Annotated in this window: 230 protein-coding genes, 2 tRNA genes and 3 pseudogenes (1 of these 235 running past the window's edge); 123 read left to right on the top strand and 112 right to left on the bottom strand. The window is 67.8% G+C overall.

Translation table 11 applies throughout. From position 1 onward, the window contains the following. Positions 1-1364: the 5' portion of a malonyl-CoA decarboxylase gene (locus tag D9R14_RS08475; protein WP_121622886.1), read on the bottom strand. It extends 7 nt beyond the left edge of the window; 1364 of the gene's 1371 nt are visible here — the first part of the coding sequence; it begins with the start codon at positions 1362-1364; the stop codon falls past the left edge of the window. Positions 1365-1700: 336 nt separating this feature from the next. Here D9R14_RS08475 and D9R14_RS08470 point away from each other — a divergent pair, with 336 nt between their 5' ends. The 3 genes from D9R14_RS08470 to D9R14_RS08460 all read left to right on the top strand — a co-directional run bounded on the left by D9R14_RS08470 (position 1701) and on the right by D9R14_RS08460 (position 4552). Next, the gene (locus D9R14_RS08470; RefSeq protein ID WP_121622885.1) at positions 1701-2351 is read left to right on the top strand and encodes a GntR family transcriptional regulator; all 651 of its coding nucleotides are present in this window, start codon (positions 1701-1703) and stop codon (positions 2349-2351) included. Positions 2352-2414: 63 nt separating this feature from the next. Continuing rightward, on the top strand, positions 2415-2783 hold the full coding sequence (locus D9R14_RS08465; protein WP_121622884.1) for a helix-turn-helix domain-containing protein: 369 nt from the start codon (positions 2415-2417) through the stop codon (positions 2781-2783). A gap of 143 nt (positions 2784-2926) precedes the next feature. Then, a complete protein-coding gene (locus D9R14_RS08460) occupies positions 2927-4552 on the top strand; it encodes a GMC family oxidoreductase (RefSeq protein WP_121622883.1) in 1626 nt (541 codons plus the stop codon). A gap of 64 nt (positions 4553-4616) precedes the next feature. Here the strand turns inward: D9R14_RS08460 and D9R14_RS08455 are convergent, their stop codons facing one another. The 13 genes from D9R14_RS08455 to D9R14_RS08395 form a co-directional block, all read right to left on the bottom strand. Continuing rightward, the gene (locus D9R14_RS08455; RefSeq protein WP_121622882.1) at positions 4617-5318 is read right to left on the bottom strand and encodes a response regulator; all 702 of its coding nucleotides are present in this window, start codon (positions 5316-5318) and stop codon (positions 4617-4619) included. After that, positions 5315-8038 (bottom strand): ATP-binding protein, encoded by a 2724-nt coding sequence (locus D9R14_RS08450; protein ID WP_121622881.1) that lies wholly within the window; start codon positions 8036-8038, stop codon positions 5315-5317. The genes D9R14_RS08455 and D9R14_RS08450 overlap by 4 nt, the downstream gene beginning before the upstream one ends. Positions 8039-8056: 18 nt before the next feature. Next, entirely contained in the window at positions 8057-8647 is a 591-nt protein-coding gene (kdpC, locus tag D9R14_RS08445) for a potassium-transporting ATPase subunit KdpC (RefSeq protein WP_121622880.1), read from the bottom strand. 14 nt (positions 8648-8661) lie between these two features. Continuing rightward, the gene (gene kdpB, locus D9R14_RS08440) at positions 8662-10704 is read right to left on the bottom strand and encodes a potassium-transporting ATPase subunit KdpB (protein WP_121622879.1); all 2043 of its coding nucleotides are present in this window, start codon (positions 10702-10704) and stop codon (positions 8662-8664) included. Between the two features lie 8 nt (positions 10705-10712). After that, entirely contained in the window at positions 10713-12404 is a 1692-nt protein-coding gene (gene kdpA / locus D9R14_RS08435; RefSeq protein ID WP_121622878.1) for a potassium-transporting ATPase subunit KdpA, read from the bottom strand. A gap of 10 nt (positions 12405-12414) precedes the next feature. Next, positions 12415-12504, bottom strand: a complete 90-nt coding sequence (gene kdpF, locus D9R14_RS08430) for a K(+)-transporting ATPase subunit F (protein ID WP_121622877.1) — start codon at positions 12502-12504, stop codon at positions 12415-12417. Between the two features lie 505 nt (positions 12505-13009). Further along, a complete protein-coding gene (locus tag D9R14_RS08425) occupies positions 13010-13717 on the bottom strand; it encodes an ABC transporter ATP-binding protein (RefSeq protein WP_121622876.1) in 708 nt (235 codons plus the stop codon). Continuing rightward, positions 13714-15468 (bottom strand): branched-chain amino acid ABC transporter ATP-binding protein/permease, encoded by a 1755-nt coding sequence (locus D9R14_RS08420; protein ID WP_121622875.1) that lies wholly within the window; start codon positions 15466-15468, stop codon positions 13714-13716. The genes D9R14_RS08425 and D9R14_RS08420 overlap by 4 nt, the downstream gene beginning before the upstream one ends. Before the next feature lie 10 nt (positions 15469-15478). After that, positions 15479-16375, bottom strand: coding sequence for a branched-chain amino acid ABC transporter permease (locus D9R14_RS08415; RefSeq protein WP_121622874.1), 897 nt, complete (start codon positions 16373-16375; stop codon positions 15479-15481). Positions 16376-16502: 127 nt separating this feature from the next. After that, complete coding sequence (locus D9R14_RS08410) at positions 16503-16868, bottom strand: Zn-ribbon domain-containing OB-fold protein (RefSeq protein ID WP_121622873.1); 366 nt, start codon at positions 16866-16868, stop codon at positions 16503-16505. Between the two features lie 28 nt (positions 16869-16896). After that, positions 16897-17691, bottom strand: coding sequence for an enoyl-CoA hydratase/isomerase family protein (locus D9R14_RS08405; RefSeq protein ID WP_121622872.1), 795 nt, complete (start codon positions 17689-17691; stop codon positions 16897-16899). Positions 17692-17723: 32 nt separating this feature from the next. Next, entirely contained in the window at positions 17724-18887 is a 1164-nt protein-coding gene (locus tag D9R14_RS08400; protein ID WP_121622871.1) for a thiolase C-terminal domain-containing protein, read from the bottom strand. Then, positions 18884-20419, bottom strand: a complete 1536-nt coding sequence (locus D9R14_RS08395; RefSeq protein WP_121622870.1) for an AMP-binding protein — start codon at positions 20417-20419, stop codon at positions 18884-18886. The genes D9R14_RS08400 and D9R14_RS08395 overlap by 4 nt, the downstream gene beginning before the upstream one ends. Before the next feature lie 166 nt (positions 20420-20585). Here D9R14_RS08395 and D9R14_RS08390 point away from each other — a divergent pair, with 166 nt between their 5' ends. Beyond that, a complete protein-coding gene (locus D9R14_RS08390; RefSeq protein WP_121622869.1) occupies positions 20586-21314 on the top strand; it encodes a TetR/AcrR family transcriptional regulator in 729 nt (242 codons plus the stop codon). Between the two features lie 158 nt (positions 21315-21472). Here the strand turns inward: D9R14_RS08390 and D9R14_RS08385 are convergent, their stop codons facing one another. Continuing rightward, positions 21473-22630: an ABC transporter substrate-binding protein gene (locus tag D9R14_RS08385; protein ID WP_170168553.1), complete on the bottom strand. Its 1158-nt coding sequence runs from the start codon at positions 22628-22630 to the stop codon at positions 21473-21475. A 522-nt stretch (positions 22631-23152) separates the two neighbouring features. On the opposite strand from D9R14_RS08385, the gene D9R14_RS08380 reads away from it, so the two are divergent. The 6 genes from D9R14_RS08380 (at position 23153) to D9R14_RS08355 (ending at position 28384) form a co-directional block, all read left to right on the top strand. Further along, positions 23153-24199: an extracellular solute-binding protein gene (locus D9R14_RS08380; protein WP_170168552.1), complete on the top strand. Its 1047-nt coding sequence runs from the start codon at positions 23153-23155 to the stop codon at positions 24197-24199. Next, a complete protein-coding gene (locus tag D9R14_RS08375) occupies positions 24196-25101 on the top strand; it encodes an ABC transporter permease (protein WP_170168551.1) in 906 nt (301 codons plus the stop codon). Before D9R14_RS08380 ends, D9R14_RS08375 begins: the two co-directional genes overlap by 4 nt. Further along, on the top strand, positions 25098-25898 hold the full coding sequence (locus D9R14_RS08370; protein ID WP_121622865.1) for an ABC transporter permease: 801 nt from the start codon (positions 25098-25100) through the stop codon (positions 25896-25898). Before D9R14_RS08375 ends, D9R14_RS08370 begins: the two co-directional genes overlap by 4 nt. After that, complete coding sequence (locus D9R14_RS08365) at positions 25895-26986, top strand: ABC transporter ATP-binding protein (protein WP_121622864.1); 1092 nt, start codon at positions 25895-25897, stop codon at positions 26984-26986. Before D9R14_RS08370 ends, D9R14_RS08365 begins: the two co-directional genes overlap by 4 nt. Positions 26987-27074: 88 nt before the next feature. Next, positions 27075-27959 (top strand): fumarylacetoacetate hydrolase family protein, encoded by an 885-nt coding sequence (locus tag D9R14_RS08360; RefSeq protein WP_121622863.1) that lies wholly within the window; start codon positions 27075-27077, stop codon positions 27957-27959. Positions 27960-27976: 17 nt separating this feature from the next. Next, on the top strand, positions 27977-28384 hold the full coding sequence (locus D9R14_RS08355; RefSeq protein ID WP_121622862.1) for a RidA family protein: 408 nt from the start codon (positions 27977-27979) through the stop codon (positions 28382-28384). Between the two features lie 105 nt (positions 28385-28489). Here D9R14_RS08355 and D9R14_RS08350 read toward each other — a convergent pair whose 3' ends face one another. Continuing rightward, positions 28490-29212, bottom strand: coding sequence for a GntR family transcriptional regulator (locus D9R14_RS08350; protein WP_121622861.1), 723 nt, complete (start codon positions 29210-29212; stop codon positions 28490-28492). Positions 29213-29538: 326 nt separating this feature from the next. On the opposite strand from D9R14_RS08350, the gene D9R14_RS08345 reads away from it, so the two are divergent. The 6 genes from D9R14_RS08345 to D9R14_RS08320 all read left to right on the top strand — a co-directional run bounded on the left by D9R14_RS08345 (position 29539) and on the right by D9R14_RS08320 (position 34534). After that, the gene (locus tag D9R14_RS08345; RefSeq protein ID WP_170168550.1) at positions 29539-30234 is read left to right on the top strand and encodes a TetR/AcrR family transcriptional regulator; all 696 of its coding nucleotides are present in this window, start codon (positions 29539-29541) and stop codon (positions 30232-30234) included. A 333-nt stretch (positions 30235-30567) separates the two neighbouring features. Further along, positions 30568-30768, top strand: a complete 201-nt coding sequence (locus D9R14_RS08340) for a hypothetical protein (RefSeq protein WP_121622859.1) — start codon at positions 30568-30570, stop codon at positions 30766-30768. Next, a complete protein-coding gene (locus D9R14_RS08335; protein ID WP_121622858.1) occupies positions 30765-31937 on the top strand; it encodes an amidase in 1173 nt (390 codons plus the stop codon). The genes D9R14_RS08340 and D9R14_RS08335 overlap by 4 nt, the downstream gene beginning before the upstream one ends. A 157-nt stretch (positions 31938-32094) precedes the next feature. Then, positions 32095-33006: an ABC transporter substrate-binding protein gene (locus D9R14_RS08330; RefSeq protein ID WP_170168549.1), complete on the top strand. Its 912-nt coding sequence runs from the start codon at positions 32095-32097 to the stop codon at positions 33004-33006. 2 nt (positions 33007-33008) lie between these two features. Further along, positions 33009-33767: an ABC transporter permease gene (locus D9R14_RS08325; RefSeq protein WP_121622856.1), complete on the top strand. Its 759-nt coding sequence runs from the start codon at positions 33009-33011 to the stop codon at positions 33765-33767. Then, positions 33764-34534: an ABC transporter ATP-binding protein gene (locus D9R14_RS08320; protein WP_121622855.1), complete on the top strand. Its 771-nt coding sequence runs from the start codon at positions 33764-33766 to the stop codon at positions 34532-34534. Before D9R14_RS08325 ends, D9R14_RS08320 begins: the two co-directional genes overlap by 4 nt. 473 nt (positions 34535-35007) lie before the next feature. Here D9R14_RS08320 and D9R14_RS08315 read toward each other — a convergent pair whose 3' ends face one another. After that, a complete protein-coding gene (locus tag D9R14_RS08315) occupies positions 35008-35232 on the bottom strand; it encodes a helix-turn-helix domain-containing protein (RefSeq protein ID WP_121622854.1) in 225 nt (74 codons plus the stop codon). Between the two features lie 187 nt (positions 35233-35419). On the opposite strand from D9R14_RS08315, the gene D9R14_RS08310 reads away from it, so the two are divergent. The 4 genes and pseudogenes from D9R14_RS08310 (at position 35420) to D9R14_RS23085 (ending at position 38618) form a co-directional block, all read left to right on the top strand. Beyond that, positions 35420-37063 carry a hypothetical protein gene (locus tag D9R14_RS08310; RefSeq protein ID WP_147452989.1) on the top strand — a complete coding sequence of 548 codons (1644 nt, stop codon included), beginning with the start codon at positions 35420-35422 and terminating at the stop codon, positions 37061-37063. Positions 37064-37107: 44 nt separating this feature from the next. After that, positions 37108-37497, top strand: coding sequence for a hypothetical protein (locus D9R14_RS08305; protein ID WP_121622852.1), 390 nt, complete (start codon positions 37108-37110; stop codon positions 37495-37497). 337 nt (positions 37498-37834) lie between these two features. After that, a pseudogene (locus D9R14_RS08300) lies at positions 37835-38275 on the top strand (transposase); the annotation flags it as partial. Between the two features lie 199 nt (positions 38276-38474). Then, complete coding sequence (locus D9R14_RS23085; RefSeq protein ID WP_170168548.1) at positions 38475-38618, top strand: hypothetical protein; 144 nt, start codon at positions 38475-38477, stop codon at positions 38616-38618. Here the strand turns inward: D9R14_RS23085 and D9R14_RS08295 are convergent, their stop codons facing one another. Continuing rightward, complete coding sequence (locus D9R14_RS08295; RefSeq protein WP_121622851.1) at positions 38619-39683, bottom strand: GIY-YIG nuclease family protein; 1065 nt, start codon at positions 39681-39683, stop codon at positions 38619-38621. It abuts the gene before it with no gap. Between D9R14_RS08295 and D9R14_RS08290 the strand changes: the two genes are divergently transcribed. From D9R14_RS08290 to D9R14_RS08260, 7 genes are all read left to right on the top strand, one after another. Continuing rightward, positions 39682-39888 carry a type II toxin-antitoxin system Phd/YefM family antitoxin gene (locus D9R14_RS08290; RefSeq protein ID WP_121622850.1) on the top strand — a complete coding sequence of 69 codons (207 nt, stop codon included), beginning with the start codon at positions 39682-39684 and terminating at the stop codon, positions 39886-39888. The genes D9R14_RS08295 and D9R14_RS08290 overlap by 2 nt on opposite strands. 45 nt (positions 39889-39933) lie before the next feature. Next, entirely contained in the window at positions 39934-41937 is a 2004-nt protein-coding gene (locus tag D9R14_RS08285; RefSeq protein WP_121622849.1) for a type I restriction-modification system subunit M, read from the top strand. Next, a complete protein-coding gene (locus D9R14_RS08280) occupies positions 41934-43208 on the top strand; it encodes a restriction endonuclease subunit S (protein ID WP_121622848.1) in 1275 nt (424 codons plus the stop codon). The genes D9R14_RS08285 and D9R14_RS08280 overlap by 4 nt, the downstream gene beginning before the upstream one ends. Beyond that, entirely contained in the window at positions 43205-44554 is a 1350-nt protein-coding gene (locus tag D9R14_RS08275; protein WP_121622847.1) for an AAA family ATPase, read from the top strand. The genes D9R14_RS08280 and D9R14_RS08275 overlap by 4 nt, the downstream gene beginning before the upstream one ends. Then, positions 44551-45180, top strand: coding sequence for a retron system putative HNH endonuclease (locus D9R14_RS08270; RefSeq protein ID WP_245420646.1), 630 nt, complete (start codon positions 44551-44553; stop codon positions 45178-45180). The genes D9R14_RS08275 and D9R14_RS08270 overlap by 4 nt, the downstream gene beginning before the upstream one ends. Then, positions 45177-48281, top strand: a complete 3105-nt coding sequence (locus D9R14_RS08265) for a type I restriction endonuclease subunit R (RefSeq protein ID WP_245420645.1) — start codon at positions 45177-45179, stop codon at positions 48279-48281. Before D9R14_RS08270 ends, D9R14_RS08265 begins: the two co-directional genes overlap by 4 nt. A gap of 479 nt (positions 48282-48760) precedes the next feature. Continuing rightward, positions 48761-49660: an HNH endonuclease gene (locus D9R14_RS08260; protein ID WP_121622846.1), complete on the top strand. Its 900-nt coding sequence runs from the start codon at positions 48761-48763 to the stop codon at positions 49658-49660. Positions 49661-49698: 38 nt separating this feature from the next. Here D9R14_RS08260 and D9R14_RS08255 read toward each other — a convergent pair whose 3' ends face one another. The 6 genes from D9R14_RS08255 to D9R14_RS08235 all read right to left on the bottom strand — a co-directional run bounded on the left by D9R14_RS08255 (position 49699) and on the right by D9R14_RS08235 (position 54793). Beyond that, the gene (locus D9R14_RS08255; RefSeq protein WP_121622845.1) at positions 49699-50250 is read right to left on the bottom strand and encodes a recombinase family protein; all 552 of its coding nucleotides are present in this window, start codon (positions 50248-50250) and stop codon (positions 49699-49701) included. Positions 50251-50628: 378 nt separating this feature from the next. Further along, the gene (locus D9R14_RS22880; RefSeq protein WP_147452988.1) at positions 50629-51495 is read right to left on the bottom strand and encodes a DUF6615 family protein; all 867 of its coding nucleotides are present in this window, start codon (positions 51493-51495) and stop codon (positions 50629-50631) included. A gap of 46 nt (positions 51496-51541) precedes the next feature. Next, positions 51542-52273, bottom strand: a complete 732-nt coding sequence (locus tag D9R14_RS08250; RefSeq protein ID WP_121622844.1) for a hypothetical protein — start codon at positions 52271-52273, stop codon at positions 51542-51544. 449 nt (positions 52274-52722) lie between these two features. Then, on the bottom strand, positions 52723-53574 hold the full coding sequence (locus D9R14_RS08245) for a hypothetical protein (RefSeq protein WP_121622843.1): 852 nt from the start codon (positions 53572-53574) through the stop codon (positions 52723-52725). Then, positions 53571-54518 carry an MvdC/MvdD family ATP grasp protein gene (locus D9R14_RS08240; protein ID WP_121622842.1) on the bottom strand — a complete coding sequence of 316 codons (948 nt, stop codon included), beginning with the start codon at positions 54516-54518 and terminating at the stop codon, positions 53571-53573. The genes D9R14_RS08245 and D9R14_RS08240 overlap by 4 nt, the downstream gene beginning before the upstream one ends. A 14-nt stretch (positions 54519-54532) precedes the next feature. Beyond that, positions 54533-54793, bottom strand: coding sequence for a hypothetical protein (locus D9R14_RS08235; RefSeq protein ID WP_210210823.1), 261 nt, complete (start codon positions 54791-54793; stop codon positions 54533-54535). Positions 54794-55443: 650 nt separating this feature from the next. On the opposite strand from D9R14_RS08235, the gene D9R14_RS08230 reads away from it, so the two are divergent. Next, positions 55444-56130 carry a hypothetical protein gene (locus D9R14_RS08230; protein WP_121622840.1) on the top strand — a complete coding sequence of 229 codons (687 nt, stop codon included), beginning with the start codon at positions 55444-55446 and terminating at the stop codon, positions 56128-56130. 222 nt (positions 56131-56352) lie between these two features. Here D9R14_RS08230 and D9R14_RS08225 read toward each other — a convergent pair whose 3' ends face one another. Together D9R14_RS08225 and D9R14_RS08220 are read right to left on the bottom strand one after the other, a co-directional pair. After that, complete coding sequence (locus tag D9R14_RS08225) at positions 56353-56997, bottom strand: hypothetical protein (protein ID WP_147452987.1); 645 nt, start codon at positions 56995-56997, stop codon at positions 56353-56355. 910 nt (positions 56998-57907) lie between these two features. After that, the gene (locus D9R14_RS08220; protein WP_210313767.1) at positions 57908-58417 is read right to left on the bottom strand and encodes a tyrosine-type recombinase/integrase; all 510 of its coding nucleotides are present in this window, start codon (positions 58415-58417) and stop codon (positions 57908-57910) included. A gap of 502 nt (positions 58418-58919) precedes the next feature. On the opposite strand from D9R14_RS08220, the gene D9R14_RS08215 reads away from it, so the two are divergent. After that, complete coding sequence (locus D9R14_RS08215) at positions 58920-59387, top strand: nuclear transport factor 2 family protein (protein WP_170168547.1); 468 nt, start codon at positions 58920-58922, stop codon at positions 59385-59387. A 62-nt stretch (positions 59388-59449) separates the two neighbouring features. On the opposite strand, the gene D9R14_RS08210 is transcribed toward D9R14_RS08215, so the two are convergent. After that, a complete protein-coding gene (locus D9R14_RS08210; RefSeq protein WP_184759458.1) occupies positions 59450-61192 on the bottom strand; it encodes a hypothetical protein in 1743 nt (580 codons plus the stop codon). Between the two features lie 247 nt (positions 61193-61439). Between D9R14_RS08210 and D9R14_RS08205 the strand changes: the two genes are divergently transcribed. The 5 genes from D9R14_RS08205 to D9R14_RS08185 all read left to right on the top strand — a co-directional run bounded on the left by D9R14_RS08205 (position 61440) and on the right by D9R14_RS08185 (position 64887). Continuing rightward, complete coding sequence (locus tag D9R14_RS08205) at positions 61440-61727, top strand: hypothetical protein (RefSeq protein ID WP_121622836.1); 288 nt, start codon at positions 61440-61442, stop codon at positions 61725-61727. Between the two features lie 106 nt (positions 61728-61833). Further along, positions 61834-63009, top strand: a complete 1176-nt coding sequence (locus D9R14_RS08200; RefSeq protein WP_121622835.1) for a beta-keto acid cleavage family enzyme — start codon at positions 61834-61836, stop codon at positions 63007-63009. Between the two features lie 63 nt (positions 63010-63072). Continuing rightward, the gene (locus D9R14_RS08195) at positions 63073-63462 is read left to right on the top strand and encodes a VOC family protein (protein WP_121622834.1); all 390 of its coding nucleotides are present in this window, start codon (positions 63073-63075) and stop codon (positions 63460-63462) included. 103 nt (positions 63463-63565) lie between these two features. Continuing rightward, on the top strand, positions 63566-64303 hold the full coding sequence (locus D9R14_RS08190) for a carboxymuconolactone decarboxylase family protein (protein ID WP_170168546.1): 738 nt from the start codon (positions 63566-63568) through the stop codon (positions 64301-64303). 26 nt (positions 64304-64329) lie between these two features. Next, positions 64330-64887: a hypothetical protein gene (locus D9R14_RS08185; RefSeq protein ID WP_147452986.1), complete on the top strand. Its 558-nt coding sequence runs from the start codon at positions 64330-64332 to the stop codon at positions 64885-64887. A gap of 334 nt (positions 64888-65221) precedes the next feature. Here the strand turns inward: D9R14_RS08185 and D9R14_RS23540 are convergent, their stop codons facing one another. The 5 genes from D9R14_RS23540 to D9R14_RS08165 form a co-directional block, all read right to left on the bottom strand. Beyond that, on the bottom strand, positions 65222-65626 hold the full coding sequence (locus D9R14_RS23540; protein WP_342634777.1) for a tyrosine-type recombinase/integrase: 405 nt from the start codon (positions 65624-65626) through the stop codon (positions 65222-65224). Beyond that, a complete protein-coding gene (locus tag D9R14_RS08180; RefSeq protein WP_342634776.1) occupies positions 65623-66429 on the bottom strand; it encodes a tyrosine-type recombinase/integrase in 807 nt (268 codons plus the stop codon). Before D9R14_RS08180 ends, D9R14_RS23540 begins: the two co-directional genes overlap by 4 nt. A gap of 161 nt (positions 66430-66590) precedes the next feature. Next, positions 66591-66666, bottom strand: a tRNA-Thr gene (locus D9R14_RS08175). A 500-nt stretch (positions 66667-67166) separates the two neighbouring features. After that, a complete protein-coding gene (locus D9R14_RS08170) occupies positions 67167-67574 on the bottom strand; it encodes a DUF4332 domain-containing protein (protein WP_121622831.1) in 408 nt (135 codons plus the stop codon). A 67-nt stretch (positions 67575-67641) separates the two neighbouring features. Then, positions 67642-68022 carry a DUF2267 domain-containing protein gene (locus D9R14_RS08165; protein ID WP_121622830.1) on the bottom strand — a complete coding sequence of 127 codons (381 nt, stop codon included), beginning with the start codon at positions 68020-68022 and terminating at the stop codon, positions 67642-67644. A gap of 194 nt (positions 68023-68216) precedes the next feature. Here D9R14_RS08165 and D9R14_RS08160 point away from each other — a divergent pair, with 194 nt between their 5' ends. From D9R14_RS08160 to D9R14_RS08145, 4 genes are all read left to right on the top strand, one after another. Next, positions 68217-69821, top strand: coding sequence for a helicase HerA-like domain-containing protein (locus D9R14_RS08160; RefSeq protein WP_121622829.1), 1605 nt, complete (start codon positions 68217-68219; stop codon positions 69819-69821). Positions 69822-70095: 274 nt separating this feature from the next. Beyond that, entirely contained in the window at positions 70096-70530 is a 435-nt protein-coding gene (locus D9R14_RS08155; protein WP_121622828.1) for an ANTAR domain-containing protein, read from the top strand. A 315-nt stretch (positions 70531-70845) separates the two neighbouring features. Then, the gene (locus D9R14_RS08150; protein ID WP_121622946.1) at positions 70846-72246 is read left to right on the top strand and encodes a M20/M25/M40 family metallo-hydrolase; all 1401 of its coding nucleotides are present in this window, start codon (positions 70846-70848) and stop codon (positions 72244-72246) included. 94 nt (positions 72247-72340) lie between these two features. Then, the gene (locus D9R14_RS08145) at positions 72341-73318 is read left to right on the top strand and encodes a zinc transporter ZntB (RefSeq protein WP_121622945.1); all 978 of its coding nucleotides are present in this window, start codon (positions 72341-72343) and stop codon (positions 73316-73318) included. 18 nt (positions 73319-73336) lie between these two features. Here the strand turns inward: D9R14_RS08145 and D9R14_RS08140 are convergent, their stop codons facing one another. Both D9R14_RS08140 and D9R14_RS08135 read right to left on the bottom strand, forming a co-directional pair. Then, positions 73337-74968, bottom strand: a complete 1632-nt coding sequence (locus D9R14_RS08140) for a glycosyltransferase family 39 protein (protein WP_121622827.1) — start codon at positions 74966-74968, stop codon at positions 73337-73339. Between the two features lie 261 nt (positions 74969-75229). Then, entirely contained in the window at positions 75230-75826 is a 597-nt protein-coding gene (locus D9R14_RS08135) for a superoxide dismutase (protein WP_121622826.1), read from the bottom strand. Between the two features lie 213 nt (positions 75827-76039). Between D9R14_RS08135 and D9R14_RS08130 the strand changes: the two genes are divergently transcribed. Further along, on the top strand, positions 76040-76885 hold the full coding sequence (locus D9R14_RS08130) for a hypothetical protein (RefSeq protein ID WP_121622825.1): 846 nt from the start codon (positions 76040-76042) through the stop codon (positions 76883-76885). A gap of 146 nt (positions 76886-77031) precedes the next feature. Here the strand turns inward: D9R14_RS08130 and D9R14_RS08125 are convergent, their stop codons facing one another. The 6 genes from D9R14_RS08125 to ccmI form a co-directional block, all read right to left on the bottom strand. Then, positions 77032-78534: a carboxypeptidase M32 gene (locus tag D9R14_RS08125; protein WP_121622944.1), complete on the bottom strand. Its 1503-nt coding sequence runs from the start codon at positions 78532-78534 to the stop codon at positions 77032-77034. A 42-nt stretch (positions 78535-78576) separates the two neighbouring features. Next, the gene (locus D9R14_RS08120) at positions 78577-79068 is read right to left on the bottom strand and encodes a cytochrome c-type biogenesis protein (RefSeq protein ID WP_121622824.1); all 492 of its coding nucleotides are present in this window, start codon (positions 79066-79068) and stop codon (positions 78577-78579) included. Continuing rightward, positions 79065-79292: a DUF2283 domain-containing protein gene (locus tag D9R14_RS08115; protein WP_245420643.1), complete on the bottom strand. Its 228-nt coding sequence runs from the start codon at positions 79290-79292 to the stop codon at positions 79065-79067. The genes D9R14_RS08120 and D9R14_RS08115 overlap by 4 nt, the downstream gene beginning before the upstream one ends. A gap of 257 nt (positions 79293-79549) precedes the next feature. Then, on the bottom strand, positions 79550-81547 hold the full coding sequence (locus D9R14_RS08110; RefSeq protein WP_121622822.1) for a heme lyase CcmF/NrfE family subunit: 1998 nt from the start codon (positions 81545-81547) through the stop codon (positions 79550-79552). Positions 81548-81551: 4 nt separating this feature from the next. Beyond that, entirely contained in the window at positions 81552-82025 is a 474-nt protein-coding gene (ccmE, locus tag D9R14_RS08105; RefSeq protein ID WP_121622821.1) for a cytochrome c maturation protein CcmE, read from the bottom strand. 2 nt (positions 82026-82027) lie between these two features. Further along, entirely contained in the window at positions 82028-83188 is a 1161-nt protein-coding gene (ccmI, locus tag D9R14_RS08100; protein ID WP_121622820.1) for a c-type cytochrome biogenesis protein CcmI, read from the bottom strand. Positions 83189-83593: 405 nt separating this feature from the next. Here ccmI and D9R14_RS08095 point away from each other — a divergent pair, with 405 nt between their 5' ends. Then, entirely contained in the window at positions 83594-85978 is a 2385-nt protein-coding gene (locus D9R14_RS08095) for a transglycosylase domain-containing protein (RefSeq protein ID WP_121622943.1), read from the top strand. Positions 85979-86009: 31 nt separating this feature from the next. Here the strand turns inward: D9R14_RS08095 and eutB are convergent, their stop codons facing one another. The 7 genes from eutB to D9R14_RS08060 all read right to left on the bottom strand — a co-directional run bounded on the left by eutB (position 86010) and on the right by D9R14_RS08060 (position 99612). After that, entirely contained in the window at positions 86010-88196 is a 2187-nt protein-coding gene (gene eutB, locus D9R14_RS08090; RefSeq protein ID WP_121622819.1) for an ethanolamine ammonia-lyase subunit EutB, read from the bottom strand. Positions 88197-88214: 18 nt separating this feature from the next. Continuing rightward, on the bottom strand, positions 88215-89651 hold the full coding sequence (locus tag D9R14_RS08085) for an ethanolamine ammonia-lyase reactivating factor EutA (RefSeq protein ID WP_121622818.1): 1437 nt from the start codon (positions 89649-89651) through the stop codon (positions 88215-88217). A 418-nt stretch (positions 89652-90069) separates the two neighbouring features. Then, positions 90070-92385 (bottom strand): sensor histidine kinase, encoded by a 2316-nt coding sequence (locus D9R14_RS08080; RefSeq protein WP_121622817.1) that lies wholly within the window; start codon positions 92383-92385, stop codon positions 90070-90072. 210 nt (positions 92386-92595) lie between these two features. Next, positions 92596-95565, bottom strand: coding sequence for a bifunctional [glutamine synthetase] adenylyltransferase/[glutamine synthetase]-adenylyl-L-tyrosine phosphorylase (locus D9R14_RS08075; RefSeq protein ID WP_121622816.1), 2970 nt, complete (start codon positions 95563-95565; stop codon positions 92596-92598). Between the two features lie 144 nt (positions 95566-95709). Next, complete coding sequence (locus D9R14_RS08070; protein ID WP_121622815.1) at positions 95710-97104, bottom strand: sensor histidine kinase; 1395 nt, start codon at positions 97102-97104, stop codon at positions 95710-95712. 31 nt (positions 97105-97135) lie between these two features. Next, positions 97136-97852, bottom strand: coding sequence for a response regulator transcription factor (locus D9R14_RS08065; RefSeq protein WP_121622814.1), 717 nt, complete (start codon positions 97850-97852; stop codon positions 97136-97138). Positions 97853-98049: 197 nt separating this feature from the next. Next, a complete protein-coding gene (locus tag D9R14_RS08060) occupies positions 98050-99612 on the bottom strand; it encodes a Do family serine endopeptidase (RefSeq protein ID WP_121622813.1) in 1563 nt (520 codons plus the stop codon). A gap of 234 nt (positions 99613-99846) precedes the next feature. Here D9R14_RS08060 and ruvB point away from each other — a divergent pair, with 234 nt between their 5' ends. After that, complete coding sequence (gene ruvB, locus D9R14_RS08055; protein WP_121622812.1) at positions 99847-100881, top strand: Holliday junction branch migration DNA helicase RuvB; 1035 nt, start codon at positions 99847-99849, stop codon at positions 100879-100881. 127 nt (positions 100882-101008) lie between these two features. Here the strand turns inward: ruvB and D9R14_RS08050 are convergent, their stop codons facing one another. The 4 genes from D9R14_RS08050 to D9R14_RS08035 form a co-directional block, all read right to left on the bottom strand. After that, positions 101009-101329: a type II toxin-antitoxin system ParD family antitoxin gene (locus D9R14_RS08050; protein ID WP_170168545.1), complete on the bottom strand. Its 321-nt coding sequence runs from the start codon at positions 101327-101329 to the stop codon at positions 101009-101011. A gap of 176 nt (positions 101330-101505) precedes the next feature. Further along, positions 101506-102657, bottom strand: a complete 1152-nt coding sequence (alr, locus tag D9R14_RS08045; protein WP_147452985.1) for an alanine racemase — start codon at positions 102655-102657, stop codon at positions 101506-101508. Further along, positions 102654-104138: a replicative DNA helicase gene (locus D9R14_RS08040; RefSeq protein WP_121622810.1), complete on the bottom strand. Its 1485-nt coding sequence runs from the start codon at positions 104136-104138 to the stop codon at positions 102654-102656. Before D9R14_RS08040 ends, alr begins: the two co-directional genes overlap by 4 nt. Positions 104139-104949: 811 nt before the next feature. Beyond that, entirely contained in the window at positions 104950-105903 is a 954-nt protein-coding gene (locus tag D9R14_RS08035; RefSeq protein ID WP_121622941.1) for an acetyl-CoA carboxylase carboxyltransferase subunit alpha, read from the bottom strand. A 198-nt stretch (positions 105904-106101) separates the two neighbouring features. Between D9R14_RS08035 and D9R14_RS08030 the strand changes: the two genes are divergently transcribed. The 3 genes from D9R14_RS08030 to D9R14_RS08020 all read left to right on the top strand — a co-directional run bounded on the left by D9R14_RS08030 (position 106102) and on the right by D9R14_RS08020 (position 107284). Next, positions 106102-106353 (top strand): hypothetical protein, encoded by a 252-nt coding sequence (locus D9R14_RS08030; protein WP_121622809.1) that lies wholly within the window; start codon positions 106102-106104, stop codon positions 106351-106353. A 321-nt stretch (positions 106354-106674) separates the two neighbouring features. Beyond that, positions 106675-106965 (top strand): YggT family protein, encoded by a 291-nt coding sequence (locus D9R14_RS08025; protein WP_121622808.1) that lies wholly within the window; start codon positions 106675-106677, stop codon positions 106963-106965. Between the two features lie 10 nt (positions 106966-106975). Beyond that, entirely contained in the window at positions 106976-107284 is a 309-nt protein-coding gene (locus tag D9R14_RS08020) for a DUF167 family protein (protein WP_121622807.1), read from the top strand. 99 nt (positions 107285-107383) lie between these two features. Here the strand turns inward: D9R14_RS08020 and D9R14_RS08015 are convergent, their stop codons facing one another. From D9R14_RS08015 to D9R14_RS07990, 6 genes are all read right to left on the bottom strand, one after another. Further along, the gene (locus D9R14_RS08015) at positions 107384-107731 is read right to left on the bottom strand and encodes a cupin domain-containing protein (protein WP_210210822.1); all 348 of its coding nucleotides are present in this window, start codon (positions 107729-107731) and stop codon (positions 107384-107386) included. A 12-nt stretch (positions 107732-107743) separates the two neighbouring features. After that, a complete protein-coding gene (gene kduD, locus D9R14_RS08010; RefSeq protein WP_281041996.1) occupies positions 107744-108508 on the bottom strand; it encodes a 2-dehydro-3-deoxy-D-gluconate 5-dehydrogenase KduD in 765 nt (254 codons plus the stop codon). Next, entirely contained in the window at positions 108505-109344 is an 840-nt protein-coding gene (kduI, locus tag D9R14_RS08005; RefSeq protein WP_121622806.1) for a 5-dehydro-4-deoxy-D-glucuronate isomerase, read from the bottom strand. Before kduI ends, kduD begins: the two co-directional genes overlap by 4 nt. Positions 109345-109379: 35 nt before the next feature. Beyond that, entirely contained in the window at positions 109380-110660 is a 1281-nt protein-coding gene (locus D9R14_RS08000) for a TRAP transporter large permease (RefSeq protein ID WP_121622805.1), read from the bottom strand. A gap of 14 nt (positions 110661-110674) precedes the next feature. Further along, the gene (locus D9R14_RS07995) at positions 110675-111256 is read right to left on the bottom strand and encodes a TRAP transporter small permease (RefSeq protein ID WP_245420640.1); all 582 of its coding nucleotides are present in this window, start codon (positions 111254-111256) and stop codon (positions 110675-110677) included. A gap of 100 nt (positions 111257-111356) precedes the next feature. Continuing rightward, positions 111357-112334, bottom strand: a complete 978-nt coding sequence (locus D9R14_RS07990) for a TRAP transporter substrate-binding protein (RefSeq protein ID WP_121622803.1) — start codon at positions 112332-112334, stop codon at positions 111357-111359. A 190-nt stretch (positions 112335-112524) separates the two neighbouring features. On the opposite strand from D9R14_RS07990, the gene D9R14_RS07985 reads away from it, so the two are divergent. Next, a complete protein-coding gene (locus D9R14_RS07985; protein ID WP_121622802.1) occupies positions 112525-113202 on the top strand; it encodes a GntR family transcriptional regulator in 678 nt (225 codons plus the stop codon). A gap of 296 nt (positions 113203-113498) precedes the next feature. Here D9R14_RS07985 and D9R14_RS07975 read toward each other — a convergent pair whose 3' ends face one another. Then, positions 113499-115022, bottom strand: a complete 1524-nt coding sequence (locus tag D9R14_RS07975; RefSeq protein ID WP_121622800.1) for a UxaA family hydrolase — start codon at positions 115020-115022, stop codon at positions 113499-113501. Between the two features lie 163 nt (positions 115023-115185). Between D9R14_RS07975 and D9R14_RS07970 the strand changes: the two genes are divergently transcribed. From D9R14_RS07970 to D9R14_RS07955, 4 genes are all read left to right on the top strand, one after another. Continuing rightward, the gene (locus D9R14_RS07970) at positions 115186-116031 is read left to right on the top strand and encodes a GntR family transcriptional regulator (RefSeq protein WP_245420639.1); all 846 of its coding nucleotides are present in this window, start codon (positions 115186-115188) and stop codon (positions 116029-116031) included. Next, entirely contained in the window at positions 116028-117440 is a 1413-nt protein-coding gene (gene uxaC, locus D9R14_RS07965) for a glucuronate isomerase (RefSeq protein ID WP_394010525.1), read from the top strand. The genes D9R14_RS07970 and uxaC overlap by 4 nt, the downstream gene beginning before the upstream one ends. Further along, positions 117437-118930: a mannitol dehydrogenase family protein gene (locus D9R14_RS07960; RefSeq protein WP_121622797.1), complete on the top strand. Its 1494-nt coding sequence runs from the start codon at positions 117437-117439 to the stop codon at positions 118928-118930. Before uxaC ends, D9R14_RS07960 begins: the two co-directional genes overlap by 4 nt. Positions 118931-119012: 82 nt before the next feature. Continuing rightward, a complete protein-coding gene (locus tag D9R14_RS07955) occupies positions 119013-119798 on the top strand; it encodes an SDR family NAD(P)-dependent oxidoreductase (protein WP_121622796.1) in 786 nt (261 codons plus the stop codon). A 19-nt stretch (positions 119799-119817) separates the two neighbouring features. On the opposite strand, the gene D9R14_RS07950 is transcribed toward D9R14_RS07955, so the two are convergent. The 3 genes from D9R14_RS07950 to D9R14_RS07940 form a co-directional block, all read right to left on the bottom strand. Further along, positions 119818-120201: a hypothetical protein gene (locus D9R14_RS07950; protein WP_147452984.1), complete on the bottom strand. Its 384-nt coding sequence runs from the start codon at positions 120199-120201 to the stop codon at positions 119818-119820. Positions 120202-120304: 103 nt separating this feature from the next. Further along, the gene (locus D9R14_RS07945; RefSeq protein WP_170168543.1) at positions 120305-121192 is read right to left on the bottom strand and encodes an alkaline phosphatase family protein; all 888 of its coding nucleotides are present in this window, start codon (positions 121190-121192) and stop codon (positions 120305-120307) included. Positions 121193-121340: 148 nt separating this feature from the next. After that, a complete protein-coding gene (locus D9R14_RS07940; RefSeq protein WP_121622793.1) occupies positions 121341-122126 on the bottom strand; it encodes an SDR family oxidoreductase in 786 nt (261 codons plus the stop codon). 369 nt (positions 122127-122495) lie between these two features. Here D9R14_RS07940 and D9R14_RS07935 point away from each other — a divergent pair, with 369 nt between their 5' ends. Further along, positions 122496-123584, top strand: coding sequence for a murein L,D-transpeptidase family protein (locus D9R14_RS07935; protein ID WP_184759456.1), 1089 nt, complete (start codon positions 122496-122498; stop codon positions 123582-123584). Positions 123585-123594: 10 nt separating this feature from the next. Here the strand turns inward: D9R14_RS07935 and D9R14_RS07930 are convergent, their stop codons facing one another. Continuing rightward, a complete protein-coding gene (locus D9R14_RS07930; protein ID WP_121622792.1) occupies positions 123595-124098 on the bottom strand; it encodes a DUF6790 family protein in 504 nt (167 codons plus the stop codon). Between the two features lie 191 nt (positions 124099-124289). Between D9R14_RS07930 and D9R14_RS07925 the strand changes: the two genes are divergently transcribed. Then, on the top strand, positions 124290-124931 hold the full coding sequence (locus tag D9R14_RS07925) for a Pr6Pr family membrane protein (protein WP_121622791.1): 642 nt from the start codon (positions 124290-124292) through the stop codon (positions 124929-124931). Between the two features lie 554 nt (positions 124932-125485). On the opposite strand, the gene secA is transcribed toward D9R14_RS07925, so the two are convergent. Together secA and D9R14_RS22875 are read right to left on the bottom strand one after the other, a co-directional pair. Beyond that, the gene (secA, locus tag D9R14_RS07920) at positions 125486-128266 is read right to left on the bottom strand and encodes a preprotein translocase subunit SecA (protein ID WP_121622790.1); all 2781 of its coding nucleotides are present in this window, start codon (positions 128264-128266) and stop codon (positions 125486-125488) included. A gap of 191 nt (positions 128267-128457) precedes the next feature. Beyond that, positions 128458-129012 carry a hypothetical protein gene (locus D9R14_RS22875; protein ID WP_147452983.1) on the bottom strand — a complete coding sequence of 185 codons (555 nt, stop codon included), beginning with the start codon at positions 129010-129012 and terminating at the stop codon, positions 128458-128460. A 136-nt stretch (positions 129013-129148) separates the two neighbouring features. Between D9R14_RS22875 and D9R14_RS07915 the strand changes: the two genes are divergently transcribed. The 3 genes from D9R14_RS07915 (at position 129149) to D9R14_RS07905 (ending at position 137339) form a co-directional block, all read left to right on the top strand. Further along, positions 129149-130441, top strand: coding sequence for an efflux RND transporter periplasmic adaptor subunit (locus D9R14_RS07915; RefSeq protein WP_121622789.1), 1293 nt, complete (start codon positions 129149-129151; stop codon positions 130439-130441). A 28-nt stretch (positions 130442-130469) separates the two neighbouring features. Continuing rightward, positions 130470-133709, top strand: a complete 3240-nt coding sequence (locus tag D9R14_RS07910) for an efflux RND transporter permease subunit (RefSeq protein WP_121622788.1) — start codon at positions 130470-130472, stop codon at positions 133707-133709. A gap of 249 nt (positions 133710-133958) precedes the next feature. Beyond that, positions 133959-137339 (top strand): transglutaminase family protein, encoded by a 3381-nt coding sequence (locus D9R14_RS07905; RefSeq protein ID WP_121622787.1) that lies wholly within the window; start codon positions 133959-133961, stop codon positions 137337-137339. 91 nt (positions 137340-137430) lie between these two features. On the opposite strand, the gene D9R14_RS07900 is transcribed toward D9R14_RS07905, so the two are convergent. The 4 genes from D9R14_RS07900 to tkt form a co-directional block, all read right to left on the bottom strand. Beyond that, positions 137431-138453, bottom strand: coding sequence for a class I fructose-bisphosphate aldolase (locus D9R14_RS07900; protein WP_210313766.1), 1023 nt, complete (start codon positions 138451-138453; stop codon positions 137431-137433). Between the two features lie 93 nt (positions 138454-138546). Beyond that, positions 138547-139737 (bottom strand): phosphoglycerate kinase, encoded by a 1191-nt coding sequence (locus tag D9R14_RS07895; RefSeq protein WP_121622786.1) that lies wholly within the window; start codon positions 139735-139737, stop codon positions 138547-138549. A gap of 23 nt (positions 139738-139760) precedes the next feature. Beyond that, entirely contained in the window at positions 139761-140768 is a 1008-nt protein-coding gene (gene gap, locus D9R14_RS07890; RefSeq protein WP_121622937.1) for a type I glyceraldehyde-3-phosphate dehydrogenase, read from the bottom strand. A gap of 106 nt (positions 140769-140874) precedes the next feature. Continuing rightward, positions 140875-142863 carry a transketolase gene (gene tkt / locus D9R14_RS07885; protein WP_121622785.1) on the bottom strand — a complete coding sequence of 663 codons (1989 nt, stop codon included), beginning with the start codon at positions 142861-142863 and terminating at the stop codon, positions 140875-140877. A gap of 524 nt (positions 142864-143387) precedes the next feature. Between tkt and D9R14_RS07880 the strand changes: the two genes are divergently transcribed. Both D9R14_RS07880 and D9R14_RS07875 read left to right on the top strand, forming a co-directional pair. Continuing rightward, positions 143388-143693 (top strand): DUF4164 domain-containing protein, encoded by a 306-nt coding sequence (locus D9R14_RS07880; RefSeq protein WP_121622784.1) that lies wholly within the window; start codon positions 143388-143390, stop codon positions 143691-143693. A 4-nt stretch (positions 143694-143697) separates the two neighbouring features. Next, on the top strand, positions 143698-144081 hold the full coding sequence (locus tag D9R14_RS07875) for a cell division protein ZapA (protein WP_121622783.1): 384 nt from the start codon (positions 143698-143700) through the stop codon (positions 144079-144081). Between the two features lie 48 nt (positions 144082-144129). Here D9R14_RS07875 and pdxH read toward each other — a convergent pair whose 3' ends face one another. Then, positions 144130-144771, bottom strand: coding sequence for a pyridoxamine 5'-phosphate oxidase (pdxH, locus tag D9R14_RS07870; protein ID WP_245420637.1), 642 nt, complete (start codon positions 144769-144771; stop codon positions 144130-144132). On the opposite strand from pdxH, the gene D9R14_RS07865 reads away from it, so the two are divergent. The 5 genes from D9R14_RS07865 to pap all read left to right on the top strand — a co-directional run bounded on the left by D9R14_RS07865 (position 144752) and on the right by pap (position 150250). Continuing rightward, complete coding sequence (locus D9R14_RS07865) at positions 144752-145306, top strand: RT0821/Lpp0805 family surface protein (RefSeq protein WP_121622781.1); 555 nt, start codon at positions 144752-144754, stop codon at positions 145304-145306. The genes pdxH and D9R14_RS07865 overlap by 20 nt on opposite strands. Before the next feature lie 84 nt (positions 145307-145390). Beyond that, positions 145391-146368, top strand: coding sequence for a DnaJ C-terminal domain-containing protein (locus tag D9R14_RS07860; protein ID WP_121622780.1), 978 nt, complete (start codon positions 145391-145393; stop codon positions 146366-146368). A 104-nt stretch (positions 146369-146472) separates the two neighbouring features. Then, the gene (locus D9R14_RS07855) at positions 146473-147966 is read left to right on the top strand and encodes a peptidoglycan-binding protein (RefSeq protein WP_121622779.1); all 1494 of its coding nucleotides are present in this window, start codon (positions 146473-146475) and stop codon (positions 147964-147966) included. A 302-nt stretch (positions 147967-148268) separates the two neighbouring features. Then, a complete protein-coding gene (locus tag D9R14_RS07850) occupies positions 148269-148721 on the top strand; it encodes a MaoC family dehydratase (protein ID WP_121622778.1) in 453 nt (150 codons plus the stop codon). A 29-nt stretch (positions 148722-148750) separates the two neighbouring features. Beyond that, entirely contained in the window at positions 148751-150250 is a 1500-nt protein-coding gene (gene pap, locus D9R14_RS07845) for a polyphosphate:AMP phosphotransferase (RefSeq protein WP_121622777.1), read from the top strand. Between the two features lie 28 nt (positions 150251-150278). Here the strand turns inward: pap and D9R14_RS07840 are convergent, their stop codons facing one another. Next, entirely contained in the window at positions 150279-151049 is a 771-nt protein-coding gene (locus tag D9R14_RS07840) for an SDR family oxidoreductase (RefSeq protein WP_121622776.1), read from the bottom strand. Positions 151050-151221: 172 nt separating this feature from the next. On the opposite strand from D9R14_RS07840, the gene D9R14_RS07835 reads away from it, so the two are divergent. Next, positions 151222-152139, top strand: coding sequence for an AraC family transcriptional regulator (locus D9R14_RS07835; protein WP_121622775.1), 918 nt, complete (start codon positions 151222-151224; stop codon positions 152137-152139). Positions 152140-152144: 5 nt separating this feature from the next. Here the strand turns inward: D9R14_RS07835 and D9R14_RS07830 are convergent, their stop codons facing one another. After that, positions 152145-152531 (bottom strand): winged helix-turn-helix transcriptional regulator, encoded by a 387-nt coding sequence (locus D9R14_RS07830; RefSeq protein WP_121622774.1) that lies wholly within the window; start codon positions 152529-152531, stop codon positions 152145-152147. Between the two features lie 140 nt (positions 152532-152671). Here D9R14_RS07830 and D9R14_RS07825 point away from each other — a divergent pair, with 140 nt between their 5' ends. Together D9R14_RS07825 and D9R14_RS07820 are read left to right on the top strand one after the other, a co-directional pair. Then, a complete protein-coding gene (locus D9R14_RS07825) occupies positions 152672-153685 on the top strand; it encodes a zinc-binding alcohol dehydrogenase family protein (protein ID WP_121622773.1) in 1014 nt (337 codons plus the stop codon). A 166-nt stretch (positions 153686-153851) separates the two neighbouring features. Then, positions 153852-155906, top strand: a complete 2055-nt coding sequence (locus tag D9R14_RS07820; RefSeq protein WP_121622772.1) for a putative bifunctional diguanylate cyclase/phosphodiesterase — start codon at positions 153852-153854, stop codon at positions 155904-155906. A 157-nt stretch (positions 155907-156063) separates the two neighbouring features. Here the strand turns inward: D9R14_RS07820 and D9R14_RS07815 are convergent, their stop codons facing one another. From D9R14_RS07815 to D9R14_RS07785, 8 genes are all read right to left on the bottom strand, one after another. After that, positions 156064-157107 (bottom strand): tyrosine-type recombinase/integrase, encoded by a 1044-nt coding sequence (locus tag D9R14_RS07815; protein WP_245420635.1) that lies wholly within the window; start codon positions 157105-157107, stop codon positions 156064-156066. Beyond that, positions 157104-157418, bottom strand: a complete 315-nt coding sequence (locus tag D9R14_RS23395; RefSeq protein WP_245420633.1) for a hypothetical protein — start codon at positions 157416-157418, stop codon at positions 157104-157106. Before D9R14_RS23395 ends, D9R14_RS07815 begins: the two co-directional genes overlap by 4 nt. A 533-nt stretch (positions 157419-157951) precedes the next feature. Beyond that, on the bottom strand, positions 157952-159070 hold the full coding sequence (locus tag D9R14_RS07810) for a MazG-like family protein (RefSeq protein ID WP_121622770.1): 1119 nt from the start codon (positions 159068-159070) through the stop codon (positions 157952-157954). After that, the gene (locus tag D9R14_RS07805) at positions 159060-159281 is read right to left on the bottom strand and encodes a hypothetical protein (protein WP_121622769.1); all 222 of its coding nucleotides are present in this window, start codon (positions 159279-159281) and stop codon (positions 159060-159062) included. Before D9R14_RS07805 ends, D9R14_RS07810 begins: the two co-directional genes overlap by 11 nt. Beyond that, on the bottom strand, positions 159268-159669 hold the full coding sequence (locus D9R14_RS07800) for a hypothetical protein (RefSeq protein ID WP_121622768.1): 402 nt from the start codon (positions 159667-159669) through the stop codon (positions 159268-159270). The genes D9R14_RS07805 and D9R14_RS07800 overlap by 14 nt, the downstream gene beginning before the upstream one ends. After that, complete coding sequence (locus D9R14_RS07795) at positions 159662-160102, bottom strand: hypothetical protein (RefSeq protein WP_121622767.1); 441 nt, start codon at positions 160100-160102, stop codon at positions 159662-159664. The genes D9R14_RS07800 and D9R14_RS07795 overlap by 8 nt, the downstream gene beginning before the upstream one ends. After that, positions 160092-160427 carry a hypothetical protein gene (locus D9R14_RS07790; protein ID WP_121622766.1) on the bottom strand — a complete coding sequence of 112 codons (336 nt, stop codon included), beginning with the start codon at positions 160425-160427 and terminating at the stop codon, positions 160092-160094. The genes D9R14_RS07795 and D9R14_RS07790 overlap by 11 nt, the downstream gene beginning before the upstream one ends. Continuing rightward, on the bottom strand, positions 160424-161068 hold the full coding sequence (locus D9R14_RS07785; RefSeq protein ID WP_121622765.1) for a hypothetical protein: 645 nt from the start codon (positions 161066-161068) through the stop codon (positions 160424-160426). The genes D9R14_RS07790 and D9R14_RS07785 overlap by 4 nt, the downstream gene beginning before the upstream one ends. Before the next feature lie 95 nt (positions 161069-161163). Between D9R14_RS07785 and D9R14_RS22870 the strand changes: the two genes are divergently transcribed. Beyond that, a complete protein-coding gene (locus tag D9R14_RS22870; RefSeq protein WP_147452981.1) occupies positions 161164-161376 on the top strand; it encodes a hypothetical protein in 213 nt (70 codons plus the stop codon). Positions 161377-161397: 21 nt separating this feature from the next. Here D9R14_RS22870 and D9R14_RS07780 read toward each other — a convergent pair whose 3' ends face one another. The 24 genes and pseudogenes from D9R14_RS07780 to D9R14_RS23585 form a co-directional block, all read right to left on the bottom strand. Then, positions 161398-161643 (bottom strand): hypothetical protein, encoded by a 246-nt coding sequence (locus D9R14_RS07780; RefSeq protein ID WP_121622764.1) that lies wholly within the window; start codon positions 161641-161643, stop codon positions 161398-161400. A gap of 79 nt (positions 161644-161722) precedes the next feature. Continuing rightward, positions 161723-162130: a hypothetical protein gene (locus D9R14_RS07775; RefSeq protein WP_121622763.1), complete on the bottom strand. Its 408-nt coding sequence runs from the start codon at positions 162128-162130 to the stop codon at positions 161723-161725. Beyond that, complete coding sequence (locus tag D9R14_RS07770) at positions 162123-162524, bottom strand: hypothetical protein (protein WP_121622762.1); 402 nt, start codon at positions 162522-162524, stop codon at positions 162123-162125. The genes D9R14_RS07775 and D9R14_RS07770 overlap by 8 nt, the downstream gene beginning before the upstream one ends. A 106-nt stretch (positions 162525-162630) precedes the next feature. Next, on the bottom strand, positions 162631-163113 hold the full coding sequence (locus tag D9R14_RS07765) for a hypothetical protein (protein ID WP_121622761.1): 483 nt from the start codon (positions 163111-163113) through the stop codon (positions 162631-162633). Further along, positions 163113-163439, bottom strand: coding sequence for a hypothetical protein (locus tag D9R14_RS07760; RefSeq protein ID WP_121622760.1), 327 nt, complete (start codon positions 163437-163439; stop codon positions 163113-163115). The genes D9R14_RS07765 and D9R14_RS07760 overlap by 1 nt, the downstream gene beginning before the upstream one ends. Further along, the gene (locus D9R14_RS07755; RefSeq protein ID WP_121622759.1) at positions 163436-163639 is read right to left on the bottom strand and encodes a hypothetical protein; all 204 of its coding nucleotides are present in this window, start codon (positions 163637-163639) and stop codon (positions 163436-163438) included. The genes D9R14_RS07760 and D9R14_RS07755 overlap by 4 nt, the downstream gene beginning before the upstream one ends. Next, on the bottom strand, positions 163636-164235 hold the full coding sequence (locus D9R14_RS07750) for a 3'-5' exonuclease (protein ID WP_121622758.1): 600 nt from the start codon (positions 164233-164235) through the stop codon (positions 163636-163638). Before D9R14_RS07750 ends, D9R14_RS07755 begins: the two co-directional genes overlap by 4 nt. Further along, on the bottom strand, positions 164232-164447 hold the full coding sequence (locus D9R14_RS07745; protein WP_121622757.1) for a hypothetical protein: 216 nt from the start codon (positions 164445-164447) through the stop codon (positions 164232-164234). Before D9R14_RS07745 ends, D9R14_RS07750 begins: the two co-directional genes overlap by 4 nt. Then, positions 164444-165607: a hypothetical protein gene (locus D9R14_RS07740; RefSeq protein WP_121622756.1), complete on the bottom strand. Its 1164-nt coding sequence runs from the start codon at positions 165605-165607 to the stop codon at positions 164444-164446. The genes D9R14_RS07745 and D9R14_RS07740 overlap by 4 nt, the downstream gene beginning before the upstream one ends. Further along, positions 165604-166530 (bottom strand): PD-(D/E)XK nuclease-like domain-containing protein, encoded by a 927-nt coding sequence (locus tag D9R14_RS07735; protein ID WP_121622755.1) that lies wholly within the window; start codon positions 166528-166530, stop codon positions 165604-165606. Before D9R14_RS07735 ends, D9R14_RS07740 begins: the two co-directional genes overlap by 4 nt. A gap of 1 nt (position 166531) precedes the next feature. Beyond that, the gene (locus tag D9R14_RS07730) at positions 166532-166729 is read right to left on the bottom strand and encodes a hypothetical protein (RefSeq protein ID WP_121622754.1); all 198 of its coding nucleotides are present in this window, start codon (positions 166727-166729) and stop codon (positions 166532-166534) included. An 8-nt stretch (positions 166730-166737) separates the two neighbouring features. Beyond that, positions 166738-167748 (bottom strand): hypothetical protein, encoded by a 1011-nt coding sequence (locus D9R14_RS07725; RefSeq protein ID WP_147452980.1) that lies wholly within the window; start codon positions 167746-167748, stop codon positions 166738-166740. Between the two features lie 114 nt (positions 167749-167862). Continuing rightward, positions 167863-168123, bottom strand: coding sequence for a hypothetical protein (locus tag D9R14_RS07720; RefSeq protein WP_121622752.1), 261 nt, complete (start codon positions 168121-168123; stop codon positions 167863-167865). A 2-nt stretch (positions 168124-168125) separates the two neighbouring features. Further along, the gene (locus D9R14_RS07715; protein WP_121622751.1) at positions 168126-168356 is read right to left on the bottom strand and encodes a hypothetical protein; all 231 of its coding nucleotides are present in this window, start codon (positions 168354-168356) and stop codon (positions 168126-168128) included. Between the two features lie 2 nt (positions 168357-168358). Next, positions 168359-168664, bottom strand: coding sequence for a hypothetical protein (locus D9R14_RS07710; RefSeq protein WP_121622750.1), 306 nt, complete (start codon positions 168662-168664; stop codon positions 168359-168361). Next, the gene (locus tag D9R14_RS07705) at positions 168657-168920 is read right to left on the bottom strand and encodes a hypothetical protein (protein ID WP_121622749.1); all 264 of its coding nucleotides are present in this window, start codon (positions 168918-168920) and stop codon (positions 168657-168659) included. The genes D9R14_RS07710 and D9R14_RS07705 overlap by 8 nt, the downstream gene beginning before the upstream one ends. Next, positions 168920-169174, bottom strand: a complete 255-nt coding sequence (locus D9R14_RS07700; protein ID WP_121622748.1) for a hypothetical protein — start codon at positions 169172-169174, stop codon at positions 168920-168922. Before D9R14_RS07700 ends, D9R14_RS07705 begins: the two co-directional genes overlap by 1 nt. Then, complete coding sequence (locus tag D9R14_RS07695) at positions 169171-169521, bottom strand: hypothetical protein (protein ID WP_121622747.1); 351 nt, start codon at positions 169519-169521, stop codon at positions 169171-169173. The genes D9R14_RS07700 and D9R14_RS07695 overlap by 4 nt, the downstream gene beginning before the upstream one ends. Next, positions 169518-169784 carry a hypothetical protein gene (locus D9R14_RS07690; protein ID WP_121622746.1) on the bottom strand — a complete coding sequence of 89 codons (267 nt, stop codon included), beginning with the start codon at positions 169782-169784 and terminating at the stop codon, positions 169518-169520. Before D9R14_RS07690 ends, D9R14_RS07695 begins: the two co-directional genes overlap by 4 nt. Positions 169785-169830: 46 nt before the next feature. Continuing rightward, entirely contained in the window at positions 169831-169974 is a 144-nt protein-coding gene (locus tag D9R14_RS23080; protein ID WP_170168542.1) for a hypothetical protein, read from the bottom strand. Between the two features lie 810 nt (positions 169975-170784). Beyond that, the gene (locus D9R14_RS07685; RefSeq protein ID WP_121622745.1) at positions 170785-171048 is read right to left on the bottom strand and encodes a DUF1902 domain-containing protein; all 264 of its coding nucleotides are present in this window, start codon (positions 171046-171048) and stop codon (positions 170785-170787) included. Positions 171049-171188: 140 nt separating this feature from the next. After that, positions 171189-171443 carry a hypothetical protein gene (locus D9R14_RS07680; RefSeq protein WP_121622744.1) on the bottom strand — a complete coding sequence of 85 codons (255 nt, stop codon included), beginning with the start codon at positions 171441-171443 and terminating at the stop codon, positions 171189-171191. A gap of 331 nt (positions 171444-171774) precedes the next feature. Further along, positions 171775-172272, bottom strand: coding sequence for a S24 family peptidase (locus D9R14_RS07675; RefSeq protein ID WP_245420631.1), 498 nt, complete (start codon positions 172270-172272; stop codon positions 171775-171777). An 87-nt stretch (positions 172273-172359) separates the two neighbouring features. Then, a pseudogene (locus D9R14_RS23585) lies at positions 172360-172497 on the bottom strand (helix-turn-helix transcriptional regulator); the annotation flags it as partial. 81 nt (positions 172498-172578) lie between these two features. Here D9R14_RS23585 and D9R14_RS07670 point away from each other — a divergent pair. The 39 genes from D9R14_RS07670 (at position 172579) to D9R14_RS07495 (ending at position 198579) form a co-directional block, all read left to right on the top strand. Next, positions 172579-172803: a transcriptional regulator gene (locus D9R14_RS07670; RefSeq protein WP_121622742.1), complete on the top strand. Its 225-nt coding sequence runs from the start codon at positions 172579-172581 to the stop codon at positions 172801-172803. Continuing rightward, a complete protein-coding gene (locus D9R14_RS07665) occupies positions 172800-173567 on the top strand; it encodes a hypothetical protein (RefSeq protein ID WP_121622741.1) in 768 nt (255 codons plus the stop codon). The genes D9R14_RS07670 and D9R14_RS07665 overlap by 4 nt, the downstream gene beginning before the upstream one ends. Beyond that, on the top strand, positions 173557-174012 hold the full coding sequence (locus D9R14_RS07660) for a hypothetical protein (RefSeq protein WP_121622740.1): 456 nt from the start codon (positions 173557-173559) through the stop codon (positions 174010-174012). Before D9R14_RS07665 ends, D9R14_RS07660 begins: the two co-directional genes overlap by 11 nt. Then, the gene (locus D9R14_RS07655; RefSeq protein ID WP_121622739.1) at positions 174009-174293 is read left to right on the top strand and encodes a hypothetical protein; all 285 of its coding nucleotides are present in this window, start codon (positions 174009-174011) and stop codon (positions 174291-174293) included. Before D9R14_RS07660 ends, D9R14_RS07655 begins: the two co-directional genes overlap by 4 nt. 550 nt (positions 174294-174843) lie before the next feature. Next, positions 174844-175257, top strand: a complete 414-nt coding sequence (locus tag D9R14_RS07650) for a hypothetical protein (RefSeq protein ID WP_121622738.1) — start codon at positions 174844-174846, stop codon at positions 175255-175257. Continuing rightward, positions 175257-175430, top strand: a complete 174-nt coding sequence (locus tag D9R14_RS23075; RefSeq protein ID WP_170168541.1) for a hypothetical protein — start codon at positions 175257-175259, stop codon at positions 175428-175430. Before D9R14_RS07650 ends, D9R14_RS23075 begins: the two co-directional genes overlap by 1 nt. Further along, on the top strand, positions 175427-175765 hold the full coding sequence (locus tag D9R14_RS07645) for a LexA family protein (protein ID WP_121622737.1): 339 nt from the start codon (positions 175427-175429) through the stop codon (positions 175763-175765). Before D9R14_RS23075 ends, D9R14_RS07645 begins: the two co-directional genes overlap by 4 nt. Position 175766: 1 nt before the next feature. Further along, positions 175767-176303, top strand: a complete 537-nt coding sequence (locus D9R14_RS07640; protein WP_170168540.1) for a GcrA family cell cycle regulator — start codon at positions 175767-175769, stop codon at positions 176301-176303. Continuing rightward, complete coding sequence (locus D9R14_RS07635; RefSeq protein WP_121622736.1) at positions 176300-176866, top strand: MT-A70 family methyltransferase; 567 nt, start codon at positions 176300-176302, stop codon at positions 176864-176866. Before D9R14_RS07640 ends, D9R14_RS07635 begins: the two co-directional genes overlap by 4 nt. A 9-nt stretch (positions 176867-176875) precedes the next feature. After that, the gene (locus D9R14_RS07630; protein ID WP_121622735.1) at positions 176876-177508 is read left to right on the top strand and encodes a hypothetical protein; all 633 of its coding nucleotides are present in this window, start codon (positions 176876-176878) and stop codon (positions 177506-177508) included. A 2-nt stretch (positions 177509-177510) separates the two neighbouring features. Continuing rightward, complete coding sequence (locus D9R14_RS23070) at positions 177511-178134, top strand: hypothetical protein (protein WP_170168539.1); 624 nt, start codon at positions 177511-177513, stop codon at positions 178132-178134. Positions 178135-178139: 5 nt separating this feature from the next. Continuing rightward, complete coding sequence (locus tag D9R14_RS23065) at positions 178140-178493, top strand: helix-turn-helix domain-containing protein (RefSeq protein WP_170168538.1); 354 nt, start codon at positions 178140-178142, stop codon at positions 178491-178493. Continuing rightward, positions 178490-179599: a DUF7146 domain-containing protein gene (locus tag D9R14_RS07620; protein ID WP_170168537.1), complete on the top strand. Its 1110-nt coding sequence runs from the start codon at positions 178490-178492 to the stop codon at positions 179597-179599. The genes D9R14_RS23065 and D9R14_RS07620 overlap by 4 nt, the downstream gene beginning before the upstream one ends. Next, positions 179596-180933 carry a DUF4942 domain-containing protein gene (locus tag D9R14_RS07615; protein ID WP_121622733.1) on the top strand — a complete coding sequence of 446 codons (1338 nt, stop codon included), beginning with the start codon at positions 179596-179598 and terminating at the stop codon, positions 180931-180933. The genes D9R14_RS07620 and D9R14_RS07615 overlap by 4 nt, the downstream gene beginning before the upstream one ends. Next, positions 180930-181397, top strand: a complete 468-nt coding sequence (locus tag D9R14_RS23635) for a DNA cytosine methyltransferase (protein WP_394010522.1) — start codon at positions 180930-180932, stop codon at positions 181395-181397. The genes D9R14_RS07615 and D9R14_RS23635 overlap by 4 nt, the downstream gene beginning before the upstream one ends. Continuing rightward, complete coding sequence (locus D9R14_RS07610; protein WP_394010521.1) at positions 181301-182869, top strand: DNA cytosine methyltransferase; 1569 nt, start codon at positions 181301-181303, stop codon at positions 182867-182869. Before D9R14_RS23635 ends, D9R14_RS07610 begins: the two co-directional genes overlap by 97 nt. Then, a complete protein-coding gene (locus D9R14_RS07605; RefSeq protein ID WP_121622732.1) occupies positions 182866-183192 on the top strand; it encodes a TSCPD domain-containing protein in 327 nt (108 codons plus the stop codon). Before D9R14_RS07610 ends, D9R14_RS07605 begins: the two co-directional genes overlap by 4 nt. After that, positions 183189-184544: a replicative DNA helicase gene (locus D9R14_RS07600; RefSeq protein WP_170168536.1), complete on the top strand. Its 1356-nt coding sequence runs from the start codon at positions 183189-183191 to the stop codon at positions 184542-184544. The genes D9R14_RS07605 and D9R14_RS07600 overlap by 4 nt, the downstream gene beginning before the upstream one ends. After that, positions 184544-185341, top strand: coding sequence for a hypothetical protein (locus D9R14_RS07595; RefSeq protein ID WP_121622730.1), 798 nt, complete (start codon positions 184544-184546; stop codon positions 185339-185341). Before D9R14_RS07600 ends, D9R14_RS07595 begins: the two co-directional genes overlap by 1 nt. A 579-nt stretch (positions 185342-185920) precedes the next feature. After that, the gene (locus tag D9R14_RS23580; RefSeq protein ID WP_121622729.1) at positions 185921-186097 is read left to right on the top strand and encodes a DUF2188 domain-containing protein; all 177 of its coding nucleotides are present in this window, start codon (positions 185921-185923) and stop codon (positions 186095-186097) included. Next, a complete protein-coding gene (locus D9R14_RS07585; protein WP_121622728.1) occupies positions 186048-186299 on the top strand; it encodes a hypothetical protein in 252 nt (83 codons plus the stop codon). Before D9R14_RS23580 ends, D9R14_RS07585 begins: the two co-directional genes overlap by 50 nt. After that, positions 186296-186739: a terminase small subunit gene (locus D9R14_RS07580; RefSeq protein ID WP_121622727.1), complete on the top strand. Its 444-nt coding sequence runs from the start codon at positions 186296-186298 to the stop codon at positions 186737-186739. Before D9R14_RS07585 ends, D9R14_RS07580 begins: the two co-directional genes overlap by 4 nt. Further along, positions 186654-188006, top strand: a complete 1353-nt coding sequence (locus D9R14_RS07575) for a DNA-packaging protein (RefSeq protein ID WP_121622726.1) — start codon at positions 186654-186656, stop codon at positions 188004-188006. The genes D9R14_RS07580 and D9R14_RS07575 overlap by 86 nt, the downstream gene beginning before the upstream one ends. Next, positions 188006-189478 carry a DUF4055 domain-containing protein gene (locus D9R14_RS07570; RefSeq protein WP_121622725.1) on the top strand — a complete coding sequence of 491 codons (1473 nt, stop codon included), beginning with the start codon at positions 188006-188008 and terminating at the stop codon, positions 189476-189478. The genes D9R14_RS07575 and D9R14_RS07570 overlap by 1 nt, the downstream gene beginning before the upstream one ends. Next, on the top strand, positions 189475-190137 hold the full coding sequence (locus D9R14_RS07565) for a hypothetical protein (RefSeq protein WP_121622724.1): 663 nt from the start codon (positions 189475-189477) through the stop codon (positions 190135-190137). The genes D9R14_RS07570 and D9R14_RS07565 overlap by 4 nt, the downstream gene beginning before the upstream one ends. After that, positions 190113-190742 carry an FkbM family methyltransferase gene (locus D9R14_RS07560; protein ID WP_170168535.1) on the top strand — a complete coding sequence of 210 codons (630 nt, stop codon included), beginning with the start codon at positions 190113-190115 and terminating at the stop codon, positions 190740-190742. Before D9R14_RS07565 ends, D9R14_RS07560 begins: the two co-directional genes overlap by 25 nt. Then, entirely contained in the window at positions 190736-191278 is a 543-nt protein-coding gene (locus tag D9R14_RS07555) for a hypothetical protein (RefSeq protein ID WP_121622722.1), read from the top strand. Before D9R14_RS07560 ends, D9R14_RS07555 begins: the two co-directional genes overlap by 7 nt. 82 nt (positions 191279-191360) lie before the next feature. Then, on the top strand, positions 191361-192155 hold the full coding sequence (locus tag D9R14_RS07550) for a DUF6651 domain-containing protein (RefSeq protein ID WP_121622721.1): 795 nt from the start codon (positions 191361-191363) through the stop codon (positions 192153-192155). Positions 192156-192248: 93 nt separating this feature from the next. Then, positions 192249-193421, top strand: a complete 1173-nt coding sequence (locus D9R14_RS07545; RefSeq protein ID WP_121622720.1) for a major capsid protein — start codon at positions 192249-192251, stop codon at positions 193419-193421. A gap of 55 nt (positions 193422-193476) precedes the next feature. Next, positions 193477-193938 carry a hypothetical protein gene (locus D9R14_RS07540; RefSeq protein WP_121622719.1) on the top strand — a complete coding sequence of 154 codons (462 nt, stop codon included), beginning with the start codon at positions 193477-193479 and terminating at the stop codon, positions 193936-193938. Further along, positions 193935-194246: a hypothetical protein gene (locus D9R14_RS07535; protein ID WP_121622718.1), complete on the top strand. Its 312-nt coding sequence runs from the start codon at positions 193935-193937 to the stop codon at positions 194244-194246. The genes D9R14_RS07540 and D9R14_RS07535 overlap by 4 nt, the downstream gene beginning before the upstream one ends. Beyond that, on the top strand, positions 194246-194761 hold the full coding sequence (locus D9R14_RS07530; RefSeq protein WP_121622717.1) for a DnaT-like ssDNA-binding protein: 516 nt from the start codon (positions 194246-194248) through the stop codon (positions 194759-194761). The genes D9R14_RS07535 and D9R14_RS07530 overlap by 1 nt, the downstream gene beginning before the upstream one ends. A gap of 4 nt (positions 194762-194765) precedes the next feature. Next, entirely contained in the window at positions 194766-195140 is a 375-nt protein-coding gene (locus tag D9R14_RS07525) for a hypothetical protein (RefSeq protein WP_121622716.1), read from the top strand. A 5-nt stretch (positions 195141-195145) separates the two neighbouring features. After that, on the top strand, positions 195146-195577 hold the full coding sequence (locus tag D9R14_RS07520; protein ID WP_147452978.1) for an Ntn hydrolase family protein: 432 nt from the start codon (positions 195146-195148) through the stop codon (positions 195575-195577). Then, on the top strand, positions 195574-196611 hold the full coding sequence (locus D9R14_RS07515; RefSeq protein ID WP_121622714.1) for a phage minor head protein: 1038 nt from the start codon (positions 195574-195576) through the stop codon (positions 196609-196611). Before D9R14_RS07520 ends, D9R14_RS07515 begins: the two co-directional genes overlap by 4 nt. Continuing rightward, entirely contained in the window at positions 196598-197074 is a 477-nt protein-coding gene (locus D9R14_RS07510) for a hypothetical protein (RefSeq protein ID WP_121622713.1), read from the top strand. The genes D9R14_RS07515 and D9R14_RS07510 overlap by 14 nt, the downstream gene beginning before the upstream one ends. Before the next feature lie 174 nt (positions 197075-197248). Beyond that, positions 197249-197671 (top strand): DUF4128 domain-containing protein, encoded by a 423-nt coding sequence (locus tag D9R14_RS07505; protein ID WP_121622712.1) that lies wholly within the window; start codon positions 197249-197251, stop codon positions 197669-197671. Positions 197672-197687: 16 nt separating this feature from the next. Continuing rightward, positions 197688-198191, top strand: coding sequence for a hypothetical protein (locus D9R14_RS07500; protein WP_121622711.1), 504 nt, complete (start codon positions 197688-197690; stop codon positions 198189-198191). 16 nt (positions 198192-198207) lie between these two features. Then, the gene (locus D9R14_RS07495; RefSeq protein WP_121622710.1) at positions 198208-198579 is read left to right on the top strand and encodes a hypothetical protein; all 372 of its coding nucleotides are present in this window, start codon (positions 198208-198210) and stop codon (positions 198577-198579) included. Here the strand turns inward: D9R14_RS07495 and D9R14_RS22865 are convergent. Next, positions 198570-198764 carry a hypothetical protein gene (locus D9R14_RS22865; protein WP_147452977.1) on the bottom strand — a complete coding sequence of 65 codons (195 nt, stop codon included), beginning with the start codon at positions 198762-198764 and terminating at the stop codon, positions 198570-198572. The genes D9R14_RS07495 and D9R14_RS22865 overlap by 10 nt on opposite strands. Here D9R14_RS22865 and D9R14_RS23630 point away from each other — a divergent pair. From D9R14_RS23630 to D9R14_RS07475, 5 genes are read left to right on the top strand one after another with little or no spacing between them, the layout of a single operon-like run. Beyond that, positions 198696-198980: a phage tail assembly chaperone gene (locus D9R14_RS23630; protein WP_425510206.1), complete on the top strand. Its 285-nt coding sequence runs from the start codon at positions 198696-198698 to the stop codon at positions 198978-198980. The genes D9R14_RS22865 and D9R14_RS23630 overlap by 69 nt on opposite strands. Next, entirely contained in the window at positions 198943-201462 is a 2520-nt protein-coding gene (locus tag D9R14_RS07490; RefSeq protein WP_121622709.1) for a phage tail length tape measure family protein, read from the top strand. Before D9R14_RS23630 ends, D9R14_RS07490 begins: the two co-directional genes overlap by 38 nt. Positions 201463-201465: 3 nt before the next feature. Next, positions 201466-201846 carry a hypothetical protein gene (locus D9R14_RS07485; RefSeq protein WP_121622708.1) on the top strand — a complete coding sequence of 127 codons (381 nt, stop codon included), beginning with the start codon at positions 201466-201468 and terminating at the stop codon, positions 201844-201846. A 4-nt stretch (positions 201847-201850) separates the two neighbouring features. Further along, entirely contained in the window at positions 201851-202384 is a 534-nt protein-coding gene (locus D9R14_RS07480) for a DUF1833 family protein (RefSeq protein ID WP_121622707.1), read from the top strand. A 45-nt stretch (positions 202385-202429) separates the two neighbouring features. Next, entirely contained in the window at positions 202430-202807 is a 378-nt protein-coding gene (locus tag D9R14_RS07475; protein ID WP_121622706.1) for a DUF2513 domain-containing protein, read from the top strand. Positions 202808-202814: 7 nt separating this feature from the next. Here the strand turns inward: D9R14_RS07475 and D9R14_RS22860 are convergent, their stop codons facing one another. Then, positions 202815-203669: a DUF6694 family lipoprotein gene (locus D9R14_RS22860; RefSeq protein ID WP_147452976.1), complete on the bottom strand. Its 855-nt coding sequence runs from the start codon at positions 203667-203669 to the stop codon at positions 202815-202817. Between the two features lie 356 nt (positions 203670-204025). Here D9R14_RS22860 and D9R14_RS22855 point away from each other — a divergent pair, with 356 nt between their 5' ends. Both D9R14_RS22855 and D9R14_RS07465 read left to right on the top strand, forming a co-directional pair. Then, complete coding sequence (locus tag D9R14_RS22855) at positions 204026-204211, top strand: hypothetical protein (RefSeq protein WP_147452975.1); 186 nt, start codon at positions 204026-204028, stop codon at positions 204209-204211. Continuing rightward, a complete protein-coding gene (locus D9R14_RS07465) occupies positions 204211-204927 on the top strand; it encodes a Rha family transcriptional regulator (protein ID WP_121622704.1) in 717 nt (238 codons plus the stop codon). Before D9R14_RS22855 ends, D9R14_RS07465 begins: the two co-directional genes overlap by 1 nt. Positions 204928-204982: 55 nt before the next feature. Here D9R14_RS07465 and D9R14_RS07460 read toward each other — a convergent pair whose 3' ends face one another. After that, positions 204983-205267 carry a BrnA antitoxin family protein gene (locus D9R14_RS07460; protein WP_121622703.1) on the bottom strand — a complete coding sequence of 95 codons (285 nt, stop codon included), beginning with the start codon at positions 205265-205267 and terminating at the stop codon, positions 204983-204985. Further along, a complete protein-coding gene (locus D9R14_RS07455) occupies positions 205227-205613 on the bottom strand; it encodes a BrnT family toxin (RefSeq protein WP_245420629.1) in 387 nt (128 codons plus the stop codon). The genes D9R14_RS07460 and D9R14_RS07455 overlap by 41 nt, the downstream gene beginning before the upstream one ends. An 11-nt stretch (positions 205614-205624) precedes the next feature. Between D9R14_RS07455 and D9R14_RS22850 the strand changes: the two genes are divergently transcribed. From D9R14_RS22850 to D9R14_RS07405, 10 genes are all read left to right on the top strand, one after another. After that, entirely contained in the window at positions 205625-205915 is a 291-nt protein-coding gene (locus tag D9R14_RS22850) for a hypothetical protein (RefSeq protein ID WP_147452974.1), read from the top strand. 6 nt (positions 205916-205921) lie between these two features. Continuing rightward, positions 205922-206329 (top strand): hypothetical protein, encoded by a 408-nt coding sequence (locus tag D9R14_RS07445; RefSeq protein ID WP_121622700.1) that lies wholly within the window; start codon positions 205922-205924, stop codon positions 206327-206329. Continuing rightward, positions 206329-209952 (top strand): host specificity factor TipJ family phage tail protein, encoded by a 3624-nt coding sequence (locus D9R14_RS07440; protein ID WP_121622699.1) that lies wholly within the window; start codon positions 206329-206331, stop codon positions 209950-209952. The genes D9R14_RS07445 and D9R14_RS07440 overlap by 1 nt, the downstream gene beginning before the upstream one ends. After that, positions 209949-210395 carry a hypothetical protein gene (locus tag D9R14_RS07435; protein WP_121622698.1) on the top strand — a complete coding sequence of 149 codons (447 nt, stop codon included), beginning with the start codon at positions 209949-209951 and terminating at the stop codon, positions 210393-210395. Before D9R14_RS07440 ends, D9R14_RS07435 begins: the two co-directional genes overlap by 4 nt. After that, positions 210392-211579 (top strand): DUF2793 domain-containing protein, encoded by a 1188-nt coding sequence (locus D9R14_RS07430; protein ID WP_121622697.1) that lies wholly within the window; start codon positions 210392-210394, stop codon positions 211577-211579. Before D9R14_RS07435 ends, D9R14_RS07430 begins: the two co-directional genes overlap by 4 nt. Before the next feature lie 13 nt (positions 211580-211592). Then, on the top strand, positions 211593-212825 hold the full coding sequence (locus tag D9R14_RS07425) for a GDSL-type esterase/lipase family protein (RefSeq protein WP_121622696.1): 1233 nt from the start codon (positions 211593-211595) through the stop codon (positions 212823-212825). A gap of 34 nt (positions 212826-212859) precedes the next feature. Further along, entirely contained in the window at positions 212860-213726 is an 867-nt protein-coding gene (locus D9R14_RS07420) for a glycoside hydrolase family 108 protein (RefSeq protein ID WP_121622695.1), read from the top strand. Next, positions 213723-214118 carry a hypothetical protein gene (locus D9R14_RS07415; protein ID WP_121622694.1) on the top strand — a complete coding sequence of 132 codons (396 nt, stop codon included), beginning with the start codon at positions 213723-213725 and terminating at the stop codon, positions 214116-214118. The genes D9R14_RS07420 and D9R14_RS07415 overlap by 4 nt, the downstream gene beginning before the upstream one ends. A gap of 114 nt (positions 214119-214232) precedes the next feature. Continuing rightward, complete coding sequence (locus D9R14_RS07410; RefSeq protein ID WP_147452973.1) at positions 214233-214589, top strand: hypothetical protein; 357 nt, start codon at positions 214233-214235, stop codon at positions 214587-214589. Continuing rightward, positions 214586-214834, top strand: a complete 249-nt coding sequence (locus D9R14_RS07405; protein WP_121622692.1) for a hypothetical protein — start codon at positions 214586-214588, stop codon at positions 214832-214834. Before D9R14_RS07410 ends, D9R14_RS07405 begins: the two co-directional genes overlap by 4 nt. Positions 214835-214836: 2 nt before the next feature. Here the strand turns inward: D9R14_RS07405 and D9R14_RS07400 are convergent, their stop codons facing one another. Further along, positions 214837-215556, bottom strand: coding sequence for a hypothetical protein (locus D9R14_RS07400; protein ID WP_121622691.1), 720 nt, complete (start codon positions 215554-215556; stop codon positions 214837-214839). On the opposite strand from D9R14_RS07400, the gene D9R14_RS07395 reads away from it, so the two are divergent. Then, positions 215555-215794: a hypothetical protein gene (locus tag D9R14_RS07395; RefSeq protein WP_121622690.1), complete on the top strand. Its 240-nt coding sequence runs from the start codon at positions 215555-215557 to the stop codon at positions 215792-215794. The two genes, D9R14_RS07400 and D9R14_RS07395, sit on opposite strands and share 2 nt — an antisense overlap. A gap of 112 nt (positions 215795-215906) precedes the next feature. Here the strand turns inward: D9R14_RS07395 and D9R14_RS07390 are convergent, their stop codons facing one another. From D9R14_RS07390 to D9R14_RS07375, 4 genes are all read right to left on the bottom strand, one after another. Continuing rightward, positions 215907-216155: a hypothetical protein gene (locus tag D9R14_RS07390; protein ID WP_121622689.1), complete on the bottom strand. Its 249-nt coding sequence runs from the start codon at positions 216153-216155 to the stop codon at positions 215907-215909. Positions 216156-216268: 113 nt separating this feature from the next. Continuing rightward, the gene (locus D9R14_RS07385; protein WP_121622688.1) at positions 216269-216988 is read right to left on the bottom strand and encodes an SOS response-associated peptidase; all 720 of its coding nucleotides are present in this window, start codon (positions 216986-216988) and stop codon (positions 216269-216271) included. Positions 216989-216991: 3 nt separating this feature from the next. Next, a complete protein-coding gene (locus tag D9R14_RS07380; protein ID WP_121622687.1) occupies positions 216992-217234 on the bottom strand; it encodes a hypothetical protein in 243 nt (80 codons plus the stop codon). A gap of 127 nt (positions 217235-217361) precedes the next feature. Next, positions 217362-217436 (bottom strand) — tRNA-Gln (locus D9R14_RS07375). A gap of 184 nt (positions 217437-217620) precedes the next feature. Here D9R14_RS07375 and D9R14_RS07370 point away from each other — a divergent pair. Beyond that, a pseudogene (locus tag D9R14_RS07370) lies at positions 217621-217868 on the top strand (hypothetical protein); the annotation flags it as partial.

Below are 217868 nucleotides of genomic sequence, written 5' to 3'. Positions count from 1 at the left end.
AGGGGAACGAGGGCGCGCGGCGCGGTGTCCGCGCGCAGCAGTTTGCGCACCGCCGGGCTCGCCACTACTTCGCCCTTGCCGGCGAAGGCCTCGTGGTTCTTCTCGATGTCGGACAGCACGTAGCGGTAGTTCACCATCAGGCCGGCGGCCTGGGCGATGCCCTTGGGCGAGAGGTCGCCCATGGGGTTGATGCGCTCCAGCCGCGCGCCATTGCCGAGGTGGAAGCGCGCCACCGGGTCCACCGGCTTGCCCCTGTTGGTCTTGGCCACCAGGAAATAGCAGGCCGCGGCCGCGCCGAGCGCCGGGGTGATGTCGGCGCGCACCGCCTCGTTCTGAGCCCAGTCGGGATCGTCGAGCGCCTTCAGCGCCTCCTTGTCGGCGGGGGAGAGCGCGCGGGAGTCGTCCTGCTTGCGCTCGGCCTCCAGCCAGGCGCCAAAGCCGGGCACCGGCGAGAGCGTGACGAAGGTGGTGAGCGAGGGAATCTCGCGCGAGATTTCCTCCACCACCTGCTTGATGAGGAAGTTGCCGAACGACACGCCGCCGAGCCCGCGCTGGCAGTTGGAGATGGAGTAGAACACCGCGGTGGTGGCCTTCTCCGGCTCCAGGTGCTCGCGCTTCTGGTCGAGGATGGGCGCGATGGCGGCCGGCGGCTCCTTCATGAGGGCCACCTCGACGAAGATCAGCGGCTCGTCCACCAGGGCGGGATGGAAGAAGGCGTAGCAGCGCCGGTCCGGGCTGTCGACGCGGGCGCGCAGGTCGGCCCAGTCGCGGATTTCGTGCACCGCCTCGTAGCGGATGATCTTCTCCAGCACGCTCGCGGGCGTGGACCAGTCGATGCGGCGCAGCACGAGGAACCCCCGGTTGAACCACGAGGAGAACAGGTGGCCGAAGTCCCGGTCGACGCTCGCGAGGTCGCGCCGGTGGGCCATGGCGTCCATCAGGTTCTCGCGCATGCGCACCAGAGCGAGCGTGGCGCGGGGGGCGAGGTTGAAGCGCCGGAACAGCTCCTGCCGGCGCGGCTCGGAGGCGGCGTGGAGTTCGGCGACGGCGGCGTCGGAGCCGGTGCGGCGGAAGCTGTCGATGGCCTTCTCGATGCGGTCGCGATCCGGCCCGAACTGCTCGGCCAGGCCCTCGAAGAAGGCGATGCGCTCGCCGGTCTTCATGCGGCCGTAGCGGTCGAGGATGTCGGTGGCGAGCGCGACGCCGGAGGCCTCGCCCTTGCCCGAGAGCAGGTCCTCGCAGCGCTCGACCAGGGTCGCCGCCTTGGTGGCGCCGCTCACGCGGCTGTTGCGGTCCAGCAGCGCGCGGCCGCGGTCGGCGATGGAGGTGAGCAGGTCACCGAAAAAGGAGGTGTTCGCGTTCATGGCCGTGCTCTCATGGCCGCGCTCCCGCCGGGGCATTCCGAACGCCCGCGCGAGACGCATGGGACAGGGGATGGGCGGCGATGGCAAGGGACCCGATGGGTGACCCAGTGGGGCGGCGGCGGCGCTCGTGCGGTCCGCCGGCCGCGCCGGAGGCTGCCGCCGGCCACATCTGCCTCGTCCTCATGATGGTGAACGGTGAGCGCATGACGGACCTGTGATCGCGTGTCCCATCCATCAAGCCGCGGTCTGCATGCGCTGTCAATCTTCATGTATACAGATTTTTTGCTCTTGCATTTTTTATGGGCATCTCTTTCCCTTCGTTCCAGGGAGGCGACGGTGCGCGGAGAGCAGACACCACGGCTTCGGGAGGCGCTGGAGGACGATATCGTCGCCGGCCGCCTGCGGCCCGGACAGCGGCTGGACGAGGTAAGCCTCGCCGAGCGCTTCGGCGTCTCGCGCACGCCGATCCGGGAAGCGCTGATCCAGCTTTCGGCCTCCGGCCTAGTGGACATCCGGCCGCGCCGCGGCGCCCATGTGACGCTGCTCGGCCCGCGCGAGCTGGTGGAATCCTTCGAGCTGATGGCGGAGATCGAGGCCTCCTGTGCCCGCCTTGCCGCCGCCCGCATGAGCGCGGCCGACCGCGCCGCCATCGCCGCGGCCCATGCCGAATGCCGCGAGGCGGTGGCCGCCGGCGACGATGCCGCCTACTACCCGGCCAACGCCGTCTTCCACGCCGCCATCTACGCCGCCACCGGCAACCGCGTTCTCGGCGCGGAGGCGCTGCGCCTGCAGCGCGCGCTCCAGCCCTATCGCCGGCTCCAGCTGAAGGTGCCGCGCCGCATGGATGCCTCCTTCGCCGAGCATGAGGCGATCCTGGAGGCCCTCTTCGCCGGCGACGGCGCGACCGCCGCCGAGCGCCTGCGCGCCCATGTGCTGGTCCAGGGCGAGCGCTTCATGTCGCTGCTCGCAGCGCTGGAGGAGGCGTGAGAGGCGAGGCCCTGCGGCTGACTGGATTACAAATTTCCCAATCTGGGAACTGAGGACGCTGCCATGGACATCCGGCCCATCCGCTCCGAAGCCGACCATGCCGAAGCGCTGGTGGAGATCGAGCGCCTTCTCGATGCGGCGCCGGGATCGCCGGAGGCGGACCGGCTCGACATTCTCGCGACCCTGGTGGAGCGCTGCGAGGAGGAACGCTGGCCGGTTGCCGCGGGCGATCCCGTCGAGATCATCCGCTTCGTGATGGAGCAGAGGGGCGAGGGCCAGTCGGACCTCGCGCGGATTTTCGGCTCGGCTTCGCGCGCTTCGGAAATCCTGAACCGCAGGCGCGCGCTCACGCTGGAGATGGTGTGGAAGCTGAACCGGGCCTGGCACATCCCCGCCGAGCTTCTCATCCGGCCCTACGACCTCGCGGCCTGATCCGCCGCCTTTGCGCCCAATGGCGCATCGACAAGCAGCCCGCCTCGGCCCTATCTCGCCTGCATGCCGGCGCCGCCGCTTCCCCTTGCCGCCCGCGGCGGGGCGCGCCACAGTCCGGCCAAGCAAGAGCGGGGAGGGGACCCATGGCCGAGGCGGATGTCACGCAGCCTTATGACTATGTGATCGTCGGTGCGGGCTCCGCCGGCTGCGTGCTCGCCAACCGCCTGTCCAAGGATCCGAACGTGCGCGTCTGCATCATCGAGGCGGGCGGGCGGGACAATTGGGTGTGGTTCCACATCCCGGTGGGCTACCTGTTCGCCATCGGCAATCCGCGCGCCGACTGGTGCTTTAAGACCGAGCCGGAGCCGGGCCTCAACGGCCGGCAGCTCTCCTATCCGCGCGGCAAGGTGATCGGCGGGTCCTCGGCCATCAACGCCATGATCTACATGCGCGGCCAGGCGGGCGACTACGACCACTGGCGCCAGCTGGGCCTGGAAGGCTGGGGCTGGGACGACGTGTTGCCGCTGTTCAAGGCCCACGAGGACCACTTCCTCGGGCCGAACCCGTTCCACGCCAAAGGCGGGGAATGGCACGTGGAATTCCCGCGCGTCACCTGGCCGCTGCTGGACGCGGTGCGCCAGGCGGCCGCCGAGGACGGCATTCCGCCCATTGCCGACTTCAACACCGGCGACAATACCGGCTCGTGCTATTTCCACGTGAACCAGAAGACCGGCCTGCGCTGGAGCACCGCGCGCGGCTTCCTCAAGCCCGTTCTCTCGCGCCCCAATCTCGATCTCGTCACCGCCGGCCATGTGGAGAAGGTGATCCTGGAGGACGGCCGCGCCGCCGGCGTGCTGGTGCGCACCAAGGACGGCGCGCGGCGCATCGAGGCCCGGCGCGAGGTGATCCTGGCCGCCGGCGCCGTCGGCTCGCCGCAGCTTCTCATGCTCTCGGGGCTCGGCCCGGCGGCGCACCTCGCCGAGATGGGGATCGCGGCGGCGCGCGACATGCCCGGCGTCGGCGCCAATCTCCAGGACCACCTGCAATTGCGCACGGTGTTCAAGGTGACGGGCGTCGGCACGCTGAACGAGCGCTACCACTCGGTGTTCGGCAAGATGGGCATGGGGCTCGACTTCGCCCTGCGCCGGCGCGGGCCGCTCACCATGGCGCCCTCCCAGCTCGGCCTGTTCACCAAGTCGTTCCCCGACAAGGAGCGCGCCGACCTCGAATTCCACGTTCAGCCGCTCTCGCTCGACAAGTTCGGCGATCCGCTGCACCGCTATCCCGCCTTCACCATGAGCGTGTGCAACCTGCGCCCGGCCTCGCGCGGCACGCTGCGCCTGAAGAGCCCGGACTTTGCCGCCGCTCCGGCCATCGCCCCGGCCTATCTCTCGGCCGAGGAGGACCAGCGGGTGGCGGCCCAGTCGCTGCGCATCGCGCGGCGCATCGTCGGCCGCCCGGCGCTGGCGCCGTTCCGGCCGCAGGAGACGGTGCCGGGGCTTCAGATCGCGGATGCCGACGAGGCGGCCCTGCGCCGCGCGGCGGGCGACGTGGGCACCACCATCTTCCACCCGGTCGGCACCGCCAAGATGGGCCTTGAGAGCGACCCCATGGCGGTGGTGGACGCGCGCCTCAGGGTGATCGGCGTGCCGGGCCTTCGCGTGGTGGACGCCTCGGTGATGCCCACCATCACCTCCGGCAACACCAATTCGCCCACCGTGATGATCGCCGAGAAGGGCGCGCGGATGATCCTGGAGGATGCCCGCTGAGGCCGGATCGCGTGTGCGCGGCGCCGCCGCTGGCGCCGCCGCTCCGCGTCCGGCCTTCGCCGCGTCACCCCTCCCGCAGCCGGTATCCCACGCCGGGCTCGGTGATGATGAAGCGCGGGTCGGCTGCATCGTCGCCCAGCTTCTCGCGGATGTGGCCGATGGCGATGCGCAAATAGTGGGTGTCATCCATGTGGGCCGGACCCCAGACGGTGGCGAGGAACTGGCCATGGGCGACCAGCCTGCCGGGATGGCGCGCCAGCAGCGCCAGAACGTCGAACTCCTTGCGGGTGAGCTTCACCTCGCGCTGGTCCACCCGCACCGTGCGGCTCGCGAAATTGACGACCAGGGCACCCACGGCCTGCTCGGCGGGCTCGGCGGCGCGATCGAGCCGGGCGCGCAGGAGCGCCCGCAGGCGCGCGAGCAGCTCGCCGACCGAAAACGGCTTGGTGACGTAGTCGTCGGCGCCCGCGTCCAGCGCGGCGATCTTCTCGGTCTCCTGGTCGCGCACCGAGAGCACCAGGATGGGCACGCGCGACCATTCCCGGATGGCGGCGATCACCGCCTTTCCGTCCATGTCCGGCAGGCCGAGGTCGAGCACCACGCAGTCCGGCGCCGAGGTGGCGGCGAGCTCGATGCCCTGCCGCCCGCGCTCCGCCTCAGCGACCTCATAGCCGCCCGAGCCGAGCGCGATCTTCAGGAAGCGGCGGATCGGCGCGTCGTCCTCGACGACCAGGATGCGGGCGGGGGATGCGGCAGGCTCGGTCATGTTCCGTCATCGATGGGCGCAGCCGCCAAGGGCAGCCGCAGCACGATGGTCGCGCCCTGCCCGCCTGGCCCCTCCTGCGCGCTGGCCGAGCCGCCGTGAGCCTCCACCAGCCCGCGCACGATGGCAAGGCCGAGCCCGGTCCCAGCGGGCCGCGCGTCGCCCTGGGTGACGCGGTGGAACAGGTCGAACACCTTCTCGCGCTCGGTGCCGGGAATGCCCGGCCCCGCATCGCTGACGAACACCAGCGCATCCGGCCCCTCGGCCCGCGCGGTGATGGTGATGGCGGTGCCCGGCGGCGCGTATTTCGCAGCGTTCTCGATCACGTTGGTCAGCGCCTGGCCGATCAGCACCGGGTCCACGTCCAGCATGGGCAAAGTGCGGGGGATCGCCGTCTCCAGCCGGTGGCCGGCGAGGATGCGGGCGAGGTCGGCGCGCACGCGGCCGACGATCTCCGCAAGCTCCACCGGCGCCCGCTTGGGGCGCAGCACGCCATGGCCGAGCCGGGTCATGTCGAGCAGGTTCTGCACATAGCGGTCGAGCCGGCGCGCCTCGTCGAGGGCGGTGCCGAGTAGTGCGCGGCGGTCTTCGGCATCGAGCCCGTCCGCATCCTCGGCGAGCGAGGAAAGGGCGCCGATGACGGTGGCGAGCGGGGTGCGCAGATCGTGGCTCACGGAATTGAGCAGCGCGCCCCGCAGGCGCTCGCTTTCGGCCGAGACCCGCGCGTCCGCCAGTTCCTCGCCAAGGCGCACCCGCTCCACCGCCACCGCCACCTGGTCCTCCACCGCGAGCAGGAGCCGGCGGGTCTCGGGATCGAGGCTGCGCGTGCGGTCGCGGAACCGCACGCCGATCACGCCCAGCGGCCGTTCTCCCGCGGCGAGCGGCACGAACAGCCACTCGCTCATGGGCAGGGTGGCGGTTCCGGATCCGGCCGGCTCGTTGCGCTCGAAGGCCCATCGCGCCGCACCCTCGGCGCGCGCGTCGAGGTCCTCGATCGAGGGATGGCCCTGCACCTGCTCCAGCGCCCCGGACGGGGCGGGCATCAGGATCAGCGAGCGGCAGTCGAGCGTCGCCGCGATATGGTAGGCGCCGGCCCACAGCACGTCGTCGGCATTGCCGGCGGAGGCGATCTTGCGGGCGAAGTCGTAGAGCGTCTCGGTGCGCCGCTGGGCCGCCCGCACGCTCTCCACCTGCGCCTTGAGGCGGCCGGCGAGCGTTCCGGTGAACACCGCGCCCACCAGGAAGACCAGGATGGAGACCACATCCTCGGGACTGCTCACGGCGAGGGTGTAGTACGGCGCCGTATAGAGGAAATTGTAGGCCATGGAGCCGAGCGCGGTGGCCACCAGCGAGGCGCCGAGGCCGAAGTTCGCGCCCACCACCAGCACCGCGGTGAGATAGATGGCGGAGATCGCCCCGCCGGGGATCGCATCCCACACGCCGATCGGCCAGGCGATCAGGCTCGCCAGAGCGATGGCCCCCGCCGCCGCCACATAGCCGCGCCACTCCGGCCGCACCGCAGGCCAGCGCGCCCGGCCGGGACGGTCGGGCGGGCCGTGGGCGGTGACGACCGTCACCTCAAAGTCGGTGGCCGCATCCAGCAGGCGGTCGGCCACCGGCTCGCGCAGGAGGCCGGCGAGCTTGCGCCACCACGTGCCGTGAGTCCGCGGCCGGCCGATCACCACGCGGGTCACGTTCCGGCTGCGGGCGAAGCGCAGCAGCTCGGCGACCGCGTCGGAGTCCGCGTGGAGCGTGACGCTCTCCGCCCCCAGCGTCTCGGCGAGGCGCAGCGCCTCCTTGGTCGCGGCGCGGGCCTGCGGCGGCAGCGTCTCGTGGCGCGGGGTCAGGACGGTGGCGACGATCCACGGGATGCGGGCGCGGTCCGCCATTCGCCGCCCGGCCCGGACCAGCGCCTTGGCCACCGGCGCCTCGTTGACGCAGACCAGCAGGCGCTCCTCCGTGGGCCACGGCCCCGGCACGGCATTGGCCCGCATGTAGGCGAGCATTTCCGCGTCCACCCGGCTCGCCGCCGTGCGCAGCGCGAGTTCGCGCAACGCCGTGAGGTTGCCCTTGGAGAAGAAGTTCTCCAGCGCGCGGCCCACCTGCTGCGGCACATAGACCTTGCCGTCCTTGAGGCGCTTGATGAGCTCCTCGGGCGGCAGGTCGATCAGCTCGATGTCGTCGGCGCGCTGGAGCACATGGTCCGGCACCGTCTCGGCGACCCGCACGCCGGTGATGCGCGAGACGATGTCGTTGAGGCTCTCGATGTGCTGGATGTTGAGGGTGGTGGTCACGTCGATGCCGGCGTCCAGCACCTCCAGCACGTCCTGCCAGCGCTTGGGGTGGCGCGAGCCGGGGGCGTTGGTGTGGGCCAGCTCGTCGATGAGGGCGAGCGTCGGCCGGCGCGCGAGCAGCGCGTCGAGGTCCAGTTCGCTCAGGCTCTGGCCGCGGTAGTCCACCGCGCGGCGCGGCAGCTGCTCCAGCGTGCGCAGGAGCGCGGCGGTCTCGGCGCGGCCGTGCGTCTCCACCAGCGCCACCACCACGTCCACGCCGGCGAGCTGGCGCGCGCGCGCCTCCTCCAGCATGGCGAAGGTCTTGCCGACGCCGGGCGAGGCGCCGAGGAACACCTTCAGGCGCCCCGGCCCGCCGCGGCCGCGATCCTCCGTCCGCGCCGCCTCCAGGAAGGCTTCGGGCGCGGGACGCTCCTCGGGGGTGGGCGGCATCTGTCTACGCCTCGTCCGTCACCGCTTCAGGCCATCGAGCGCGAGGTTGAGCGCCAGAACGTTGACGCGGGGCTCGCCCAGGACGCCGAAGGTGCGGCCCATGGTATTGCGCTTCACCAGCGCGCGCACCTCGTCCTCGGGCAGGCCGCGCGCCCGCGCTACGCGGGACGCCTGAAACGCCGCCGCCGCGGGCGAGATGTCGGGATCGAGGCCCGAGGCGGAGGCGGTGACGAGATCGGCCGGCACCGGCCCGCCGCCCAGCGCCGCGGCCCGCGCCTTCACGGCTTCGGCGAGCGCGGCCGAGCTGGGCGCGAGGTTCGAGCCGGTGGAGCTTGCCGCGTTGTAGGGGCTGTCCACCGTCTTGGCCTCGTCCTGCGCGTCGGGCGCCGTGGTGGCGGAGGGCCGCCCGTGGAAATAGCGATCCGTGGCGAAGGCCTGGCCGACAAGGGCCGAGCCCACTACCCGGCCCGCCACCGTCACCTGCGAGCCGTTGGCCGCACCGGGGACCGCGACCTGCGCGATGCCGGTGACGGCGAGCGGATAGGCGATGCCGGTGAGCGCCGTGAACAGGGCCAGGAGCACCAGAGCGGGGCGAAGCAAGCTGGTCATCGTCGTGTCTCCTCTCACGCGAGGTGCAGCAGATCGACCAGGAGGTCGATGGCCTTGATGCCGATGAAGGGAACCACGAGCCCGCCGAGCCCGTAGACGAGCAGGTTGCGCCGCAGCAGCGCGGAGGCGGAGGCGGGCGTGTAGCGGACCCCCTTCAGGGCGATGGGAATGAGCGCCACGATGACGAGCGCATTGAAGATGACGGCGGACAGGATGGCCGATTGCGGGCTTCCCAGCCCCATCACGTCCAGCACGCCGAGGCCCGGATAGGCCGCGAGGAACAAGGCCGGCAGGATGGCGAAGTATTTCGCCACGTCGTTCGCCACCGAGAAGGTGGTGAGCGCCCCGCGCGAGATCAGGAGCTGCTTGCCCACCAGCACGATCTCGATGAGCTTGGTGGGGTCGCTGTCGAGGTCGATCAGGTTGCCAGCCTCCTTGGCGGCCGGGGTGCCGGTGTTCATGGCGACGCCGACGTCGGCCTGGGCGAGCGCGGGCGCGTCGTTCGAGCCGTCGCCGCACATGGCCACCAGCCGGCCCTCGCTTTGCTCGCGGCGGATCAGCTCCAGCTTCCGCTCCGGCGTCGCCTCGGCGAGGAAGTCGTCGACCCCCGCCTCGGCGGCGATGGCGGCGGCGGTCAGCGGATTGTCGCCGGTGATCATCACCGTGCGGATGCCCATGCGGCGCAGTTCGGCGAAGCGCTCGCGGATGGCGGGCTTCACCACGTCCTTGAGGTGGATGACGCCGAGCACGCGCCGGTCCCGCGCCACCACCAGCGGGGTGCCGCCGGACGAGCCGATGCGCTTGACGATCTGGTCCACCGCCGGGCTGAGCGGCGCGCCGGAGAGCGCCGCCATGGCATCGGACGCGCCCTTGCGGATCGCCTCCCCGCCGGGCAGGTCGACACCGGACATGCGGGTGTGCGCGCTGAAGGGGACGAATTGGGCGTCCGCCTCCGGCGCCGGCGCGAGGTCGAAGCGGCGGCGCGCCAGCTCCACGATGGACTTTCCTTCCGGCGTCTCGTCGGCCAGCGAGGCGAGCAAGGCGGCGTCCGCCAGCTCCCGCTCGCTGACGCCGGGCGCCGGCTCGAACGCATCGGCCATGCGGTTGCCGAAGGTGATGGTGCCGGTCTTGTCCAGCAGCAGCACGTCGATGTCGCCCGCCGCCTCCACCGCGCGGCCGGACTTCGCCACCACGTTGGCCTTCACCAGGCGCTCCATGCCGGCGATGCCGATGGCCGAGAGCAGGCCGCCGATGGTGGTCGGAATGAGGGTGACGAACAGCGCCACCAGATAGATCACGGGAACCTGCGTGCCGGACCACGACGCGAAGGCGGGCAGCGTCACCACCACCAGCAGGAACACCAGGGTCAGGCCCGCGAGCAGGATGTCGAGGGCGATCTCGTTGGGCGTCTTCTGGCGCTTGGCGCCTTCCACCAGCGCGATCATGCGGTCGAGGAAGGTCTCGCCGGGCCGCGCCGTCACGCGCACCACCAGCCAGTCGGACACGAGCCGCGTGCCGCCGGTGACGGACGAGCGGTCGCCGCCGGATTCGCGGATCACCGGCGCGCTCTCGCCGGTAATGGCGCTCTCGTCCACCGAGGCGACGCCCTCCATCACCTCGCCGTCGGTGGGGATGGTGTCGCCCGCCTCCACGAGGATGAGTTCGCCGACCTCGACGCGGGCGATGTCGCGGGCGCTGACGGCGGTGCGGTCCTTGAGGCTTGCGAGCACCTTGGCCTTGGCGGCGGACTTGGTGGCGCGGAACGCATCCGCCCGCGCCTTGCCGCGCCCTTCCGCCACCGCTTCCGCGAAGTTGGCGAACAGCACCGTGAACCAGAGCCACACGGCGATCTGGATGCCGATGAAGGCGTTCGGCCCGCCGGCCATCGCCTCGCGCGCCGCAAGCACGGTGGCGACGAGGCTGACCAGGGCGGTGGAGAAGATCACCGGGTTGCGCGCAAGGCTGCGCGGATCGAGCTTGCGGAAGGCCTGGATCGCCGCGGGGCCGGCGATCTCGGGCGCGAGGAGGCCGTATTCGGCAGGGGAATGCTTGCTCATGGGACGCCTCAGAAGGTCCGGCCGGCGATCAGGGAGACCTGCTCGGCGATGGGGCCGAGGGCGAGGACCGGAAGGAAGGTGAGCGCGCCGACGATCAGGATCGTGGCGAGCAGCAGCACGACGAACAGCGCGCCGTGGGTGGGGAAGGTGCCGGCGGTGGCCGGCGCCGTCTTCTTGGCCGCGAGGCTCCCGGCGATGGCGAGGACGGGGATGATGTATCCGAACCGGCCGAGCATCATGGCGATGCCGAGGAACGTGTTGTGCCAGGCGGTGTTGGCGGAGAAGCCGGCGAAGGCCGAGCCGTTGTTGCCGGTGGCGGAGGAATAGGCGTAGAGCAGCTCGGAGAGGCCGTGCGGCCCGGCATCCTGCACCGAGGCCTGCGCCGTGCCGGCGGCGATTGCGAGCGCGGCGAGCACCAGCACGCCGAGCGGCATGACGAGGAGCGTGAGCGCGGCGAGCTTCACCTCCCGCGCCTCGATCTTCTTGCCGAGATATTCCGGCGTGCGGCCCACCATGAGCCCCGCCAGGAACACGGCGAGGATCACGAACAGCAGCATGCCCGTCAGCCCGACGCCGACCCCGCCGAACACCACCTCGCCGAGCTGGATGTTCAGCATGGCGACCATCCCGCCGAGCGGCGTGAAGCTGTCGTGCATGGCGTTGACCGAGCCGTTGGAGGCGGCGGTGGTCGCGCTCGCCCACAGGGTGGAGCCGAGCACGCCGAAGCGCACCTCCTTGCCCTCCATGTTGCCGGTGCCCGCATCCACCAGCCCCGCCTGCAGCGGGTTGCCGGCCTGCTCGGCGGCATAGATCGCGGCAAATCCCGCGACGAACAGCAGCGCCATGGCGGCGAACAGCGCCCGCCCCTGCCGCCGGTCGCCCACCATGCGGCCATAGGTGAAGCAGAAGGCCGCCGGGATGGCGAGGATGGCCAGCGTCGAGAGGAAGTTGGTGAGCGCAGTCGGGTTCTCGAACGGATGGGCGGAGTTCACGTTGAAGAAGCCGCCGCCATTGGTGCCCAGCTGCTTGATGGCAACCTGGCTCGCCACCGGCCCGACGGCGAGCGTCTGCCGGCCGCCCTCCAGCGTGGTGGCGTCGAACGCCGCCGCCAGGGTCTGCGGCATGCCGCAGACGGCGAACACCAGCGCCAGAACGATCGCGCCGGGCAGGAGGATGTAGAGGGTGGCGCGGGTCAGATCGACCCAGAAATTGCCGATCGCCTTGCTTTGGCGGGCGGCAAGCCCGCGCGCCACCGCCGCCGCGACCGCCATGCCGGCGGCGGCGGAGACGAAGTTCTGCGTGGTGAGCCCCACCATCTGGCTGAAGTTGGAGAGCGTCGTCTCCCCGCCATAGGACTGCCAGTTGGTGTTGGTCACGAACGAGATGGCGGTGTTGAAGGCGAGATGCGCGGGAAGGCCGGCAAAGCCTTGCGGGTTGAGCGGCAGCACATCCTGGAATACCAGCACGAGATACAGCAGCGCGAACCCGGCCGCGTTGAAGGCGAGCAGCGCGAGCGCATAGCTGGTCCAGCGCTGCTCCGTCGTTGCCGCGGTGCCGGCGGCGCGCAGCAGCGCGGTCTCGACTGGCGCCAGGAAGCGCACGTCGCCGGCGAAGGTGGCCGCCATATAGGCGCCGAGCGGCACCGCGATGGCGATGAGGAGCGCGAAGAACAGCGCGAACTGGAGCAGATCGTTGTCCACGGTGCCCTCCCTAGAACAGCTCGGGGCGCAGCAGCGCCACGAGCAGGTAGGCGAACAGGACGACGGCCGTGACGAGGCCGATGGCGAGGTCGAACGACATGGCGCGCCTCCTACAGCCGGTCGGCGGCGTGGACGGCGAGGGACGCCAGGGCGAACAGCGCAAGCCCCCCGGCAAGGAAGGAAAGGTCGGCAATCATGACGAACTCCGGTTCTGACAGACCGGAGCTACGCCTCGCGCGCATAAAGCGGATAGGTGGATTGGCACGGACCGCATAAAGCGCGCGTAAGGCGGCGCCGCGGGCATCGTCGATGGGTGGCCGTGGCGCGAACTGCGGCCTGGAGAACGCTCAAGGGGGTTCTCACGGTTCAGCAAGCCGATGCGCCTGACGATGGGCCTGACAATGCCGGGCGTGGCCGGGGAGGGGCAAGCGGGAGCGCTGGGGCGGCGCATCTTCGCACGCCGAAGGGATCGCCCGGACGGCGCCGCCGCGGCCGAGTTCAGGCCGCGCTGCCGCCGTCTTCCGGAGCGCCGGCCAGCCCTCCCAATTGGTGGCAGAGAACACGCTGTCCGCTCCGCTTGCGGGGCAAGCCGAGCGGCGCGTGCTCTAGCCCAGATAGCTCTCGATCACCGCCCGGTCCTTCCGCAGGTCGCGGGCCGGTCCGCTGAGGGCGACCCGCCCGCGCTGCAGCACGTGGGCCTCGTCGGCGATGCTCAGCGCGAGCAGCGCGAGCTGCTCCACCAGCAGCACCGCGAGGCCGTCGTCGGCGAGGCCGCGCAGGGCCTTCAGGATGGTCGTCACCACCTGCGGCGCGAGGCCGAGGGAGGGCTCGTCCAGCAGCAGCACCTTCGGCCGCATCATCAGGGCGCGGCTGACCGCCAGCATCTGCTGTTCGCCGCCGGAGAGGTTGCCGCCGGGGATGTGCTGGCGCTCCTTGAGGACCGGGAAGCGCGCGAACTCCCGCTCCAGCCCCGCGGCGATCGCGTCCCGGTCGAGGCCGGCGACGCGGTCGGCGCCGATCACCAGATTGTCCCGCACCGAGAGGCCGGGGACGATCTGCCGGCCCTGCGGCACGTGCACGAGGCCGGCGCGGGCCAGCACATGGGGCTTGATGCCGGCGGTCGGCCGGCCGTCGAAGCGGATCGTCCCGGCATGCGGGGTGACGACATTGGAGAGTGTGCGCAGCAGCGTCGTCTTGCCCGCGCCATTGGCGCCGATCACCGTCACGAGGCGCCCCGGCTCAAGCCGCAGCGAGACGTCGTGGAGGATGTCCACCGCGCCGATGGCGACCTTGATGTTCTCCACCTCGATCATGCCGCGTCCTCCGCAGCGCCGAGATAGGCACGGATGACGTTCGGGTCCTTCTGCACCTCCGCCGGCGTGCCGCAGGCGATGCGGTTGCCGAAGTCGAGCACCGTCACCCGGTCGGCGAGGCCCATCACGAACTCCATGTTGTGCTCCACCAGGAGGACGCTGATGCCGGCGTCCCTCAGCTTCGCCACGATGCGGGCCACCTCGCGCGCCTCCTGCGGATTGACGCCCGCCACCGGCTCGTCCAGCAGCAGGATGGCCGGCTTCTGGGCGATGGCGCGCGCCAGCTCCACGAGCTTGCGGTGGCCGTAGGACAGGTCCTTGGGCCGCATGTCCGCCAGTTCGCCGATGCCGAGGAAGGCGAGGATGGCGGCGGCCTCCGCCCGCTCGCGTGCCTCATGGCCGGCGCCGCCGAGGAAGGCGAGCACGTCGCCGGCAAGGCTGCGCTGCCGCTCCATGCCCAGCATCACGTTCTCGATGACGCTCACGCTCTGGATCAGCTGCAGGTTCTGGAACGTGCGCACCAAGCCAAGGCGCGCGCGGCGGTGCGCCGGCAGGGAGGTGACGTCCGTGCCGCCGATGCGGATGCGGCCGGCGGTGGGCGCATAGAGGCCGGCGACCACGTTGATGAAGGTGGACTTGCCGGCGCCATTGGGGCCGATGAGGGCATGGATGGTGCCCGGTTCCACCGCGAGCGTCACGTCGCGCAGCGCCACGACGCCGGCATAGCTCTTGGTGACCCCCTCCACCTCAAGCCGCCCGCCGGCGCCGTCGCGCTCGGCGCGGTGCGGCTGGAACGCGGGCCCGCCCTGCGGCGCGGCGTGCGAGGGGGCGCGCCGGCGGCCGAGGAGCCCGATGGCGCCTTCGGGGAAGACCAGAAGGACGATCAGCAGGATGCCGCCATAGAGCATCAGGCCGATGTCGTGGACCGCGGCGATGGCCTCGGCGATGGCGATCAGGATCGCGGTGCCGAGCAGCGGGCCGGCCGAGCGCCCCAGCCCGCCGATGACGGTGGCGATGAGCAGCGAGATGGTGAGGCGGATGCTGAAGGCGTCGGACGAGACGAACCCGCTCTGGTGCGAGAACAGCATCCCCGCAAGCCCGGCGAGCGCCGCGCTCGCCGCGAACACGCCGAGCCGCCACAGAGGCACGTTGAGGCCCACCGTCGCGGCGAAGGATTCGCTCTCCTTCACCGCGTTCAGCCGGCGGCCGATGGACGAGCCGAACACATAGTCGCTGGCGATCTGCACGATCAGCAGCAGGCCGGCGGCGAACCAGAAGAAATAGGTCGGCCCCATGCGGAAATTGCCGAAGTCGATCTGCGGCACGCCCATGATGCCCATGGTGCCGCCGGTGACGCTGATCCAGCGCTGGGCGATGATCTCGACGATGAAGCCGAAGGCCAGGGTCGCCATGGCGAGATAGAGCCCGCGCGTGCGCAGCGCCACCGCCCCCACCAGGACGCCAGTGACGAGGCTCGCGCCGAGCGCCGCCGCCATGGAGAGCGTCAGCGGCCAGCCATAGGTGGTGGCGAGGATGGCGGAGGCATAGGCCCCCACCGCATAGAAGCCGCCGTGGCCGAGCGACATCTGTCCCGACAGGCCGAGCAGGATGTTGAGGCCGATCACCGCGATCGCGGTGTAGGCGAACGTCTGTCCCACATGCACGAAGAAGGGGTTCGGCGCGAGGAACGGAAAGGCAGCGATCACGCCGGCGGCGAGGGCATAGGCCAGGAGGCGGGGAATGCGTGGCATCTCGGTCTCCTCAGCGCACGTCGGCGCGCCGCTCGCCGAACAGCCCGGAGGGGCGGAAGGCGAGGAGGGCCATGACGAACAGGAGCGGATAGAGATCGCCGAAGGCGCTGTCCCAATAGTTCGAGAACGCCTCGGCGACGCCGAACAGGAGGCCGCCGACGAGAATGCCGACCGGGTTGGTGAACCCGCCGACCGCCGCCACCGCCAGCGCCTTGATGGTGAAGATCAGTCCCATGTGGGGATGCACGGAGACCAGCGGCCCCACCAGCACGCCGGAGATGCCCGCCATCAGGGCGGCCAGCACGAACACCAGCACGACGACGCCGCGCACATCGATGCCGAACAGGGAGGCCGCCTCGGGATTGAAGGCGACCGCGTAGACGGCCTTGCCCCAGCGCGTGCCGAACAGGAACCAGTAGAAGGCGCCGACGATGAGGAAGGCGGCGATGATGATCGCCGCCTCCTCGAAGAAGATGCCGACGCCGAGGATGTTGATGACGTTGTCGCGGGTCTTGGAGAACAGCGGCGGCGCGTACTGCGCCGACTTGCCGAAGCCCAGCTCGACGATGTTCTGAAGGATCAGCGCCGCGCCGGCGGTGGTGAGGACCCAGGAATAGGCGCCGGCGCGGTCGCCCAGCCGGTCCAGCGGGCGGATGGCGAACCGCTCCAGCAGATAGCCGAGCACCCCCATGAGGACCAGGACGCCGAGCACGGCGAGAGGCGCCGGAACCCCGGCCGCGAGCATGCCGATGGAGGCGAAGGCGCCCACCATCAGGAAGTCGCCCTGGCCGAAGTTCAGCCGATGGGTGGCGAGATGGGTGATGAACAGGCCCTTGGCCGTGATCGTGTAGATGGCGCCCATGGCGATGCCGCTCACCAGGAGCTGGAAGAAGTTGACCAGCGTCACGGCGCACCTGCCGGGCGTCGCGAAGGCCGAGGCTTGGACATGGTCGAACTCTCGGGCGAATTCATCGGCGGTGTTTCCCTTGAAAGGCTGTTCCGACCGGTCTTGCGCCGGCCTCTTTTCGGTCGGGTCAAAGGTCCTCAGGTTCGGGCGCGAACAGAGCCATGCCTGCCGTGCCGCCGCTGAGGCGCATGCGGGCGCCGAGCGCGGGCGCCCCGGCTTCGTCGTTGGGCACCTCGGCGAGGCGCCCGGTCAGGCGCACGCCGCAGTCGAGATCGACCACCGCGACCGCATAGGGGCCGTCCGCCTGGAAGCGCGAGGGCGGGCGGCGCACCAGCGTCCAGGAGACGAGCACGCCGCGGCCCGCAACGGCAACCTGTTCCATGCGCGGGCTGAAGCAGGTGGGGCAAAGCTCGCGCGGACCCGGATCGAGCTGGCCGCACGCGGCGCAGCGCAGGATCTCCACGTCGGGCGGGTTGGAAAACGGCAAGGTCATGGAACGGCGGGATCCTGGTGGTGGGCGCTCAGCGCCCCTGGAAGTCGGCTTCGCGCTTCTCGCGAAATGCGGTGGTGCCCTCGACGATGTCCTGGCTCTGGCCAAGGTCGAAGAAGGAGCGGGATTCGAGCCGCAGCGCCTCGCCCATGGGCATGCCGACGGCGCGGCGCATCACCTCCTTGGCGAAGCGGTGGGACAGCGGCGAGCGCTTGGCCAGCATCTGCGCATAGTCGAGCGTGAAGCCGACCAGTTCCTCCGCCGGCACGACGCGGTTGACGAGGCCGATGCGGAACGCGTGCTCGGCATTCACCCGCTCGCCCGAGAGGATGATCTCCATGGCATGGCCGAGCCCGACGATCTGCGGCAGGCGGATCAGGCCGCCATCGCAGGCGTGGAAGCCCCATTTGGCGTCCTGCAAGGCGAACTCCGCATTGGGCGCGCAGAACCGCAGGTCGCAGGCGAGCGCCAGCTCGAACCCGCCGGAGATGGCGAAGCCGTTCACCGCGGCGAGGATCGGCTTGTCGATCTCCACCGAGCGCGTGATGCCGCCGAAGCCCGGCCCGTTGGTGTAGCGGGTGCGGAATTCCGGCGCCGGCGTGCGGGCGAAGTTCACCGTGTAGGACTTGAGGTCCGCTCCGGCGCAGAAGGCCTTGTCGCCCGCCCCCGTGACCACCGCCACATGGGCGCTGTCGTCGCGGTCGAAGTCGCGGAACACCTCCACCAGGTCATCGTTGGCGGCGAAGTCGAGGGAGTTCATGACCGACGGACGGTCGATGGTGATGAGCCAGACCTTGCCGTGGCGGTCGCAGCGAATATCGCCCATGAATCTGTTCCGATGCTGGGTGGCGCGACCGATCAGGCGTCGGTGGCGCGCAGGATGTTGACGGTGCAGGCGACGCCGGTGCCGCCGAGATTGTGGGTGAGGGCGATCCGCGCGCCCTGCACCTGGTTGGGGTGGGTGCCGCGCAGCTGGAGCACGCTCTCATAGATCTGGCCGAGACCGGTGGCGCCCACCGGATGGCCCTTGGCGAGCAGTCCGCCGCTGGCATTGATCGGCCTGTCGCCCCCCACCGCGGTGCGCCCCTCCGCGGCATAGGCGGCGCCGGCGCCGCGCGGCATCAGGCCGAGGTCCTCGGCGTCGATGATCTCGGCGATGGAGAAGCAGTCGTGCAGCTCCACGCAGCTCACGTCTTCGGCGGTGATCCCCGCCTGCGCATAGGCGCCGTGCGCGGCGGCGACCGTCGCCTCGAAGGTGCACAGGTCCGGATGGCCGGCGATGCGGGCGCTGCCGCGCGCCTGGGCCGAGGCGAGCACCTCGACCGGCGCCGGCGCGATGTCGCGCAGGCGGTCGGCGCTGACCAGCAGCACCGCCGCCGCGCCGTCGCTCGCCGGGCAGCAGTCATACAGGCGAAGCGGGTCGCAGATGAGCCGGGCCGCGCCGATCTCCTCCGTGGTGAGGTCCGCGCCCATCTGGGCGAGCGGATTCTTGAGGCCGTTGCCCTTGTTCTTGCGCACCACGGCGGAGATGTCGTCGCGGGTGGCGCCGTAGCGATCCTCGTAGAGCCGCCAGGCGAGGCCGAACAGGCCGGGGAAGGTGAGCCCGCTGACGCCGTCGCTGCGGAAGTCCATGGCGCAGTTGAGCGCAGAGGTCACGGCCGCGGTGTCGGCGTGGGTCATCTTCTCCGCCCCCACGGCCAGGGCCATGTCGCACATGCCGGTCGCCACCGCCAGGAAGGCATGGCGGAACGCGATGCCGCCCGAGGCGCAGGCGCCCTCCACCTTGGTGCAGGGGATCTGCGGCAGGCCGAGCCCGTCCGCCACCAGCCCCGCCAGCACCTCCTGGCCCAGCAGCGGGCCGGCGACGAAATTGCCGAGATAGAGCGCGCCGATATCGCCTCGGTCGAGGCCGGATTCGCGGATCGCGGCATCGGCGGCGCGGATGGCGAGGGATTCGATCGCGGTGCCGGGATGGCGGCCGAACGCAGTGGAGCCGATGCCGGCGACGAAGACGGGCCTCATGAGGCTTCTCCCTTCTCTTCGGCAAGCCGGCGGCGCAGCTCGGTCTTGAGGATCTTGCCGTAATTGTTCTTGGGCAGTGCCGCCTCGAAGCGGTAGCGCTTCGGCCGCTTGAAGCGGGCGATGTTGTCGAGGCAGAGCTGGTCGAGTTCGGTTTCCGCGACGCTGGCGCCGGGCCGCACGGCGACGAACGCCACCACTTCCTCGCCCCAGTCGGGGTGCGGCGCGCCGATCACCGAGGCTTCGAGCACCCCCGCATGGCGCAGCAGGACCTCCTCCACCTCGCGCGGATAGATGTTGCTGCCGCCCGAGATGATGAGGTCCTTGGAGCGGTCGCGCAGCGTGAGGCAGCCCTTGGCATCGAGGCTGCCGACGTCGCCGGTATAGAGCCAGCCGTCACGCAAGGCGGCCGCGGTGCCGTCGGGGTTGTTCCAGTAGCCTTCCATCACGCAGTCGCTGCGGGTGATGACCTCGCCGATCTCGCCGGCCGGCAGGTCGCGGCCCACCTCGTCCACCACGCGCACCTCCTGGCCGGAGCGCGGATAGCCGACCGATCCGAGCACCTCGTCCGCGGCGGGAGCGCCGTCCGCACCCAGATGCATCGCCTTGGGCAAGGCGGTGATGGTCATGGGCGTCTCGCCCTGGCCGAAAATCTGGCACAGCTTGGGGCCGATGAGGCGCAAGGCCTGCTTGAGGTCGGCGACGTACATGGGCGCGCCGCCATAATAGATGGTCTTCAGGTTGGTGAAGTCCGCGGTGAGCGCCGCCGGGTGGTTCACCAGCCGCGTCAGCATGGTGGGCGCCGCGAACAGGCTGACCTTGCCGTACCGGGCGATGGCGGCCAGAACGTCTTCGACGTCGAAGCCCGGCAGCACCACCTGCCGGCCGCCCTTCAGGAGGAAGGGCAGGCTGTAGAGCCCGGCACCGTGGGAGACCGGCGCGCAGGTGACGTGGGTGTCGTCCGCGTCGACGGCGTCGATGTCCGCATAATAGGCCAGGCTCATCGCAAGGAGGTTGCGGTGGCTGAGCATGGCTCCCTTGGGTTTGCCCGTGGTGCCGGAGGTGTAGAACAGCCACGCGCGGTCGGTCGGGGCGGCATCGGTGCAGGCGATGGGCGCGGCGCCGGCGAGGTGGGCGTAGTCGCGGGTCCCGGTCGAAACCAGCGCGCGCAGCGGCGGCAAGGCGCCGGCTTCGGCCGCGAGCGGGCCGAACAGGCCGGGCGTGGTCACGAGGAGCTCGGCCCCGGAATCGGCGGCGATGCCGGCGACCTCGCGGGGATGCAGCTTGGCGTTGACCGGCACGGCGCACAGCCCGGCGATCCAGCACCCCAGCAGGCATTCGAAGAAGGCCCCGGTGTTCTCCATGTAGAGCACCACGCGGGCGCCGGGCGGAAGGCCGGCCGCCCTGAAGCCGCCGGCAAGGCGGGCTGAGCGCTCGGCGAAGGCCGCATAGGTGAGGGTGCCGTCGGCGTCGGTGACCGCTGGATTGTCCGGCAGACGCCGGGCGGTCTGCAGGATGAGCGTGGCAATGCTCATTGGGCTTCCTACCAATTAGTAGTTATATTTACTTGAAAGTCAGGCTAGCTGTTTTCGTGGTTTTGTGCAAGCATGTCTGTCCGTTTTTCGCTACCCAATCCCGCGCCTCGACACGTCCCTTCGGTCAGGTCCGGCCTTCGATCGTCCCAAGCAGGATGCGCCGTTCATGAGTGACACCTCCTCCGGCACGGCGAGCCGCGCCCCCGCACCCGGACGGGCAGCGTTCGACCGCGACGAGCAGCGGCGCCGCAAGCGGGAGGCGGTGCTTCGCGTGGCCGCCTCCGCCTTCAATCGCCGCGGCTTTGCCAACACGTCGATGGACGACGTGGCGTCCGTGCTCGGCGTGTCGAAGCCGACGCTCTACCAGTATTTCAAGAGCAAGCAGGAACTGCTCTACGCCTGCCATCAGGTGGCGATGGACAATGGCGAGGCAGGTCTTGCTTTGGCCGCCGCCCATGACGGCACCGGCCTCGAAAAGCTCATCATCTATCTGCGGCGCTACATGGAAGGCATCTTCGGCGATCTCGGCAACTGCCCGGTGCTGACCGACGTCGACTCCCTCATGCCGGATGATCGCGCGATGGTGGTCGCGCGCCGCAAGCGCATCAGTGCCGCCACCAAGGAACTGATCACCTTGGGCGTGGCGGACGGTTCCATCGGCTCCTGCGATCCCAAGCTCGCCAGCCTGTTCGCCCTCGGCGTCGTGAACTGGATTCCCGCCTGGTACCGGGACTCCGGACCCAACACCCCCGAGGAGATCATGGAGAGCTTTGCCGCTCTGCTGATCTCCGGGCTTGCGGCTCCCGCGGCCTCCCAGCCGCGGGCGGCGAAATCCCGGCCCTCCGGGGCCGGGACGTCGAAGGCCGGGCGCGCCAAGGCGAAGCCGCAGGCCTGAGGCCTCTTGGGAAGTGCCAAGTTCGGCGCCCTTCATGGCGCCGCTCGTCCACGCTGGCCGCCATGGCCGGGCCGGGGCCCGATCTTGGGTTTCCGCGCGGGCTCTGAGGGCGCCGTCGTCCGCGCGGTCGGCCGGGCTTGCGCCCGGCCGCTTCGGCGCTACTTCGGCGCCGGCACCACGGTGTCGCCCTTCCAGATGCCGAGGAAGATGTCGCCCTGGCCGAGGCATTCATGGTCGGTGGGGCTGAAGGGCTTCGCCGGTGTGGCGGAGACCGCCTGCACATTGTCGATGGCCTCGATGGCGTCGCGCAGCTTTGCGGGATCCGACGCGCCCACCTTGTCCACGGCGGCGAACATGATCTGCCCTGCGTCGTATCCGAGCGCGGCCACCACCGGCCAGCGGTAGTCCTTGCCGTACTTCTCGGTCATGCGCTTGTTGAAGGTCTGCGCCTTGGGGTCGGACAGGTCCAGCGCCTGGCCCATGGCGGTGCCCTGGATCGCCTCGACGCCGACGATGTCCTTCACCTTCAGCGAGGACAGCCCCCAATTGCCCGCGAAGACGGGCTTGTAGTCGAGCCGCGGCAGCGGGCGGTAGGGCAGCTCGAACGATTCGTGGAAGTGCAGGATCAGCTCGACGCCCGCGTCGCGCATCTTGATCATCTGCGGCGTCAGGTCGTTGACGCCAGGCGCGGCGGCTTCCACGGCTGCGAGCGTGACGCCGCGTGCCTTGAGGCCCGCGGTGGCCTCCTGGGCCGCGAAGTTGCCGTAGCCGGTGGTGGAGTGGAGCAGGCCGATCTTCTTGTAATTCTTCACCGCCCAGTCGAGGATCGCGTCGATCTGGTACTTCTCGATCATCGAGCAGCGGAAGATGAAGCTGGGCTTCTGGTCGATGAACTTGGTGGTGATGTCGGTGGCCGCGGAGGGGCCGGCGATGAGCGGCACGCCCGCGCGCTGGAGCACCGGGGCGAAGGCCATCACGTTGCCGCTGGAGACGGTGCCGATGACGCCGGCGACGCCGTCGTTCTGGATCAGGCGCTGGACCACGGAGACCGCGCGCTGCGGGTTCGCCTCGTCGTCATAGATGACGAGCTCGATGGGCGTCTTGCCCCCCTTGGCCTTGTAGTCCTCGAGCGCGAGCTTGATGCCCTGGAGGTAGCTCTCGCCGAAATCGACGATCGCCGGCGGCCCGCTGAGGCCTTCCACCACGCCGATCTTCACCGGTGCCTGCGCCAGTGCCGCGCCGTGGGGCGCGAGCGCCGCCAGCGCCATGCCGACACCGGCGACAAGGGTCCGGCTTCCCGTTCTGCACCATGCCATGTCTTTTCCTCCCACCATGCTCTTCGGTTCTGCCGGCATATGCCGACAAAACTCATGAGTAAGTTTTATATGCTTTTTAGTAGGGGTAGCGGATCGGCTGCGTCTCCGCAAGGGGCGTTGGGGCGCCCGCCGCTGGCGGCATCCTCAGGCGCAGGGCCTGGCCGGCACCGCCCGCGGCTGGGCAGGCAGTGCCTCGATCATGAGCAGCCGTTGCCAGCCGGCGAGGCCAGAAAGGCCGCGGCTCCCTGGTGTGCGGGCCAGTGGTCGGGACCCATCGCCGGGAGCGCGCGCGTCGATCGGATCGCACCCCTGGCTTTCCAGGCAGCGCCTGCCTGACGCGAGACGGCTTGTCGCGAGACGGCTTGGCGCGAGACGACTTGGCGCGGCCGTTGCAGCAGCCATGCCGGGGCGACATTTAGGATGCATGGCCCGCAGAAAAAAGCGCCGACCCTCTGGAGATTGTATCCAGAATGTGGTGTCTTAAGCGTTATAAATAAACATCAACAACCAGAGGGTTTAAAAATGAAGGTATCACGTCGCTCGTTCATGGCCGGCGCCGCGGCGGCCGGTGCGCTGGCCACGCGTCCCAGCCTGGTGATGGCGCAGGACAAGACGCTGATCGTCACCAGCCTCGGCGGCCGGTGGGAGCAGTCCATCCGCACGCACTTCGCGCCTCTGTTCACCAAGAGGACCGGATACGAGGTGAAGATCGTCTCCGGCGGTCCGGCGCAATGGACGGCGCAGATCGAGGGGCAGCCCTCCAATCCGCCGCTGAACGCGGTAGACAACAGCGAGCTCCTCGCCCAGTCGCTGATGGACAAGGGACTGGTGCTGAAGCTCACCCCGGAACTGGTGCCGAACCTCAAGGACGTGCCGGCGCAATTCTATGAGCCCTGGGATTCTTTCGGCGTTTCGTACCAGTACGGCGCCTCCGGCGTCTTCTTCAACAAGACCAAGATCACGCAGGCGCCGCAGAGCTGGCCCGAGTTCCTCGAGCGTGCCGGCAAGGGCGAATTCGGACGCAACGTCACCCTGCCGGACATCTCCTATGCCTGGACTCCGGAGCTGGTCTGGCATCTGGCTTCGACCATGGGCGGCAGCCTGGACAACCTCGACCCGGCCTTCGAGGCCCTGCGCAAGGTGAAGCCCTACATCACCAAGTTCTGGGCCACCGCAATCGAGGCCGAGCGCCTGGCGTTGTCGCGCGAGGCGGACATCGGCTGGCTCTGGGACGGCCGCGTCTATGCGATGATGGATTCGGGGGCGCAGTTCCTGGACTTCCGCCGCCTGAAGCCCACGTCGCTGTTTTCGCTGGTTCCGGCCCAGGTGGTGAAGACCGACAAGAGCGCGGTGGCGTTCGAATGGGTCAACACCCTGCTCGATCCTGCGCCGCTGCTGGATTACTACAAGACGATCCAGTACACGCCGACCAATCGGAAGGTGGTGTTCCCGGAGGCCTCGGCGGCGCGCATCATGCCGGCTTCCGAAGGCGTGATCCCGAACCTGCGCGGTCTCGCGAAGGTCACCCCCTCCATCATCGAGCGTTGGAACGCGGAGATCCGCGGATGAGCACGGCGACCGGAGCCAGTCAGGCTGCCGTCGCTTCCCGCAGGCCAAGGTTCCGTGCGCAGCGGCATGCCCTTCTGGGCATGCCGCTCGCCGGCCTCATGCTGGTGGGATACGTGCTGCCGCTCGTCCTGGTGCTTGGCGTGAGCCTCGGCGACGGCACGGGCCAGCGGCCCTTCGCGTCGGGTCTGTCCATCGCCAAGTACGTGGCGCAGTTCCAGTCGCCCTATGTCTGGCGCGTCATCGTCTTCACGCTCGTCGTGAGCGCGGCGATCGCGGTCTTCAACGCGCTTCTGGCCTATCCGATGGCCCTCTTCCTCGCCCGCAGCCGGTCGCGCTGGCGCGGGCTCGCCTTCCTGGTCTCCTTCACGCCGCTCGCGGTGGGCATGAACATGCTAACCATCGGCTGGCTGATCATGCTCGGCAAGACCGGCGTCATCAATGCGGTGCTGCAGGGGCTCGGCATCACCAATGAGCCCGTGTCGCTGGTCTATGGCGTGACGGCGGTGGCGATCGGCCTGGTGCATGTGAGCTTCACCTTCATGCTCCTGCCGATCGAGAGCGTCCTGCGCGGCATCGACCCGCTGCTTGAGCGCGCTGCCCGCAGCCTCGGCGCCTCGCCGGCGCGGGCCTTCGCCACGGTCACCCTGCCGCTCAGCCTTGAGGGCGTGGCCGCCGGCATGCTGATCGTGTTCATGCAGAGCTGCGGCGCCTTCGTCATTCCGCTCTTTCTCGGCGGCACCGGGACGGTGATGCTGCCGGTGGCAATCTGGGAGCAGATGACGGTCGCCAACGACTGGCCGGCCGGTGCGGTGCTCGCCATTACGCTGACCGCGCTCGCGCTGGCCGTGCTCGCAATCCAGCTGCGCTTTTTCAATCCTTTGCGGGGCGCTGGGCAGCCATGAGCACGCGCGCGCGGCGGGACTGGGGTGGCAGGATTCTCGGCGCATATGCGCTCGTCTTGTCGCTGGTCCTCATCTTTCCGCTGTTCATCGTGCTGGTCGCCTCGTTCGATTCGGCCGAATACATCAGCTTCCCGCCCAGCGGCTTCACGCTGAGGTGGTATTCGGCCGTCTGGGCCAATCCCACCTTCGCGACGTCGTTCCAGAACAGCCTGATCGTCGCGTTCGTCTCCACCGGCATCGCGCTCCTGGTGGGCGTGCCGGCGGCGATGCTGATCGTGCGCCGCCGCTTCCCCGGGCGCGAGCTGCTCTACGCGCTCTGCCTGTCGTCGCTCACCGTGCCCTGGATCGTGTTCGGCGTGGCGCTCCTGCTGCTGTGGAACTGGTTCGGCCTCGGCCTGTCCATCTGGACGCTGATCTTCGGCCACTCGGTGATCGGCGCGCCCTACGTGCTGCGCACTTCGGTGGCCGTGCTGGCGGGCCTGCCGACGGTTTACGAGCAGGCGGCGCGAAGCCTCGGAGCTTCTCCGCTCCGGGCCTTCGTGACGGTGACGCTGCCTCTGATGGCCCCCGGCGTGCGCGCCGGCGCGGCGTTCACCTTCATCGTCTCGATCGTGAACATCCCGATCTCTCTGTTTGTCACGACCTCCGACAACATCACCATGCCCGTCGCGGTGTTCAACTACATGCAGTACAATTTCGACCCCAGCGTCGCTGCCTTTTCCATCGTCCAGCTGCTCGTGATCGCCGTCTTCGTGACCTTTGCCGTGCGCGCGGCAAACCAGGGAGGCGTCTCGTGAACGTTCCAGGCCTGCAGCTCGCCCGCGTCAGCAAGATCTTCGGCAGCTCGGTCGCGGTGGATCGGCTCGATCTCGACATCGCCGAAGGCGAATTCATCTCCCTGCTCGGTCCCAGCGGCTGCGGCAAGACCACCACATTGATGATGGTGGCGGGCTTCGAGGACGTCAGCGAAGGCTCGATCAGAATCCGCGGCCGGCATGTGGAGAACCTCGCGCCGGAACACCGCCGGATCGGCATGATGTTCCAGGCCTATGCGCTGTTCCCGCACATGAACGTGGCCGCCAATGTCGGGTACGGGCTCAAGATGCGCGGCGTCGCCAAGGTGGAGCGCGAGGCCAGGGTGAAGCGCGCCCTCGCAATGGTCCATATGGAGGCGTTCGCCGACCGCTCTCCCCGCAGCCTCAGCGGCGGGCAGCAGCAGCGCATCGCCCTGGCTCGGGCGCTCGTCGTGGAGCCAGACATTCTGCTTCTGGATGAACCGTTCAGTGCACTGGACCGAGAGCTGAGGGAGGAGCTTCAGCACGAGGTGCGTCGGCTGCAGCAGGAGCTCGGCATCACCACCGTGTTCGTGACCCACGACCAGGAAGAGGCGCTGCTGATGTCGGACCGGGTTGCCGTGATGTGCGCCGGGCGGGTGGAGCAGTGCGCCGCGCCGGCGGAACTCTACGCCCGCCCTGCCACGCCCTTCGTCGCCCGCTTCATCGGCCGTGGCACGCTTACCGAGGCGGCCGTCCTGGAGGCAGGCGCCAACCATTGCCGGCTCTCCTGCCTCGGCAGGGAGGTCCAGGTCCCGCGGCCGCTGCCCGTCGCCGCGCAGAAGACCGCGAACGTGTTCTTCCGGCCTGAGGACGCCACCCTGCGCACGTCGCCGGAAGGAGCGGGAGCGGGGCTGAGCTTCGAGGCCCGGCTGGAGGCCGTGTATTTTCACGGCGCGTCAAGCCTTGCCGAGCTTGCGATCATCCCCAGCGGGGAACGGGCGTTCGTGGATTGCACCGCGCTCAGCCGACACGCCGCTCTCACGACGGGCGAGACCTTCACCGTCGATGTTCCCGCGGACCGGATCCACCTCGTCCCGCTCAAGCCCTGAGTTCCGCGCGCCAGGCTGGCGCGGCGGCGCGTGCGCGTCCCTCAGGGTCGCCGTCTGACCAGAACACAAGACAAACAAGGACAGAGTTATGAGGCTCGCTACGTTTAGAGATGACGGCCGGGAGGGCGTCGCGCTGGTGCAGGGGGAGGGCGGGTTCATCGACCTGACCGCCGCCGGCCTCGCCGCCGACATGATCGATCTCATCACCAACTTCGCCGACCGCCGGGCGAGGATCGCCGAACTCGGCGCCGGGGGCAGTCATGTGCGCCCGGCCGCAGGCGCGACCATCCTTGCCCCGATCCCGCGCCCGCCTCGCAACATCTTCTGCGTGGGCAAGAACTACCGCGAGCATGCCGCCGAATTCGGCGGCAGCGGGTTCGATTCGGGGGCCGTCGGCGGCAGCGAGATTCCCGAATATCCGATCTTCTTCAGCAAGCCGCCGTCGTCCGTGATCGGTCCTGAAGAGGCCATCCGCTCCGACCTCGATCCTTACGACTCGGTCGACTACGAGGCGGAACTGGCGGTGGTCATCGGCCGCGGCGGGCGGGTGGCGGAGGGAGACGATCCCATGGGTTTCGTCTTCGGCTACACGCTGCTCAACGACGTGACCTCCCGCGAGCTTCAGCGCCGGCACAAGCAGTGGCTGCTCGGCAAGGGCATCGACACCTTCGCCCCCATGGGCCCGGTCATCGTCACCGCCGACGAGATGAGCGACCTGGCGACGCCCGGCATCCGCACGTTCGTCAATGGCGAGAAGCGGCAGGAGTCTCGCCTGCGCGACCTGATCTTCGACATCCCGACCCTGGTCCGGACCGTCGGCCGCTCGATCACGCTCGAGCCCGGCGACGTGATCGCGACCGGCACGCCCGCCGGCGTGGGGATCGGCTTCAAGCCGCCGCGCTACCTGCACGCCGGCGACATCGTCCGCATCGAGGTCGACGGCATCGGCAGCCTCGAAAATCCGATCTCCTAGCCCCCTGAGAGGAAACAATGGCTGACATATCGATCTATAACCCCACCGATCTCGGCACGCCGATGGGTCAATACACCCATGTCACGCGCGTGAAGGCGTCGGAGTTTCTGTTCATCGCCGGCATGCTGTCCGGCGATTCCCAGGACAACATCGTCGGCGAGGGCGACTTCAACGCCCAGTGCACCCAGGTGTTCAAGAACGTCGAGGCCGCCCTGCGCTCGGCCGGGGCCGACTGGAGCAACGTGGTTCAGTTCACGACCTATCTGGTCCACTCCCAGGACATCCCGAAGTTCATGGACTTCCGCACCCGTGAATTCCCCAAGATGTTTCCGGATGGAAAGTATCCGCCGAACACCTTGCTCATGGTGGATCGCCTCGTGAAGGAGCCGTTCCTGGTGGAAGTGCAGACCATCGCCGCGCTCTGAGCGTCGGCGCATCCGGCCGCCTGGGCGCTTCGGGCATCCAGGCTGCCGGAATTCCGCTCATGGTTGGGCCGCAAAGGCACCGCCTTCGCGGTGAGAGGGGCGCCTCTAAGGCGAGATGAGCCGCGGTGCGGACCGCGAACCGCCGACCCGGCGCGAGACATCGAGCGCGCGCTGGAGGCGCTGGGCCGTGTGCAGGCAATGCGACTTGCACAGATCGCGCAGCCGGTCGCCGTCGCCATCGACCAGGGCCTGGTACATCTCGTGATGTTCGCGCTGGGCCTCGATGACGTCCTTCGTGAAGAGCACCTCGATCCGTATGTAGGGCTCCACCAGGTCGCCGAGGGTGCGGACGACGCGCGACGCGTGGCTTCTGCGGGCGCTTGCGAACAGGTCGCTGTGAAAGCGGGCATGGACGTCGAGCCACTTGTCGACCTTGCCGGGCGTGTTCACCGCGAGGCGATCCATGGCTTCGAGCGAGGCCTTGACGGCCGCGATGTCGTCGTCGGTTCGCCTTTGCGCGGCGATCTCGCCGGCATGGGCCTCGATCACCGCGCGCAGCTCGAAGATCTCCCTGATCTCCTCCGGACTCAGCGAAACGACGGCGTAGCCGCGGCGCGGCCGCAGGACGACGATCCCCTCGGTTTCAAGCCGACGCAGCGCCTCGCGCAGCGGGACCCGGCTGATCCCGAGCTTCTGGGCAAGCTCCTCCTGGCGCAGCACATAGCCAGGCGGCATCTCCCCGGTGAGGATCGCCCGGCGGATCTGCCCGTAAACGATATCGGGAAGCGAATTTCCGCCCGGTTCGGCTGCCGCGCTTGCGACGCGCATATCGACGCTCCGAATTGGATATTTGATCCAACTAAAGCGCTACTTCCCTTGGGATTTCAAGGGTTCACTTGCGCCGCAACCGCTGCATCATCCGCACCCGCTGCATCATCCGCATCCGCTCGTCCCACTACTCCCGGAGCGCACAGGGCGGACCGTGACGGCACCCGGAAGCACGCGCTAACAAAATGCTGTCACCCATCGAGTTCGAACGCCAGCGCACGGCCAAACCCGAAGGCGCCTAGAAAACCCGGGGCGGTTCAGTCCTTGATAGTTATAGTGCCCCGGCAGGCCCCGTTGTGGGGCGGTGGGGAGGAGATGGATTTCCTGTGTCGGCCAAGCTTGCTGCCCGGCGTCCCGTGAAGGACGCACTCGAACGCTCCGTCCCCCATAAGCGCGATGCCGCAGCGACCAGGCAGCGTATTCTCCAGGCGGCGTGTAAAGCCTTCGCCGTGGAGGGCTTCACCGGCGCGCGCATCGATCAGATCGCCAAGGCCGCCGAAGCGAACGTGCAGATGATCTACCGCTATTTCGGCGGCAAGGAAGATCTGTATCTGGCGGCGCTCGAGGCGACCTATGCCGGCGTCCGGTCGCTGGAGCGAGAGCTGGATCTGGGCGCGCTGGAACCCGCCGCGGGCATGCGCCGGCTGGTGGAGTTCACCTTCGACTATCTGCGCGACAATCCGGAATTCGTGGCCATCGTGCGCAATGAGAACGTGATCGGTGGGCGCTTCGTCCGTCAATTGCCCATGGTGTCGGACACGACCTATCCCCTTGTCGAGGCGATCAGCGATTTGTTGCGGCGGGGGTGCGAGGCCGGCGTGTTCAAGGCGAAGACAGACGCCATGAATCTCTATGTGACGATCCTCTCGCTCTGCATCACGCATCTGGCGCAGAAGGACACGCTCTCGGTGATGTTCGGTCTGGACCTGAGCGACAAGGAATGGCTGAAGGAGCGGCGGGAGCAAGTGATCTGCGTTGTCCTCAGTTTCCTGACGGCGCCCTACGGAGCCGGGATCAAGTAGGCCCGCCGCCGTCGCGAGGTTGGCGATCCGCAGCTGCGGGTGCCCTAAAAATCAGCAAAATAGCCCAACATTTCAGCATGCCACCTCATTGATCGCTCCGATCCATAATGCAAGTATCTATTTGCTTGTTATTTGGTGTGCGACGCTGCCGGCCAATTAAAAATCCTGAAGATACAGTTGGTTGGGTGTCTCTTGCACCCGTTGTATTCCGGGCCGTGAGCTGCCCGGGCGCGTCCGCTGTGAGTAAAATTGCGATCCCATCGGTCAACGTTCCGGTCAAAGCAGCAGGACCTCCCTTCCCTCATCAGGCGGATGCCCAACAGGAAAAAGCGAATGAGCCTGGACCGCATCTTCCGCAAGGCACGCATCCCCGGTGAGCAGGAGCGCGTCGATATCGGTATCAGTGCGGGTCGCTTTGCCGCTATCGGCGTGGACCTGGGTTCGGATGCGCCGTCGGAGGATCTTGGCGGGCGCGTGGTGGTGCCCGGCTTCGTCGAGACCCATGCCCTGCACGGACCGGAAGGAGCGCAATGATGATGGAGGATCGCATCGGCGCCTTCGTCGCCCACGGCCGGATCGACATGCTGCTCAGCGATACCGGGCCGCTTGCCGGCATGACTTTCGCAGTCAAGGATTTCTTCGATGTGGCCGGCCTGCCCACGGGGGCGGGAAGCCCGGACTGGCTGGCCTCCCACGCAGTGCCGCAGGCCAGCGCGTCGGTCGTGGACCGCTTGCTCAATGCCGGTGCGCGGCTGGTGGGTAAGACCAGCACAGACGAACTGGCCTGGAGCCTGAACGGCGAGAACTATCATTACGGCACGCCGATCAATCCGGCCGCGCCGAAGCGCATACCGGGCGGTTCGTCGTCCGGCTCCGTGGTCGCGGTGGCCGGCGAACTCGTGGATTTCGCCGTAGGGTCCGACACGGGCGGCTCCGTGCGCCTCCCAGCCAGCTATTGCGGCGTATTCGGCATGCGCCCCACGCATGCTCGCATTCCGATCACCGGTGCCGTTCCTCTCGCGCCCAGCTATGACACGGTGGGCTGGTTTGCGCGGTCCGGTGACCTTCTCGAACAGGTCGGCCGCGTGCTGATCCCGGAGTGGCGGGAGCCCGCCACTCCGCCCCGCTTCCTGATCGCCGACGACATCTTCGAGGCGGCCGGCTCCGCGGTTAAGGCCGCGCTGGCGGGGGCGCTGGAGAGTTTTGGTCCGGCCGAGCACGTGGTGGTGGCCGATGGCGGGCTGACTGCATGGCGGGATGCCTTCCGGATCATCCAGGCCAGCGAGGTCTGGCAGGCGCACAGCGGATGGGTTGCCGAAGCCCAGCCGGGCTTCGGGCCGGGCATCCGGGAGCGCTTTGCCGACGCAGCACGGCTCGACAGCGCCACCATCGCTGAGGCGTTGCGCGTGCGCCAGGGTATCCGCGAGCGCCTTGATGCCCTCCTCGGGAAGGACGGCATCCTCCTGCTGCCAAGCGCCCCAGGAGCGGCACCTCTGCGGGGCACGCCCGCCCAGGAACTGGAAGCATTCCGGGCCAAGGCCCTCGAATTGCTGTGCGGCGCCGGTCATGCCGGCCTGCCGCAGGTCTCCATGCCGCTCGGTGCGATCGATGGCTGCCCCATCGGGCTGTCGGCCATGGCGCCGCGCGGACACGACGAACGCCTGCTTCAACTGGTCGGCACGGTGACCCGCCTCCACGGCTGATCCCTGCCTCATCTCTCCGGGCGTTTTCCGGAACATCAAACGCCGCGCATCAACGACGGCGACCAAAAACCTACGTCCAGATCATTGGTCACGGTCCACCTGAACGGACCTTTTCCAGCGGGGTGAACAGATGAACATTACGCGACGTAATCTCATGATGGTTGCCGCTGCCGGCATGGCGGCACCCTATGTGCTGCGCTCTGCGGTCGCGCAGGATGCGGCCGTGAAGGTCGGCACCGTGTTGGCCGGAACCACCATGGCCGCCCAGCTCCTGCCGAAATATCTCGGGCAGGTCGGCATCAAGGTGGAGGTGGTGGCCTTCACCAACCTGACCCAGCTCATGCAGGCCATCGCCTCCGACAACATCCAGATGGGCTACGGTGGCATCAATGCAGCGATCGCCATCGCCGGGCGCGGCATGCCCATCTCCCTGCTGGCCAATGCCTGCGAGGGAGGTTGGCGGCTGGTCGGCAAGACCGACATCAAGGATCTGGCCGGCCTGAAGGGAAAGAAGGTCGCGGTCCAGGCGGGCAACATGTGTCACGTCGCCTTGGGCTGGAAGCTCAATGAACTCGGCATCTCCAAGGATGTGGAGCTGGTCTTCATGAGCAACAATGACATGCCGACGCCCATGCAGCAGGGGCAGGTGGATGCGATCTTCGGCATCGAACCCTATCCGAGCTTCACCGTGGCGAATGGCTGGGCGCACGAAATCTGGCCCGGCTACGATACGCCGGTCGGCAAGGTAAACCTCGGCTTTGTGGGGTCGTCCACTTTCGTTGAGAAGAACAAGATGCTTGCCCAGGCGGTGGTGCGCGCCCACGAGCAGGCGACGGCCGAGCTGAAAGCCGACAAGACGGTGGCCATCGACTTCACCGCCAAATTCCTGAATATGAAACGCGAGATCGTCGCCACGGCGATGGAGAATATGTTCTTCACCACGGACGTCGCCGGCGACTTTGTCTCCAAGGTCAAGATCCTCGGTGACATGATGATCTCCGCCAAGTTCGCGCAGAAGCTGCCGGACTGGAACACGTTTATCGACACCAGCCTGGTCTCCAGGACCTGACCATGGCGAAGTCGTCCATCATCGGGCTCGTCCCCCTCGTCGTCCTGGTCCTGATCTGGCAGGTCGCCCATCAGAGCGGCATCTATTCCACCGCTTTGTTTCCGAGCCCGGCCGAGGTCTATGCGGTCTTTGTCGATGAGTTCGGCGATCTGGCCCGCCACGCGCAGGCCAGCATCGGCCGGGTGGTGATGGGCGTCAGTGTCGCCTTCGTGCTCGCCGTCCCGGCGGGCCTCCTGATCGGGCGCTTCCCAGCGCTCGATCTCCTGTTCGACTGGTCGATCCAGATCTTCCGGTCGTTTCCGGTCATCGCCCTCATTCCACTCGCAATCCTGTTCTTCGGGATCGGCGAGCGGCCGGCCATCGTGCTCATCACGGTCGCAGCCTTCTGGCCGCTGCTGATCAGCACCATCTTCGGCGTGAAGAGCGTGGATCGCACCCTGCTCAAGGTGGCAAAGGCCTCCGGGGCCTCGGAGCGGCTGGTGCTGACCGACATCCTGCTGCCGTCCGCGCTCCCGGCCATCCTGACCGGCCTTCGGCTGGCGCTGGGCTCGGGATGGCTGACGGTGGTCGCGGCCGAGATGATGGCCGTGAAATCGGGCCTCGGCTATCTCATCATGTACGCCCAGGTCATCTTCCGGCCCGACCTCATCTTCTCGGGCATCCTCATCATCGGCGGCATCGGGCTTCTGTTCGACCAGATCGTGCGCCAGGCCCGCGCGCTGCTGTGCCGCTGGCAAGACGGACTGGTGGCCAGCTCATGAGCTTCCTGAACATCGATCATGTCTCCAAGACGTATGGCGCGGGCGCGCAGGCGACGCTCGCCCTCGACACCGTGTCCATCAAGGCGGACCTAGGCGAGTTCATCTGCCTGCTGGGCCTGTCCGGGTGCGGAAAGTCCACCCTGCTCCAGATCATCTCCGGCTTGGAGGAGCCCAGCACAGGGCAGGTCCTGGTGGGCGACGAGCCGATCCACGGCAAGACCCATCCCAGCGCCAGCGTGGTCTTCCAGGACCACGGCCTGTTCCCCTGGATGGATGTCACCGCCAACGTGGCCTTCAACCTGAAAGCCCGTGGTGTCGGCCGTGCCGAGCGCACCCGCAAGGCGCTGGACTATATCCAGATGGTTGGTCTTTCGGGCTTCGAGAAGAAATATCCGCACCAGCTCTCTGGTGGCATGCGCCAGCGGGTCGGCATCGCACGCGCTTTGTCCACCGGGCCGAAACTCCTGCTCATGGACGAGCCGTTCGGCGCGCTGGACGCGCAGACCCGCACGACCATGCAGAACGAGCTGTTGCGCCTGTGGGAACGCCTGACCGCGACGGTGGTCTTCGTTACCCACGGCATCGACGAGGCGGTGATGCTTGCCGACCGGGTGGTGGTCATGTCTCCACGGCCGGGCCGCGTGCGGCAGATCTTCGACATCAACCTGCCGCGCCCCCGCGATCCCACCAGCCCGGAATTCATGGCGCTGGTGCGGGAAATGCTGGTGGCGATCCACGACGACATGCGCCTGCTCAACATGCCCTGACATCGGGACGGGCTGGAACCGATATCTTCAGGAGTTCTTGGAACGACGAGGCCGGCGGCCTTTTTCGAGACTGCCGTCGCCGCTGTGGATGATGCCATCGCCGCCGGCTGGGTCGAACCCGACCCGGAATCGGCCGTCCGGGAGTGTCTATCGCTTTAATTTCAAAGCGATATTGGACATTCTCGGACGCTTCTGGATGGTGAAATGGTGCGGAAGGGAAACGAACTAATACAATAAGTCACTGTGAAATATAATTAAATTTAATTGTGGAAAACGTTCGCGCCTACATTTGTGCCTACGCGCGAAGTTGCAGAAGAGGTTCGAGTCCTCATCTGTCTGATATTGTCTAGATACATCCAGAGCGCTCGCGCGCGCAAGGCCGATCTTTGTGAGGGGGATTTTCGGCCTATTCGCCTGCGGCCTTCTCAGCCGCCTGCTTCTCGTTCTGGAGGCGCAAGGCACACGACGACGGTTCAGCCTCTGCTATCCGGCGGCTCTTTGATCAAGTCCGCTGGATTGCAACCTAGCGCTTGCGCCAACTCATAGAGGGTGACGACCGTCGGATTGCGACGCCCCCTTTCCAGATCCGAGAGATACTGCTGGCTGTGGCCAGATCGCTCTTCGATCTGCTCCTGCGTAAGGCCTTTTTCTCGCCTCAGGCGCGCAAAATTCCTACCGACGAGCGCTCGCATATCCATGCAGACGCTGGTGCCAAACTTGGTTGCGCAGGTGTATCAACTATAATATGTATTTTGCCTCGATAATGTGTTAGAAGCCTTCAATCACATTCTGCAAAAATTGCGAAGACTCATGCGGAAAACTAAATGCAAATCGGATGCCGTCCTCCGATTAAGCCCCATTCGTGCAAGTGATTTCAAATACAAAATGAGTTTGAAATCATTGAACTTGAGCGTAATTTCGGCCCTTGCACTCGTCAGTGCTGCAGGACTTAACCCAGCAATTGCCCAGCGCAGCGTCGAGTTCGGCTACAAGGATCGCATCTTCGAGCAGAAGTATGTGTTGCCGGAGGCCCTGAGTGCACTGGATGCGCAGGGGATCTGGGCGGGGGCCATCGTGTTCACCGCCGGGGGCATCAGAGTGATCGATGCGCGGTTGCTGAAGGCGGCAGGCGGGGCTTGTGCCAATGCCCTGGTCCTCGCGCTGCCTGATCCGCAGACGCCGGCCCAGGTCGCCATCGACGCAATGCCAAAGCTCAAGGGAGTGGACGACCCGAACGTGCTCTTCGGGACTCCCGCCTCGGCGGCGGAGCGGTGCTTCGTGCAGCTCATTCTGTTCCGGGATGCCATGGAGGACAGCCTCTCCATGGATCGGCAGCTCGACGAGTTGGCCCGACATATGCGCCGGGAATATGCCGCCGAATGGCTGTCCCAGGCTGAGATCGCGGACCCGAAAGTCACGGAGGCTGTCGTTCGCCTCAAGCTTCTGGCCGACCGGGTCAGGCGACTGGAAGAGCGCGGGATCGCTTTGCCGGCCGATCTGGGGGTGTCTGCCAAGCCCGTCCGGTGGCGATATGGCATTCAGGCCATGAAGGATGATGCGGCCTATGCCAGGGCCGATGCCGCTTTGACGGTCGTGGAGGAAGAGGCGGCGCGGACCTATCTTGAACAGCAAGAGCGTAAGAAGGCCGAGGAGCAGCGCGCCCAGGAGGAAAGGCGGGTGCAGGAGGAAAAGCGCGCCCAGGAGGAAAAGCGGGCCCAGGAGGAGAGGCGTCGTGCCGAGGAAGAGGCGCGGCAGGCCGAACGCAGGCAGAGGGAAGAGGAGGAACGACAGGCCGCACTGCGCCGGGAGGAAGAGAGGCGGGCAAGAACCCTGCCACCGGTGCCGGCTCCCCAAGCCATGCCCCAAACGGGATATCCGTCTGCTTCGACGACCACTCCTCCAATCGACACCTCGCGGCAAGAGGCTGCACAGCAGACGCAGGTCCGACAGTTGGAAAACCGCCGGGCCGAGATCGATCGCACCATCAGCCGGCTTCAGCGCCAGATGGCGAGCCGACAGGGGGACTTTCTTCGCAATCCTCTCAACCCGCAGGCCGCCCTCTCGGGGATCGCCGGCATCAGCCAGGCCCAGGCCGAACTTGATCAGGCCGAGGCCGAACGCCTGGAGATCGAGCGCGCGCTGGCCCGCCTGAGGAAGGCACGGCCTGTGACCACGGCAGTTGCGCCCAATGCGCCTGTCGCTTCCCCTGCGACCACGAGAAGCGGCTGCCGCGAAGGTGCCGCCTGCCCCGTCCTCTCAGCCACCCTGTTCTGCCGCACCCCGCAGCAGATGACGGTGGTTCTCTCGCAACGGCCGGGGCCAAGCCGCCGGCAGGTCCGTGACGCCTTCATCGCCGCCGGCGATTGCCGCCAGCTGTCCCAGGGCGAGACGGTCACCTGGACCGCACCCATCGCCATCGTCACGCCGCAGGGCGAAGGCCCGGCCGAGCTGGTGCCGGTCACGCTCTCCGATGGAACAACGGGCGTCCTGCTCAAGGACGGCATCCTGCCGCGCGCCGCGTCCCGCTGAGCCACATTCATTTCCACACGCTGGGGGATCACATGAAGGTCGTTATGAAGAATCCACGTACGGGCGAGCTGAGGCAGGTGAAGGTCGGCTGGAGCTGGGTGCTGTTCCTGTTCTCCTGCTTCCTCGGCATCCCGCTATTCCTGCGACGGCTCTATCTGCTGGGTGCCCTCATGGTGGCGGTGAACATCGCCAGCTCGATGCTCTCCAACAGCGCCACCGAAGAAAACCCCTTGGGCGCCTTCATCGGCGTCGGCATCCAGGGGGCGTTCCTGGTCTATCTCGGCATGAAGGGGAACGAGCTGACGGCGAAGAGCCTGCTCGACAAGGGTTGGATCTTCGCCAAGCCGGAGAGCCTCGAGGCCCAATATGCTGCCTCACGCTGGGGGATCGAGCTGCCGGCTGCACCCGCGAGCCAGCAGCCGGCAGGGGCTTGAGTGCGACGCCGCTGACACTGCCGCCATGGCTAGGCCGAGCGCCAGGCTATGGCGGCGCCCATCGCTTCAGAAGGCCGCCAGAGGCCGAAACATGAATATCGCTGCCATTGCCGCTCTCGCGATCTTTCTTGCCGCCAGCGGCCTTTCTGCGCAGGCGCAGCCGATGCCGGCCCAACTCGTCCGCGTATGGGCGCCGGATGGCGTTTCCTGCGATCTTCCCGACGATGATGTCGACGGGGAGTTTCCCTATCAGCTCGTGGCGACCAACGGCAATGCCGGGCATCAAGCAACCTGCCGCCTCGTCTCAGCCGGTCCGCCGATCTCGCAGGGGAGCCGCTATGACCGCGAGGCGGATGCCTATGTCTGTCCGGCCGGCAAGCTCTTGCGGCAGCGCCAGAAGCTCTACCGCACACCCACGCCCCTGGTCGATGAGGATGGCATGATGCGCTATTGTTCCAGCAAGCTGGGCGATGCCTGTGCCCTGAAGCCTCGCTGCTGCCCGACCACGCCCGCCTGGAAAATACCCCGCTCGATCCACGAGGGCGCCCGCGACATGGCGCGGGCCATCGCCGGCACTGACACCTATGCCACGTCGCGGCGGCAGCGGAAGAAGGTCGAGATGCTGTTCGCGCATCTCAAGCGCATCCTGAAGCTCGACCGCCTGCGCCTGCGAGGCCCGAACGGAGCTCGGGATGAGTTCCTCCTCGCCGCAACCGCCCAGAACCTCCGGAAGCTCGCGAAGCTCCTCCCGAGCACGCCGCAGATCAGCCCGGCATGACCGGAGAAGGCGTCCGCTGGCGAAATCCGGCTTCGTGCCAGCACGCCTCACAGGCCGACTTTTTCAACGGAATCGACCCATAGCGGCCCCTCGGATGCCCTTGCAACGAGGTCCGTTTTGCGCCCCCATTTCGGTCATACGATTGAAGTGATGAACGCCCAAAAGCTGCCGCAACGGTGCCTCCTAGGCCATCCGTCATATGCTCGCCGTCGCGGCTTATGACCGTGCCTTTCAGGCGCGGCTTGCCGACGAAATGCGGCGCCTGCCGCCCGGATCGGCGCTTGAGCGGGCGATTCTGGACTTTGCCCGGCGGCGCGCTCAGGCGCGGGCCTATGCAAAATAACTATGCGGAAACTTGTGCTGTTTCGGCCGCTTGTGCCTTTTCTTCCTGCCACTGATGGTAGGTCATCTTCGAACCGACCACCTTCCATTCCAAGCGACCGTTGGCATTGCGGTCAAGGACCACCGCTGCGGCGGCCGATGGACTCTTGAACGCGTAGGGCCGAGCGAATTTGTAGAACTTGTCATCAGCAGACGCGCCCAGCACGCCTTGTGCTATCAATTCCTGCTTCAGCTCCCCATAAGAGTTTGTGCCCTGATACCCAGCGTCTTTAAGTGCCTCGCTACCTTCGAGCACGACAAATTCCCCTTCCTCTTCCAGGCCTGTCGCCTTGACGCCGCTTTTGTGACGGATCTCAAAACGCAACTGGTCGATGTCGGCCACATTTCCAGAGGGCTTGGTTGCTGCAACTGGGCGCGGCTTCAGAAGGTCGAGGCCCACGACTGGCAGCACCACTTTCAAATTTGCGAGAAACGCCTCCATGTTTGCGCGATCGGCTTCTGGCATTCTTCGCTTGTCCGCGCTCGGTGCTTGGCCGTTGTCAAGACTCACTCGCCCGGCACCGATCGCCATTTCAATCAAACGTGCTTCAAAGTAGCGAACATGACCTTTCGTTAGCGCTTCATCGCTGGTCGTTATCACGACTGCGGTCTCCCAGAATCCGCGACTTGCTGCACTTTGTGCTATCCGCTCACGTACGCTGTCCGCCTCTCCGATATAGGCTCGCATCGACAGCGCATCCGAGGGGTCCGGACCGAAGAGGATATATATGCCGGTCCGATCAACCTCGGGGCGAGCGAGAAGCTTGGCAAAGGTTGATTGCGCAGCAACCAGAACAGACCCGGTCCAGCCGTGGATTGACGCTATGGTGAGACCGTTGGGAGTCCCGTCAACCAAGAAGAGCTGTATGGTTCGGCCAAAAGCCTCAACGGGTTCCGCCACGAGCTGCCTCTTTCGGTCACGGGTGGCGGATGCGCCAACTTTCGACAGGCTATCGCCAAATCTCCCGTTGATAAATAGGCCAAAATGGCCAAAAGTGGATTTTCGATTTGGATAGGGCCACGCCATGCAAAGCATGTCGGCGAAGGATGCGAAGTATGGCTTCGGACGCCTCATCGATCTTGCCCGATCGGAGCCCGTTGTTGTGGAGAAGCACGGGCGGCCGGTCGTTGTGGTAATGGCGGTCGAAGAATACGAACGCTTGTCAGGGCTATCGGAAAAACAACGGACCGTGGGAATGCCCGCGAAGGGCAAAGGGGCGAAGACGTCATGACACTGAACAGAGCAGCGGCAACCCACGCCCCGAAGGCCGCATAACATGGCCAGCCATTCTGATCTCGCAAACCTGATCTGGCAGATTGCCGACCTACTCCGCGGACCCTATCGGCCGCCTCAGTATGAGCGCGTCATGCTCCCGCTCGTGGTGCTGCGCCGCTTCGATTGCGTGCTGGCGGATACAAAGGAAAAGGTGCTGGCGGAATTCGAGCGCCGCAAAGGCGGCAAGCTGGAGGATGACGCGCTTGACCGCATCCTCAACAACGCTTCCGGCCATCGCTTCCACAACCGGTCGCCGCTGAATTTCGAGAAACTGAAAGGCGACCCCGATAACATCCACAGCCACCTGACGAGCTATATCAACGGCTTCTCCGCCAATGTGCGCCGAATCTTCGATTACTTCGAGTTCGGCAACGAAATTGAGCGGATGCGTGAAGCTAACATCCTCTATCTCGTCATCAAGGCGTTCTGCGATATCGACCTGCACCCGCGCGCCGTGCTGAACGTGCAGATGGGCCTTGTTTTCGAAAACCTGATCCGCCGCTTCAACGAACTCGCGAATGAAACGGCTGGCGATCACTTCACCCCGCGCGAAGTCATCCACCTCATGGTTGACTTGCTGTTCATCCAGGACAATGACCTGCTCCGCCAGCCCGGCACCGTGCGCACCATGCTCGATCCGGCCTGCGGCACCGGCGGCATGCTAGCTGAGGCACAATCCTACATGCGCCGCCACAATGCGGCGGCCGAGCTCTACGTCTACGGCCAGGACTACAACAAGCGCGCCTTCGCCACCGCCGCCTCCGACATGCTCATGAAGCAGGTCGATCACAATGGCGGCGGCGAGAACATTCAGTTCGGCGACACCTTCACCGAGGATCGGTTCGAGGGAAAGACGTTCGATTACTTCATCGCCAACCCGCCCTTCGGCGTCGACTGGAAGAAGCAGCAAAAGGAAATTCAGCGCGAAAGCGAGAAGCTGGGCTTCAAGGGGCGCTTCGGCGCAGGCCTCCCCCGCGTCAATGACGGCTCGCTGCTTTTCCTCCAGCACATGATCTCGAAATTCGAGGACGTTGATCCGAAGGCGCAGAAGTACGGCTCGCGCGCGGCCATCGTATTCTCGGGCTCGCCCCTCTTCACCGGCGGCGCGGGTGGTGGCGAGAGCGAAATCCGTCGCTGGATCATCGAGAGCGACATGCTCGAAGCCATCGTCGCCCTGCCGGAGCAGATGTTCTACAACACGGGTATCAGCACCTATATCTGGATCGTCACCAATCGGAAAGCGAAGGAGCGCAAGGGCAAAATCCAGCTCGTGGATGCGCGCGAGACGTGGATTCCCATGCGCCGCAGCCAGGGCGACAAGCGCCGCAAGATCGGCGAAGGCCCGGCGCTTGAGGGGGACGACCGCGCCGACGAGCCCGACCAGATCGCCGATATCGTCCGGCTCTATGGCCGGTTCGAGGCGACCGAAAAATCCAAGCTTTTCGACAATGCCGACTTCGGCTACATGCGCGTCACAATCGAGCGGCCGCTCAAGCTGCGCTATCAGATGAGCGTAGAGGACAAGGCGCGCTTCCTCGATGCCGCGCCCCACCTGCTCGACGATATCCAGGCCATCGACAAGGCGCTTGGCCGCGAGCCGCAGCTTGATTGGAACGCGGTCTGGGCCACTATCGGGAAGCTTTTGAAGAAACGCGGCTCGCGCTGGAGGGCTCCGGAGGAAAAGCTGTTCCGCACAGTCTTCACCGTGAAGGACGCGAAGGGCGCGGCCGTGAAGAAGGGCTCGGGATTCGAGGCCGATGCGGACCTGCGCGATTTCGAGAACGTGCCGCTGAAAGAGGATATCGACGCCTATTTCAAGCGCGAAGTTCTGCCCCATGTGCCGGATGCTTGGATCGATCGGACCAAAGACAAGGTCGGCTACGAGATCAACTTCAACCGCCACTTCTACAAGTTCACCCCGCCGCGCAAGCTGGCCGAGATCGATGCGGACCTAAAAAGGGCGGAAGACGAAATCCTCCGGCTGCTGCGGGAGGTGACAGAATGAGCGATATCCGTTGGTCCGATGTTGCGCCGACTGACTGGAAGTACCAAAAGTTGAAGTACGTGGCGCGCTTCGTCGGGGGCGGAACCCCCGATAAGTCGACGCCGGAATTCTGGAATGGCGACATCCCTTGGGTTTCACCAAAGGATATGAAAGCAGATGAGATCTTTGACACGGAAGATCACATAACGGTCGAAGGTCTCCAATCAAGCGCCACAAACCTGGTGCAACCGGGTGCGGCGCTAATCGTCGTCCGCTCCGGGATACTTCGACATTCCATTCCCGTTGCAATTAATCGCGTGCCCGCAGCCATCAACCAGGACATGCGTGCGATACAGCCAAATGAGACATGTGATGTTCGCTACTTGGCGCGTCTGATCATCGGATTCCAGGCGGAGCTACTAAGACTATGGAGCAAGGCGGGAGCTACCGTCGAAAGCCTCGAATACGATCTGGTAGCTTCCACCGAAATACCGGTCCCACCGCTAGCAATGCAAAGGCGCATCGTCGATTTCCTCGACCGTGAAACCGCCGATATCGACGCCCTGATCGCCGCCAAGCAGCTTCTGCTCGATCTGCTGGCGGAGAAGCGGCGCGCGATTGTCGCCGAGGCTGTCATGCGCGGTCTCAACCCCGCCGCCCGCTTGCGCCCCTCCGGCATCGACTGGCTCGGCGACATCCCTGCGCATTGGGAGATCGAGCGCTCGCGCTGGCTATTTACAGAGCGCGACCAGCGGTCCGAGACCGGCGAAGAGGAAATGCTGACGGTCTCCCATTTGACCGGCGTCACCCCACGGTCTGAGAAGGACGTAAACATGTTCGAGGCAGAGAGCACGACTGGATACAAGCTGTGCTTCGCCGGGGACCTCGCAATCAATACCCTATGGGCCTGGATGGGAGCCATGGGCACAGCCCGTGTCGATGGCATCGTAAGCCCCGCCTACAACGTCTACACCCCAGGCTCACGTCTGCTGCCGGACTATGTCGATGCGCTGGTACGCATCCCCGTCTTCGCGCAGGAAGTGACACGCTACTCCAAGGGGGTCTGGTCCTCGCGCCTACGGCTCTATCCGGAAGGCTTCTTCGAAACATGGTGGCCCGTGCCGCCACTCGCCGAACAACAAGAAATAGTCAGCCACATCGCCACCGAAGCCGCCAAGACCGACCGCCTTCGCACCGCCACCGAACATTCCATCACGCTCTTGAAGGAACGCCGCGGCGCGCTGATCGCCGCCGCCGTCACCGGCCAGATCGACATTCCGGAGGCGGCATGAAGATTACCCGACTCTCGCTCGACAATGTGCGGACTTTTGAAGAGGCGGAGTTCACCTTCAATCCCGGCTTCAACCTGATCATCGGTATCAATGGGGCGGGCAAGAGTACCGCGTTGGACGCGATCCGTTTCTGCGGCTCCCATCTCCTGTCAGCCATCCAGAGAATGCCGTTCAGGCCGTTCGGCTTTGCCATCGACGACATTCATGCCGATGCGCCTTTTGCCGAAGCAAGTCTTCATGTCAGGTTCGATGAAAGAACCACCTCAAAGATTTTTGACGATGACGGCGATGACGCCTTCGTCCGGTTGCGTGAATGGCGAACCCAATTCGCCACCGACAACATGGAAAATGTTGACCTCTTGCGTCGGACAATAATCGAGACAACACGTCCGAGTAAGCGACTGCGTAGCCAGTTGCGCGACTTACACGAGACAATTGCTCCCGCAGATCCAACATATTTCTATCCATCAAAGGAATATCATATCCATCACGCGAGGAAGCAACCCAGCGCGCCGCTGATGATTCACTACTCCACCGCCCGGTCGATCATGAACGTACAGGCGGAACGGAAATCAGCCGCCGGCACCAGCCAGCTTGCCTATGTGAACGCACTCCAGTCGAATGCCCTAAGCCTTCGCCAGTTCGCCGACTGGATGCGCGCCCAAATCGAACTGGCGTCCGAGCGGCTCGCGTCGCGGCATCTGGTTGACGGGATCAGCGCGGCACTCGAAAGCTTTCTGCCGGGCTATTCGAACTTACGGCCATCGGCCAAAAGCAATTCAAGGGTCGAAGTCGACATCAACGGAACAACCCTTGATGTGCGTCAACTGTCTGACGGCGAGCGCAGTGTCTTGGCGCTCATCCTCGATATTGCAAAGCGTCTCGCACAGGCCAATCCACGGCTGTCAGATCCTCTGACCAGCGGTGAGGCGGTAATCCTCATCGATGAGATTGACCTCCATCTCCATCCGCAGTGGCAGCGGAAGATCGTCGGCAATCTCGAAAAGACATTCCCGAGTTGCCAGTTCATCACCTCCTCCCATTCGCCGCAGGTGATTGGGGAAGTGCCGCATGACAAGATTCAGATGATCAAGGATGGCAAGGTCTATTCGCCGGCTCGCTCCTTCGGTATCGATTCAAGTCGCGTCCTCGAGGAGGTGATGAACACCAAGTCGCGCAACGCGGGTGTAGAGGACGCCATCGGCAATATCGCCAAACTTATCGGCGACGGCAAAGCCGACGAAGCCAAGGAGGCAATCAAGGCTTTGTCCTATAAGATTGGAGAAGATGACCCCGAAATCACCCGCGCCAGAACCCTTCTCGACTTCATGGAGGGGGACGCGTGAGGATTATCACCAAGGGCGCCGAGCCGAACAGTCTCACGCAACACCGGGCACAAGCGCACAGCGACTACGACAATTACGCGCGGAAAGACGATCTGCGCGTAGCGTTAGTTGGCGAGCAACGGGGGTTGTGCTGCTATTGCACCGGGCGCATTCGCGCAGTGTCAACCGCGATGAAGATCGAGCACTGGCAATGCCAGGCGACCTATCCTCGGCAGCAACTTGACTACGGCAACCTGCTCGGCGCGTGTCTAGGCGGCGAAGGCAAATCTCCGGACGAGCAACACTGTGATACGAGGAAAGCCAACTGCGATCTCAAGTGGAACCCGGCGAACATCGCTCATGTGATTGAGAACCGGGTTTATTTTACGTCCGATGGTCACATTAGAAGTCCAGATCCTGAATTCGATAGGCAGCTCGATGAGGTGCTGAATTTGAACATCGCGATCTTGAGAAACAATAGGAAGTCTATACTCGACGTAATAGCGAATTGGTGGAAAAACACACCGAATGCCCGCCAGAAGGTTCAGCCGAAAATTGATCATATTGTAAGTGCTGCAGAGCATTCGCAGTTTAGTCCGGTGACGGTTTCATACCTTCGGCAGAAACTGGGAGGCGCAGCGCGATGAACCACGCCCGGCATTCGGAAGGCGCTTTCGAGACTGTTATTGAAACGACAATGCTGGCCAATGGCGCCGTGCCGGAGCCTGCGGCAGGGTATGATCGGGAACGGGCCATCTTTCCGGAGACGGTGCTGGCCTTCATCCGCGCTACCCAGCCCAAGGAATGGAAGGCGCTGGAAGCGCTGCACGGCGAGAATACGGGCGCACAGGTCCTGACCGACCTTACCAAATGGATGGACCGGGAAGGCTCACTCGCCACCCTGCGGCATGGCTTCAAATGCTACGGCAAGACCTTGCGGGTCGCGTTCTTCAAAGCGGCGCACGGGCTCAATCCCGAGCTTGAGGCGCGCTACGCTGCCAACCGCGTCGGCATCACCCGGCAGCTTCACTTTTCCAAGGCGTCGGAGAAGTCGCTGGACGTGGCGCTCAGCGTCAACGGCATTCCGGTCGCCTCGGTCGAACTCAAGAACCCGATGACCGGCCAGACAGTCGAGCATGCCCTGCGTCAGTACCGTAACGATCGCGACCCACGCGAGCCGATCTTCGAGTTCAAGCGGCGCATGCTCGTTCACTTCGCAGCCGACACCGACACCGTGTTCATGAGCACACGGCTTGCCGGACCGGCCACCCACTTCCTGCCCTTCAACAAGGGCAACAATGGCGGTGCGGGCAATGCGCCCGACCCGAAGGGGCGCAGCTATCGCACGGCTTACCTCTGGGAAGAGGTGTTGCAGCGGGACAGCCTGCTCGATCTTTTGGCGCGCTTCATTCACCTGCAGATTGAGGAAAAGCGCGACGATAAGGGCCGAAAGGTCAAAAAGGAGACGATGATCTTTCCGCGCTACCACCAGCTCGAAGCGGTTCGTTCGCTGGTGGATCAGGCGCAGCGCGAGGGCGTGGGCAACAATTATCTGATCGAGCACTCGGCCGGCAGCGGCAAAAGCAACACCATCGGCTGGCTCACACACCGGCTGGCGTCGCTGCATGACCACAAGAACAATCGAGTCTTCGACAGCGTGATCGTGATCACCGATCGCGTGGTGCTGGACAAGCAGTTGCAGGATACGATCTACCAGTTCGAGCACAAGCACGGCGTCGTGCAGAAGATCGACGAGAGTTCCCGCCAGCTTGCCGAAGCGCTCGAAAGCGCCGTGCCGATCATCATCACCACCTTGCAGAAGTTCCCCTTCGTTTCGCGCCAGCTCGCCAAGTTGGCGGAAGATCGCGGGGAGGCTGATGGCGGCACGCTGAAGTCACGGCGCTGCGCAGTGATCGTCGACGAGGCGCACAGCTCGCAGGGGGGCGAAACCGCGACCGATCTCAAGGAGGTTCTCGGCGGCCAGGGCCTTCGGGAGGAAGCCGCGAAATACATGGCCGAGAACGACGAAGAGGACGTCGAGGAACTCTACCGCTCAATGGCGAAGCGCGGGCGGCTGGCGAATTTGAGCTTCTTCGCCTTCACCGCAACGCCGAAGCACAAGACCTTCAAGGTGTTCGGACGCGATGACAAGCCTGCCCATCGCTATACGATGCGGCAGGCGATCGAAGAAGGTTTTATCCTCGATGTGCTGAAACACTACACGACCTACGCCACCTATTTCCGGCTCCTCAAGGCGAGCGAGGACGATCCGAACGTTGAGCGGAAGAAGGCTGCCCGCGCGCTGGCGCGGTTTCTCAAGTTGCATCCGCACAATATCTCCCAGAAAACCGAGGTGATGATCGAGCATTTCCACGCTGCGACCCAACACAAGATCGGCGGCCGGGCCAAGGCGATGGTGGTGACGGCCTCGCGCCTCGAAGCGGTGCGCTACAAGCAGAGCTTTGACCGCTACATTAAGGAGAAGGGCTATGCCATCAAGTCGCTGGTGGCCTTCTCCGGAGTCGTCACGGACGACAAGCTGAAGGATGTCACCTACACCGAGGAGGGCATGAACCTAGGCGTCCGTGAGAAGGAGCTGCCGGAGGTCTTCGCCACGCAGGAATATCAGGTGCTGCTCGTCGCCGAGAAATACCAGACGGGGTTCGACCAGCCGCTTCTCCACACGATGTATGTCGACCGGCGGCTTGCCGGCATCCAGGCGGTTCAGACGCTATCCCGCCTGAACCGCATCCATCCGCTGAAGGAGGACACCTTCGTCCTCGATTTCGTCAACGAGCGCGATGAAATCCGCGAAGCGTTCAAGACCTATTTCGAAGGCGCGGAGGTCGGCGAGGACGTCGATCCGGCCCGAATGTATGAGATCAAGAGCGAACTCGACGCCGACGGCATCTATGTCGTCGCGGACGTTGAACGCTTCAGCGCAGTCTATTTCAAGCCGCGCCAACGCCAGAGCCCGAACGATCATCAGTTGATTAACGCGGCGCTTGATCCTTGTGTGGCCCGTTTCAAAGAGCTTCAGCAGGATAAGCCCGACGAGGCCGAGCTGTGGCGCGGCAAGCTGATGGCGTTCTGTAGCCTCTATAGCTTCCTCAGCCAGATCATTCCCTATCAAGATACGGACCTCGAGCGCCTGTATGTATTCCTGCGCCACCTCGCGACAAAGCTGCCGAAGCGCGGCGCCGGGCCGTCCTACCAGTTCGATGACGAGGTGAGGCTGGAGTACTATCGCCTTCAGAAGATTAGCGAAGGCTCCATCAGCCTGAGCGATGGCCAGGCCAATCGGCTAGACGGCCCCTCCGAGGTCGGAACCGGTGTTCTGCATGAGGAGGCCGTCCCGCTTTCGCGGCTCATTGATGTCGTCAACGACCGGTTTGGAACCGATTTCAATCAAGCCGATCAACTGTTTTTCGATCAGATCGTCGAAGCAGCGATCTCCGATGCGGCACTGAAGCAGGCGGCGGCCGTCAATCCCGGCGACAAATTCGAACTTGTTTTCAAGAACCTGCTTGAGGCGCTATTTGTCGAACGCATGGACCAGAACGAGGAGATTTTCGCGCGGTTCATGAACGATAAGTCGTTCCAGAAAGTCATCACCAGTTGGCTTTCGTCGGAAGCCTATCGGAAGCTTCGCAAGGCCCCTGACGACGGCCTGCCGACAAACCCCAGCGCTGATTGCGCGGAGGGATCACTATTAGTCCGTGTGGCATCGTCGGACGGCCCGGTCTGAGGAAACCGAATCGGGTTCTTGAATGCAGCCCAAATGGACACAAGCAAGGGCTCCGCTGGCAAAAGCCGGGATCTACATAAACTATTGAAATACGTTATCTTTTGGTCAAGCAATAGGGCTTTTCTCTGTAGTCTTCAAGTATGAACCTGAATGACGGTAATAGTCGTCAATTCTAAACCGGACGGTCTGGTCCAGGCCCCATACCGGACGTTCGGGCAAGCAGTTGGCAAGGTCCGCTCCTGGCGCAACTGCCAACTACGCGGCCCGCGCGGTTGCTATCTCTCCTCACCGCATCTCCATTCGCTGGCGCTGTGAGATCAAAGCAGTGGCGGGGGCTGCACGCGGTTACTCAGGATAGGTCTCGGTGCCCTCCGCTGCCGCCCTGTGGCATACAGAAGAACGGCAGCGGATTTCCCGGCTCAGCCATGGCGTCGGCTGGCCCCCTGCATCCGAGCATACTGAAGCGCTAAGGTAAGGCCATGGGATTCGGCGTCTTCATCCACAGAACCGATTCGACCTACGACGACAGCCCGGCGGAGCGGTATCAGTTCCCGCGCCAGTATCTGGGCCGCGTGGAGGCCTGTGTCGGCGATTGGATCGTCTATTACGAACCACGAAAGGTGGCGGAGACGCGTGGCTACTTCGCCATCGCCAAGGTCGCGGACGTGGTGCCCGACCCAACGGCTCCTGGTATGTTTCTCGCGCTGATCGAGCCTGGCAGCTACCTTGATTTTCCCAACGCGGTGCCCTTCGCTGATGCGGCGGGGGTCATCGAACATGGGCTGTTGAACGACGACGGACGGATATCCGGTCGCGCCCAGGCTGCCGTACGCTCGCTCTCGCCAGCCGATTTCGATCGCATCCTTGCTCGGGGACTTGAGGAAGGGCCGACCGTGCTGCCGCGCGTCGACAGCGACGCGCCTATAGATGGCTTTCAGGAGGAGCATGTCCCTTTCGTCTTCGAGGAGACCCTCCCGCGCGCTAGCTATTTGTCTTCGCGCCTCGTGCGAGATCGCATTTTCCGGCGCACCGTGCTCAAGGCCTATGATGAACGCTGCGCAATCAGCGGCCTCAAGCTGATCAATGGTGGAGGACGGGCCGAGGTAGCTGCTGCCCACATTCAGCCGGTCCAGGCCAATGGTCCGGATATCATCAGCAACGGCCTGGCACTGTCTGGCACGGCGCATTGGATGTTCGACCGCGGACTGATCAGCTTGTCGGACGATTTGGAGATAGTCATTTCGAGGCAGGCCAACGATCGCGACGGCGTGCGCGCATTCATCAACCGCAGCGGCCGCGCTCTGGCGCCGCGGAGGATATTCGAACGACCGCACCCGCGCTTTCTCGGCTGGCACCGCGAGCACTGTTTCAAGCTGTGAAAACGTCGGCGTCGCTGTCGGCGCGACGCCATTCGCAATCAAGGCTCGGGAGTAATCCGGCTGATGGTCGCCTTGCTCACGCCCATGATGCGCGCGATCTGGCGAACGCTCTCCCCAGCCTGCCGAAGCTTTGCGACGTAGGCGCGCTGTTCGATCGTCAAAGCATGCTTGCGACCGAACTTGATGCCTTGCGCCTTGGCTCGCGTACGCCCCTCGCTGGTCCTGGCCTTGATCAGTTCGCGCTCGAACTCGGCGAGGCCGCCCAGGACCGTCAGCATCAGCCGGCCATGGGGCGTCGTGGTGTCTGCCCATGCGTCGGAAAGGGATCGAAAGGCCGCGCCCTTTTCCCCCACCTCGGCTAACACGTTCAGCAGGTCCCGCGTCGACCGTGCCAAGCGATCGAGCCGGACCACCATGAGGACATCTCCTTCAGAAAGGCTCGCAACGCAGCGACGCAGCTCGCGGCGATCAGTCTTAGCGCCGCTCGCCGTCTCAGCGAATATCTTCTGGCAGCCCGTGGACTTAAGGTGTTCGATCTGGCTTTCGAGCGTCTGCCCATCAGTTGAAACGCGTGCATAGCCAATGAACATGCGCACATCATGAGACTAACAAATGAGACAATCAAGTCATTGAAAACAAACACGTCAGTTAATGTCTCAATTTTTTTGATTTTTGAGACGGCGGTAACGACGATATTTTGTCTGCTATGCGCGAGAAGCAGACATTACCAAGCGCGTGACTGAACGTCGGTATGGGGCCGGAAGCGGAATATCGGCTTTCGGCTGCAGCCGTATTCATAGCTGCCCTTCCGCAGCCGACCCCATTGCGGTCATTTGTAGTCCTTCCGCCGTCACCCAAAGCCTGTCGTTCGTCAGTCCTGCCAGAGGGGCAAAGCAGGGGCCGATAGCTGAATGAAAGCTTAACTTTCACATCGCGATAGTTAGAGTTTAAAATTTGTACCAAAGTCTCTAACCGCGTTCTGACTCCGACTTGATTTCCTCGTTGGAGTCGTGGAGCACGACCACTCCGGCGATGTTTGGAAAATGATCAAGTGTAGGATGGTCAGCACCATCGAAGTCCCGCGCCGCAAACCCAAGTGCAAACTCGACGATCGGATGAAGGCCGTCCCGCAGGCCGAGATCGTCTGGGTCACGCTTTTTAGTCGATGTTTCAAGCCGCAGCCGCGCAAACCCGTAGGCGGCCATATCCGCCGTCCCGCCTCCAGGTCGCCGCCCTTGGCCACGGTTGCATAATAGGCAGTGCAACGGAATAGAATGCCGTCGGTGCGTGTCGAAGGTCTCGTCTGGTAGCACGCTGGCGACAGTCGACGCTTCTGCCAGGCTGATGCCAAAACCAAGCACCTGATCAGCATCGGAAAGCTGCAACGATCCGCATTTCCGGGGGACACGGTTCTCATTCGTAACATGATTGTAGAAGGCGTAGATGGCGGGGACCTGGTGGCTTTGCGCCGTGGCGAGCAACTGGTCGATCTGGCGAGCAGGCGGCGTCCGTTTGCCGATATTGCGATTGATGCCTTGATAGATTTGCTCGGCATCTTCGAGCCGCTTAGCTTGGACGAGCATTGTAAACGATTGGCTCCCGTCAGCGCTCACGAACGACCAGAACCAATCCGCTCCGGTCAGGGCCTCCTGTGCCTTGTTAAACGCAATAATCTGCACATGGCCAGGATACGCAGTCTTGAGATCAAGCAGAATCGTCTCGGTAATAGTCTCCTCGTTGAATGGGAGGCCAGATGTCTTGGCTGCGCGGCGCCTTAACCAAACCATTCGCGATAAGGCCAAGAAGAATACCTGCTCTGGCGTGAGGGCGCTCATGGTTACCACCTATGAAGTCGCTTGTGTTATTGCTCCACCGATCTGACTACTCGGCATCTTGCTCAGCAGCGAAGAGGGCACTCCATTTTTCTCGAATCTGCCCGATACTAGCGCTGACGAGTGGTTCAAGAAAATTGGCAGAGCTGTCTACGACCCCCTCTGCAACCTGGTCTGCGGCTTCGCCGATGACTTTCCTGCCTAGCGTTTTCAATGCACTTTTGATAACCGCCTTCACACTGCTGTCGGGCGCGCCAGCCTCGACCAAGGCAGCCTTGATGGCCTGATGTTGATCCTCGGGAATGATGTTTAGTATTAGGTCCGTGATGGTATCTACGGGTGCACGTATCAGCGCAGAATTGAAAGACGCGTCGGAGAAGTGCCCTATTTCCCGAATTCTCTGACGTATATATGCGAGGGTCAGCGGGTTCTCGACCTCCATGACGAAATAATCGCCATCCTTGGCGAACTTGGTATGGACCAGTGCCTGCTTGACAAGCTCCTTCAGCCTCTCCCGATCATTTCCATGCTGGCGTACTTCGAGATCAAAAATCAGCTGCGAGGCTTTCGTCCGCGTGACCATGAGGTCAGTCATCAGACTGTAGACGGTCGCCTCAGATTTGAGGATGCCAAGACTGCGCATGAGATCAAATACGCGCAATTCGATCTCACGCTTCGGAAGCGATCCAAAAGCTGGGGTCATGAAATCCTTGAGGAAGCCTGCAATTTCGGTTCTGAGTTTGTGTTCCTCTATCGCTTCGAGCGCATGCGAGATGTCCATGTTGTCCCCCCTAAATTATAATTTAAAATAGCACTATTTTTGTTTGGAAGGAACCGAGAGCGAAGTCTGCTTTGACATGCATTGTCGTCGAAGTGCAGAGGCCTGCCGAACGGCCGCTAACCCAATGTCACCGCCAAAAAGCCGTCAGAGAGGAAACCACCCCCAGCCGGTCATGGCCGCGGGAAATCTGCTACACCAGCGCAACGACGCGATCGGGGCCGATTTATGCCCGACCGCTTTCAGGCTACACTTCTGGATTAGCTGTCGTTCGATTATTATCGCCAACCTGGATGACCGGTGTCAGTCAGATGTGGCAGACATTATCTTACCCTGCAGTTGCGAACGCGAGTTCTACATCGGCTGATGCTCTCCAGCACGCAGTCGCTCGCACAGCCTGCTGACCAGCTCGAACCCACCACTGCAATTCGCGAACATTAACCGTCACGGCCCTAATTCGGCGCACTTTCCTTGGCTTCACCAAGGCGATCCGGCTTGGGGGCCGTTGCTGGGCCAACCTTAGGAACTGGCCCCAATGGCGCCACAGCTGGTTGCTGGCCAACAGTGGGCGCGATCTCGGGCCACCTGACCGCCGGCGCGCGGTGACAGCAAGCGGGCGGTACCATCAGAGGCGACAATCCCGGTCGCTCTACGACTACCACCTTTGCGGACGGTGGCTCCTGTGTCGCGTTGCGGAAGCCCATTGCGTAAAAGAGCGGATCAAGAAGCAGGAGAAGGACGAAGGTCCCGAACGCGCGGAGCAGGTGCTCGTGCGTCACGCGGATTCGGGTGATCTTGGCATTGACCGCGTTACGCAAGCGGCGAGTCGCCAGCAGGGTGCCGCGCGTGAGCTTGCGCAGCGGCTTTTGGGTCTGCCACGCTGCCGCGATCTCGGCTTCCCCGACACGCTGGAAGCCCTGGACCTGGAGCGTCTTGAAGGCGTGGAAACCGGCCGCCGCGACGTAGATTGTTGCGACCGTCAGGACGAACAGCCGCGCGGCGTCGGGTGCCGGGCCAGCTTTCTTTTCCCAGTTCGCCACCTGGAGCGTGATAATTACGGGAACAAGGGCCGCAAGCACCGCCAGATAGGTCGTGGCCTTACTCTCGGCCGTCCGCACCCGCTCGACCTCGGTGGTGGCGACCTTCTGGGCCTCGTCCAGTGCCCGTTCGTCACTCTGAGTCCAGTCGGCTGTCTCGATAGCCGTGATGTCCCTCTGCAGACGCTGGTCCTCGCTCGCCTGCTCGGCAGGCGTGAGCTTCTCGATGTAAGGGAAGACCAGATCCAGAATGCGCCAGCCGTTCATCCCACGCGCCCGCCAACAAGAGCATCGACGATAGCGGCAGTGACTGGTGCGGCCGTTCGCTGCTCGATCCAGGCCCACTGTCCGTTCGGGTTGGCCTCAAGAAACCAGAACTGACCGTCCTCATCCTCCACAAGGTCGATCGCAGCGAACCGAAGGCCGAGATCGTGGGTGACTGCAATGCAAGCTGTCACCAGCTCAGCCGGCAGCTCCATCACCTCATGCACAAGATCCAGACGAACGCCCCGGCGCCAGTCGACCCGGGTCTCGTCATGCGCTTGCGACAGGATTTTCGTAGCGAAGACCCGGTCATCGATCACGACCACGCGGACATCCGACCGCTTGGGAATCTCGCGTTGCAGGATCATTGGGGCGCGTCGAACGGCGTCGGCGTCGCCGGCCTCAAGCTCGGCCACACGGCTGGTGAACACGATGCTGCCGACCTTGCCGTCGTCGATCAGGGCATGGCGCAGCGGCTTAGCCACCATCGGGCCATCGGCAAGAAAAGCTCGCGCCGCATCGAACGAGTTGGTGACAAGCGTGCCGGGCATCGTCAGACCCATACGGCGTGCGGCAGCGAGCTGCCGAGGCTTGTCCTCTGCCCGCAGGATCGAGAAGGGCGAGTTCAGCCAGCGCCCTTCGAGGGCATTCCAGAGGCTGCGCAGGATCGCTGACCATTCAGCCATCACATAGGCCGCAGCCGCCTCCGTCCCCCCAGCCGCGACGCTGCCAGGCCGTCTATAATAGGCGCAGGTGACTTCCGGGAGGCATAGATTGCCGCAGGGTCCGTTGAGCGTCAGCCTTCCAGGATCGCCGTCCGCCATCACCAATTCGTGCTGCGGCAGGTCTTCCGTATTGAGACGGATGAAGGGCAGACCACGCCTGCGCATCTCAAGCACAACGAAGTCCGACGTGACGTCGCGCTTGTTGGTGACGAGAAGGATCATGCCGACGCCGCCTCTCACCAACCAGGCATCGCCACTTCGTCGTCCTGCTCCTGAACGACATGGGTTTTGGTCGTCAGCTCCGGAAGACACAGCGAGGCGTCCTCGTCGTCCGCCTCCTGCCTCACCTCCGTGAAAGTGCCGGTTTCGATCGACCCAAAGTGTGTGGCGTCGTCGTCATCAGCCTCCACGTGCTGCATAGTTTTCGTCTGAGTAGCGATCAGCGAACAGCAGGCAACCTCTATGATCGGACGCTCGCCTTCATCGCTGTCGACCACCCAAACTCCGAGCTCCGAGGCATAGCGACCAGGCATCACCGTGTCAGCGGACCTAGGCGTAGCGAAACGGAGCAGGAATGGATCAGTGACGGACCAGAGAATCATAAGCTTCAGCCCAGCCTCAGGGAACATGTTGGGAACATATAGTGAAACCAGGCAGAAGATAAGCACCCCGACGTCATATCGAGAACCGACCCACGGCCGCATCAACAACCAACAGGAAAGGGTAATGACTACTGGAACGTAATGAGCTCGGCCGGCGGGAGATCACGCCACAGCTCGGTCGAACGGCCGAAAATCTGATGATAGCCATGAAGTGGACCACGGCAAGGTCCCACCTACGAACCTTCGGCGGCGACGCCACCCTAGAGTGAACTAATGGCGGATTTTAGGATCAGCGCAAGTCGGCGGGAATGACGTGGATGGCGGCGCGAAGCGGTCATTCGCGACGCCGCGCCGGGAGGGCTGCTTTTGGGTACCAACGGAACTCCCCCTCCTGACTAAAGACTAAACTTCGGCAGAGACCTAGCCGGCATGGCGAGGCGGCCCCTCGGCTTCAAGGGGCAAAATGGAAACATTCTTGACATTAAAGTGGTAATATGATACAATATCAATGCACATAGCTGCACCCCTTAATATGGAGCATCATCATGACTGCGATCGAAGCCTCTTCGTGCCTCGTGCTCTTCACCAAGAACTGGGCCGGCAAGGCGCAGGCCGGCCGCTTCGGCGCTGATAGCATCGAGCGCGCCCAAGCCGCGGCCACCAAGCTGGGCCTCTCCTGCGTGCCCTTCGGGGAAGGCGATGACGCCGATCTGCTCGCGGCGCTGCCCGCCGGCCGCTTCGGCGAGAATGATCGGCCACTGCTCGCCAACATCAAGACCGACATTTTCAAGCGGCTGTCCCTCATGGCCGAGGCGCTGGCCACCGGCGAGGGTGCCGACCAGGAAGCGGATGCCGAGGACAACAGCCCCGCCGAGAACAAGTATGACGAGAAGCCCGCAGCGCCCTCCGGTGGCGTGAAGTCGAGCAAGAAGGCCGCGCCCATGCTGTCCATCAAGACCGATGCGGCCTCGGGCGACACCACCATCGGCGTCGTCATGAAGGAGGGCGGCACCCACTGGCCGCAGCTCACCAAGGGCGACGTGGTGCTCGCGCCCGACTTCAGCGAGGGAGAGTATGGCGGCTGGTGGGAAGCCGTGGTGCGCGCCCGCAGCGACAGCCATGTCACGCTCGACTGGCGCGACTACCCCGATTTTCCCCCCCTTCACCCGGCAGATCACCCAGATCGCGCCGCTGCACCCCGAATGCGTGATCAAGGCCTGACAAGGGGCTGATCCAGGCACAAAAAAAGGAGGGCGGTTTTCACCGTCCTCCTCATTTTCGTTTTCGCACGATTCATTGCATCGGGTTCCGCACATCCAGGGCGCTTAAAGCGCCTTCCTCATGGAGCTCCATGGCATTCGCGGCACTCCATGGAAGGGCGTTAGGCGCCTTCGAAAGCCGAACAGGGCGATGGCGTTGGTCCAGCCTGGCGTTTGCGCCCGGGTGTCAAAGGATCACCGGCCACGGCATCGCGGCGAGCGCATCAAGGAACTCCCCTGCACCCGATCGCAAGCCTCGTCATAGCCCCTTGCCGTGCGGTCCCGCTTCGCTCCCATTTCCATCGGAAGGATCAAGGGCTCGCTGCAGTCTTGGTGCCGGCCAAAGGCCTTCAGTGCATAGTCTGAAGCGCTCGCCGAATTGTATGTGACCTCGACCAGATGGATCCGTTGGATGCGAGTTTGGCGGGTCAACTCGACACTCAGGATTCTCACCAGTTCGATGAGATCGCCCTTGAACCGGCTGACGGGCGGCTTCAGAAAAATGCCATGCACATGAAGGCCGTCGCCACTCTCCACACAATGGTTGCGACGCTTGATGTTGGGCGTGTCCGGTGAGCAGATCAGGATGGGTAGCTTGTACCGTTGCCCCGGCTTCTCCGGATGGTGCGCGAAACGCCCTGACAGACGCAGATAGAAGATTTCGATATCCTGGTACATCATTTGAATGAGCCGAGGCATCGAAGCTGCAGAAACATGATTGAACATGAAGGTCATGAGATAGGGCGTATAACCGTCTTCGATATATGAATCGATCCATTCTACGTAGGCCTGCCGAAGACCCATGCGAGCCTTGGGATCGAGCTGACTGATCTCACTCATTTTCATCACCTATGTCTTGATTGTCGACATCAGTGATTTACAGAATCGTTGATTCACTCATCCAATGATGGAAACAATCATTAACCTAAGAAGCAGCTAAAAATATCTCTCTGCATATTCAATTGAGAGAGTTAAACTTGATGTTTGAAATGGGATAAAACAGCTACCCATTAAGGGTGATAACTAATGATTCTATTGATATAAATGCATCTCAGTATCTAATTTTGTAATATATTTATTCAGAATATATCAATCTAGATATATCTTCCTCATATACGATGCTCGAGAATTGCACCGCATGAGATAGGTCGAAGGCAAGCGGCGCGATGTCGGGACTCCAAAACGGCGCGCACGCGAAGCTGATGTCTTCACTATTTACAGAATCGCAAGAAAGATCGTTTTGGAGCCTCGTAGACGTATCCAGGGCGTTTTAAGCTCCCAACGACGTCGCATCTGAAACAAAAAAGGCCCCGCGCCGAACTCAATATCCATCTCTGCTGAATTGCTGGCGGTCGCGCTGCCGGACCCTCATTTTTGGTGTCCCGTCCACGCGCGCGGCATCATAAAAACTACGCTTCATGTGAGCCAACGGTGGCTCACATGGGGTCGAAGAACGACCGTCACGCGCGCAGGGGCGCCCGCCCCATGAGTGGGATGCAGTGTTGGCAACTCGTTCTCTCAAAATAGGCTGCGGAAGCGTCAATCATGCATGCCCTGCGGCTCGGCGGGGCAAAATCGCAAGCGGCGAAAAGACATTTCGTCCTCCACAGCGCTGCGGCAGAGCGACCACGGAAGCACGCAAATTGCTACGCTGGACACCGGTCGACAAGCCTTGAGTCGAACGCGATAAAATCTTTTGGCGCGTGCTTTCTGACCCTGGCCTCAGAGCGTTATCTAATCTCAAGGTGGGTCACCCCATTGCCAACGAACGCGCTCCAGTCCCGCGCCGGTACGCCGCTTCGACCTTGTTCTCCACTGTGTGTGCCAACGCCATTTCGCAGACTTCCCGCGGGTGGTTGGTCGTTTCTGCCGCCCAGTCCCGAAACGCTGATCGGAAGCCATGTGCCGTGGCCTCGACCTGCGTGCGCCGCAGCACCATCAGGAACGCCATGTTGGAAAGCGGCTTCTGCGAAGACCTACCGGGAAACACGATACCATTGTCGCCAAGCTGGCGAGCTTCCCTGAGAATGGCCATGCAACGATCTGTCAGGGGGACGCGGTTAACCCGCTGTGCCTTCATGCGGGCAGCCGGCACAGTCCATATCTTCTCGTCGAGGTCGATCTCATCCCAGGTGGCGCCGAGCACCTCTCCCGTACGCGCCGCAGTCAGAATCAGAAATTCGAAGCCCAGTCGGACAGCGAGGGCAGCGTCTGAGGCTTGCAGCGCATTTACGAATCCGGGCACTTCGCCATAGGCCAAGGCGGCTTGATGATCCTTTGCCTTTCTGTGCTTCGGTAGCCCCCGGTCCACTCCTTCGACGGGATTGTCGCCTTCTCTTTATCTGGCACAGGCGAGCGCTTCCGCGACCGACGTGCTGATCTTTACAGGCACAAGGCAGGTCGTCGAGAGCTCGATCGAGCATCCAGCCGGCGCACGGACGGGCCGAACGCCGGCTTCGATCCTGTATGGTCACGGTCAAGTTGCGGTGTTCCGGGCCGGAGCGTAGTCTTTAAACAACGGGATGACGAAGGGCCGGCGAATTCTCGCTCGGCGATGCCGAAAGCGGTATTTTATTGCCATTTCTGCGGCGACGGAGGCAGAGAGGGCATGTTTGCGAACGAGCCGGAGAATCTGCACTTTCCTCCGGCGGGTGAGGTCCTTCGGCGTGAAGCGGATCATCCCGCGTCATCTGATGACGTTGGGGACCATCCATTGGGTGACACCGCAACGATAAATGGCGGACGCGACGAGGATACCTGAGATGAGGATCACGATATTTGCGGTCGCCGTGACCATGGCATTCACATCCTGCATCGCGGCCCGGGCCGCACAACCGGACGACGCTGACGTCATCAAGGTCGTCAATGAGTATCTGGCCGACATGAACCAGGGCGCCGCCGACACGTTCGTCCGGCTCTGTTCGCCTCAGACCATCATCATCGACGACTTTCCGCCCCATACATGGCAAGGCCCCACCGCGTGCATGGATTGGCTGACCGCCTTCGCCGCGTACGACGCAAAGGCGGGCATCACGCCGCGCGCCGTGACCATCGGCAAGCCGTGGCGCGTCAGCGTGAATGGCGAGAATGCCTATGTGGTTGTTCCCGCGACCTACACGTACACCAAAGGAAAAAAGAAGGTCACCGAGGCGAACTCGGTGTGGACGCTGGCGCTCCGCAAAGGCCCCGATGGCTGGCGCATCGCCGGATGGGCCTGGGGCCAGCGATAGGCCCCTGCGCCGGGGCGTTCCCGGTGGCCGGCCTCGGCCGCGCGGGAACCGTACCGGGAGGGCTACGGCTCGGGGATGGCAAGTCCAGCCTTGCGGAGCGAGCCGATCAGGCGCTCCACATCGACCGGGTTCAGGACGCGGCCTGCGATCACGGCGCGCGGGTTCGCCGCGATGCCCGGGGCGTGGGTGCGCACCCAGTCCAGTTCGGCCGCTGCGACCGCGGCTTCGCCGGCCTCGCCGAAGACGACCGCGCCGATGAGGTGGTACATGGGATTGTCCGGCACGCCGGTGTTGCGGATCCACATGGCGGCCTCCGAAAGGTCGCCGTCGAAATAGGCGCACAGCGCGAGGGCCGCCTCGTAATAGCCCAGCGGACCGGGATTGAGTTCGCGCGCGCGCCGGATGAGAGAACAGCCGGCCTGCCAGCTTCCCGTGAGCGCCAGCCGGAACCCATACTCGCCCATCAGCTCGCTGTCGTTCGGATTCATGGCCAGTGCCTGTTCGCCGATCCGCAGCGCGGCCTCCACCTCCTTTGAGAAGTAGAGCGCGAACATCTTGGCCTGAAGGCCCCGCGTGTTCGTCGGGTCGAGCTCGACGGCGCGCCGCGCCGCCGCAAGCGCGCGGCTGACCGAGGCCGGACCGGCGGCCGGGTCCGGCGCAAAACCGAACCGCACCTCATCGATATAGGTCTGCGACAGCAGCGCCCATGCGGTGGCATAGTCGGGAAATCGGGCGACGGCGTCTTCCAGGCATTTGCGCACCTTGGCATGCGTCGCCCGGTCGAGACTGGCCCGGTAAACGTAATAGCTCAGGGTGCAGGAATAGGCGCGCCAGTCGTCGGGCGGATTCCTCAGATGGCGGGATGCGTCCGCCTGGAAGATCACGCCGTAGGGCTGCGCGAGCGTCGTCGCCACCCGTCGGGCGATGTCCTCCTCGATCTCGACGAGGCGCGCGACCTTCAGGTCGCCGGTGTAGCTTTGCGCCCAGAGCACGACATCGTCCGATCGCCGGACGAGTTGAGTCTGGAGGCGGAATGCGCCCGCGTGAAGGTCGACGCTGCCGCCGAGCACATACCGCGGGGACGGGCCCTCGGCCTGGATCGGGTTCGTCTCGCTCCCTGCCCGGGCGGCGACGACCACAATGTCCTTGAATTTCGAAATCTGCCCGATGACCTCCTGGGTGAGGCCACGCGCGATGGCGGTCGACGCCTCGGTGCGCGCCAGATCGTCGAACGGGCGGACCAGTAGCCGCGGAATGTCGGGCTGCGCCGGGGCGGTGCCGAGCCAGCCCCACCCGGTGCTGACCGCCGTCGCCAGGACCAGCAGCACCATGATCGCGATGGCGCTGCCCCAATACCACGAACGCCGCCCGGAGCCGACCGGGGCGGGGGCGGCAGGGAGCGCCGTCTCCGGCGCCTCCGCAGGCGCTCGCAGGACGAAGACGGGCACGTAGCCGCCCTTCGGGATGGTCATCTCCACCGGGTCCGCGCGCCCCGCGCCCAGATAGTACCGCTCAAGCGCCCGCCGCAGGTGTCCCGCCTCCACGCGGACGATGGGGTCGGACTGCGGGTCGAACGAGGCGTCGCGGCCGAATACCTCCGTGGCGATCGTGTAGGCCTTGATCCGCTCCGCGCGGCCGGCGAGCGTCTCACCGCCCACGTAAGCGAGGAAGCGGCGGGCGCGCTCCGTGGCGGCGAAATCTGTGCTGCCGAGAATGCGTTCCAGCTGCGCCTGGCAAAGGCCGGTATCCGGCGGCGGCGGAGCCGCGCCGTCCCGATTGCCGGCCTGTGCAAAACCGCTGCCCACGTGCGCTCCCGATCACGCTCCGGGGCCGGACTATAGTCGCGCTTGGGGCAAGAATCACCAAGCTTGACGCTGACCGCCGGGCCGGATGGCGTGCCTGCGTGAGTGATCGCAAAATATTGAAATCACCCACAGATTGGCTTTCCGGCCGGGGCGTCCCGGCGGCGGTTTACCCCACCGCTCCACGTTAATTACGTCCCCCCGCGGGCCGCTTGGCCTAAGGCTCATTCGAAGCCGAGGAGATGGGGCGATGGGGACGCGCTCGGACGAAGACACCCTGCAGACGGCGTTGAGGTTCTTCCCCGGAAGAGCTTCGGAGCTTCTGGCGCAGGTGCGTCGGAACCCGGGACTTGTCGACATGTGCGAGGAGCTCTCGGCGGCCGAGACCGCACTCGCCAACACCGCCGCGCTGCCCGCGGAGGTACAGGCGGACCGGCGGGAGGAGTGCAGGGGCTGGATCGCGAGGCTGACGCAGGAGATCGAGGAAACGCTCGCCGCGGGGAAGGTGGTCCCGCTTGGCCAGAGGTCGCAGGGATGACCGCCCGGCCGCGCGCCTTTTCGGACGCGCGTGCGGACGGGGCCGATCCGCGGCGGGCAGCCGCAAAAGCGGGGCGCAAACACCGATAACAAGGAGGCCAACCAACATGTACTACACCGACGACTCCATCCTTCCGGAAAACCAGGCGCCGCTCATCATCACGGCCGCGCCCTACGGCCCGCAGTGGCTTCCCGGCGATGCGGACATCCCGCTGACCTGGGACGAGCAGGTGCAGGTGGCGGTCGACTGCTACAATGCCGGCGCCACCATGCTTCATGTCCATGTGCGCGATCCCGCCACGGGTCAGGGTTCGATCAACTTCGACCAGTACAATTACATGCTCGACCGCCTGCGGACGGCCGTGCCGAAGATGATCCTGCAGGTCGGCGGTTCGATCTCGTTCGCGCCGCACACCGCCGACGCCAAGGCGAAGTGGCTGAACTACGACACCCGCCACATGCTGGCGGAGCTGGAGCCGAAGCCCGACTTCGTCACCGTCGCGACCGGCACCACCCAGTGGGACGTGGTGTCCATGTTCACGCCCGACGACATCAAGGGGACGCATCTCGACAACAATCCGGCCGTGCAGGCGGCCTGGGCCGGCATGTTCGTGGACGCCGGCCCCGCCTTCTACCTTGAGCACCTGAAGCGGCTGTCCGCCAACAAGATCCAGCCCTATTTCGTGCCTGCCCACATCCATCAGCTCGAGATCATCGAGCGCCTCATCCGGGCGGGCGTCTACAAGGGGCCGCTGAACCTCGCGATGGCCGGTTACGGCGGCGGCACGCTGGGCCGCAACCCGTTCCACTGGATGGACTTCCTGCGTCAGGTTCCGCAGGGTGCGGTGACCACCTTCTGGTCCTCCATGCGCGGCCTCATCTCGCTGTCGGCCATGGCCATCGTCCTCGGGCAGCACGTCCGCGTGGGCAACGAGGACAACCTCTGGGGCCCCGACAAGAAGCGCCGCTCCTCGATCCAGCAGATCGAGGGCGCCGTCCGTCTCTGCGAAGAGTTCGGGCGCAAGGTCGCCAACGCGGACGAGGCGCGCGAGATCCTGAAAGTCGGCGTCTGGTACGACAGCATCGAGGAGACGCTGGCGAAGATCGGCCTGCCGCCCAACCGCCGCGACGGCGAGCAGGGCTTCCTCCTCTGGGAGACCGACGGCCGCAAGACCGTCGCCAAGGTGGCGGGCGATTCACACCCGATGGCCTACTGCATGGTCCCGCCCCAGGCGGCCAAGCTGGCCCTGGAAGCGCACAAGGCGGCCAAGGGTCTGGCCTGACGTCCGATCCATCGACGGGGCTGCGACACCGCGCGGCCCCGTCGCCAAGGTTAGAGAGGCGCCATGGCGGCCCACCTGACGAACTTCGAGATCTATGGCGGCGAGCCCGGGCAGCTCGTCGAATTCTATGCCGCGCTGTTCGGCTGGCGGATCGAAAAGACGCCCGGCATCGACTATTGGCGCATCGAGGTCGGCGCCGACGCGCCCGCCCTCGCCACCGGCGGACTGACGCATCCGCCCGGATTCGGCAGCCATGGCTGGCTGCCCTTCGTGCAGGTTTCGTCCTGCGCGGACGCCCTGGCCACGGCCGAGCGCCTGGGCGGCACGGTCCTGAAGGAGCGCACCGCGGTCCCGCGCGTCGCCTGGCACGGCGTCATCGCCGACCCTGCGGGCAATCGCTTCCTGGTCTGGGAGCCCGACCCGACCGCCTTTCCGCCGCCCGAGCCGGACTGAGCCGAGCCGGCGGCACCCGCTTGGACCTGTCCTGCGCGGCACCCCGCGGACCGCCCCGTGCGGTCCGATACCCGACCCAGAGCAAGGCATGACGGAGGCCGACATGAGCCAGCCGAACGAGGATCAGCTTCCGCTTGGCCCGTGGGATGCGGGCGCGCTGGCCACGCTGGAGGCGTGGGACCGGTCCTGGGCAGATGCCTGCCGCACCATGAGCACCGACCCCTGGAGCGGCAAGGTGCTGCCGCTGCGGATGGTCGAGCTCGTCTGCGTCGCGACCAGCGTCGCCTGCACCACTCTCGACGGGGCGGCCACCCGCCGCCACATGCGCGCCGCGCTGGCCGCCGGAGCGAGCCGCGACGAACTCATGACCATCGTCAAGATGGCGACCGTCATGGCGATCCATTCCTGCAGCCTCGGGGCGCCGATCCTGCTTGAAGAGGCGGCCGCGGCGGGAGCCGCACTGCCGTCGCATCCGGCAACCCCGACCCCGGCCTGCGACGCCATGAAGAGGCTGGGCCAGTGGAACCAGGCCTGGGACCCCTTCTTCGCGCTCGACCCGGCCTGGACGGACGCCTTCATGGCGACCGGCGCCGGCATCTACAGCGCCGGCGTCTTCACGGCGAAGGAAACCGAGCTTCTGAGCATCGCCTTCGATGTCTCCTTCAGGCACATGTACGCGCCCGGGACGCGGCGGCATATCCATGGTGCGCTCGCGGCGGGCGCCAGCGTGGCCGAGATCATGGAGGTGCTGAAGCTCTGCGTCGCGCAAGGCGTCGCCGCGAGCAATCTCGGCGTCGCCATCCTGGCCGAGGAACTGGCGCGTCCGGCGCATGGCGGCTGAGCCGCGCAACACAGTTGGAGTATTCCATGGCCGATACGTTCCGGCAGCCGGCGCCACCACCGCCTCGCCACTCCATGACGACGCGGCTCACACAGGAATTGAAGCGCTTCCTGATCCTGTTCGTGTATCTTTGGGTCCTCCTCGGCCTGTTCGTGCTGAACCAGGACCTGATCGAGCGGTCGGCGGGAAACGTCTTCGTGTTCCAGGGCTTTGCGATCCTGAACGCATTGATTCTCGCGAAGGTGATGCTGGCGGCGGAGTATGTCGACGTCGCCCGCTGGCTGCAGCGGCTTCCGGTGGCGGCGACGATCGCCTTCGAGGCCGTGCTGTGCACCGCGCTCTTCATGACCGTGCACGTCATCGAACGCGTGCTGGTCGGCCTGTTCCACGGCAGCACCCTGGCGGCCGGCATACCGTCCTTCGGCGGCGGCGGGCTTGCGGGAACCGTGATCGTGGGCGCGATCATCTTCGTGTCACTGCTTCCGTTCTTCACCTTCAAGCACGTGGCCCGCGCCATCGGACCCGACAGGCTCCGAGCAATCCTGTTTCAGCGCCGCAACCCGACCCACCCCGCGAGCGAATGATGGAGGCCGTCCGTGGTTCCTGGACTCCATCGCACCTGGAGAATGACACCTGCGATGATGTCTCCAACCCAAGCTTTCCGCGCTTCCTTAGTTATCCCTTGGGCGAAGTTCGGACGGTCTGCTTACCGTTCGGCGCTCGTGATCGAGATCACACGCCGCGGGCGCAACGACAACAGTTACCTTGAGACAGCCTTCGGACTGCTCAACGTCCGCCCCCACCGCAGCTCCGTTTCCGCGACGTCGTGAATGATAGATGTATGTTGAGCGTCAGTCATAATATTGCGTTTTTATTCAATGTTTTGAATGATTTACTGGGCTATAATTTTTTATAGCCTCAGCCTGCGTCCCGCCTCGGTCTCAGCCTCCTGAACTCATCCAGCATGTCCGCCCAGGTCTGCATCAGCGGCACGCGCTCGGGCCAATAGGTGGCCCGATTGTAGGCCCGCCTCACCTCGTTCTGGTCCAGATGCCCGAGCGCCGCTTCGATCACGTCCGGCGAATGGCCACGCTCGTTCAGGATCGAGCTGGCGGACGCTCGGAAGCCGTGGGCCGTCATCTCGTCCTGCGTGAACCCCATGCGCCGCAGCGCCGAGTTCATGCCGTTCTCGCTGATCAGCTTCTTGTTGGACCGGATGGAGGGAAACACCAATTCGCTCGCGCCCGAGAAGGCGCGAATGTCATCGAGCACGCCCAGCGCCTGGCGCGACAGCGGCACCATATGGGCGCGGCGCATCTTCATGCGGATGGCGGGGATGTTCCAGACGCCTTGTCGAAGTCGACCTCGCTCCACCGGGCGCCACGCACCTCGCCCGGCCGCGCGAAGGTCAGCGCCGTGAACAGGAGCGCCGCCCGCAGGGTGGGCCAGCCGTCATACTCATCGATGGCCCTGAGCAGCCCGCCGAGGGCCACAGGGTCCGTGAGAGCCGCGCGGTGGACGACCTTCGGCCGCTCCAGGGCATCCTTCAACGGCGAGGTCGGGTCCGTTTCCGCCCGCAGCGTGGCAATGGCATAGCGGAATACGCTGCCGATGGCCGAGCGCAGGCGACGTGCCGATTCTCTGCGGCCGCTTCGCTCCACCTGGCGCAGGATGTCCAGAACCTCCACCGGCTTGATCTCGGTGATGGGACGGCTGCCAAGCGCCGGCCCGGCGAGCGTCTCCAGCAGCCACTTGTTCTTCTTGATGGTGGCGTTGGCGGACTCTCGCGTTTCCAGGCGCCCGATATATTCGGCTGCGAGCAGGGCGAAGGTGTTGCCTGTGGAGATGGTGGCGTTGACCTTCTCGAGCTTGCGGGCAGTCGACGGGTCCTGGCCATCCAGCAGCAGTTTCTTGGCTTCGTCCCGCTTCTGGCGCGCATCGGCGAGAGAGACGGTGGGGTAGGGGCCGAACGAGATCTGCTTGGGTTTGCCGAGGAACCGGTAGGCGAGACGCCAGATTCGGCTGCCGCTCGGATTGACGAGAAGATGGAGGCCACCACCGTCAAATAGCTTGTATGGCTTGTCCTGCGGCTTCGCATTGCGCAGCGCCATGTCCGTCAGCGCCATGTAGGCACGCTCCCTTTGTAGGCATCGAGACGCCTACAAACTTGCCTACATGCCTACAGGATTCAAGCGGACGAGATGGGATCAGACTGGACGTCAGGAGCGCCTATCGCTTTGAAATCAAAGCGATATCGGACATTTTCGGACGCTTTTGGATGGTGAAATGGTGCCGCGGAAGGGATTCGAACCCCCGACCCACGCATTACGAATGCGTTGCTCTACCAGCTGAGCTACCGCGGCGCGACGCCTCTCATACGGGGAGCATCGGCGCTTTTCAAGGGCGGGCCGGTGAACCGCGGTGATCCTGCGCCCTTGGGATCGTTCGGCCCGCGGGCCACCCTTCGGCCCTTCGGCTGTCCGAATGCCGGGTGCGGGCCCGCGCCGGTCTGCCGGCTGCGTAGTTTCGGCGGCGGATGACGGACGGGGCGGGGTGCCGCGCCAAGCCGGGTGCCCTGAACCGGCCGAGCCAATCTCGTGACGGTCCGGTCTGTCCGGTCTGTCCGGTCCCGTGGGGGGCCGGCCCCGGGCTCCGCTGCACGATGCGCCCTCCGGGACCGGACGCGATCCTGGTCCGGGGTCGGAAGGCGCTCGATCCCGCAGGGTGCGAGGGGCGGTACGGCCGGTATGGGACAGGAGGCGGCGGGAACGCGCCGCCCCGGATTGCCGCTCCCTCAGGGCCGCGGCCCGGATGCCCTCCGCGCCGACCGCCGCCGCTCGGGCCGCTCCCGGATGGCCCCCGCTCAGTAGGTGAGGACCGGCGGCAGCTCCTTGGCCTGGGCGATCCACTTCTCCACCTGGCTTTCGGCGGGCAGGAGGCGCACCAGCTTCTTCTTCTCGTTCACCTCGGCCATGGCCTTGGTGAGGTTGGCGGCGTTGCGGGTCTTCAGTTCCTTCACGGTGTCGACGCCGGCGGCCTCGAGCAGCTCGGAATATTCCTCCGCGACGCCCTTGATCCGCATCAGGTCGGCCATGTTGGCCCATTTGAGGACCTGCTTCTCGTCGATGCCGGCCTTTTCCGCCAAGGCCTTGCGGTCCCTCGGCGTCTTCGCGGCGTCGAGCAGCGCGCCGGTGTTGGTGATGCCTGCCGTCTTCAGCTTCTCGGCCATGACCGGGCCGATGCCCTCGATGTCGATGATGGGATAGGACATGATTTCCCCCCTCAATGGCACGGCTCAAGCGGAGCCGCGACGATGAGGCCCACAACCTCGGCGAAAGTCAAACGAACTGGCGCAGGCCCGGGATCGCCTTCACCACGCCGTCCACACTTTCGGCGCCTGCGGTCTCGCGGGCATAGGCCACCACCTCGCGCGCCGCGCCCTGCACCTCGCCCATGGTGAGGCCGAGCGCCATCATCCGGTTGGCGAGATCCATCAGGCGGGCCATGCCGCCGAAATGGCGATTCGCGGCCGCCGGCGGCGCCGGCTCGGCGAGGCCCGCCTGAAGCTCGGCGATCCAGGCATGGCGGGCGATCAGCGGCGCCATCGCCTCCGCCGGAGCTTCCCGGGCAAGGAACTGCACCAGGATCGCCACCACCGCCCGCCCCCTGTCGGGCGCGAGGCCGACGCGCTCCTTCAGCCGGTCCAGCAGTTCATCCATGTCGCCTCCCTGGCGCTGCGCCGTCAGAGATAGGGGGTGAATTTGAAGGCGGCGCGACGATCCGGCAAGGCACCCGGCACGGCGCGGCGCGCCGTCGGCGAGTCCGCGCCGCGGCAAGGCGCTTGCCGAGGTCTGCCGAAACGGGCGAAAACAGCCGCCTGATCCCCCACCGTCGACACGCGCGAGGACATGCCATGACAGCCGCCCCGAAGCCGGCCGCCCCCGCCCTGGATCCGAAGGCCCCCGACGGCGACGGCAAGATCTATCTCGGCCGCAGCTTCATCGGCGCCGGCAAGGCCCAGCGCGCCAAGGACGAGTTCCTCACTTTGCGCCTCGCCAACCGGCACGGCCTCGTCACCGGCGCCACCGGCACCGGCAAGACGGTGACGCTCCAGGTGCTGGCGGAAGGCTTCGCCCGCGCCGGCGTCCCGGTGTTCGCCGCCGACATCAAGGGCGACCTGTCCGGCATCGCCGAGCCCGGCACGGAGAAGGACTTCCTCCTGGCGCGCGCCAAGGAGGTGGGCATCGACTACCAGCCGGACAGCTTCCCGGTGATCTTCTGGGACATGTTCGGCGCGCAGGGCCACCCGGTCCGGGCCACCATCTCCGAGATGGGGCCGCTGCTGCTCTCCCGCCTGATGGGCCTCAACGACACCCAGGAGGGCGTGCTCAACATCGCCTTCCGGGTCGCCGACGAGCAGGGCCTGCTGCTGCTCGACCTGAAAGACCTTCGGGCGCTGCTCGCCTTCGTCGCGGAGAACGCCGCGACGCTGGGCACGCAGTACGGCAACGTGGCGCCGCAGACGGTGGGCGCCATCCAGCGCCAGCTTCTGGTGCTGGAGAACCAGGGGGCGGACAAGTTCTTCGGCGAGCCGGCGCTCAACATCGCCGACCTCATGCGGGTGGACCGCTCGGGCTACGGCACCGTCTCCATCCTCGCCGCCGACAAGCTCATGGGCGCGCCGCGCCTTTATGCCTGCTTCCTGCTTTGGCTCCTCTCCGAGATGTTCGAGCAGCTGCCGGAGGTGGGCGACCCGGAGAAGCCGAAGCTGGTGTTCTTCTTCGACGAGGCGCACCTGTTGTTCGACGAGGCGCCGAAGGTGCTGCTCGACAAGGTGGAGCAGGTGGTGCGGCTGATCCGCTCCAAGGGCGTCGGCGTCTATTTCGTCACCCAGAACCCGCTCGACGTGCCGGAGAGCGTGCTCGCCCAGCTCGGCAACCGGGTGCAGCACGCCTTGCGGGCCTTCACGCCGCGTGACCAGAAGGCGGTGCGGGCGGCGGCGGAGACCTTCCGCCCCAATCCCGACCTCGAAACGGCCAAGGTCATCATGGAGCTGGGCAAGGGCGAGGCGCTGGTCTCCATGCTGGAGGGCAACGGCGTGCCGTCCATGGTGGAGCGCACGCTGATCCGCCCGCCCTCCGCCCGCGTCGGGCCGATCACCGAGGCCGAGCGCGCCGCCATCATGGCGAAGAGCCCGGTGGGCCATGTCTATGACCAGTCGGTGGACCGGGAGAGCGCGTTCGAGAAGCTCCAGCAGCGCGCGGAGCAGAAGATGCAGCCGCCGGCCGAGGCGTCCGCCGGCGGCGGCGGGCTCCTGGGCGGCATCCTCGACAGCGTGCTCGGCACCGGCACGCCGGCTCCGGCGCCGGGCGGCGCCAAGGGGACGCCGCGCGCCTCGACCCGCATGTCGACCACCGAGGTGGTGGTGCGCCAGGTGGCGCGCACGGTGGCGACGCAGGTCGGCACGCAGCTCACCCGCGCCATCCTTCGCGGCATCCTCGGCAACATCAAGCGCTGACGTCATAGGGCAGGCGGCGCGGCTCCGGCCGCCCGGGCCGGCCGGCGGCGATGCCCGCCAGCGGCAGACGCGCGCATTGCCGACCGGTCAAAAATCACGCTGCGGCAGGTGGATATTGGTCTTAGGCCCAATGTCGGTGGTTGCTTCGGTTCCCCGGTGCCGCTATTTTCAGGAGCGAGTCGATACGATTGCGGGGTCGTGTCGGCCGGAGCTGCTCAACGCCGCACGCCTGGCTTAGTTGCGGACCAGACGTGCCTCCAAATTGGAGCGCCCCATGAAGGTGTTACCAACTGCCCGCATTCTTCTCGTGGATTCGGATGCCGAGCGCCGCCAGGCGACCCGGCAAGCTTTGACGGCCTTCGGGGTGGGGGCGGTCGTCGAGGCATCGAGCTTCGAGGAGATCCAGCCTCCCGCGGGTACTGGCATGATCGACGTACTCGTGGTGCAGGTCGACGATGCCGACAAGGTGCCGGAAAATCCGTTTCGCGACGGCGGCAGCGTGCCGGCGATCCTGATCCTGGAGGTCGCTGCGACGATGGTCGCGCGGTCTGCCGGCCGCGCCGGCTACGACGCGGGCCTCGCGGCCCCGCTGCAGCCGCGCCTGCTCTACCGGCGCATCGGCTCGGTGTTGCAGCGTGCACGGCGTGCCGCCCGGCCGTCTTTATCGGTCTTGAAGCCGGAGATGGCAGGCCTCGCCGAGGCCGGCTGACTCTCCCGGGCCGGCGCGCCGGCCCTTTCTTGACGCCGCTATTGCGAAGGGGCTTCCCGCCTCCGACGGCCTTTGGCCGGCGCGGCACCACACCTCTCTCGTGCCGGAGCATCCGGCATGCGGGCGACCACCCGCGCATGATCGGCGGACGGGATGGCGCGCCCGGCTGCCTGCGGGCCGGCGTCGGGAGGGCGGCCGCGCCTGCGTGAACGTCGCGCTTGCATGGTGCGCTCTTCGCGGCCAGCATCCGCGCGTGCGCCGGCGGCATCAGGCTGCCGGTGCGGGGAGGCGCAGATGGCGGCGAGCGGCGCGGGAATGCGGGACGGACTTTCCGGGGAGGGCCTGCAGCGCAAGGCCCTGGATGCGGTCGATGCGGGGCTCGACGCCGCGCTGGCGCGGCTGTTCGACTATCTGCGCATTCCCTCCATCTCCACCGATCCCGCCTACGAGGACGCCTGCCGGGCGGCCGCCGAATGGGCCGCAGGGACGCTGGAGGAACTGGGGCTCTCGGCCGCCGTCATTCCCACCACGGGCCACCCGATGGTGGTGGCGCGCACCGACACCGGCGCGGCGCGGCGGGTGCTGTTCTACGGACATTACGACGTGCAGCCGGTGGACCCGCTGGAGCTGTGGGAGACGCCGCCCTTCGAGCCGCGCTTCGGCGCCGGGGCGGACGGCCGGCGCACCATCGTCGGCCGCGGCGCCAGCGACGACAAGGGCCAGGTGCTCACCTTCCTGGAGGCGCTGAGGGCCTTCCGCACCGCAGGCGGCGCGCCGCCGGTGGACATCACGGTGTTCCTGGAAGGCGAGGAGGAGTGCGGCTCGCCGAGCCTTGGGGGCTTCTTCGCCGCCGAGGCGGACCGCCTGAAGGCGGATATCGCGCTCGTCTGCGACACCGGCATGTGGAACCCCACCACGCCCTCCATCACCACCTCGCTGCGCGGCATCCTCTCGATGGAGGTCACGGTCCACGGGCCGTCGCGGGACCTGCATTCCGGCCTCTATGGCGGGGCGGCGCGCAATCCAATCCACGTGCTGGCCGACATCCTCGCGGCCGCGCGCGATGCGGACGGGCGCGTCACCATTCCCGGCTTCTACGATGCGGTGCGGGAGATGCCGCAGGAGGTGCGCGACGCCTGGGCGCGGCTCGACCTCGGGCCGGACGAATTCCTGAAGCCGGTGGGCCTCTCGGTGCCGGCGGGCGAGCGCGACCGCATGCTGATCGAGCAGATCCAGTCCCGCCCCACCCTGGAGGTGAACGGCATCTTCGGCGGCTATACGGGGGAGGGGGCCAAGACCATCATCCCGGCGAAGGCCACGGCGAAGATCTCGTTCCGCCTCGTGGCGGACCAGGACCCGTCGCGGATCGCCAAGGCGTTCGAGGCGTTCGTGCGGGATCGGCTTCCGGCCGATTGCAGTGTCACCTTCTCCGGTGGCCACGGCAGCCGCGCCTTCCTCGTGGACCCCGCGAGCGCCGACCTCGCCCATGCGGCGCACGCGCTTGAGGAGGAGTGGGGCATCGCGCCGGTGATGGTGGGTTCGGGCGGCTCCATTCCCATCGTCGGCCAGTTCAAGAGCCGCCTCGGCATCGACACGCTGCTGATCGGGTTTGCGCTCGACGACGACCGCATCCACTCGCCCAACGAAAAGTATGACGTGACGTCGTTCCACAAGGGCACCCGGAGCTGGGTGCGCATCCTCCAGGCGCTCGGCTGAGCCTGCGCCGGACTGCCTTCCGGGTGTCGCGCAATCGTGCGAGGAAGGCGGGATGATCGGGCGCCCCGCACAGGCGGGGCAGGCGGCGGGCAGCATGGACAGGAATGACACCCAGGGGCTCATCTCCATCTGGTGGCTCGACGGCAAGGGGGGCGGCCGCCGCCTCTCCTGGGAGGAGGCGGTGGCGCCGCCGCCCGAGGGCTTCGTCTGGCTCCATTTCCGGCGCATGGACCGGATGAAGGAGGAATGGCTGCGCCAGGCAAGCGGGCTCGACACCTCGGTGATCGAATCCCTGCTGGAGGACCAGGCCCGGCCGCGCTGCGCCGTCTTCACGGAGGGGGCGCTGCTCTCCCTGCGCGGCGTCAACCTCTACCGCAACGCGCTGCCGGAGGACGTGGTCACGGTCCATCTGTGGGTCGACACGTCGCGCATCGTTTCCGTGCAGCACGAGCCGCTCTCGGCCGTGGAGGACTTCGAGGACGCGCTCGGCCGCGGGCGCTGCCCGCGCACCCAGGGCGAGTTCGTGGCGGAACTCGCGACAAGGCTGGTGGAGCGGCTCGACGCGGTGGTCACGGCGCTCACCGACGATGCCGACGAACTTGAGGACCAGGTGGAGGCGATCCAGGTCTCCGACCTGCTGCCGAAGCTCGCGGTGATGCGGCGGGTGGCCATCAAGCTGCGCCGCCATATCGCGCCGCAGCGCGAGGCGCTGAACCATTTCTCGCTGGAGGACGACGCCTGGCTCGGCCCCAAGGACCGCAACCGGCTGCGCGATGCCGCCGACCGCGTGACCCGCTTCAGCGAGGAGCTCGACAGCGTGCGCGAGCGCGCCGCCGTGATCCGCGATCAGATGGTGGATCGGCGCGCCGAGCAGATGAACCAGTCCATGCTGGTGCTGGCCGTGGTGACGGTGGTGTTCGCGCCGCTGACGCTGGTCTCGGGCATGTTCGGCATGAATGTCGGCGGCATACCGGGGTCGGACAATGGCGAGGGCTTCTGGATCGTCAGCCTGATCCTGCTCGCCATCGGCGCCTTGATGTTCTGGGCCTTCAAGCGCCTGCGCTGGATCTGAGCGGGGCGGCCATCCGGCCTATGGGCCGGCGACGATGCTCTGCACCTGCCGGCCGCGCACATCGTAGACGCGGGCATAGACCACGCCTTCGCGGGCCACTTCCACCAGCACCGGCGCCTTCACGTCGGCGCAGTGGAATTCGCCCTGCACCAGCGCCAGGTCGGCGGTCTTGCTGTCATAGGTCAATTCGTACTGCGGGCCGAACTCGGCCTTGGCGGCGAGCAGCGGCCCGCACACCGCGACCTTGAGCTTGCGGCCCTGGGGAAGCTGGCCGCGGTGGGTCTCCACATACTGGTCGAGCGCCTCGGCCGCCTGTTTGAAGGCGAGGCCCCAATAGTCGATCATGAACTTGTCGTCGGCGCCGCGCACGCCGCCCACGATGCTGTTGTAATAGGTATATTCGTAAGGGTGAATGTCGCGGAAGGTGCTCGCCGGCGCCGCGATGCCGAGCGCGAACGCGGCCGCCGCCGCGCCCCGCGCCGCCACGGGCGCACGCGCCAGGACGTTCCAGATCGCGGACACTGCAAGCCCGCCCAAGAGCGCCATGGCCGGGGTGACGAAGACGAAGTGGCGGATGCCGTTGTACATGGCCGGGCGGGTCGCCATCACCACCGCGATCGGCACCAGCGCCGCCGACAGCAGCAGCATGTAGCGCGCGCGCGCCTGCGGCGCCTCCTGTCCGCGGACGATGCGGAACGCCGCGAAGCCAGCGCCGGCCAGGAACAGGCCGAGGAACATCTCCGGCATCTGCAGCGCGAACAGCGTCGGCACGTAGCGGCGCGGCATGTCCGGCACGGAGATGGCCTGGCCCTCGAACATCTCGCGCCAGGGCACTTCCCAGAAGTGCGAATAGTATTTCAGGGCGACGAGGGGATTGGTCGGCTCCACCACGGCCCAGGGCCAGACCAGCGCCAGCATGAAGTAGCCGAGCGGCAGGCCGAGCGCGAGCAGGGCGATGAAGCCGGTGCCGCGCTGCGCCGCCTGGCCGATGCCCCGGCGCCGCGCCTCGATGATGAACAGAACGGCGAGCGCCAGCACGAGGTTCGCGCCCGCCAGCAGGCCGAGCACGCGGGCGCCGATCGCCAGCCCGATGCACGCGCCGAATACGGCGACGGTGTAGGGCGACGGACGCGGATACTCGTCGAATGCGCGCACCAGAGCGTAGGTCACGCCCAGCATGGTGACGGCGAACGGCGCGTCCTTCGCGTTCATGAACATCTGCCCGTAATAGAGCGGGCAGACGGCGAGCAGGCAGAGCGCCGCGAGGCCGGCCACCGGACCGCCGATGCGGCGCCCGGTGCGCCAGACGAGCACGAAGCCGATCATGCCGACAACCGCGCCGAGCAGGCGGCGCACGTCGAACAGCTCCAGCGGCAGGATTTTGGCGAGCATGGCGGCGATCAGGTCGAAGCCGCCGCCGTAATAGAAGAGGTTGACGAACGAGAACGCCGCCCGGTCGGTGAAGTGCGACCGGTAGTAGTTCAGCAGCAGTTCGCCATACTGGGAGTGGGTGAAGTCGTCCCAGCCCAGTCCGTAGTCACTGAAGGTGAGGCAGCCGAGTACGGCAAGTGCGCACACAAGCGCGGCCGCGATCGCATCCGCCGGGTGGCTAGAAAGCCGGCGCAGGGAATTCCAGGCAGGGGACGGCATGATACGGAGCGACCTCGAACGCGGGCATCGCCTTCGACGGCATCACGAGGCGGGACCTCGCGGGAACGTGAAGGCTCAGCAGCTAAGATCGCCGACTGGAAAACTGCAACAAAATTATACGATGCACTGCAAAACAAAACCAGCAGTGACATCTCCATCCGGCGACGTGCCGGCATGCTTCGCCTAGAATGATGGCAGGTCAGCGACAGTTCCGTGTCCCGTTTCCGCAAGTTGCGGAAACGGGACTGGCCTTCCCCGCGGTCAGGAAGCCTTGGCGTAGAGCTCGGCAACATATTCCCAGTTGACGAGGTGGTCGACAAACGCCTTCAGGTAGTCCGGACGACGGTTGCGATAGTCGATGTAGTAGGAGTGCTCCCACACGTCGACGCCCAGCAGCGGCGTGCCGCCATGCACCAGCGGGTTCTCGCCGTTCGGCGTCTTGGTGATGGCGAGCTTGCCGTCCACCAGGGCAAGCCAGGCCCAGCCGGAGCCGAACTGGCCGACGCCGGCGGCGACGAAGTCCTCCTTGAACTTGTCCACCGAGCCGAAGTCCGCGGCGATCTTCTTCTCGAGCTCGCCGGGCATGGCGCCGCCACCATTGGGCTTCATCCACTGCCAGAACAGCACGTGGTTGTAGTGCTGGGCGGCGTTGTTGAAGAGCGGCACGTTCTTGCCGAACGACCCCTTCACCACCTCCTCCAGGGATTTTCCTTCAAATTCAGTTCCCTTTAGGAGATTGTTGCCATTATTGACGTAGGCGAGGTGGTGCTTGTCGTGGTGATACTCGAGGGTTTCCCGCGACATGTACGGGGCGAGGGCATCGTAGGAGTAAGGCAGGTCGGGCAGCGTGAAGGACATGAACGATCTCCGCAATCGATCCGGCATTAGCGCCCGGCCCCGCGCCGTGCCGCCGGACCGGGCCGGGAGCATCGGGAACGTCCGAGCTGCCAACTAGATAGGGCTGGGGCCGCCTTCAAACAACCGTGGTGCCGTCGAAATTCAGGCGTGATCGGAACCGGGGCCGCACGGCCCTTCTTCCGCCGGTCCGGCAAGGCGTAGTGGAGTAGCAAGATGTGGTGGTTCCTGGTGCTACTGGGGGTGCTGATCGCCCTTGCAGGCCTGTCAGTCATCGGGCTTGGGGCGATCGTCTTTGTCTCCAGCATCGGCAACACGCTCATCACCACCGGGGCGGTGGCGGCCTCGGGCGGCTTCGTCATCACGGCCATGGGCCTGGTGCTGCGCCAGCTTGAGCGCCTTTCTGCCCGCATAGAAGCCGGACTGAGCGGCATCGAGGTCAATGTCCGTCCCGTCGCCGGCGAGGTTTCGGCGCAGCCCGCCCCCGTGGTGCCGGCTGCGCCTGCGGTGCGCGGGCGCCTCGGCGCTGCGCCGCGTCCGACCACTGACGACCTTGGGGCGCCGGAAGGGGAGGGGGAAGACAAGGAGCAGGACGAGGCCGAGGCCGCGGCGCCGTCCTCGTCCCCGCCGCGGGCGCTTCAGGCGCCGCGTCCCACCCGCACGGACGAACGGTCGGCGGGCGAGGAGCGCGCCGCCGACCCCATGCTCGAAGCGCGGCGCCAGCGGCTGGAGCGCCGGGTTGAGACCGAGACCCGCGCCGCATCACGTCCCGAGCCGCGTCCCGAGCCGCGCGCCGACCCGCGTCCGGGACCGCGGTCGCGCTACGAGGCACCGGGCGGTAAGGCGGCTCCCGCGCCGCGTCCAGCGCCGGCGTCGCCCGCCGCCCGCCGCGCGGAGGGGGCGGATGAGCCGCGCATCCTGAAGTCCGGCATCGTCGGCGGCATGGCCTATACGCTCTATTCCGACGGCTCGATCCAGGCCGAGTTGCCGGACGGCGTGGTGCGTTTCGCCTCGCTGCAGGAATTGCGCGACCACGTTTCGCAGGCTCAGCAGAACCGCTGAGCGCCGCCCGAAGCCTGCCGCGCTTGGCCCGACGACCATATCTTCCCTAGCGTAAACATCGCGGGCCGGCGCCGCGCCCGTGGGGGCTGACCCTTGGGCGCTAACCCTTGGGCGCTAACCCTTGGGCGCTGACCCTTGGCGCCGCCTCAGTGCGCGGTCGCCTCGCTGCCGTAGCGGCGCAGCAGGTGGGCCTTGAAGACGGAGGCGTCGAGCGGCCGGCCGGTGGCGCGGGTGAGCAGGTCGTCGGTCTCCAGCAGCGAGCCCTGGCTGTGCACGTTCTCCCGCAGCCAGGCGAGCAGCGGCGCGAAGTCGCCGCGCGCGATCGCGCCGGGAATCTCCGGCACCGCCCGGCGGGCGGCGTCGAACAGCTGGGCCGCCGTCATGGCGCCGAGCGTGTAGGTGGGGAAATAGCCCCAGCCGCCGCTCGGCCAGTGGATGTCCTGGAGGCATCCCACCCGGTCGTCCGGCGGCGTGATGCCGAGCAGATCGCGCATGCCGGCATTCCAGGCGGCGGGCAACTCGGCGAGCGGCATCTCATCGCCGATCAGCGCCTTTTCCAGCCGATAGCGCAGGATCACGTGGGCGGGATAGGTCACCTCGTCCGCGTCCACCCGGATGAAGCCGCGCTCGACCCGGGTGTAGAGCTTGTAGAGGTTGTCCGCCTCCCAGGCCGGCCCGGCGCCGCCGAACGCCGCCCGCATGCGCGGCGCGGCGAAGGCGAGGAACTCGCGCGAGCGGCAGGCCTGCATCTCCATCAGAAGCGACTGGCTCTCGTGCACGCTCATGCTGCGCGCCTGGCCCACCGGCTGGTGCACCATCGCCTGCGGCCGGCCCTGCTCATAGAGCGCATGGCCGGTCTCGTGCATCACGCCCATGAGGGCGCGGGCGAAGTCGGCCTCGTCGTAGCGCGTGGTGATGCGCACGTCGTTGTCGGCGCCGCCGCAGAAGGGATGGGTGGAGACGTCGAGCCGGCCGCGCTCGAAATCGAACCCCACCACCTGCATCATTTCCAGCCCGAGCGCGCGCTGCGCCGCCACCGGGAACGGGCCCTGGAGTGGCAGCGGCGCCGGCCGGCGCGCCTGCGCCTCAAGCACTTCTTGCGTGAAGCCGGGCAGGAAGGCCGCGAGGTCGTCGAACAGCGCGTCGATGCGCGCCGAGCGGCCGCCCGGCTCGTAGTCGTTCAGCAGCGCATCATAGGGCGAGAGGCCGAGCTTCTCCCCCTTCACGATGCCGATCTGGCGCTGGAGGGAGAGGACCTCGGCGAGCAGCGGGAGGAGCGCGGGGAAGTCCGCCTCCGCGCGCGCCTTGCGCCAGGCCATCTCGCAGCGCGAGACGGCGCGGCTTGATGCCTCCACGAGGTCGGCCGGCAGCGCGGTCTGCACCGTCCACAGCCGGCGGATTTCCCGGATGTTCGCTCGCTCCCAGTCGCCGAGGCCGCTCTCGGCCTCCGCGCCGGCGATCAGGTCACCGACCTTCGGATCGCACACCATGCCGTGGTGCAGCACCCGGAGCAGCGCCAGGCTTTCCGCGCGGGTCTCGGCGGCGCCCTTCGGCATCATGGTGTCGCTGTCCCACTGCAGGATGCCGATGGAATTGGCGAGCGCGGCGGCGCGCGCGAAGTGGGCGGCAAGATCGGCATAGGCTGGCATGGGGACCTCGAAGAATGCGTTGGCCGACAGCACGTTGGCGGATCAGCCCTTGGGTGGTTCGGTGGCCTTGCCCTCGGCGAGGAGCCTGGCGAGGCGCGCCTCCTCCTCCGGCGAGAGGCGCGGCGCCGGACCGGTGGCGCGGCGCCGCAGGGCGACAAATGCGATCAGCGCGCCGAGCCCCAGCACCAGCACCGGCGCGCCCCACAACAGCGCGTTGCGCCAGGAGAAGCGCGGACGCAGCAGCACGAACTCGCCGTAGCGCTGGACCATGAAGTCCAGCACCTGCGGGTCGCTGTCTCCCGCCGTCAGCCGCTCGCGCACGATCAGGCGCAGGTCGCGGGCGAGCGGCGCGTCGGAATCGTCGATGGACTGGTTCTGGCACACCATGCAGCGCAGTTCGGCCGAGAGCGCGCGGGCGCGGCTCTCCAGCACCGGATCGCCGAGGATCTCGTCCGGCTGCACCGCCAAAGCGGGGGCGGCGGGGAGCGCGGCGGCGAAAGCGAGAAGGAGCAGGACGGCGAGGCGGCGCATCATTCGGCGGCCTCCGGCACCGCGCCGGGCGCCAAACGCTTGCTCGCGCCGAGCAGCTCCAGGGCGACGATGCGGCCCGCGGTGTCGAAATCGAGCACGACGCCGTCGGCGACCTCCTCGCTCTCCACGATCGTGCCGTCGGCGAAGCGTACGAACATGGCGTCGGACTCGCGATCGTAATCGGCTGTCATGGCGGGTACGCTGGGCGGATTCCTGGGTGTGGTCATGGCCGTCGCGCTCCACGATCGAAAAAGGCGATAGTCACCCGCACTTCGGCTCCCTCGTCTTGATATACCACGCGAAGCACCCGTGCGCCGTTCGCCATTATGGGCCCTGTAGGCGCGCCAGATGTCCGCGCCGGCGGGGTCGGGCGCGGTCCGATCGGGTGCCGCAAGGGTGTCTTCCACCCACGCGCGATCGATGGACCGCTCTGTCAAGGCCACTTGAGCATGCGGCGACAGCACCAGCGGCCGCGGCATGCCGCTCACTCCGCAGGCACCGGCCGGGGCTCCGGCTTGGCGGGGCGGCGGGCGGCGGGCTTGGGCGCGCCCACCCTCAGGCGCCGGTCGGTGAGCGAGAGCGCGCCGCCGATCGCCATCACCACCGCGCCGAGCCAGATCAGCAGCACCCGCGGCTTGTAGGAGGCGCGCACCGAGACGTGCCCGTCGGCCGTCTCCTCGGCGACGCTCACATAGAGCTGGCTCAGCCCGTATGTGCGGATGCCGGCCTCGGTGGTGCCCATCTGGCGCGCGGCGAAGGTGCGCCGCGACGCTTCAAGCGTGCCCTTCGCCACCGCGCCCTCGCGGATCGCGAACACGGCGACGCGGGCGCGGAAGTTCGGACCGGTGCGGTTCTCCATGCGCTCCAGCGTGAGCGTGCGCGTGCCCACCTTGAGGCTGTCGCCCACCCGGATTGAGGCGATGGTCTCGGTGCTCCAGGAGGCTTCGCAGACGATGCCGAGCAGGCACAGCCCGACGCCCATATGGGCGATGGCCGTGCCGTAGCCCGAGCGCGGCACGCCGGCGAGGCGCCGGAGCGACACTTTCGCGCTGACCTTGCCGAGGCCGGCACGCTCGGCGAGGTCGGTCAGAGCGCCGATAATGACGAAGCAGGCAAGCGCGATGCCGACCGGCGCGAACACGGAACTGCCGTCGGCCGCGGCGGCGATCACCACGGCCGCCACCACGGCGAGCCCCGCCGCCAGCATCAGCCGCTGGGCGACGCCGAGAAGATCGCCGCGCTTCCAGGCGAGCAGCGGGCCGAACGGCATGGCGAACACGAGCGGCAGCATCAGCCCGCCGAACACCAGGTTGAAGTAAGGCGGGCCGACCGTGATCTTGGCGCCAGTCGCCGCTTCAAGCGCCAGCGGATAGAGCGTGCCCACCAGCACCGAGAAGGTGGCGGCGGTGAGGAACAGGTTGTTGAACACCAGCGCGCCCTCGCGCGACACCGGCGCGAAGATGCCGCCCTGCCTGAGCTCGGAGGCACGCAGCGCGAACAGCGCCAGCGAGCCGGCGATGAAGAAGGTGAGGATGCCGAGAATGAAGACGCCGCGCGCCGGATCGGTGGCGAAGGCGTGCACCGAGGTCAGCACGCCCGAGCGCACCAGGAAGGTGCCCACCAGGGACAGCGAGAAGGCGAGGATGGCGAGCAGCACCGTCCACACCTTGAGCGCGTCGCGCTTCTCCATCACCACGGCGGAGTGCAGCAACGCGGTGGCCGCGAGCCACGGCATCAGCGAGGCGTTCTCCACCGGGTCCCAGAACCACCAGCCGCCCCAGCCGAGCTCGTAATAGGCCCAGTAGGAGCCCATGGCGATGCCGAGCGTGAGGAACACCCAGGCGGCGAGCGTCCAGGGCCGCGTCCAGCGGGCCCAGGCGGCGTCGATGCGCCCCTCGATCAGCGCCGCGACCGCGAACGAGAACGACACCGAGAGCCCGACATAGCCGAGATAGAGCAGCGGCGGGTGGATGGCGAGGCCGGGGTCCTGCAGGATCGGGTTGAGGTCGCGTCCTTCGCCCGGCGGCGGCACGAGGCGCAGGAACGGGTTGGAGGTGAAGATGACGAACGCCAGGAAGGCGGTGGCGATCGACCCCTGCACCGCCAGCACCAGCGCCTTCAGCCGGTCCGGCAGGTTGGTGCCGAACAGCGCCACCAGCGCGCCGAACAGGCCGAGCACCAGAACCCACAGGAGCATGGAGCCCTCGTGGTTCCCCCAGGTGGACGTGATCTTGTAGATCAGCGGCATCTGGGAGTGCGAGTTCTCCACCACGTTCAGGACCGTGAAGTCCGACGCGAGATAGAGCTGGACCAGCGCGCCGAACGAGAACGCGATGAAGGCGAACAGGGCGAAGGCGATCGGCCCCGCCGTGCCCATCAGGACGGGATCGCCCTTCAGCGCGCCCCAGCCGGGCAGCGCCACCTGGAGCAGCGAGAGGACGAGGGCGAGGATGAGGGCGTACTGCCCGATTTCTGCAATCACGGGCTCAGCTCCCCGGCGCGCGGGCGGGTGTGGTGCCGGGGGCGGGGTCGCCCTCCTTCCACACGCCCTGGGCTTTCAGCGCATCCGCCACCTCGCGCGGCATGTAGCGCTCGTCGTGCTTGGCGAGCACGCTGTCGGCCTTGAAGGTGCCGTCCGCCTGCAGCGCGCCCTCGGCCACCACGCCCTGCCCCTCGCGGAACAGGTCCGGCAGGATGCCGGAATAGGCCACCTTCACCGCCGCATTGCCGTCGGTGACGGCGAAGGTGGTCAGCGTGCCGGCCTTGGCGACGCTGCCGGTCTCCACCAGCCCGCCAATGCGCAGCCGGGTGCCCGGCGCCATGTGCTGCTCGGCGATCTCGGTGGGCGTGCGGAAGAACACGATGGTGTCGGTGAGCGCCGACAGGATCAAAGCGGCCGCAAGGCCGAGAACGCCGACCCCGGCGCCGATCATGACGAGGCGACGGCCCTTGCGCGTCATCTCTACCCTCCCCTGGCGAGGTCTTTCTCCGCCGCATCGATGCGGCCGAGCGCCTCCTGATTGTCCTTGAATGCCGCGCGCGCGGCCTTGATCGCGCCCTGGGCCTTGTCGGTTTCCCCGAGCACGGTGAAGGCGCGGGCGAGCCTGAGCCAGCCGTCGAGGTCGTTCGGGTCCTCGGTGAGGCGCGCCTCCAGGCGGTCCACCATGCCGCGCACCATGGCGGAACGGTCCTGGGCCGACATCGCGGCGGCGGCCTGGACGTCGGCCGCGGACGGGCCGGGCGCGGCCGGGGCTGCCGCTGCCGGCGCCGCACCGGGACCCGCCTCGGCCTCGGCGCGGGCGAGCGCGGCCCTGACCATGGGCAGATAGGGCGCGCCGGCCGGCGCCTCGGCGGCCAGGCGGCGGAAGATGGCCGCCGCCTGCGCCGGGCGGCCGTCCTGCTCGGCGGCGACGCCGCTGAAGAACAGCGCGCGCGGCTCCTTCGGATCGAGCGCGAGCGCGGCCTTGAAGGCGCGCTGCGCATCGGCGGAAACGAGGCCGTTGCCGGCCACCACCAGCGCCTCGCCGCGCGCCGAATGGCGCTCGGCGGTGGGGCCGAGGATGCGGATCGCCTCGCCGATGGCCCGGGCGGCATCGTCCGGCCGGCCGAGCCGCAGATAGACCGGGGCCAGGATCTCGTAGCCGTTGCCGTCGTTGGGGTTCTGGGCGAGGTGGTCCTCCACGCGCCGCACCAGGATGGCAATGTCGCCGCGGTCCGGTGGCGCGGCGAGGCGCTCCGCGAGGGGCGCCCCGGGAATTTCGGGCGAGCCGAGCGCGCCATAAAGGCCCGCAGCACCGGCCGGAATGAGGATCAGCGCCGCCACCGCCGCCGCCCGCCGCCGCCAGGTCGCGGGCGCGGCGGCCGGGTCGGCCACGGTCTCTCGCCCGGCATCCGCCGCCAGGATGCGGCGGGCCACTTCGATGCGCGCCGCCTCGGCCTGCTCGGGCGGCAGCCGGCCGCTCTCCCGGTCGCGGCCGATCTCGGCCAATTGATCGCGATAGACCGCAAGATCGGCCTCGCGCGCCCCCTTGAGCGCGCGGGTGCGGCCGAGCGGCCACAGGACGGCGAGCGCCGCCGCGGCGGTCATGAGCGCGAATGCGGTGAACAGGGAAGCCGAAATCATGCCGTGTAGCCGATAGACACAACGCCCTCGAAAGCAAGTGCCCTTGGGGCCTCAGCGGCGCCGGGCCGCAGCCGGCCAACCGGCCCGCGCATCGGCCCGAACCGTCTCCGCGATACCGCCGGGACCCAAGGGAAGCGGAGTGGCGGCAAACTTCAAGGCGCAAATGAGGCGCAGCGGTGGCCCGCGACCCCACGCCGCCCCGGCCGGCCGTCGCATCCCGGCCGCGACCCACCTCGCGCAGGGGCCGCCTTCGCGCTATATGAGGAGCGCGGGCGATCGGCGGCCGGGCCGCGGGGGCGGCGGCGTAAAGCCAATTGGTCCCGACACCCCGGAACCGGACACGCTGGAACCCGATATCTTGATCCTGGACCTGACGCCGTGACCGCCCCGGAACGCATCACGCTGATGAAGCGGCTGCGCAACGCGCTGCTCGACTTCGACGCCTTTCTCGACAGCGGGCTGTTCTCGCTGGGCGCGGGGACGCGCCGGGTGCTGTCGTCCTACGCGGCCTTCACCGAGCGGTTCAACATCACGGGCGTCCCCCGGGCGCTGGTGGGCCTGGTCTCCACCCTGTTCACCTTCGGCGCCATCGGCGCGGTGGCCATGCTGGCGCTGGCGGTCCCGGCCTTTCGCGAAACCTCGGATGACTGGCTGAAGCGCACCGAGCTCGCCGTGACGTTCCTCGACCGCTACGGGAATACCATCGGCGAACGCGGCGTGAAGCAGAACGACACGGTGCCGCTGGAAGATTTCCCCGACGCCCTCATCAAGGCGACCCTCGCCACCGAGGACCGGCGCTTCTACGAGCACTGGGGCATCGACGTCTCGGGCACGCTGCGCGCCGTGGTCTCCAACGCCCGGGCCGGCGGGGTGGTGCAGGGCGGCTCCTCGCTGTCGCAGCAGCTGGCCAAGAACCTGTTCCTGTCCAACGAGCGCACGCTCGACCGCAAGATCAAGGAAGCGTTCCTCGCCCTGTGGCTGGAAACCCACCTCACCAAGAGCGAGATCCTCAAGCTCTATCTCGACCGCGCCTATCTCGGCGGCGGCGCCTACGGCGTGGATGCGGCGGCGCGGTATTATTTCGGCAAGTCGGTGCGGGAGGTGAACCTCGCCGAGGCGGCGATGCTGGCCGGCCTGTTCAAGGCCCCGTCCAAGTATGCGCCGCACATCAACCTGCCCGCCGCGCGCGCCCGCGCCTCCACCGTGCTCGACAATCTGGTGGAAGCCGGCTTCATGACCGAGGGCCAGGTGTTCGGCGCAAGGCGCAATCCGGCCACCCCGGTGGACCGGCGCGCGGAATCGGTGCCGGACTACTATCTCGACTACGCCTTCGGCGAAGTGAAGAAGCTGGTGGACCAGTTCCCCGCCTCGGTGGTGGAACGCAACTTCATCGTGCGCACCGGCCTCGACCCCAACATCCAGAAGGTGGCGGACGCGGCGCTGGAGAGTTCGCTCTCGGAGTTCGGCCGCGACTACAAGGTCAAGCAGGGCGGCGTCGTGGTGATGGAGCCCAACGGCACGGTGCGCGCCATGGTGGGCGGGCGCGACTATGGCGAGAGCCAGTTCAACCGCGCCACCGACGCCCTGCGCCAGCCCGGCTCCTCGTTCAAGCCGTTCGTCTACACCGTGGCCCTCATGGGCGGCATGAAGCCCACCACCATCGTCCAGGACGCGCCGATCTGCCTCGGCAATTGGTGCCCGCAGAATTACGGGCGCTCCTATATGGGCTCGATCACGCTCCAGACCGCGTTGCAGCACTCGCTGAACACGGTGGCGGTGCGCCTCGCCGAGCGCTTCACCCGCAAGAAGATCGTCGAGCTGGCGCACCAGATGGGCCTGCGCACGCCGCTGCCCATCAGCGCGCCGCTGCCGCTCGGCGCCGCCGAGGTGACGCTGGTGGACATGACCACGGCCTATGCGGTGTTCCCCAATGGCGGGCGCTCGGTCTATCCCCACGCGGTGGTGGAGATGCGCATCGGCAATGGCGATGTGGTTTGGCGCTACGACCGCGACGCACCGAAGAGCGTGCAGATCATTCCCCAGCAGCAGCTCTACGACATCAACAACATGCTGAACAACGTGGTGGAGAACGGCACCGGCCGCCGCGCCCGCCTGGTCAATGCCAAGGTCGCGGGCAAGACCGGCACCACCAACGCCTATCGCGACGCCTGGTTCATGGGCTTCACCGGCAACTATGTCTGCGGCGTGTGGTTCGGCAATGACGACTACGCCATGATGAACCGCATGACCGGCGGCTCGCTCCCGGCCATGACGTGGCAGAAGGTGATGGCCTATGCCCACCAGGGCATCGAGATCAAGCCGATCCCCGGCGTCAGTTCGCCGATCCCGAAGATCGAGGAGCCGCCGGCCATGGTCAACGTGCCCGGCCTTGCCAGCTCCGAGCGTCCGGTCACGCTCTCGCCGCGCGCGGCCGAGCGGCTGGTGGCTCTGGAAAAGCTGCTGAAGGAGGCCGAGCAGGTGGCGATGCCCGAGATGGTGGCCTCGGCGGCGCGCCCGCTGCCGCCGCCGCCCGCACCGGCTTCGGCTGCTCCGGCGCCCGCGCCCCAGGGGAGCGCCGGGAGCGCCCCGGCAACCGCCGCCCCGGCCGCGCTTCCCGTGCCCGCCCCTCCAGCTGCGGCGCCCGCTCCGGCCGCGGCGCCGAAGCCAGCGGAACACAGGCCGGTTCCGGCCGTGCGCCCGCCGCCAGCGCCCACGCCTCCCGCGCCGGTTCCCTATGGCGCCCCGCGCCCGCCGGCCGCGGTCGGGACATCCCGCACCGGCATCTACTGACCCTGCGCCGCGCAGGGCCGCGCGGCACACCCTATGCCGCACGTGTCGCCAGGAGGCTTTCCAGGCGGTTGCCGGCGGCCTTGTGGGCGAGGATCTGCAGCACCTTCTCGATGATGACGCCCGCCGCCTCCACCGGCGGAAGCCCGCCGTCATAGATGTTCGAGATCACCGAGTATTCGTAGCGGATCGCAGGGTTGCCGGAGAACGCGGCGGCCCGCGCCCGCGTCTCCTCGTCGGCGATGCGGAAGGCGAGATAGGCGGACATGGAGCGCGAGGCCCGCGCGTCCCCGCCCGGCCGCTCGCCGATCAGCGTCACCACCACCCTCGCGCCGAGAGCGTCGCCGATGGGCTCGGCCACCTTCACCCGCCCGAACGGCACCAGCACCGGCACGCCGAGGCGCGCCCCCGAGCGCTCCAGCCCTTCCAGGAGCACCGGCACGAGGTCCGGCACGTTGGCGTGGATCGCCTCCGCCGAGAGGCCGTCGGACACCACGATCTGCACGTCGCGGTGCTCCGGCCGAAGGTGCGCGAGGTCGGCGGCATCGAGGTCGGCGCCGATGTCGGGATGGCTGAGATGGGCGGCGCGGTCGTGCGCCCGCGACGCGATGCGGCGGAACGCGATGCCGCCGAGCCGCGCCGGGTCGAGGTCGGCGTGGATCGCCTCGCGGGCGATGGCGAGGTTCGCCTTCACGGCCCGCGAGACGGTGTCGGCGGGCCGCGGACCGGCATTCTCGAAGCCGTGGGCGCCGGGCACGGTGCGGGCGAGGCGCTCGAACTCGATCTCGTTGGCGCAGAACAGGCGCGGATCGCCCCAGTTCGGCCCGCGCACCACCTCGCCGTCCTCCTCGGTGAAGATGCCGCGCGCGAGCGCCCAGGCGAGGAAGTCCGGCGCCGGCTTCAGGCCGTGGATCTCGCGCAGGGTCTGGTCGTCGTGGCCGGAGGTGTCGAAATAGGCCAGCATCCGGTCGGTTGAGAGATACACTTCCATGAAGAAGTTGGCGCCCGCCGCGGCGAGCAGGCCGGTGGCCACCTGCTGGCCTTCCATGGTGATCTCGGAATGCAGCGTGTAGCAGGGCGCCATGCCCATGGGCAGGCCGAGCAGCTTGCCCATGAAGTGGTCCTGAAGGTTCGAGACGATCATCTCGAAATTATCGCGGTGGGTCTCCGGGCCGATGAAGCCGGTGACATTGTTGACCATGAACGGGTCGTAGCGCCGCGCGAGGCCGTAGCAGAGCGCCTCGCAGGTGGCCATGTCGATGCCGTCATGCTTGGCGTAGGTGAGCTCGGAGCCCTGGCCGGTCTCGAAATACATGAACTGGCAGTCCGGCCCCAGCGGCCCGCCGGCCGCCATGGCGGCATAGGCCTCGTCCAGCAGCGCGATGGTGACGTCGAACTCCTGCGTCAGCGTGCGCTCGGTGCCGGCGAGCGACTGGAACATGATCTCCACCGGCGCCCCGGCGGCGAGCGCCGCGAGCTGGGTCTTGATGTGCGCGAGCACGCAGATCTGCGTCGGCGCCCCGGTCTGCCGGCGCAGCCGGTCGAGATGGGCGAGGATGGCGCTGACGTTCTCCAGTGTGTCCACCGCCGGGTTGAGGCCGATCAGCGCGTCGCCCGCCCCCATGGAGAGGCCGGTATAGACGAGGGCGGTGACGCAGGAGAGGTCGTCGGTCGGGTGGTTCGGCTGGAGGCGGGAGGATAGCGTGCCGGTCGCCCCGACCAGCGTGCGGGCCGTCGCCGAACGCTTCGCCTTCTTCGCCACCAGCACCAGCTCGTGCACGTCCATGATCTTGGCGAGCGCCGCCGCCATCACGCCGGTGAGGCCGAGGCCGATGCGGCGCACCTCCGCCGGGCGCGCCTTCAGCAGCAGGTCCTTCAGCGCCCCGAGCGTGAGCGGGGCGATGTCGGCGAAGGCGGCGGCGTCGATCTGGTAGTTGGCGCGCATCACGTCGTCGACGCGCCCGTCCGCGTCCGTGAGTGGACGGTCGAACAGGTGCTGCACGGTGAGCGACGACAGCGCGGTGCGCGCGGCTTCCCGCTCCACCTCGTCGCGCGCGGCAAGGCCCGCCAGCCGGTCGCCGGCCTTGGGGTGGTCGGCGGCGCCCAGCAGCGCCTTCAGGCCGGTGAAGGCGAAGTCGCGGTGGAGCAGCCGCACGCGATAGGTCGCGTCCGGCTGCGGCGCCGGAACGTCAATGTCGCTGAAGGGCGTGAGGGGACCCATGGGCGGCTCCGGGCGGTGTCAGTTGAGGCCGTAGAAGGAGATCGGCACCAGGCCGCCGCGCGCCTTGCCGACGCGCACGAACTGGGCGGGACGGTCCGGTACCTCGTCGATCACCAGCAGCGGCGCGGGGGCGCGGCCGAAATCGGTGGCGTAGAGGCCGAGCGTCTTGGCGGCATTGTCGGCGAGCAGCAGCACCAGCGGCCGCGCGCCATCGGGCGGCCGCGCGGCGAGCGCCTCTGCGATGCGCGCGCCCAGCACCTTCACCGCCGCGGCCGAGCCGAGGCCGGCGCCGCCGGCGATCCGGATGCAGCCGCCCGCGCGGGTGCGCGCCACCAGCGCCACCGCCTCGCCGAGGCGCGCGGGGTCGGCGTCCGGCGGCAGGCAGGCGAGGATGGGCAGGTCGCGCAAGGGGAGGGGCACCGTGTCGGCAAGGTGCAGGGTCGCGCCGGAAACCTCGGTGGCGTGGAGCGTGAGCCCGCACACGGTCGCCCGGCCGCCATGCTCGGGCACGAGGTCGAGGTCGCGGCAGAGGCGCGGGCTGGCAAGGATGGCGCACGCGAGATCGATGCCGAGATCGCCGAAGGCCGTGACCGGCGGCAGGTCCGCGCCGGCGCGCGCCGCATAGACGAGTTCGCCCACCCCGCCCGAGAAGGTGACGGCGGGATCGGCGCCGCCCGGCAGCGCCAGCGGCACGTCCACGAGGAGCCGCGCGGGCTCGGCCTGGAAGAACGCCGCGTCGCCCTCCGCCAGCGCCTCCAGCGCGCGCACGAGGAAGCCGGTGACGGCGGCGACCTCGGCGGGCGCAAGCGCGTCGCCTTCCCTGGCTGCAATGCCCAGATGGTCGAGCACGGCGCGGGCGCGGCGCGAGACGAAGGCGAGGCGGTAGGTGCCCGGCGCGAACCTGAGGTGCCGCGCGCCGATGAAGTGGCAGCCGGTGGCGATCACCTCGCCGGCCTCACCGAGCGCCGCATTGGTGGTGCCGCCGCCGATGTCGAGATTGAGGATCGCCCGCGTCGGCAGCGCGCGGGACAGGCCGGCGCACGAGCCCATGAAAGCGAGCCAGGATTCCAGCGCCGGGTCGCGCGCCGTGGCGATGATGGCGTCGCCGAGCCGCGCCTCCACCAGCTTCGCCAGCGCCTCCGCATTGGCGCCCTCGCTGGCGAGCCCGGTGACGATGGCGCCGCCCGAGAACACCGCCTCCGGCGCGATCCCGCCCTCGGCGAGCCAGCGCTCCATGTGGCGCTCGACGTGGCAGATGTCGATGTCGCCGGCAGCGCGGAACGGCGTGAACACCGGCTCCGAGCGGTAGACCACGCGCGGGCTCTGGAATTCCTGCCGCCCGGTGGCGCAATTGAGGGCGATGCGGGCACGCGCGGCCATGGCCGAGGAGGTGGTCGAGCCGAAGTCGAAGCCCACCAGCATCACCTCGTCGCCTGCCGCGCCCGCATTAACCATTCCGCCTCCTGGGCCGGCGTCCGGATGAGATGCTTTGCCGACTCTGTGTCCGCCGGCTCCCGCGCCGCCTGAAGAACGCCGGCGCCGCCGCGGCCGGCGCCCATTAATATTCCCTTAAGGAAAATTAATTGCCAAGACATTTCGGTGTGCGGGACGGATGGGCATTGGGCCTGGCGCCACCCCTCCAAAGGCCGGACATCGACGGGCGCGCATCCCGCCCAAGGGCGGAGCGCGGCCATCGCCACAAGCTCGGGGATGCGATCTTCGGTGCCGGGACGGCCGAGGGGCTCTGCGCGATCCGGTCACCGGCGCGGCGAACCGTCTGCCGCAAGACGTGATCGACGACATTCGCGCTTTGCGCGCGGGCCGTGCTTCCGGAAATGAGCGAGGCAACAGGCGCCGGGAGCCCGCGCTGCGCTCAAACCACGGCGGCGAGCTTCGGGGTCTCGTTGGAATTGGCGGCCCGTCCGTTCACCGGCAGGCGCACGATCACCGAGGTGCCGACCCCCTCCGTGGAGCGGATGCGCATGGCGCCGCCGTGCAGCTCCACCAGGGACTTGGCGATGGCAAGGCCGAGGCCCGAGCCCTTGTGGGTCTTGGTGAACTGGCTCTCCACCTGCTCGAACGGCCGGCCGATGCGGTCGATGGCGTCGCGGGCGATGCCGATGCCGGTGTCCTCGATGGCGATCACCGCTGCATCCGCATTGATGCGCGCCTTCACCGCCACGCGGCCGCCCTCGGGCGTGAACTTCACGGCGTTGGAGAGCAGGTTGAGCAGCACCTGCTTCAGCGCCCGGCGGTCGCCCAGGATGGAGAGGCCTTCGCTCGCCTCCACGGTCATCGCGATGCGCTTCTCGTCGCCGTTCACCGCCGTGACGCGCATGGCGTCGGCGATCAGCTCGTCGAGCCGCACCTCCTCCGCCTCAAGCTGCATGCGGCCGGCCTCGATCTTCGACATGTCGAGGATGTCGTTGATGACGTCGAGCAGGTAGGTGCCCGAACCCTTGATGTCGGAACAGTATTCCGCGTACTTCTCCGAGCCGAGCGGGCCGAACATGCCGCTCTCCATGATCTCCGAGAAGCCGATGATGGCGTTGAGCGGGGTCCTCAGCTCGTGGGACATGTTGGCGAGGAACTCGCTTTTGGCGCGGTTCGCGTCCTCGGCCTTGTTGCGCTCTTCCGAATACTTTTCCGCGAGCTCCGCGAGCTGCTGGGCCTGGTGCTCCAGCGTCTGCTGGGATTTCCTCAGGTCCGCCACCAGCGCCATCAGGCGCTTCTCGTTGTCCATGAGGCGCTCTTCGTGGCGCTTCATGGTGGTGATGTCGGTGCCGACCGAGACGTAGCCGCCGTCCTTGGTGCGGCGCTCGGCGATCTTGAGCCAGCGGCCGTTGGAGAGCTGGGCCTCAAACGCACGCGAGCCCTCCTCGGGCTTGTCCTCCGGTTTCAGGGGGATGCGCGAGACAGGATGGCGCCCGACCGAGGCGATGGTGTCGAACGGCGTGCCGGAGCGGACCGTCTCCTCGGGCAGTTCGTGCAGGGTCTGGAACTTGGAATTGCACAGCACCAGGCGGTTCTGGCTGTCCCACAGCACGAACGCCTCGGAGATGCTCTCGATGGCGTCGCGCAGGCGCATGTCGGCGGTCACCGTGCGCTCGGCCATGCGCTGCGCCTCGGTCACGTCCATGGCGATGCCGATGAGGTGGGGGCCGTCCTCGCCCGCCTGCTGCACCACCTCGGCGCGCATCCTGAGCCACACGAAGTCGCCCTTGGCGGTGCGCATGCGGAACACCCGGTCGACCGAGGCGCCCGGCCGGTCCGCCAGTTCCTGCGCCAGCTCGTAGAGGTCGCCGTCCTCGGGGTGGACCAGGCGGGCGATCTCGCCGAACGAGATCAGCTCGTCCTTGCGCTCCAGGCCGAGGATTTCGAACATGGTGTCGGACCAGTACATGCGCCCGCGCGCCATGTCCCAGTCCCACATGCCGCAGCGGCCGCGGTTCAGCGCGGTGTCGATGCGCCGGCGCACGGTGTCGTAGATCGCGTCCGCCTCGCGCGCCCGCGTCGCCTGCCAGTGGAACGAGAAGCCGAGGATCAGCAGCACCATGCCGGTGGTGGCGAACAGCGTCACCGTCAGCGTGGTGGTGTCCGACCAGGCGGACAGGGCCGCGTCGAGCGGCTGCACATAGATCACCTGGCCGAGCGGCGCCGGCAGGTTGCGCACGGTGGCGAGCGCGGTGCCGCCTTGGAACGGCACCTCCAGCACGCCCGCGCGCTCGGCGAACACGACCAGCGGCTGGGCGGGATCGAGTAATTGGGCGATGTCGGCCGGCGGGGTGTCGGAGCGCGGCGCGGCGGCGATCACCCGCCCCTGCGGGTCGGTGACGAAGACGCGGCGTCCGGTGTCGGTGGCGCGCGGCGGAAGGCTCTCGGTGAGGGCGGCCGGCACGCGGGCGGGGGCGTTGCCGGCGCGGGCTGCGACGCCGTCGGCGGTGGCGAGGGCGAGCAGCGCGAGGTCGTCCTTGGCGCCGTCGATCACCGACAGGCGGTGGGAGTGCACCTGGACCACGGCGCCGATGCCGATGACCATGAGAAAGGTGACGATGAGGGCGGGCACAATCCGGCGAAGGACCGGCTCGGCATCGAGCAGGCGCTGGTAGGCTGGGCGCGCGATCGACCGTGCCAGGCCTCGAATGGCATGGTCGCGCGCACCAACGCTCGCAGCGTTGGCGCGTGCCATCGCCGGTTCTCCTTCGGATTCCATTGGGGAAATCGGGACGGCCTAATGCCCCTCAGCCCCCGCGTCCTCTGATCGGGAGGGACGTGCCGCATCTCTCCGAATCATGCCCATTGGAATCGAATCGGAGGGGCTTTGTCTAGAGTCCGCCGGAGTCAAGGGGCGAAAAATGGCCCGGCAACCGCTCGCAGTCGCCGCCGCGTTCGCCAGTTGCTAGGCGGCGTCGGCTTCCAGCAGGCGGGTGAAGATGTCCCGCACCTTGCCCTGGGTATCAACGAGATGCGCTTCCAGCGTCGCGAAGTCGGGCATCTCGCCCGCGCGGGCGAGCAGCGCGCGCAGCGCCGGGCTGGCGTCGAGCGGCACCACGTGGGCGTCCACCGCGAGCCGCAGCACCTGCGTGAGGTCCTGGTAGAGCCGGCAGGCGCGGATCAGCACCTGCGCATCCTCGGGCGTAAGCACCGCAAGCCGCTCGGCGGCGGCCAGCACCCGTGCGGTGGCGGTGTCGACGATCTCGGGATGCTCGGCGGCATAGGCCAGCACCAGGAACTGCGCGAGGAACTCCACGTCCACCTGCCCGCCGGCGGCGTGCTTCAGGTTCCAGCGGTCGTCCTCGCCCTTCTCGGCGGCGATCGCGCGGCGCATGTCCAGGATGTCGCCGGCGATGCGCCGCCGGTCGCGCGGGCGCGCCATGATGGCGTGCACCACCCGGCCGACCGCGATGCCGAAATCGGCCTCGGCGGCGATCACGCGGGCGCGGGTGAGCGCCATGTGCTCCCAGGTCCACGCCTCCTCGAACTGGTAGGCCTCGAACGAGGCGAGCCGCGTCGCCAGCGGCCCGGAGCGTCCGGACGGCCGCAGCCGCAGGTCGACGTCGTAGAGCTTGCCGGCATTGGTGAGCGCGGTGAGCGCGGAGACGAGGCGCTGCGTGAAGCGCGCGAAATAGTGCGGCGCCGCGAGCGGCCGCGCGCCGTCGGACATGGCGTCGGCGCCGCCGGGATAGTCGTAGAGCACGATCAAATCGAGGTCGGACCCCGCCGTCATCTCGCGCCCGCCGAGCTTGCCCATGGCCACCACCGCGGCCCGCCCGCCCGCGATATGCCCGTGCGCCTCGGCGAAGCGCGCGCGCACCCGCGTGAACAGCGCGCGGATGATGACCTCGGCGAGCCGGGCATAGGCTTCGCCCGCCCGCGCCGCCGGCAGCGTCCCCGAGGCGATGCGCACGCCGATCAGAACATGCTGCTCCTGGCGGAAGCGCCGGGCGCGGTCGAGCTGCGCCTCGTCGGTCTCCGCCGTATCGAGCAGGTGGTCGAGCCGCGCCTTCAGGTCGTCCTCGTCCGGCAGCACGTCGAAGAAGGCGGGATCGAGCAGCGCGTCGGTCAGCGAGGGCCGCCGTGCCAGCGTCTCGCCGAGCCGCGGGGCGGCGGTGAGGATGGTGGCGAGCAGGCGCACGAGGTCGGGATGCCGGTCGAGGGCGGCGAACAGGCGCGGGCCCGCTAGCTCGGCGAGGAAGCGGTCGGCGGCGATCAGCGCGCCGTCCGGATCGCCGCCGCGCGCCAGCGCCTCCAGCAGCAAAGGCGCGATGCGCGCGAGGTGGGCGCGCGCGCCCTCGGTCTTCAGTGCGCGCGGGCCGCCGGCGAGCCAGCCGCGCACGATGGCGCTCGCCGCCGCCGGCTCGCGGAAGCCGAGCCGGCTGAGTGAGGCGAGCGTCTGCCGGTCGTTCTCGCCGGCCGGGAACACCAGTTCCTCGCACAAGGCCGCCGGCGGCGGGGCGTCCTCGAACAGTTGCGCGTAATGGAGCTGCACCCGCTGCAGGCGCTCCACCAAAGCCGCGGCGAAGGCGTCGCGGTCGGCATAGCCCATGAAGCGGGCGAACGCCGCCATGGCCTCGCGGCTTTCGGGCAGTTCGTGGCTCTGCGCGTCCGCCACCATCTGGATGCGGTGCTCCACCCGGCGCAGGAAGCAATAGGCCTCCTTCAACTCGTCGCGCACCTTGGGGGCGATCCAGCGGTGGTCCACCAGCGCGTCCAGCGCGTCGAGGGTGCGCGAGGCGCGCAGCATCGGGTCGCGTCCGCCGGCGATCAGCTGCTGGGTCTGGACGAAGAACTCGATCTCGCGGATGCCGCCGCGCCCGAGCTTCACGTTGTGCCCCTCCACCGCCACCACGTCGTGGCCGCGGAAGGCGTGGATCTCGCGCTTCATGGCGTGGACGTCGGCGATCGCCTGGAAGTCCAGCACCCGGCGCCACACGAACGGCGACAGCTCGCCGAGGAAGGCGCGGCCGACCGCGAGATCGCCGGCCACTGCGCGCGCCTTGATATAAGCGGCGCGCTCCCAGGTTGCGCCCTCGCGCTCGTAATAGTCGAGCGCGGCATTGGTGGAGAGCGCGACCTGCGTCGAGCCGGGATCGGGCCGCAGGCGCAGGTCGACGCGCAGCACGTAGCCGTCGGCCGTGCGCTCCTGGATCAGCCGCACCAGCCCCTTGGTGATGCGCACGAAGAAGGGCGAGGGCTCGATGCCGCCGGCGAGCGGGGCCGCCTCGCGGTCATAGACCACGACGAGGTCGATATCGCTCGAATAGTTGAGTTCCCGCGCGCCGTGCTTGCCCATGGCGATCACGGCGAGCCCGCTCGGCCCGTCCGGCCGGGCCGCCTCCGGGGCGATCCTGCCGGAGCGCGCGGCCTCCGACAGCAGGAAGCACAGGGCCGCGCGCACCGCCGTGTCGGCGACGTCGGCCAGCGCGCCCGTCACCTGGTCGAGGTTGAAGGCGCCGCCGATATCGGCGAGGGCGATGGTCAGCGCCGCCTCCGCACGCATGCGGCGCAGCGCGCGCATGACTTCGGACTCGTCCTTGGCCGCCTCGGCGACCGCCACCGCGCCGTCCGTGAGCGCGGCCAGATGCGCGTTGGGATCGGTGCCGAGCGCGCGGAGCAGCCGGCCGGGCTCGGCCCGCACGAGGTCGAGCAGGAACGGCGAGCCTTCCGTGATGCCGAGGCAGACGGCCAGCGCCATGGGGTGCGCGGCCAGCAGCGTCGCGAGCGCGGCGGCGTCCTGCGGATCGAGACGATCGGTGGCCTGGGAAAGTTTAAGCTTTGCCGTCTGAGGATCGGCGACGACCGGAGCTTCGCGCATCAGCGACGCGAGCGGCAGGAGGCCGGGCGAATCCGGTTCATGGGGAGCGCGCATGTCGTGCCCTAAAGGCACGAGGCGGCGCCGGAGCGCAAGCCCCCTTGCCGCGCTGACCCGAATGCAAGGCCGTGCGGCGCCGCTACGAACGCGCCGCAAAGGTTAATGCAGCCATCTCCTATGCCCAAGGTGGTCGCCTCCCGCTCATGCCGGCTTTGCCGGCAAACGGAGCGTCGCGACGAGGCCCGGATCGTTGTCGGAGAAAGCGAGGCTGCCGCCGTGCAGGTGCGCCACCGCGGCCACCAGCGACAGGCCGAGGCCCGATCCGGGCCGGGTGCGGCTCGCCTCCAGGCGCACGAAGCGCTCCACCACACGGCCGTGCTCGGAGGTGGGGATGCCCGGCCCCTGGTCGGCCACCCGCAGCACCGCCTCACTGCCATCGCGCTCCAGGCTGACGGCGATGCGCCGCCGCTCGCCCTCCTGGGGGGCGGCATACTTGATGGCGTTGTCGACCAGGTTCGACAGCGCCTGGGCCAGCAGCTCGCGCACGCCGTGCACCACCACCGGCGCGGCCGCGACCTCCAGATCGAGGCCCTTCTCGTCGGCCAGCGGCTCGTAGAGCTCGGACACGTTCTCGGCGATGGCGGCGAGGTCCACGTCGCTCATGGAGGCGCGCGCCTGCCCGGCCTCGGCGCGGGCGATCATCAGCAGCGCGTCGAAGGTGCGGATCAGCCCGTCGCTCTCCTCGATGGTGTCTTCCAGCGCCCGGCGCCACTGCGCCTCGCCGTCGGCGGTGCGCAGGGCCTCCTCTGCGCGGTTGCGCAGGCGGGTGAGCGGAGTCTTCAAATCGTGGGCGATGTTGTCGGAGACGTCCTTCAGTCCCTGCATCAGCGTCTCGATGCGCTCCAGCATCGCGTTGAGCGAATGGGCGAGGCGGTCGAACTCGTCCCCGGTTCCGGCGAGCGCGAGGCGGCCGGAAAGGTCTCCGGCCATGATGGTCTCGGATGTGGCGGTCATGGCGTCGATGCGCTTCAGCACCCGGCGGGTCACGAACACGCCGCCGGCCACGCCCAACCCGACGATCAGCAGCACCGCCCACTGGGCCGGACGGGTGACGAGCGCGCGCAGGGTGTCGCGCTCCTCGATGTCGCGCCCCACCAGCAGGCGGTAGCCACCCGGCAGGATGTCCACCTCGACGAAGGCGACATGGCTCTTGCTGCCGCTCTCCTCGGGCCGGTTGTAGGTGGTGAAGCGCGTGCCCGGCTGGTCGAGCAGGCCGAGCGGCAGGTCCGAGACGTTGGTGGCGATCACCTCGCCCTGGAAATTGGCCAGCATGTAGATGGACGAGCCCGGCCGCCGGGTGCGCCGGTCGATCACGTAGACCAGGCGCTGGATGCCGCCGATGCGGTACTGGTCGGACAGGAAGCGAATCTCGCGCTCCAGGTCGTCGGCCACCTGCACCTGGATCAGCTGGCGCGTGTGCCAGGCGGTGTAGGCGATCACCGAGACCGCGAACACCGCGAACACCAGGAGATAGGCCGCCAGCAGCTTGAACGCCGTGGTGCGGACCAGCCGGGCGAGATTGGCGAACACCTTCACCGGCGAGCCTCCCGCGCGGCGGGCGGCGTGCTCACTTCACCCCCGCGCGCACCATGTAGCCGGCACCGCGCACCGTGTGGATGAGCGGCACCTCGAAGCCCTTGTCGATCTTCGATCTGAGGCGGGAGACATGGACGTCGATGACGTTGGTCTGGGGGTCGAAGTGATAGTCCCAGACATTCTCCAGCAGCATGGTGCGCGTCACCACCTGCCCGGCATGGCGCATGAGATATTCGAGCAGGCGGAACTCGCGCGGCTGGAGCACGATCTCCTTGCCGCCCCGCGTCACCGAATGGGAGAGGCGGTCCAGTTCCAGGTCCGCCACCTTGTAGACGGTTTCCGCCGCCTGCGGCGCGCCGCGCCGGGACAGCGCCTCGACGCGCGCCAGAAGCTCGGTGAAGGCATAGGGCTTGGGCAGGTAGTCGTCGCCGCCGGCGCGCAGGCCCTGGACGCGGTCGTCCACCTGGCCGAGGGCGGAGAGGATGAGCACCGGCGTGGTGTGGCCGCGCCCGCGCAGCTCGGAGACCAAAGACAGGCCGTCGCGCTGGGGCAGCATGCGGTCGACGATCATCACGTCGTACTTGCCGTCGAGCGCCAAAGCGAGGCCCTCCTCGCCGTCGCCCGCGAGGTCCGCCACGTGGCCGGCCTCCTTGAAGGCCTTACGCAGGTATTCCGCGGCGTCGCGGTCGTCCTCGACCAGAAGGAGGCGCATGGGGTTGGAAGAGCCCAGATCGAGATTCGCAATCATGGCACTCTAGCCGAGCCTCGCTTCAGGTCCACACGCGGACGTTGGGAGGGGGCGCGGGAAGCCCTCTGGAGACTTCCCGCGCCGTCGGGTCCGAAGCGGCTGGGGGCGACAGGGATAGGGCCGCCTCGGGTCCGATGGGAAAAATCTGGCCCGGCGCCGCCCCTCGGCGGCGCCGGGCCGGGTCATGCGGGAAAGGCTCAGCCCTTCGCCTTGGTGTCCATGGAGATGGCGACGAAGCGGATGCCCTGCTCGCCCTTCACCTGGATGAGGACCGCCTTGCGGTTCTCGGCCTTGGCGGCGGCGAGGCCGTCGCGGATGTCCTTCGGCGTGGAGACGGCCTTGTCGCCCACCTTCAGGATCACGTCGCCGGTCTTCACGCCGCGCTGGGCGGCGGCGCCGTTCGGGTCGACGCCGGTCACCACCACGCCCTCGGAGCCGGCGCCCTGCACCGACTTCGCCGGGGCGAGCTGGAGGCCGAGGCGCGGCAGGTCCTTGGCCAGCGGGCCGCCGTCATCCTCGTCCTGGCCGCCGCTGCGGCCCGCGACCTTGTCGTTCGGCAGCTGGCCGAGCGTCAGCGTCACGTTGATCGGCTTGGTGTCGCGGATCACGGAGAGCTGCACCTGGGTGCCGGGCTTCATCATGCCGACCTTGCGGGTCAGCTCGCGCGCCTCCTTGATGGCCTCGCCGTTCACCTTGGTGATGACGTCGCCGCTCTTCAGGCCGGCCTTCGCCCCGGGGGTGTCGGGCTGGACCTGGGCGACCAGCGCGCCCTCGGCGTCCTTGATGCCCAGGCCGGAGGCAAGCTCCTCCGTCACCGGCTGGATCTGCACGCCGATATAGCCGCGGGCCACCGTGCCGCTGTCGCGGAGCTGAGCGACCACCGTCTTCACGGTCTCGGACGGGATCGCGAAGGCGATGCCCACATTGCCGCCCGAGGGCGAGACGATGGCGGTGTTCATGCCGATCACCTCGCCGTTCAGCGAGAAGGTCGGGCCGCCCGAATTGCCCCGGTTGATGGGCGCGTCGATCTGCAGGAAGTCGTCATAGGGGCCGGCGCCGATGTCGCGGCCGCGGGCCGAGACGATGCCGGCGGTCACCGTGCCGCCGAGGCCGAACGGGTTGCCGACCGCAATCACCCAGTCGCCGATGCGCGGGGCGGTGTCGGAGAGCTTGACCCACGGCAGGTCCTTGGCGCCCTCGATCTTCAGCAGCGCCACGTCGGTGCGCGGGTCGGTGCCGATCACCTTGGCCACATAGTCCTTGCCGTTGGTGGTGGTCACGTCGACCTCGTCGGCGCCGTCCACCACGTGGTTGTTGGTCACCACATAGCCGTCGGCGGAGATGATGAAGCCGGAGCCCTGGCCCACCACGGAGCGGCCGCCGGGACCGCGCGGGCCGCGCGGACCCATGCCCGGGCCGCCGGGGCCGCCCTGGCCGAAGCCGAAGCGCTTCAGGAACTGCTCGATCTGGGGCGGGACGTTGCCGCCGAGGCCGCCCTCGTCGTCGCCCATGGCGACCTGGTCGTTGCGCTCCTTCTTCACCTTCACCGAGACCACGGCGGGCGAGACCTTCTCGACGATGTCGGCGAAGGAGAAGGTGCCGGCGGGCTGGCTGGTGGTGATCTGGGCGAAAGCGGGGGTGTTGGCCGGGGGCACGAATTGGCCGGCCACGACGCCGGCGATCGCGAGGCCGAACACACCGGCGAGCAGAGCCTTCCGGTGGCGCTTGGTCACGGAAGTGGTGTTCTCGGAGCGGGTCATGTGCGTGCTGATCTCTCTGTGTGGCCTGCCGGTGCGGGCAGGTTCGAGGAGGCACGCTAGCGAGGCGACCCTTACGGCTCTCTGGCGGGGAGATTACGTTTTCGTAATGTCGCGGGCGCATTGGCCCTTAGCCGCCCCAGGCGGCATTGGCCCTTCGCCGCCCGAGGCGCTAGATTCGCGGCGATTGACCGACTCGCGAAGGGGAGCGCCGCGCCGGCCTCCGAGACTGAGCCCATGACCACGCGCCTCCTGTCCGGCGAGAAAACCGGCGACGACGCCGACACGACGCTGCGCCCGCAACGGCTTGCCGACTTCACCGGCCAGGCGCAGGCGCGCGCCAATCTGGAGGTGTTCATCAAGGCGGCGCGGACGCGCGGCGAGGCGCTCGACCACGTTCTGTTCGTCGGACCGCCCGGCCTCGGCAAGACGACGCTGGCCCAGATCATGGCGCGCGAGATGGGGGTGGGGTTCCGTTCCACCTCCGGGCCGGTGATCGCCAAGGCGGGCGACCTCGCCGCGATCCTCACCAATCTCGAAGAGCGCGACGTCCTGTTCATCGACGAGATCCACCGGCTGTCGCCGGCGGTGGAGGAGATCCTCTATCCCGCCATGGAGGACTACGAGCTCGACCTCGTCATCGGCGAGGGGCCGGCGGCGCGGTCGGTGAAGATATCGCTGCCTAAGTTCACGCTGGTGGGCGCGACGACCCGGTCGGGGCTGCTCACCACGCCGCTCAGGGACCGGTTCGGGATTCCCGTGCGGCTTGGCTTCTATACCGTTGAGGAACTTGAGCTAATCGTGACGCGCGGGGCGCGGGTCCTGGGCATTCCCATCGTCCCCGAGGGGGCGACCGAGATCGCCCGCCGGGCGCGGGGGACGCCGCGCATCGCCGGGCGGCTGCTGCGGCGGGTGCGCGACTTCGCGCTGGTGGCGGAGGCGCAGGCCATCGACCGCAAGGTCGCCGACCGGGCGCTGCTGGCGCTGGAGGTGGACGGCGCCGGCCTCGATGCCATGGACCGGCGCTATCTTACTGTGATCGCTGAGTTCTACGCCGGCGGCCCGGTGGGCGTCGACACCCTGGCGGCGGCGCTCTCGGAGCCGCGCGACGCGATCGAGGAGATCGTCGAGCCGTTCCTGGTGCAGAAGGGGTTCATCCAGCGGACGCCGCGGGGGCGGGTGCTGACCGGGCTGGCGTTCGCCCATCTGGGCCTGCCGGAGCCGAAGCGCGAGCCCTCGGCGCTGCCGCTGTTCGACCAGGACGACGCCTGAAGTCCCGTGCAATTCCCGCGCGGTCCCGGCCTGGTCCCGCACGATCTCGCCTGATCTCGCCAATTCCGGGCGCCAATTCCGGGCGCCTGGTCCCCGGCCGCCCGAAACGGCCCCGGGCGGGCTCGCCTCAGCAGGCTTCCTTGAGCACGGCGGCGCGCGGATGGGCGACGATCAGGCGCTCGATCTCGTCGAGGATCGCGGCGTCGAGCGGCATCGCCGCGTCGTCGTCCGCCAGGATTTCGCCATCCTGGTCCGCGTCTTCGTCCGCGTCCTCCGCGGCCAGGGCCGCGTGCAAGGCGGCGAGCGAGGAGAGCCGCTCGCGCTCGCGCTTCTCCAGCAGGCCGAGGGCGGCGCCGATCACGCTTTCCTGGGCTTCGTAGCGTCCCGATGCCACCAGACGGTCCACCAAGGCGAGCTGTTCTTGGGATAAAGCGAACCGAATCACCATGACCTCCCCCCGCATCCGAATGGTAGGATAGACACGACCGGATTCATCGGTCGAGCGGGAAGTCGCGGGTGACTGCCCTGGAAGTAGTTAAAAATCGAATCCTTTCTCTTAACGAACAGTTAATTTCTGGGGATGCCGCAGCGCGGGAGAAAACCGGCGCCCGTCCGAAGGCCCGCTCAGCCGCCCACATAGCGGCGCAGATAGCGCCCGCCGAGGCTGGTCAGCACCTCGTAGCCGATGGTGCCCGACCGCGCGGCGAGGTCGTCCACGCCGATGCCCTCGCCGAGGAGGGTCGCCATGGCGCCGCGCTCCACCGCGCCGTCCGGCAGGCCGGTGACGTCGACGCTGGCGAGGTCCATGGAGATGCGGCCCACCAGCGGGCAGCGGCGGCCGGCGATGATCGCCTCGGCGCCGGGCTTCGCGTCGGTGGCGCCGGCGGCGCGGAACAGGCCGTCCGCATAGCCGACGCAGACGGTGGCGATGCGGCTGCGCCGCTTCATGCGCTGGGCGGCGCCGTAGCCGACGGTGGCGCCGCGCTCCACCTCGCGCACCTGGAGGATGCGCGCGTCGAGCCGCACCACGCTGCGCAGCGGCGGCACCCCGGAGACGGCGACGCCGCCATAGAGGAAGATGCCCGGCCGCACCAGATCGAAGCGGAAGTCGCGGCCGAGCAGCGTGCCGGCGGAATTGGCGAGCGAGGCCGGCACGCCGGGGAAGCGCCGCGCCACGTCGGTGAAGATGGAGAGCTGCCGAAGCGTGAGCGGGTGGCCCGGCGTGTCGGCACAGGCGAGATGGCTCATCAGCAGGCTCGGCTCGAAGCCCAGCAGGCGCCGGCTGTCCGACAGCCGCACCGCATCGTCGAGCGAAAGGCCGAGCCGCTCCATGCCGGTATCCACATGGATCGCGGCGGCGTGGCTCTCGCCGGCCGCGCGGCAGAAGGCGCTCCATTCCGAGATTTCGGGCACGGAGCCGAGCGCCGGCCGCAGCCGCGCCGCCACCAGATCGGGCGCGGTGCCGGGCATCAGGCCGTTGAGCACGTAGATCACGGCGTCCGGCAGCAGCGCGCGCAGGCGCAGGCCCTCATTGAGGTGCGCGACGAAGAAGGTCAGCGCCCCCGCGCGCCACAGAGCCGGCGCCACCTCGGCGATGCCGAGCCCGTAGGCGTCGGCCTTCACCACGGCGGCGCACTGCGCCGGGGCGGCGAGGGCGGACAGGGTGCGCCAATTGTCGACGATGGCGGCAAGGTCGATGGTGAGCACCGCGCCGGCGCGCTTCAGCGCATCCGCCTCGGCCGCGGCCTGCTCGGGGGTCGGGGCGGGGGCGCTCACCGGTGCTCCGGCAGGCGGTCCTCCCGCGCCAGGTTGGAGAAGCGGGTGAACTGCGGCTCGAAATGCACCTTCACCGTCCCCGTCGGGCCGTGGCGCTGCTTGCCGATGATGACCTCGGCCACGTTTTCGGCCGCCTTCATCTCGATCTCCCACTTGAACCACTCCTCGGTGCCCTGCTTCGGTTCCTTGTTCTTGAGGTAGTACTCCTCGCGGAACACGAACATGACCACGTCGGCATCCTGCTCGATCGAGCCGGATTCACGAAGGTCCGAGAGCTGCGGCCTCTTGTCGTCGCGCGTCTCCACCTGGCGCGAGAGCTGGGACAGCGCCAGGATCGGCACGTTCAGCTCCTTGGCCAGCGCCTTGAGGCCGGTGGTGATCTCGGTGATCTCCTGCACGCGGCCCTGGGACGAGCTCTTGGCGGTGCCGGACAGCAACTGGAGATAGTCCACCACCATGAAGTCGAGCCCGCGCTGGCGCTTCAGCCGCCGCGCCCGCGCCACCAATTGGGCGATGGAGATGCCGCCGGTGTCGTCGATATAGAGCGGCACCACCTGCATGGTCTGGGCGGCGGCGGCGAGCTTGGAGAACTCGGCCTCGGAGATGTCGCCGCGGCGGATCTTGTAGGAGGGGATCTCGGCCTGCTCGGCGAGGATACGGGTGGCGAGCTGCTCGGCGCTCATTTCCAGCGAGAAGAATCCGACGATGCCGCCGGAGAGCGTTTCGAGGGCGCCATCCGGCCGGGTCTCGCCGCGATAGGCGGCGGCGATGTTGAAGGCGATGTTGGTGGCGAGCGCGGTCTTGCCCATGCCGGGGCGGCCGGCGAGGATCACGAGGTCGGAGGGCTGCAGGCCGCCCATCTGGTGGTCGAGGTCGTCGAGGGCGGTGGCGATGCCCGAGAGGTGGCCGTCGCGCTGGAAGGCCTTGGAGGCCATGTCCACCGCCTCGCGCAGCGCCTCGCCGAAGCGCTGGAAGCCGCCGTCATAGCGCCCGGTCTCGGCGATCTCGTAGAGCCGCTTTTCCGCCTGCTCGATCTGGTCCTGCGGGGTGGCGTCCACCGGGGCGTCGAACGCCTCGTTGACGATCTCCTCGCCGATGCGGATCAGGTCGCGCCGCACCGAGAGGTCGTAGATGGTGCGCCCGTAGTCCTCGGCATTGATGATGGTGGTCGCCTCCGCCGCGAGGCGGGCGAGATATTGCGGGCCGGTGAGGCCGGCCACGTCGAGATCGGCGGGCAGGAAGGTCTTCAGCGTCACCGGCGTCGCGAGCTTGCCGGCGCGCACCAGCGCCCCCGACAGCTCGAACACCTTGGCGTGGATCGGCTCGTAGAAGTGGCGCGGCTCCAGGAAGTCGGAGACCCGGTAGAAGGCCTCGTTGTTCACCAGGATGGCGCCGAGCAGCGCCTGTTCCGCCTCCACATTGTGGGGCGCCTGCCGGTAGTTCTGTTCGATGTCGCCTTGGCGGGCGGGAAGGTCGAGCATGGGGCCCATCCGCTGTTGAGCCCATCATGTAGCAGATGGGCGGACGATCTCCAGGCCCTTGCACGGCCCGGCGGCCGGTCCGGCGGCTTTCCCCAGAACGCACCTTTTTAGGCTGGGAGTTGCGGGGATAACGGGCAGCGGTCGGGCTGGGCCTGAGCGGATGCTGGCGCCCGGCGCTTTCCCGCTCCCGCCGCCGCGCCGATTCGCCCCCCGTCGCCTGCGCTTTGGCCGCGGCCTTCCGGGCGCATCTCCCCTCTCCCCTTGTGGGAGAGGGGCCGGGGGTTAGGGGTGCGCCGGGTATGGGAAGCGGCTTTAGCAGCGCGCGGCTGCGGCGCTCCCCATCACCTCGGCCCTCTCCCGCGAGGGGAGAGGGTGCGCGAACGCAGGCGGCGGTGCCTTTCCTGGCTTCGGCGTGTGGTGCCCGCCGGGCCGCGAACGGCGGGGATCGCTCACGATTTCACCGCATCCAGCCCCATCGGCGGAGGTCCGGGCGCATCTCCCCTCTCCCCTTGCGGGAGAGGGGCCGGGGTTGAGGGGTGCGCCGGGTATGGGAAGCGGCTTCGGCAGCGCGCGGCTGCGCCGCTCCCCCTCACCTCGGCCCTCTCCCGCGAGGGGAGAGGGTGCGCGAACGCAGGCGGCGGTGCCGTTCCTGGCTTCGGCGCGTGGTGCCCGCCGGGCCGGGACGCGAACGGCGGGGATCGCTCACGATCTTGGCCTGTCCGGCCTCGGCATCGGCGGGGGCCGGCGGGGCGCATCTCCCCTCTCCCCGGAGAGGGGGCGCATGAACGGTTGGGGTTCGGACAGGCCGCCTCTAGAGGTTCCGGCCGATGGCGAGGAACTTCTCGCGCCGCGCTTTGCGCACCGCGTCGCCGTCGAGGCCGGCGAGGGAGGACAGGGCGTCGGCGATGGCCTCGCCGGTGGCGGCGATGGCCGCCTCCGCATCGCGGTGGGCGCCGCCGGTGGGCTCCTTCACGATGGCGTCGATGATGCCGAACCGGAGCAGGTCCTGCGCCGTGATCTTCATGCTGGTGGCCGCGTCCTGCGCCTTGGCGGTGTCGCGCCAGAGGATGGAGGCAGCGCCCTCGGGCGAGATCACGCTGTAGATGGCGTGCTCCAGCATCAGCACCTTGTTGGCGGTGGCGAGCGCGATCGCCCCGCCGGAGCCGCCCTCGCCGATGATGACCGAGACGCTGGGCGCCCGGAGCGACAGGCAGGCGTCGGTGGAGCGGGCGATGGCCTCGGCCTGGCCGCGCTCCTCGGCGCCGATGCCGGGATAGGCGCCGGCGGTGTCCACCAGCGAGATCAGCGGCGTGCCGAAGCGGTCCGCCAGCTCCATGATGCGCGCCGCCTTGCGGTAGCCCTCGGGGCGCGCCATGCCGAAATTGTGCCGGATGCGGGTCTCGGTGGTGGAGCCCTTCTCGTGGCCGAGGACGCACACCGCCTCGCCGCGGAAGCGGGCGAAGCCGCCGATGATGGCTTCGTCCTCGCCATACTTGCGGTCGCCCGCGAGCGGCGTGAAGTCCTCGAACAGCGCCTTGGCGAAATCGCCGAAGTGGGGCCGCGCGGGATGGCGCGCCACCAGGGTCTTCTGCCAGGGGGTGAGGTTGGCATAGAGCGTGACCAGCGCCTCGCCGGCCTTGGTCTGGAGGCGCTGCACCTCGTCGCCGATGGCCACGCCGTCTCCGGAGGCGGCGAGGGCACGCAGCTCCTCCACCTTGGCCTCGAGTTCGGCGACCGGCTTCTCGAAGTCCAGATAGCTGCGCATCGTCATCCGCGAGATTGAACGGGCCTCGGCCCGCGCCCCCACAAGGCGGCGGGAAGCTGCCTGCCCCCGCCCGTCAAGTCAAGCGGCGATCTGAAACGGCGTCGGCGCCGCGCGCGGTTCGGGCGGAACGCGGGGGCCGCCTTTGCCGTTGTCCTCCATGGCGGCCGGCCCCAAGCGCGCCGGCCTGGGAGATGAGACATGGCAACCAGCAAGCGCCCCGCCGCCGCGGCGAAACCGGCGGCCAAAAAGACCGACAACCAGACGGGCAAGTCGAAGGCCACGGGCCGCGTGAGCCCGGCCGGCGGCAAGCGGCGCCCCATCGGCGCGCCCGAGATGCCCGCCGCCGGCCCCCATGCGCGCCCGCATCTGACCGACGCCTCGAAGACGCCCGGCGCCGGCACCCTCACCGATCCGTCCCGGCCGCAGGACGACACCGCGACCAGCGGCTAGCGGGGGCGGGCGCCTGGAGTGCCCGCCGTGAGAGCGCTTCCCGCCGTCATCCCCCGGCTTGTCCGGGGGATCCACTCTGCGGGGACCGCCTCCGACACTGAAGCGAGGGCGCGTGAGCCGCACCGTGGATGCCCCGGACAAGCCGGGGCATGACGCCGGCGACGAGGATGGCACACGATCGGGCCGCAGTGCCGGCCACCCCGGCCGGTGCGATCCGACTTGATCCGCTCTTGTCGCGCGCATTGTGCCGCACCGCCCTTGTTCGATGACCCTCGGGGAGGCTATTGGTTCTGCCGATCCTTCCCGAGGGCTCCTTCGGCCATGCGCGCGCTGCTCGACATCATCCTCATCATTCTGCAGATCTACGTCTGGGTGCTGATCGCCGCGGCGGTTTTGTCCTGGCTGGTCGCCTTCAACGTCGTGAACTCCCACAACGGGTTCGTGCGCAGCGTGGGCGAGTTCCTCTACCGCGTGACCGAGCCGGTGCTGGCGCCGATCCGCAACGTGCTGCCGAGCTTCGGCGGCATCGACCTGTCGCCCATGGTGCTGATCCTGCTCATCTTCTTCCTGCAGCGCGTGATCGCCTACTACATCTACCCCAACGTGTTCTGAGCCGGCGGCCGTGGCCTTCTGGCGCGCGGTCGCGGATGGCGTCGAGGTGACGGTGCGGGCGACGCCCAAGGGCGGGCGCGACGCGCTGGACGGGGTCGCGACCCTGTCCGACGGGCGCGAGGTCCTGAAGGTGCGGGTGCGCGCGGCGCCGGAAGACGGCGCGGCCACAAAGGCGGTCATCAAGGTCGTCGCCGCCGCTGCGGGGGTCGCTCCCGCCCGCGTCACGCTCGCCTCCGGCGCCACCGCGCGGGTCAAGGTGCTGCGGATCGACGGCGATCCCGCCGCCCTCGGCACCGCGCTCGCCACGGCGGCAGGGTAGGGCGCTCCGGGCTCCAGCAACTGTCCCCTGCACCCTCACCCCTGTCCCTCCCCACAAGGGGGAGGGGCGCCGCTGCGGGGTGGCAGATGCGGCCTCCGCCTACCCCTTCATGAAATCCGCGCGCATGGGGGTGAACACGTCCACCAGAACGCCCGGCTCCAGGCAGACCGCGCCGTGGTGCACGCCGGAGGGGACGTAGAAGCTGTCGCCCGCCTTCAGGCGCTCCGTCCGGCCGCCGATGGTCAGCTCGAACACGCCGCTCTCCACGCTGGTGATCTGCACGTGGGGATGGGAATGGGGCGCGCCCATGGGCCCCGGCGCGCGGGCGATGACGCGCACCAGCATGATCTCGTCGTTGAAGGTGAGGACCTGGCGGCTCACCACCGCGTCCACCACCTCCAGCGGCACCTGGTCGGCGAAAACGAAGACGTCGCCCTTCATGGTCATGCCTTTCTCTTCTCAGCGCGCGAGCCAGCCGCCGTCCACCGGCAGCACGATGCCGTGCACATAGTCGGCGGCCTTCGAGGCCAGGAACACCGCTGCCCCGCCGAGATCGGAGGGCTCGCCCCACGTGCCGGCGGGGATGCGGGCGAGGATGGCGGCGGAGCGCTCGGGGTCCTCGCGCAGCGCCTGCGTGTTGTTGGTGACGAAATAGCCCGGCGCGATGGCGTTCACGTTGATGCCCCGGCCCGCCCATTCGCAGGCGAGCAGCCGCGTGAGGCCGGCGAGGCCGCTCTTGCTCGCGGTGTAGGAGGGGATGCGGATGCCACCCTGGAAGGAGAGCAGCGAGGCGATGTTGATGACCTTCCCGCCCTTGCCGTCCGCCAGCATGCCGCGCGCCACCGCCTGGGTGAGGAAGAAGGCGGACTTCAGGTTGACGTTCATCACGTCGTCCCAGTCCTGTTCCGTGAAGTCGATGGCGTCGGCGCGGCGGATGATGCCGGCATTGTTGACCAGGATGTCGACGCGCCCGCCCGCCGCCGCGCGCTCGACGATGCGCGCCACCGGCTCCAGGCTCGACAGGTCGGCCTGCACCTCGGTGAAGGCGGCGCCCGCCTGCCGCACCAGGTCGCCAGTCTCGTCCATGGCCGAGCGGCCGACGGCGACGATGCCGGCGCCGGCCTCAGCCAGCGCCACGGCCACCGCCTGGCCGAGGCCGGTATTGGCGCCGGTCACGATCGCCCGGCGGCCGGAGAGGTCGAACGGGGAGGGCACGGCGCTCACCTGAGCTCCGCCATGGGCACCATGTCCATGTCGGTATAGTCGATATTGTCGCCGCCCATGCCCCAGATGAAGGTATAGGCGCGGGTGCCGCAGCCGGAATGGATCGACCAGGGCGGCGAGATCACCGCCTGCCCGTCCGCCACTACGATGTGGCGCGTCTCGTCCGGCTGGCCCATCAGGTGGATGACGCGGGCGTCGTCGGCGAGGTCGAAATAGAGATACACCTCCGAGCGCCGGTCGTGGACGTGGCAGGGCATGGTGTTCCAGATGTTGCCCTCGGCGAGCTGCGTCATGCCCATCACGAGCTGGCAGGACTTCACCACGTCCGGATGGATCATCTGGAAGATGGTGCGCTTGTTGGCGGTCGCCTGGTCGCCGAGCGGCATCTGCTTGGCGTCCGCCACCTTCACCACCTTGGTCTCGTAGCGGGCGTGCGCGGGGGTGGAGAGCAGGTAGAAGCGCGCCGGGTTGGCGGGGTCGTCGGAGGAGAAGACGACCTCCGTCGTGCCCATGGCCACATAGGCGGCGTCGCGGTGGCCGAGCGGGAACGTCGCGCCGTCCGCGGTGACGGCGCCCGGTCCGCCGATGTTGAACACGCCCAGCTCGCGCCGGTCGAGGAAGTGCGGCGAGCCGATGGTGGCCTTGTCGGAGCCGAGCGCGAGCGGCGCCATCAGCGGTACCGCGCCGCCGATGATGAAGCGCTCCACATGGCTGTAGGTGAGGCGGATGCGCGCCTCCTCGAACAGGTCCTCCACCAGGAAGTTGCGGCGCAGCGCCTCGGTGTCGAAGGCCCGCACGGCCTCGGGGTGATGCACCTGGCGCACGTCGATCTTCATGGCGGAAACCTCTTGCGAAAGCGGGGGGTGAAGGCTCAGCGGAACGCCGCCGGGAGCCACAGCGAAAGGCCGGGGATGTAGGTGACGAGCAGCAGCACGGCCACCGAGGCGCCGAAGAACGGCCAGATGGTCTTCATGGCCTCGCCGATGGTGATCTTGCCCACGGCGCAACCCACGAACAGCACCGAGCCCACCGGCGGCGTGTTGAGGCCGATGCCGGCGTTGAGGATCAGGATCACCCCGAAATGCACCGGGTCGATGCCGAACGCCTTCACCAGCGGCAGGAAGATGGGGGTGCAGATGATGATCATCGGCGCCATGTCCATGAAGGTGCCGAGGATGAGCAGGATGATGTTGATGAGCAGCAGGATCACGTAGGGGTTGGACGAGAGCGACTGCATCAGCTCGATGGTCGCTTTCGGCACCTGCAGGAAGGCCATCAGCCAGCCGAACGAGGCGGCCGTGCCGATCACCAGTAGCACCATGGCGGTGGTGCGCACCGCGCCGAGCGTCGCCTCCACGAAGGCGCTCCAGTCCATCTCGCGGTACACCAGCGTCGTCACCAGCAGCGCGTAGATGACGGCGATGCAGGAGCTTTCCGTGGCGGTGAACACGCCCGAGCGCACGCCGCCGAAGATGATGCCGATCAGCAGGATGCCCGGCACCGCCGCCACCACCGCGCGCAGCACCCCGTACCAGCCCGGGAAGGTGCCGGCCGGATAGCCGCGGTTGCGCGCCACCACATAGGCCGTGATCATGAGCGCCGCGGCGAGCAGGAGGCCCGGCACGATGCCGGCGGTGAACAGGTCGGCGATGGAGATCGTGCCGCCCGCCGACAGCGAATAGATGATCATGTTGTGCGACGGCGGGATCATCAGCGCGATGATGGCCGAGTTCACCGTCACGTTGACCGCATAGTCCCTGGCATAGCCGTGGCGCGCCATCTGGGGGATCATGATGCCGCCGATGGCCGAGGCGTCGGCCACCGCCGAGCCGGAGATGCCGCCGAACAGGGTGGAGGCCACCACGTTCACCTGGCCGAGGCCGCCGCGCAGGTGTCCGACGAGGCTTGCCGCCATGCCGATCAGCCGGTCGGCGATGCCGCCGCGCATCATCAGGTCGCCGGCGAAGATGAAGAACGGGATCGCCAGCATGGAGAATGCATTCATGCCGGAATTCATCTGCTGGAACACGACGATGGGCGGCAGGCCGAGATAGACCACGGTCGCCACCGAGGCGAGGCCGAGGCAGAAGGCCACCGGCATGCCGAGGAGCAGCAGGAGGGCGAAGACGCCGAACAGAACGGTGATGGCCATGGCGTGCTTCCGGCTCAGTCGATGGGATGCTCGGCGTGGAGCGGCACGGCCGGCTCCTCCACGCCCGCGAGGTCCTCGATCAGCTTTTCGAGGGAGAACAGGGCGATCAGCGCGCCGCCGCCCACCAGCGGCAGGTAGTCGACGCCCTGGGGCAGGTCGATGCCCGCCATCTTGGCGCTCCAGGTGCCCATGGCGAGGTCCCAGCCATAGACCGCCATGGCACAGCCGAAGCCCATCACCAGCACGTTGGTGGCGATCTCCATCCCCCGGCGCACCGGCGGCGGTGCGTAGTGCAGGCCGATCTCGAAGCCCAGGTGGTCGCGCTCGCGCACGCCCACCGCGGCGCCGAGCAGGATGAACCAGCTCATGAGCAGCAGCGAGAACGGCTCGGTCCAGCTGGGCGATGAATTGAGCACGTAGCGGCCGATCACCTGCCAGAACACCACCCCCGTCATGAGGACGAGGCCGGCGCCGGAGATCCACAGGGCGATGCGCGAGAGCAGGCTCACCAGCCGCCGCAGCGGGCGGAGGGCGGGAAGGGTCCCCATGGCGTCGGCTCTCTCCATGGCTGCGGCAGGCAGCGTTTCGGCTTTCATGGCGTGTCGTCCCGGTGCGTGTCGTCCCGGTCCGGCGGCGGCGCATTCGGCGCACCGCCGCGCGGTGCGCGCCCCCGGCGCGGGGCCGGGGGCGGATGGCTCACTGAACCGCCTTGATGCGGTTCACGAGGTCCTTCATCTTCTCGGAGGTGACGAACTTGTCGTAGACCGGCGCCATGGCGTCGATGAACGGCTTCTTGTCCACCTCGTTGATCATGGCGCCGCCCTTGACCACGCGGTCCTTGGCCTCGGCGTCGCGCTTGGCCCACAGCTCGCGCATCTTCTTGGTGGCCTCCTTGCCGGCCTCCTTGAACGCCTTCTGCTCGTCCGGCGTCAGCTTGTCCCAGGAGCGCTTGGACATCACGAACACTTCCGGCGCCAGCGAGTGCTCGGTGAGCGAATAGTACTTCGCCACCTCGTAGTGCTTCACGGAATCGTAGGAGGGATAGTTGTTCTCGGCGCCGTCCACGAGGCCGGTCTGCAGCGCGGAATAGACCTCGCCGAACGGGATCGGCGTCGCGTTGGCGCCGAGCGCGTTGATCATGCCGATGAAGAGGTCCGACTGCTGGACGCGGATCTTCATGCCCTTCATGTCGGCGAGCGTCTTGATGGGCTTCTTGGAATTGTAGATCGAGCGCGCGCCGCTGTCGAAGAAGCCCAGCACCACGAGGCCCTGCGGCTCGAACGCCTTGGCGATCTCGTCGCCGATCGGGCCGTCCACCACCTTGTACATGTGGTCCACCGAGCGGAACAGGAACGGCATGCCGAGCACCGCCGTCTCGGGGATCAGGTTGTTGAATGGGGCGGTGTTGATGCGGTTGAGGTCGATCACGCCGAAGCGGGTCTGCTCGATGGTGTCCTTCTCGCCGCCGAGCTGGCCGGCGAAGAACAGCTGCACCTTGTACTTGCCGTTGGTCTTCTTCTCCACCAGCTCGCCGAAATACTTCACCGCCTCGACGGTGGGGTAGCCGTCGGGATGGATGTCGGCGGACTTCAGCGTGGTCTGGGCAAAGGCCGGCAAGGCCGGCGCGGCGCACAGCAGCGCGGCCAGGGCAAAAGCGTGGCGTCGGGTCAGCATTGGCGTTCTCCCTATTCGACAGTCAGGTCTTGTTTGATCTTGACCACGGAGCGGCTTGGCCTCACCGAGGACGGTCGGACCCGCGCGCGCTGCGCCGCCGGGTCCGGATTGCCGCCGGAGGGGGCGATTTTCCTTCTTGGGCAGCAATTGTATGGTAGTGTTCACTGGTATGCAACAGAGGAGGCGCCCGATGGACGCCATCAATGCGGCCGCTCAGGGATCGGCCGCGCACCGCCTGGAGGCGGAGCTGAGGCGCGCGATCGTGGCGCTGGAACTGAAGCCCGGCACGCGGCTCTCCGAGCAGGAGATCGCGGTGCGGCACGGCGTCTCGCGCCAGCCGGTGCGCGAGGCGCTGATCGGCCTCGCCCGCACCCGCCTCGTTGAGATCCTGCCCCAGCGCGGCACCGTGGTGGTGAAGATCTCGGTGAAGAAGATGATGGAGGCCCGCTTCGTGCGCGAGGCGGTGGAATGCGCCGTGGCGCGGCGCGCGGCCGAGGCGTTCGACCCCATGGCGCGCCAGCGCATCGGCGACCTCATCGACCTCCAGGAGAAGACCGCCCGCCGCGGCGACCATGTGGCCTTCCAGCGCTATGACGAGATGTTCCACGCCGCGCTTGCCGACGGCGCGGGCTGCCCGCTGGCCTGGGAGGCGGTGGGCGACATCAAGGCCCATATGGACCGCGCCTGCCATCTCACCCTTCCCGGTGCCGACGCCATGCTGCCGCTGGTCGCCCAGCACCAGGCGATCATGGCCGCCATCGACGCCCGCGATCCGGACGGCGCCGCCGCGGCTATGCGCCGGCACCTGACGGAAATCCTGCGCACCTTGCCCAAGGTCGAGGCCGAGCACCCCGAACTGTTCGAGTAGCGCCGCGCGGGCGCCGACGCGGCGCACCGGCCGAACCGCCCCATCCTGCTTCCATCCCCATTGGCCAGGGACCACTCGGGCCGTCATGCCCGGGCTTGTCCCGGGCATCCACGCCAGGCCGCTGGCGCAGCATGCCCCGTTTTGCGCCAGGCCGCGGGGCGTGGATGGCCGGGACAAGCCCGGCCATGACACTCCAGCTTTTGGAAACGCCTTCCCCCGCAACCGGGAGAGGGAACGGCACGCGGGCCCGGCGGCGCCGTCCGGATCCAGTGTCCTTCTGATCGCCGCGCGGCCCATCACATCACCGCGCCGATCTGCCAGGGCACGAACTCGGCGTCGCCATAGCCCAGCGACTCGGACTTGGTGGGGGCGCCGGAGGCCACCGCCAGAACGTCGGAGAAGATCTCCCTGCCCTTGTCCTCAAGGCTCACGCCGTCGAGCACGTCGCCGCAATTGATGTCCATGTCCTCCTCCATCCTGCGATAGATGTCGGAGTTGGTGGCGAGCTTGAGCGAGGGCACGGGCTTGCAGCCGAAGGCGGAGCCGCGCCCGGTGGTGAAGCAGATGACGTTGGCCCCGCCCGCCACCTGCCCGGTCGCCGCCACCGGGTCGTAGCCCGGCGTGTCCATGAAGACGAAGCCCGACGCCGTCACCGGCTCGGCATATTCGTAGACCTCGCTCAGGGTCGCGAAACCGCCCTTGGCAGCCGCGCCCAGCGACTTCTCCAGGATGGTGGTGAGCCCGCCGGCCTTGTTGCCGGGCGAGGGATTGTTGTTCATCTCCCCCGCATTGCGGGCGGTGTAGTCCTCCCACCATTTGATGCGGGCGACCAGCTTCTCGCCCACCTCGCGGGTCGCCGCGCGGCGCGTGAGCAGGTGCTCGGCGCCGTAGATCTCCGGCGTCTCGGACAGGATCGAGGTGCCGCCGTTCGCCACCAGCAGGTCCGAGGCGACGCCGAGGGCCGGGTTGGCGGTGAGCGCCGAATAGCCGTCCGAGCCGCCGCACTGGAGCGCCAGCACGATCTCCGAGGCGGGCCGGGTCTCGCGCTGGGCCGCGGCGGCCTTCGGCAGCATCTCGTTGAGCACGCCGACGATGTGCTCGACCGTGCGCCGCGTGCCGCCCTCCTCCTGGATGGTGAGGGTGCGGAAGCCGTCGCTCTCCTCGATGCCGTAGTCGGACTTGAAGCGGGCGATCTGGAACATCTCGCAGCCGAGCCCCACCATCACCACGGCGGCGAAGTTGGGGTGGGTGGCGTAGCCCCACAGCGTGCGCGAGAGCACGTCGAAGCCCTCGCCCTTGGAGGCCATGCCGCAGCCGGTGCCGTGGATGATCGGCACGATGCCGTCGATGCCGGGGAAGGCCGCCAGCGCGCCCGAGCGCTCCAGCTCCGCGGCGGCGAAGCGCGCCACCGAGGCGGAGCAGTTCACGCTGGTGAGGATGCCGAGATAGTTGCGGGTGCCGGTGCGCCCATTGGAGCGGCGGAAGCCCTGGAAGGTCGCGCGCTCCGCCAGCGGCAGCAGCACGTCCGCACGGGCGTCGGCGGCGAACGCATAGTCGCGCGCGAAGTCGTGCAGGGCGACATTGTGGGTGTGGATGTGGTCGCCCGGCGCGATCGGCTGCGAGGCGAAGCCGATGATCTGCCCGAACTTCACCACCGGCGCGCCCTCTGCGATGGGGGCGAGCGCGAACTTGTGGCCCTTGGGAATGCGCGCTGGCGCAGTGACGCCCTCGACCATCGCCCCTTCCGGGACCGGGTCGAGCGCCACGGCGAGATTGTCCTTCTCGGACAGACGCAGGGTCCGCGGGGAAAGGCCCGCCATCGCCACCTGAGCCACACTTCCTCCTCACGCCGCGGCAGGGCCGCGTTGACGTCTTTGATATGCTAATATATTAGCATTGAAGCGTTCGCAAGAGCGTCGCCCGCCTTTCGCCTTCCTTCCGGAAGCCGCGATGCGGCGGGCGTCGAGGGAGGGGCGGGGCGCGGTGGACGAAGCTCGCAAAGACGAATCCCGCAAGGATGACGCCCGCAAGGACGACGCCCGCAAGATCGGCATCCGCAGCCGCGGCGGCCCCGTCCGGATCGAGAATGTCCGGGCCATCCCCGCCTCCGCGCGCATTCACGAGGCGCTGCGCGAAAAGATCATCTCCATGGATTGGACCCCCGGCGCGGCGGTCCAGGAGAAGCAGATCGCGCTGGCCTATGGCGTGTCCCGCACGCCGGTGCGCGAGGCGGTGCTGAAGCTTGCCGACGAGCGGCTGGTGGACATCTTTCCCCAGTACGGCACCTTCGTCTCGCGCATCTCGCTGCCCTCGGTGCGCGACGCCATGGTGATCCGCCAGTCGCTGGAGCGCACCGCCGTGCGCGAGGCCGCGCTCAAGGTTGCCGGGGCGACCGACAAGGCCGGCAAAGGCCTCGTGGCCGATCTGAAGGCGCTGCTCGCGCGCCAGCGCTCCAGCCACAAGGCCGGCGACCTCGCGGCCTTCCACGCCGCCGACGAGGCCTTCCACCAGGCGATCGCGGACCTCGCGGGCCACCCCAACATCTGGCGCGTGATCCGCCAGGAAAAGGCCCAGGTGGACCGCTGCCGCCTGCTCACCTTGCCGTCGGCCGAGCGGCGCGCCAGCGTCATCGCCGAGCACGCCGCCATCGTCGACGCGCTCGCCGCGGGCGACGCCGACGCCGCCGAGGCGGCGGTCGCGGTCCATCTCGGCCGGGTCATCCCCAGCATCGCCGGGCTGGTGGAGGCCTATCCCGACTATTTCGCCGAAACCGAAATCCTCGCCGACGCGGCGGAAGAGCCGTCCGCGCCCCGCATCAGGACCCTCTGAGAATGCTCAATCATCCCGACCGCCTGCTGCCGGCCGATCCGAACGTGCGCGCGGTGGCGCGGCGCCTCCTGGCGGAGGTCGAGCACCTGCCCATCGTCTCGCCGCATGGCCACACCGATCCGCGCTGGTATGCGGAGAACGCGGCTTTCCCCGATCCCGCGCGCCTGTTCGTGGTGCCGGATCACTACGTCTTCCGCATGCTCTACAGCCAGGGCGTGCCGCTGGAGGCGCTCGGCGTGCCGCGGCGCGACGGCGGCGCCACCGAGCAGGATGGGCGCGCCATCTGGCGCCTGTTCGCCGCCCACTATCACCTGTTCCGCGGCACCCCCACGCGCCTGTGGCTGGACCACGCCTTCGCCACCCTGTTCGGCCTGGAAGAGCGGCTCGGCCCGGACAATGCGGACCGCCATTACGACATCATCGCCGAGCATCTCGCCCGCGACGACTACCGCCCCCGCGCGCTGTTCGAGCGCTTCAACATCGAGGTGATCGCCACCACCGAGAGCCCGCTCGACGAACTGAAGTGGCACGCCATGATCCGAGAGTCCGGCTGGGGCGGGCGGGTCGTCACCGCCTACCGGCCCGATCCGGTGGTGGACCCCGCGTTCGAGGGGTTTCGCGACAACCTTGCGAAGCTCGGCGACATGACGGGGGAGGACACGTTCTCCTACCAGGGGTACCTGGAAGCCCACCGCAAGCGGCGCGCATTCTTCAAGAGCTTCGGCGCCACCTCCTCGGACCACGGCCACCCCACCGCGGCGACCTTCGACCTCGATCCGGTGGAGGCGGAGGCGCTGTTCCGGCGCGTCACCGGCAACGCCCCGGTTTCGGCGGAGGATGCCGAGCTGTTCCGCGGCCAGATGCTCACCGAGATGGCGGCCATGAGCCTCGATGACGGGCTGGTGCTGCAGATCCATCCCGGCGCGCTGCGCAACCACAATGGTGCCGTCTTCGCCCGCCACGGCCGCGACATGGGCGCCGACGTGCCCACCGCCACCGACTATGTGCACGCGCTGCGCCCGCTGCTGGAGCGCTTCGGCAACGAAACGGACCTCACGGTCGTCCTGTTCACCTTGGACGAGACCGCCTATGCCCGCGAACTGGCGCCGCTCGCCGGCCACTATCCGGCGCTGCGGCTCGGGCCGGCCTGGTGGTTCCACGACAGCCCGGAGGGCATGAAGCGCTTCCGTGAGATGACCACGGAGACGGCCGGCTTCTACAACACGGTCGGCTTCAACGACGACACCCGCGCCTTCCCCTCCATCCCGGCGCGGCACAATGTGGCGCGGCGCATCGATTGCGGCTTCCTGGCGAACCTCGTCTGCGAGCACCGGCTCGACGAGGACGAGGCGGCGGAAGTGGCACGCGACCTCGCCTACGGGCTCGCCAAGCGGGCGTACAAGCTGTGAGCGGGGAGGGCGCGCCGCGCCTGGCGCTGAAGACGCTCGGCGATCTGCCTGCCGACGTGGCGCGCCCCGGCTACGACGTCGGCGCGGCGGAGGTGGGCGTGGTGCATCTCGGCGTCGGCGCGTTCCACCGGGCGCACCAGGCGGTCTATCTCGACGACGTCATGGCGCGCGGCGCGAAGGGCTGGGCGATCGCCGGCGCGAGCCTGCGCGCGGCCGACACGTATGACGCCCTCGCGCCCCAGGACGGCCTCTACACGCTTGCCGTCCGCTCCGGCGCGGGCGATGCGCTGCGCGTGGTGGGATCGCTCCGGCACCTGCTGGTCGCCCCGCGCGATCCGCAGGCGCTGCTCTCCGCCATGTGCGACCCGAAGGTGCGCATCGTCAGCCTCACCGTGACCGAGAAGGGCTATTGCCACGACCCGGCGAGCGGCACGCTGGACGAGGCGCACCCCGACATCCGCGCCGACCTCGCCGATCCCCATCGCCCGCGGAGCGCGCCCGGTTTCCTGGTGGAGGCGCTCGCCCGGCGCCGGGCCGCCGGCACCCGCCCCTTCACCGTGTTGTGCTGCGACAACCTGCCGGCCAACGGCACCACCGTCGCTCGCGTCACGGCGCGCCTTGCGGCGCTGCGCGATCCCGACCTCGGCCGCTTCGTGGAAGGCGAGGTGGCATTCCCCTCCACCATGGTGGACCGCATCGTGCCCGCCACCACCGACGCCGACCGCGCTTTGGTGGCGCAGCGCCTCGGCGTCGCCGACGCCTGGCCGGTGATGGCCGAGCCGTTCAGCCAGTGGGTGGTGGAGGACCGCTTCCCCGCCGGCCGGCCGCCTCTGGAGGAGGTGGGCGCCCAGGTGGTGGCGGATGTCGCCCCCTACGAGCACATGAAGCTGCGCCTGCTCAACGGCGCCCACTCGACCCTGGCCTATCTCGGCTATCTCGCCGGCCACGAGACCATCGCCGACACCATGGCGGATGCGGCCTTCGCCCGCCTCGTCCAGCGGCTCCAGGACGAGGAGATCACGCCCACGCTGGCGGTGCCGCCCGGCGCCGACCTCGCCGGCTACAAAGCGGCGCTGCGCGAACGCTTCCGCAATCCGGCGCTCAGGCACCGCACCTGGCAGATCGCCATGGACGGCTCGCAGAAGCTGCCGCAGCGCCTCGTCGCCACCGCCCGCGACCGGCTGGCGGCGGGCGCCCCCATCGACCTCATCGCCCTGGGGATCGCGGGATGGATGCGCTACGTCGCCGGCTGGGACGAGCACGGCCGCGCCATCGACGTGCGCGATCCGCTCGCCAGCCGGCTGCGGACGCTCGCCGACGCCGCGGGGCTCGATGCGCCACGCCTCGCCCCGGCGCTGCTTTCGGTGCGCGAGGTGTTCGGCACCGACCTTCCCGCCGACCCGCGCTTTGCCACGGCGGTGACGGAGGCGCTCGGCGACGTCATCCGCGGCGGCGCCGCCGGCGCGGTGGGGCGGGTGGTCACGCGCTGAGGCGGCTCTCTGGTATAGCAACCGGCGCCTGCCCGACCTCGACGACGTGCGAGCCGGCGCAGGCCAAGCCTGGAGGACATCGATGCCGACCGCTCCCGTTCCCGTCTTTCCCGACCTCGCCGGCAAGGCGGTCCTCGTCACCGGCGCCTCCACCGGCATCGGCGCGGCGGCGGCCGAGGCCTTCGCCGCCAACGGCGCGCGGGTCGCGGTCCACTACAATTCCAGCCGCGACAAGGCGGAAGCGGTGGCGCAGAAGATCCGCGCCGCGGGCGGCATTGCGCTTTTGGTGGCGGGCGACGTGACCGCGCCTGGCGTGCCCGACCGCATCGTGCGCGAGGCGGCGGAGGGCCTCGGCGGGCTCGACGTGCTGGTGAACAATGCCGGCGGGCTCGTGCAGCGCGTGCCGGCGGCCGACTATGACGACGCCTATATCAGCGCGGTCTTCGACCTCAACGTGCGCCAGGTGATCCACTTCGTGCGCGCGGGCGCCGCGGTGATGGCGGCGCAGGGGCGCGGCGGCGCCATCATCAACGTCTCGTCGGTGGCAGCGCGCACCGGCGGCGGCGGCGGGGCGGTGCTCTATGCGGCGGCGAAGGGCTTCATCTCCACCGCGACCCACGGCTGGGCGAAAGAGCTGATCGGCGCCGGCATCCGCGTCAATGCGGTGGCGCCGGGCGTGATCGAGACCCCGTTCCACGATCGTTATTCGACGCCGCAGATCCTGGATGCCATGAAGGCGTCGATCCCCGCCGGCCGGCTTGGCGGCCCGCAGGAATGCGCCGCCACCTTCCTCTATCTCGCCTCCACGGCGAGCGCCTATGTCATCGGCCAGGTGATCGAGGTGAATGGCGGCCAGTACATGCCGTGAACCGTCGCCCGGCGGCGGCTCAGTTGCCGCCGTCGTTGTCGGCCTCGTCGCAGGTATAGCCGATGAAGCAGCGCGGATTGTCGTCGGTCGGCACCCAGGCGGGCGTGCCGACCTGGTCCTCCTGGCACAGGCTCTGGTCGCGCACATAACGCTGCGCATTGCCGCCGCCGATGGGGATCAGAACGAAGCCGTTCTGCTGCACCATGGCCTGGAGCGGCGCGCAGGTGGAGGGCGGCACCGGGATCGCCATGTAGCCGGACGGCGGCGCAGCGCCGTAGATCGCGGTGCCGTCCGGCGGCACCGGCACGCCCTGCGCGCCGAGGTCCGGCGGCGGCGTCAGCGCGTCCTGCGCCAGCGCGGCGGCCGGCATCATCAGCGCGGCCGCAAGAATCATCCAACGCATGGGAATTCCCCCCTCGAGTTGCTCCATCTAGAGCAATTCGCCGCGGCGTTGAATGCCATTTCGGGCGGAGACTTTCCTTTCCCGGCCAATCGCGCCTGCGGGGTCAGGCCACGGGCTGCGGCACCGCCGTGCGACCGAGCCGGCCGAGGGCGGCCTCGGGCAGCGCCACCGCCTCCTCCACCGGCTGGCCCCGGTAGCGGATGAGCAGCGGCACGGTGAGCGTCATGGGATGGCTGATGCCGTGCTCCCACAATCCGTCCTCGCCCCAGCAGTCGCCGTGGTCGGCGCAGACGACGATCGTGGCGTGGGCGAACGCCTCGATCAGCGGCGCCAGCACGTCATCGACATATTCCAGGCACTGGCGCTGGCGCGCACGACACACGTCGGCGCGGTCCTCGGCCTGGAACGGGCGGCAGGGATTGTCCTCCGCCGGCCAGGGCGCGCCCTCGAAATGGTAGGGCACGTGGGTCTCGCCCACATTGATGAATACGAAGGCATCGTCGCGCCACCGCCGCGCCAGCGACTGCTTCACGAACGCAAGCTGCTGGCGCACCCCGGCATGGCCGGTGAAGCGGAAGTGCTTGAAATTTCCGGTGAGACGGCGCGAGACCGGGGTCGATCCGTCGAACCAGCCGGCCGCGCCCGTTCCCACCGTGTGATACCCGGCCTTGCGGAAGCCGGCGACGATGTCGTCGCCGTCCACCGTGAAGCCGGGGGTGCCGTGGCCCGCATGGCCGGCCCGGCCGAGCCGGAACAGCCGCGCGAACTTCGGATTGAGGAACGGCACCGGCAGATCCGCCACGCCGGGCGTGAAGCCCACGAACATGGCGGCATGGGAGGCGTAGGTGAAATGGCACGGCGCCTGTGCCCGGAACGTCGCCGACACCTGGTCCATGGCCGGCGTCCGGGACGCCAGGAACGTATCATATCGACAAGAGTCGACGGTGATGAACAGGACGCTCTTGGACGTTACCCGGAACGTATCGGCCATCCGCAATTGTCTCCAATTGTGACGCGCCGCCCCGCTGACCGAAGGACCGCCAGTTGGTCAGACTCGGCCACAGGGCGAGTCTGTGACTTTAGGTAAACCCCACTTTCTCCGGATGGTTCCGAGCGAAGGCGCGCCGGCCGCCGCGCCGCTACAGGTTGGGGATCTGACCGCCGTCGACGCGGATCATGGAGCCGGTGATGAAGGAGGCCTGATTGCTCGCAAGGAAGCAGGCCGCGTCGCCGAATTCCTCCGGCCGGCCGTAACGCCCCGCCGGGATGGTTGCGCGCGCGCGGACGCGGACCTCATCGACGTCGATGCCCTCGCGCTTGGCGGCTGCCTCGTCCAGGAACGCCACGCGCTCGGTGGCGATGCGGCCCGGCACCAGCGTGTTCACGGTGATGCCGTCCTGCGCCACTTCCCGCGCCAGCGTCTTCGACCAGCCGGTGAGCGCGACGCGCAGGGTGTTGGACATGGCGAGGTTGGGAATCGGCGCGATGGTGCCGGAGGACGTGACGGTGATGATGCGGCCCCACTGGCGCGCGCGCATGCCGGGCAGGATGCGATCCGTGATCGCGATCACCGACAGCACCATGGCGCGGAAGTTCTTCTCCCACAGCTCGATGGGCTGGCCCGCGGCGGTGGTGGGCGGCGGCCCGCCGGTGTTGTTGACCAGGATGTCCACCGGACCGAGCGCCGTCTCCACCTTGCCGACGGCCTCCTCGATGGCGCCGAGGTCGGCGAGGTCGAACGGCATCACCAGCGCGGTGCCGCCCCCGGCCTCCACGGTGGCGGCCGCGCGGTCCAGCGCCGCCACGTTGCGGCCGGCGAGCGCGACGCGCGCGCCCTCGCGCCCGAGCGCCGCGGCGATGGCGCCGCCGAGACCGCCGCTCGCGCCGAGCACCAGGGCCGTGCGTGCCTCAAGTCCGAAATTCATGGGTCGTTCTCCCGATGGTCATGCCGCCGGCGCGGGCACCGCCGTGGCGCTCCGCCGGTGAACAGGTGCCCTCTCATAGGTCATGGCGGGCCGCCGCGGAACGGGCTTGAGCGAGGCGCGGCCCGCCTGCGTTCTCATCCCTGCCGCATTTGGCGGCTTGGCTGCCGATCACGACATGTGGACGGCGGATGGTCGCACGCTTGCGCGCAAGGCCGGAAAGTAGGCCCCAGCCAGCAGGTTGCCGCGATGCGGGATGCCCCTGCGGCGGCTTGCGGTAACCATTCGTCAACGCTACAGGGTCTTACCGATGGACGTGGCGCCCGCTTCTGGCCTCTTCTGGTCCCGGATCCGGACGTTGGGAGTTCTGCGTTGAGCCGTCCGCTGACGAGATTTGGTGCCCGTGCCCGCGCGGCGGTCCTCGCCGCGTCGCTGGCGCTTGCGCTCTCGGCCTGTTCCCAGACCGACGACGTGTCGCGCAAGGCCAACAAGCCGCTGTCGCCGCAGATGCTCTCCCTGATCGCCCAGAAGAAGATGGAGCCGTCGAGCCCGATCCTGGTGCGCATCTTCAAGAAGGAAGCCGAGCTGGAGGTCTGGAAGGAGACCACGGACGGCAAGTATGCGCTGCTGAAGACCTATCCCATCTGCCGCTGGTCGGGCGAGCTGGGGCCCAAGGTGCGGGTGGGCGACCGCCAGGCGCCGGAGGGCTTCTACACCATCGCCCCGGGCCAGATGAATCCGAACTCCAGCTACTACCTGTCGTTCAATCTCGGCTTCCCGAACGCGTTCGACCGCGCCTATGGGCGCACCGGCGAGTTCCTCATGGTGCACGGGGACTGCTCGTCCGCCGGCTGCTACGCCATGACCGACGAGCAGATCTCCGAGATCTTCTCGCTCGCCCGCGAGAGCTTCGCCGGCGGCCAGACCGCGTTCCAGGTGCAGGCCTATCCCTTCCACATGACGCCGAAGAACCTCGCCGAGAACCGCAAGAACCCGAACATGGCCTTCTGGAGGAACCTGAAGGAGGGCTACGACCAGTTCGAGGTGACGCGGCAAGTGCCCAAGGTGAACGTCTGCGAGCGGCGCTACGTGTTCGGCGCCGAGCCGGAGCCGGGCAGGACCTTCAACGCCCAGGAGGCGTGCCCGCCCTATCGCGTGGACGAGCAGGTGGCCCAGTCGGTCGCCGCCAAGGCCCGCGTCGACGATGCGCTGGTGGCCGAGCTGTCGCAAACCGCGCCGGTCGCCCCCGTGCGCACCTACCGCGACGGCGGCATGCACCCGGTGTTCCTCGCCGAGCTGAAGCGCAAGAAGACCGGCGGCGGCGAGGCGGGCTATTCCCAGGCGCCCGGCACGGTGCCGGACACCACCCGCCCGCCGGGCGGCCTCGACGATACCGGCCTCACCGAGGCGGGGGCCGGGGCCGGCACCCCCACCGTCACCGGCACGATCGCGCCGCGTTGAGCCGCGCGCCTCAGGCCTCCCGGCGCAGACCGCCTTCAAGCCCGCCGCTGCGCCAGTAGGCGTAGAGCAGGCCGAGCAGCCACAGCGGGATGAAGGTGTCGGTGAAGGCCGGCATCAGGTTGTAGGGCGCGAAGTCGTGCGCCACCACCAGCTCGCGCACATGCCCGTAGGCCGCGCCGAGCATGAAGAACGACCAGCCGAGCGCGGTCGCGAGCCAGAACCCGCCGCCGATGAAGACGCACAGGAAGCCGAGGAGGCCCCAGGCGCCGTCGTGCAGCCCCACCTCGAACTGGAACGGGCTGCCCGGCGCCCAGCCGATCAGCTTTGCGGCCTCGTCGGCGAAGAAGACGTGCGGGACGAAGCCGAAGAAGAAGCCGACCATGCCCACGTCGAGCACGAAGGCATAGACCAGCAGCAGGCGCAGCACGTTGCGGCGCGTCCACGGCCCCTTGGCCAGAGCGAGATGGGCGAACGGCAGCAGCACGCTCGCAAGCACGATGAAGACGACGATCATGGGCCCCCCTTCCGCAGCCACGGCGCGGCCCGTGACGACACCACGAAAGCCGGCCCCCATCAACGCGGCCCGGCTTGACCCGAGCAATTGATTTCGGTTTACGCCGGCTGCGTTCTAAGCTTTGCCGTGACTTTGTGGGCGTGCCGCCTGCCGCGCAGGCGGTCCCGCCCCGGGGCCGGAGGGCGGGCGTCATGGAACGGTGGGGCAGAAGGCTGGCGCTGGTGGCGGCGCTGGTGGGGTTTGCGGCGCTGGCGCTCCAGCTCGGCATCATCGTGGTCAAGGAGGGGCAAGGCGGGCTCGCCTTGCTGCCGGCGCTGGGCGCCGGGCTGTGGCGCTTCTTCGGCTATTTCACCATCCTCGGCAACATGTTCGCGGCGGTGGTGGCGCTCGCCATGGCGCTGGCGCCGCGCGGGGTGCTCGCCGGGGCGCGGGTGAAGCTCGCGGCGGTGGTGGCGATCGTGCTCATCGGCATCGTCTATTCGCTGCTGCTGCGGCACGTGTGGAACCCCACCGGGTGGCAGGCGGTGGCCGACCATGCGCTGCACGACGTCATGCCGCCTTTGTTCCTTCTCGCATGGGCGCTCATGCCCCACGGCGGCCTCGCCTTCCGCGACGCCTTGTGGGCCATGGTGCCGCCGCTCGGCTATCTCGCTTATGCGATGGCGCGCGGCGCGTATGACGGCTGGTATGCCTACTGGTTCCTCGATCCGGCGAAGCTCGGCCCGGAACGCATGGCGCTCAACGCGCTGGCCCTCGCCGCGGGCTTCCTCGCCGCCGGCCTGCTGCTGGTGGCCCTCGACCGGTTTCTGGCGCGGCGGCTCAAAGGTGGCTGAGCGCTCTCAAGTCCCGGGGTCGGGGCTCCCGAAGCACCCGTCTGCTCGGCTCGGAGGGTGCGCAACGTCTCATTCTGGCTTCCCCGCTCGGTTCGCAGGGGGCGGGGGGCAGGGCATCCGGCGAGATGGGAGCCCCGCCTGCACGGCTCGGAGGGCGCGGAACCCTCACCCCGGCCCTCTCCCACAGGGGGAGAGGGCGCGCGAACGGTGAGGGGCGCGCTTCACAACGCGAGGCGCTGCGAGCGGCGGCCTTCCCGCTTCGTTGGCGTGCGGACGGAGAGGGCTGTCTCCCCTCTCCCCTCGCGGGAGAGGGGTTGGGGGAGAGTGGTTGGGGGTGAGGGCGCGGGGCGCTGGGCATCCGGCGCGCCGGGGGCCCCGCCTGCACGGCTCGGAGGGTGCGGAACCCCTCACCCCGCCCTCTCCCACAGGGGGAGAGGGCGCGCGAACGGTGAGGGGCGCGCTTCACAACTCGAGGCGCTGCGAGCGGCGGCCTTGCCGCTTCCTTGGGGGCGCGAACGGAGGGGGTGGGCTTTGCGAAACGGCCGCGATCGCGCTCAGGCGAAGCGGCCGTGGCAGTGCTTGAACTTCTTGCCGGAGCCGCAGGGGCAGGCCTCGTTGCGGCCCACCTTGCCCCAGGTGGAGGGATCGTCCGGGTTGCGCTCGGCCACCGCGATGTCGCCCGAGAGCAGCGGCTGCGGGCGGCTGCCGATGGCCGCGCCGGCGTCCGCCATCTCGTCCTCGCCGGTCAGCGGGTTCTCGTGGTGCGCCTCCATGGGGGGAAGCTCGCCCACCGGCGGCGGCTGGGTGACGATCTCCACCCGCATGAGCTGGGCGGTGACGATCTCGCGCAGCCGGTTGAGCAGCGCGGAGAACAGGTTGAAGGCCTCGGACTTGTACTCGTTCAGCGGATCGCGCTGGGCATAGCCGCGCAGGCCCACCACCTGGCGCAGGTGGTCCAGCATGCCGATATGCTCGCGCCACAGATGGTCCAGCGTCTGGAGCAGGATCGACTTCTCCACGTAGCGCATGAGGTCCGGCCCGTACTGGGCGCTCTTCGCCGCCATCCACTCGTCGGCGCGGCGGATGATGCGCTCGGTGACCTCGGGGCCGGCGATGCCCTCTTCCTTGGCCCAGTCCTTCACCGGCAGATCGAGGCCCAGCACCTCCTTGATGGCGGCGTCGAGGCCGTCCACGTCCCACTGCTCGGGATAGGCGTTCTCGGGGATGAACTTCGCCACCGTCTCGGTGATGAGGGCATGGCGCATGTCCTCCACCGTCTCGGCCACGTCGTCGTCGTTCATCAGCTCGACGCGCTGCTCGAACACCACCTTGCGCTGGTCGTTGAGCACGTCGTCATACTTGAGCAGGTTCTTGCGGATGTCGTAGTTGCGCGCCTCGACCTTCTGCTGCGCCTTCTCCAGCGCCTTGTTGATCCAGGGATGGACGATCGCCTCGTCCTCCTTGAGGCCGAGCTTCTGGAGCATGCCGTCGAGCCGGTTCGACCCGAAGATGCGCATCAGGTCGTCTTCCAGCGACAGGAAGAACTTGGAATGGCCGGGGTCGCCCTGGCGGCCGGAGCGGCCGCGCAGCTGGTTGTCGATGCGCCGGCTCTCGTGGCGCTCGGTGCCGAGCACGAACAGGCCGCCGGCGGCGAGCGCGGTCTTCTTGAGCTCCTCGACCTCGCCGGCGATCTTCGCCTCGGCGGCGGTGCGCTCCTCGCCCTCGGGCAGGTCGCTCAGCTCGTGGGCGACGCGCATCTCGACGTTGCCGCCCAGCTTGATGTCGGTGCCGCGGCCGGCCATGTTGGTGGCGATGGTGATGGCACCGGGCACGCCGGCCTGGGCGACGATATAGGCTTCCTGCTCGTGGTAGCGGGCGTTGAGCACCGCGAACGAGCGCGCATTGCTGCGCAGGCCCGAGGTGGCGTCGGGGTCTGAGAAGTCCACCTGCCGGAAGCCTTCCTGCTTCAGGAGCTCGGCGAGCAGCTCGGACTTCTCGATCGAGGTGGTGCCCACCAGCACCGGCTGGCCGCGCTCGTGGCAGTCGCGGATGAGGGTGATGATGGCCTTGTACTTCTCCGCCGCCGACCGGTAGACCTCGTCGTCGTCGTCGATGCGCGAGACCGGCACGTTGGTGGGAACCTCCACCACTTCGAGCTTGTAGATGTCCTGGAACTCGGCCGCCTCGGTGGAGGCGGTTCCGGTCATGCCGGCGAGCTTCTGGTAGAGGCGGAAATAGTTCTGGAAGGTGATGGAGGCGAGCGTCTGGTTCTCCGGCTGGACCTGGACGCGCTCCTTGGCCTCCAGCGCCTGGTGCAGGCCTTCCGAATAGCGCCGGCCCGGCATCATGCGGCCGGTGAACTCGTCGATGATGACCACCTCGCCGTTGCGGACGATATAGTCCTTGTCGCGCTGGAACAGCGCGTGGGCGCGCAGCGCCTGGTTCACGTGGTGCACCACCGAGACGTTCTCGATGTCGTAGAGGCTCTCCGACTTCAGCAGCCCCGCCTCGGCGAGCATCTGCTCCATCTTCTCCATGCCCGCTTCCGTCATGGTGACGGTGCGCTGCTTCTCGTCCACCTCGTAGTCTTCCTTCACGAGGCGCGGGATGTAGAGGTCGATGGTGTTGTAGAAGTCCGAGCGGTCGTCGAGCGGGCCGGAGATGATGAGCGGCGTGCGCGCCTCGTCCACCAGGATCGAGTCCACCTCGTCGACGATGGCGTAGAAGTGCGGGCGCTGCACCATCTGGGCGCGCTCATACTTCATGTTGTCGCGCAGATAGTCGAAGCCCAGCTCGTTGTTGGTGGCGTAGGTCACGTCCGCCTCGTAGGCGGCGCGGCGCTCGTCATCGTCGAGGCCGTGGACGATGATGCCGGTGGACAGGCCGAGGAAGCGGTAGAGGCGCCCCATCCACTCGGCGTCGCGCTTGGCGAGGTAGTCGTTCACCGTGACCACATGCACGCCCTTGCCGGCGAGCGCGTTGAGATAGACCGGAAGGGTGGCGACCAGGGTCTTGCCTTCGCCGGTCTTCATCTCGGCGATGCCGCCCTCGTGCAGCACCATGCCGCCGATCAGCTGCACGTCGAACGGGCGCATGCCGAGCGCGCGCTTGGCGCCCTCGCGCACGGTGGCGAAGGCCGGCACCAGCAGGTCGTCGAGCGAGGTGCCTGCGGCGATCTGCGCGCGGAACTCCTGGGTGCGGGCGCGCAGCGCCTCGTCGGACAGGCCCTCCAGCTCCTTCTCCATGGCGTTGATGGCCTGGACGCGCGGGCGGTAGCCCTTGACGCGGCGGTCGTTCGCGGAGCCGAAGAGCTTGCGGGCAAATCCACCTAGCATGGGTATCTCTGTTCCGATCGGTCTCGAAGGCGGCGGGCGAAAGCCGCCGGACCCCCGGGAAATTGGGCGTTCTTCAATACCCCCAATGCGGCGGCAGCAAGTCGGGAACCCGGGCCCCGCACCTGCCGCAAGGGCGCGCGGGGCAACCATGACCCTGAAGCCGCCATAAGGGCGCAAATCCTGGCGGACACTTATGAACGGGTGGGGGCAATGTCAATGCGAGGGGGCGCGGCGCGCCTCTCCACCCACCAGTAGGTGAGGCCGCCCAGTGCGCCAGGGAGAATGAACAGCCATGCCCAAGCAGCCAGAGCGTGTGGATTTGCGATCATGTTCACGGGCGTGACGGGGGCGATCGCTCCTTCGGGGTCCCAATCAGGCGCGAAAAAGGGAGCCGAGAGTATGCCGAAAGTTCCTCCAAGAACTACACCAAACAAAATATACCAAATGGGATGTATTATACGGAATCGTTGTGAAAGGAAATGAAATATGATTGACGGAAAGGCGCATAATATAATAACAAAAAGGGCATATCCGATGAGAAATGCAAAGGAAAACACAATTTGCTCGCTGATTGGTCGAGCGATAGCGCCGGTTTTTTGCTGAATACCAAAAGACATTGCCACAAATATATAGATGTTAGCCGCCAGACTTGAAATGGCGGCAGCGGAGAAGAAGCCAAGCAGCGCGCCACGCTCGGATTTTGTCCGAGGCACAGGCCGAGCGGGGGAAGAACCGATCTGAGTCATCATCCGCTCCCACGCGGTGCCTTGGCCACAGGATCTCTCAAAACCATGTATCTCCTGATTGTGGCGAATTCCTCTCATGGACACGTCATGGACCCGTGCTTAGTATCCGCCGCGACTGCACAATGGGGGAATGGGTATGGTGGGGGGAATCCGGGTGTCCGGCCTGCGCCGTGGCGGCATTGCGGTTTCGGCCGCGCTTGCGCTCGCCGCCTGCGAGGAGAAGAACACCTATGTGGCCCCGCCGCCGCCCAAGGTGACGGTCGCCCCGGTGCTCCAGGAGCCGGTGACGCGCTTCCTGGAATTGACCGGCAACACCGCCTCGATCAATTCGGTGCAGCTCAACGCCCGCGTCCAGGGCTTCCTCACCTCGATCAACTACCAGGACGGCCAGCTCGCCAAGAAGGGCTCGGTGCTGTTCGTGATCGAGCAGGACCAGTACAAGGCCAGCCTCGACCAGGCCAAGGCGACGCTGGCGGCGAATCAGGCGCTTCAGGTGCAGGCGGAGGCGGAATACAACCGCCAGGCGCAGCTCGCCAAGCAGGACTTCGCCTCCCAGGCCACCCTCGACCAGGCGCGCGCCAAGCGCGACCAGTCGGTGGCCAACGTCGCCAATGCCGAGGCCGCGGTGCAGACGGCGCAGATCAATCTCGGCTATACCCAGGTGACGGCGCCGTTCGACGGCCTCGTCACCGCCCACCAGCAGGACGTGGGCGCGCTGGTCGGCTATAGCGGCCCGACGCAGCTCGCCTCCATCGTCCAGGTGGACCCGATCTATGTCTGGTTCTCGCTGAGCGAGCAGCAGGTGCTCAACATCAAGGAGCACCTCGCCAAGACCGGCCGCACGCTGATGAGCGTCGAGCGCCGCATCGGCGACATCCCGGTGGAGATCGGCCTGCAGACCGAGCAGGGCTTCCCGCACAAGGGCAAGCTCGACTACATCGCCCCGCAGGTGGACCCGAACCTCGGCACGCTCACCGTGCGCGGCATCTTCGACAACAAGGACATGGCGCTGCTGCCCGGCCTGTTCGCGCGGGTGCGCCTGCCGCTCGGCGAGGCGGCGCAGACCATCCTCGTGCCCGATGCCGCCATCGGCCACAACCAGCTCGGCGCCTATGTGCTGACGGTGAACACGGACAACGTGGTCGCGCAGACCAGCATCACCACCGGCCAGCTCCAGGCCAACGGGCTGCGCTCCGTGGAGTCCGGGCTGAAGGTGGGCGACCGCGTCATCATCAGCGGCCTCCAGCGCGCCGTTCCGGGCTCCAAGATCGACCCGGAGGCGGGCAAGATCGTCGGCATCCCCCCGACCCCGGCGGCCGGCAAGCCGGCGGGCGTGCCCGATGCGATCGGCGGGGCCGCAAAGCCCGCCGCACCCGCCGCGACGACGCCTGCCGCGCCGACGCCCGCCGCGCCGGCACCGAAGAACTGATCCGTCCCTCGAACCTCAGGGAGCGCCCATGATCTCGCGCTTTTTCATCGAGCGGCCGGTTCTGTCGAACGTGCTCGCCCTCGTCTTCGTGCTGATCGGGCTGGTCTCCCTCATCCGCCTGCCGGTGTCGCAATATCCCAACATCGTGCCGCCCACGGTGTCGGTCTCCACCTCCTATCCGGGCGCCTCCGCCAAGACCCTGATCGACACCGTCGCGCTGCCCATCGAGCAGCAGGTGAACGGCGTCGAGGGCATGATCTACATGCAGTCCTGGTCGGCCTCGGACGGCACCTACACGCTGATCGTGACCTTCGCCATCGGCACCGACCCGAACATGGCGCAGGTGCTGGTGCAGAACCGCGTCAACATTGCCCTCGCCTCGCTCCCGACAGCGGTGCAGGCGCAGGGCGTGACGATCCTCCAGAAGGGCACCTCGATCCTCGAGTTCGTGACCCTGATCTCGCCGGACGGGCGCTATGACGGCCTGTTCCTGAACAACTACGCCATCATCAACATCCAGAACGAGCTGGAGCGCGTGCCGGGCGTCGCCAACGTCGCGGTGTTCGGCGCCGGCACCTACGCCATGCGCATCTGGATGGACCCGGACAAGATGCAGGCGGTGGGCCTCACCCCCTCCGACGTGTCGAACGCGGTCCAGAAGCAGAGCCAGGAGGTCACGCCCGGCCAGCTCGGCATCCCGCCCGCGCCCTCCAACGCCTCGTTCCAGTACACGGTGAACGTCAGGGGCCGGCTCGACAACGTGGTCGACTACGAGAACATCATCGTCAAGGTCGACAACGAGAATGGCGGGCGCATCGTGCGCGTGCGCGACATCGGCCGGGTGGAGCTGGGGGCGCAGAGCTATTCCAAGGACTTCATGCAGGACAACAAGCCTGCGGCCGGCATCGGCGTGTTCCAGCTGCCCTCCGCCAACGCGCTCGAAGTGTCCGAGCTGGTCGGCAAGAAGATGGAGCAGCTGAAGGGCTCGTTCCCCGAGGGCCTGGACTATTCCAACCCGTTCAACACCACCTGGTTCGTCTCGGCCTCCATCGACGAGGTCTGGAAGACCCTGTTCGAGGCCGCGATCCTGGTCCTGGTGGTGATCCTCATGTTCCTCCAGGACTGGCGGGCGACGCTGGTGCCGGCGACCACGGTGCCGGTGACCATCATCGGCGCCTTCGCCGCCATGGACGCCATGGGCTTCACCATCAACCTGTCGACCCTGTTCGCCATCATCCTCGCCATCGGCATCGTGGTGGACGACGCCATCGTCATCGTCGAGGGCGTGGCGCGCCACATCGAGGAGGGTATGGCGGGCCAGCCGGCGGCGGAAAAGGCCATGGACGAGCTGTTCGGGCCGGTGATCGGCATCACCCTGGTGCTGATGAGCGTGTTCCTGCCCGCCTCGTTCATACCGGGCCTATCGGGGCAGATGTTCAAACAGTTCGCGCTGGTGATCGCCGCGACGGCCTTCATCTCGGCCATCAACGCGGCGACGCTGAAGCCCACCCAGTGCGCGCTTTGGCTGCGAAAGCCGGTGCCGCCCGAGAAGCGCAACTTCATCTATCGCGGCTTCAACGTGGTCTACGCCAAGGCCGAGCACTGGTACACCGGCCTGATCTCGCGCATGGTCCACCGCTCCAAGCTGATGGTCATCGTCGCACTGGCGCTCATGTGCGTCGCCGGCTGGGGCCTCACCAAGGTGCCGACCTCGTTCCTGCCGATCGAGGACCAGGGCTATTTCCTCGTCGCCGTGCAATTGCCTGACGGGTCCAACCTCAACCGCACTAAGACGGTGATGGCGGACGTCTCCGAGCGGGTGCGCAAGGTTCCGGGCGTTAAGACCGCGCTCGCGGTGTCCGGCATCTCGATCATGGACAATTCGTCGACGCTGGCGAATGCGGGCGTGATCTACGTCACCCTGACGCCGTGGGACGTGCGCTACGCCACCAAGGGGCAGGACCTCCTGTCCATGTACCAGAACATGAACAAGGCGGTGGCGGACGTCGAGCAGGCGCAGGTCATCATATTGGTGCCGCCGGCGATCCAGGGCATCGGCAACGCCGCCGGCTTCACCATGCAGCCGCAGCTCAAGAACGGCAATTTCGACTACCAGTTGCTGGCCCAGATCACCACTTCGCTGGTGGACAAGGCCAACGCCCAGTCGGCGCTCTCGCACGTCTCCAGCTCGTTCCGCGCCGGCGCGCCGCAGCTTGAGGTGGAGATCAACCGCGTCAAGGCCGAGACCCTGGGCGTGACCCTGGGCCAGGTGTTCACCACCATCTCGTCCTATATGGGCTCGACCTACGTCAACCAGATCAACAAGTTCGGCAACGTGTTCCAGGTCTACATCCAGGCCGATGCCGGCTTCCGCGTGACTCCGACGGACCTCGAGGCGCTGAAGGTGCGCGCGCCCAACGGAACCATGATTCCGCTCGGCACGCTGCTGACGGTGAAGATGGTGCAAGGCCCGCCGCTGATCTCGCTCTACAACCTCTATCCCAGCTCGACCATCAACGGCACCAACGCCCCCGGCTTCTCCTCCGGCCAGGCGATGGACCTCATGGAGCAGATCGCCGCCTCCACCTTGCCGCCGGGCACCGGCTTCGAGTGGACCGCCATGTCCTACCAGGAGAAGGCGGTGGGCAGTCAGATCTACTTCGTGTTCGCCCTCGCCATCCTGCTGGTCTACTTCGTGCTCGCCGGCCAGTATGAAAGCTGGATCCAGCCCATGTCGGTGATCCTCGCCGTGCCGCTCGCGCTGCTCGGCACGGTGAGCGCGCTGCTCGGCCTCGGGGCGTCGAACAACCTCTACACCCAGATCGGCCTGGTGCTGCTTATCGCGCTCGCCTCGAAGAACGCGATCCTGATCGTCGAGTATGCCCGCGAGAAGCGGGCGGAGGGCATGGAGATCACGGACGCGGCGGTGGAGGCGGCGCGCCTCAGGTTCCGGCCGATCCTGATGACCTCCTTCGCCTTCATCCTCGGCGTGCTGCCGCTGGTGTTCGCCACCGGCGCCGGCGCCAACTCGCGCAAGTCCATCGGCATCGCGGTGGTGTCGGGCATGCTCGCCTCCACCTGCCTCGCGGTGCTGTTCGTGCCGTCCTTCTACACCGTGCTCCAGCGCCTGGAGGAGCGGATGAAGAACAAGAAGAAGCCGGCCGGCCCGCATGCCGCCGGCGAGCCGCCCGAGGGTCCCAAGGGGTCAGCCGGGCCGGCCGGCGAAGGCGGCCCGGCGGCGCTGCCGCCCGCGCCCGCCACGGCCTGAGGCGGCATGGCGCCCGTGCCGCCCATCGCAGCGCGCGCGCCGTCCGCCCGGCCCGCATGGCGGTGTGCCGGGGGCGATTGCACGCGGAAAATGCATGGCTCCCCTGTGGGGCGTCCTCTTGCGGGCCTGCACGCCTTTGCAGCATGTGTCGCCGCAAAGTCGCGCTTCCGCTCGCCCGGGGGCTTGTCTAATTTCGGACTGCTGTAACCAGGGCCCAGGTCATGGCCCGCAGGATCAGGTGTTTTCTCGATGTCCATCCTCGCGAGCCTGCACCACGTCACGGGCTATACCTACGACAAGCCGGTCGCGCTTGGCCCGCAGACCATCCGCCTGCGCCCGGCCCCTCACAGCCGCACGGCCATCCCGTCCTATTCGCTGAAGATCACGCCTGCCCAACATTTCATCAACTGGCAGCAGGACCCGTTCGGCAACTGGCTGGCGCGGGTGGTCTTCCCGGAGAAGACCACGGAATTCAAGGTGGAGGTGGACCTCCTCGCCAAGCTCGACGTCATCAATCCGTTCGACTTCTTCGTCGAGGAATATGCCGAGGAATTCCCCTTCACCTACGCCCCCGGCCTGAAGGCGGAGCTGGCGCCCTATCTGGAGCTGGAGAAGGAGGGCGAGCGGTTCGACGCCTTCGTCGCCTCGGTGCCGCGCGACAAGAAGCGCATCGTCGACTTCCTGGTGGAGATCAACCAGCGGCTCCAGTCGGAGATCGGCTACGTCATCCGCATGGAGCCGGGCGTGCAGACGCCCGACCAGACGCTGGAGAAGAAGCTCGGCTCCTGCCGCGACACCGGCTGGCTGCTGGTGCAGGTGCTGCGCCATCTCGGCCTCGCGGCGCGCTTCGTCTCCGGCTACCTGATCCAGCTCAAGCCGGACGTGGCCGCGCTCGACGGTCCCTCGGGCACCGCCGTCGACTTCACCGACCTGCACGCCTGGTGCGAGGTCTATGTGCCGGGCGCCGGCTGGATCGGCCTCGATCCCACCTCGGGCCTCCTGTGCGGCGAGGGCCACATCCCGCTCGCCGCCACCCCGCACTACGGCTCCGCCGCGCCCATCACCGGGCTGGTGGAGAAGGCGGATGTCGAGTTCGGCTTCGAGATGGAGGTGACCCGCGTCGCCGAGGCTCCACGCGTCACGCTGCCGTTTTCGGACGAGACCTGGAGCGCGCTCGACGCGCTCGGCGCGAAGGTGGACAAGGACCTCGCGAGCGGCGACGTGCGCCTCACCATGGGCGGCGAGCCCACCTTCGTCTCCATCGACGACTACGAAAGCCCGGAGTGGAACACCGAGGCGCTCGGCCCGCAGAAGCGGGTGCGCGCCGACGACCTGATCCGCCGCCTGCGCAAGCGGTTCGCCGGCGACGGCGTGCTGCATTACGGCCAGGGCAAGTGGTATCCCGGCGAGACGCTGCCGCGCTGGTCGTTCGACCTGTTCTGGCGCAAGGACGGCCAGCCCATCTGGACCCGCGAGGACCTGATCGCGGGGGAGACCGACGACCATGGCGTCGGCCCGGCGGACGCCGAGCGGTTCGGCAAGGCCATTGCCGAGAAGCTCGGGCTCGGCCCCCAGTTCGTGAAGCCGGCCTATGAGGACAACATCTATTTCATGTGGAAGGAGCAGAGCCTTCCCGAGAACATTCCCCCCGGCGACCCGCGCATGGCCGACGAGGTGGCGCGGCGCATGCTGGTGCGCACCTTCAACCAGGGCCTCGCCAACCCGTCCGGCGTGGTACTGCCGCTGCGCCGCTCCTGCCTCACCGACGGCACGCCCGTCTGGGCGTCGGAGGAATGGACGTTCCGCCGCGAATTCCTGTTCCTGATCCCCGGCGAGAGCCCGATCGGCTACCGGCTGCCGCTGGAATCCATGCCGTATCTCGCGCCCACGCGGTATCCCTTCACGATCCAGGAGGACACGTTCGAGCCGCGCGGCCCGCTGCCGGACGCCGCCGAGCTTGCCGCCCGCTACCGCGACGGCGCGCCCGCCGGGGACGCGCGCGAGCGCTACCAGGTGGCGCCGCGCACCGAGGCCTACGGCGTCGGCGAGCGAGCGCAGGAGCTGGCGCGCCAGTACATCGCCGAGCACCAGAGCCAGATCTTCACCGCCGACACCCGCACCGCGCTGTGCGTGGAGCCGCGCGGCGGCCGCCTGTGCGTGTTCCTGCCCCCGGTGGAGCGGCTGGAGGACTATCTCGACCTGATCGCCGCGGTGGAGCAGGTGGCGATCGAACAGAAGATGCCGATCCACCTGGAAGGCTATCCGCCGCCGTTCGACTACCGGCTCAACCTGATCCGCCTTGCCCCCGATCCGGGCGTGCTGGAGGTGAACGTCCATCCCTCCAACACCTGGAAGGGCTGCGTGGAGATCACCCACGCGCTCTACGAGGAGGCGCGGCTCGCCCGCCTCGGCACCGAGAAGTTCATGGTGGACGGGCGCCACACCGGCACCGGCGGCGGCAACCATGTGGTGGTGGGCGGCGCCACCCCGGCCGACAGCCCGTTCCTGCGCCGGCCGGACCTCTTGAAGAGCCTGCTGCTGTTCTGGCAGCGGCATCCGAGCCTGTCCTACATGTTCTCGGGGCTGTTCATCGGCCCCACCTCGCAGCATCCGCGCATCGACGAGGCGCGCCACGACAGCCTCTACGAGCTGGAGATCGCGCTCTCCAAGATCCCGCTGCCGGGCGGCGAACTGCCGCCGCCGGCCTGGCTGGTGGACCGCCTGTTGCGCAACATCCTGGTGGACGTGACCGGCAACACCCACCGCACCGAGATCTCCATCGACAAGTTCTATTCGCCGGACGGCCCCACCGGCCGCCTCGGCCTCATCGAGTTCCGCTGCTTCGAGATGCCGCCGGACTGGCGCATGAGCCTTGCCCAGCAATTGCTGCTGCGCGCGCTCGTCGCCCGCCTGTGGAAGTCGCCGATCCACGGCGATTGCACCCGCTGGGGCACCATCCTCAACGACCGCTTCATGCTGCCGCATTATGTCTGGGCCGACTTCCTCGACGTGCTGGAGGACCTGGGCGACGCCGGCTACGTGTTCGATCCCGAGTGGTTCAAGGCGCAGTACGAGTTCCGCTTCCCGCTCTATGGCCAGGTGCAGCGCGGCGGCGTGGACGTGGAGGTGCGCCAGGCGCTCGAATGCTGGAACGTGCTGGGCGAGGAGGGCGTCACCGGCGGCACCGCGCGCTACGTGGATTCGTCGGTCGAGCGCCTGCAGGTGAAGGTGGAGGGCTTCAACCCCTCGCGCCACGTGCTCACCTGCAACGGGCGGCGCGTGCCGGTGGCGCCCACGGGCCGCAACGGCACCTTCGTCGGCGGCGTGCGCTACAAGGCCTGGCAGCCCTGGTCGGCGCTGCATCCCACCATCCCGGTGCATGCGCCGCTGGTGTTCGACGTGGTGGACACCTGGAGCCAGCGCTCGCGCGGCGGCTGCGTCTATTACGTCTCCCATCCGGGCGGCCTCTCCTACGAGACCTTCCCGGTGAATTCCTACGAGGCGGAGGCGCGCCGCCTCGCCCGGTTCCAGGAATACGGCCACACGCCCGGCATGGCCCACGTGCCGGCGGAGACCGCGCCGAACGAGTTCCCCACCACCCTCGATCTGCGCCGCCCCATCGGGGTTTGAGGGCGGGAAAGGCCAAAAGAAAAGGGCGCCGGCTTGCCCGGCGCCCTTTTTGTATCGGAGGCGCGAAGGGCGGCCGAAGCCGCCCGGTTTCTCACGCCGCCTTCTTCTCCTCCGCCGCCGACCACTGGCCGAGCGCGGCGAGCGAGTTCATGCGGGCGCGGTGGGTGAAGGCGGCCTGGGCGGCGGCGACGTTCTCGGCCTTGCCGGACCACGCCTTCTGCGGCGCCGCCTGGAGCGCGCGGCCATAGGAATAGGTGAGCTTCCACGGCAGGCCGCCGAGCTTCACCATGGCGTCGAGATGGGCGGTGGCCTCCTCGTCCGACTGGCCGCCGGAGAGGAACGCGATGCCCGGCACCACGGACGGCACGCAGCTCTTGAGCAGGCGCACGGTCTTCTCGGCCACTTCCTCGACCGAGGCCTTCTTGGCGCTCTTCTTGCCGGGCACGATCATGTTCGGCTTCAGCACCATGCCTTCCAGGCGGATGCGCTGGTAGTACAGCTCCTGGAAGGTCTCCTTGAGCACGAACTCGGTGACCTCGTAGCAGCGCGCGATGTCGTGGTCGCCGTCCATCAGCACTTCCGGCTCGACGATCGGCACGATCTTCGCCTCCTGGCACAGCGCCGCATAGCGGGCGAGCGCGTGCGCGTTGGTGCGGATCGCGGTGTAGGAGGGGATGCCGGCGCCGATGTCGATCACCGCGCGCCACTTCGCGAAGCGGGCGCCGAGGTCGTAATATTCCTTCAGGCGGCCGGCGAGGCCGTCGAGGCCCTCGGTGATGGTCTCGCCGGGGCAGAAGGGCAGGGGCTTGGCGCCCGCATCCACCTTGATGCCGGGGATCGCGCCGGCCTCGGCGATCAGCGTCACCAGCGGCGTGCCGTCCTTGGCCTTCTGGCGGATGGTCTCATCGAAGAGGATCACGCCGGAAATGTACTTCTTCATCGCCTCCGAGGAGCGGAACAGCAGCTCGCGATAGTCGCGGCGGTTGTCCTCGGTGGACGCGACGCCGATCGCGTCGAAGCGCTTCTTGATGGTGCTGGAGCTTTCGTCTGCCGCCAGGATGCCCTTGCCGTCGGCCACCATCTTCTGTGCGATCGTATCGAGCTCAGCGGTCATGATCGGTCCGTCCTGCCTTAGCCGCCCCTCGCGGCGGGATGTTCTGGGATCAGTGGAGGGCACTGCGGCGGGGGCGCCGCAGTGCCATGATTGTCAGCGCTTGAGCGCCTCGACGCCGGGGAGCGCCTTGCCCTCCAGCCATTCCAGGAAGGCGCCGCCGGCCGTGGAGACGTAGGAGAAGTCCTCCGCTGCCTTGGCATGGTTGAGCGCCGCCACCGTGTCGCCGCCGCCCGCAACGGAAAGCAGCGCCCCGGACTTGGTGCGGCGCGCCACCTCCTGCGCCACCGCCACGGTGGTGGCATCGAACGGGGTCAACTCGAACGCGCCGAACGGGCCGTTCCAGACCACCGTCTTCGCCACCTTGAGCTTGTCGCTCACGAGCGCGGCGGTCCTGGGGCCGGCGTCGAGGATCATCTCGTCGTCGCCGACCTCGTCCACGCTCACCACGCGGTGCGGGGCGTTGGCCTTGAACTCCTTCGCCACCACCGCGTCCACCGGCAGCACGATCTCGCAGTTCGCGGCCTTGGCCTTCTCCAGGATGTCGCGGGCGGTGCCGAGAAGGTCGTGCTCGCACAGCGACTTGCCCACCTTCTTGCCCTGGGCGGCGAGGAAGGTGTTGGCCATGCCGCCGCCGATGACGAGGATGTCCACCTTCGCCACCAGATTGCCCAGCAGCTCCAGCTTGGTGGAGACCTTGGCGCCGCCCACCACGGCCAGCACCGGCCGCTCGGGCGCCTCCAGCGCCTTGGTGAGAGCGTCGAGCTCGCTCTGCATAGAGCGGCCGGCGAACGCCGGCAGCTTGTGCGCGAGGCCCTCGGTGGAGGCGTGCGAGCGGTGCGCGGTGGAGAACGAGTCGTTCACATAGACGTCGCCGAGGCTTGCCAGGGCCTCGACGAAGTCCGGCGCGTTCTTCTCCTCGCCCGCATGGAAGCGGGTGTTCTCCAGCACGATCACCTCGCCGCAGGCGAGGCGCTCCACCGCATCCTGCGCCGCGGCGCCGATGCAGTCGGACGCGAAGGCGACGGTGCGGCCGAGTTCGGCCGAGAGCGCATCCGCGAGCGGCGCCAGGGACTGGCTCTCGTCCCGGCCCTTGGGCCGGCCGAAATGGGAGAGCAGCACCGCCTTGCCGCCCTTCTCCGTGATGGCACGGATGGTCGGCAGGATGGCGCGGATGCGGGTGCCGTCGGTGACGCGCCCGCTCTCCATGGGAACGTTGAGGTCGACCCGGACCAGCACCCTTTTGCGGGTGAGATCGGCGTCGTCGAGGGTGCGGTAGGCGATCATGATGAAGCCTCCTCCCCCTCGGCTCAGCCGAGCTTGCCGAGCGCCACGGCCGTGTCGGCCATGCGGTTCGAGAAGCCCCACTCGTTGTCGTACCAGCTCATCACCCGCACCAGCGTGCCGTCCATGACCTTGGTCTGGTCCATGTGGAAGGTGGAGGAGTGGGGATCGTGGTTGAAGTCGATGGAGACGTTGGGCTGCAGCGTGTAGGCAAGCACGCCCTTCAGCGGGCCGTCCGCCGCCGCCTTGATGGCCGCGTTCACCTCTTCCACCGTGGTGGCGCGCTTGGCGACGAACTTGAGGTCGATCACCGAGACGTTGGGGGTGGGCACGCGGATCGAGACGCCGTCCAGCTTGCCCTTCAGCTCCGGCAGCACCAGGCCCACCGCCTTGGCGGCGCCGGTGGAGGTCGGGATCATGGAGAGCGCGGCCGCGCGGGCGCGGTAGAGGTCCTTGTGCACCTGGTCCAGCGAGGGCTGGTCGTTGGTGTAGGAGTGCACCGTGGTCATGAAGCCCTTGTCGATGCCGATGGCATCGTTGAGCACCTTGGCCACCGGCGCGAGGCAGTTGGTGGTGCACGAGGCGTTGGAGACCACGAAGTGCTCGGCGGTGAGCTTGTCGTGGTTCACGCCGTAGACCACCGTCAGATCGGCGCCGTCGGCAGGCGCTGAGACCAGCACGCGGCGGGCGCCGGCGGTGAGATGGGCGGACGCCTTGTCCTTGGCGGTGAAGATGCCGGTGCATTCGAGCGCGATGTCGACGCCCAGTTCCTTGTGCGGCAGGGTCGCGGGGTCGCGCACCGCCGTCACCTTGATCTTGCCCCGGCCCACGTCGATCGTGTCGCCGTCCACCTTTACTTCGGCCGGGAAGCGGCCGTGCACGCTGTCGAAGCGCAGCAGGTGGGCGTTGGTCTCCACGGGGGCGAGGTCGTTGATCGCCACCACCTCGATGTCGGTGCGGCCCGATTCCACGATCGCGCGCAGCACGTTGCGACCGATGCGACCGAAACCGTTGATGGCCACCTTGACGCTCATGTCCATTCCTCCATGGCCGGCTTGAAGCCCGGCCTTCCTGTGTGCCCTGCGCGGCAGGCGGCCCCTCCGCCTCCGCGCGCCCGTCGCGCTCCGCCGCGCGCCGATCTCAGTTCTGCTTCAGCCGGTCGAGCGCCTTGGCGACGACCGCCTCCGGCGTAATGCCGAAATGCTTGAAAAGGTCCTTTCCCGGCGCGCTGGCGCCGAACGAGGTCATTCCCACGAAGGCGAAATCCGAGCCGAGCAGGTCGGCCCACCCCATGCGGACGGCGGCTTCTACGGCCACCTTCGCCGGGGCATCCCCGATCACCGCGGCGCGCTCTGCGGCCGGGCGTTCGAGGAACAGCTCGAAAGAGGGAACGGAGACGACGCGGGTGGGCACCCCCTGCGCCTCCAGCATCTTCTTGGCCTCGGCGGCGAGGGACACCTCGGAGCCGGTGGCGAACAGGGAGACCTGCGCCTTGCCGTTCGCCGGCAGGATCTCGTAGGCGCCGCCCTTCGACAGGTTCTCCGCCCCGCCGGGCGCGAGCACGGGCAGGTTCTGGCGCGACAGGATGAGGGCGGACGGCCGGTCGGTGGTCTCAAGCGCGATCTGCCAGCACTCCGCCGTCTCCACCGTGTCGGCGGGGCGCATCACCAAGAGGTTCGGGATCGCGCGCAGCGCGGCGAGGTGCTCCACCGGCTGGTGGGTGGGGCCGTCCTCGCCGAGGCCGATGGAATCGTGGGTCAGCACATGGATCACCCGCTCGCCCATGAGGGCGGCGAGGCGGATCGCCGGGCGGCAATAGTCGGAGAAGACGAGGAACCCGCCGGAGAACGGGATCAGCCCCTTGTGGAGCGCGATGCCGTTCATGGCCGCCGACATGCCGTGCTCGCGCACGCCCCAGTGGACGAACGAGCCGGAGAAATCGTCCGGCGTGATCGCCTTGGCACCCTTCGCCTTGGTGTTGTTGGAGCCGGTGAGGTCGGCCGAGCCGCCCAGCATCTCCGGCACCACGGGGGTGATGGCGTCGAGCACCATCTCGGAGGACTTGCGGGTGGCGACCGCGGCCTTGTCCGCCGCCGCCTTGGCCTTGAAGGCGACGATGGCACCGTCGAGCGCTTCCGGCAGGCGGCCTGCCTGGGTGCGCTCGAACTCGGCGCGCCGGTCCGCAGGGAGGGCGGCGAGGCGCGCTTCCCATGCCGTGCGGTGCGCCTGGCCGGCAGCGCCCGCTGCGCGCCAGCCTTCCAGCACGTCGGAGGGGATATCGAACGGCGCGGCTTCCCAGCCGAGCGCGGCGCGGGTGGCGGCGATCTCCTCGGCGCCGAGCGGGGAGCCGTGGGCCTTCTCCGAGCCCGCCTTCTTGGGCGCGCCGAAGCCGATGGTGGTGCGGCAGGCGATGAGGCTCGGCTTGCCGGCTCCCTTCGCCGCCTCGATGGCGGCGAGGATGGCGGCGGGGTCGTGCCCGTCCACGCGGGTGGTGGCCCAGCCGGAGGCGGCGAAGCGGGCCAGCTGGTCGGTGGAGCCGGACAGCGAGGTGGCGCCGTCGATGGAAATCAGGTTGTCGTCCCACAGGACGACGAGCTTGGAGAGCTTCAGGTGGCCGGCGAGGTCCGCCGCCTCCTGGCTGACGCCCTCCATGAGGTCGCCGTCGGAGCACAGCACGTAGGTGCGGTGATCCACCAGATCGGCCCCGTATCGCGCCTGGAGCGCCTTCTCCGCCATGGCCATGCCGACCGCGGTGGCGATGCCCTGGCCGAGCGGGCCGGTGGTGGTCTCGATGCCCTCGGTGACGAAATTCTCGGGGTGGCCCGGCGTGATCGAGCCAAGCTGCCGGAAGCGCTTGATCTCGTCCATGGTGACCTTGGGAAAGCCCATGAGGTGCAGCACGGAATAGAGCAGCATGGAGCCGTGGCCGGCGGAGAGCACGAAGCGGTCGCGGTCCGGCCAGTGGGGCGCGGACGGATCGATCTTCAGCACCTTGGTGAACAGCACCGTGGCGATGTCCGCCGCGCCCATGGGCAGTCCGGGGTGACCGCTATTGGCAGCCTCCACCGCGTCCATGGACAGGAACCGGATGGCGTTGGCCATGCGGTCATGGCTGTGGCGGCTCGACATGTTCTTCTTGTCTCCCGCGCCCGGACGGGCGCGCCTGATAACGCGGAGCGCCGGGACGGACCGGCCGGCCCAGGCCTTGATAGCGATCTCCGGCGCTCCCCTTGCAAATCCCATGAATTTGCAGGGACAAGCGCCTTCTCACTCTCGGAACGAGAACGGGCTTCCCGGTCTGCCCTAAACGCAGGCCGATCGGCGCGTGCTCTAGATATCAGCGCTCCGCCGGGTGTCAAACCCACAGGATGCCGCGCCGTCAAGGCGGGGAGGCGGGCGCCGGCCGCGCCGCTTCGTCGCGGCCGGCCCGGCGCGCCTCCCATGCGTGTTGTGGGCGGCCCCCGCTACCCCTGGATTGCACGCATCGCGGGTGGTGTGACGCGCGCTGCACGCCCGGCGTGTCAATTTCCGTCGCAGCTGCCGTCGGCCCGGAGGCGGTACCGCTTCCGGTCGGCGGCGGTTCCCTTAAGTTTTTGCGTTGACAATCCCGTGGCAGTGGCTCGAAACGCAACGACTCGGCTAGACTTCACATTATGTATGCGCTGAAGCACCGCCCGCCGCTCCAGGATACGCCGATCGAGGCCGCCACCAAGCGCCTCAATGCGGCCCTCGACGCGCTCGCCGATGCGCTGGAGCGCCGGCGCGACATGGACCGGCACCAGGAGGCCCTGCTCGCCCAGCTCCACGCCTTGGGCAACGACCGGGCGCGGCTCGCCGCCGAACTCGATCTGTCGCAGAGTCAGGTGGAGGAGGTGGGGCAGGTGAGCCGCGAGGTGATGCGCCGCCTGGACGTCGCCATGGGCACCATTCGCGACGTGCTCGCGACCCACGGCGGATAGCGACATGCCGCACGTCTCCGTCACCATCGCCGGGCGCCATTACCGGATGGCCTGCGACGCGGGGCAGGAGGAGCACCTCATGCGGCTCGCGCGCGACATCGACACCCGCATCCTCGACCTGCGCGGCGCGTTCGGCGAGATCGGCGACCAGCGCCTGGTCGTGATGGCCGCCGTGACCATCGCCGACGAACTGGCCGAGGCCCGCGCGCGCATCCGGGCGCTGGAGAGCGATATCGAGAGCCAGCGCGACGCCCGCGCCTCCGCCATCGCCCGCATCGAGGCGAGCGAGGAGGAGGTGGCGCGCACCATCGACGAGGTGGCGGAGCGCATCGAGCGACTCACCGCCGAGCTTGCCCCGCGCGAGAAGGGCAATGTGGGCATGGGCTGAGGCGGGCGCAGGCGCGGCCGAAGGGCCGCAGCTCAGGAATCTCGCCTCTCAGGGATAAAGCCGCGTGCGCACCCAGCTTTCGTCCTCGCTGCCGCGCCGGAACACCACGCGGTCGTGCAGGCGGAACGGGCGGTCGTGCCAGAACTCGATCGCCACCGGCACGATGCGGAAGCCGGTCCAGTGCGGCGGGCGCGGCACCGTGCCGAGGCCGTAGCGCGCCGTGGTGGCGGCCACCGCCGCCTCCAGCGCGAATCGCCCCTCCAGCGGACGCGACTGCTGGCTCGCCCAGGCGCCGATCTGCGACAGGCGCGGGCGGGTGGCGAAATAGGCGTCCGCCTCCTGTTCGCTCACCTGCTCCACCGCGCCCCGCACCCGCACCTGCCGCCGCAGCGACTTCCAGTGGAACACCAGCGCCGCCTTCGGCACCGCCGCCAGCTCGCGGCCCTTGGCGCTTTCGGTGTTGGTGAAGAAGACGAAGCCGCGATCGTCCAGCCCCTTCAGCAGCACCATGCGCGCGTCCGGCAGGCCGGTGTCGTCCACGGTGGCGAGCGTCATGGCGTTGGGGTCGTTCGGCTCGGACTTTGTGGCGTCCTCCAGCCAGGCGGAAAACAGCCGAAAAGGCTCCGACGCCTCGGTAAAATCACCGGATGTTAAGGGGTTGTGGGCTTCCATGGTCTCGCTTGTCGTCATGTGGGAGCCCCTCGTGCCGTCCTTTGCCGTAACCGGCCTCGTCAAGAGCCGGCAGGTGCCCCATCATAGAAGCGCGCCGGCCGCGCGCGAAGCCCTCGCGCAGCGTCGCGGACGCGGCATTCTCGGCGCCGCGCTGTTGTGCCTCGCCCTGGCGGCGACGGGCTGCTCCACGCTCGGCACGCCGGACGACCAGCTCATCACCGGCTCGGTGCGCCCGCATGTGACGCCGGTCTCCGCGCCGTTGCCCCAGGGCGCGGCGCCCAAGGGCATCGCCGAACCCGACTGGGTGGAGGCCAAGGCGGCGCTCGACCAGGCGCTGACCTCGCGCGACAAGGACCCCTCGATCCCCTGGGAGAACAAGACGAGCGGCGCCAGCGGCACCGCCACCCCCATCGGTCCCGAGCGCGCCGGCTGCCGCGACTTCATGATCTCGGTGGTGGATGCGAAGATGGGCGACCGCTGGGTCCAGGGCGAGGCCTGCCGCGCGCGCTCCGGCTTCGTGCTGAACCAGGTGCGAATTCTGGGGCGCGCCTGACCTTCGCCGTTGCATTTCAAGCCCCGCCTCCCACATGTTTGTTGCGGCTGGCCGCTTGAGTGCCGGCCGGCGAGGTGAGACTTCATGCGTGATCCCTACGACGTCCTCGGCGTGTCGAAGAGCGCCGACGAGGCCGAGATCAAGCGTGCCTACAGGCGGCTTGCCAAGAAGCTGCATCCGGACGCGAACAAGGACGACCCGAAGGCCCAGGACAAGTTCGCCGAACTGAACACGGCCCACGAGATCCTGGAGGACAAGGAGAAACGCGGCCAGTACGACCGCGGCGAGATCGACGCCGAGGGCAAGCCCCGCGCACCCGAGTTCGCCGGCTTCGGCGGCGGGCGTGGCGGGCCGGGGGGCGGTCCCGGCGGCTTCTCCGGTTTCGACGGCGACACCATCTTCGAGAGCTTCTCCTTCGGTCCCGAGGGCATGCGCCGCGCGGGCCGGCGCGGCGCGAGTCCGGGCGGCCAGGCGGGCGGCGGCTTCGAGGATATCGGCGACATCTTCGGCTTCGGCCGCCAGCGCCGTTCCGCGGGCGGGGGCTTCGCGCCCCAGCCGGGGGCGGACATGGAAATTTCGCTGCCCGTCAGCTTCGAGGAGGCGACCGAGGGCGCGTCCAAGCGCGTCGGCCTGCCGAACGGCAAGCAGATCGACATCAAGATCGCCCCCGGCACCCGCGAGGGCCATCGCATGCGCCTGAAGGGGCAGGGCGAGCCGAGCCCCATGGGCGGCCCGCCGGGCGACGCCTACGTGACCATCGCCTATGCGCCGCATCCGACCTTCGAGCGCGACGGCGACGATCTGCGCCAGCTGGTGGACGTGCCGCTGCCCGACGCGGTGCTCGGCGCCAAGGTGCGCGTGCCCATGCTCGCCGGCGCGGTCGACCTCTCGGTGCCGGCCTGGACCTCGGGCGGGCGCCTGTTCCGCCTGCGCGGCAAGGGCCTGCCCAACGCCACGGGTGGCCACGGCGACATGCTGGTGCGCGTCAACGTGGTCCTGCCCAAGGAGAAGGACGCCGAGCTGGAAGCCCTCATGCGCAAGCTGAAGGGCGACGAGGGGTGATGCTCCTATAAGGTGCATTATATCTAAAAATCACTTATAGGTTGCATTGGCTTCCGATCCGTGGAAACGCTTGCCTTCGGAAATTCGCATCCGAGGGCAGCGCCATGGCGGTCGCGTTCGATTCCCGGCTTCAGGAGGAATATGCGGCGCTGTTCGCCGGTCTCGTGGTCAGTCCGAGCCGGCGCGAGGAAGTGGGGCGCCTCGCCGCCCGCATCCTCCTGCCGGCCAACCGGGCGCGCTACGCCGCGGTGGAGGCGGCCGCCGGCGTGCCCTGGTTCGTGGTGGCGCTGATCCACAATCTGGAGGCGTCGGGCTCGTTCCGCAGCCACCTGCACAATGGCGACCTGCTGACCGCCCGCACGGTGCGGGTTCCGGCCGGCCTGCCCAAGGCGGCGCCGGCGCAGGGCGACGCCTACAGCTGGGAGGAGAGCGCAGCGGACGCGCTTGCCTTCGACCGGCTGGACCAATGGACCGACTGGACCGTGCCCGGGATCGCCTTCGCGCTGGAGCGCTATAACGGCTTCGGCTACCGGCGCCGCTACCCGCACGTGAAGAGCCCCTATCTGTGGAGCTTCTCCAATGCCTATACGCGCGGCAAGTTCATCGCCGACGGGGTGTTCTCGCCCGATGCGGTGAGCCAGCAGTGCGGCGCGATGACCCTGTTGAGCGCGCTGGTGGAGGATGCGCCCGAAGTCGCCGCGCGCCTCGGCTTCACGCAGCCCGACGCGCCCGACGAGGTCGCCCGTCCGACGCCGCACGTCGCCGACGACGGCAGCGCCGTGGATGTCCCCGGCGACCCGCCCCGCTTTCCCGGCAAATATCTGCTGCCCGGCAGCCGGGAGAAGGCCGCCATCCGCAAGGTGCAGGAGCGCCTGGCGCAGATGGGGGCCTCGCCCGGCGCACCCAGCGGCGCCTTCGACACCCCGACCCACTTCGCCGTCCAGCTGTTCCAGTCCCGCGCGGCGGATCTGGAGGGCGTGCCGCTGGAGATCGACGGCATCGTCGGCCCGAAGACGTGGGGCGCGCTGTTCGGCCCGCTGTCCATCGACAGCGAATGGGTGAAACCCAGTTTCCGGGTGGGCAAGCGCGAGGCCGACCTCGCCTCGGCGGTGATCGAGATCGCCGAGGGCGAGATCGACGTGCGCGAAGTGCCCCCCGGCAGCAATCGCGGGCCGCAGGTGGAGGCCTATCTGAGCAGCGTCGGCCTGAAGGGCGGCAATCCCTGGTGCATGGCCTTCGTCCACTGGTGCTTCGCCGGCGCAGCCGGGGCGCTCGGCGTGCCGAACCGCGTGCCCGCCACCGGCCATGTGCGCACGTCCTGGCAGCAGACCGGCAAGATCGCTTCCGGCGTGCGCGTCGTCACCGCGCAGGAGGCGGCGCGCGACCCCTCGCTGGTGACGGCAGGCATGGTGTTCTTCCTCGGCCTCGACGGCGGCACCGGCCATGCGGGCATCGTCGCCGCCAACGTCAACGGCCTGCTCTCCACCATCGAGGGCAACACCAATGACGGCGGCTCGCGCGAGGGCATCGGCGTGTTTCGCCGCGTCGGCCGCAAGGTCACGGACGCCAAGGTCCTGGGCTACGCCGCGTTCGGGTGAGGGGGACGCCTGCGGCGAAGTCCTTGCGCTGGGTCCCGGCTCTCCTTCCGCAGCGCTATGCGCCGCTCCAGTCGGCCGGGACGCGAGGGCCGCGCCCGTCACCAGCGCAGCGCCGGCGTTGCCCGCCCGTTCCCCGGCCCAGCGACGGCGCAGCCGGAGCGCCGAGCCGGGGTCCAGGGGAAAGTTCCGCGAAGCGGACGATCGCCTCTTTGCAGCCGCCGCCCCCCTTCCTTCCTCTCGCTTCCCTCTTCCCCGCGCCCGCACTACTCTGCGCGCCCCTTGTTCCGGAGGAGCCGCGCGCCATGTTTCTCGAACTGCAGAACCTTTATTTCGAGGACCTCGCGGTCGGCCGCGCCGAGCGCATCTCGAAGACCGTCTCCTCCTCGGACATCGTCGGCTTTGCCGAGCTGACGGGGGACCGCAACCCCATCCACCTGTCGCAGCACTTCGCGGCGAAGACGCCGTTCGGCGGGCGCATCGCCCACGGGCTCTACACGGCGAGCCTGATCTCCGCCGTGCTCGGCACGCGGCTGCCCGGGCCGGGGGCGATCTACATTTCCCAGACCCTCAACTTCCGCGCCCCGGTGCGCATCGACGACACGGTGGACGTGGAGGTGAAGGTGCTGGAGCTGATCCCCGAGAAGTTCCGCGCCCGGCTCTCCTGCGTCTGCCGGGTGGGCGACGAGGTGGTGCTGGACGGCGAAGCGCTGGTGAAGGTGCCGTCCTCCGGCGTACAGAAGGTGGCCTCGGCCTGAGCGGCCACGGATTAGGAAAGGGCCGGCCAATGTTCGAATCCGCCAAGTTCGAGCACAGGCTCGACAAGGCCAGCTTCAAGACGCTGGAGCCGGCGCTCAGGGAAGACTTGCTCAACGCCCAGTTCCAGCTGATCGACCAGAAGCGCCGCTCGCTGCTGGTGCTGATCCACGGCCCGGACGGCTCGGGCAAGGGGGCGGTGCTGAACCGGCTCTACGGCTGGCTCGACGCCCGCAAGCTCCGGACGCTGACCTATGACGCCCCCACCACCAACGCGCTGACCCATCCGCCGGCCTGGAAATACTGGCGCGATCTGCCGGGATACGGCGAGATCGGCATCATGCTCGGCTCCTGGTACCAGACCGCGCTCGTGGACCGGGCGCTGGGCAAGATCGGCCGCTCCGCCTTCACCGCCACCCTGGAGGGCGTCCGCCGCTATGAGGCCATGCTCGAAGCCGAGGGCGTGAGCATCCTCAAGCTGTGGCTCTATCTCGGCGCCGACGAGGCGCAGGCGCGCCTCAAGGCGCTGGAGAAGGGCCAGTATGCCCGCCCGGTGGTGCGCCAGTGGACCGAGGTGGACACCGCGAAGGAGCGCGAGCGCCTGTGGAACGCGGCCGAGGAGGTGGTGCGCCTCACCTCCACCCCGGCCGCGCCCTGGCATGTGGTGCCGGCGGTGGACGGCGAGTATCGCGACGCCATGGCCGGCACGGTCCTGCTGGACATGCTGCGCGCCATGGACACCGCGCCGGCGCCCGATCCCGCGCCGCGCCCGCCGCCCGCCAACCCGGCGGAGGTGCCGCACGGTCTGCCGCAATTCTCCATTCTGTCCACGCTCGATCTCTCCAAGGCGCTGGACGAGAAGACCTATCGCGAGGACCTGAGCGCGGCGCAGCACCGCATCACCCGCCTCACCACCGCGCCGGCATTCGAGAAGCGCGGGCTGGTGGTGGTGTTCGAGGGGAGCGACGCGGCGGGCAAGAGTTCCGCCATCATGCGCCTGCGCCACGCGCTCGACCCGCGCCGCTTCCGCGTCCATCCGGTCGCCGCGCCCAGCGACGAGGAGCGCGCGCGGCCCTATCTGTGGCGCTTCTGGCGGCGCATCCCGGCGCTCGGGCACACCGCCATCTTCGACCGCTCCTGGTATGGCCGGGTGCTGGTGGAGCGGGTGGAGGGCTTCTGCTCGCCCGCGGACTGGGGCCGCGCCTATGGCGAGATCAACGACTTCGAGGATGAGCTGACGAGCGCCGGCTACATCGTCGTGAAGTTCTGGCTCGCCATCAGTCCCGAGGAGCAGGCGCGCCGCTTCGAGGCGCGCGAGACCATCGCCTACAAGCGCTTCAAGCTGACGCCGGAGGACTGGCGCAACCGCGAGAAGTGGCCGCTCTACGAGGCGGCCGTCACCGAGATGGTGGACCGCACCTCCACCACCGCCGCGCCCTGGACGATGGTGGAGGCCGAGGACAAGCTCTATGCCCGCGTGAAGGTGGCGAAGACGGTCGCCGACCGCCTGGAGGCGGCGCTCGGCCGCTGAGGCCGGGGACCGCCCCCGGGGGGACGGCTCAGAGGCCCTGGCCGCCGGACACTTCGATGCGCTGGGCGTTCACCCAGCGGTTCTCCGGGCCGAGCAGGCCCGCGATCATCGGGCCGATGTCGTCGGGCACGCCGACGCGGCCGAGCGCGGTGATGGCGGCGAGGTGGTCGCCGATCTCCGCATTGTCGCGCACCGCGCCGCCGCCGAAGTCGGTGGCGATGGCGCCGGGCGCCACGGTGTTCACCGCGATGCCGCGCGGGCCCAGTTCCTTGGCGAGGTAGCGGGTGAGCACCTCCACCGCGCCCTTCATGGCCGCATAGGCGCTGTAGCCGGGATAGCAGAAGCGGGTGAGCCCGGACGAGATGTTGACGATGCGCCCGCCGTCCGCGATCAGCGGCAGCAGCGCCTGGGTGAGGAAGAACACGCCCTTCAGGTGCACGTCCACCAGCCGGTCGAACGTCGCCTCCTGCGTCTCGCCGAGCGGGCTGAAGTCGCCATGGCCGGCATTGTTCACGAGGTTGTCGAAGGTCGAACGGCCGAACGTCTCGCTGAGCGTCGCCTTGAGCGCCGCCGCGAAGTCGGCGAAGCCCGCGACAGCGCCGGTGTCGAGCTTCAGCGCCGCCGCCTTGCGGCCCATGGCGGCGATCTCGGCGACGACCTCCTGCGCCGCGTCGGCGCGGCTGTGATAGGTGACGATGACATCGCCGCCGCGGCGGGCGATGGCGAGGGCGGTGTTGCGGCCGAGGCCGCGGCTGCCGCCGGTGATGAGGGTGATCTTGGGGGACGTCGCCGAGGTCATTGCCGGTCTCCGGTGCGGGTGTTTCGATGCGGCGGTTATGCCCCCGGCCGCGCCCGTCCTGTTGTCGGAACCTCGCGATTGCTTGCCTGATCCTCCGGAAGGCGCGGGCGGTAGCTGCGTGGCGGGTGCACCCCAGATGCGCGCGTGGCGCCGTTGCGCTAGTCTTCGCGCCATGACCAGCCTGCTCGAAGCCGTCCGCGCCCATGCCGTCGCCCACGCCGTCACCCATGCCGGCGCCGCCGGCGTCGCCACCACGCCGATCCCGGGGCTGATGACCCTCACCTCGCTCGCGCCGACCGAGATCGCGCACGACATCCTGCGCCCGCTGGTGTGCCTGGTGGTCCAGGGCGGCAAGCACGTCACCCAGGGCGGCCGGGACTTTGCCTTTTCCGCCGGGGACAGCCTCATCATCACCGCCGATGTCCCGGTGGCGAGCCGCATCACCGAGGCGAGCCCGGCGCGGCCCTATTATTCGCTCGTGCTGGAGCTGGACCTCGGCCTCGTCACCGAGCTGAGCGCGGAGATGGCGGCGGCTCGCATCGCCGATCCCGCGCCGGTGCGCGCCGAGCCCACGGATGCCGAGGTGAGCGCAGCCGCGCTGCGCCTGCTGCGCTTGCTCGATCGTCCGCAGGCCTTGCCCGTTCTGCGGGACCAAATGCTGCGGGAACTGCACTACTGGCTGCTGGCGGGGCGGCACGGATCGGCCATCCGCCAGCTCGGCTGGCCGGACGGCCACGCCCAGCGCGTGGCGCGGGCGGTGGCGATCCTGCGCGCGGAGTTCGCCCGCCCGGTGCCGGTGGCGCGCCTCGCCGCGGCTGCGGGCATGAGCCTGTCCACCTTCCACCAGCATTTCCGGGCCGTGACCACGCTCTCGCCGCTGCAGTTCCAGAAGCAGCTGCGCCTCATCGAGGCGCGGCGGCTGATGCTGCAGGAGGGCGCGGCCGCCGCCGGGGCCGCGTTCGCGGTCGGCTATGAGAGCGTGCCCCAGTTCACCCGCGAATATGGCCGCATGTTCGGCCTGTCGCCGGCGCGCGACGTGAAGGCGGCGCGCGACAGAGGCGGACCGGACGAAACCCGCGCGGTGGCCTGAGGGGACTATTCCGCCGCCGCGCGCCCGCCTTCGGGGGCGGGCAGGGGGCATGCGGGCGCCGCCTCGGCCACCAGATGGCCGCGCCCGAACGCCGCCAGCGCCAGCACCGCCTGCCTGAGGCTCTCGCCCTTCTCGGTCAGCCGGTAGCCCACCTGCGGCGGCACGGCGGGATAGACCGTGCGCGCCACCACGCCGTCGGCCTCCAGTTCCTTCAGCGCCTTGGACAGGATGCGCTGGGTGACGTTCGGCATGCGCCGGCGCAATTCCGAGAAGCGCAGCTCGCCGCCGAGCAGGTGGAAGACGGTGCCGCCTTTCCACTTGGCGCCGATGATCTCGAGCGCCGCCTCGACCGGGCATCCCGTGCCCTGATAGCTGAAATGGCGCCTGGCCATGGAAGAGATCCGCAAGTGTCGGGTATCAGCGATGATACCACGCGACCAGATTGTGCCGTCTTGCGCCTCCGGCCGCTTCGACGACATGGAGGGGCAAGGCAATGCCAGGGGCCGCCCGGCCCCCGAACCCGGAGACCATCATGCAGGCCATCGGCTATGTCGAGTCCCTCCCCATCACCGATCCGCGCGCGCTGTTCGCCTTCGAGGCGCCAGATCCCGTTCCCGGTCCGCGCGACCTGCTGGTGGAGGTCAAGGCGGTCTCGGTGAACCCGGTGGACACCAAGGTGCGCATGCGCCGCCAGGGCACCGCCGAGGCGCCGGTGATCCTCGGCTGGGACGCCGCCGGCGTGGTGAAGGCGGTGGGCGCGGAGGCGCGCCTCTTCAAGCCGGGCGACGAGGTCTATTATGCCGGCAGCATCACCCGGCCCGGCACCAACGCGCCGCTGCATCTGGTGGACGAGCGCATTGCCGCGCTGAAGCCGCGCACGCTGGGCTTTGCCGAGGCCGCCGCGCTGCCGCTCACCGCCATCACCGCGTTCGAGGGCCTGTTCGACCGGCTGAAGCTGGCGGTGGGCAAGACCGGCGACCATGGCGTGGTGCTGATCGTCGGCGCGGCCGGCGGCGTCGGCTCCATGGCGGTGCAGCTGGCGCGCCGGCTCACCGCGCTCACCGTGGTGGGCACCGCCTCGCGGCCGGAGAGCGCGCAATGGGTGCGCGAGCTAGGCGCCCATCATGTCATCGACCATTCCAAGCCCCTGAGCGAGGAGATGGCGCGCATCGGCCTGCCGCAGGCCGACGCCATCTTCTCCCTCACCGCCACGGACAAGCACTGGCGCGAGATCGCCGCGGTGCTGCGCCCGCAGGCGACGGTGTGCGTGATCGACGATCCCGGCGCCCTCGACGTGGCGCTGCTGAAGCAGAAGAGCGCGGCGCTGGCCTGGGAGTTCATGTTCACCCGCTCCATGTTCGAGACCGACGACATGATCGCCCAGCACCGCCTGCTGGCGGAGGTGGCCGGCCTGGTGGACGAGGGCCTCGTGCGCACCACGCTCGGCGCCCATTACGGGCCGATCACGGTGGAGAACCTGAAGCGCGCCCACGCCGCTCTGGAGAGTGGGCGCACGGTGGGCAAGATCGTGCTCGAAGGCTGGTGAGGCGCACGCCCCCGGCGCGGTCGGCGCCGGGGGCGTAATGTTCAGGTGTTTTCAAGAAGTCTTGTTCACACTATCTTGCTTCGTCCGCGTATGATTGTCGACGCGGGACAAAGTGGTAGAATGTGATGCGCAGGTACGCCGCTCCGGAGAGATTACCGTGGCAGTGATGACAGCGCTGATCTATTGGGTCATCGTTGCCTTATGGCTCACGGTGCTGGTCACGGTCGTAACGGCGGCGGCGCGTGGAAAGTACGAGGTCGATGGTACCACTTGGCTTCTTCTTGCCGTGCTGTCCATCGACGTGGTGCGCAACATCGCCGAGAATTTCTATTTCGGCCTGCTGTGGGGCTCGCGGTACGGAGTCTTCCCCGCGGCGATCGAGGCGGCGCTGGCCCGGCCCGAACTGCTGATCCTGCCCAAGATCCTGAACGTGCTGGCGGCGCTCATGGTGCTCGTCATCCTGTTGTGGCGCTGGCTGCCGCTGGCGGCGCGGGAGAGGAGCGAGGCGCTGCAGACCATGAGCGCGCAGTCCGCGCAGATCGCGCGCGAAGCCGAGGAGCAGCGCCTCCTGTTCGAGACCTCGGTCGACCTCATCCTGGTGATCGACCGTTTGGGCATCGTGCGGCGGGTGAGCAGGAGTTCGGCCGCGATCCTCGGCTATGCGCCGGAGGAGGTGGTGGGGCGCGACGGCAGCACCTTCGCCGAGCCCGGTCAGTACGAACGCTTGAACGCGGCGCTCGGCCTGCTCGCGGCCGGCCAGCACGTGCCCGAGGCGGTGGCGGAGATGCGCCACAAGGATGGGCATCGGGTGACGCTCTCCTTCCTCGGCGTGTGGGCGCCGGGCCTCGACGCCGGCCTGGTGATCGGCCGCGACATCACCGAGCGCATGGCGGCAGCGGCGCGGCTCGACCGTCTGGCCTATTTCGACGAGCTGTCGGGCCTGCCGAACCGGGTGAGCCTCTTGCGCGACCTCACCGCCGCGCTTGAGGCCGCGGATGCGCCGCCCTTGGCGCTGGCGGTGCTCGACCTCAACAGCTTCAAGGACATCAACGATTTTCTCGGCCATTCCACGGGCGACCGGGTGATTGGCGCGATCGGCGCGCGTCTCGCGCGTGCCGGCTCGGACCGCTGCCGCTTCTACCGCTCGGGAGGCGACGAGTTCTTCATGCTGCTAACGGGCGCCGCCGGCTCCGATGAGGCGTCGGCCGCGGTGCAGAACGTGGTCCGCCTCCTGGAGGAGCGCGTCGACGTGGACGGCTACCGGCTGTTCGTCTCCATCTCCTGCGGCATCGCCTGCGCTCCCGAGCATGCCCGCACCTGCGACGAGCTGATCCAGAACGCCGACCTCGCCCTCGGCGCCGCCCGGGCTGACGGGCGCAAGATCAGCGTTTTCACACCTGCCATCCGGCGCAATGCGCGCGCCCGCCAGGAGATCGAAAGCGAGCTGCGGCGGGCGGTGGCGCAGCAGGAATTCGTGCTCCATTTCCAGCCGCAGATCCGGCTCGCGGACGATGCGGTGGTCGGTGCCGAGGCGCTGCTGCGCTGGAACCATCCCGAGCGCGGGCTGCTCGCCCCCGCGGCCTTCATCGACGCGCTCGGCCACAGCCCGGCGGCGGCGGAGGCGGGGCAGTTCGTGCTGGCGAGCGCCTGCGCCGCGGCGGCGGACTGGCGCGAGAAGGGGCTCGGCGCGCTGCGCATCGGCGTCAACCTGTTCCCGATCCAGTTCCATTCCCGCACTCTGCTCGACGACGTGGAGCAGGCGCTCGCCCGCAGCGGGCTCGATGCCCGCCAGCTGGAGCTGGAGATCACCGAGAACATCGCCCTCGGCCACGGCGACGACGTGCTCGACGTGCTGAAGGCGCTGCACCAGCAGGGCATCGGCCTCGCCTTCGACGATTTCGGCACCGGCTACGCTTCGCTGAGCTACCTTCTGCGCTATCCGCTGACGCGGCTGAAGATCGACCGCAGCTTCGTGCAGAAGATCACCGACGCGGCGGCCCCCGAGCACGCCGCGATCGTCCAGTCGATCCTGGTGATGGCGCACAATATCGGCCTCGAGGTGGTGGCCGAAGGGGTCGAGACCGACCGGCAGGCCGCCTTCCTGCGGGCGCGCGGCTGCGAGGAGGCGCAAGGCTACCACTTCGCCCGCCCCCTGCCGCGCGACGCGTTCGAGGCTTACGTTGCAGCACGCCTCGCGCCCTCGGCCATCTGCCAGGGATAGCGCGCCGTCGGGCGCCGCGTCTGACATGCGTCGGGCCGTGCATCCGGGGCGGGGCAGGGGAGGATGTCGGGCGTGGCTGGGGCGCCTGGATTCGAACCAGGGAATGGGGGAATCAAAATCCCCTGTGCAGCGCTGATATCCAGTTGATCCAGCTATATTATCGGCGCTTATCCACTGCCCTATGTGCCGGCTTTTGTGCGGGCGTCGTGCCGTCAGTGGTGCCCGCGGCGCCAGCCGTCGGGGGATTCTCCGCTGTGCCGGGAATTGTGCGGGCGGCCATCTGCCGCCGCGCGTCCACCTCGAGGAACGCATACGACCGCTCGGTCTGCACGCTGGTGCTGTGGCCGAGCTGGTCCCGGACCATCTCCATCGACCACCCTTGCTCCTGCAGCAGCCGGCAGCCATGGGTGCGGCGCAGGTCGTGCCAGATCAGGTTCGGGATGCCGGCGCGCTTGGCCGCCGCCTTCAGGCCCCGCAGCATGTGGCCGAACCGCTGCCCATCCTTCAGCGGCGCCCGATCGCGCTTCACGGCTCGGCTCGGCGCCCGCCCGCCGTGGAAGAACACAAACGGCTCCTTGATGTGCCGCGGCAGGCTGCGCAGGACAGCCACGGCCGGATCCAGAAGGATCGCGGTGCGGTCCCGCTTCGCCTTGGCGATCTCCTTCGGAATCTCCACCTGCCGGCGCTCGAGGTCGACCCGATCCCAGGTGAGGCCCCATTGCTCTTCGGAGCGCAGGCCGGAGTAGATCGCGAACACGATGGCGGCGCGCAGGCGCGGCGCGGCGGCCTCGAGCAGCCGGGCCTCTTCATCGCGGGTCAGGTAGCGCGTGCGCGGCGGGCTCTCCCGCAGGCCGCGCTTCTTGCGCGCCTTGAGGAAGGCGGACACGGGGTTGGTGTCCACCCACTCCTTCTCGGCGGCGAACCCATAGATCGACGACAGGCACGCGAGGTCGCGGCGCACGGTCGGCGCCGCCGCTCCCATGGACCTGCGCCACGTCTCGAAGTCCTTCAGGTCGGCCGAGCGGACATCGGCAAGCATCTTGTCGCCTAGGCGCTCATCAAGGTAGGCGATAGACCGGCCGTAGCGCTTGCGGGATGACAGGCGCAGCGTGGGGCAGTGCTCGAGGATGAAGGTGTCGGCCGCCTCGTTGACCGTGATCTTCGGTCGGTCGCCCCAATCCTCGGCCTCGAGCCGGTTCACCCACGCTCTAAGACGCTCGCGAGCGACGCTTTCAGATCGCGTCTCGAGGGACGCGCGAATTTCCTTCCCGCCCCGCTGGACGCGCCCCCACCACGTCTGCCCGCGCTTGTAGATGTTGGCCATTCGGTCACCTGCTTGCGCTGAGCATCCCACCAGCGCGCCACCACGTCCAGATCGAAGACCCAGCGGCCGTGGGCGCCGAAGGGCTGGAAGGCGCCGGGCACCTTGCCGGCGGCGGCGAGGCGGATCCAGTGGCGCGTCGTGAAGCCGTAGCGCTCCACCAGAGCCGAGGCAGGGACATGGCGCGGCATCAGGTGGGCGCCTCCGGGCGCTCGGAAAGCGCCTCCGCAAGGTCGGGGGCATCGCGCCGCGCATCGTCGATCAGGCGACTACGGAGCCGCCTTTCCAGATCACTCGCCATCGTGGCCTCCGGGTTGGGTGGTGGGGCGGACTGGTGCAGCCGCTCCCTTTTCAGGCCGGTCTAGTGCCTTGACGAAAGGCACCCAAAGTTCCGAGATGCCTGCGGCGATCAGCCAGAAACCGGCGAAGACCGGCGCGTTCCCCACGAGGCTTGTCCCCGCCGCGATCAGCCACATGCTAGTGAGCAGGCTCACTTCCCTTCCTCCCCTTCCAGGGCGGCGAGGCCGGCGCGCTCTTCCGCCGCCTTGCGGCGCGTTACAATTTCTTCTGGAGTAGGAGCGCCATTATCGGCGAGGTTCCGATCTCGGCAGTATCCCCAACCTTGGCAGGCCGTCGGGGAACGGCACGGGCCGGCCAAGCACGGTTCCGGCGTCATAAGTCTCTCCGCGATTTTCCGTCGCTTTTCAGACAGCGTCTCCATGTCTCACCCCTCCCCGTCGAGCGGGAGGGCAAGGATGGCCTCCAGCGCCATACTCAGCGCGTTGAGCGCGGCGGTTTGTGCCTTAGCCTCAGCGGTTCTGCCGCACATCAAAGCTTTGTCCTGCGCCGCTTTGCGCCCCTCAATGTGCGAGGCCAGCACAGCGCCACACCTCTCCCGCATCGCCAGGGCCGCCGGCCACGCGCTCGGCTGGGGCTGGGCCGCCACGGGTGCCGGCGCGGGCTGCGCGGGCTGGAGGGCCGAGAGGATGCGGCGCTCGTAGTCGGCCTGGGCGGCAGCCCGTGCCGCTTTCAGCGTGGCGTGACGAGAGTAATCCAGCCTTGTTCCGGAAAGCAGAAACGGTGCGCGGCCATTCAGAACGCGCTCTGGAAGGTCTGTCTGGTCTTCCACGAGGTAGTACCCGAACGGCGTCTCCGCTCGGTACGGGTTCCACTCCAGCGCCCGCACCACCGGCTCGTCCGGGCCGGGCGCCGGGGAGGCGAGGGGCTCGGTGGTGGGCGCGCGATAGGGCTGCCCCTCGCTGCCGATCTTCGGGGTCTGGTACTTGTAGGTGGCGAGCATCTTGGCCATCGCCGTGCTGGTCGTGCAAGTGTATTTGACGGCCGGCTCCCCACCCTGCTCGGGAGGGGGCGGGGAGGCGGAGAGCATGGTCTTGAAGCCGCGCGCTTGGCTCGTGGCGTTGAACTTCTGCACGACCGCGGCCATGAGCGCGTCGCCGCTGATGCCGGCGGCGTTCGCCACGAGGTCGATGCACATGATGCCGTCGGCGAGTTCTTCGGCCAGATGCTCCAGCGTGTCGCGCGAGCCCGCCCAGCCAAGGCGTTCGCGTTCCAGCTTTTTGATGACGTTGCACGCCTCGCCGATCTCGCCCGCCAGCTCGTTGCCGCGGAATGAGAGGTCGGGCTTCTGGTCCGGGCACCATTCCTCCTGGCGCGCGGCGTTGGCGCGATGGAGATCGGCGAGCGTCCACCCCTCCGGCGCGCGGGCCGGGAGCGCGGCGCGGGCCTGCCAGCCGAGCCATGCATTGTCCGGCGGCCTGGAGTTCTGCCATTGGTCGTACGCCCACTTCTCGAAAGCTTCGCGCTCGGCGGTGTCAGCGGTCATGACCGGTCTCCTGTGTCTCGTCCTCGACCCGGATCAGGACCGGGCGGATGCGCCAGCCGCGGCGCTTGGCCTCGGGCCAGCCGCCCGACCAGTAGGCGGCAGCTGCGGCTCGCGCCTCGCTGGCCAGCCCGCGCACGGTGCCGGCGACGATCACGTCGCGCTTACCGCCCGTCCACACCGCAGCGAAGGCGCGCTGCTCAGTCTTCTGCATTGGGGGCCTCCGGGGTTGGGGTGAGCGGCTCCCACAGCCGCAGCAGGTGGGCGAGGCGCGGGCGCAGAAACTCGATCACGGCCGGCTCGTCCGCGCGGCAGACCTCGATCTCGGTCCACCGGTAAAGGCCCTTGCGCTGCCCCATCCAGAACAACAGGAGCTTGCCGTTCCTGTAGTAGGGGTCGCCGTTGAAAGCCATGCCGTCGTCCTCGCTCCAGTCGAAGCGAAACAGCAGGTTCATGTCCATATCGGCGTCGCCTTCCCCCGCCAGGAAGGCCGAGAACGTCTTGTATTCCGCGTTCGGCTGATCGTTTCCGGGGGCGTAATAGTTGCCCTCGTTGCAGTAGTACGGGTGCTCGACTTCCCAAAGGTGCTTCTGCTCAGTCATCCTTGCCTCCCGCAGCGGGAGGGGCGGGGAGAGGGCGCCAGCAAGTCGGGAAGCGTTCATGCCCTGGGCATGTCGTCCAGCCGAGATCGAACTCTCGCTTCGAGCGGTTGTACTTCGTGCAACCCCAGCTGCCGGCATCGACTGGCGGACCGTCTCGCATGCCACCAAGCAAGATGAGCTTGTTCTTCGGCGCCGCGTCCATGTCGAAGTTCCACCCTCCCGCCTCACGAAGGAGAGCGGCGAGGGCCGGCCACGCCTCCACCAGGGCGCTCTCGAACTCGCTCTCGGCCGACGCCGCGAGGATCGCCGCCGTCTTCCAGGCGTCCGACGCGGGGTCATTCTCGCCGGCATCGGCAAGCTGCCGCTCGCGAGCGCGCATGTCGGTGGCGCGGTGGTGGAGCCGGTCCAGTTCGGTGATCAGGTCATTCGCCATCGGGGAACTCCCTGCGCAGCCGCTCGCGCTCGTGCGCGTCATCGCGGAGGATGTCGGGGTCGGGCGCCCGGCAATCCGGGCAGGGGACTTCTTCGCCGTCATCGTGCGGGAATCCGCATCCGTGCTCATAGACGCTGACGCGCTTGGTAATCACGCCGGACCCGCCGCATGTGCTGCAATTGTCAGGCTCGCTGTCCTCCCAAGGGCAGGAGCCCACTTCCTCCTCCATCTCGCAGGAGCGGGAGGAATAGGCGCCGCACCAGGGGCACGGACCTGACGGCGGGATGGCCACCCTCAGCGCGAGGGGCTTGGTGTCGGGGGTCATGGGGTGGCTCCAGTGGCCTTGGCGAGCGCGTCGCGGAGGCGCTTCTTCTCGGCATCCAAGAAGGCGTCGTGCTGCAACTTGATCGCCTTCTGGAACTCAGAAATCGCGGCGTTGGTCGCCTTCTCGATCTCGGTCTTGAAAGAGCGGTGGACACAGCTTTCGACAATGTGCTGGAGCCGGGACTTGCTGTAGTGCCGGTCGGTGGTTGGATTGCCGGAATTGTCGACCCGCGCTTCCAGGTAGTCCCGGCCCGTGAGGCCGATGAACTCGCGCATCGTCACGGGCTGCGCGTCCGGCTTCTGGTACGGGTATTTCGGCAGGATCGGCCGATCCAGAACGTCGGCGGCGACCGTGTACAAATGCTTGTCGGCCTGCGCGGTCACGATGGCGATGCAGCGTTCCTCGACGAGCTTCGCGAGCTTGTTGTTGCCGTACTCGCCGACGACGACGCGGGCGGCAGCCTCGACGATCAGTTCTTCCATGTCGCGCTGCGTCCAGCTCCGCATGGAGACGTGGAATTCGATGCCCTTACCTTCAGGATCCCTGGTCGCGACCATGTCGGATTGCAATTCCGGCGGCTCCTCTCCGGTGCCGTACCGCGCTTCGGCGATGTTGCCCGTGTCCATGATGACGTTGCCCATTTCGTTCTCCGATCATTTGATGATCTTGAACTTATAACCGGTTGCGTTTATAGTCAATAAAGGGTTGCGGTTATTCCAGCGTTCCGGAGGGCGATTTGACCGATAAAGCGGTAGCGGATAAGCCGAGGCGCATGGGCCGCCCGCCGCTGAAGCAGAACATCAAGACCAAGGCGACGATGGTTCGCCTCACGGAAGACGTACGCCTGCGGATCGAGACGCTTGTCGGGGAACGGCGCATGGCCGCGTTCATCCGCGAGGCAATCGAGGCCGAGCTGAAGCGCCGCGAGCGCCAGAAGCCGGAGAAGTGACCGGGCATCTATGCTGCCTCCTCAGAACGGGATTTCGTCGTCGTCCGCGGTGGGCGACGGGACGGACAGCGAGCCGGCGAACGTGGTGTCCTCCACCGGGTCCCTGGTGGCGTGCGCGCTCAGGGCGCCGAGCACGATGAACGGGCCGCCGGGGTTCAGGCGCGCGAGGCGGCGGGCCTCCGTCTTGGCGTCATGGTAGGTCCGGTGGCGGACGGTTGGCGCGCGGCCTTGCGGGCACCAGACCATGTAGAATCGCGGCGTGCTCATGCAGCCTCCAGAGGCAGGGTGTCGATGTTCCCGAGGACGGGGCGGATCATGGGCGGGGAGAAGAGCATCGGGTGGTCAGTCATTGGGCCGCCTCCATGATCGAGTCGGCCGCCATCTTCCCGCCGTGCTTGAACTCCTCTGTCATCACGCGGACGATGCCGCGCAGGTGCGACGGGTCTTCCACGACTGAGCCGACCGCCATGCCGGCGGCGTAGCCCATCAGCCGGGCGAACATGAGCACGGTGTCCCGGTCATCGCGTCCGTGCGTGTGCTCGATGTTCATCCCCTCAACGGTGGCCACCAGAAGGACCCGGAGGATGCGAAGCGCCGCCTTGGATGTGTCGTCCTCTGCAACATGCTCGGCGAAAAACGAGCGCGCCGCCCATTCATGGAAATCGTCCGCCCTCCCGGCCGCGAGAAACTCGCTCATCGCCGGCAGCTTTCGGACAAGAGGAATTCCGGCCTCGCTCATCGGGTGGTCAGTCATGGGGGCCGCCTTCCCGCCCGCGCGACGGGGAGGCCAGTCGGGCAAACGCCTCCTTGGAGTCGAACCATCTGTCGTCGCGGATGATGTGGCCGATGGCCTCGACCATGCCGCCGAGGCCCGGCTGGCTCAGCCTCACGCGCACGGACTTGCCGGGCAGGTCCTTCCAATCTTCGACGCCGGCCGCGCGCATGATGCCGGTAATCCACTCGGCCGCGAGGTTGCCCTGCTCGGCGTGCGCCCCGGCCTTGGAATCGGGGAGCCCGCCGAGCACATACCCGCCGTAGCCCTGCCCCGACCCGCCGTAGTTCAGATGGACAAACGACGTGAGGATGAAGCCGCGCTCAATGTAGAGCGTCGCCGCCTCAATGATCGCGTTCCTGATTGTCTCGTTCATGGCCTTCCATCTCCAAAGAACTGCGGCGCCAACCCCTCGCCTGGGGACAGGAACATCGCTGCCGCCAGCACCAGGGCGGCGAGGATCAGGAGGACGTGGGGGCGGGTCACAGTCCTGCCTCCTGCCGCGCCTTGAGCACGATGCCCGTCATCGCCCGGACGATGTCCTCCCGAGGGGACCTGCCCAGCCGAAGGGCGGTCGAAACGGCGTAGAGCTGGTCGGCCACCCGCAACGGGTTAATGCCGATCTGCTCCCACCAAAATTCCTCGCCATTCGAATGCTGGGCGTCCTTCCCGCCCTGGTGCACGCCTGGCGCAAGGGGCACCGTCCAGCGGTCATCCGGCTTCGCGCCGGTGGAACTGGCCTTGCCGTAGAGCGCGCTCGAATACCTGATGTGCGCGGCGTCGTTCCGCCGGGCGATGGTCGGTAGAGCGCCGGTGGCGAGGCACGGCAGGTCGCGGATCAGATCCAAGTGCGCGGCGTCTTCCTGCCGGCCACGCTCGCGAGGCGGCTTGCGGGACTTGTCCGGGCGGGCGGTCCTCTGGCCGATAGGGGGCCAGCCACCATCGGGGACGTAGCGGAGGGCCATCAGCGGGGCTCCTGCAAATGGATGGTGCGGCCCTGGCGCGCTGACCCACGCCAGAGCCGCGAGAAGGCGCCTTGCAACACCTTCCATGGGCGCGGCGGGTGTGAGGCGCCGTGGCCCGTTTCAGCCGCCGGGACGGCTCTCCCGGATCGGCCCTGCGTGGATTGCTCCACGTAGCCCATGATCGCGCCCGTCACGCGCTTGGTGATCGACATGCGCGCGCTCACCTGGCCCTTCCGGGTCAGGTAGTCGGGATGGCTCTCCAGTGCGTCGCGCACGGCGCCGTCGACGACGCGCCAGAGCTGGCGATAGGCGCGGGCGTTCTTCACTTGCCGCCTCCATCGTCGATCACCGCATCCACGAGGTCGTCCTTGAGGACGAAGCTCACGATGGAGGCCAGGAGTTGGACCGGGGCCATGCCGCGCTTCTTTGCGTGGTCGAGGAGCGTCTGCGCGAGGTCGCCGCGCAGGGTCAGTTCCACGTCGAGCACGACGGAGCCGGAGACGGCGCGGCGGGTGATCTGGCTCATGCCGCCACCTCGAACACGCCCTTGGCCGCGAGCCAGTCGAAGAGGCGCCGGGTGCGGGCGAGATCATCCCAGGCGCTGTGCACGCCAGCGCGGGGCTCCTCGCCAAGCAAAAGAGAGCACGCTTCGTCCAGCGAGGGCCATTTGAAGGTGCCATCCTCCCGGTTCGCCTCGATGCGGCAGAACGGGGTGGCGGCCTTCATGGTGTCGACGAACTCCAGCCCCGGCCGGGTCCAGAGGTCGGCGGGCTTCTTCCGACGGCGGATGCAGCCCTCGATCACCTGCCGGTCGAAGTCGATGCCGTGGCCGACGACGATCTCCGCCTGGGCCGCGAAGCCGCAAAGCATGCCGAGCGCCACGATCTCCGACACGCCGCGCTTCCCAGCAGCCCGGGTCGAGATGCCGTGCACCGCCTGGGCGCAGGGGCGCACCTGCCGGCCTTCTGCCGTGATCCGGACGTGGAAGTGGTCCGCGTCCTCCCCGCCGATGACGAGCTGAGCGGCGATGCTCACCGCCCAGGGCTGGGCGGGGTCGTCCAGCGGGACGCCGCGCTTCAGGAGGTCGGAGGATTCCACGTCAACGAAAAGCACCGAGGTCATGGGCTTTCCTCCGGGACGAAGAAGACCGCGCCGGGCTCCATCGATAGGAGCGTGAAGCCGGCGGGAAGGCTCGTGACGATGTCCGCGCGGATCGCGGCTTCGACCTCTTGGTCGGGCGCGTCGCGGCGCACCAGCGTCGTGCCGAAGCGGATCGGCTTGAGGCCGGGGTATTGGATGATCGCGGTCCAGCCGCGGTTGGCAGAATCGCTCATGCCCCCGCGATCTCCCGCACCTGGAGCGTCACGTCCTCGGCCGTGATCTCGCCCTTCGTCCGCCGGAGGTGCAGCGAGAACACCTCCCGCATGATCTCCACTTCCGCCTCGTTCGGCGGCGTCTCCAGCTTCTCGCTGAACGCCTTGTGGAGCGTGGTGAGGCTCGCCTTCTGGGTCGCCCTGGCGAGCGCCTGCGAATAGGCGGTGATGGTGTCGGAGGACAGGCCGGGCTGGGGGGCGGGTTGACCCGACCTGGCCTCCTGCTCGCCCGGCGACACGGGCGAGGTCTCTTCGGCGTGCTCCTGCTCGGAGTCGCCGGGGAATTCTTCGGTAGTCGCATCCTCAGCCGGCGGCGCGGTCTCGGCGGAAGTGGATGCGGTCTCATGGTCCGCTTCCAGATCCGTCTCGCGGTCCACATGCGCGATAGAAAATCCGGAAACCAGCGCTCCGGTGGGGGGCGCCTTGTTCAGGCGATCGGCCAGGCTGGTGACCGGCGTAGCCCGGCGCGCGCGGGCGTCATCGGCGAGATCGGCCATCTCGTCCTCGGTGTAGACGCCAAGCATCAGGGCCGGCTCATAGAAGCGGCACCATTCGCGCGTGCCGCGGTAGATCAGCATGCGGATGTGGTTCTTGGCCGCGCCCCATGGAGAATTGGACCCGGTCGTCTTCCACTCGCCCACCGATCCATCAACCAGCCGCGTACCAGGCAGGCGGACGCCGGGGGTGAGCGCCTTGATGACCTCGTCCGAAAAGTCTTGGTCGGATAGGTAGATCCGGAAGTCATCGTGGCCGGGCTTGCCCACAAAATGCTGGCGCAGCTTCAGGCCCATCTTCGCTTCAAGCACAGCGGCGACGAGCTTGCCCTCGTAGCAGAGCCTGCCATGCACCACGGACACGCATTGTGCTACGGCGAACGGGTCCAGCCCCCACCGAACAGCTTGGTTCACCACCAAGAAGCAGTTCGCCATTACTGTCTCTTGCGGCAGGACTTCCTTCTTGTCCTTGGTGCCGACGAGATAGAGCGATTCCGGGATCAGCGCCGACCGTGCCATCACGGTGGCGATGCGCTGCATGTGCTCGAATCGTCCGGTATCGAACGTCGGAATGGGGTCGATGACGAGCGCGGACTCCCTGCGCTGCGGTGCCAAGTCGTTGCTCACGCCGCCACCTCCTGCGGAAGGAGGCCCACGTCGGTCTCGGCGTCGAGGCGCTTGCGCAGCCACTCCGGCACGAACGCCTTGTGCTCACCCGGGAAGGCCTCCCATTCCCCGGTCTCCAGGCACTTCGCGAACGTGTCGATGGCGCGCCGCACCCGCCGGCGGGCGTAGCTGATCCAGACCGCGTCCACCTCGATGATGGAGACGGCATAGGGCGGAACCTTCTCGACGCAGACCAGCACGAAGGCCGTCATGTCCAGGCCCAGGACCGCCTTGAGCGCCATGCCGGTGAGCGCGCCCGCCATGTCGTAGCCGCGATCCAGGATGGCGCGCTCCATCGCGCGCGGCGCCGCGTCGGCGGCGGTCTTGAGATCCACCACCACGCCATCGGAGACGGGCAGCACGTCGGGCCGAATCTTGAGCCAGATGCCGGTGACGGGATCGCGGTAGATGATGGACCGCTCCACCTCGCCCTGCAGCAGCCCGGCCTTGATGAGCGGGTGGCGCGCCAGGGAAGCGGCGATGCCCTTGATGTGGCCCACCTGGTCGGAGGTGAGCACGGTCTTGCCGGAGTCGCGCATCAGGTCGCGCCACTCGCGCGCCGCCTTGGTCCGGTAGTCAGGGAACTCCTCCGGGCGCACGACGAAGCGCTCGCGGAAGCCGGCCTCGCCCAGGAGCAGGGTATGGGCTGCCTGGCCGAAATCGAGCGCGTCCGACTGGTCCTGCTCGACCCGGTTCGGGTTCAGGTAACTGGTGGCCCAATAGTGCGCGGGGCTGCGCAGCTCGATGGTCCGCAGGCCGGAGGACGACACGCCCGGCCCATCTGTGCAGTCGCCGTGATAACGCTCGATGTCGATCGCGTAGACGCCCGGATCCTTGACGCGCTCGGTGGGGGCAAGGGGGCGGACGGGGAAAGCCTGGGTCATGTCAGACCAGCTCCTTCTCGATGAGCAGCCATTCGGGGGCGTCGACCACCCACCCGGCCTCGCCTTCGTCGGCGCGGGTCATCTCGATCTGCGACAGCGGGAGCCACACGGTCTTCCCGGTGCTGTGGTCGCGGACCTGGACGGCGCGGTCGGTGCGCGCCAGGAGGTCGACGTTGATCTCGACGATGTCGGACTTCATGGCGCGCCTCAGTAGGTGATCGAGACGTTCGGGACGCTGCGGGCGGCGATCAGCGCGATCACCTTGTCCGCCACGTCCTCGGCGATGCCGCCCTCCATCAGCGCAGCCGCGGCGACGCGGTGCACGTGGTTCCGGCGGCGGGTGCTGGCCTCGCGGCGGGCGGCCTCCGCCTCCTCGGCGGCCTTGGCCTCCTCCTGCTCGCGCTTGATCCGGGCCTCGGTGTCCCGGACGCGCTGCTCGGCCTCCTCGGCCTGGCGCTTGAGGGCGCGCTCGCGCTCCTCCGCCGCCTCCCGCTCGCGCTGGGCGGCTTCCTCGGCACGGCGAGCCTCGGCGGCGGCCTTCTCCTCGGCCTCCCGCGTGGCGCGCTCCGCCGCCTCCCTGGCGATCTGCTCCTCGCGCTCCTTCCGCGCCCGCTCTTCCGCCTGCCGGCGCAGCTCGGCGAGTTCCGCCTGCTCGGCCTCGAATTTCTCGCGGGCCGCGATGCCGGACTCCAGGTGGAACAAGGCGATGTCCTTGGCGCGCCCATAGGCGGCCTCGAATTCCTCGCACCACGGGCCGATGGCGACGGCTTTCACATCGGCGAGGGCGGCGCGCATCTCGGCCGCGGTGAACTGCCCCTGCCCCTTGGCGCCGAGCACCTCCAGATTGGCGATGGCGGTCTTGTGGTCGGCGACGCGCTTCTCCTCGGCCTGCTCCCACTTGGTGAGCGGCTCGCGCACCTCGTCCGCCCAGGCGTCGAGGGTCTCGCGCGCAAGCCGGCGGGCCGCGTCGATCTTCTTGGGGATCTCCTTCTGCTCGTCGGCGAGGCTCTTGCCGACGGCTTCGATCCGCGTCTTCGCCTTGGTGATCTTGTGGGCGAAGGAGCGGATTTCCGCGCGCCCCTTGGTCGTCGACATGTCGGGCGCGAAGGAATCGATCTCCTTGCGCACGCGCTGCAGGAAGGGGTCGAGCCCGCCGGGGGTGGTGAAGGCTGAGAGCGCCGTCTGCGGCGGCTCGAACTGAATCAGGTCCATATCCATGACGGGTTCCCTCTTGAGGTTGGCGAGCACGGCCGCTGCGGCGCTTCCCAGCGTGCGGAAGTTCGGGGGCAGCGGTCGGCTGTTCATCGACGCACCAGGCCGGCGAGGGCGAGTTCACGCATCGCTGCCGCCCTCGATCTCGCGGATGCGCGCCGGGCGCAGGGCGCCGTGCTTGCTGAGGTAGTCCTCGGTGATCCGCATCAGGCCGAGCGGCTTCACGCCGTTCCGGATGCCGGCGCGCACGGCGCGGATGCAGTCGTTCGCGGCGCTGACCTCGCCGTTGAGCCAGCGCAGGTGCATCGAGGCGATCGCCCAGCACGAAGCGAAACCGGCGAAGAACGTCGCCAGAAGGGAGATGAGGAGCAGGCCGTCCATGGTCAGCCCGCCGCCTGGTGCTCGGCCTCGGGAAGGCCGTAGAGGATGCGCTCGCTCACGCGGTCGGCGCGGGCGGTGTCGATGGCCTCGTCCAGGCCGGCGGTGATTTCGCCGGGACCGAATCCCGCCGACTGCAGGTGCCGCATCACGGCGGCCTCGTCGCCGAGGTCGACGGCGGTGTGCTTGGTGAGTTCGCGGGCCATCAGGGCGACCCGCTCGGCGAAGTAGGCCATGATCAGACGCTCCAGCTTTCGAGGATTTCGGCGGAGGCCCGGACCTGAGCAGCCCAGGCGGCGGCGGTGAGAGAAGCCGCCGCGGTCGTCACCAGCGCGGCGCCGAGCATGAAGCCGCAGATGTAGGGCGGCAGCGGCGGGAACGGGCACAGCGCGGCCCGGCGGTCGGAGAGGCTCACGACCTCGCAGGGTTGGCGAGCCGCCGAGGCCGCGGGAGGGGAGGGGACGGCCTGCGGCGGCTCCGGCACCGGCCGGGGATGGCGGCGGGCGCGTCTGGATTTCAGGATGAAGTCGAGAAGATCAGCCATTGGCCCCTCCCAAAGCGGCACGGCCGGCATCGGTCAGCGTCCACAGCGGCGCGCGCCCGGCACGGGTGAAGGTGGCCCATCCCTTGCGCCGCCAGCGCTGGTGCGTCCGGTCGGCGTGCCGGCCCCACCAGTGCTCGGCGCCGGGCGTGCCGCGCTCGATCTGCGACATCTCGTCGAAGGTCCACGGCTTGCCGGAAAGGGCGCGCCGGATCATCGCGGCTTCAACCGCGAGCTCGATGTCCCGCGTTTCCGGCATCACGCCGCGCTCCTCTGGCTCGCGGCCGCAGCATGGGCGGCAGCAACACGGGCGGTGTCCGCCTCGTGCTGATCCAGGACGGCGTTGATCGCGGCGGCGAGCTTCGCGGCCAGCGCGTGGTCGCTCAGGAAGATTGTGACGCTCGGGCCGCAGGAGCGTGCGAACTCCATTTCGAGCGCACCGATCCCGGCGCTGGCATGCGCGCGGTGCAACGGGCCGTGCACATTGAGGGAAAAGCTCGGGTTCTCGCTCATGCGGCGCTCCTGTCGGCAGGGGTCACGATGCCGAGGCGCGCGCGGGCCGCCGAAAGTTCGGCGCGGGCGCTCTCGGAAATGGGGATCAGTCGAGCGAGCAATCGCGCCGGCGCGGCGTCGGGATGCATCGGGTGGCGCGCCGCCATCTCGGCGACGGCGGCGTCCAAGCCGACGGCGTGCACGAGGTCGAGGAAGATCGTCGCGAATGCGTCGCTGTAGGACCGGTTGTGCCAGTAGACCGGGAGGCCGGTGGCGTGGGCCATGAGCGCCGCGTTGAGCGAGACGGTGTCCACGGCGCTCGGGTCGGACACGGCCGCCAGGATCGCGTCGCGGATGGCGGGGTTCACGACGCGCCTCCCGTGGCCTTGGAGATGGCGGCGGCTTGTTCGAGCAGCCACGCGTCGTAATGGTCGTGGTCGGCAATGCCGGCAGAGAGGCTGTAGCGTCCCGGTTCGGCCGCGTAGACCTGGAGCATCTCGCGCAGCCACAGGATGAACCCAGTCATCTTGCCGCCGGGCCAGCGGACGCGGTCATGCTGCAACTGGTCTTCCGGCTTGCGCCCCTGCGCAATGCAGTACGCGACGTACCGAGGCTGGTAGGTCGTTCCCATGCTCCCCTCCTCATGAGGGGCGGCCCCGGAGAGCCGCCCGGTTGGCTCACTCCCCGGCGGACTCGGCCTTGGCCGCCTTCACCCGGCGGAGGCTGCCGAGGAAGGCCTCGTTCAGGGCCTCGCCCTCGGCCTCGAAGGCGGCGTCCGCCTCGGCTTCGGTGGTGGGCTGGGTCTGGTTGGTGGTGGCCATCGTCTGCTCCCGTTCTGATGAGCAGAGTAAAGCACTGCTTGATGTTGATATCAAACGCTACTTGATAAAAAATTCAAGCATCGCCATAGTGCCGACCAGTCGCGGTTCGGCGCGCCTCGCGAGGAGCGGGCGAAGCCGAGCGGCGGCAACGATTCCCTGATGAGGGTCCCGGCTGAGTAGGCGGGGAATCGGCTGGCGGATTACCGAGGCGCCGGGTGAAAGAGGGAGTGGGTCACAGTCCACGCCGAACCAAAGCGGCGGACCCGGACGCAGGGCACTGCGGACCAATTCAGAGGCAGGCTGCGGCGAAGCGCCCTATGAGGCCGCAGCTCGCATGCGAGACGTGGGGGTGTCCAAAGCCTCCCCTCGGCCAGCATGCAGCGGAACCCAGCACGAGCGACGACCGGCCGGCCCACGATGGCCCGCCGGCGGAAGGCCGCAGCGCCGCGCTCGCGCCGGGAGACGCTGCATGTTCAAAAGGGTGGTTATGGCTGGGAGGATAGGAACCTATCCGGATAAGTATGCTATCAGGACTATGAGAGCGGATAAAAATACTGACCTATGAATTCTTGGAGCTGCATGCGCGAGGCAAAAGAAAAACCCCGCCGGAGCGAGGTTTTCAGTCACAGACTCCAAGCCGGATTTTCAGCATGGAGATGATGTCGCGGCGCTCTACCGGTTTAAGTCCCTCAGGATCCGGGACGATGTGAGGATGACCGTCCCGGTCCTGATGGAGTGTTCCGCCATTGTATGACCTCTTCATGGGTGTGAGCCCGAGGGTCTTGATGGCGGCGCGGTATTCGTCCGCTGTCACGCGGCGTTCGCCATCGAGGCGTTGACGGTCACGTGCGCCGGCCAGAAATTACCGCTCAAGCGAGATTTCTCGACCGTCACAGCCATAACCCGATGTCCCTGGTGCTCCAGGATGTCCCGTGCGGCAATCGGCAGCCGCTCCTCGATTTCGGCCAACGATCGGCCGTGCACCATGAGGCCTGGCAGGTCGCTGCTGGTGGCCAGCAACAGGCCGGTCTCTTTGTGGCTTGCCACCTCCACGTTGATGAGTTGGTCCTTCATGATCCGCTCCAGGAGCGCGCTCCAACCCCTGATCTGAGGTTGTCCCTTCCCGCTCCACCCGCATTATGCGGCAACGAATCGTTAGCACCAAATTAACGATTGCCCATTACCCGGCGCGCCCCACGGCTCGGCGCGGAAAATCAGGGCTCCGTTCCTTCAAAGTCATCCGGGATCGCGCCGAAGCGTGCCAGGAGCACCGGCGGCCCCCATTCTCCTAGGTCCGGGTTCGGCGATGTCCGTGACCAAGCGATAACGCCGAGCTTGGTGTGCTTCAGCGCCTGGGCCTTCGCACGCGCCTGGGCCGCGCTTTGGCAGGCAATAGGCTCCTCGGCCACCGGGAAGCCGTCCATCTCGTCGAACGCCTGGACGACGTGGATTGTGACGGGCTGGCTCATGCGGAGGCTTCCTCCAGGTTCGGGAACATCTCCACGACGATGCGCCGGCCTTCATCGCCTCGGCCGCGGCATGGGGAGCAGCGGAACCGCGGCGCCATCTGTTGGGCTGGGGCCTCCGGTGGAATGCCCCAGCGTCTGAAGTGCTGCGGGAAGAAAACCCCGGCGTGGCCGCAATCGCGGCAGACGACCAGGGCCGAAGACACCTGCGAAACCAAACCGTTGGAAGCCCCCCCAGGCATTTCTTGCCCCTCATGTTCCTATTCTGTTCGCATAATGTGCGAGGTTGGGCGGGGAGTCGAATCGATTCTCTCGATTGCGATAGGGGCGATCCTCAGCCGCGGCTCGCGCCCCAGATCGCGTGCACCGTGAGCACCCGCTCGGCCGGAAAACGCAGGGTCTGCTCCTGACCTTCTGGAGGGTTGAGCTGCTCCAGCACCAGTTCCTTGGCGTTCTTGGAAACGAACCGCTTCACATAGCCGTAGGGCGGATCGCCGTCCTCGCCCTTGATCTGGACGAGCACGTAATCGCCGCGCTTCACGGGCAGCGTAGGGTGGATCGTCAGCAGATCCCCGGGCTCATAGCGCGGGAGCATGGATTCCCCGGTGTGGTAGACCGCATAGGCTCCGACCACGCCCTCCAGGGCTGGCGGACAGAGCACGTCCGCGATCTTCGAGCCGTTCAGGATGAACTTGCCGTCGTCGTTCATGCCGCCCGCCGCATGGCCGTACACCGGGATCGTCTTGTGGGAGAAGAGAAGGGGTATCGGGTGAGAAGCATCGGGAGGAGGCAGCGGCATCACCGGCCCCTCCACGACTTCTGTTTCAAGCATGGGGCCTTCGCCGGAAAGCAGCCACGCGTGCCGAGCGCCGAATTCGCGGGCGATAGTGACCAATCGATCTTTGCTTGGCCGTGGCGGTCGGCGCGCTTGGCCAGGACGTTCCGGGGTTTCCCACTGAGAAACGGATTGCACGCTCACGCCGACGCGCGCGCCGAACTCCTCCTGGGTTAGGCCGGACTGCGCTCGAAGCGCGCGGATGCGTTGATCCAAGGTCATGGGCGAAGGGTAAAGCTCGGCTTGATGAACGCGAGAAAGCAATGCTTGATTTCGACATCAAGTGATGCTTGAATTGCGCGCATGGCTGAGAAACACCCCGCCCTCATCCGCGCAATCGACGTGATCGGAACCGCCGGCGATCTGGCCGCGAAGATCGGCATCACGCCGCAGGCGCTTTCGCAGTGGAAACAGGTTCCGGCAACGCGCGTGCTGGATGTCGAGCGGATCACAGGCATCCCTCGGCAGGAGCTGAGGCCGGACATCTACGGCCCACAGCCGGCTCTCGCGCAGGAGCCGGCGGCGTGAACGTCATCGCGACAATCGAACCCTCTCATCTCCCGGCCATGATCGACCGGGCGGCGCAGGCGCTCCTCAATGCGAAAACCTCGGCCGAGGTGCTGGAAGCGAAGGAAATGGCGGGCTTCGTCTACGACGCGGCGAAGCGCTCGGCGCGGCTGTCGAAGGCGAAGGACGCCCATGACAGCCTGATTGCCGCCGCTCACCGCGCGCAGGCCGATGCCCTCGACATCGAAGCCCAGGCGAAGCGCCGGTTGGCGGATGAGTACGACGCGGCGCAGGAGCGGGGGGAGGTTGGGCAATCCGGGGCGCGAACAGACCTCGTTCCAAAGGGAAACGAGGTCGTTCCGCCGGCATCGGCGGCTGGCCTGTCCCGGAAGACCATCCACGAAGCCCGCCAAGTCCGCGACGCGGAAGCGGCCGAGCCCGGCATCGTCCGCCGCACCCTGGACGACAAGCTCTCCCGAGGCGAGGAGCCGACGCGCGCCGCACTGCGGGAAGTGGTCACGGCTGCGGCTGTGCGCGGCATGCGCGCGGAGCCATCCACGGGCCGGAAGAACCCGCTCTACGAACCGCCGACGCCCGCCGGCTCCGCCTGGGCGCATCTCTATGGATCGTGCGGCCGCATGCTCGAATGGGCGACCGACGAGAAGATCCGCCTCGCCATCGAAGGATTGGCCGAGCGCACCGACGATCAGGCCGCAAACCTCCGAGAGGTCCGGGAATGGGCGGCCCGCCTCAACCAGATCGTGGAGATGATCGATGCTGAATAGGCGGGCATCCGACTTCACCATCCTGGTGCTCAACACCGCGGCCATGGTCGGCAACAACGCCGCGCGGATCGCGGAGGCGATCATCCGACAGGCGTCCCCGCGGACCTCAGCCGAGGCGGACGCGGAGGGCGCGGACAAGGCTTTACGCATCGGTGTCATCTCCGAAGTGAAGCGCGTTCTGCGCAGGTCGCTCGACGATGCGGACCAGATCGCGTTTTCGGACATCGATCCGGCTTTCAGGCCGATCGTGCAGCGGCTCAAGTCAAAGACCTACTTCGTCGAGAGCATCGAGGAGTACGTCCTCGTGTCCCGTCTGATCGGCGAGCCTGCTCTTCTCGACGAGGCGCAGAAATTCATGCATCGCAAGGGCCAGGAATGTTTTGCCGAAGCGGATACTCTGCGGGAACTGCACCGGGCCGTCCTCGCTCGCGGTCGCGCATCATGAATCGCTTCGCCTCCGCCCTCATCCCGAACCTGCTCGACGGCGCCGTCATGGTCTTCGGCCTGGGCCTCGCCGCCGCCATCGGCCGGGCGGAGCTCGATGCATGGTGGCTCCTGATCCCCGGCTTCCTGGTTGGCTACGCCTACGACGCCGGCCGCCGCCGCGCCGCCGCCGAGCGTGACGCGCACCAAGCCGAGGCCCTGTTCGCCGCCCTGCGCGACGGCAGCGACGTGACCTGGAACGTCGTGCACTTCGACCCGCCGACGAAGGGCGATACGGCATGAACGACTGGATCGACCTTGTCCCCACGCGGAAGACCTCCGCTGCCGCATCCATCCCGGTTCGGTTCGGGCTGGTGAAGATGCGCGGCGCCCGCGCGCGGGGCATGGTGCTGATCCGGCGCGAGGTGCTGAAACCACTCAAGATGGCAACGTGGCGCGTCACCGCGCGCATCGGGCGCTCGCCGGAGCGGCGCCACCAACTGGCAGTACTGCCCGACGACGCCGGCCTCTTCGAACTGGTCGAGGTGGGCGTCGCCAAGGGGGGGGGGCGTCTTCCGGCTGAGCCTGCCGATCATCGAGACGTTCCCCGACATCGTCCTCCCTTCGGCCGCCGCGCCCCACAAGATCGAGCACGTCGGCGCGAGGCCCATCCTCGTCATCGACCTTCCCGCCGTGTGCTGGAAGGACGGCGCCACCGGAAAGCTCCGGGGGGCCGTATGACCATTTCCTTTTCCTGCGGGCTCGGCTCCTGCCGCCAAGCTGTTCCGGCCCGCTCCAACCAACATCTCCATGTCCTCCTGCTTGGTCCATCCAAGCACGGAGGTTTTGGGAGATGTCCCAAAAATCGTGGGAGCCGGAAGTGAGCGCCCTCGCCGAGGAAATGAAGGACGGATTGCGCCAGGTCGCAGGGCCGGGTGGGAGCGTGAAGGAGCGCATCGTGCGCGCCGCCCGCCGCACCGGCTTCAGCTACTGGCGCACGTTCGACCTTTGGTACGGCAAGGCCCGCCGCATCGACGGCCACGAGGTGGAAGCCGTCAGGTCAAAACAAGAGCAAGAGGAGGCACTTCGTGCCGAAACGGACGAGCTACTCGCCGAGGTTCTTGAGCGCGTGGCGGTTCTTGAGGCGGCTATTGCCGAGAGAGACGCGCAGGAAGCTTCGGGACCGCGCCCTGTCGAAGTCGGACAAGTGGGCTTGGTGGGTCGGGTTCTGGGGCGGCCTTCGGGACCGCTGATCCGGGGCCGCTGATGCTGAGCGCGGACCAGCTTCGCCGCATGCACGCGGCGCTCGGCGCCGTGCTCAAGACCTGCATTCGGGACCGGCGCGCCCTTCAGAGGAAGGACGCCGAGCACCTCCAGGGCGACCTGGAAGAACTGCACCGCCACCTGGGCGAGGCTGTGAAGAAAAGGGAGCGCCAATGACCGCGCCGATGACGAGCCGCCAGAAGACCGTGCTCGACTTCATCCGCTCCCATGTCGAGCGGAAGGGCTTTAGCCCGACCTATGCCGAGATCGCGGCGGCGGTCGGCATCAAGTCGAAGGGCGGGGTGGCGCGCATGGTCGAATGCCTGGTCGAGCGCGGCGCGATCCGCGTCCTCACGAACCGGGCGCGCGGCATCGCCCTGGTCGAGCCGGGCCTTCATCTCCTTCTCCAGCCGGATGTCGAGCGGTGCCTTCAGGACTTCGCCCGGCGGAACGGCATCGCGCCGGAGACCGCGGCAGCCGAGGCAATCCGGCATTACGTGGGAGCGGCGTGACATGGGGAAGTGGACGCAGGCCGAGATCGACGTGGTGCGCGCCGGCTGGGATAGGGGCGACACCGCAGCCCAGATTGCCGTGGCGCTCGCCGAGCGCGGGAAGATCACATCTCGCTGCGCCGTGTTGGGCGTCGTCCACCGGGAGAAGTTTCAGCGAAACCCGGTGCTGGCGAGCAGCATCGCCCCCACGGAAACCGTTGTGGAGAAAGGCGTCAGCACCAGTTCCGAAGCAAGCATGGCCGAGCCCAGGCGCCGCGTGTCCGTTGGCGAGCCCAAGCCGCGCCGCCGGGTGGCCGTGGTCCCCACGCCGCGCCCGCCGGAGCCCGAGCCGGAGCCCGTGGCCGACGTTCCGCCTCGGCCGCTTCCTCCTGAGGGCGGGCTGGCGCTGATGGACCTGGAGAACTGGCACTGCCGCTGGCCGCTCTCCGAATATCCCCACCGGTTCTGCGGCGAGAAGGCGGACGGCAGCACGTCCTGGTGCCCGGCGCATCGGTTGCGCGCGTTCGACCGGCGCCAACGGGAAGGGGTCGCGGCATGACGTGGCCTTTCGGCGATCTGAGGCCGCTCTCCTATGGCCTGATCATGGTCGACTTCCCCTGGCGGTTCTCCAACTGGTCCGCCAAGGGCGAGGTGAAGAATCCACTTGCCCACTACGAGTGCATGACGCTCGCGGAGATGAAGGCGCTCCCCATCGCCCAGCTCGCGGCCCCTGACTGCGTCCTGTGGATGTGGGCGACCAACCCCATGCTGCCGCAGGCGCTCGATGTGATGGCGGGCCTCGGCTTCACCTTCAAGACCGCGGGGCATTGGGTGAAGCGGACGCCCTCCGGAAAGCTCGCCTTCGGCACCGGCTATGTGCTGCGCAGCGCCGGCGAGCCGTTCCTGATCGGAACCATCGGCAAGCCCACCACGTCGCGTTCCGTTCGCTCCATCGTCGAGGGGCCTGTGCGCGAGCACTCGCGCAAGCCCGACGAAGCCTACGTGGCCGCTGAAGCACTGGTGCCTGGCACCGTGCGCCGCGCCGACCTCTTCTCCCGCGAAGGTCGCCCCGGATGGGATGCCTGGGGCCGGGAAGCCGGGAAGTTCAACCAAGCCGCATAGGAGCGCACCATGGGCAGGCCCAAGGGTTCGAAGAACAAGCCGAAGATTGTCCCCTCCGAAGCCGCGCCGTCGGCGGGGCACAACCAGCTCTCCGACGAGCAGGTCCAGGCCCTCTTCTTCCAGCACAAGAAGAAGTACGAGGCCGCGCTCGCCGTGAAGAAGAAGGCGGATGCCGACTTCAAGAACGCCTGCAAGCTGGCGAAGTCGGAGATCGGCGACGACGCGGTCGAGCGCATCAAGTACGCGCTGGAGCTGGAGACCGAGGAAGGCGAGGCGAAGCTGAAGGCGCGCATGGAGCGCCAGGCCGAGGTCGCCCGGTGGATGGGCCTGCCCATCGGCGCGCAGGCGAGCCTGTTCGGCGAGGACCGCACGCCCGGTGACGAGCGCGCCTTCGGCGAGGGCAAGCGCGCCGGCATGGAGGGCAAGGAGCGCCGCCCGCCCTATGACGCGGCGACCTCCCAGTTTCGGAAGTGGCTGGAGGGCTACGACGCCGGCCAGGAGGTGAACCGCTCGCTGATGGCGGACGCGATCAAGCCGCTGAGCGAGAAGGCACCGCCCGCCGACCCGTTCGACGATGCGTTTCCTGATGAGGCCTCGAACGAGGACGAGTGGGACCGCGCCGCTCCCGAGCCGGTCCACTGACCATGCGCCTCGCCGGCCTCGACATCGCCACCACCACGGGCGCGGGCCTGATCCTTGGGGCCGAAATCCGCGCCCTGAGCTTCCGGCCCCGCGAGAAACGGCCCTTCGGCCTGAAGCCGGGGGAGGTGGACTTTGCCTATGAGGGCCGGCTGGCGCGCGAATTCCGGGACTGGCTCCGGCCGCTCCTGGTGGCCGAGAGAATCGAGGCGGTCGGGATCGAGAAGCCCCTGCCGCCGAACGTCACCTATCGCAAGCCGATCGTGGACCGGAACACCGAATGGGCCGGCACGGCGATCCGCTACGAGGAGAAGGGGGGCACCACCATGGCCACGATCTTCCGGATCTACAGCTTCGTGAGCGAGGCCTTGGAAATCTGCGCCCGCCTGAACATCCGCACCGAGGTCATCTCCCAGGATGCGTGGCGCAAGAGCTTCCTTGGCTTCTCGAAGGCACCCAAGGGCACGACGGACGGGTCCGCCTGGCTCAAGGCCCAGGCGAAGGCGCAGTGCGCCCGGATCGGGGTGGAGGTGAAGAACGCGGATGCCGCCGATGCCGTGGGCGTCGTCTGGCACCTGCGGGGGATGATGGACCCGCTGAGGCAGGGCCTGTTCGCGGCGGCGGAGTAATCGCCATGGTCACGGAACTGGATCGGCTCCGAGAGGAGAACGAACTGCTGCGCCTGAGAGTCGATGAGCTGGAGGGCATCTTGCTCCGGCCCAGCCTGCCCGCCTGCGTCCGGCTGACGAGGAAGGAGGAGCAGGTGCTCTCCCTTCTGCTGGCGCGGCCCCTGGTGAGCCGAGCCGATCTGATGACGGCGCTCTACAGCCTCTCGGTCGACGACCCCCCATCAGAGCGGATCATCGACATTTTCATCTTGAGGGTGCGGCGCGCGCTGAAGCCACACGGCATCGAGATCCAGACGCGATGGGGCCAGGGCTGGTTTCTGACCAACGAGGACAAGGAACGGCTGAGGGCACTGCCATGAGACACGACGACGCCGACGAAATCCGCCACCGGCTCACAACCTCCCTTGAGCAGCTTCTCGACCATCTCCATCCGGGTTGGGTCCAGCACCGCGGGAAAGCCTTCCTCACGGCCAAGAGCCCCAAGGAACTCGGCTCCTTCCAGGTGGACCTTTCCGGCCCTCACCGGGGCCGCTGGTATCGCTTCTCCCAAGGGGTGGGCGGCGGCACGGTGGAGCTGATCGGCTACACGCTGTTCGACAACCCCCACGCCTATGCGGAGGCGTTCCGCGAGGCCCGCGCCTTCCTCGGGATGACGACCGAGACGGCCGAAGCCGGCGCCGAGCGCCGCCAGCGCCAGGAGAAAGCGGCGCGGGAGGCCCGCGAGCGCCGGGAATCGGAGGCGCGCAAGGAGCAGCAGCGCCGCGCCCGCCGGGCCGAGACCGCCGCCGAGATGTGGGCGCAGTGCTGCCCGATCCCCGGAACCCTCGCCGAGCGGTATCTGCACGGCAGGGGCATCCCGACCCCGCCCATGGGCTGGCCCGACGTGCTCGGCTTCCACGACGGCTTGGAATGGGAGCTGGGGAGCGAATGGGAGGGGCAGGGCAAGGACGCGCGCAAGGTGAAGGACGGGCCGGTTTTCCCGTGCCTGGTCGCCAGGGTGCAGGACATGGGCGGGGAGACCATCGCGGTCTGGCGTGTCTTCCTCAATCCGGAGACCGGCGGGAAGGCGCCCGTGTCGAACCCCAAGGTCGGCTTCGGACCGGCGAAGGGCGGCGCGGTGCGCATCGGCGGGGTGGGAGAGGTGATCGGCCTTGCCGAGGGGTTGGAGACCTCGCTCGCCGCCTGGACGCTGGAGGGCTATCGGCTGCCGGTGTGGGCGTCGCTCTCCACCTCCGGGATGATGGGGTTCGAGCCGCCGCTCGAAGTGGAGCGGGTGCGCCTCTACCCGGACGGCGACCTGCCCCGCAGAGGCCCTGACGGCTCCATCCTGGTCGGGCCTGGCCTCGCCGCCGCGCACACGCTGCGGGACCGGCTTGTGCCCTCCGGCATTCCGGTCGCGGTGAACCTCCCTCCCTTCCATGGGGACTTTCTGGACGTGCTCGGCGCGGTGAGGGCGACCGCATGACCATGCACATCCTCACCGGCGGAGAGGTGACCACGGGCCGGCGGAAACCGTCCGACCTTGTCGCCGAGTACGAGAGCAAGGTCGCGGCTATCCCCGAAGCCCTGGCGGCCTTCCAAGCGGCGCAGGACGCGGTGAAGACCGCCGCGACCATCGGCGGGACGTGGGGAAACTACACCCTGGAGGCCGGCCGGCTAGACGAGAGGGATATTGAGCGCAGCCTGCTTCGCTCGGCGTGGCGGCACACCTATGGCCTCTACGCGCTGGAGAACTTCGCCTCGGCTGCGGATAAGAAGCGGCTGGAGCAGATGTTCTGTGACCCGCCGCCCTTCACGGTGGAGAACATCCGCGAAAAGTTCGGCGCCTACATCATGGACCCGAGGGGCTCGATCCTGAAGGGTCTCGCCGAGCAGTTCGCCGGCCTCGACCCGGCGTTCGCGAGCCACGAGAAGATGAAGGTCGGCGTGAAGGGCCTGCCCAAGCGGGTGATCCTGCCGGGCTTCAGCGAGTACAGCTCCTGCTATGGCGCCGAGCGCGTGCGCGACATCCTCAACGCGCTGGCGGCCTATCAGGGGAAGCCGCTCATCAACCACCGCGAACTTGCGGCGCTGATGCGTGACGGTGACGCGCTGATCGAAGACGGCAACGTGCCGGCTGACCGGTACAACGAGGCCGTGGAAGTCGTAGGGCGCGGGGTGTGGCTGCGGCGGTTCAAGAACGGGCGCGGGCACCTGTTCTTCGGCCCGGAGGCACTGCGGGACATCAACCGAGCCTTGGCCGAGTTCTACGGCGACGTGCTGCCGGATGCGGCGGAAGAGCGCCCCGCCGCCCCGCGCGCCGGAACCGCGGTGTCCAAGGATCTCCAATATTACCCGACGCCGGTTGCCGTGGTCGAGCGCGTGCTTGCCGACCTCTACATCAAGGAAGGCGAGAGGGTGCTTGAGCCTTCCTGCGGATGCGGCCGATTCCTCGACGCGCTGCGCCGGCGCGGCGCCCGGCCCTTCGGCGTCGAATACGACCCCGGCCGGGCCGCTCAATGCCGGTCCAGGGGGCACAGTGTGCTCACGGCCAATTTTCTCGAAACCGAGCCGGCGCCCGACTTCGACCGGGTGGTGATGAACCCGCCTTTCTATGGACGCCACTACGCCAGGCACGTCGAGCACGCGCTGCGCTTCCTGAAGCCTGGGGGCGCGCTCACCGCCATCCTGCCGGCGACGGCCCGCTATGACCACGGGCTCCTGTCCGGCCGCTGGAGTGACCTGCCCGTGGGGGCTTTCAGCGAGAGCGGGACGAACATCAACACGACCGTGCTCACCATGTGGAGGGGCGACGCTTGACGAAGAAGATCCTTGTTGCGGACCTCCTCTGCGGAGCCGGCGGGTCGTCGACTGGGTGCCAGCGCGCGCTCGCCGACCTCGGGCTCCAGATGGAACTGGTCTGCGTCAATCACTGGCCCGTCGCTATCGAGACGCACACCAAGAATCATCCGGACGCGCGGCACTACGTCCAGGACATCGCCACCGTGCGCCCGCATCTGCTGGTGCCGGAGGGCTATCTCGACCTGCTCATGGCATCCCCAACCTGCACGCACCATTCGGTGGCGCGGGGCGGCAAGCCGACCAGCGACCAGCAGCGCTCCGACCCGTGGCACATCATCACCTGGCTCACCGAGCTGCGCGTCAAGCGGCTCATCATCGAGAATGTGTGGGAGTTCATCGGCTGGGGCCGGTGGACCCGAGGAACGGCCGGCCCATCGCCTCGCGCAAGGGCGAGTATTTCCACGCCTGGATCGAGACCTTGAAGCGCCTCGGCTTCGAGCCGGAATGGCGGCGGCTCAATGCCGCCGACTATGGCGACGCGACCACCCGCCAGCGCTTCATCCTCATGGCGCGCTCGGACGGGCGCAAGGTGCATTGGCCCATGCCGACGCATCGCAAGCGCGAGACGATCGCCGGCGACCTCTTCGCCGGCGCGCAGCCCTGGCGGCCGGCGCGGGAGATCATTGACTGGTCCATCAAGGGGCGCTCGATCTTCGACCGGCCGAAGCCGCTGGCGCCGAAGACGCTGGCGCGCATCCATGCCGGCGCCGTGAAGTTCGGCTGGCCGGAGCCGTTCCTGGTTGTGCTGCGCAACCACATGGCGGCGCAGGGCCTCGACGCGCCCCTGCCGACCATCGCCGCCGGCGGGCAGCACATCGGGCTGGCCGAGCCGGTGTTGGTGAACATGAAAAAGGGGGCGGCGGCGCGCTCCGGTGCCGAGCCGCTGCCGACACAGACCTCGGAAGCGAGCCATATCGGGATGGCTGAACCGGTCATCATGAACGGGCGGAAGGGGAACAAGGCGCAGAGCGTTTCCGAAGCGCCCATTCCGACGCTCGACACGAAAGGCGGCGTGTGGCTTGCGGAGCCTCTGGTGCTTTCCCAGCACAACAGCGGGGCGGCGCGGTCGGCGGAGGAGCCTTTGCCCACCATCACGACCGGTGGGGCGGCGACCGAGGTTCATCCCGGCTGCGCCCGGCCGATGCTGGTGCAGCCCTTCGTGCTCTCGCAGGCCTCCGGCGGCGCGCCGCGATCCGTCGCGGACCCGATCCCCACGGCGACCACGGGCGGCAACGGCGCGGCGCACGCGCTCATCTCGCCCTATTACGGCTCCGGCTCCGGCGAGACCTGCGTCTCGGCCGAGGAGCCGCTGCCCACGTGCACCGCCAAAGCGCGCTTCGGCATGGTGGTGCCGGTGACACAGTCAGGCGGCGGCGCTACCGCCCGCGACGTCGAGCAGCCGATCCCGACCCTGACCACGGCCAAGGGCGGGGAATTCGCGATCGTCATGCCGGTGACGCACCATGACGGCAGCGACCGCGTGCGCGATGCCGGCGAGCCGTTGCCGACCGTGACCGGGGCCAATCGCGGCGAGCTCGCCTTCATCGCCGCGCAGTTCGGCGAGCGCGAGGGCCAGGCGCCGCGCGTGCACGACATCGCCGATCCGGCGCCCACCATCTGCGCCACCGGCCGCGTCAACCTGGTGGAGCCCGTGGGAGAGGGACGGCGGTTCGACATCCTCTTCCGGATGCTGGAGCCGCACGAGCTGGCCAGCGCCATGGGCTTCAATAGCGAGGACCAGGCCTACGAGTTCGCGGGCACGAAGACCGAGCAGATCAAGCAGATCGGCAATGCGGTGAGCGTCGCCAAGATGCGCGCCTGCGTCGGCGCGCTGATGGCCGACGCCGCGCCCAGACGGCGCATCCCCGCCGAGTTCAAGGAAGCCGCCGAATGAGCCGCGAATCCCTCCCCAACCGCCGCGAGCACGAAGTCGTGGAACTGGAGCACCGGGGTATCGCCTACACCTTCGGCGTGGGCCGGTACGACGACGGCCGGCCGGCGGAAGCGTTCATCGACGGCACCAAGTCCGGGGCCGATGCCCAGATCGTGGCACGCGACGGTGCCATCCTCCTGTCGCTCCTGCTGCAGCACGGGTGCCCGCTGCAGGTGATCCAGCACGCTCTGAGCCGGGAGGAAGACGGCTCGCCCCAAGGGCCTATCGGCCTGCTGGTGGACGACCTCGCCGGGGGTATTCCGAGCGGGGAGGGCGAGCCGTGAGCCGCCGGGAGCAGCCCCACAACCTCGCCGCCGAGCGCGCGGTCATCGGTGCGTGCCTGAAGAGCGATTCCGCCTTCTGGTCCATCGCCGACAAGCTCCGGGCGGACCAGTTCTTCGTGCCCTTGCACCAGCAGATTTTCACCGTGATCCGGGACATCTGCACCGAGGGCCGGCTGTCCATCTCCCTCGTGGCCTCCCGTCTTCCCGCGGAGGACGAAGAGGGCCGGTCCATGATGAGCTACCTCGCGGTGCTCCTGAAGGACGCCGAGGACGTGGGGAGCCCGGACGACTTTGTGCCGGACATCGCCGACGCCGCGGCGCGGCGCCAGCTCATGGCCCTTTCCGAGATGATCGCGAAGGCGGTGCGCTCCGGCGAGAAAAACCCCATGGACATCGCGTCGGAGGCGTCCACCTGCATCCTCGACGTGATGCATGTGGCGAGCCCCAAGCGGCCGCGGCGCATCGGCGAGGTGACGAAGAGCGTGGCGCGCGATTCCCGCGCCGCCCAGGAGCGCGAGGTGCTGCCCGGCTTCGGGACGGGCATGCCCAGTCTGGACGAGATCGTGGGCCGCATTCTCCCCGGCGACCTGATCTTCCTTCTCGGCTCCCAGGGCGACGGCAAGTCCGCCATGGCGATGCAGGTCGGCATGCACGCCGCGCTCTCCCGCCCCGTGCTGCTGATCCAGATGGAGATGACCGCCGAACAGGTGGGCGCGCGCGAACTTGCCGCGGCATCGGGGATCACGGTGGGGGACATCCAGGAGGGGGCCTTCAACTTCGCCGAGCGCGACGCCCTTAAGGCGGCGGAAGCGGCGATGGAGCGGCCGGACATGATGCTACTGGACGATCCCCGCTACACCGTGCGCCAGGTGCGCGCCCACGCGATCGCCATGAAGCGGACCATGGGCCTCGGGATGATTATCATCGATCAGCTCGACAAGCTGAAGCCGGAGGGCCGGTACAAGGACCGCTTCGAGCGTCTCGCCGAGATCACCGCAGACCTGAAGGTGCTGGCGAAGGATCTCCAGGTCCCGGTGTTGTGCCTTGCCCAGCGCACCCGCGGCGGACAGAGACGCGACGACCCCACCCCTCAAATCCTCGATGCGGATGCGCAATCGATCGAGCGGGACGGGGACATCGTGCTCGCGGTCTGGCGCCGGGAATCGTGGCTCCACCAGAACAAGCCGAACAAGAACGCCGGCGGCGAGGCGTGGGAGAAGTGGGAGCACGAGGTCGGCCGGGCCTCGGGAACCGCCCAGGTCATCACGCTCAAGCACCGCCGCCGCAAGCCCTTCGAGGAACGCACCCTGAAATGGGTCGGCAAGCTCACCCGCTTCGAGGAGTTGGACTGATGGCTCAGAAGCTGATCGCCGCCGCGCGCCGGGCGCGGCAACGGGCGTGGCTGCACAAGGTGCTCACGCGCCCTCAGTGCAGCTATGCCCGCAGCCTGGAGCGCGACCAGCGCCGGGAGCACCTGCGGACGATGGCCTATGGCGGTCTGGATTGGTTGGAGGACCGCGACACCGAATGGTCGCGCGCCTTCGTCGCGGAACGCCAGCGGGTGGCCGCGTCGAAGCTGGCGGCCCGCCGCGCCGGAGACCCCCTGAACCTGACCGGGCACACCGAGAGGACCAAGGGCGAGAGGCGGGCGGCCGCCAAGAAGGCCAGGCGCGACAAGCCCACCACCGCCCGCATCGAGGACGCGGACAAGATCATGCGCACGGTGGAGGTCACGGGCCGCTTCATCCGCGGCCTTGATCCCCACCAGAAGCGGGCGATGGAGCTTTTCGACCGAGATTGGGCGCTCGCTACCCGGTCCCTGAAGTGCCCCGGCTTCGAGCCGAAGGTGGATGGAGGAAGCGCCCAGCGTGAACCCATCGCGATGATCGAGGCGCAGCGGCGGCTCGCCGGCTTGAAAGCCCACCTGGGGGAGCGGGACTGGACCTGCCTCCTGGCGATCGCCGTCGGGCGCGCCGGCGCCGCCGAGTTGCACCGCCGGGGCGGCCCCCAGCACGTCGTCGGCTCTCACGAGATCGGCCGGATCATGGACGAGGCCTCCGGGTTCTATGGGCTCGGTGGCTCGCGGAAGGACCGGTTCCTCGCCGCGTGCGTGTCCGTGGTGCGTGAGATGGAGAAGGCGGTCGGCTGACACGCTGCATGTGGTGCCCCGGCGGAAAATCGGCACCACCTATTGACACTCGGACTCAGTTCGTGATTCGTTCTAGGCAACCTCCACGAATCGCTCTTGCGTCGCCTCCTCATCGACGCATGGCCCCTGCCGCCGGGTTTGCTCCCTCTTTCACGGCGGCGGGGGCCTAGATCGTGCTCGTTGCAGCCCGCCTGGGGGTTGAGCGTCCAGGACTATTCCGCGCTCCGGCGCGCACGAGTTCGACGCGGGGAAGGGTGCCCCCCACGATGTCGCGGCCGCGCGCGTGGCCCCCGCGTCGAAGCAGTTTCGAGAGAAGGGCGGCACGTCCAGGTGAGCCCATCGCTACTGCCGCCATGGGCAAGCGGTCAATGGGGCGCGAAAGCCTGCGCTCCGCCCTCACGGGTCCGCGGTGGCTCTCGGAAGCCGTCCCCCGCTAGTCGGGCTTGAAGGCCGCGCGAGGTGCCCCATGACAGACCTCGACCATCTCGCCCTCAACGCGGGCCTGTATCTGTGCATCCTGATCTTCATAGCAGCGCTCCACCAGCCGCCCGGGGCGACGTGAAGGGTTCAATCCGCGTCATGCCCGCCGGGCGCCTCTGGTCGGTCAGCCGATCCGGCGCCGGCCGCGCTGTGCGCTCCTATCGAACGCGTCGGGCTGCGCTCCCCCACGCCCGCCTTCTCGCCGCACATGAAGGGGCCAACCTCTATGTCTTCAGCGCCTCCGGCCGGGTCGAGTGGCGAGAGCCCGCGGGGTGAACTCCTCGCCGAGGTCGTTGCCTGCAACTTCGACCAGGGATGGCTCCTGCGCTCCGACGGCGTCTACGGCGACATCCGCCGCTGGATCGACAAGGACGGCGACGACACGGGCGACCATGAGGACGCCGTGATCGCCGTCGTCGAGTGGCGCGACGGCATGTGGAGCCCGGTCGAGTTGGGAGAGCCGGAGACGGTGCAGTGAGCAAGCTCACGCCGAAGCGTGCCCGTTTCGTCGCCGAATACCTGATCGACCTCAACGCGACCCAGGCCGCGATCCGCGCGGGGTATAGCGCCAAGACGGCGAACCGCGAGGGCACGCGCCTGTTGTCAAATGCTGTAATCGCAAAAGCTGTGGCCGAAGGCGCTCAGAAACGCATTCAGAAGGCCGAGGTGAGCGCTCAGGACGTGATCGACGGCCTCTACAAGGAGGCGACGCGGGAAGGTGACGGAGCCTCCCATGCGGCCCGCGTGAGCGCCTGGGGGCTGCTCGGAAAATACCACAAGCTGTTCATCGATCGGATCGAGGCGGACGTTTCGGGCGAGATCACGGTCACGGATGCCAGAAGCAAGCTTCAATCTCTCCTCGCTCGCCAGCCTGCCCCCGCACCAGCGGGACGCGATCCTGGCTCGGCTGACGGATAAAGAGTGCCAAGCCCTCCTTCACGACTGGCAGTTCGTCGCGAGGCCGAACCAGCTTCCGCCTGACGGCGACTGGCTCATATGGCTCATTCTTGCCGGGCGCGGTTTCGGCAAGACGAGGACCGGCGCCGAGTGGGTGCGAGAGCAGTTGAAGGCTGGCGCGTCCCGCCTCGGCCTGATCGCGCCGACGGCATCCGATGCGCGCGACGTGATGGTCGAGGGAGAAAGCGGGCTCCTCGCGGTGTGCTGGGCGGGGGACCGGACAAACAAGGGCGAGATTCTCGGGCGCCCGCAATACGAGCCGTCCAAGCGCCGGCTCACATGGGCCAATGGAGCGATGGCCACGCTGTTCTCCGCCGAGGAGCCGGAGCGTCTTCGTGGGCCGCAGCACGACAGGCTCTGGTGCGATGAGCTTGCCGCCTGGAAGCACCTGAGCGAGACATGGGACATGGCGATGTTCGGCCTGCGCCTCGGGTCGCGGCCGCGCACCTGCATCACGACGACGCCGAAGCCTAAGGCGGCACTGCGCAAGATCATTGCGGATACCCGAACAGTCATCACCAGGGGGTCGACCTTCGACAACGCCGGCAATCTCGCGCCGGAGTTCCTTCAGGCGGTCAAGGAGAAATACGAGGGCACGCGGCTAGGCCGGCAGGAGTTGAACGCCGAGATGCTCGACGACGTGCCCGGCGCGCTGTGGACCGCGGCCATGCTGGAGGCCGCGCGGGTCAGCGCCGTCCCGGACATGCAGCGGGTGGTGGTCGCAATCGATCCTTCTGGCACCAAGGGTCAAGAGGATCGTGGCGACAGCGTCGGCATTGTGGTCGCCGGCAAGGGCGTCGACGGGCTCGCCTATGTCCTCGCGGACAGAACGTGCAAGCTCTCGCCGGACGGATGGGGCCGGCGGGCGACGGCGGCCTATCGCGAGTTCAAGGCGGACAGGATCGTGGCCGAGCGCAACTTTGGCGGCGCCATGGTGGAGCACGTCATCCGGACGGTGGACCCCACCGCGTCTTATCGCGAGGTGACGGCGAGCCGGGGCAAGGTCGCCCGGGCTGAGCCTGTGGCGGCGCTCTACGAGCAGGGCCGGGTGAAGCACCTGGCCGCGATGTCCGACCTCGAAGACCAGATGACCGGGTTCACCGCCGATGGCTATGTGGGTGAAGGCTCCCCCGATCGGGTGGACGCCGCGGTATGGGCGCTGACCGAGCTGATGCTCAAGGACGAGGCGCCGACGCTTCAGGTCGGCAGGCAGATCATGAGGCGCTGATGGCCGAGCAGAAGAAGAACCAGGGCTCGCCGTCCAGCGCCTACGAGGCGATGCGCGAGGACTGGTGCCTCATCGACGACATCATGGCGGGCGCGCGCCGGATCCGCGCCTGCGGCGAGAAGTACCTGCCGCGGTTCGAAGAGGAGACGCACGAGGAATACAAGCGGCGCCTGGCCGTCTCGCCCTGGCGGCCGGAGTTCGCCGACGCCCTGCGCAACCTCGCGTCCAAGCCGTTTGACAATGAGGTCGCCCTGGCCGAGGGCGCGAGCCAGAGCATCAAGGACATCGCCGAGGACGTTGATGCGCGCGGCTCCAACCTGACCGCCTTCTCCCGCGAGGTGTTCAAGGGCGGAATCCAGCGCGGCATGCACGCGATCCTCGTGGACTTCCCCGAGATGGACCCGCAGGCCACGCGGGCGGACGAACGCCGCGCCGGCGCCCGGCCCTATTGGGTGACGGTTGCCGCGACGGACATTCTCGCCCTCTACATCGGAATGGTCGACGGCAAGGAAGCTGTGGTCCACCTTCGGCTGCGGGAGAACTCGATTGAGCGCGACGGGTACGGCGAGAAGACGGTCGAGCGGGTGCGCGAGTTCAACGCCGCGCCTGGCACCGTTCCCGAATGGGTGCTCTGGCGCAAGGTGAAGGGCGCCGACGGCAAGGAGACCTGGGGAGAGGAGCGCCGCGGCTTCATCAGGCGCGGCGAGAAGACGACCATTCCGCTCGCCCTCTTCTGGACCGGCGAGCGCCACGGCGAGCAGATGGTCCAGCCCCCGCTGATCGACCTCGCTCAGATGCAGATCGAGCTGTATCAGTCGATGAGCCGAAAGGAAGAGATCCTCACCTTCGCGGGCTCCCCGATGCTCAAGGGCAAGGGCTTCAAGAAGCCGACCGAGGGCACTGTTTCGGTCGGCCCGAAGTGCGTCGTCTTCGCCCCGCCGGGCGAAAATGGAGCGGAGACCGACTTCGATTTCATCCAGCCGAACGCGGCCAACATCAAGGAAATCCGCGAGGACATCGAGGGCATCATCGCCGACATGAAGCGGCTCGGGATGCAGCCCCTCACGCCCAAGAGCGGCAACGTCACTGCCACCACGACCTCCGTCGAGGCAGCCAAGGCGCACTCCGCCGTGGAATGCTGGGCGCTCGGCCTGAAGGACGTGCTGGAGCAGGCGTTCGTCTTCACGGCGGAGTGGCTGAAGGAAGAGCCCACCGTCGAGGTGATCGTCGACACCGACTTCGCGGTGGAGCCGTTCGCCCAGGCGCCGCTGGACGCCCTCAACAAGGCCCGCGAGCGCAAGGACATCTCACAGCGGACCTATTGGGGCGGCCTGAAGCGCTTCGGCGTGCTGCCGCAGGACCATGACGCGGACGCGGAAGAGGAGGCCATCGCCAGCGAGGGCGAGGCGCCGGTTCCGGAGATCATCATCGACCCGATCACCGGGCAGCCCGTCGTCCCGCCGGCCGCATGATCACGGTCGCCTGCGTCCTGCGCTCCGGCGGCCGCTATGACGCGTCCTGGGCGGAGAAGCTGCGCAACGGCGTCGCCCGCCACCTGACGGCGCCCCATCGCTTCGTCTGCCTCACGGATACACCTCGGGAGGTGGAAGCCGCTGGCATCGAGGCGATCCCGCTTCCCGAGGATTGGCCCGGCTGGTGGGCGAAGATGTGCCTCTGGGCACCAGCGGCGGGTCTGACCGGACGAACGCTCTATCTCGACCTGGATACGGTCGTCGTCGGCTCGCTGGACGCCATCGCGGCGCACCCGCACCGCTTCTCGATGGCCCACGAGTTCTACCGGCCGCACCTCCTGTGCTCAACGGCGATGGCCTGGAGCGGGGACTGGTCCCGGCTCTACCGGGCCTTTGCAGCCGACCCGGCCGGCATCATGGCGCGCTACGACGGCCCACTTCCGGGTGGGCGCATCGGCGACCAGGCTTTCATCGAGGACTGCCTCTCCGGGGACAAGGTCGACACGTTCCGCGACCTCTTCGGCGAGCGCAGCGTGGCCTCCTACAAGGTCCACCGATGCGAGGCCGGCCCGCCGGCGGATGCAGCAGTGGTGGCTTTCCACGGCAAGCCGAAGCCCGACGACCTCAAGACAGGATGGGTTCCCGACGCATGGGCATGATCGAGCGCAACGGCTTCTGGTGGCCGTCCTCCGACGACTGGTGCTGGCGGGTCATCCACCAGGAGCTTCCCGACGTGGACCGTGCGGTCAGCTTCTGCCGCGGCCACGCGGTGGCGATCCAGGCCGGCGGGAACGTTGGCGTGTGGGCGGCGCACCTCGCGCGCACCTTCGCCCACGTCGAGACGGCGGAGCCGATGGCGGACAACTACGCATGCCTCCAGCGCAACGTGCCGTCCAACGTGAACCATCGCCGGGCCTGCTTTGGCGCCAAGCCCGGCGCGGTGGCGATGGAGGCGGTGACGGGGAACGCAGGAGCCCACTACGTCCGCGAGGGCGGAGACACGCCGGTCATCACCATCGACGCGATGGAGCTCCACGCCTGCGACCTCATCTGCCTCGATGTGGAGGGATATGAGCCCTTCGCGCTTCAGGGGGCCGAGGACACGATCCGCCGCTTCCGGCCGGTCATCATGTTCGAGGAGAAGGGCCTTTCCGAGCGGTATTTCGGCATCCCGCGCGGCGCCTGCGAATCGTGGGTGCTCGGTCTGGGCCTCGGCTACGAGGTGAAGGACCGGGTGCGGAAGGACGTGATCCTCGCGTGCTGACCGCGATCGTCATCGGCGGCGCCGCCTGCGTCTGGGATGACGTGGCGCGCGCGCTGGACCTTTTCGAACCTGGGCTCATCGTCGCGGTGAACGATGTCGGCGCCTCATGGCCCGGCCCGGTGAACGTCTGGTGCTCTCTGCACCCGGACAAGCTCCCCGCCTGGCGCGCCGAGCGTGCACGCCGCGGCTTCCCGCGAGCTGATGAGCACCTGTGCCACGTCACCGGCAAGGACGAACCCGGCGCGGATCGGCAGGTGGAGTACCGGCTTCCTGGCCAGACCTCTTCAGGCTCTTCCGGCCTGTTCGGCGTGAAGGTCGCGCTGGACGCTGGAGCGGAGCGGGTGGTGATCGCGGGCATCCCGCTTTCCACCGGCGGCGCCCACTTCTTCGACCCGAAGCCTTGGACGGCGCGGGATGGATTCGTGAAGGGCTGGCAAGAGGCCCGGCCCGCCATCGCGGACAAGGTCCGCTCGATGAGCGGCTTCACCATGAAATTGCTCGGCGCACCGACGCCGCAATGGCTCGCGGGAGCCTGATCCCCGCTCACTGCCCCGATGCGGATGCAGACGGGCGCCCCGGTCGGATGACCACCAGACGGGCGGATGCCCAGAGGACACCATGAAGCTCAAGACCGTGACCGTGGACGGCAAGACCTATGCCGAGGTGCAGGACGGCAAGCCCGTCTATGTCGGCGACGACGGCAAGGAGACGCCCTTCGACGCGCCGCACTCCGTCGCGACCATCTCCCGCCTGAACGGCGAGGCCAAGGGCCACCGCGAGGCGAAGGAGGCCGCCGAGGCGAAGCTGAAGGGCTTCGATGGCATCGAGGACGCCGCCGCCGCGCTGAAGGCGCTGGAGACCGTGAAGAACCTCGACGCCGGGCAGCTCGTCACCGCCGGCAAGGTGGAGGAGATCAAGGCCGCGGCGAAGAAGGCCGCCGAGGACCAGGTCGCGGCCGCGGCCAAGGCGGCCAACGAACAGATCAACACGCTCACCAGCGAGCGCGACAAGCTCATGGCGGACCTCTTCGGCGAGAAGGTGGGCGGCGCCTTCACGCGCTCGAAGTTCGTCACCGAGAAGGCCGCGGTCCCCGCCGACATGCTCCAGGCGATGTTCGGCTCCCGGTTCAAGGTGGAGAACGGCAAGGTGGTCGGCTACGCGGCCGACGGCCAGCCGATCTACTCCCGCACGAAGGCCGGCGAGATCGCCGATTTCGATGAGGCGCTGGAGAGCATGGTCGACGGCTATGCCAACCGCGACTCCATCCTGAAGGGCTCCGGCACCGGCTCCGGCGCCAAGCCCAACGGCGGCGCCGGCGGTGGTGGCAAGTCCATCTCCCGCAAGGAATTCGAATCTCTGCCCCCTGCCGACCGGCAGGCGCGGATCAGGGAAGGCGTGAAGCTCGTCGACTGATCGTCGACGAGGATTGCCGAACGCCCGGATGGGCGGTGGCGCACGGGCTGGATGGCCCAGCAAGCGAAATCTTCCATTCCGGAGTAAAATACCATGGCAAGCACCCTGACCGACCTCATCCCCGACATGTACGAAGCCCTCGATGTCGTGTCGCGGGAACTCACCGGCTTCATTCCGGCGGTTTCCCGTAGCTCCGGCGTCGAGCGCGCAGCCCTCAATCAGGAGGTGCTCGTCCCCGTGACGACCGCCATCGAGGGCGCCGACAACACTCCCGGCGTGAACGCCCCGGATACCGGTGATACGACCGTCGACAATGTCGCCGTGACCATCTCCAAGTCCAAGCACTGGCCGGTGCGCTGGAACGGCGAGCAGACCCGCGGGCTGATCAACGCCGGCACGTTCTCCAGCATTCAGGCGGATCGCTTTTATCAGGCGATGCGCGCTGCGGTGAACGAGATCGAGTACGACCTCTGGCTCGAAACCTACCGCCGCGCCTCCCGCGCCTACGGCACCGCCGGCACCACCCCCTTCGCGACCGCGGCGGATCTGACCGACTTCTCGGGCACCCTCCGCATCCTGGAGGAGAACGGCGCCCCCACGAACGATATCCAGCTCGTCCTGGGTCACAGCGCCATGGGCAACCTGCGCGGCAAGCAGTCGGGCCTGTTCAAGGTGAACGAGGCGGGCTCTGACGACATGCTGCGGAACGGCATGACCGACCGCATCATGAACATGGCGATTCGCCATTCGCACGCGGTCGGCCGCCACACCAAGGGCACCGCCGCGGCGTCGCCGAACTACCTCATCGACCGGGCTTCGCCGGATGGCTACGCGGTCGGCGACACCACCATCCACATCGACACCGGCTCCGGCACCCACGTCGCCGGCGATCTGTTCGTGGTGGCGGGCGACACCAACAAGTACATCATCGGTACCGGCTCGGCCTCGTCCGGCGACAAGGACATCGTCCTGAACGCGCCTGGCCTGCTGGTGGCGGCGGCGAACAATGCGGAGGTGGCGGACCTCGCCAACTACACGGCCAACGTCGCGTTCGCGCGCTCGGCGGTCGTGCTGGCGACCCGCGCCCCCGCGCTCCCGCAGGGCGGCGACTCCGCGAGCGACATCACCACGCTGGTGGACGAGCGGACCGGCCTCGCGTTCGAGGTCGCGATGTACAAGCAGTTCCTGCAGACCGTCTACCATGTGCGTCTGGCGTGGGGCTACAAGGCCATCAAGCCCGAGCACATCGGCATCCTGCTCGGCTGATCGAGCCACGGGGCCGGCCTTCGGGCCGGCCTCTCCCCTATCCGGAGCGCCGCCAATGTCCGACATCCTGCCCACCGTGCGCGTCGTCAACCCGGCGGCTCCCGGCGAGTACAAGATCATCAACGAGGCCGACCTGAAGCCGCACCACGTCCTGTGGAGCGAAGGCGCGGGAGCGCCGCCGGCCGCCGCCGGCAACGATGCTCCGGCCGAGCCGGCGGGCCAGGACCAGAAGGGCGACCCCGCCGACAAGCCGGCCGACGGCGCGCCCGCCGACCCGGCCGCCGCCGAGAAGGCGCCGCACGATGCTCCCCCCAGCCCTCCGGCGCCGCCCGCCGCGCCGCGCGATCCGCTCGACCATGACGGCGACGGCCGCAAGGGCGGTTCCGCCCCGCTAGCCACGGCCGGCAAGGGGCCGGGCGGACGCTGGTACGTCAAGCGCGCCAAGGAGATCGTCTCCGGCCCCTATCCCGATGAGACCGCTGCCCAGGCCGCGGCCGAGAAGGAGAACGCGTCGTGAGCATCGTCGTCAGCTTCTTCACGCCGAAGGGCATTGGCTCGGCGAATGCGCCGGGCGTCGGCCGGGTGCGCCTTCGCGAGACCATCACCGTCGGCTCCACCACCACGGGCACCGCCCAGGAAGGCGAGTGGGTCATGATCGGCAACAACGAATCCTCCATGGTCGCTGCCGCGCTCGGTAGCGCGCCCAACGGCGCCGCGACCGCACAGACGGAGAAGACCACGGCCGGCTTCCCCATCGCCGCCGGCGGCATCTCAATGCCGCTGGAGGCCCGCGCCAACGACAAGGTCAGCGTGGTCGCGGTCTGATGGCACTCGTGGTCGAAACCGGCGAGGGGCTGGGCGGTGCGGAGAGCTACGTCTCTGTCGCCGACTGCGCCGCCTTTGCCTCGGCGCGCGGGCTCACCTTCCCGGCCTCTCCCGAAGCCTCGGCGGAGGCCGCCCTGCGCCGCGCCACGGCGTGGGTGGACGCGACCTACAGGTCCCGGTTTCCGGGCCAGCGCCGGCGCCAGCGCGATCAGGCCCTCGAATGGCCGCGCATCGACGCCTGCGATCGCGAAGGCTACGCCATCGACTATGACAGCGTCCCGAGCGAGATCGTCATCGCCACCTGCGAAGCCGCGGTGCGCGAGCTGGCGGTGCCCGGCAGCATGGCGCCCGATCTGGAGCGCGGCGGCGCCATCAAGCGGGTGAAGGCTGGCTCGGTCGAGGTCGAGTATTCCGGCGCCGCCGACGCCACCACCACCTTCAGCGTCGTGGACAACGCGCTCGGCCCGATCCTGCGCCGGGCGACGCCGTTCACCGCGCGCGCCGTTCGGGGCTGACACTGTGACATCCCCTCTCGCCGGCCTCTCGCGCACCATCGGCAGCGCGCTTTCCGGCATCTTCTTCGACGCCGTGCTCTATCGCGACGCCGCGGCTGCGGGGCCGAACGACTGGACGCCCGGCGCGGTGACTACGACCTCCTACCCGTGCAAGGCGCTCGCCGACGCGTGGTCCGCCTACCAGATCGCAGGCGGCATGGTGGCGGGCAGCGATGCCAAGGTGCTGATCCTCGCGGCCTCCCTCTCCATCGAGCCCCAGGCGGGGGACCGGGTGACGGTGCGCGGCGAAACCTACGCGCTGGTGTCCGATGGCGGCTCGCGCCCGGCGGTCATGGGCGATCCCGCCAAGGCGCTCTGGGAATGCCGGGGGCGCCGGTGACGACGGTGGTCTATCGGGATGGCGTGCTCGCGGCCGACCGCCGCGGCTATTCCGGGTCCAAGCACCCCATAGGCACCAAGACGAAGATCCATCGCCTGGCGGACGGCTCGCTCTTCGGCTGCAGCACGCCGACGCCGGGCCTCGCCGAGAAGCTGCGGCGGTGGGTTGATGAGAACGGGGTCGAGAAGCCGACCCCCGCCACCATAGAGGCGCAGGCCATCGTGGTGCGGTCGGACGGGGCCATCTTCTACTTCAAGGACGGGGACAGCTTCTCCGGCCCGCTGGAGGCCGAGTACATGGCCATCGGCTCTGGCAGCGAATACGCCCTCGGAGCGCTCACCATGGGCGCCGACGCCGCGCACGCGGTCGAGGTCGCCATTGCCTGCGATGTGTGGAGCGGGGGCGGGGTAGAGACGCTGAGGCTGACGAGGGCATGAGCGAGCCGCAGAGCATCGAAGACCTCATCGTCGGCTGGGAAGTCTACCTCCAGCGGATGTTCCTCGATGCGGTCTACGCGATGCGTGACCGGGCGCAGATCGGGCTCCTCGCCCAGATGCTAGAGCGCGGTGACATCGAGGGCGCGGTGCGGGCCGTCGGGCTGGATCCGGTGGACTTCCGGGGGCTGGAGGCTGGGATCGCCACGGCTTTCGAGGCCGGCGGGCGGCTCACCACGACGCAGATTCCGGGGACGAAGGACCCGAGCGGCTACGTCCTGAAGATCCAGTTCGATGTGCGGGCGCCGGAGGCGGAAGCCTTCCTTCGTTCGCACAGCGCGCAGCAGGTGGTCGAGATCAACGACGACCAGCGGGCGATGCTGCGCCAGCACCTGACCGTGGCGATGGAAGAGGGGCGCAATCCCCGCACCGTGGCTTCCGAGGTTGTGGGCAAGGTGAACCCGGCGACCGGCCGGCGCGAGGGCGGCGTGCTCGGCCTCGCGTCATCCCAGGTCGAATGGGTGCACTCCTATGAGGCTCGCCTGCGCTCCGGCGACCCGGCGGAGATGAAGAAGGCCCTGGAGATGACCCTCCGGGACAAGCGCTTTGACAAGACGGTGGAGAAGGCCATCCGCGAGGGCTCGCCCATCCCGGCCGAGAAGATCGACCGCATGGTGGTGTCCTATCGCAACCGCGCCCTGACCTATCGGTCGGAGACCATCGGCCGGCTGGAGGCCATGACGGCACTGAGCGAGGGGCGAGATCAGGCCTGGCGGCAGGCCATCGCCAAAGGGCAGGTGAGGGCCGAGCACCTCATCAAGACCTGGAAGACGGCCAAGGACGAGAAGGTGCGAGGCACTCACCGGGTGCTTGAGGGGAAGATCGTCGGCTTCGATGAGTCGTTCCTGTCGCCGTCTGGTGCCATGCTGCGCTACCCGCACGATCCGAAGGCGCCCGGATACGAGATCATCGGCTGTCGCTGCACTGCCAGCTACCGCCTGGACTACACTGGGAAAATCCGCCGTGGCGACGCGTAGGGTCGGGCTCGGGAGCAAGTCCTTCGCCGCCGCCGTGAAGGCGTGGGGCGACAAGACCGAGCAGAAGATTACCATGGTCTTCCGCGAGGCGGCCACGGACCTCATCGAGACCGCGAACGAGGTGGGGCCGTCGAAGGCCAACCCGGGCTCCACCGGGACCGGGAACATGCCGGTCGCCACGGGATTTTTGCGCAACTCCGTCCAGGTCGTGCTGAACGGCCCGCTGCCGCCGGCCAACCGCAAGCGTCCGGAGAAGGGCGGGGCGGTGGCCTACAGCCCGGACTTCGAGCTCGCCATCGTCGGCGCCGTGCTGGGGGACACCATCTCAGCCGGCTGGACAGCCAACTACGCCGTCCATGTGGAGCTCGGCACCTCGAAGATGGCGCCGCGCCAGTTCGTCGGGAAGGCGGTGCAGAAGTGGGTGGCTATCGTGGATCGGGCTGTGGCCCGTCATCGCGACTAGCCCGCTCCATCGCTGCCACAAGGGCGAACTGGAACATCAGAAGGGCGCGCCGGGCCGCCTCCATCGCCGTGTTGGCGTGGACGCTCCGGCCCGGTTCCGTGCCCAGCGCTTCGCGGGCGGCAACGAGGCGCTCGTGGGCCTCTCTATCGGTCAGCATGGGAGCACCGTAGCCGAATGTCCGCGCGCCCGGAAGCGACCATCGTCGACCTGCTGTCCGCCAAGCTGGCAGCGCTCGTCTTCAGCCCTGCAATCCCCATCGCCTGGCCGCATGTGCCCTTCACCCCGCCGGCTTCACCCCGCCTGTGGCTGGAGGCGTGGCCGATGTTCAACACGACCGGCAACCTCTTCCTGGGCAACGGCGATCCATCCCTTCACCTCGGCATCATGCAGGTGACGGTTGTCTCCCCGCTCGGCGAAGGCGCCACGCCGGCCCTCGGGATAGCCGAGCAGGTGGCGGCCCACTTCGCCAAGGGCACCCGGCTCCAGTCCGAAGACGTGGATCTGAGGATCTACGAGAAGCCGAGCATTTCGACCCCGTTCAAGGACGAGGGCGACTTGAGAACAGCGGTATCAATCCGCTGGCGCGTGGTCATCTAATCGAAAGGAACCCGAGATGGCTGTCACCCCGCAGACCAATGCGGGAGCGAAGGTCTACTTCTGCTCCACTGCCCAGCCCAACCTCCCGCTCGATCAGGAGGACTTCGAGGCCCTCGTCTGGATTCAGGTCGGCAAGGTCGGGAACCTCGGCGACCTCGGCGCCACGACCAACATCGTCTCCTACGACACGTTGGACACCGACGTGACGCAGAAGGCCAAGGGCATCACCGATGCCGGCACCTTCGAGATCGAGGTGGGCCGCGTCTACAATGACGCCGGCCAGATCGCTCTCCGGGCCGCCGGCCTCACCAAGTTCAACTACGCGGTGAAGGTGGAGCTCGCCGACGCGCCATCGGCCGACTACACGAACACCATCATCTACAACTGCGGCGTCGTCACCGGCCCGACGCTCCCCGGCGGCGGCAACGAGGACTTCGTCCGCGAGACCTACAGCTTCGGCTTCAACCAGCGCGGCGTCACGGTCAACCCGGCCCTGATCCCGTCTCCGTCCTCGCCCTGATCCAGGAGCAACCTGAGTGGACATTCTCGCGATCAAGCCGAGCACCATCTCGGTCGACATCAAGCACCCGGCCACCGGGAACCCCATCGGTCTGGTCATCGAGTGCGTCTCGATGGAGAGCGACGAGGTGAAGGTGGTCGAGCGCCGCATCAAGGCGCAGGCGCTCAAGGCCCGCGGGCAGATGACGCCCGAAACCATCGACTCGAACGCCATGGCGCTGCGCGCCGCCGCCATCGTCGGCTGGGCGTGGGATGACGCGCTCACGCTCGGCAGCCTGTCGAATCCCGCGCTCACGGACGCCAACAAGGCGGCACTGCTTGCCGTGCCCTGGATCGCGAAGCAGGTGGACCAGGCGCTCGGAGACGAAGCCGCTTTTTTTCAGCAGTAGGCGACGATCTGGCGGCCTGCATCGCCCAGATCGTTCGCTACGAGACCAAGGACGAAGCCGGCGAGACGCGCCGCCAGCGCAATGAACGCTTCGGCTTTGCCGACAAGAACCCGACCATCGAACCGCCTGAAGGCGCGGCGCACATCCTCGGCTGGTTCCTCGACCTGTCGGAACGCCGTGCGCAAGGCTATTCGGGGCCAAACCCCATCAGCTTCGCGGAAATCAGCGCGTGGTGCGCCCTCACCGGGGAGCGCCCGTCCCGCGAAGAGGTCGCGATCATCCTCAAGATGGATGCCGCCTTCCTGAAGGCGGTGGCCGAGGAGCGCGACGAACAGATGGCCCGCCAGAAGGAGAAGGCGAACAATGGCGGACGTGGCAACGCTCGGCCTCAGCGTCGATAGCTCCGAACTCCTCAGGGGCAAGAAGGCGATCGATGACCTCGCCGTCTCTGCGGAGAAGGCCGAGAAGTCGGGCGGCGGTCTCACGGGCGCCCTTGGGCGCATCGAAAAGCTGCTCGCCGCGGTCGAGCGAGCGGTGCGGGATGTGGAAGGCGCCATCAACCGCATGGCGTCCGGCGCCGACGTGGCGGGGCGCGGTGTCGACGGTCTCGGCCGCTCGGCGCAGACCGCCGCAGCGAAGGTCGAAAGCCTGTCCCTGGCGGCAACCAGCGTGTCGGTCGCCTACGGCAAGGTGGACACGGCTGCGACGATGGCCGCGAGCGCGGCGACGCGGGTGGTGGGTGCCAATTCCAGCCTGTCCGCCTCTGCCACCGGCGCGGCGGCGGCGACGCGTGAGGTCGCCCAGGCTGCGATGGCGGCGGACACGGCTCTTGAGCAGCAGGCCGCCGCCGCGATCCAGGCGGCGAACGCCAACGTGCACCTCAACAAGGCGGTGAACGACAACTCCATTGCCCAAAAAGGGGGATCGTTCAACGCTGCCAACCTCGCGGCTCAGTTTCAGGACGTGGCCGTGACTGCGGCCATGGGCATGAACCCTCTCCAGATCGCCCTCCAGCAGGGCACGCAGATGGCGATGGTGTTCGGCACGACCGGTGCCGCCGGCGCGATGAAGACGCTCGGCGCGGCCTTCGCGTCGGTTTTCTCGCCGCTCTCCTTCCTCGTCATCGGCCTGACCGCGGCGACCGCTGCCGGGCTCCAGATGGTAAATTGGACCAAGCTCGCCCAAGCGGGCCTTCGCGGCCTCGCGGCTATCCTGCCCACCATCGCGCCCTATGCCGCCGCAGCCGCCGCCGGGCTCGCACTTCTCTATGCGCCGGCCATCGTCGCTGGCGTCACGTCCATGGTGGCGCTCATCGCCCGCCTGACCGTGAGCCTCGGCGCGCTGGCGGTCACGGCCGCTGCCGCCAACCCTTTCGCGGCCTTGGTGATCGGCGCTGGCCTCGCCGTCGGCGCCATGGGCGTCTTCAGCAAGGAACTGGAGAAGGTCCTCGGCTTCAACGTCGCCGCGTCAGCCCGCAAGGGCGCGAACTACATCATCGGTGCGTTCGTGGCGGCGTTCGGAGACGTGAAGTTCATTTGGTCCAACTTCCCCGCGATCATGGGTTCCGCCGCGGTCGGCGCCGCCAACGCGGTGCTCAGCGCCATGGAGACGATGATAAATGCGGGCTCCGGGCTGCTGAACACCTTCATCGGAACCGTAAACCAGGCGCTCGCCCAGCTTCCCGGTGGCGTCCAAATCGGCCAGCTTGGGCAGGCCAGCGTCGGCCGGGTCGCCGATCCCTATTCCACGTCCCTTGACGCCGCCGGCCGCGCTCGCGCGGCGCAGCAGAAGGCCGAACTGAATCGGGACTATCTCGGCCAAATCGGCAGCGCGCTGGGCAAGGGCGCCGCCTCCGCATCCGCCCAACTGAAGGAATGGGCGACGCAGCTTGGCGTGGTCGAGGAGAAGGGCAAGAAGGTCAAGACGGACGCGGAAAAGTTCGCCGACATCATGGCCGGCGCCGACCGGCGCATAGCGTCGCTTCAGGCGGAAGCCGCGGCGTTCGGCCTCACGGAAGAGGCGGCGGCTCGGCTGCGCTATGAGCAGGATCTCCTGAACCAGGCGAGCCAGCGCGACATCACCCTCTCCGCCACCCAGCGGGCCGAGCTTGCGGCGAAGGCCGCGACCATGGCGGAGGTGGAGACCGCGGCGAAGAAGGTGAAGGAGAGCTACGACTTCGTCCGCGACGCGCTGGGGGGCTTCATCAACGACCTGCGCACGGGTCTTCAGCAGGGACAGAGCTTCTGGGAGGCGTTCGGCAACGCGGCCGAGAACGTGCTGAACAAGATCATCAAGCGGATTGAGGATGATCTGGTCAACGCGCTCATGGACGCGCTGAAGGCCGGCGGCTTCAATTGGGGCAGCATCTTCAGTGCCGCGGCCGGCTCCTCCGGCTCGTGGGGCTCCGGCGGCATCGGTCATGCCGCGACCGGCGGGCGCATCGCCGGCCCGGGAACGGGCACCTCGGACACCGCCGGGCTCTTCGCGCTCTCCAATGGCGAGTTCGTCATCAACGCCGCGGCGACGCGCCGGTGGCTGCCGCTGCTCGAGGCCATCAACGACAACCAGGTCACGCGCATGGCCGCCGGCGGCGCCGTGGGCCGCTCCTACCAGCCGCGGGATTGGGGCAGCCGCATGCCGCCCGGGCGCGAGGCCGTCGCCACCAACTTCAACATGCAGGTGGTGAACAACACCGGCGTCGCGGCGCAGGGTCGGATGGAGCCCGTCCGAGGCGCGAACGGGCAGGTGACCGGCCTGAAGCTGATCCTCGAGGCGGTGCGGCAAGACCTGATCGCCGATCTTGAGCAGATGGGGCCGGTCTCCTCTGCGCACGAGAAGCGGTTCGGGCTGGCGCGCACGCGCGGCATGATCCGGGGAGGGTGATCCATGGCGCTCCCCACCTGGCCGACCGGGGTTCCCAACGCGCCCCTGCGCGATTCCTGGGACGTGGATCGCTTCAACGCCAACCTCGAAACGGAGATGGAGGCCGGCAACGTCCGCGTGCGCCGCCGGCCTTGGAACCTGATCGTGATGCAGTGGTCGCGGGTTCTGAACCCGACCCAGATGACGGCTTTCGAGACCTTCGTCACCACGACCATCTCCGGCGGGGCCGCGCGCTTCGCCATGAGCGTGAGCCTGGACGGGTCGACCTTCGTCACCCGCACGGTGCAGATGCGGGCGAAGTCGCTGAAGTATTCCTCCTTCGCGCCGGACCTGACGCAGGTGTCGTTCACCATGCTCGTGTTCCCGGCGTCCGTGACGAGTTGAGCCGATGAGCGATTGGGACGACGCCTGGGCCGAAGCGGAGGCTTCCACCGATCCGGCGGTAATGGTCTTCGACACGCTGGAGCTTCAGCACCCCGCGTTCATCGAGAGCGAGGCGGTGATCCCCCTGCGCTTCGTCTGCGACGTGGAGCCGCGCACGCTCACCATCGAGGATGGGGCGACGTTCAACGGCGGCGAGGCCGTGGTCTTCCAGCCCATCGCTTTCGAGGCGAGCATGCCGGAGTTCGCCGAGCAGCGCATCCCGGAAGTGCGCGTCGCGGTGGATAATGTGGCCCGCGAACTGATGCCCTACCTTGAAGCCGCCGTGGTGGTGCGCGCCGACCTGAAGGTGTTGGTGCGGCAGTATCGGGAAGACGACACCTCGGAGCCGGTCTATGGGCCGGTGGAGTTCGTCATCCGCAAGGTCACGGTGTCCGGCACGCGGGTTGAGGGCATGGCCCGGCTCGAAGACCTCACGAACATGAAGTTCCCGAGCCGGGTCTATAAGCGATCGGAGTTCTCGGCCCTCATGGTAGGGTAGACACGTTCGGCATTCGGCTGAAACGGAATAGACGAGGCCAGAAGAATGAAAAATGACGTCGAACTGACGAAGACCATCCTTCGGAAAATTCGTGATCGAGCCGATACGTCTCCAAAGGAGCTCCAGATCGAAGGGTTCGATCCGGAGCTTGTGGCGCGCCATGTGGAGCGACTTCACGACGATGGGTTGATCGTAGGGACCCGCTTCCGGACCTACGACAGTCCAGCCGACAGGGTTCTTGTTCGCGACTTGACAACTGACGGTCACCTGTTCTTGAACGCGATCGAGACGGGGGATGTCTGGGCAAGGATCAAGGCCGCGCTTAGCCCATCTGAAATTGGGTCTATCTCCCTCCGTGAGTTGGGCGATATAGCCAGAGAGTTGGCATCAAAAGCGATCAAGAAGAAGATGGGACTGGACTAAGCGCACGCTATCGCGCCGCGCCGGAGAGCGATTCTCGCTGCTTCAGTAAATTGTCGAGACGCTGCCGCTGTTCATCCATAGCCTTGCTCGACGAATTCAGGACGAGCTTTCCGTCAGGTCCTGCAAAATTCATGAGCGTTACAGTAAGGACAAGGTCTTTCCGGCCTTCTATTTCACTGTTTCCCCATCCTGAAAACCGATTCGGGGCCAGTCGCAGGGTTTTCGTTTCACCGGGCTCGATCCCGCCAGGAATTTCATAATTAAATTCCTGGTCCACCCATGGGACGGAACGCCCAGGCGTTTCCAGGATGCCGCGAGCGAACAATTTCTTGATCGCGACCGATCCATTATTTTTCACCTGGAATGAAATGGCCGGCTCGCGAGTGTACCCGCTATCGTTGATATAGAATTTTGAACCAGTGATATAGATTGCCCCAATGAGTTTCTGTGCAGCGGTGGCCTCTTGTTGATCGGCTGCTATGGCCGTCTTCAGCGTTGTTATTTCAGCGTCGATGGCGGCAATTTGTCGAATCCTCCTATCCTCGGCCTGCGTTTCAGCGATCTGGATAATTTCTTTTGCTGATTTTCCGCTTAGCGGCGCGGCCATCGTTGAAATAGCATTGGGCTTTGCAGATGCCGAGGCGGCGCCCGCGAGACCAGAAGACCGGACCATATCACCTACGGTCAAAGCTACGATCGCGTTACCGAGCTTCTTTTTTTCGTCATCGGGTAGCCCCTCGCCCATTCTCTTTATGCTGACCTGCATAGCTTCGTCGCTCGTTGTATCGAGCGTCGCGGCGGAGTCATTGCAGGCGGAAAGAAACAGGAATCCGGCGAGCGCAAGCGGGACCGCGTTGTTCAATTGGTGCCTCCCCAGGTTGAGCGCGGCACCGTAGCACCGCATTCCGGAAAGGAGGAGTCAGGCGCCGCGGTCTTTCTCGAGCATATGCAGCCCGGCCTCAACGAACGAGCGGATGGCGGCGGGCCGGGAAGGCTTAGGGTCGGGCTGGGCGGCGATCCAGTCATCAAGGATGGAAAGGACTTCCGGCCGCAAGCGGACCTGAATAGGCGTGCCTTTCCCCGTAGCGGGGCGCCCGCGCTTTTGTGGTTGCATTTTTTCCGTTGACCGGCTCATGAATTTAGGCAACCATAAATTTGCGAGCCGAGCAAGAGGGTGCAACCTCAAGCCCGGCCCTAACCCAGCCACGGGAGTGCACCATGGCAAAGGCTGCTGCCACCTCTACCACACCCCGCCGCCGTCCCGAAGACGCGGCAACCGTCGCCCTCATGCTGCTGAAGGCCTCGATCCTCGGCCCCGACCTGGGCGCCGCGCCGGTGAAGGTCGAGCCGAACCGCCCGGTGCTTGCCGGTGGCGCGGCCCGCAAGGCGAGGGAGACGGCCTGATGGGAACCGCTCTCACCCTCGCCGATCTGAACACGGCGGTGAACCACGAGCCGCGCATCGCGCACCGGCGTCTCGCTGATGCGCTGGGGTTTTCTCAGGTGCACAAGATGGGGCACCTCATCGAGCGTCACATCGAGGCGCTGCAACGGTTCGGCGGGGTTCCGTCCACGGTGGACGAAACCGGCCCCAAGGGCGGCCGCCCCGGCAAGACCTACTGGCTCAACAAGAAGCAGGCCCTCTACCTCTGCACCAAGAGCGAGACGGCCAACGCCACCGAGGTCACGATCCAGATGGTCGAGGTGTTCGACGCCTTCTTGAAGGGGGAGATGGTCGCTGCTGAAGCCATCCCTGTTCGGGCTCACATCCGGCGCCGGCCGAAGCCGGGCTTCGGGACGATCATCGCGGACACGAACGACCTCTACCCCTTCGTGGAGGAGGGGGACGAACTGGTGGTGGAGTTCACGCGGGACGCTGGCCTCGGCGCCGGGGAACCGCAGTCGCTGGTGGTGGCGGTCGATCCAGTTTCGGGCCGCCCGCGCCCCTGCTGGCTCATGCTGACCGGCGGAGGGGCGTTCGGGCCGGCCCAGATGATGCTCCGCCGCGTTGACGGGGCGTCGCTGCCGGTCCCCGCGAGCTTCCCGGTGATTGGCCGGGTGATCGGCGTGAACAAGCCGACCGCCGGCGAGAGGCGAGCGGAGTTGGCCCGCTGCGCCTGACGCTCAGAGGGCGGTTCTTCGGAGCCGCCCTTTTCCATGGAGGCGGTAGAGCCGCTCAGAGGCCCATCGCCTTCCGGAGGGCGGCGTTCATGCGCCCTTGCCAGCCTGGGCCGGAGGATTTGAGCGCGTCGAGAATGTCGGCGTCCAGGCGCACCGACACCTGCCGCTTGGGGGCCTCCACAGGTGGGCGACCTCGCGGGCGCGTCAGGGTGCCTTGCGCGGCCTTCAGCACCTTGCCGCCCTCGGCGACCTCGGCGCGCGCAAGCTGATCGGCGGTCCACTCCGGCGCGTCGTCCGGATCACGCCAGATAGGGGAGGACTTTTCGGGCTTCCTTGTCATGGCAATGCCTCATCGAGATTACGTGCCGCGCCTCGCCGCGCGGCGTCCACACCACCATCACGAGCCGGCCCCGGACAAAGCCGTAGGTCTGAAACCTCGGCTCGCCATAGTCGTGCCGATCATCCGCCAGCGTCAGGGTGCGCCCCGCGAACGCCTCGGCGCCGTCCACGTCCAGATCAAGCCCGCGATTGTCGAGCGTGGCTTGGCGCTTGGCGGGGTGGCTCGTGATCTTCATGTGATTATGTGTATCACGAAAATTCGTGATGTCAATTAATGTATCACGAAAAACATGCACGTACGGCCGCAACTCCTCTTGGTAGAGGGGCTCAACGGGCGGCTTTTCCATAGGAGACCGCCATGCTCGTTGATGAGGCCTGTTTAGTCGAAATGGGCGTAGGGCGGGCCGAGGCTGCCCATATTGCGCGCCGTGCATCGGAGGTCGGCAGATGTCGCGCTGGGATGGTGTTGGTGGGTCTGGAATTCACCGAATTTGAGGGTGGGCACTTCACCTGCGCCAGGGTCTTCGAAAATTCCGGTGATCGCCTGATCGTCGGCGGCGGTTATGCGCTCTGGCGTGGCGAGGTCATGCCCAAGGCCACCGGGCGCGTCCTGTTGGTGGGCGAGCCCGATTTTCTCAAGGTGCAATGACCGTTCATGGACCGTCCCGCCTATCTCCGCTCCCTCATCGGCCGCCCGTGGTCCTCCAGCGCCTCGTGCTGGCACCTCGCGCGGGAGGTGGAGCGGGAGATGTTCGGCCGGGAGCTACCGGATGCCGAGGTGCCGTCCCTGCCGTCCTGGCGATGGATGATCGAGAGCATCGAAGGCCACCCGGAACGCGCCCGCTGGCGCGAGGTGGAGCGCAGGCCGCACGGCCTCGTGACGGCAGCCGACGGCGCCCTCGTGCTCATGGCCCGCTCTAACCGGCCGGCCCATATCGGCGTCTGGCTCCGGCCGGAGCAAGCCATCATCCATGCGGACCAGGGGGCAGGCGTGATGCTGGAGCTTATGACCACCCTTCGCGCCCGTGGCTGGGCGCGCCTGCGGTTCTACGAGCCGATCTGATGCACGCTGCTGTCCACGTCACGCTGCCCGGCCACCAGGTCGCGCAGGCGCCGATCCGCGCCCGCGAAACGGTGAACGGATTCCTGCGCCGCACCGGCTGGAGCACGGACAAGCTGCCGACGATTTGCGTGCTCAACGGCAAGCCGCTCATGCGCGCCGATTGGGGCCGGCGCCGGCTGCGCAAGAAGGACCGTCTCGCGTTTGTCAGCAAGCCGCTCGGCGGCGGGTCGGCGCAGGGGAAGCAGATCGCCGGCCTCGTGGCGATGATCGCCCTCATGGCCCTCACGACGGTGGTGGCGGGGCCTCTGGCGGGCGTGCTGTTCGGTGGCGGCAAGCTGGCGGAGGGCATCATCGGCGCGGCCTTCATGGCCGGCGGCGCGTTTGCCATCAACACCCTGATCGCCCCGAAGGCGGGCGGCCAGGACGACGACCCCGGCCAGATCTACAGCTTCGGCACGCAGTCCAACTCCGCCCGCGTGCTCCAGACCATCCCGGTCTCCTATGGCCGAGTGAAGCGCGCCCCAGACTATGCCGCGGTGCCGTGGTCGGAATACCTCGGAAACGAACAGTTCCTGCACGTGGTGCTGGTCGACGGCTTGGGCAAGTACGAGCGCCACCAGATCCTTGTTGACGACACGGTGCTCTGGGATAGCGGCACGGGGATCAACTCCGAATTCAGTGGCGTCTCAATCGACTTCTATGAGCCAGGCGAGGAGATCACGTCCTTCCCGCTGAACGTGGCGACCGCCGCGGAAGTGGCTGGCCAGGAGCTTCCCGACGACCTGGAATGGGTGGGCGGTTTCATCGCCAACGCGGCCGGCACCACGGCCACCCATCTCGCGATCGATATTGGGTTCCCGGGCGGTCTCAATCAGGTCAATTCGTCGGGCGGCTTGTCCCCGGTGTTCGTGCCCATCACGGCGCAATATCGCCCGGTGGACGATCTTGGCGCGCCAACGGGCGATTGGGCCACGCTCTTCACTCAAGCTTATGGGGGGCAGACCACAAAGCCGAAGCGGTTCAGCCGCAAGGTGGCGGTCGCCCCAGGCCGGTATGAGGTCCGGTTGCGCCGGAACAATGATTCCAGCGCTGAAAGCAACATCACGGACGCTGTGGCCTGGGCGGGCCTGCGCGCCTACCTGACCGGGCCGCAGTCGTTTACCGGAGTGTCCGTGACCGCGATCACCATGCGGGCGACGCAGCAGCTCACGAGCGCGGCGGCGCAGCGCATGTCCGTCATCTCCACCCGCATCCTACCGGTGTGGAACGGCTCCGCATGGGTGGAGCAGGCGACGCGCTCTCCGGCCTGGGCGATGTGGGACATCGCGACCAATGAGGACTACGGCGCCCGGCGCGCGATTTCCAAGGTGGACCTCCAGTCCATCCTCGCCCTCGACGCCGGCGCGACCACGCGCGGCGACTGCTTCGACTTCACCTTTTCCTCGGCCATGGGCGTTCCGGAGGCGCTCGACACGGCGCTCCGCGTCACCCGCGCCAAGCACAGGTGGGCGGGCGACGTGCTCACGCTGGTGCGTGACGAGTGGCGCGACGTGCCGTCCATGATGCTGACGGACCAGGAGATCGTGCGGGGCTCGCTCTCCGTCGAATACCTGATGCAGCCGGAGGATTCCGCCGACGCAGTGATCCTGGAATACATCGATGAGAGCGTTTGGCAGCCGGCCGAGGTGCAGGTGCCCACCGACTATGCGACGGACTATCCGGTGCGCATCCAGCTCCCCGGCATCGTCCAGCGGGCGCAGGCGTACCGCGAGGCGCAGTTTCTCTATCGGCAGTCGCAATACCGCCGGGTGCGGCCCACGCTGGAGACGGAGCACGATGGCCGCCTCGTGTCGATGGGCGACCATCTCCTTGTCCAGTCCGACATCCCCGGCGCATGGGGCGCGGCCGGCAAGGTGGTGGCCGAGGATGAGGGCACCTTGACGCTGGAGCCGGCCCCGGTGTGGGCGGAGAGCGGACAGCACTACATCTCGATCCGCAACAAGTTCGGCGGCGCCTTCGGCCCGGTCAAGTGCGACCGCGGCGAGACGGACGCCGATTGCATTCTCGACCCGACCGACCTTGCCTTGGTGGAGACGCAGCAGGAAACGACCCTGGCCGAGGTTCTGGCGCGCTCGCCCGGCGCCGAGCATCCGTCCTATGCGCACGGGCTCGGCACCGCCTGGCAGCGGCGCTGCATCGCGATGACCGGCGCGCCGAGCGGCGATCGGGTGCAGCTTGTCCTCGTGGTGGACGATGAGCGCGTGCACGAAAGCAGCGGCAGCCCGGATGCCCTGCCGGCCCTCCCCACGCTGCGCCTGCCGCGCGCGCCCGTGGTCGGCGGGCTGGTGGCCAAGATCGAGCAAGGGCTGATCGAGCCGGCGCTTTCCGCCTCGTGGTGGCCGGCCGCTGGCGCGCTCTATTACGTCGCTCAGGTCTCCTATGACGACGGGGACACGTGGGAGACGCTCGCGGAGAGCCGGGACGCCGAGGCCACGTGGGTGGTGGAGCCCCGCGCCCTCAAGCTGCGCGTCGCCGCCGTGGGCTCGTCCAAGGGGCCGTGGCAGACCATCGACGTTGCGGCGCCGGACATCACCTATGAGATGGTCGAGGTCACGGTCTCCAATTTCGAGGCGTCCCTGCGGGCCGAATTCGAGCGCGTGGCCGGCGAGCAGCAGGACTATTTCGAGGCCCTGTCCGACGCCCTCGCCATGGTGCAGGCGGACATTTCGGCGCGGACCTATTCGACCTATGTGGATGAGCGCACCTCGCGCGTCGCGGCGATAGCGGGCGTGCGGGCGGAGTTCTACGAGCAGTTGCTTCTCGCCGTCGGCCCGGACAGCGCGCTCGCGGCGCAGGTCACGGCCCTCTCTGTTCAGGTGGGCGATGTCGCGGCGAGCCTGACCATCTCCGGCGTCGCCCGCGCCGGGTGGGGCTCGGCGACCGTGGCCTATGACATCGCGGCCAAGGTGGAGGCGGACGGCGAGTTCTACTCCTCCGGCCTGCGCGTCGGCCTCGTGCCTGACGGCATGGGCGGCTACACGGGCGCGGTCTACGTGATCGCGGACCAGTTCGTCGTGGGCAACGCGGCGGGCGATACGTTCTTTCCGCTTTTCACGATCAGTGGTGGGAATGCCTATCTCGACGGCAACCTCATGCTCTCGGGAACGCTCTACGCCAACCGCATCCGAACCAACGATATCGACACGGATCGCATCGCGCCCAATGCGATCACGGCCTTCGACTCCTACTACAACGATTATGCCGGTTCGGGCGGTGGAACCTTCAGCGGGGCGCGGCAATTCGCCGACGTTACTCTGAACCGCACGGCGAGCACCACTGCGCAGATCACGATTGACGTGCAGATCAGGCACACCGGCGCCGCGAACCCGAGCGCAGGGTCTATTCAGGTGCGCCGTGTGATCTCTGGCGTCTCCACGACCGTCAAGACGATGTTTTTCTTCGCGGACTCGATTGGCGTTGCCTACACGTCGCAGCATATTTTCAACTATTATGACTTCGACAACGTATCTGGATCGGTCGATTACGAGATTTGGCTTGTGACTTCGACCTATGAACAGGTCTTCCGTCAGGTCTTTGTGACGGGTCAGGAGACCAAGCGATGAAATTCATCGTGTACGACCTCATCACAGGCGAAATCCTCCACGGCGGCTCGGCGGCAAACGTCGAGCGGTGCTTGGGGCGCGTCACCTGCGGGCAGCACGAGGTAATCCGCTTTGTCGACGCCAACCCAGCCGAGCACTATGTGGTCGATGACCAGATCGTGCCGCGCCCGGCGCTCGATCTCCCGCCCGTCGCGACTGTCAGCCCGGCGCGGTGCGCGGATGACCTGACCCCGCTGCCGACCGTGTACGCCCCGCCCGGTGATGAGCCCGTCGCGGTTCTCTCCGGCCTGCCGGAAGGAACGGTGGTGGAGATGCGCGGCGAGCCTGTCCCGGTGGTGGATGGCGTCGTGTCCATCGTGCCGCAGACGACTGATCTGCATGTGGCCCCGCCCTTCCCCTGGCGCAGCGCCGACGTGCGCGTGATCCTGGAGCCCAGCGAATGACTTTCGCGATGACCTATGCCGCTGGAACCATCAGCGTCGCCAACGGCTCGACCGCCGTCACCGGCTCCGGCGTGACGTGGACGACCATCCGCGAGGGCGACTCCCTCATCGATCCCGCGACCGGAGCGCGCGGCATCATCGCCTCAATCGAGGACACCTCCGGCGCGCTGACGCTGCTCGATCCTTGGCCCGGAACGAGCCTCACCAGCGACCCCTACCGCATCGTCTATGACAGCCCCGCGCGCCGCTCTGGCGTGTCGGTCTCGGCTGCGGTGGAGGAGTTGGTCGCCAACCAAGTGCTGCTCCTTTCCCGCCGCGCCGATTACCTGGTGACCGACGCGCTCTTGGACATGCCGCCCGGCTCTCCCACGGTAGGAGATGTCTACCTGATCGGTTCCTCGCCGAGCGCCGCGTGGTCCGGAAAGGCCGGATACCTCGCCACATGGACTGCGGCGGCGGCCTGGGCATTCACCGCGCCTGAAGCCGGCATGCGCGTGGTGGATTTGAGTGTTGACCCGCCCGCCTTCTATTTTCGCGGCACCTCCGCCTGGACCATAGAGGCGGTCCCGGCCTCCGGCGTCGTCGCCGGAACCTACGGCAGCGCGACCGAGTCCCCGGTGCTCACCATCGGCGCCGACGGGCGCGTGACGGACGCGAGCACCGCGAAGACCGCTGGCAAGCGCACGATTACTGTGCCAGCCCCGCAGTTCACCGGATTCGGCGCCTCCGCCGGCACTGTGGCGCCCGCAGCGGGCTTTACCTATCCGAGTGTCAATTTCGACTCGACCATCCTGGAATACGCAGTCGCACTGCTTCCGATGCCGAAGTCGTGGGATGGCGGTTCGTTAATTTGCAAGATTGGGTGGGCGCCGTCAGATAGCAACTCTGGCGGTGTTGTTTGGGGTATACAGGCAGCCATCACAAATCCGGCTGATAGCACCAACACATTGGCGCTGGCGTTCGGCACTGCTCAGGCGGTTGCTTCCCCGGCGCCGGGGAATGCGAACCGTCTGCAAGTCGCAACCCCACCTGCCGTGACCGCGTCTGGCACGCTGGCGGCGGATGGTGTGCTCCGCCTGCAAATCGTGCGCTACCCGTCCGACGCGTCCGACACCTACGGCGCCGATGCCAAGCTCATGTACGTCCAGGTGACCTACACCGAGGACGCGGCCACCGACGACTGATCGGACATCGCCCATGCCCTCCCTTTCCCTCTCCCTCTCTCTTTCCAGCCTCGCTGTCCTCGGCGGGGGGCGCTCGCCCACCCTGTCGATCATGGGCAACCGCAATGCCTTGGCGACGGCGACGCGGACGGCGCAGTATTTCGCGAGCGCGATCATCCGCAAGAATGGTCCTCGGCCCATCAAAAGGGTGAGGGCCGTTCTTCCGTGGTGGTACGTCAACCTGACGGAAGACGAGGTCGGCCCTGGTGCCGGGTGCACGTGGTGGTGCTGGGTGGAGTACCCTGTTGGGGGGACGGCGGTCGCGCTGGCGCATGGCGGGTCGACGACCCTCACGGCGGCCGATCTTTCCAACGCCTGGGCCGAGGCCGACATCGACATCCCGGCCGGGGCCTACTATCGCGTCCATCTCAAGATCGACCGGGGGGCCTCGGGCCTGATCCCGCAGAACACGCACGCGGCGGCCATCACCTCGGATCGGTATGCGCTCACGACGAATGCGCAAAACTACACGCCCGGCTCTGCCACGTCCGCCGGCACTTCGGCAGGCGTAAACGCGGTCACGCCGATCCTGCTCGGTTATAGCACGGACACCACGCCTGCATTTATCGGTGTTGGCGATAGTATTCTGCACGCCATCGGGCTCCGTTCTGACTGGTCTACTGGTGCGGATGCTGACGGCAACATCAGCTATTGGGACAAGCTGGTCTGCCAGTCGAGCTATGACTGCCTCAATTTCGGGCGCTCCGGATCGCAGGCCAGCGTGCTCTATAACAGCGGCAACCCGGCGAAAATGGCTAAGCGCCTGGAAATTATGGCGATGTGCGGCCTCCGCCCGATCGTCGTCAACGAATTGGGGCACAACGACCTAGGGGCCTCCATCTCGGCCTTGCAGGGCTACACCGAGGGCCTCAACAGTTTCTGGGCGTCGATCGCGCGCGAAACGATCATGACCACGCTCACCCCGTGGACTGGGAATCCTTTCGACGCTGGTACGCAGGCTGATCTCTCCAGCGGCAAGATCGCGACCTACAATGCACTGGTTCGCGGCGGCTCCATTGCTGGCGCGAGCACCTCGAAATACATCGACCTCAACGCGGCAACGCGGCTGGGTTCGAACGAACTGCTCTGGAATACAGTCGGCGGCAACTATACCGGCGACGGCATCCACCCCAATGCCTATGGCGACAATCAGGCCGCAGCGACCCTGCGGACGCTGACCAGCGATATGGCCACCATCGCCGCCTGAGCGCGGCCCACTCCTGACAATCTGAGAGGTCCCCATGGTTGCGAGCAATTTCGCGCCGTCGCTGGCGGCTGTCCTGGTGCACGAGGGCGGCTACTTCAACCATCCCCGCGACCCCGGCGGCCCCACCATGAAGGGCGTCATCAAGCGGGTCTATGACGACTATCGCCGGTCCAAGGGCCTGCCCACGCGTGACGTGCGGCAGCTTGAGGAAAGCGAGCTGCAGGAGATCTACCGCCGGCGCTATTGGGACCTGATCCAGGGCGACAAGCTGCCCGCCGGCATCGACTACGTGGTGTTCGACGGCGCCGTGAATTCCGGCCCGGCGCAGGCCACCAAGTGGCTGCAGCGCGCGCTCGGCATCGCGGCGGACGGCGTGCTTGGCCCGGCGACGCTCGCCGCGCTGGAGCGTGCGGAGGACCACGACGCGGTCATCGCCGATATCCAGGCCCGCCGGCTCGCCATGCTGAAGAACCTCAAGACCTGGGACGTGTTCGGCAAGGGATGGGGTCGCCGCGTTGCCGAGGCGAAGCAGCTCGGGCAGGCCATCGCCTCCGGCTCGGTGCACCTGCCGATGCCCACGGCCACGGCTTGCGGCAAGGCCTATGCCTCGTCCGCCAAGTCGCCTCCGCCGAAGGCCATCGGCGACGCGCTCGCCGCCGGCGGCACCGTGACCACGGGCATCACCACGGCGACCGATGCGCTCACGCCCCTGGCCGACAAGAGCGACACCGCGGCGACCGTGCTCATGATCCTCATGGTGGTCGGCGCGCTCGTGGGTGTCCTCGGCTTCGTCTATCGCGAGTGGGCGAAGGCCAAGGCGGCGGAGATCATGGACGCCCTCGACCTCAATGCGCCGGACCTCGGCACCTCGGCCGAGCCGGACGGTGCGGTGCCGGCATGACCGCGCTCGTCGCCCTCCTCTCCGCCAAGTGGGCGGCGGCGCTCGGCCTCGGCTGGGCGCTGCCGGCCGCTGCGGCGGGTGTGAGCCTCGTTGCGACGCTGCTGTGCGGCGGGGACTGGTGGCTCGCGCTGATCGTCTCGGCCGGCGTCGCCGGCTTCGTGGCGCTCTGGTCGGCGCTCGGCCTCAAGCCGGCCTTGGCCTGGCTCGCCGGCGCCGCGGCCCTCGCCATCCATCATCTCGGCGTGCGCAAGGGCGCCGCTCAACAGGCCACAAAGGAGCGGGCCAATGCAGACCGTGCCGTCCAGCAGGCGGAGCGCGCGCGCGCTGACGCTGATCGCCGCAATTCTGACCCTGAGCGCCTGCGCGACGACGACGGGTTCCGGCGGGACTGACGTTTTCTGCCGCGCGGCGAAGCCGGTGCGGTGGTCCGTCAGGGACAGCGACGACACCATACGTCAGGCCAAGGCCCACAACGCCGTTGGGCGCAAGCTGTGCGGGTGGCGCTGATGGCCGATCTTCCGCCCGATCCCACCGTGCTCGGCGTCAAGCTGGCGCACCTTCTCGCCGGCGCCGCCGGCGGCCTGGCGCGCTCACTCACCCGGCCCGGCGGCTCGCCTCTGCGCCATCTCTCGACGGCTGTGGTGGGCACCATCGTCGCCGGCTACTGCACGCCGGCGGGCGCCGCCTTTGCCGCGCGCTACCTCGCCTCGCCGGAGATCAGCCCGGCGTCCTTTGAGGGGATGGTGGGCTTTGTGCTCGGCCTCATCGGCATGAGCCTGTGCGACGCGCTAATGCGCTGGGCGCGCATCTGGCGCGACGGCTCGCCGCCGACCCTGCCGCCCTTGCCGCCGCTCCTCAAATGAGCGGCGGCCCGACGCCGCATCCCGATGTCGGCCCCTATATCGTGCGGACGCCCGGCCGGGTGGAACTGGTGGTGCCGCTCGCCGATGGCGACGGGCGCCAGGTTCTGCGCGTCCCGCTCCGCCGGCGCACGGGCCTGATGATGGCGGCCGACCTGGTGGCGGCGGCGCGGGACGACTGGTGCGAGCCGCGCCGCGCGCCGGAGGATGCCGCGCCGGAGCCGTTCATCGGCTTCGCGGGAGAGTAAGCCTAAGCGCTCTCCCACATCGCAGCTATGAAGCGGCAAGCATTCTCCATATCAGCCATTCGGCGGGTGACGGCGGGCGGGGCGATGAAAACTTCGCCATGCTGCACGTCGATCGACATGCAAAGCCGGTTGGATACGGTCCGAGTGCCGGCGAAGTGGTCCCCGATATGGCGGCTCGCCATGGTCGCCACGTAGAGGCCCATTTCACGCCTTTTGTCCCGCGCCGCATCACTGTCGCCGACATCCTGCGTCAGGCGAAGGACAGCCCCACCGATCTGGTGCGCGCCGCCTCGCGCCACACCGTGCACCAGCAACTCGGCTCGGATTGAAACTTCAACGCCGGCCAGGTTGATCTTGGGCTGATCGGGCGGGGCGGCATGGAAGTCGAAAGCCCCCAAGGAGTTCTGCATCTGCTGGAGTGCATGCAGCACCTCGATCGACTGACGTGCGTCATCCTGGCGGAGCGGGCTCTCCGCTGGATCGGAGGCGCGCTGATCGAACATCGCCTCGGCTGCGACGATGTGATTCACAGTGCGTAGAGGATCCGCCAAGTATGCTGTAACAACCGGTCGAACGTCGCGGTACCGGATGATCGGAGCGGCTGGCGGCGTCTTCGCCCGGCGGATGATGCCCATCCGCGCGGTGTCCGATGAAACCATGAACTGAGCCAGATCGTTGACGGATATGCGCGGCGTTGGCCGCTGAGCCGGAGCACGGACCATGGATGATATCCTCGGAAGCGCCAAGCTGGGCAATGGCCGCAGTATTCACGTAGCGACGCTTTCCCGTCAAACGATTATTGACGCAGGAGCACAACACCTTGGGTTCGGTGGCTACTTCCTTTTTGAAGTGGCGAGCGATCAGGCAGTAGGCAGCATCGATGTGCTGGGAAAGGTGGCCTCGCTCGAAGCAGCATTCCGGCTGCTGGATATTTGGCAGGAGCATCGCGTCGCCGCATAGGCGGCGGGGAGTGAGCCGGGCGCGCCGCGGGGGAGCGACCGCCCGACTCCCCGCCTACCCGGTCAGGGCTTGGATAGGCGCGGAGCAGATTACCGGGATAGGGCCTATCGCGCTACCCTGCGCAGAAATCCAAAAAGGGGTTCGCGTTCCGCACCGCCTCGAAGCGCGCCATGATCTCTTGGTGGTGGGTGAGCGCGGCGCCGTCTGCCTGCGCTGCGCCCCCGCCATGTACCTGGATGGTCCAATTGTAGCGGGGCTCGCTGTCGTCGCGCACCACGATGATGGTGCCGGGCGGGAGAGGGCCGATCTGACGGCGTAGCGCATTCTCAATAGCCGTGCGGGCGTCGGCTGGGGTCATCATGGGGATAGCCTCAGGCGAAAGCGGAGCAGCACCGAGATCGTTGCACCTTCCTCCCTCGTGAGGCAACCATAGCCCGTGCCCCGCTCTCCTCCGGCAGGGCGGCTTTTGCCGCTTCAGGCCTCGTCTTTCCGTATCCCGCGCGCCACAATTTGCAGGGCGCCGGCGGGCAGGGGACGTTGCAGCGCCTTGGCGTCCTCCCATGGCGCGTTCATCCATGTGTCGATCTCCGCAGCCTCCCTAAGGATCACTGGCATCGCCTTGGGGTGCACGCTCGCGACGGGCTCACTCGGCTCGCAGGTGAGGAAGCCGTAAATGTCGAGTGTCTCCACGCCCGTCTTGATCTTCCGCACCGAGGTCCAGCCGCCCGCCCAGATGCCGGCAAAGAAGGCCAGCGGCCGCTCTTCCGACAGCGCGAACCAGATGTCGCCGCCGGCGGCCTTGTTGTGCTCGCTGAAGCTGGTGAAGGGCACAAGGCAGCGGTGCGCCGGCGCGAGCCAGCGCTGCCAGTGGCGACTCGCGGTGTTGCGGATGTTCGTGGTGCCGCTGTCCGGCTCCAGCCGCAGCAGCTCCTTGAAGTCCACCTCCTGGCCCTTGGCCTCGAGCTTCGCCGCCCGCTTCTTCGCCGCCTCCATCAGCGCGAATTGCGAAGAGGGCATGCCCCAGCGCGCCATCGCCAGCTCGCGCACCCCATCTGCTCCCGTCCGCACGATCGGCGCGGAATAGTCCGGGAAGATGCCGGGCAGGGGAGGCAGGTTGCCCGTCGTGTCGCGCATGGCGCGCGAGAGCGCGAGGATCGCCGCCTGCCCCTTGGTGAGCGAGTACAGATTGCACATTGGTCACCTCGGATACCGGAAGCCCTGCACGTAGCCCAAAGCGTCCGTCATTCGGCCGAGCTCGGCGGATGCCTCCTCCGGCGATAGCGGCGCCCCGCAGCGCTGACACCTATAGCGAATTCGCCTCACCGGGATATCCGGAAGGTACTCCAGCCAAAGGTGCACCGTCATCTGGCAGTGGTAGACCGCCAGGTATTCGTAGCCGGCGGCGCGGGCCTGGCGAGGGGTGAGGTCGGCGGGGTCCATGGGCCTGAGCCTATGGCAGAACGAAAAGGGAACAAGATGTGCCGACTCCTGTGCGTCCGGAATTCTCCGTCTGTTCTGTCAGGTCCGGATTGTCGCAGGCGTACTGGTTTGATTATGCGCAGGAAAATGGCTGGGGCGGGAGGATTCGAACCTCCGAATGGGGGAATCAAAATCCCCTGCCTTACCACTTGGCTACGCCCCAACGCGGCGGCGGAACATATCTTCGGTCGGGCGGCATGTCCAACTGCCGGCGGCGGCCGTCCACCGGCCGTTGCGTCAGGTCGAAAAGCGGCGGCCGGACTGCATTCTGGCATCGATTTTCCACCGCATTGTGCAGTAGGTTGCAGCGCTGCGCAGATCGCGCGGCCTTTCGGGGAGAGCGCGCAATGACGTTGCGCATCGCACTTTATGGCGCCGCCTGCGGCGCCGCCCTCGCCATGAGCCTGCCCGCCGCCGCCGAGACGCCCTCCCGCCAGCAGCAATGCGCCGCGGAATGGAGCAAGGCGAAGGATGCCGGCAAGGTTCCGGATGGCATGACCTGGCCGAAGTTCTACAGCGAATGTGCCGCCCGCCTCGGCGCGGCTGCGGCCGGAGCCGGCGCCGCACCGTCCGCGGCGCCGCCGGCGGCCGCGCC

The sequence above is a fragment of the Xanthobacter tagetidis genome, from assembly GCF_003667445.1.
Lineage (GTDB): Bacteria > Pseudomonadota > Alphaproteobacteria > Rhizobiales > Xanthobacteraceae > Xanthobacter > Xanthobacter tagetidis.
This window is presented reverse-complemented; position numbering and strand designations above follow the sequence as displayed.

What these genes read in the sequence shown, in the direction of transcription:
- D9R14_RS08465 (WP_121622884.1), top strand. Translation starts at nt 2,415, where the DNA reads ATGGACATCCGGCCCATCCGCTCCGAAGCCGACCATGCCGAAGCGCTG.
- D9R14_RS08460 (WP_121622883.1), top strand. Translation starts at nt 2,927, where the DNA reads ATGGCCGAGGCGGATGTCACGCAGCCTTATGACTATGTGATCGTCGGT.
- D9R14_RS08455 (WP_121622882.1), bottom strand. Translation starts at nt 5,318, where the DNA reads ATGACCGAGCCTGCCGCATCCCCCGCCCGCATCCTGGTCGTCGAGGAC.
- D9R14_RS08450 (WP_121622881.1), bottom strand. Translation starts at nt 8,038, where the DNA reads ATGCCGCCCACCCCCGAGGAGCGTCCCGCGCCCGAAGCCTTCCTGGAG.
- kdpC (WP_121622880.1), bottom strand. Translation starts at nt 8,647, where the DNA reads ATGACCAGCTTGCTTCGCCCCGCTCTGGTGCTCCTGGCCCTGTTCACG.
- kdpB (WP_121622879.1), bottom strand. Translation starts at nt 10,704, where the DNA reads ATGAGCAAGCATTCCCCTGCCGAATACGGCCTCCTCGCGCCCGAGATC.
- kdpF (WP_121622877.1), bottom strand. Translation starts at nt 12,504, where the DNA reads ATGTCGTTCGACCTCGCCATCGGCCTCGTCACGGCCGTCGTCCTGTTC.
- D9R14_RS08425 (WP_121622876.1), bottom strand. Translation starts at nt 13,717, where the DNA reads ATGATCGAGGTGGAGAACATCAAGGTCGCCATCGGCGCGGTGGACATC.
- D9R14_RS08420 (WP_121622875.1), bottom strand. Translation starts at nt 15,468, where the DNA reads ATGCCACGCATTCCCCGCCTCCTGGCCTATGCCCTCGCCGCCGGCGTG.
- D9R14_RS08410 (WP_121622873.1), bottom strand. Translation starts at nt 16,868, where the DNA reads ATGACCTTGCCGTTTTCCAACCCGCCCGACGTGGAGATCCTGCGCTGC.
- D9R14_RS08405 (WP_121622872.1), bottom strand. Translation starts at nt 17,691, where the DNA reads ATGGGCGATATTCGCTGCGACCGCCACGGCAAGGTCTGGCTCATCACC.
- D9R14_RS08400 (WP_121622871.1), bottom strand. Translation starts at nt 18,887, where the DNA reads ATGAGGCCCGTCTTCGTCGCCGGCATCGGCTCCACTGCGTTCGGCCGC.
- D9R14_RS08395 (WP_121622870.1), bottom strand. Translation starts at nt 20,419, where the DNA reads ATGAGCATTGCCACGCTCATCCTGCAGACCGCCCGGCGTCTGCCGGAC.
- D9R14_RS08390 (WP_121622869.1), top strand. Translation starts at nt 20,586, where the DNA reads ATGAGTGACACCTCCTCCGGCACGGCGAGCCGCGCCCCCGCACCCGGA.
- D9R14_RS08385 (WP_170168553.1), bottom strand. Translation starts at nt 22,630, where the DNA reads ATGGCATGGTGCAGAACGGGAAGCCGGACCCTTGTCGCCGGTGTCGGC.
- D9R14_RS08380 (WP_170168552.1), top strand. Translation starts at nt 23,153, where the DNA reads ATGAAGGTATCACGTCGCTCGTTCATGGCCGGCGCCGCGGCGGCCGGT.
- D9R14_RS08375 (WP_170168551.1), top strand. Translation starts at nt 24,196, where the DNA reads ATGAGCACGGCGACCGGAGCCAGTCAGGCTGCCGTCGCTTCCCGCAGG.
- D9R14_RS08370 (WP_121622865.1), top strand. Translation starts at nt 25,098, where the DNA reads ATGAGCACGCGCGCGCGGCGGGACTGGGGTGGCAGGATTCTCGGCGCA.
- D9R14_RS08360 (WP_121622863.1), top strand. Translation starts at nt 27,075, where the DNA reads ATGAGGCTCGCTACGTTTAGAGATGACGGCCGGGAGGGCGTCGCGCTG.
- D9R14_RS08355 (WP_121622862.1), top strand. Translation starts at nt 27,977, where the DNA reads ATGGCTGACATATCGATCTATAACCCCACCGATCTCGGCACGCCGATG.
- D9R14_RS08350 (WP_121622861.1), bottom strand. Translation starts at nt 29,212, where the DNA reads ATGCGCGTCGCAAGCGCGGCAGCCGAACCGGGCGGAAATTCGCTTCCC.
- D9R14_RS08340 (WP_121622859.1), top strand. Translation starts at nt 30,568, where the DNA reads ATGAGCCTGGACCGCATCTTCCGCAAGGCACGCATCCCCGGTGAGCAG.
- D9R14_RS08335 (WP_121622858.1), top strand. Translation starts at nt 30,765, where the DNA reads ATGATGATGGAGGATCGCATCGGCGCCTTCGTCGCCCACGGCCGGATC.
- D9R14_RS08330 (WP_170168549.1), top strand. Translation starts at nt 32,095, where the DNA reads ATGGTTGCCGCTGCCGGCATGGCGGCACCCTATGTGCTGCGCTCTGCG.
- D9R14_RS08325 (WP_121622856.1), top strand. Translation starts at nt 33,009, where the DNA reads ATGGCGAAGTCGTCCATCATCGGGCTCGTCCCCCTCGTCGTCCTGGTC.
- D9R14_RS08320 (WP_121622855.1), top strand. Translation starts at nt 33,764, where the DNA reads ATGAGCTTCCTGAACATCGATCATGTCTCCAAGACGTATGGCGCGGGC.
- D9R14_RS08315 (WP_121622854.1), bottom strand. Translation starts at nt 35,232, where the DNA reads ATGGATATGCGAGCGCTCGTCGGTAGGAATTTTGCGCGCCTGAGGCGA.
- D9R14_RS08310 (WP_147452989.1), top strand. Translation starts at nt 35,420, where the DNA reads ATGAGTTTGAAATCATTGAACTTGAGCGTAATTTCGGCCCTTGCACTC.
- D9R14_RS08305 (WP_121622852.1), top strand. Translation starts at nt 37,108, where the DNA reads ATGAAGAATCCACGTACGGGCGAGCTGAGGCAGGTGAAGGTCGGCTGG.
- D9R14_RS23085 (WP_170168548.1), top strand. Translation starts at nt 38,475, where the DNA reads ATGCTCGCCGTCGCGGCTTATGACCGTGCCTTTCAGGCGCGGCTTGCC.
- D9R14_RS08290 (WP_121622850.1), top strand. Translation starts at nt 39,682, where the DNA reads ATGCAAAGCATGTCGGCGAAGGATGCGAAGTATGGCTTCGGACGCCTC.
- D9R14_RS08295 (WP_121622851.1), bottom strand. Translation starts at nt 39,683, where the DNA reads ATGGCGTGGCCCTATCCAAATCGAAAATCCACTTTTGGCCATTTTGGC.
- D9R14_RS08285 (WP_121622849.1), top strand. Translation starts at nt 39,934, where the DNA reads ATGGCCAGCCATTCTGATCTCGCAAACCTGATCTGGCAGATTGCCGAC.
- D9R14_RS08280 (WP_121622848.1), top strand. Translation starts at nt 41,934, where the DNA reads ATGAGCGATATCCGTTGGTCCGATGTTGCGCCGACTGACTGGAAGTAC.
- D9R14_RS08275 (WP_121622847.1), top strand. Translation starts at nt 43,205, where the DNA reads ATGAAGATTACCCGACTCTCGCTCGACAATGTGCGGACTTTTGAAGAG.
- D9R14_RS08265 (WP_245420645.1), top strand. Translation starts at nt 45,177, where the DNA reads ATGAACCACGCCCGGCATTCGGAAGGCGCTTTCGAGACTGTTATTGAA.
- D9R14_RS08260 (WP_121622846.1), top strand. Translation starts at nt 48,761, where the DNA reads ATGGGATTCGGCGTCTTCATCCACAGAACCGATTCGACCTACGACGAC.
- D9R14_RS08255 (WP_121622845.1), bottom strand. Translation starts at nt 50,250, where the DNA reads ATGTTCATTGGCTATGCACGCGTTTCAACTGATGGGCAGACGCTCGAA.
- D9R14_RS22880 (WP_147452988.1), bottom strand. Translation starts at nt 51,495, where the DNA reads ATGAGCGCCCTCACGCCAGAGCAGGTATTCTTCTTGGCCTTATCGCGA.
- D9R14_RS08250 (WP_121622844.1), bottom strand. Translation starts at nt 52,273, where the DNA reads ATGGACATCTCGCATGCGCTCGAAGCGATAGAGGAACACAAACTCAGA.
- D9R14_RS08245 (WP_121622843.1), bottom strand. Translation starts at nt 53,574, where the DNA reads ATGAACGGCTGGCGCATTCTGGATCTGGTCTTCCCTTACATCGAGAAG.
- D9R14_RS08240 (WP_121622842.1), bottom strand. Translation starts at nt 54,518, where the DNA reads ATGATCCTTCTCGTCACCAACAAGCGCGACGTCACGTCGGACTTCGTT.
- D9R14_RS08230 (WP_121622840.1), top strand. Translation starts at nt 55,444, where the DNA reads ATGACTGCGATCGAAGCCTCTTCGTGCCTCGTGCTCTTCACCAAGAAC.
- D9R14_RS08225 (WP_147452987.1), bottom strand. Translation starts at nt 56,997, where the DNA reads ATGAGTGAGATCAGTCAGCTCGATCCCAAGGCTCGCATGGGTCTTCGG.
- D9R14_RS08215 (WP_170168547.1), top strand. Translation starts at nt 58,920, where the DNA reads ATGAGGATCACGATATTTGCGGTCGCCGTGACCATGGCATTCACATCC.
- D9R14_RS08205 (WP_121622836.1), top strand. Translation starts at nt 61,440, where the DNA reads ATGGGGACGCGCTCGGACGAAGACACCCTGCAGACGGCGTTGAGGTTC.
- D9R14_RS08200 (WP_121622835.1), top strand. Translation starts at nt 61,834, where the DNA reads ATGTACTACACCGACGACTCCATCCTTCCGGAAAACCAGGCGCCGCTC.
- D9R14_RS08195 (WP_121622834.1), top strand. Translation starts at nt 63,073, where the DNA reads ATGGCGGCCCACCTGACGAACTTCGAGATCTATGGCGGCGAGCCCGGG.
- D9R14_RS08190 (WP_170168546.1), top strand. Translation starts at nt 63,566, where the DNA reads ATGAGCCAGCCGAACGAGGATCAGCTTCCGCTTGGCCCGTGGGATGCG.
- D9R14_RS08185 (WP_147452986.1), top strand. Translation starts at nt 64,330, where the DNA reads ATGGCCGATACGTTCCGGCAGCCGGCGCCACCACCGCCTCGCCACTCC.
- D9R14_RS23540 (WP_342634777.1), bottom strand. Translation starts at nt 65,626, where the DNA reads ATGAAGATGCGCCGCGCCCATATGGTGCCGCTGTCGCGCCAGGCGCTG.
- D9R14_RS08180 (WP_342634776.1), bottom strand. Translation starts at nt 66,429, where the DNA reads ATGGCGCTGACGGACATGGCGCTGCGCAATGCGAAGCCGCAGGACAAG.
- D9R14_RS08170 (WP_121622831.1), bottom strand. Translation starts at nt 67,574, where the DNA reads ATGTCCTATCCCATCATCGACATCGAGGGCATCGGCCCGGTCATGGCC.
- D9R14_RS08165 (WP_121622830.1), bottom strand. Translation starts at nt 68,022, where the DNA reads ATGGATGAACTGCTGGACCGGCTGAAGGAGCGCGTCGGCCTCGCGCCC.
- D9R14_RS08160 (WP_121622829.1), top strand. Translation starts at nt 68,217, where the DNA reads ATGACAGCCGCCCCGAAGCCGGCCGCCCCCGCCCTGGATCCGAAGGCC.
- D9R14_RS08155 (WP_121622828.1), top strand. Translation starts at nt 70,096, where the DNA reads ATGAAGGTGTTACCAACTGCCCGCATTCTTCTCGTGGATTCGGATGCC.
- D9R14_RS08150 (WP_121622946.1), top strand. Translation starts at nt 70,846, where the DNA reads ATGCGGGACGGACTTTCCGGGGAGGGCCTGCAGCGCAAGGCCCTGGAT.
- D9R14_RS08145 (WP_121622945.1), top strand. Translation starts at nt 72,341, where the DNA reads ATGGACAGGAATGACACCCAGGGGCTCATCTCCATCTGGTGGCTCGAC.
- D9R14_RS08140 (WP_121622827.1), bottom strand. Translation starts at nt 74,968, where the DNA reads ATGCCGTCCCCTGCCTGGAATTCCCTGCGCCGGCTTTCTAGCCACCCG.
- D9R14_RS08135 (WP_121622826.1), bottom strand. Translation starts at nt 75,826, where the DNA reads ATGTCCTTCACGCTGCCCGACCTGCCTTACTCCTACGATGCCCTCGCC.
- D9R14_RS08130 (WP_121622825.1), top strand. Translation starts at nt 76,040, where the DNA reads ATGTGGTGGTTCCTGGTGCTACTGGGGGTGCTGATCGCCCTTGCAGGC.
- D9R14_RS08125 (WP_121622944.1), bottom strand. Translation starts at nt 78,534, where the DNA reads ATGCCAGCCTATGCCGATCTTGCCGCCCACTTCGCGCGCGCCGCCGCG.
- D9R14_RS08120 (WP_121622824.1), bottom strand. Translation starts at nt 79,068, where the DNA reads ATGATGCGCCGCCTCGCCGTCCTGCTCCTTCTCGCTTTCGCCGCCGCG.
- D9R14_RS08115 (WP_245420643.1), bottom strand. Translation starts at nt 79,292, where the DNA reads ATGACCACACCCAGGAATCCGCCCAGCGTACCCGCCATGACAGCCGAT.
- ccmE (WP_121622821.1), bottom strand. Translation starts at nt 82,025, where the DNA reads ATGACGCGCAAGGGCCGTCGCCTCGTCATGATCGGCGCCGGGGTCGGC.
- ccmI (WP_121622820.1), bottom strand. Translation starts at nt 83,188, where the DNA reads ATGATTTCGGCTTCCCTGTTCACCGCATTCGCGCTCATGACCGCCGCG.
- D9R14_RS08095 (WP_121622943.1), top strand. Translation starts at nt 83,594, where the DNA reads ATGAAGCGGCTGCGCAACGCGCTGCTCGACTTCGACGCCTTTCTCGAC.
- eutB (WP_121622819.1), bottom strand. Translation starts at nt 88,196, where the DNA reads ATGGGTCCCCTCACGCCCTTCAGCGACATTGACGTTCCGGCGCCGCAG.
- D9R14_RS08085 (WP_121622818.1), bottom strand. Translation starts at nt 89,651, where the DNA reads ATGGTTAATGCGGGCGCGGCAGGCGACGAGGTGATGCTGGTGGGCTTC.
- D9R14_RS08080 (WP_121622817.1), bottom strand. Translation starts at nt 92,385, where the DNA reads ATGGCACGCGCCAACGCTGCGAGCGTTGGTGCGCGCGACCATGCCATT.
- D9R14_RS08075 (WP_121622816.1), bottom strand. Translation starts at nt 95,565, where the DNA reads ATGCGCGCTCCCCATGAACCGGATTCGCCCGGCCTCCTGCCGCTCGCG.
- D9R14_RS08065 (WP_121622814.1), bottom strand. Translation starts at nt 97,852, where the DNA reads ATGATTGCGAATCTCGATCTGGGCTCTTCCAACCCCATGCGCCTCCTT.
- D9R14_RS08060 (WP_121622813.1), bottom strand. Translation starts at nt 99,612, where the DNA reads ATGACCCGCTCCGAGAACACCACTTCCGTGACCAAGCGCCACCGGAAG.
- ruvB (WP_121622812.1), top strand. Translation starts at nt 99,847, where the DNA reads ATGACCACGCGCCTCCTGTCCGGCGAGAAAACCGGCGACGACGCCGAC.
- D9R14_RS08050 (WP_170168545.1), bottom strand. Translation starts at nt 101,329, where the DNA reads ATGGTGATTCGGTTCGCTTTATCCCAAGAACAGCTCGCCTTGGTGGAC.
- D9R14_RS08040 (WP_121622810.1), bottom strand. Translation starts at nt 104,138, where the DNA reads ATGCTCGACCTTCCCGCCCGCCAAGGCGACATCGAACAGAACTACCGG.
- D9R14_RS08035 (WP_121622941.1), bottom strand. Translation starts at nt 105,903, where the DNA reads ATGCGCAGCTATCTGGACTTCGAGAAGCCGGTCGCCGAACTCGAGGCC.
- D9R14_RS08030 (WP_121622809.1), top strand. Translation starts at nt 106,102, where the DNA reads ATGGCAACCAGCAAGCGCCCCGCCGCCGCGGCGAAACCGGCGGCCAAA.
- D9R14_RS08025 (WP_121622808.1), top strand. Translation starts at nt 106,675, where the DNA reads ATGCGCGCGCTGCTCGACATCATCCTCATCATTCTGCAGATCTACGTC.
- D9R14_RS08015 (WP_210210822.1), bottom strand. Translation starts at nt 107,731, where the DNA reads ATGACCATGAAGGGCGACGTCTTCGTTTTCGCCGACCAGGTGCCGCTG.
- kduI (WP_121622806.1), bottom strand. Translation starts at nt 109,344, where the DNA reads ATGAAGATCGACGTGCGCCAGGTGCATCACCCCGAGGCCGTGCGGGCC.
- D9R14_RS08000 (WP_121622805.1), bottom strand. Translation starts at nt 110,660, where the DNA reads ATGGCCATCACCGTTCTGTTCGGCGTCTTCGCCCTCCTGCTGCTCCTC.
- D9R14_RS07995 (WP_245420640.1), bottom strand. Translation starts at nt 111,256, where the DNA reads ATGAAAGCCGAAACGCTGCCTGCCGCAGCCATGGAGAGAGCCGACGCC.
- D9R14_RS07990 (WP_121622803.1), bottom strand. Translation starts at nt 112,334, where the DNA reads ATGCTGACCCGACGCCACGCTTTTGCCCTGGCCGCGCTGCTGTGCGCC.
- D9R14_RS07985 (WP_121622802.1), top strand. Translation starts at nt 112,525, where the DNA reads ATGGACGCCATCAATGCGGCCGCTCAGGGATCGGCCGCGCACCGCCTG.
- D9R14_RS07975 (WP_121622800.1), bottom strand. Translation starts at nt 115,022, where the DNA reads ATGGCGGGCCTTTCCCCGCGGACCCTGCGTCTGTCCGAGAAGGACAAT.
- D9R14_RS07955 (WP_121622796.1), top strand. Translation starts at nt 119,013, where the DNA reads ATGCCGACCGCTCCCGTTCCCGTCTTTCCCGACCTCGCCGGCAAGGCG.
- D9R14_RS07950 (WP_147452984.1), bottom strand. Translation starts at nt 120,201, where the DNA reads ATGCGTTGGATGATTCTTGCGGCCGCGCTGATGATGCCGGCCGCCGCG.
- D9R14_RS07945 (WP_170168543.1), bottom strand. Translation starts at nt 121,192, where the DNA reads ATGGCCGATACGTTCCGGGTAACGTCCAAGAGCGTCCTGTTCATCACC.
- D9R14_RS07940 (WP_121622793.1), bottom strand. Translation starts at nt 122,126, where the DNA reads ATGAATTTCGGACTTGAGGCACGCACGGCCCTGGTGCTCGGCGCGAGC.
- D9R14_RS07930 (WP_121622792.1), bottom strand. Translation starts at nt 124,098, where the DNA reads ATGATCGTCGTCTTCATCGTGCTTGCGAGCGTGCTGCTGCCGTTCGCC.
- D9R14_RS07925 (WP_121622791.1), top strand. Translation starts at nt 124,290, where the DNA reads ATGGAACGGTGGGGCAGAAGGCTGGCGCTGGTGGCGGCGCTGGTGGGG.
- secA (WP_121622790.1), bottom strand. Translation starts at nt 128,266, where the DNA reads ATGCTAGGTGGATTTGCCCGCAAGCTCTTCGGCTCCGCGAACGACCGC.
- D9R14_RS22875 (WP_147452983.1), bottom strand. Translation starts at nt 129,012, where the DNA reads ATGACTCAGATCGGTTCTTCCCCCGCTCGGCCTGTGCCTCGGACAAAA.
- D9R14_RS07915 (WP_121622789.1), top strand. Translation starts at nt 129,149, where the DNA reads ATGGTGGGGGGAATCCGGGTGTCCGGCCTGCGCCGTGGCGGCATTGCG.
- D9R14_RS07910 (WP_121622788.1), top strand. Translation starts at nt 130,470, where the DNA reads ATGATCTCGCGCTTTTTCATCGAGCGGCCGGTTCTGTCGAACGTGCTC.
- D9R14_RS07905 (WP_121622787.1), top strand. Translation starts at nt 133,959, where the DNA reads ATGTCCATCCTCGCGAGCCTGCACCACGTCACGGGCTATACCTACGAC.
- D9R14_RS07900 (WP_210313766.1), bottom strand. Translation starts at nt 138,453, where the DNA reads ATGACCGCTGAGCTCGATACGATCGCACAGAAGATGGTGGCCGACGGC.
- D9R14_RS07895 (WP_121622786.1), bottom strand. Translation starts at nt 139,737, where the DNA reads ATGATCGCCTACCGCACCCTCGACGACGCCGATCTCACCCGCAAAAGG.
- gap (WP_121622937.1), bottom strand. Translation starts at nt 140,768, where the DNA reads ATGAGCGTCAAGGTGGCCATCAACGGTTTCGGTCGCATCGGTCGCAAC.
- tkt (WP_121622785.1), bottom strand. Translation starts at nt 142,863, where the DNA reads ATGTCGAGCCGCCACAGCCATGACCGCATGGCCAACGCCATCCGGTTC.
- D9R14_RS07880 (WP_121622784.1), top strand. Translation starts at nt 143,388, where the DNA reads ATGTATGCGCTGAAGCACCGCCCGCCGCTCCAGGATACGCCGATCGAG.
- D9R14_RS07875 (WP_121622783.1), top strand. Translation starts at nt 143,698, where the DNA reads ATGCCGCACGTCTCCGTCACCATCGCCGGGCGCCATTACCGGATGGCC.
- D9R14_RS07865 (WP_121622781.1), top strand. Translation starts at nt 144,752, where the DNA reads ATGGTCTCGCTTGTCGTCATGTGGGAGCCCCTCGTGCCGTCCTTTGCC.
- pdxH (WP_245420637.1), bottom strand. Translation starts at nt 144,771, where the DNA reads ATGACGACAAGCGAGACCATGGAAGCCCACAACCCCTTAACATCCGGT.
- D9R14_RS07860 (WP_121622780.1), top strand. Translation starts at nt 145,391, where the DNA reads ATGCGTGATCCCTACGACGTCCTCGGCGTGTCGAAGAGCGCCGACGAG.
- D9R14_RS07855 (WP_121622779.1), top strand. Translation starts at nt 146,473, where the DNA reads ATGGCGGTCGCGTTCGATTCCCGGCTTCAGGAGGAATATGCGGCGCTG.
- D9R14_RS07850 (WP_121622778.1), top strand. Translation starts at nt 148,269, where the DNA reads ATGTTTCTCGAACTGCAGAACCTTTATTTCGAGGACCTCGCGGTCGGC.
- pap (WP_121622777.1), top strand. Translation starts at nt 148,751, where the DNA reads ATGTTCGAATCCGCCAAGTTCGAGCACAGGCTCGACAAGGCCAGCTTC.
- D9R14_RS07840 (WP_121622776.1), bottom strand. Translation starts at nt 151,049, where the DNA reads ATGACCTCGGCGACGTCCCCCAAGATCACCCTCATCACCGGCGGCAGC.
- D9R14_RS07835 (WP_121622775.1), top strand. Translation starts at nt 151,222, where the DNA reads ATGACCAGCCTGCTCGAAGCCGTCCGCGCCCATGCCGTCGCCCACGCC.
- D9R14_RS07830 (WP_121622774.1), bottom strand. Translation starts at nt 152,531, where the DNA reads ATGGCCAGGCGCCATTTCAGCTATCAGGGCACGGGATGCCCGGTCGAG.
- D9R14_RS07825 (WP_121622773.1), top strand. Translation starts at nt 152,672, where the DNA reads ATGCAGGCCATCGGCTATGTCGAGTCCCTCCCCATCACCGATCCGCGC.
- D9R14_RS07820 (WP_121622772.1), top strand. Translation starts at nt 153,852, where the DNA reads ATGACAGCGCTGATCTATTGGGTCATCGTTGCCTTATGGCTCACGGTG.
- D9R14_RS23395 (WP_245420633.1), bottom strand. Translation starts at nt 157,418, where the DNA reads ATGCCGCGCCATGTCCCTGCCTCGGCTCTGGTGGAGCGCTACGGCTTC.
- D9R14_RS07810 (WP_121622770.1), bottom strand. Translation starts at nt 159,070, where the DNA reads ATGACCGCTGACACCGCCGAGCGCGAAGCTTTCGAGAAGTGGGCGTAC.
- D9R14_RS07805 (WP_121622769.1), bottom strand. Translation starts at nt 159,281, where the DNA reads ATGCAGAAGACTGAGCAGCGCGCCTTCGCTGCGGTGTGGACGGGCGGT.
- D9R14_RS07800 (WP_121622768.1), bottom strand. Translation starts at nt 159,669, where the DNA reads ATGACTGAGCAGAAGCACCTTTGGGAAGTCGAGCACCCGTACTACTGC.
- D9R14_RS07795 (WP_121622767.1), bottom strand. Translation starts at nt 160,102, where the DNA reads ATGGCGAATGACCTGATCACCGAACTGGACCGGCTCCACCACCGCGCC.
- D9R14_RS07790 (WP_121622766.1), bottom strand. Translation starts at nt 160,427, where the DNA reads ATGACCCCCGACACCAAGCCCCTCGCGCTGAGGGTGGCCATCCCGCCG.
- D9R14_RS07785 (WP_121622765.1), bottom strand. Translation starts at nt 161,068, where the DNA reads ATGGGCAACGTCATCATGGACACGGGCAACATCGCCGAAGCGCGGTAC.
- D9R14_RS07780 (WP_121622764.1), bottom strand. Translation starts at nt 161,643, where the DNA reads ATGAGCACGCCGCGATTCTACATGGTCTGGTGCCCGCAAGGCCGCGCG.
- D9R14_RS07775 (WP_121622763.1), bottom strand. Translation starts at nt 162,130, where the DNA reads ATGACTGACCACCCGATGAGCGAGGCCGGAATTCCTCTTGTCCGAAAG.
- D9R14_RS07770 (WP_121622762.1), bottom strand. Translation starts at nt 162,524, where the DNA reads ATGAACGAGACAATCAGGAACGCGATCATTGAGGCGGCGACGCTCTAC.
- D9R14_RS07765 (WP_121622761.1), bottom strand. Translation starts at nt 163,113, where the DNA reads ATGGCCCTCCGCTACGTCCCCGATGGTGGCTGGCCCCCTATCGGCCAG.
- D9R14_RS07755 (WP_121622759.1), bottom strand. Translation starts at nt 163,639, where the DNA reads ATGAGCCAGATCACCCGCCGCGCCGTCTCCGGCTCCGTCGTGCTCGAC.
- D9R14_RS07750 (WP_121622758.1), bottom strand. Translation starts at nt 164,235, where the DNA reads ATGACCTCGGTGCTTTTCGTTGACGTGGAATCCTCCGACCTCCTGAAG.
- D9R14_RS07745 (WP_121622757.1), bottom strand. Translation starts at nt 164,447, where the DNA reads ATGAGCGATTCTGCCAACCGCGGCTGGACCGCGATCATCCAATACCCC.
- D9R14_RS07735 (WP_121622755.1), bottom strand. Translation starts at nt 166,530, where the DNA reads ATGACCCAGGCTTTCCCCGTCCGCCCCCTTGCCCCCACCGAGCGCGTC.
- D9R14_RS07730 (WP_121622754.1), bottom strand. Translation starts at nt 166,729, where the DNA reads ATGAAGTCCGACATCGTCGAGATCAACGTCGACCTCCTGGCGCGCACC.
- D9R14_RS07725 (WP_147452980.1), bottom strand. Translation starts at nt 167,748, where the DNA reads ATGGATATGGACCTGATTCAGTTCGAGCCGCCGCAGACGGCGCTCTCA.
- D9R14_RS07720 (WP_121622752.1), bottom strand. Translation starts at nt 168,123, where the DNA reads ATGGACGGCCTGCTCCTCATCTCCCTTCTGGCGACGTTCTTCGCCGGT.
- D9R14_RS07715 (WP_121622751.1), bottom strand. Translation starts at nt 168,356, where the DNA reads ATGGCCTACTTCGCCGAGCGGGTCGCCCTGATGGCCCGCGAACTCACC.
- D9R14_RS07710 (WP_121622750.1), bottom strand. Translation starts at nt 168,664, where the DNA reads ATGGCTGATCTTCTCGACTTCATCCTGAAATCCAGACGCGCCCGCCGC.
- D9R14_RS07705 (WP_121622749.1), bottom strand. Translation starts at nt 168,920, where the DNA reads ATGCCGGAAACGCGGGACATCGAGCTCGCGGTTGAAGCCGCGATGATC.
- D9R14_RS07700 (WP_121622748.1), bottom strand. Translation starts at nt 169,174, where the DNA reads ATGAGCGAGAACCCGAGCTTTTCCCTCAATGTGCACGGCCCGTTGCAC.
- D9R14_RS07690 (WP_121622746.1), bottom strand. Translation starts at nt 169,784, where the DNA reads ATGGGAACGACCTACCAGCCTCGGTACGTCGCGTACTGCATTGCGCAG.
- D9R14_RS23080 (WP_170168542.1), bottom strand. Translation starts at nt 169,974, where the DNA reads ATGGCCACCACCAACCAGACCCAGCCCACCACCGAAGCCGAGGCGGAC.
- D9R14_RS07685 (WP_121622745.1), bottom strand. Translation starts at nt 171,048, where the DNA reads ATGAAGGACCAACTCATCAACGTGGAGGTGGCAAGCCACAAAGAGACC.
- D9R14_RS07680 (WP_121622744.1), bottom strand. Translation starts at nt 171,443, where the DNA reads ATGAGCCAGCCCGTCACAATCCACGTCGTCCAGGCGTTCGACGAGATG.
- D9R14_RS07675 (WP_245420631.1), bottom strand. Translation starts at nt 172,272, where the DNA reads ATGCTTGAAACAGAAGTCGTGGAGGGGCCGGTGATGCCGCTGCCTCCT.
- D9R14_RS07670 (WP_121622742.1), top strand. Translation starts at nt 172,579, where the DNA reads ATGGCTGAGAAACACCCCGCCCTCATCCGCGCAATCGACGTGATCGGA.
- D9R14_RS07660 (WP_121622740.1), top strand. Translation starts at nt 173,557, where the DNA reads ATGCTGAATAGGCGGGCATCCGACTTCACCATCCTGGTGCTCAACACC.
- D9R14_RS07655 (WP_121622739.1), top strand. Translation starts at nt 174,009, where the DNA reads ATGAATCGCTTCGCCTCCGCCCTCATCCCGAACCTGCTCGACGGCGCC.
- D9R14_RS07650 (WP_121622738.1), top strand. Translation starts at nt 174,844, where the DNA reads ATGTCCCAAAAATCGTGGGAGCCGGAAGTGAGCGCCCTCGCCGAGGAA.
- D9R14_RS23075 (WP_170168541.1), top strand. Translation starts at nt 175,257, where the DNA reads ATGCTGAGCGCGGACCAGCTTCGCCGCATGCACGCGGCGCTCGGCGCC.
- D9R14_RS07645 (WP_121622737.1), top strand. Translation starts at nt 175,427, where the DNA reads ATGACCGCGCCGATGACGAGCCGCCAGAAGACCGTGCTCGACTTCATC.
- D9R14_RS07640 (WP_170168540.1), top strand. Translation starts at nt 175,767, where the DNA reads ATGGGGAAGTGGACGCAGGCCGAGATCGACGTGGTGCGCGCCGGCTGG.
- D9R14_RS07635 (WP_121622736.1), top strand. Translation starts at nt 176,300, where the DNA reads ATGACGTGGCCTTTCGGCGATCTGAGGCCGCTCTCCTATGGCCTGATC.
- D9R14_RS07630 (WP_121622735.1), top strand. Translation starts at nt 176,876, where the DNA reads ATGGGCAGGCCCAAGGGTTCGAAGAACAAGCCGAAGATTGTCCCCTCC.
- D9R14_RS23070 (WP_170168539.1), top strand. Translation starts at nt 177,511, where the DNA reads ATGCGCCTCGCCGGCCTCGACATCGCCACCACCACGGGCGCGGGCCTG.
- D9R14_RS23065 (WP_170168538.1), top strand. Translation starts at nt 178,140, where the DNA reads ATGGTCACGGAACTGGATCGGCTCCGAGAGGAGAACGAACTGCTGCGC.
- D9R14_RS07620 (WP_170168537.1), top strand. Translation starts at nt 178,490, where the DNA reads ATGAGACACGACGACGCCGACGAAATCCGCCACCGGCTCACAACCTCC.
- D9R14_RS07615 (WP_121622733.1), top strand. Translation starts at nt 179,596, where the DNA reads ATGACCATGCACATCCTCACCGGCGGAGAGGTGACCACGGGCCGGCGG.
- D9R14_RS07605 (WP_121622732.1), top strand. Translation starts at nt 182,866, where the DNA reads ATGAGCCGCGAATCCCTCCCCAACCGCCGCGAGCACGAAGTCGTGGAA.
- D9R14_RS07595 (WP_121622730.1), top strand. Translation starts at nt 184,544, where the DNA reads ATGGCTCAGAAGCTGATCGCCGCCGCGCGCCGGGCGCGGCAACGGGCG.
- D9R14_RS23580 (WP_121622729.1), top strand. Translation starts at nt 185,921, where the DNA reads ATGCCCGCCGGGCGCCTCTGGTCGGTCAGCCGATCCGGCGCCGGCCGC.
- D9R14_RS07585 (WP_121622728.1), top strand. Translation starts at nt 186,048, where the DNA reads ATGTCTTCAGCGCCTCCGGCCGGGTCGAGTGGCGAGAGCCCGCGGGGT.
- D9R14_RS07575 (WP_121622726.1), top strand. Translation starts at nt 186,654, where the DNA reads ATGCCAGAAGCAAGCTTCAATCTCTCCTCGCTCGCCAGCCTGCCCCCG.
- D9R14_RS07570 (WP_121622725.1), top strand. Translation starts at nt 188,006, where the DNA reads ATGGCCGAGCAGAAGAAGAACCAGGGCTCGCCGTCCAGCGCCTACGAG.
- D9R14_RS07565 (WP_121622724.1), top strand. Translation starts at nt 189,475, where the DNA reads ATGATCACGGTCGCCTGCGTCCTGCGCTCCGGCGGCCGCTATGACGCG.
- D9R14_RS07560 (WP_170168535.1), top strand. Translation starts at nt 190,113, where the DNA reads ATGGGTTCCCGACGCATGGGCATGATCGAGCGCAACGGCTTCTGGTGG.
- D9R14_RS07550 (WP_121622721.1), top strand. Translation starts at nt 191,361, where the DNA reads ATGAAGCTCAAGACCGTGACCGTGGACGGCAAGACCTATGCCGAGGTG.
- D9R14_RS07545 (WP_121622720.1), top strand. Translation starts at nt 192,249, where the DNA reads ATGGCAAGCACCCTGACCGACCTCATCCCCGACATGTACGAAGCCCTC.
- D9R14_RS07540 (WP_121622719.1), top strand. Translation starts at nt 193,477, where the DNA reads ATGTCCGACATCCTGCCCACCGTGCGCGTCGTCAACCCGGCGGCTCCC.
- D9R14_RS07530 (WP_121622717.1), top strand. Translation starts at nt 194,246, where the DNA reads ATGGCACTCGTGGTCGAAACCGGCGAGGGGCTGGGCGGTGCGGAGAGC.
- D9R14_RS07515 (WP_121622714.1), top strand. Translation starts at nt 195,574, where the DNA reads ATGAGCGAGCCGCAGAGCATCGAAGACCTCATCGTCGGCTGGGAAGTC.
- D9R14_RS07505 (WP_121622712.1), top strand. Translation starts at nt 197,249, where the DNA reads ATGTCCGCGCGCCCGGAAGCGACCATCGTCGACCTGCTGTCCGCCAAG.
- D9R14_RS07500 (WP_121622711.1), top strand. Translation starts at nt 197,688, where the DNA reads ATGGCTGTCACCCCGCAGACCAATGCGGGAGCGAAGGTCTACTTCTGC.
- D9R14_RS07490 (WP_121622709.1), top strand. Translation starts at nt 198,943, where the DNA reads ATGGCGGACGTGGCAACGCTCGGCCTCAGCGTCGATAGCTCCGAACTC.
- D9R14_RS07485 (WP_121622708.1), top strand. Translation starts at nt 201,466, where the DNA reads ATGGCGCTCCCCACCTGGCCGACCGGGGTTCCCAACGCGCCCCTGCGC.
- D9R14_RS07480 (WP_121622707.1), top strand. Translation starts at nt 201,851, where the DNA reads ATGAGCGATTGGGACGACGCCTGGGCCGAAGCGGAGGCTTCCACCGAT.
- D9R14_RS07475 (WP_121622706.1), top strand. Translation starts at nt 202,430, where the DNA reads ATGAAAAATGACGTCGAACTGACGAAGACCATCCTTCGGAAAATTCGT.
- D9R14_RS22855 (WP_147452975.1), top strand. Translation starts at nt 204,026, where the DNA reads ATGGCAAAGGCTGCTGCCACCTCTACCACACCCCGCCGCCGTCCCGAA.
- D9R14_RS07465 (WP_121622704.1), top strand. Translation starts at nt 204,211, where the DNA reads ATGGGAACCGCTCTCACCCTCGCCGATCTGAACACGGCGGTGAACCAC.
- D9R14_RS07460 (WP_121622703.1), bottom strand. Translation starts at nt 205,267, where the DNA reads ATGACAAGGAAGCCCGAAAAGTCCTCCCCTATCTGGCGTGATCCGGAC.
- D9R14_RS07455 (WP_245420629.1), bottom strand. Translation starts at nt 205,613, where the DNA reads ATGGAAAAGCCGCCCGTTGAGCCCCTCTACCAAGAGGAGTTGCGGCCG.
- D9R14_RS22850 (WP_147452974.1), top strand. Translation starts at nt 205,625, where the DNA reads ATGCTCGTTGATGAGGCCTGTTTAGTCGAAATGGGCGTAGGGCGGGCC.
- D9R14_RS07445 (WP_121622700.1), top strand. Translation starts at nt 205,922, where the DNA reads ATGGACCGTCCCGCCTATCTCCGCTCCCTCATCGGCCGCCCGTGGTCC.
- D9R14_RS07440 (WP_121622699.1), top strand. Translation starts at nt 206,329, where the DNA reads ATGCACGCTGCTGTCCACGTCACGCTGCCCGGCCACCAGGTCGCGCAG.
- D9R14_RS07435 (WP_121622698.1), top strand. Translation starts at nt 209,949, where the DNA reads ATGAAATTCATCGTGTACGACCTCATCACAGGCGAAATCCTCCACGGC.
- D9R14_RS07430 (WP_121622697.1), top strand. Translation starts at nt 210,392, where the DNA reads ATGACTTTCGCGATGACCTATGCCGCTGGAACCATCAGCGTCGCCAAC.
- D9R14_RS07425 (WP_121622696.1), top strand. Translation starts at nt 211,593, where the DNA reads ATGCCCTCCCTTTCCCTCTCCCTCTCTCTTTCCAGCCTCGCTGTCCTC.
- D9R14_RS07420 (WP_121622695.1), top strand. Translation starts at nt 212,860, where the DNA reads ATGGTTGCGAGCAATTTCGCGCCGTCGCTGGCGGCTGTCCTGGTGCAC.
- D9R14_RS07415 (WP_121622694.1), top strand. Translation starts at nt 213,723, where the DNA reads ATGACCGCGCTCGTCGCCCTCCTCTCCGCCAAGTGGGCGGCGGCGCTC.
- D9R14_RS07410 (WP_147452973.1), top strand. Translation starts at nt 214,233, where the DNA reads ATGGCCGATCTTCCGCCCGATCCCACCGTGCTCGGCGTCAAGCTGGCG.
- D9R14_RS07405 (WP_121622692.1), top strand. Translation starts at nt 214,586, where the DNA reads ATGAGCGGCGGCCCGACGCCGCATCCCGATGTCGGCCCCTATATCGTG.
- D9R14_RS07395 (WP_121622690.1), top strand. Translation starts at nt 215,555, where the DNA reads ATGGATGATATCCTCGGAAGCGCCAAGCTGGGCAATGGCCGCAGTATT.
- D9R14_RS07400 (WP_121622691.1), bottom strand. Translation starts at nt 215,556, where the DNA reads ATGGTCCGTGCTCCGGCTCAGCGGCCAACGCCGCGCATATCCGTCAAC.
- D9R14_RS07390 (WP_121622689.1), bottom strand. Translation starts at nt 216,155, where the DNA reads ATGATGACCCCAGCCGACGCCCGCACGGCTATTGAGAATGCGCTACGC.
- D9R14_RS07385 (WP_121622688.1), bottom strand. Translation starts at nt 216,988, where the DNA reads ATGTGCAATCTGTACTCGCTCACCAAGGGGCAGGCGGCGATCCTCGCG.
- D9R14_RS07380 (WP_121622687.1), bottom strand. Translation starts at nt 217,234, where the DNA reads ATGGACCCCGCCGACCTCACCCCTCGCCAGGCCCGCGCCGCCGGCTAC.